This window comes from Bradyrhizobium sp. IC3123 (assembly GCF_020193625.1).
In the GTDB taxonomy this organism is placed as follows: domain Bacteria; phylum Pseudomonadota; class Alphaproteobacteria; order Rhizobiales; family Xanthobacteraceae; genus Bradyrhizobium; species Bradyrhizobium yuanmingense.
Genome location: NZ_JADYVF010000008.1, coordinates 114,703 through 315,689 on the forward strand (window position 1 = coordinate 114,703; position 200,987 = coordinate 315,689).

Consider the following 200,987-nt stretch of genomic DNA (forward strand, 5'->3'; position numbering starts at 1 on the left):
CGAGCCGGTCGCGCCCACACCTACAGGGTTTGCGCCGAGCTGGCTGCGACCTGTGGTGGTCGAACGGCTGCTGGCGGTGGTGGATGCGGCGCTGATCGTGGTCAGCGGCATCGGCTGCGCGGTCGGCTATCACGTCGTCACCGCGGGCGTGCTCGGCAAGGCGGACGTCTATGCGGCCGCGAGCGTGCTGGTGGCCATCAACTTCGTCCTGCTGACCATCGTGCAGCGGGGCTATCGCCTCAAGACCGTCACCAACCTGCCCCGCACGTTCCGGATGACGCTGGCGACCTGGACCGGCCTCTTCGGCGCGCTGCTGGCGATCGCCTTCACGATGAAGGTCAGCGACGAGTTCTCCCGCGGCACCACGATCTCGTTCTACCTGGTCGGCCTTGCCGCCCTGCTGGCCTGGAAGATCGTGGCGGCGCGCTGGACCGCGCATGCCTTGCGCACCGGCGCCTTCGCCAACGGGCGGGCACTGCTGATCGCCGAGTTCGGCCTTGCCACCTCGTCCAACACGGTCGACGACCTCGGCCAGCACGGCTACCGCCTGATGCGCGTGATGGAGATCCCGGCCAAGGAGTTGGCTTCGCCCCTGCTGCTGTCCTCGCTGGCGCCGCGCTTCGAGGAGCTCATCAATTACGCGCGCGAGCAGCGGATCGAGCACGTCTTCCTCCTGATCAACTGGAGCCGGCAGCACGCGATCGACAGCATTCTGGACGCGCTGAAGATCCTCCCCCTCCCGGTGCATCTGGTGCCGGACCCCAATACGGCGCGCTTCCTGCGCTATCCGCTTTCCGGCACCGGCAACACCTTCACCGCCGAGCTGCGCCGAGCCCCGCTCACGTTGCGCGAACGCGCGTTCAAGCGCGCGCTGGACCTCGTCGGCGCGAGCTTTGCGCTTTTCGTGTTTGCGCCGATGATGCTGGTGACCGCGCTCCTGATCAAGCTGACCTCGACGGGACCGGTGTTCTTCCGCCAGACCCGCCACGGCTTTGGCGGACGCGCGTTCAGGATCTTCAAATTCCGCACCATGCGCGTGCTCGAGGACGGCCCGAACATCGTACAGGCGCAGAAGAACGACCCGCGCGTCACACCGATTGGCAAATGGCTGCGCAAGACCTCGATCGACGAGCTGCCGCAGCTCCTCAACGTACTCAAGGGCGACATGTCGCTGGTCGGCCCCCGCCCGCACGCGGCCGCGCACAACACCGAATATGAGCAGATCATCGGCAACTACGCCTTTCGCCACCACGTCAAGCCCGGCATCACCGGCTGGGCCCAGGTTAACGGTTATCGTGGAGAAACCCGCACGCTCGATCTGATGCAGAAGCGCGTGGGGTATGATCTGTGGTACATCAACAATTGGAGCATTTGGCTCGACATGAAAATCCTACTAGGGACAGCTATGATGATTGTTGCTCGCCCAACGGCCTACTGAGCTGGGCAGACCTGCTCTGATCCACCGCAATCGAAGGCCTGCGGTCACGACAGGAAGGCGTCGTCCTTCTCATTATATCGAAATGCCGCCTCCAATCTAAGGAAGACTCTTGAGCACCCCGGGAACACTTGAACAGGCAGCAACGAACTTTGTTTCCATCCAATTGAAGCCCCAGTGCGTCGTAGTCTTTCTGACGTACAATTCGGCATCCATCATCCGAGAGACTGTTGAGCAAGCGAAAAAGATCGGCGCAGACCTCTTCGCTGTGGACTCCTTCTCCACTGATGACACAACTGCAATATTAGACGAATGCGGTTGCACCGTATCGCAACGGGCTTTTTCGAACTATAGCGACCAGAGAAACTGGGCCATCGCACAGGTCTCGGCATACAGTTGGCAGCTACACTTGGATGCAGACGAAGTTCTCGATGACCAAGCGGTACAAGAGATCAGAGCGATCCTTTCTGGCAAGCCAAAGTTTGATGCGTACATGTTGCGTCGACGAGACTACTTTATGGGCAAGATGCTTCGCTTTAGTGGCGTGAATCCGTGGCATCTCAGATTATTTCGGTCGGGCGCAGGCCAATGTGAGGCTAGACTGTATGATCAGCACTTCGTCAGCAATCAGCCGTGCGGCAAATTAGCGGGTCTGATGCATGATAAGAACTCGGCATCTTTAGGCGATTGGATCGTGCGGCACAATCGCTGGAGCGATGCGGAGGTCAGTGAGCTATCGAAGACAACACAACAAGACGGCCCGATACTGCGAGGCAGATTGACCGGAGATGCGCGAGAGCGGACACGATTCGTGAAGGGCGTTTACTATAGTCTTCCGAGCGGCCTCCGGTCCCTTGTATACTTCTTCTATCGTTACTTACTACGATTGGGCTTCTTAGATGGCAAAGTCGGATTTTACTTCGCGTTCTTTCAAGCTCTGTGGTTCCGGATGCTCGTTGACGCGAAGATGTATGAGCGCCATTTAGAGCGCGGTGGAGATCAGAATAATGTCTAGAGGCCAATACGACCAATTCAAGCGTATTCTAGTGACTGGCGGAGCAGGCTTCTTGGGGAGCCACCTATGCGACCGCCTCATTGCCGGTGGGCACGAAGTCGTTTGCGTTGATAATGTCTTCACCGGCACCAAGCGCAACATCGAGCATCTGCTGGGGCATCCGCGTTTCGAATGGTTCCGCCACGATGTGACATTTCCTCTTTTTGTTGAGGTCGACGAAATCTATAATCTCGCTTGCCCCGCATCTCCGGTGCACTATCAGCATGACCCCGTTCAAACTACAAAGACAAGTGTGCACGGGGCAATAAATATGCTCGGCTTAGCAAAGCGACTGCGAGCAAAAATTCTCCAAGCCTCGACGAGCGAGGTTTACGGAGATCCTGAGATTCATCCACAAGTCGAATCCTACTGGGGTCGTGTAAATCCGATCGGAGTACGAAGCTGTTACGACGAAGGCAAACGCTGCGCAGAGACGCTTTTTTTTGATTATTACCGGCAGCACAAGTTGCGCATTAAAGTTGTTCGAATCTTCAATACGTACGGTCCCCGCATGCACCTGCGAGATGGCAGGGTCGTGACCAACTTTATCGTCCAGGCCCTCAAAGGCGAAGACATAACCATTTATGGCGACGGCTTGCAGACACGCAGCTTCTGCTACGTTGACGACCTGATCGAAGCAATGATCCGTATGATGAATACCGGTGATGAGGTTACTGGACCAATTAATATTGGCAATCCCGGTGAGTTCACCATGATTGAGCTGGCGGAGAAGATTATCAACCTAACCAACTCAAAGAGCAAAATTATCAAGCTGCCCTTGCCGCCCGATGACCCCAAGCAGCGTCGGCCGGATATTGATCTCGCGTACAAACTGCTCGATGGTTGGGAGCCAAAAACGAACTTAAATGAAGGGCTAGGCAAGACGATTTCCTATATCGAAAAAGCTCTAGAGTAGGACTACACCATCCTCGATGGTAAGCTTGCCAACTCAATCAATATCCAACTGCCTAGCCTGCCTAGCACCGTCACGGGGATAGCCGTCACTCGCGTTTTTTGCATTCACCGGAAAACTCTTCGGCATGGAGGGGTGTCACCACAGCGCCTTCTAAAAATCTGGCGAACAAACTTCGGAAGGATCGAAAACCGGTGGATGGATGAGCACACCGTTCTTTCTCACGGGGAGATTGCTGAGCCTCCGGGAGCGCTAATCGACGACAATAAGAAAGATTTCAGCTTCTGGGTTGACAAGCACAATCGCTATGCAATTAGGGAAATGGTCGACTTCCTAAACCAGGAGCACAACTTCTTTCAGGAAGACAGCACCTTAACCTCAACGGGAGAGGCGAAGGCGAAGCGCTTGAAAAAAGCAGGTACTCTACAATCGTGCACCTCTGCTCTATCGCGCACTAGCGCTCTTTCTTTACCGCTATTTTTTCGCCTAGGGGCTCCTTGATGGAACAGCGGGTCTTTCATTTGGTCTTTTTCAGACGCTCTGGTACAGATATCTTGTCGATCTGAAAATTATTGAGGCATGCAGGTTGATTGCCCGTCCCGGCATTGAAGAATTCAAACGAGCGCTCAAACGAGAGCACGGCTTCGAACTCTAGGACCCTCGTCGTACCTCTTCTTCTTCCACACCAAGAGCGTCGAGTGCCGCGCCAGCCTTCTCCCTAAAATTCTTGTGTGCGACCAAGCCGTCCCGGGCATTATGCCCGTAACTGTCCAAAGATCACGAATAGCGCAGCGCGTCGTATAAATTCGGGAAAATGCGGCGCACAGAATTTGTACCCACTTTTGCAACCCACAAGACGGCTGCCACGGCCCGGTTCATTTTGCTTTCTTCGATGTAAATGCGCCAATGCTCCGCGTTAATTTGCCGCCGATGAATGTCTCCTTGAGAAACGCCTCCCCTCTCGAACAAGCAAACGTTGGCAGGGTACTGCAACGTCGTCACATTCGGATCGTTTAGCATTCGCGTTGTTAGCGCCCAGTCAGACGAAAACCTGTATGAGAGATCGTATCCGCGACCTAACGCACTCCGCAGGTAGAAAATGGCCTGATGATGAGTGAACATCACGTAGAAATTGGCTTTCGGCGCCCGAGCCGGCTTCTGCCATCGCTGCTGCCCGTCCGTCTCGCAAGCGTCGCCATATACAATCGTCGGGCGACGATCCTTGATGAGATCGCTCACATTTTCGAGGACGCACTCATCAAAGAAGCAGTCCCCTGCGTTCATAAAAATGCAGTAATCTCCAGACGACATTTTGATGCCCTTGTTCATGGCATCAAAGATTCCTCGATCTTGTTCTGAGATGAATTTGAAGCGCTTGTTATCCAGCTGCTCCAGCAAAGCAACCGTTCCGTCGGTGGATTTTCCATCAACGACGATCCATTCAAAATTGTCGTATGTTTGCTGGAGAACCGTCTCCAAGGTCTTCGAAAGACCTGAAGCGTTATTGAACGTGACAGTGATCACACTAAACTTGGGACGGGCGTCCGACAGAATCCGCATGAGATTATGACTCAAGATCGCCACGCCCACCGCGGGCGCGCTTTGGCATCGCCGGATTGCCAACATATACCATTTGAGGTTCAAGGTCCTTGAATGTCACGCCACGAGCTCCCAAAACTGCACCCTCGCCCATCCTGACCCCTGGTCCTACGAACGCCTCGGCTGCCACCCAACAATTTCGCTCGATGACAATTGGTTGGGCCACAAGCTGAAAATTGGGATCATCAATATCATGCCCTCCGGCGCAAAGATGGGCTCGTTGCGAGATGATCGTGCCAGATCGAATAGTAATCGGTGCCATATTATAGCAATTTACGCCCTCTGCCAAAATGCACCTTTCTTCCATCGTCAGATGCGGAGGATACCAAACGCGCGCGCTTCCACGAACGTCCGTACGTGCGCCCATTTTTGCACCAAACAGCCGGAGCAAGGCGCGCCTCCATCCATGCATCGGTGCCGGCGTCCACGATGCCAGCAATAGCCAGGTCACATTCCACATCGCCCGCTGCAGGCGGTTCGATAACGAAAAGCTTGCTCCACCATCCAAGGGCTTTGAAATCTTTGCGTCAATGATCGCCATCTCGCTCGTCGCTCCCTGCGGCAACCCGCTTCTGAATCTACACAAACTGCTCAAAAGCGCCCGGCCAGACAATCCCTCGCCACTCCCCATGGGACGATATAGTTACTTTGATTACCGGAAGCCGACAAAGCCTTCCAGAACGGGCGACCGCATTCAAAAACAATTCCGAGACGAACAAGGCTAATCCCGATTGGCGCCAGCGGAGGACGGTTTCCGCCATTTATCCGTCGCCCCGGCCATGATACAAGGTGAGATGAGAGATTTTTGCTTTCGTTGAGAGGATCGAAGCCGTTCCCCGGCCTTCGCTGACAAATCGAGACAGACGGCATCCGATGCTTGGCCGCCTTAAGGATAACCCGATCAATTGCTTTCTGTCACAAAGCTCTGCTCCTACATAGAAACGTTATACTTTCTGGATTGGCTCGCGATTCATGACGGCAACTTACACTGTTTACCTTTGGGAGCCGGAACTATCGCCCCACAAGTTGCCCTTATTCGAAGAGTTGCTGTGCCACTCAAGGGTTTTGCGCGCAATCTATATCGCCCAAGCGGACCTCCACGCCGGTCGTCAACGTGAGGGTTGGCAAGTCGAAATTGGGAACGAAATCCCCATTTTGGTCGCCCCAAGCGCCGAACAGATTGATCAGATTGTTGCGAACTCCCCCAGTAACTCAATCCACATTTTCTCGGGCATGCGCTGGGTCCCATGCATTGTAAGCGGACTACGAGCCGTCGTTAAGCATCGACGCAGGTTTGGTATTCTACACGAACCTCGTGTGCTCGAGGGATTATCTGGCCTTGCGCGCCTGGGTCACTCCTGGCTGACAGAGGCCTCTCTCCGTCGACACGCGAGCTTCATCCTCGCGATCGGAGCTCACGGCCCAAGGTGGTTTAGGCTGACGGGCTATTCGAGCTCGCGCATTTTCCCATTCGCCTACTTCTTGAGCAAACGAGCCGTTTCCGACGCCAGCTTCAGCGTGGCGACGAGTGCCGAGCCGGTTGTTACATTTCTGGGTCGCTTGGAGGAGCTCAAAGGTATCCATTTGTTCTTGGGCGCCCTCAGCAAGATTACGAGCAAGGCGAGGTTCTATGTTGCGGGATTTGGGACCTGGTCCCCTCGCGTAGAGGATGCTCAGCGCAAACATACAAATCTTCAATTTCTGGGCGCTATCAAGATGGCCGAAGTTCCGTATTTGCTGTCTAATACGGATATCCTGGTGCTCCCCTCCATCACCACGGACGACGGTTGGGGGGCCGTCATCAGTGAGGCACTCATGGCCGGCGCGGCTATCGTTTCCTCCCATAAAGTGGGCGCATCAATGTGCTTGGCGGATCCCGCACGGGGACGCGTCGTCAACAAGCTTTCGGAGGCTGAGGTTGCCAGGGCCGTTGACGACATCATCGACAACGGATTGCTAAACGACTCTTACAGAAAGGCCAGAGCCGAATGGGCCGACAAGCATCTGACCCAGCGCGCCGGCGTCGAGTACCTCCTTAGAATTCTCGACCACCTTTTTCATGGAAAACCTCGTCCGCATTCGTTTGTCTCCGAACATGACTGAATCCGACTTAACGCCGATTGCTTCGCAGCGGAATTTTTTCTCTCGCAAGGTTTGGCCGTCGCCCTACCGAAGCAACTCCAGCTCAGTGCCTTTTGGCCTGCGGCATCTGGTTCTTTGCGCAGCCGCCGTCGTACTCATGTTTTCAAACGACGAGAGTAATGCGGTTGCTTTCCAGGCGCTTGGCGTGGCGCTTTTCATCCTCTCCGGCGCCATGTTCTTTGTCACCACTTTCGATCGCGCGGTGGAGATCACGCCGTTCGATACCGTCATGCTGATTTCTGTGCCTCTGTCCTATACCGCGGCGGCCTTTTCTCAGGACGGCTATTCGCTGATGCACACGACGATTTTCTTAGTGACCTACCTGTCCGCCATGATCATTGCCCAGCGTACAACAGCGGAAGAATTGATCATGTGCGTACGCGTCTCGACGGTAGCCATACTTATCCTTGTGGCGTTCGTTTTCGGACACACTTTGATTTCTGGTTTGATGCCAGGGCAGCTCAAACGCTGGGAACTGCGGGAAGCTCCATTTGGAATGCACCCAAACCTTGCGGGTTTCAACTACGGCGGCTTCATCGTCATGGCCGCAAATTCTGGCATGCTGAAGTGGCGATATAATCATTTGCTTACCGCGGTAATTATAGGCTTCTGCCTCGCCGTGATGCTCGTTGCTTCGGCTCGCGGCGGGCTCTTGGCTGTCGTGCTGACACTGGCGGTATATGTGTGGACGGAGATTCTTAGGGGGCAGCGGTCGACGTTCTATCTAATTATCATTGGCGCTGCGCTGGTCGTGTTGTCCTTCGTCTTCTGGGATACCATCGTAGCCTATGCGGTCGAGATGCTAGACCTCGAGTCAAAGCAGCGCGGCCTTCAATCGGGAGGCACAGGACGGTTTGAAATCTGGGCTCGCGGGATTGACTATATTTCAGGCAGAAGCTGGGAGATATTCATTGGTAGCGGCCTGAGAACTGCCGGCCACATGGGCTTTCCCGTCGAGAGCTCCTACATCAACCTTGCGGTCGAGTCAGGTATCTTCCTGACGGCAGCAATCTTGATCAGCTTCCTGAGCATATTGGTCAGATCTTATCGCAAGCAGGGAAGCGCAAGCCCGTTTCATCGATTTGCGTTCTACACACTTCTCTTCGCGATGTTCCAGTCCATTTTCAACAGGTATCTCATCGCAGTCGGCAACCCATTCTCATTGATGATTCTGGTCATTGCATCGAAAGCTTCAGCCAGAAGTAACCCACGATAAGGCGCAACTCGGGCGAACGACGTTACTAGAGGGCGCGCTGTTTCGGCTCGAGCCGGCATCTGCGTCGAAAAAGAACCCGACACTTGGACATAATTTGCAACCACGGAATCGGGTCTTGCAGCTAAAATCAGCGGTATGCCTTGTTTTTCTAACGTCGATAGCGCAACCTGCGCAGGCGTGCGATGATAGACCGCCTCCAGTCGGAGCGGTTACACTTAAGTACACGAACGTCGCATTTGATTTCTGTCCGCATCTCGCCGACATATCGTTTTCAGGATATGGGACGGCAGTGAAGCTCTACAACGGACATTGGTGGACTAAATCGACACCAAGCCCATCGCTCTACAGTGAGCGCCCGGACGGTACGCTGGCAATCGCTCAGGGAGGCGCCGTGACAAGCGTACCCAAGACGATGGTTCAGGGTTCTCTACCTTTGCTCTCGGGTGACAAAGGGTTCTTCGTAGAATTCGAGACCTCCCTTTCAGACGATCACGAAGATCATTTTCCGGCCGTGTGGCTAATGCCGATTGAGCATAATCAACGACAGGAGGACAGCTATCCTCCCGACGAACGGGGCTTTGAACGCTGGCTTGAAATCGATGTAGATGAGGGTGGCTTCAGCCCGGGTCCAATGGCGACGGCCATATCCTGGTCCGGCATTTGGCCGAACTACCAACGGGTACGAAGCAACCCCAATCTGCGCAACGACAAAATCGATCGCTCTCAACGACACCGTTTCGGAGCTGGATTTGACCCCGAACATCTCAAGATCACGTTCTGGTATGATGACAAAGTTCAATATGTTGCCTCAGGCGCTTCCGTTCCCGAAATCGCTAGGAAGCAGCATTTTTATATCATCATGAACGCCGATGCCCACAAACTGAAACTCCCGTATCAGCTTTACATACACAGGGTTCGCGCTTTCATACCCGAATGAGGAATACGCCCCAAAATCGGTCGCTTCCCCGAGTTTTGTTCATAAAGGGACCGCTCCTCCTTGGAACTGTCTTCGACGAACGGGATCGAGGTAACGTGCTGCGCATGAACAATCTAGGATAGAATACATTAAGCCGAGGGACTTGAGGAAATTGAACAAGCTTCGCTATTACTACCGGGCGGCCCGCCATGTTGTACGAAGCATCTTGTCGGCTATTCAGTTAGTCAAATTCCCGATTTCGATGAAGGCGGCGTCGAATTCTTCGCGACGGCAATGCGCGCCAGCCGCATTTACCTTGAGTATGGCAGCGGAGGCTCGACCATTATGGCCGCGAAGTACGTATCTCGGTTGGTCAGCGTAGAACCGGACGCACTCTTCGCCAAAACTGTACAGACCGCCCTGCCCGAGACGGATGCGGAAATTTCTATCCTGACGCCTTACATCGGAGTTACACGGGATTGGGGTTGTCCAGTTTTCGATCACCCAACTCCAGCGAAAATCGCAAGGTGGAAAATCTTGCCGCAAGCGCCATGGAAGGTACTTTCGGACACACCCGACCTGATTCTGGTTGCTGGTCGGTTTCGAGTCGCCTGCGCCCTGGAAAGCCTGCTACCGAGTCGTCCGTTAAGAAGCCGATTGCAGCGGTGAGCGTTCGCTGGCGGCCGCGACGAGGGTGGTCAGGATGAGGCACCAAAGAGCCTTCAGCCAGACGAGGACACGGCGGAAGTTGTGACCGACGGCGGAGAGGATGACGTTATCCGCATCGCCGCTGCGGCCTTTGAGGTAGCATCGGCCGAGGTGACCCTCGGTCTTCAGGTGTTCGATGATGGGCTCGATGGCGGAGCGGCGGCGCAGCTCGCGTTTGATGACACCGAAGACGCCGCGCTTCTGGCCGGAGATGAAGACCCGGCGGGGATTTTGCGCGTCGTGGCCGCGGTATCCCTTGTCGACATAGGCCCGTTCGATCGCACAGCCGGTGAGTGTCTCGGTGCGGTCGATGACGTCCCGCAAGGTGTGACCATCGTACGGGTTATCGGGTAGCGCCCTGGCGTGCAGCACGAACAGGCCGCCAGGAGCACGGCGGTTGTTGGTGACAATGGAGGCTTTGAGACCGAACTCGTAGGGCGCGGCGGCCTTGCCCTTGCCGATGCACTCGACCTCTGGAGCATGGAAGGAATAAAGCTTCCAGCCGCGCTGGCGCTGCTGCTGCGAGCGGATCTGCGAGCCCCGGCCGAGCGGGAGGGCGAAGGCGTTCTCGAGCACGGCCTCACCTTCGATCTTGCGCTGATATCGCGGATGATCCGGCCCAGCGGCAGCGCAGGATGCGCAACTGCCGCTGATGCCGCTTGAATTGCTTGGCGTAGGCGTAGCGTCCCGCCATCATCGTCGCGGTCTTGGCAATGCGAAGATAGGACTGCCGCAGCTTGACCCCCTTCTTCCTCGCCAGGCGGTTAAGCCCCTTGATTGCCGCGTGCAGCAGCTTGGCATCGGTCGGAAAGGTGATGGCCTTCGGCTGCACGGTGGTATCGACCGCGACCCGCTTGAGGTCCTGGCTGCGCAACGCGCCGGCCTCGTGCGCCACCCGCAGGCTCTCAGCCAGCAACAGCTCCAGCTTGTCGCCAAGCCGCTTGCGCCAGTGGCTCAGGTCCGAGCGCTCGTGCGAGAACGCGTGCTGAAAGAACTCTGCGCCGGTGAAGTACTGGAAATAGGGGTCGTGGACCCAGCGCTCGCACACCCCCTCATCGGACAGGCCGTAAATGTGCTTGAGCAGCAGCAGTCCGATCATGAATCGGGTCGCAATCCCTGGCCGACCGTTCTCGTTGTAGAGCGGCGCAATCTCGCCGTCGATCCAGTCCCAATCGACCTTGCCGGCGAGCTGAACCAGCTCGTGCTTCATGTTGATGATCTGGTCCAGCCTGGCCCGGAACAGATCGCCCGATCCCGTCGCTTTTGGCTTCTTCGGTCGCATCGCCACCTCCGATGCGAGAACGGAATCATGACTGGCGATTCGATGGAATCCTGAAAATGAAATTGCAGGGTTCCGATGCCCGGAGCATCAAAACCTTGCAATCCTAAAACACACCGCAACGACAATTGCGACTCTAGCTCAATTGCTTAGCCGCTCTTCACGGACGACTACCGATCGGCTCGGCCACGAGGCTCCTGATCGATGACTATGCTGGCCGGGACTACTCCAAAGCGTCGGCGCCGCGCGAAGGGACTCAGGCGCCTGAGAAGTGCCGCTAGCCAATCGGTCGACAAATGATCGCCCAAGGGCCGTTGCCCCGGCGCTAGATCAGGATAGAGCGTGTCCTTTACGGTATATCCGGCTTCCAAAATGAGCCCGATGACTTCATCGGCGCTCGATCCGTTGCCGGCAAGAAGATTTGGCGACATTTCCGAAAGGATTGTCGGCCGAAACTCCCGCAGTGTTTCCCTAGCGCCTTTGAATACCGCGTGCTCGAAGCCCTCCACGTCCACCTTCATAAAACGAGGCTTGAGACCAAACTGCTGAACGAGATTGTCTATCGTATCGACCCGCACTTCTTCGGACTGTTTCTTGGCTTTCGCAATCGCCGGATGGTCAAGGTTCCCAAGAGATGAGTACTCCTCCTGTCCATCCACATAGTTTAACGTCATCGAGCCAGGGGCATCGGCTGCGGCCCCCTCGAACACCACGGCGCGATTATCCAACCCGTTCAGCGATATATTCTGCTGAAGGCGCTCCGCCGTATTTGAGCTGGGTTCAACCGCTAAAATGCGACCGTTGCGCAACCTACGCCCGATTGCCACTGTGAAGAATCCGATGTTCGCCCCAACATCGAGCACGTCAGCATCTGGGTCAATCGCGCCGAGCGCCAACTGGATCATTTCCGGCTCATATCGGCCTTGCACAACCAGCCGCGAAAACAATTCGGATCGCGAATTGATTCTGAACTGGCCGTCGAATTCCGGAACTTGAATGGTAACGTCACCCACGAGAAGAGATCTAAGGCGATCAGCACATGCTGTTCTCGCTCGCGGGACCGCCAAATGATACGCCTACGAACGGCAACGGCGGGCGCGGCTAACTCTTGAAGAAGAGGAACGCGGTAGTAGAGCGATCGGACAAAACTCATAATTGGACACCTATTGCAATGAATAGCAACAGTTCATCGGCTCGCCTGAGAGTTGTCAAGACGGAGCTGGCCCCACCTCTTGATTGAAGCCCGAGTGGTTAACTGCTGCGGCTCGCGTTTCTCAATATGGATCCAAAAAAAAACGCAGACTGGCAACATGTCCGCTGATGATAGTTGGGCCCAACGGGCCGCAAGGCGCTGGTCATTGGAACATACCAGACGCCTCGCCGCGCGATGCCATACCCCCCAAGTGCAGGCGCTCGGCTAGGCGTGCTGATTAGCTTCAGTGCCCGGCACCCTCATTCTTACACTCAGGTATGCTGGCAACGATACGCCGGGCCAGCTTAGCGTTACCTTCATCAGTTGGGTGAATTTCATCTCGATAGCTGCTTGAGGACCAATCTTGGCCGTCCGCTATCACGACATAGCTCGTCATGCCGCTCCCGATCCCCTCACCGGCGGCGTTGAGATTCACTGACCGGCTTCTCGCATCCAGGACTTCGGCTCTCGTGGGATAGAGCACGATCGTTATAGGGCCAGGGTACTCACGACGCAGCCAGGCAAATTCGGATCGCCAGTCACTGTCCCCAATAGGCGGGGCTTCGCGCGCAGGGAAAAGCTTCTTGTCGATTACGTACCATAGTGCGAGCACGGGACGCTGAGTGGGATGCGTGCGCTCAGATATCCATCTCGATGCCTCACCGAAGTCGGCCGAGTTGAGCACGAATACGATCCGCGTAAGCGAACTCAGAATATCGGCGTGCTGATGCAGATACCGAAGCTCGTTCAGGAATGCCCAGCTCCCTGCTCCGACCGGCCAAACACGCGGGCAGAGAACATTCATCAACGGGCCCAGTCGCTGAGGTTGATCCGTCAGATTGCCACCCATGACTAAACTATCACCGACCAGCAATATATTTCGCGCGTTTTCGTCAGGTCGGAACGGCTCGGCTACTCCCATGCTGAGTTCATTGAACACCCAGGCATTCCTGCCGAGAAACGCACCCTGCTGGTTTGGCCGCGGAATGTAGCCAAGCGTCTGGCTACTCGTATAGAGTGGAACGTCTGTAACGCCTAGAAGACGAAGCCCGACCTCGGAGGCGACCCCAATGGTAACCAGGCCTGCGAGTAGAAGCGGAAAAAATCCTCTTGACATCGTATATATCAACTTAGGTGATGCGAGAGCCACCAGCCACTGCAAGGGCCGCAAGGCCGCGGCGGCAATGATAAGAGACGGAAAGAGGGGGCATTATTGATGTTGCTCTATTGCGCGTCTTCCAACATCTTCACCATCTGCGGCTGCAAACAACGGAAGGAAATGGTGCAGCGTGGCAAATGTGGAGTTTTCTGCCAGCAGGAAGCGATATGATTTCGCATCAACGGATATTATTTGGAGTGTGACCTACGGAGGTTTCAAGGGCAAGCACCCAAATAGCGTAAAAGCTTGATTTTTCCGGTCTCAGCAGACATAGCCTCTGTATAACCCTTCGGAGCTTCTTCAGATCAACGATCTGTCTGCATCCACCTATGAACCGCTGCCGCCTGGTCCAGCCATCCGATGTATCCGAAACCCGGTCTCCCCTTTTCTGCAAGATCGCCCTTCGTATGCGATAGTATCTTTCGCAGGGTTTTGGTCATATCGGACGGGACAAGCGGAAACCCCTCCTTGAAGATCAGTTGCTGATCGAGCCCTCCCTCGTATTGAGGCAGCCAGGCGACCCAGCAGGGAATACCGAGACAGGTAAATTCGCGGAGACTTCCGGGAACGCCGCCTTCCGCCGATGACATTAGCACGCCAACGTCGGATCTTGCGATACTCTCCAGCAGCCGGCGCTTGTTCGAGACGAACCCGAGCGCATCGACGTAGCTGCGCTTGGGTATCGCTCCCGGATCAGGACCAACGACGCAGAGCCTGATCCGCGCTTGCTCGGCGCCGGACAGAGCATCCATCGCTTCAATGATCTGCAAGACCCCCTTGCGCGCCGCGTCCCGGCCGATGATCGTAAAGACGATAGGTCCATCGGACTGGACCGGGCGTTTATCGCGCATCTCGCAGGCGAGCTCGAAATCAGCCCTGGACATGTTCAGGCCGCGCCCCGTGACGTAGATCTTCTTTTCGTCGACCTCGTACCGCTCGATCAGAGTGCCTCGGATCACCTGATCGTAGACGAACACGCGGCGTGCCCGTGCATACAATCTGGTTTCATTCTCGATGAGCTCTTCTCTGGCCTTGGGCGTCAGCGTCCTTGCATACTTGAATTGCTCCAGGAGTTGGAGGTACGTGGCATCTCGATAGACGTAGAGGCGGCAATCGTCCGCCGCGTCTATCGCGCGCCACAACGAGGGCGCCATCAGGCTGGTGAAGCTGATGATGCTTGTGCCGCTCGAGAGGCTTATGGGTACGCCCCGAACGCTGGCCTCGTGGTAGTCTTTTGAAAAGAAGAACGCCGACTTTTCAAAAGTTCCGGTCTTCACTCCCCAACGCAGGTAAGTAAGCGGGATTTCAGTGATCCTCTTGAGCGGGATCGGCCGGATGAACGCCCCATCGCGATCCCCGACCACCTCGCGCAGATTCTGCATGAAGTAGTACGGCGACCCCGAATAGTGGATCGGGTCGCGCGCCGCGTAGACATAGACGCGACCGTGAGGTTTCATCCTTATGTCCCCGTTTCCAACCATCACTCGTCTCTCATTCTGACTATCAACGGGGAGCAGCACTACGCGACAGCACGATATCACGCACGCCAAGGCAGTTCCGAAGTGTACGCAACACCTCGGCTCCTGCTTCCGTGTCGGCGCTTTGCACAAATTGCAGATAGGATGCGATCCTGCCTCGCGCTCGCGAACTGAAGAGTACGAGGCCGCGGGGATTTGCCGCAACTGCCGCCAACAGCAGAACCTTGGCGATGTCATCGGGGGATTCAATCTCGATGCGGCAGAGCTCTTGCAGCCGCGCCCTGGAACGGGCATCGAGCCGGAGCTTCTCATCGACAGCTTCGATCGCGCCCAGAATGCTACCATGGAAAATCTGGTAGCGATCAGCGAACAAGCTCTCGTCGGCCACACGAACTGACCACGGCCGTTGATACACCTCGAAGTCAAGGCCCGCAGCGTTGATCTGCTTCATGCTTTCGACGCTAGTCCCTATTCCCAGCCGCCGTACCTTTCCCTGGCGGACGAGCTTCTGAAGCTTGTCGAGCAGTTCGTCCGAGACGTCCCGCGGACTCACCTCATGGAGCAGCAGGACGTCGATGTAGTCGGTTTTTAGCTTCGCCAGCGATTTCTCAATCGACCGATCGATGAATGATGCTGAGAAATCCGTCTGGACCGGCGTGGAATAGATCCGCTTGGCCGCAAGCTTCGATAGTCCCGGGGTCCAGCGGCGCAGCGGAGTGGCAACCAGGCGGAGAAGCTGCCTTCTGGAGCTTAGCTCGCCGTGGGGAATACCGACCTTGGTCGCAATGGAAATATTGTGGCGCTCGCCGCGGAAGGCGGCGGCCAGCACGTCCTCGGAGGTGCCGTGTCCATACATTGGGGCCGTATCGAAGTGCCGCACACCGAGATCGTAGGCCAGACGCAGAAGGCGCAGATTGCCCCGCGCCTCGATTCCCCCGGTAATGTGCGAACAACCAAAGCCGATCCGGTCCAGAGCCCGTTCCGTCGTGACGCGCTTCAAGGTCATCGCTGCACCTGCAATTTGATCATCTCGGCCGTGCGCAGCGCTAGCGCCATGGCCGTGAAGGTTGGATTGGCAAAACCTGAGGTCGGAAATACCGCGGCACCCATAACATAGAGGTTTTCGCAGCCGAACACGCGGCACATCGGATCAACCACACCATCCGATTCTGAGATACCCATCCGAACTCCTCCCATATGATGGAAGGTGTCCACGAAGGAAGCCAACAGCTCTGGCCCTCCGGCCAAGATCAGCTCAGGAATCGCTACCTTCGCAATCCCTCGACTCTCGAAATAATGCTTCGAGAGCGCCGCAGCAGCCTGGATGGTTCTGATCTCCTTTTCGCCGGATACTGCCCAGCTCAGTTCAGGAATCCGCATTCCATATTCATCACGAATCTCTGAAAGCGTGATCGTGCTGCTCGGCAACGGCACTTGCTCGAGCATAACGCGAAGCTGAATGTTGCCGTTCATCGGGGACCAGATCCGCTGGTTCACGAGATAGTGCCAGGCCATCGGGAACCCTAGGCGTGCTGCTGCCCAGATTTCCGAGGCAATCCTCTCGGGGTTGGACAAACGCCCTTTCAGCAGGCCGGCCAGGAAGATCTTTGCATTCTGCACATGCTCCTGCGCCTCGAACTTGACGTGGATTGCTGCGCCGAGAAGCTCGTCCTCGATCTGGCGCGCCTCGGACAATCTCAGGCGCGGCTGAAGCTTCATGCCTTGCAAGAAGACGTTGTCGAACAGGCTTCTGAACAGGCTCTTCTCCAGCGGCTTGAGACTCGCGATGGTTCCCTCCAAATGGTCCAGGAAGCCACGACCCAGCCACGGATTGTTACCCCAGGGCGGAGCATAGCCATCCGTCGTCTGGTGCTGTAGCAAGCGGACCATCTCGACCGTTCCATTGGCGAGGACGACGAGGCGCGCGGCAACTTCGACGGCTTGGGCTCCGAACCCGACTGTTACCGCCGCGATTTCGCCGCCCGCGCTGATCCGCAGGCTCGTGACCGGAGCATTCGTAGCGACGGTGACGTTGGCATTGCCCTCGAGAAACCGCGCGAAACGAAAGCGGAGATTTTTTTCAGTCAGCCAGCGGGTGTAGAAATATTCGAGATCGTCGTCTCGGTACTCAGCCGGCGTTTGGAGCTTCTTGATGACGGTGAAATCGTCGCTGAGCCCATCAGGCAGACCGAGCAGACGTTCGCACTCGGCGTAGAATGGCTCAATATCTTCCAAGCTGATGGGCCATACCGCGTCGCTCAGCCAAGGCCGCTGTGCAAACACCGTCCGATCGAAGCGAACCAGCTGCCCGCCCCAGAAGTTGGTCGTGCCTCCGAGCGCCCGGAAACGTCCCTGGTGCAAGCCCGCATGCTTACGGCCCTTGGACACCGCCGCCTGGAAGATCGTCTGGGAGTCTTGATGCAGTTGCTCTGGCCCCGCCTCCAAGATCAGAACCCTGACATCCCGAGATGCCAAATAGACGGCTGCCACAAGGCCGACGGCCCCGCCGCCCACGATAACAACGTCCGGCGAGAGCTCCGCCAAATCGATCTTATCAGACGACACTATCACTATCGAACCAGCGGCCAGAGTTGATAGCGTATGCGACTAGTCCGATCGTTCAGCACCAGGAACGCCATTAGTGTACCGATCTCAAGTACAATCAAACTTGCAGCAATCCCGTCGAGGCCGAACAACTTGGCCGCCGGCCAGGCGATCGGCGTGACCACGCAGCTAATCACCACCAAAGCGAACCCAAATTTGACGTGCTTGTTGATCGAAACCAAGAGATTGGCCGAGAACGCCCAGCAGCCATGGAAGAGTGCACCGACGGCAATCAACCACACGAAGACCGACGGCGGATCGAGATGGCCATGTGTCCAGAGCCGCACCAGTTGAGGTCCGAACAATCCAAACAGTGCACAGCCGGGAAGCAGTAGAAAGAGCAGCAGAAGCCGCATGATCCTGTCAATGACGTCCCGGGAGCGCTGGTTGTTCACGGCGACGCTAGCGGAATAGATCGGCATGGCGGCACGACTAAATATCCCAACAAGTTGAATCACCACCCTACTGGCCGTGCGCACCGTCGCGAGGATCGCGGCGGCAGCGGGGCCAATGGTAGTGCCTGCGATCCAGATCATACCTTGAAAGTTTAAAGCAAGTGCAATTGGCATAGCCATTGCTGCGAGGGCTGGCGCAAACAATATGCGGAACGCACCCCAATCGAACGCTCCGAAGCCCCAACGCAACCAATTCATCCGCCGCGAGATCAGTAGAACCAGGTACGCAATATTCACAACGCGAATGCAAGTATAAAGAAGCGCGCAAACAAAGAAGCTTTTGCCCATGTAAGCGGCCCACAGGATGGCGGCGCCTTCCAAGAATTGAATAGCATCGTAAATGAGGGTGGATTCGGCATAGTGCTGACCTGCCCTCAAGCAAGCAAGGAACAGCCGCGAGAGTATGAGCAGAGCGGAATAACAGACGACCAAATAGAGCGCCGCGAGCGCATCTGCATTGAGTTGAACGCGACCAATCTCTACATGATCGAGATAGAGCAACGGCGTCGCGGCCACGATGAGACTCACGCAGACCAACAGCGTCATCGCGAGTATGGTTTGGAATATCCGTGTGGCCTCGGCTCGCTGGCCCTTGGCGATCTCCATCGTCATCTGCGACGCTGCCGCATCGGCAAATCCGAGATCGGCGACCGCAAGTAGTGTTGGCAGCGACGTTATAAAGAGCCACTCGCCGTAGCGGTCACTGCCCCACCAAGCCAATAGGGCCGGCGGCAGAATCAGCTGGCCGACTATTCGCCAGAAGATGCTACCGGCGCTGGCAATATTGTTGGCCAGCATCTCCTTTCTCATGACCAGTCCTCATGCTGGGGCGCACTCACGTGATTCACTTCTGAAAAATAAAGAACTTGAATCGCGAGACTTTCGTCATCATTCCAAGAAATATTTCCTCGGTTTTGTAAGACCCTAGTTCGAGAACCTTACAATGGTCATCGGTAAAATAACAAACTTTGAGTTTCAAGATTCGAGGGCACTTATTCTCCAGTCTGACCAAGTGGTCGATCAAATCCCGATTTATGGTATGCGATCGGGAAAGACCGACCGCCTCTAGGCAAGGGCGACCGAGCGCATCTCTGACAGGACCCGACCCCAATCCCTCAGAGGGCTCTTGTACCTGTGAGCGGAGTCCCCCGAACTGGGCATGAGCTACTAACCTCCCTTCGAACAAAGGCATAGCAGCGCTAAAAAAGGCTACGGTCAGACAACTCCGAGCCAGTATCCGAGGAATGATACACATCTAATTACGACGCCAAGGTTGATCCGGAACCAATACCCCAGGGACTCGGACAGCGACACCTCCGTCCCGCAACGCTCTCGCGAACATTTCACGAGTTGGCAAGTCAACTCGCTCCAGCGCAGCAAGAAGACGTTCGCGGTGGACCCACCCCGCTCCGACCATGCTTGCTTGAGCTACTTCAAATAGTCTCGCCTTAACAAGCGCCGCGAATTCCGAAATAACCTGTTGCTGGTTGGCGTCATCAAGAAACGGTAAGATCGCCAGTGCTCGACGGTTTCTTGTTATCGCAATCCATCCCTCTCGGGGCCCCGTGCTGTACGACTCATGAAGAAGGGCTGCATCCTCAGTCGCAAACCCGTTATCGGCATTCCGGAGTAGATACAGGTTGAGCCATAGGAATGAATCGTTCGGATTCTGAAAAAGAGAAGCTCTAACGGCTCGCTCTGCGGCGGGCAGCGCCTCCTCGTAGCTACCGCTCTTCAATTCAGCTAAATACAGCAAGATAATTGCTTCCGCTCGCAGAATTTTCGGCGCGTCAACGTTTGCGACCGCCTGCCTCTTGAGGGACACTAAAGTCTTCTTAAGCTCGCCGAGCCGATAAGTGTCGCCGCTAATAAGTCGTGCCGCAACATCAAGCTCTGCTCCGCGACCCCAACGATCGTGCAATACCAACATCGACCAATTCACCCCGAAGACGCCGAGGCCGAGCAGTAGCAACCGTGACACTAAACGGGGAGAGCGCAGTATTCTCACTCTACATAGCCATATCGAGAATAGTACTTTTGATAATAGTATCTGCCTTGGTATGATTCATAGCGCGAGATTAGCTTTGTATCAGCCTTATTGAGAACAACTCCGAGAAGTTTCTCATGGATGGCGGGCGAGGCACGAAGGTTGTGCATGACAACGTCCGCCTTGGTCTTACCCCATTCAATCACAAAGACATACGAGTCTACGAAAGATGGCGTCACACGCACATCGACGACAGGTGCCATGGGAGGAAGATCCAAAACTACATAATCAAACTTCGTCTTCAAGGTTGCAATTAGCTCGCGCATGGCCTTCGATGCGAGTATTTCGTTCGTATGAAGCAGCTTGGACGTCACAACCACGGGCAGAACGCTAAGCGACGTCTCTGGATCTAGCGTACATGCATCTTCTAAAGGCGCCTTCTGCGCGATAACTTCTAGCAACCCTATTTTCGCAGTAGGAAGTAGTGCACGCGATAAGGATGGATTACGAAGATCAGTGTCAATCAGGATCACGCGAGCGCCGCCGTGCGCCATCAGCTGAGCGAGATTGACCGAAATTGTGCTCTTCCCTTCGTTGGGCAGGGCGGAGGTAACCGCAATGACACGGTTCTCTCGCACAATGGAGTTGATGTCTAAACTCACCTTCAAAGAGCGAATGGCCTCAGAAAACCTGGAAAGCGGTTGATCAACAACGTAGCGGAGCAAACTTCTATCGTCGGGAGACTTGTTTGCTCCGAGCAACTTTCGAGACGACCCTTCGCTAGCGATTGCGGGAACGATCGCCACGCAACTAGCTCCAAGCTTTTCTTGAATTCTAGATGTTGTTCGAAAAACGTTGTCCGTGAGCTCACGCGCGAGTGCTACACCAATACCCAACAGAAGACCCGACAGCAATCCTCCGGCGAGCACAACAAAGGTTTTGGGATATGTTTTAGCTAACGATGTGCTTGCAGGGGTAATTACGCGAGCTTCGGTGATAGGAAAGGATTGCTGCTGCACCGACTCCATATATTTCTGCAAGAAATTGTCATACATTGCTTGATAAGATTGTGCATTGCTTTCCAATTCTCGCAACTGCACCTGAGCTTGATTGGTCAACTGGGATTCAGACACAGCATTGTTCAAGCTCGTTTTGATGCTCTCCTCTCGCGTAAGCGCGATATCGTACTCGCTCTTATACGACTCTTGGATACGCTTGAGCTCGTCTGTAATATTCTTCTTAATCTCCGCCATTTGCCTTCGAAGGTTTACAGCGGCAAGATGATCAGGCCCGTATTTTGCTGACCAAATAGACTCCTTAGAGGCCATGTCAACATACTGCGCCCGCAGCTTCACGATCGTGTCGTTTTTAAGCGCATCCGCAATGTTGGCGTCAGGAACATCTTGTCTGAGGATGTCGTTTAGGCGATCTAGCCGTGCTTTCGCCTCAGCGGTAGACGCATGTGCCAGAACCAATTGACTATTCACCTCGGCTAGCTGCTGCTCGTTCATAAGCCTACCGCCGGTATCAACGATCTTATTATCAGTCTTGAAATCGACGACTGCCCTTTGCGCGGCTGAAGCTTGTATGCGCAGCTCTTTGATACGATCTTGCAACCATACACTCGCCCGTCTTGTCGACTGGTACTTAGCTTCCAGCTGATCAACAATATACGAATCCGCGATTGCATTCGCGATCCGCCCCGCCTTCACCGGATCCCGCGAAGTAAATCCGATTTCCATCACATAGGTTTGGCCAAGCCGCTTAATTGTGCGACTGGACTCAAACCGACCCAAAGCTCGGCGCGTCAATTGATATTCGGACAGTGCACTGGGTGAGGAGAACAACCTAGAAACGGACCCGATGGCCGCCCCCACCAGACCGCCGCCGCTACCTGTAAATTCCTCATCATCGATGAGGTGCAGGTCTCGGATAACCGCGAGGCTAACGTTCTCAGATTTAAGAATTTCGACCTGGGTTTCGACCGTGGATGTGTCGAGAGCAACGTCTCCGAGCAACGACTGCTGCTGAAACAACTGCAGCTTTCGTGTGTCGATCACCATTGAGGCTGTAGATGTAAACAGCGGAGCGGCGGTAAAAAGATAGACGATCGCCACAAGGAGAGTTGCCGATGCAATGGCGAGCACCGTCGGAAACTGACGTCGAATGATGTCAGCGTAAAACCTAATATCCTGATGCGAAGCGCCCTGCTCGCCCTCGGAGAAATCCCGACCAATCTCGTTGGTCGGTCTATTGAACTGAAGCATATTTAAGCCCTGAGACGAACCAGTTTGAAGTTTGGCAAGATCTTTGGCTTTGCAGCGGCATGAAGAAGCACGTGTTCACAAAGCTTAGACTTTTCGCATCTGCAATATACATTACCATGACCCGTCTCTAAGAAGAACAGACCATTGCAGTTCAGACGCGGCGGTAGATGAAAAATCACAGGAAGCTTAACAGCTGAAGATGAGCAAGCGGCCGAGTCGAACACCAAGTCGATATCGACAACTCAGCAATAGCGTAGCAGGCTGCTCTGATGCCTCCTGCAGAGTATCGCTATGCCCAGGGAGTTAACCGGCATCACCCGCCGACGTACCGCACGTAAAACGTCAGGAGAGCAGCGTAATGCATTCGCAACACGTGTTTGATGCGAAGTTACGATCGTGACTGGCGACCTCTTCAACAAAAGCAGCGATAGTTGCCGAGGTCGATGTCTATCGGACCAGCCGCGCCCTGCTTATTGCGGGCTTACCTGATTGACAGTGGTGGCGCCAACGGACCCACTGCCGATGCCGGAGCCGTTGTTGGGCGTCGTGTTGTTGCCGAACACGACGACGCCGCCGCCCCCACCGCCGGTGGGGAAGCCGTTGCCGGTCGGGCCGCCCGCGCCGGTGCCACCGCCCGCGCCGCCCCCGGCTGCGGCGATTGCGACGTCGCCGGTCGCGGCCTGGTAGGCGGCAATCACGTCGGGGTTGCCGGTGCCGGCGATCGCGGTCTGGATCTCATTGGCATAGGCTTGGTCCTGCTGCGCGGCCATACGGGCGACCTGTGCAAGGCCGGCGACGATCGCGTTCAACTGGTCCTTGGTGGTCGCTGGATCCTTCAAAAGCGCGATCAGGCCGGGCAGCGTGGTCGGATCGGAGGCACCGAGGTCGCGCACGCGCGAGATCAGCTGCGGGCCGCCGGTCGGATATTGCTGCAGCAGGCTGTTAGGGGCGGCCTTGAACTCGGTAATGACTGTAGCCGGCAGCTGGCGCTGCGGCGGGTAAACGGCGGCGCTGGCGGCCGTCGTGATCGTCACGGCGAGGGCCGCGGCGGCAGCCATGCGAAGCGCGTTCCTGATAACGCTCATAAATCAATCTCCGAAAAAAAACAGCTGCCCGATTTGCATCCTCGCCCGGGCAAGCGCCTGTGCAGTGCAGGAACCTAGCGAAAGAGAAAAGGGCTGTCCATTTATAATAAAATCTTCGTAAACGGCGCAACTGCTTCAAATCTAGACAGTTTTGTGAAGGTTGCCCGGCCCGCGCGGGGCGCCTGTGGGGTTGCGGAGCGGCCCTCGCCTCGCGGTGCGGTGGCGCCCGCTCCCGCACTCGCACGGCCCTCCCGGCTGGAGAAGGACTGCCCCAAGCCCGCACCGAAAAGCGCAAAGAACGGAATGCTGTAGCCGGGCACCTGCAAGGTGAAGTCCAGGCACGAATGCAGCAGCGACAGCGTCGCGGTCGCCGCGGCCGCCAGCGGGATGATGACGTCGCGCCGCCGGCCGAACACGCCGCGCGCCAGCACCAGCAGCATGATCGCGCAGCCGAGCGTCACCACGAGCGCCATGGGAATGCCTACCTCCGAGGCAAGCTCCAGCGGCGTCGAATGCGCCGCATTCCAGACGCCGCGAATCGAGATGTTGGGGCTGCGGTACGGCGGGAAGGCCCATTGGAAGGTGCCCATGCCGGTGCCGAACCAGGGATTGTCGGCGATGATCCGCAGCGTCGATTTCCAGGCCTCGATGCGGCCCTCGTCGACCAGGCCCTGGCTGTCGAAGCGGCTGGAAACGCGGCCGCCGAGCAGTTGCAACAGGCCGAGCGCGACGGCAAGGCCGGAGCCGAGCGAAATCCAGATGCCGGTGCGCGGCGGCAGGTCCTTGCGCAGGAACAGCGTGAAGGCGACGATCATCGCCAGCAGCGACAGGCCGACGCCGGCGCGCGAGGTCGTCATGAACATCGCCATCAGGCAGATCAAGAGGCATGCGAGCTGCGGCAGGATCTCTTTCGGCGGGATCGCGCGCAGATCGAGCGATAGACGCCGCCATTCGATGTGCCGCTCCGGCAGGCGGCGGCGGACGTCCTCCAGGATCAGCAGCATCCAGATCACCGCAGCCGAGCCGAAATAGGCCGCCGCCGTGTTGCGGTTGATGAAGGTGCCGGTGACGCTGCCGAGATACGCCGTCTTGTCCCGCCACAGGATCATGGTGGGCTCGATCAGGAACGAGGCGACGCCATAGAGCGCGTAAGCCGCGCCCGATATCGCAATCACCCAGAGCAGGCGGCGCGCGCGCATCCGGTCGGCGCCGACGGTGATGCCGAGCACGATGGCGAGGATGTTGGCAAGCGGCGCGCCGAGCGCGAAGAACGCCTCGTTCTTGACGATCGAGGCCGACGGGGCGATCGGAACGCCGAGCAGATCGGAGGCCTGCTTCCAGATCGGTTGGAACGGCGCGACCCAGGGATGATCGGAAAGCTGCTCATGCAGCACGAAGGCGTAAGCGGCGACGATCACGCCGATGCCGGCGAGCAGCCACAAATGCGGCGTGCGCAGATCGCGCGTCGGCGCGAAGATGACCGCGATACCGAGACACAGGCACCAGAACGCGATCGACAGATCATTGGTCGAGCCGAATGGAAACGGCGCGCCGGCGGCCACGAAGAACAGGATGAAGACCGCGGGTAGGCTCCATGACCAGCGAATCTTGGGAAGCCGAAGGCGCATCGTTATGTCTTGCGAGCTTTGCTCTTGGGCCTAGAGGAAGCAATCGATCGGATAGATCTTCAGATCCACGTTGAGGCGGCTGTTCCGGCTCTGCGCGCGGAACGCATAGAATAATCCAAAACTATCACTCCCCTGATCGAGTTTTATTCCGGGGGTTAATTCGTCGGGCGGGACCAGGACGCCGATGTGCCGGTTGATGGCGGAAATCTCGATCCGCCCCTCCCCTTGCGCAAAATGCCCGCCGAGTTGGGTCACCGTAACCTTCGGCAGGCCGCGGCGCTGATGGCAGACGTCCTCCTCCCACAGCTTGGTCTGCTGCACCAGCGGCTTGCCCGGGCCATCGGGCACGACGATGTCGGGGAAGGACGGACGCAACATGCCGAAAAACTTGCTCTCCTTGGAGTTCGCCGAGAGGCGAACCGTGAAGGACAGCTCGCCCTTGGCGCCCTTGAGGCGCGACAGGACGGGAGCATCAGGCTCGGCAGAGATCATCACATCGATGCGATGGCGGACGCCCAGCTCCGCGGCAGCGCCGAGAGCTGTCCCGGCCGGCGCCAGTGCGACGGCGAAAGGGACGAGAGCCAAAGGATGCCAGAATGCTCGAAAGCGCATGAAGCCCCTTGCAGCGCTGCGGGTGACCGATGCGCCGTGCGAAGCGGCAACGCGATCCAGATCCCGAGTTCCTCGTCCCAGCAGAACCGCCTCGATTGTGAAACGAAAATGGCACCGGGACAAAGCCCCGGTGCCATCGTCATTGGTCGGTCAAGTCGGCGTCTTACGGCGCCAGCTTGATGTTGTTGCGGAAGATCAGCGCATCGTTGCTGACATTGATGGCATCCGAGCCGGTCGCCATGATCACACGCAGGTAGTTCAGGAACTTGGCAACTTCGACGTTGCGCGAGTTCGAGACGTAGATGATGTCGCCATTCTTCATCATGACCTTGGTGGCGAGGAAGAAGCCGCCGGGATCGCGGAAGTTCACGTTGAAGATGACCGGGATCGTCTCCGAGGTGTACTTGCTCACGTCGATGCCGAGTTGGGCCGCAACCTCGCGCGGCTCGCGGCGATAGAGATAAACGGCCGCCGGATCGGCCTGGCCGTCCAGGAGACCGCCAGCCTTGCCGACCGCTTCGCCGAGATTGATGCGCCAAGCGTCGAAGTTGAACTCGCCGCTCTGGCCGCTGGCGCCGAACGCCAGGAACTTCTGCTGCTCGCGATAGACGTAGATGCTGTCGTCGGGCCGCACATAGACGTTGTTCTCGGGCGCCATCACGAGATTCTCGAACGGCACGGTGGCCCGCCGTCCGCCACGCTCCAGCATGACCCAGGTCTCGAAGCCCTGGCCCTTGATGCCGCCGGCGCGGGTGATCGCATCGAGCACGCGATCCTTCGCGCCCGCCGCGCTCGCGGGATAACGCGCGGGCGAATTGACCTCGCCGAGCACGCTGATCAGCTGGGTGCGCTGCGAGGACATCGCCACGACCGCTTGCGGCTCGATGGCGCGGTTGCCGATCCTCTCGACGATCGCGCGCTGGATTTGGACCGCGGTCAGGCCTGCGGCCTTGATCTGGCCGGCATAGGGCACGGTGATGAAGCCGTCATTATCGACCGACTGATCCGGGATCGTCACATAGTTACCCGGGCGGACACCGGCTTCCGCCGGGATGAACAGACCGCCCGCCGCGGCTTCGAAGATGGTGACGCTGACGACGTCGCCGATGCCGAACACGATGCTGGCAGGCGGGCGGCGGTCGGTGAACACGCCTGCAAGGCCCTTGGGCTCATGGGTGTGCAGGATCTTCACGGTCGCCGGATTGAGCGGCACCAGCTCGTAGGCCGGCGCGTTTTCCGTCTGGATCTTGTTGTTGACGTCGTCGGTGAGCGGTCCCGAGCCGGGATTGGTCGAGCAGGCCCCGAGCGCTAAAGCGGCCAGCAGAAAAGCTGGCTTCAACACATAGGTCTTGGCAATAGATGACATGAATCGCGCCCGTGGGTCCCCAAGTGACGTGAATTGGTACGGCCTAGGGGGTGGTGCGACAAGGGTTCCCGGTGGTTAACGGAGCGATCCGTCGGCCAGTGTTGCGTGCAGGCCACTCTTTGGGGCTTGGTTTAAGTCTTTGTGACCATTTGTTGTATTTCGTGTGCCCGGTCAGAGGGCAATGAGCCCCTGTCGAGGCGTAGTGTGTCGAGTGCAAGGCTTTTGTTAAGGATAGGAACCCCGTGTCTGGCCTCCTTCTGATCCCGCTGTTGGCGGGCTCCGTCTTTGGCGCCGCCGATCGCGCATGGGGCCCCGCCGTCGCCTGCCCTGGCAGCGCCAGGGCGTGGTGTCGCGGCACCGTTGTTGATGTGGCCGCCCCTGCGTCCACGTCCGTCTGGAAATTCACCCGGACCCAAGGGGCCAAGGACGGCGAAAGCTTCGCGGCCATCATGAAGACCGCCGACACCACCCAATCGGACCCGGACTTCGCCGGCCTGATCGTGCGCTGCGCCCCGAAGGGCAAGGTCGATGTGCTGGTGGCCTTGATCCGGCCCTTCCCGCCCCGGAGCCGCCCCAAGGTAACCATTGCAGCGAGCGGCGGCGGCGCCCTGAGCTTCGAGGGCAGCATGGCGGCCGCGGGAGCGGCCGTGCTGCTTCCCGACGAGGTCTCGGCCTTTGCCGCCGGGAAGTGGCAGACGACGGCCTCCCTGTCGGTGGTGGTCAGGGAAGGCGACAGCGAGATCAAAGGTATGGTAGCGCTCAACGGGCTGCGAGAGGCCTATCATGCGCTGCTGGCAAATTGCGGCCAATAGGCTAAATTTAGCCATACAACTTAAGGGTCTTTTTAGGCGGGGAATCTAGGGTCCGGAGCACGGAGAGTGTTTCGGATGACCGCCTTTTTGATTTTCAGCTTTCTCACAGGGGCCGTGCTGGGCCAACGCTTTCGCGTGTTCGTGCTCCTGCCGGTCACATTTGCGCTGGTGCTCACCATGCTGCCAGTCAGCATGATGACCAGCCTGGGCTTCCTTGACGGCATGAAGGCTGCGGCGTTCGCCGCCATCGCCCTCCAGGGCGGTTACCTCTTCGGTTCGGGCGCGCGCTTTGCCCTTGCCGCCGCACGCGCCACCCGCGTCTTCGGCCGACCGGTCAAGGCCACCCGCTGATCGCAACGCAAGCCTCTGTTTGAAAACGCACCGCCCGCTTGTATGGTGACCTGACCGTTTCAGGATTCGCTTCGAGCGCGCCGTTTGTCCCTCGCTTATTTTGCCCTCATCGTCTCCATCGTTTCCGCTTCCGCTCTCGAAATCGCCGGCGCCACATTGGGGGCGCAGCTCGGGACGATGGCCGCAGCGCTTGGCCTGCTGGCCGCCGCCTCGAGCTCGCGAAAGGCCGACTTCGAGCACTATGTCCGTGCGACCTCCTGGGGCCGCTGGATTCTGCTCGCCATTCCGCTGTGCATCGCGGCCCAGCTCGCTCCGCTTCCGCTGCGCATCGCGCATCCGATCTGGGCCAGCGCTCACGAGGTGATCGGTGGCTTGTCGCTCGGGCCGATCACGGCCGATATCGGCTTGACGGTGAAAGCGCTGCTGATGGCGCTTGCCGCGATCTCATTGCTCGGCGTCGCGATCCTGGTGGTCCGCAATCGCGGCCGTGCCGAGCTGGTTCTGTTCGTGCTGAGCGGCGTAACCGCGATCTCCGCCTTGATGTTGGACCTGCATCGGCTCTCGCCGGCGCTTGCCGGATCCGTCCCCCATGACCTCACGACGAGCCTGGCCGGGCTCGGCCTCATGCTCAATCTGGCGGTCATGCAGCTCGCCGCTGAGCGGGCGGAGACGCATCACTCGGTCCTTCGCTCGGTCGCGATCGGACTTTGCGGTCTGGTCGGAGCCTTGGTCAGTGCCGCCGCGATCTTTGGGCTGTCCGGGACCAACAGCGCGATGGCGGCGGCCTTTGGCGTCGTGCTGATCCTGCTGATCCTCGTCATCCGCAGACTGGATCTGTCGCCATTGGCCGCGAGCGCGTTGTCGGTGGCAGCCTTGGCCGGCGCGGCGATCGTGCTGACCTTCCTGTTCGAGAAGAGCTCCGGACCGATCCTGCTGCGGCTCGTTCCGGAAATGGGGACCGAGACCAAGGCCGCGCTCGAGCGGATGCTGGCCGACACCCGCTGGTTCGGGGCCGGCGCGGGGACCTTTTCTGCGGTGGGCAGGATCTATCAGAGCGATGCCGGCGCCGTCCTGACGGCGCCCTCGGCGGCCACATCCGTGTTCGCGGGGATGGGTTGGGTCGGCTTAGTCGCCATGATCGCGGTGAGCCTGCTCGCTTTGGTCCGCCTGTTCGTCGGCGCCCTGCAGCGCGGACGCGACTCGTTCTTTCCCGCTTCGGCCGCGGCCTGCGTCCTGTTTGCGCTGGTTCAGAGCTTTGCCGGTCCCGGATTGCTGCAGCCGGCAGCAATCCTTTGCCTTTCGGTGATCTTGGGACTGGGGCTGTCGCAGAGCGTCAGCCAGTCCGGATCACGATAGCGCGCGGGTGATCAGACCGCGCGGTCGCCGAGCGAGGCCCAGTAGTTCGGATTCTTGGGCGACTGAATGCGGACCCAGCGATAGGGCTTCTTCGACCACGGCATGATGTGGCCGGAGAGATTGTCCAGCACGAGATCGCCCGAGAAGGTGCGAACCACGACCACGAGATGATGCTCGCCCCAGCTGGTCACGACCTCGCTCAGCAGCACCGAGCGCGCCGGAAAGCCCTTGGCGATCAGATCGTGGCGTTTTGTCACGGCATAGTCGTTGCAGTCGCCGCTTGCCGGATGCAGCAGCCACTTCTCGCCGCGCAGCCCTTCCAGATTGGCCTCGGGGCGGATCGCGGCATTGACCCGCTGGTTGACCTCTTGCATTTGCGCCATGCGCTCGGCCGTCAGCTTCAGACGTCCGCCGCGGAAGACGATCCGCTGCGGACGCGGTTTGCACTCGTCCTTGTACTTCAGGCAGAAGAGCGTGAACGCCATCGGCGGCAGCGTCGGCTGGTCGAACTTGATGTAGTGGATGGCACCGCGCAGCCCCAGGGGCGCCCCGACGAAGGCGGCTTCCGCTTTCTGCTGCACCCCCGCAGCAACGACGATGGCGACGGCCGCCAGGAACTTCACAACTTTGCGCATGTCGCGCTCCCCGTTCTTGTTGGGGAGACGCTACGCGAGACCTCTTGAAATACGGCTCAAAGGCCACGCGAGGCTTTAATCAAAATGCGGGCTCATCGGTCGGAAACAATTAAGAATACCGATGTGTGACTTGTTCTGCTAAGAGCGGTCACGACGTTCCGCTCGTGATGCTGGAAGCGATTCGACCGACCTGATGGGCCTTTCCTCCCGCTTTCGAAAGAAGACCAAGCCTCGGCTTCCCGATGGCGTTCGCGTCTACGCGATCGGCGACGTGCATGGCCGCGCCGACTTGCTTCAATCGCTGTTAACCGTGATCGACGCCGACTTGGCCCGCTCGGCGCCGCAACGCGCCATTCAGGTCTTTCTCGGTGACTATGTCGACCGCGGCCCGGACTCACGCGCCGTTCTTGATCTCCTGATCGAACGCTCGAAGTCGCACGAGACGGTCTGTTTGAAGGGCAATCACGAGGTCTTCCTGCTCGAGGTGCTCAAGGACCCGGCCCGCCTGCAGGAGTGGCGCCACTATGGCGGCCTGCTGACGCTGGTCTCCTATGGCGTCACGCCGACGATGAACCCTTCCGCGGAGCAGCAGGTCGAACTGATCGAGGGACTGAGACGTGCGCTCCCGCCGGAGCATCTCGCCTTCCTCCAGCAATTGCCCTCGTCCTTTACCTGCGGCGACTTCTTCTTCGTCCATGCCGGCGTCAAACCGGGCGTCCCGCTCGATCGCCAGAAGGATGAGGACCTGCTCTGGATCCGCGAGGAATTCCTCGCCTCCGAGGAGCGCTTCGGCAAATATGTCGTGCACGGCCATACGCCGGTCAGCGCGCCCGATATCCGGTCGAATCGCATCAACATCGACACCGGCGCTTATGCGACCGGCAACTTGACCCTGTTGACGATCCAAGGCGATAGTCTTCTCGCAATTTGAAAGCTCAGGCCGCAACTTCGGTGATCACGCTTCGCGCCATTGGCATCTTGACCGCGATCGCGCTGGCGCTCCACGCCGGCATGACGTTCTATGGCGATCTCGTACGGCCGAACTTTCGCGCCAGCGACTTGTTCTCCGGCGAGATTCCGCCGGACAAGGCCAAGCTCGCGGCGGCAGGCAGCCTGGCATCCTTTTCGTGGGATGGCGACCTCCTGGCAAATCATGCGGCGGCAATGGCCGCCGACGTTCTGCATCGTCCGTCGGCCGAGGCAGGCGGAAGGGCCAGCGAGAACAAGACGGCCCAAGCCGCTGTCGTGGCAGCCTTGAAAGTTTCGCCGATCAGGCCGGCGCTCTGGCTCACGCTCGGCACGCTACAGGCCCAGGCCGGCGAGGCGGTCACGCCTGCGGTGAAGATGTCGTACCTGACCGGGTCGGTGCCGATCGACGTTGCCTTCTCACGCGTCCGCACCGTGACCTCGAGCGCCGCGGCAACCGACGAGGAGATCAAGCTGCTGGCGCAATCCGACATCCGGTCGGCGCTGGCCAACCGCTCGCGTTACGAGCCGCTGCTGATCGCGGCCTATGTGCAGGCAACGCCGCAAGGCAAGTCGCTGCTGCTGGAGACGACGAAGGTGACCGATCCCAGATTCAACGAGATCTTGCGGCGGTACTAAATCAGCGGACCGATTTCGGGTTGACCGGCACGAAGTCCTGATCGCGGCGCGGCTGATCGGATCGCCCCTGGTAGACGAACATGCCCTTCTTGGTGGCGACGATGTCGCCTCGCTGCAGGCTGTCGTCGCGAAGCAGACGTTCGGTCGCGACGAGGTCCGGATCTTCCGGAGCCGGCTTGTAGAGTTCCGGATGCTCGCGCCGCTCGCGCGCAACCCCCTTGGCACGGCGCCGCGCATCCTCGATGCGCTGCCGCCATTCGTCGCGCGAGACTTCCGGCTCGCTCGGCGGAAGATAGTCGTTGATGGACGGCTCCGGCTCGGTCTGAGCACGGCACGAGAGCGGGCAGGCGTAAAGAGCCAATCCGACAGCGGCCGCCACGGCCGCCTGAACCGGCGCGCGCGCCGGTCTCCGGCGGTCTGACAGGGACTTGCAGCGGACGGGTCGCACTCCGATGACTCCGATGGCGGGTCGAGCAGCAGCCGCAACTTCAGCTGATACGGCTGCCAATTGCAACATTTTCGGAACGCAGCGGCCGTCCCTTCAAAAAGCGAAAAACAACCCCATGCACAGTAGCCGGCACCAACCGAATCAATGACTTACGTATTTTCCGAAGTCCTGACTTGATCCGTCGGGCAAAACAGGTCTAGTATGGCATGATCCGGAGAGAGGCCGACCGATGATCGACCTATCTGCGATCGGCATCGGATGAGCGACGCAAGGACAATAGCGTCGTTCTAAGGCCTCGTTAGGCCATCGCTGCTAGACTTCGGCATCCGTCGATGGAGTTGGCGAGAATGCGTGCAAGCCTGGTATCGTTGTTGCGCGTTGCCGTTGCGGCGTATGCCATGTCCGCCCTCACGGCTCACGCCAGCCCGCTCTGCATCAAGGAGCGCACGCCCTTCGCCTTGTCGCAAGACACGGTGAAATGGACGATGTCGATCGCCCCTGGCGCCGACTGCATTCAGGGACTGCGTTGGTCTTACATGCAGATCTTCAACGTATCCGTCGTGAGCGGGCCATCACGGGGACAATTGGCGGTGGTCGGGTCCGGCTTTCGCTATTCGGCAGAAAGGGAAGCGCGAGGCGCCGACAAGTTCACGCTGCTGATTTCGGGCAAGAACCGTCATGATCCCGGGACGTCGACTCTGGAGGTCGAAGTCAACCCGCAATAGGCAGGCCCACGACGCGCGAAGGGGTATCTACTTCGCCCGAAAACGCTTTAGTAACGGCGGCTCGACCCGCTGCCCCGGGTTGTATTCCCGTGATAGGGCCGGGCCCGTCCGTAAGTCGTCACGGGAGGCTCGATCCGGCTCGGGATATTCGGCGTCGCGTTGGGACGCGCGGGCTGCGACGGGTTGACGATGATCACATTGCGGTTGGGCGTCGACGGATCGCTGACGCCCTGGGCCCAGGCGCCCGCAGGCACCACAAGGGCGAGTGTGATCAAGACTATTCGTTTCATGCGATATCTCCCGAGCAAGAACGTCAGGGAGGGAACACCGTTCCTTCACGACGGCATCACGGTTCGTTGCGCGACCTCACCGCGGCACGGGTGACCTCAGCGAGGCACCGCGATCAGCTTGCCATTCCTCCAGACACCTTGGGCCGCCTGTCCGGTAGAACCGCTACCCACGTTCCGGACAGCCGTAGGCCGCGAGGCAGCCTGGGTGGTCTGCTTCTTTTTGTCGGTCGTCGTCACGATGCTGGAGCTAGTCGTGTTGGCCTGATCCTTGGTCCCTTGTGCAGAAGCAGACTGAACCAGAAAGGTCAGAAACATCATTGCTGTCAAAATGCCGCGCATGGTCACACACCGGAAGAAGGAGCCGGTCGAAATGTCACAGGTTTCCGCCCAAAAGCAAGCGCTACGAAACGACCGCGCAGGACCTTTGCGGCCGGAGCATCAGCGTGTTTCACCGCAACCGACGCGATCCGGGGTGAAAAAACCTAGCGAAACGGCACTATCCGGGCTAGTTGATCGCTCTTGATGACCGAGACCGGCGACACCGCAGCCAACGCCTCGCAGGCGCAAGAGATCAAGGCCGGGCTCGTCCGCCTGTTGTCAGAGCGGATCCGCGAAGTCTCCGGCGACCCCAGGCAGATGCGGGATGTCGTCTACGAGCTGGCTCGCGTCAAGCTTCTGGAACAATTCACCCACGCCGATGCGCGGGAAGCGCGAGAGCTCCAGCAAGTCCTCGAACGCGCCATTCGAGAGGTCGAACGCGCCTTTGAGCGAAGCGAGAAGTCTTCACCGACCAGGGATGCCTCGGTCCCCGTGGCGAATTCTCCACCGGCGAACGTTCCCGTCCCCCCGCCCATTCCGACGCCCGCTGCCTCGGCGTCATCAGCCATTCCGATGGCTGCCGAGACGCCGCGGCGTCCTGCCGCACCGCCAGGATCGCCCGACCAACCCAAACGGAGCGGCGCTTTCAAGTCTCTCGTTCGATTGACCGCGATCCTCCTGCTCATTGCTGGCGCCGGCACCGCGGTCGTGTATTGGCCGCGGCTGAAGGCACAACTGACGGCATCGTCGCAGATGGCGCAGCCCGAACGTTCGGCCAAGGGCCCGGAGCCTCAGCTGACCGCGATTCCGACTCCCTCGGCCAGCGAGACCGCTGAACGAATCCCGGAGAGCGCAAAGGAGCCGGCGCCGGCGGCGCACCCCTCGATGCCTTTGCCAACGACGTTCGGCGTCTACGCCTTGAGCGAGGGCCAGCTCCACGAGCTGAAGCCGGTTCCCGGAAAAATTCCGGACCGGCGGGTCGCGATCTCGGCCGCCATCAACACGCCGAGCGCGACCACGTTGATGGACGGCGACGTCAAATTCATCGTGTTCAGGCCCGACGGGGGTATCGACGCCAGCGGGACCGAAGTTCGGGTGATCGCAAAAGTCTCGCGAGCGATGGGCGTCGATGCCAGCGGGAAAGCCACCATGGTCAGCGCCGGCGATTCCTGGGTCATCCGCAGCATGTCCTACCCCTACAAGGTAGGTCCGATCGACGACCAGTCGAGAATGCTGTTGCTGCAACCGGAGCAAGACGGCTTCACGCTCGCGCCCGGCCGCTACATCGTGGTGGTCAGGGGCATGGGCTATGACTTCACCATCGCTGGGACGATCACCGATCCCAACCAATGCGTCGAGCGCATCAATGCGGCGAACGGCGCGTTCTACTCGCCCTGCCCGCCGCCGCGGCGATAACGCAGCCTTTGTTTCCTATTTGGCCGGCTTGCTGTCCTTTGGCGCATCCGCCGGCATGTCGTCGACCTTGCCGTTGTTGGCGACGCATTTCTGGAAGTACTCGCGCTGGTCTTTGCCCGTTCCCTTGGCACTCCCCGCTGCGGGGTTGCCGATCTGCCTGGGCGGAAAGGCCTTGGCCACCGCGGCGTCACATGCCCGCGCCACTTCGGCAGTGATGGCCGACGCCGTCGCCGGCACGGCCAATGTCAAAGCGAATGCCAGCCCAACCAATGTCCGCAAATTCTTGACCGGCACGTCGTTGCTCCTTCACTCGGTGAATGCTTGCCGGACCATACCAAAAAGGAACGAGGCGCCAAACGGCAAAGCGCGCTGAATTGTGACTGCGCACTTGTTCGGACCATGCTCCAGAGCCGCGTCTCGAAGCACGGCCGCAGAGCGCGCAGAAATATCACCGCTCCTAGCTGTTCAGCTGCGGCGGCTTGAAATCCGGAAAGCGCGTGAGCATTGCCGTCTTGACGAACTTCAAGTGGGCGATGCTGCTCGCCAATTCCTTGAGCCGGCGCTGGCCGTTCGAGATGTCGGCCGCGAAGAGATCCTGATGATGATTGTCGAGCGGCTCCCGCTCGAGATATTCGTCGGTGCCGTTTCCGAAGGTGACGGAGGCACGGGCAAGCGCATCGTCGACACGCCGGTTGAGCCCGGCCTGCTCCCTCTCCGCCTCCTGCAAGGCGGTTTCGATCGCGGCCAAAACGGCACCGATCCGCCCGCGGTCGGTCTCCGCGTCACGCTCGGCCGAGCGGGCCTTGAAGGTTTTGTCCTCGCGGCGGGAGCCGAGAAGATTGTGTGCGCGCGCTCTCAGGAACAGCTGAAACATCCGGGCCATCCCACATACGAGATCCAGGCGGGTACCATCGGTCAGACGTAGTTAACAAATCCTGAATCCGGCGCCCGTGCGGTCTGGCTTTGTGCAATCCATGCCCGCCAAGCTCCCGCGTGCTTGGAATACAGCTCGTGCCAGCGGATCTCGCCGTCGGCAGCGGCTCCTTTTCGCACGCGGACCTCGGATGTAAATTGCCCTGTCTCGTTCGATGCAAGATCCAGAGCTTCGAACTCCGCCGTCTCTTCCGGAGACAGGCCGATCAGAACGCGATGCCCTTGGGCATCGACGAAGTATCTGCGCGGCGCGTTGTGCCTTTGATCAGTCATTCGCAGGGCCCTCGTTCATGATCCAAGGCCCCGGACGATCCTTCAGCCGCCGCTCAAAGCCACGAACAAACGCGATCAAAACGAGGACGCAAGTCGCGCCCAGCAAAGCAATCAAATACGCCATTCACGCCCACCTATGCGAGCCGCGAAAATACAGGCGGCTAAACTCTCACCATGAATTGCTACGTTCTAGGTTGCCGTTCCAAAGCTCTCAAGCGCCGCACCGCGTTAACCTAACTGCGCATGGTTATCCGACGCGGCCGCACGGCAGGATCAGCGTGCACTCTCATCGCGGCCATGGCTGTGCCACTACGATGGATGCTCGCTCTGCTTTGACCCCATCGCCGCCGGCGTGTAGGGCGCATAGAGACGGTATCGTGCCGATCGCCTGCGCGAGCGCCATGCCCGCACGCCGTAGCCGCAGCAAAAGCCAGCTGCAAAAATCGAAATCAGAACCAGAATTGCAAACATTTGGAATGTTCCCAATGATCGGAACGCTCCTCCCGGTACATTTCAACGTGATGTTCTGACGACTTCAAGATCATCGGCGCTGAAAGTTTTGTCAGAGGAAGATGAAGTTTGTGCAACGTGATGCTTGAATTTTGGCCGTCGCGAGAACCACGAGCCCAGAGGATGACGAAATCTCGCATCGTTCGGGGGCGGATATCCAGCCGGCGATGTTAACCCGTGTTCACGGCGGCAGCAGCCTCGAACGAAGCGGCTGGATGCGCTGTCATCGGGCACAGTTGCGATCTGCACGATAGGTCTTGCGAAACGTTCTCGAACGTATGGAGCGGCCTCTCGGACGAGACCGCTGAAGAAGCATCCGCGCTTCTGCAGAGCGCCATGCACCAACTTCATCGCGGTAAGGTTGAGAGGTTAGCTTAACCCGCGTTGTTTGTTGCGAACTTTCGGCGATTGCTTATCCATCTCGCACCGGGCTCCCCCAAGCCCGGCCCCACCCAAGCAAAGCCGTCGAGCGAACATGGGTCCGCTTGGCGGCTTTGTCGTTGTGTCGACGAGAGGATCATTTCGGTTATGGCGCGCAGGCCCTGGTCGTTCAAGGAAGATCGCCGGCTCATCGAGCTGGCCAAGTCTTCAACCTCGCTGGAGCAGGCAGCGAAAGCTCTCGGGCGCTCGCCCGATGCGATCAAGCGCATGGCGTTGCGGCTTGGTCTTTCCTTGAAGTCGAAGCCGGCAAAGAAGAGCTGATCTTGGAAGTGCCGGCGCTCGCCTCGGCTTCATGTACGGCCGCTGCAGTCCAACGGCCCCGCATCGATAGGGCCAGCCGCCCTTATCTCGGGGTCGTTCCGGTCCGCCATCGTCTTGGACGGTGAGGTGGATTGAGCGGGTTGCCGGCGGTGTCCCGCCAGCCGCCACACTTAATTCTGCGTCCTCTTCTGGGACCCCATCCCTGGGCTGGTTCCGTAGCTGGGCGTCCCCGTTCCCTTGAAGGCGCCGCCCATCGTGTCGGATCCGGAATTCGTGCCCGTGCCACTGCGCGTCGCGGAGGTGGATTGCGTGCCCGATGGCGTGTCTTTGGTCCCCTGCGCCGAGGCCAGAGAGCTCCCGATTGTCAACGCCACGACGAGACTTAACGTCCTGATCATACTGCTCAACTTTCCATGCTTGTTTCTGACCCCGAGCCGCCAGACCATTGGCCGGGCACTGCTCAGGTGGGGCCCTTCGGGCCGGTCTTTCCGTTAAACCCTATCTTAGCCCCCGCTGGCTAGGATCAATCTCCACGCCTTGCTTGAATTTCCGCCCCGCCCTGTTTTCGCCTGAGCCGGATGAGAGTGCTGCGACCAGACCTCCCGTTTGTGGCACTCGTGCTTGCGAGCACGATGGCGTTCGGCTTGGCGGGTCATTTCGCCGCTGGCGCCGTCATTCGCCAGCACCAGGCGCATCAGCTCAATGAGCTCACCGAGGTGGTTCTGCGCCGATCGGAGCTTGCAGTCGATTTCGCTGCGGGCAGCCTGGACGAGCTCGCGCGGCGCAATTTCGCCAGCTGCGAGCCGGCGGCGCTGCAAGCCATCCGCCTGCATGTCTACCAGCGCTCGGCGATCAAGGACGTCCGCCTCGTCAAGCCGGACGGCTCGGTGATCTGCTCGGCCTATTCCGAGACGCTCGAATTCGACAAGGGATGGGTGGATCGCCGCGACATGCTGCCTTCGCGCGACAAGACGCTTTCCCTGTTCCGCGTGGAGCAGTTTGGCGGCGACGCCCTGGGCGTGCTCAGGGACGTCAATGGCAACTCCGCCCTGGTCGCCATTGTCGGTGTCAATGCCAGCCTGTTCGACATCATGCCGGCCGAGCTGCGCGCGCACAGCCAGGTGATCCTCGCCTTGAGCAATGGCGAGAAGCTCGGCGAATTCCAGACCGAGGCCGGCAAGTCTCTGCCGGCGCCGATCGGCTTCGAGCGAGCGTCCGCTCGGCTCCCGCTTCATGCCACGATCCGGCTCGAGGACGCGGTGCTGTCGAGCTGGAACACCGAGGCCTATTGGCCAATGCTTGCAGTGGCGCTCGGACTTGGCGCGATCTTCGGCATCCTGCTGGCACGCAACCGCCGCACGGAAGGGCCAGTGGCCGATCTCGACCGGGCGCTGACAGCCGGCGAATTCAAGCCATATTACCAACCGATCTTCGACCTCCGGACAGGTCGGATCAAGGGCTGCGAGATTCTGGCGCGTTGGCTGCGCCGCGATGGCTCGGTGGTCCCGCCGATGAATTTCATTCCGCTCGCCGAATCCAGCGGACGCATCCAGGCGATGACCTGGCAGATCCTGGGATCGGCGCTCACCGAGCTCAGGCCATTGCTCAGGGCCGACAAGAATTTCAAGCTGTCGCTGAACGTCGTGCCCAAGCACCTCCTGAGCGCCGGCTTCGTCGAGACACTGCGGCGCACGGTTCTGACGGCACGCGTCTCCGCGCGCCAGATCGTGGTCGAGATCACCGAGCGCGATGAATTGGATGATCTCGCGCGCGCCGCTTCGGTCGTGGCCGAGCTGCGGGACCGCGGCTTCCGCGTCGCCATCGACGATGTCGGCGTCGGCCATAGCGGACTGTCGCGGCTGAAGGGCCTCGGCGCCGATACGATCAAGATCGACAAGTTCTTCGTGGACACGATCACGGTGGACGCATCGACGACCACGATCGTGGAGATGCTGGTGGCGCTCGCGAAAGACCTCAATATGAGCGTGGTCGCCGAAGGCATCGAGACGGAGGAGCAGCTCCGCGCGTTGCTCGCCTCCGGCGTCGAGGAAGGTCAAGGCTATCTGGTTGCGCCGCCCCTGCCCGCCGCCAAATTCAATGAGCTCATCAAATCGCGTCGGGCTGCGCAGCCGGGCGCGGCGACATCCGGTGCTAAGGCTTTGGTGGCCTGACTGGTCGGCCCCCAGAGGCTTTAACGATACTTTCTAACGATGTTTTCGGCTTTCGAACCGGAGCGGCGACCAACCTTGTATGTTGGCGCCATGCGCAGGAACCACCTCATAGCAGCCGCAAGCATCTGTCTGGCGCTGATCGCCTATGCCACGCTGGCGAAGCTGTCGGGCCGGCCTGCGCTCATGGGTCACCACGAGGCCTATTGGATCGTCGTGATCGAGCGCTTCAGCGCCTATGGCCTGCTCGGCTTCCTGCTGTCGTTCCTGCTGCCGGGACGGTTTAGCCTGGCTTGCTCGCTCGTCATCGCAGTCGCCATGGGGTTGGAGCTGATGCAAGCGTTGATACCCGATCGCGATCCAGGCTTTCTCGACGTGCTGCAGAAGGCGGCGGGCGGCACCGTGGGCGTGATGCTCGCCCAGATGATCCTGGCGTTCCTGCCCAGACCACCTGCCTGAAACGGCGAGCACGGCCTCGGCGGAGTGACCGGGCGACGCGGTCCTTACTTCATCATCTGACCGCGCAACTCACCGCCTGGGTTGGCGGCCGTGTGAATGTTCGCGTACCATTTTCCGCCCAACAGATCCGCCGCCTGCGCCTCGGTGAGGGTGGCACTGCCTTCGATCGGGCTTTGCGCCGTCTTGAACGGCAATGCGATGCCGGCATTCTTCCCGGCCTCGCCGGGGCCGTGAAAATGCGCGCCTATCGCCGGTCCCGTCAGCCCGGTGAAGGTGACGAGGTAGGTCAGGACTTTCGTTTCGGTGTCGTAGGTCGCCTCCGCCTTGCCCGACCCGGTCGAGCTGTTCGGCGGCACTTCATTGCTTCCCTTGAGCTCCGCTCGCAGCTTCACGACCTCCGCACCTGCCGTTCCGCTCGTCGCGCTGACGCCTCCGACCAGCGCCAATGCCCCCAACAGTGCCACGGACCGTCGACACACGGCTTTGCTCATGCACTTCCTCCTGCGGATTTCGTTGGTCCCGCGATGAAAACACCGAGGACTGCCGGACATTCCACCGCAGAGCTTATGCTGATTCGGGACAACGCTCGCGGGAATTAGCCATCGCAAGCGCATCACGCGCCGGCTCAGGCCGCCCCGCGCCTCGTGTGACGCTCGGAGGGAACCAGGAGCTCGGCCATCTTCCGGTGGGTGTCGTGCAGCGCTTCAATGGCGCAGTCGAGATCGAAATCCGCCTCGCGGACGGATGCAAAGAACTTTGCCGTCAGCGCCAGATCGAGCTTGACGCGCGTGGCACCGTCGCGACTCCTGCGACGATCGAGCGACAAATGGATCGCGCGGTCCCTCGCCTCCACAGCATCGCAGCCGCAAAGCGCGCCGAGCTCGTCATATGTCATCCAGATTTGAGGCATGTTCTTCCACCACGCTTGATCTATCGCAGACTAGATAGCTCTCGCTTCTGAAGGCGGAGTTGCTGCAGCGCGAATTCGAGCCAACAACGTCAACGCAATGCTAAGCGCGGCGCAGACGCGAGCCGGGTGGACCGGCGCAGCTTGTTGCCGATCCACTGTCACTTGGGCGCGCCCGTCGTGAACGGATGCCGCGGCCGTGAACGGCTGTCGAGCCTCTTGGGCAGCTTGTCGGCCTTGAGCTTCACGACCGCGCGCCGGGGGTCGGGAGCCGGCGCCTCTTCCTGGCTGTAGATCAGCGTCGCTTCGAATCTCACGTCGGGCGCTTGGCGGGCCGTTCCCGAACAGGTCGCCATCGCCCCGCTATAAACGCCGGAGAGCTCGACCTCGACCTCGTCCAGCCCGAACACGGTCGGCGGCCCGTCGGCATGTCGCCGCGTGGTCAGGACGGCCGTGAAATGCCGGTCGTTGTCAAACTGATAGGAGCCGCCATAATTGAAGAAGCTGTCGCTGCCCGAGATCCGTCCCTGGGCCAGATGCACGATGCCGGTGCCTTGCGCGTGCGCTGTTCTGAACCACGCCGCGTATTTGCCCTCTTTCAGCATGGAAACATCCACCCGTAATTTCCACGTGTATTTGCAACGAAGCTTGAGGCGCGACAATGACCGACACGACGAGCATTCCGCCACGGTTAACGCCCTGCAAAATCAATCCGTTAAATTTCTGCGGCCGCACGCGGCGGCGGCGACGTCAAAACAATTCGATGCCGTCGTCAGCCGTTTCCACGACTTCGACGCGACGCGACGGCCGTACAAGGAGCCAATGCCGCTCGAGGCCGCGCGCGGCTACCTGGTCGAGAACGCCGGGCGACAGTTCGATCCTGGCTGCGTCGAGGCTTTCCTGTTGCGCTGGGACGAGGTGGTCGAGATCGCCGGCGGTCAGCGGACAATTCCTTTGCCGGGCGCCGCGGCCCCTCCCGCTCCCGATATAGAGCGTGCAGCAGCGAGCTCGTCAGACGCGCGCCATCCCGCGTCCCGACCGCCTGACCCGATCGATCCGCCAACATCTTGCCGCGGCACCATTTTTCTCCGGTCGCCGGTTTGAACCTGTTCCTGCTAAAGTGGCACCAAGACCTGAGAGTGATTCTGGTCACACTTGCCCCGGCGCCCTGCTGCTAGGCATCGAACCAGGACGGGCACCAGAGCATCGTCGAATTGGATGAGAATTCCCATGAAAAGCCTGATCGGCGCCTGTGTCGGCGCATTCTGCCTTGCGGCCCCCGCTTGGGCGGAGACTCCCGCTGCGATCGTCGAGGACGTCCAGGGCAAGGTCGACGGAATCGCGTTCATGGATTACGTGGCGCCAGGCAAGATCATCAAGCTCGGACCAAAGGCCAGCATCACGCTCAGCTACCTGAAATCCTGCCAGCGCGAGACCATCAGCGAAGGTGTCGTCCTGGTCGGCGCCGAGCAGAGCACCGTGCAGCTGGGCGAGGTCAAGCGGGAAAAGGTGCCCTGCGATACCAATGCGGCAAAACTGTCCGAGCGCGAGGCGAACCAGAGCGCCGCAACGACCTTCCGCACCGTGCGCTCGGACGCCAAGGGCGGACCGGCCAAGCTGCCGACGCTCTACGGCGTCTCGCCACTGGTGCAGGCCAAAGCCGGCGGCACGCTGGTGATCGAACGCACCGACGGCAAGGAGCCCACGATCAGCGTGCCGCTCAAGCGCGACGCCATGACCGGCGGCGGCAAGTTCTATGATTTTGCCAAGGCCGGAAAGACACTGACTCCGGGCGGCAGCTACCTCGCCATTCTCGGTGCCAAACGCTACACCTTCCAGATCGACGCCAGCGCCACCTCCTCGCCGACCCCGATCATCGGCCGCCTGCTGCGGCTCGAATAGACGGACTCGAATAAGCGGAGTTGGCGACGGGGCGATGCGGCGGATCGGGGGACGGGACATCGTTGCGGCAATCCTGATCGCGCTCCTTGCGGGCGCGATCTTCACGTCCCCGCCGCTGCAGACACTGCAAGGCCTCTCGCTCGACATCCTCACCGCGCTGCGTGGGAAAGTTGTCGGCGAGCGCCGCGATCCCGCGACGTCGCCGGTCGTCGTCGTGGCGATCGACGGCGAAACCTACGAGACCCCGCCCTTCAAGGGATCGCCGACGCAGACCTGGACGCGCGAGATCGGCCGGGTGCTCGGCAGTATCAGCGACGGCGGCGCCAAGGTGATCGGCTTCGACGTCATCTTCAAGAACTCGATCGAGCAATCCGAGATTCCCTTTGGCGACGCGCCGCTCGGCGCCCGCATGCGCGGATTTGACCGGGACTATCTAATCGCGCTGCGGCAGATCTCCGACAACGGCAAGCTCGTGCTCGGCGAGATCCTGAGCAACGACCATCCGGAAGTGCCCTACCGTGCGCAGCGGCTGGCGGTGCGAAACAACGTCCGTGCGCTCAATGTCCACACCGACGCCGACGATGTCATCCGGCGGATGCCGCTCAGCTTCTCGATCGAGGGCAAGCCGGTGCCCACAATGGCGGTCGAGCTCGCCGCCCGCGCGCTCGGCGCGAAGGTCGAGATGGCACCATCCGGCGCGGCCGGGCTGTCCGGCTACGCAATCCCGAGCACTGTACCGAACACGCTGACGCTCAACTTCCGCGACCTCAGCCGCGACGTTCCGACCTTCTCCTTTGCCGATCTGCGCGCCTGCGTCGAAAAAGACGACCGCGATTTCTTCCGGCGCGCCTTCGAGGGCAAGGTCGTGCTGCTCGGGACCGTCCTCAACTTCGAGGACCGCAAGCTCACCTCGATGCGCTTGTCCGGCGGCTATGACGGAACGCCGTCGGCGCGATGTGCCCTGCCCGCGGCTGCCGGCTCCGCGCAAAAGGCCCGCAGCGACGTCGCCGGTGTGTTCGTGCACGCCGCTGCGGTCCGAAACCTGATCGAGCGCGATGCCGTGACCGAGCTCGGCTTTCCCTCGCGCACCCTTCTCACGATCGCGTTCGCGGCCGTCATCGCCTGCGCGGCCGGCGTGTTTGCGCCGAGTGGCGCCCTGATCGCCTGGCTCGGTCTCACGATCGCCTACGCGGTCGCTGCCGTCGGCGCATTCGTCCATGCCTTGGCGCTGCCGCTGACCGAGCCGGCGCTCGCCAGCCTTGCCGCGCTCGCGATCATGATCGGCTATCGCTTCGTGCTGGCCGACCGCGACGAGCGCTTCCTGCGCAAGAGCTTTGCCTTTTACCTCGCGCCCGAGGTGATCGAGACCATGGTGGCCTCCGGCAAGATGCCGGCGCTCGGCGGCGAGATGCGCAACGTCACCATGTTCTTCTCCGACCTAAGCGGATTCTCGTCGATCGCCGAGACGATGACGCCGGTCGAGCTGGTGACGCTGATGAACGAATATCTGTCCGCCATGACCGACATCATCGAAGGCCATGGCGGTTACGTCGACAAATATATCGGCGATTCCATCGTCGCCATGTTCGGCGCCCCGGCCGACGATCCCGCCCACGCGCGCAATGCGGTGCGTGCTGCGCTGAAGTGCCACGAGACGCTGGCCGAGCTCAATCAAGGCCATCCCGCCTTCGCCGGTCACGGCCTGTCGCACCGTATCGGGCTCAACAGCGGCGAAGCCGTGGTCGGCAACATCGGCTCGCGCCGCCGCTTCAACTACACCGTGATGAGCGACACCGTGAACGTCGCCTCGCGGCTCGAAGGCGCCAACAAATATTACGGCACGGCGATCATGGCCTCGGAAACCACGATGGCGCAGACCGGCGATAGCTTCGCCTGGCGCGAGCTCGATGCGATCAGGGTGCAGGGACGCGGCGAGGCGATCAGGGTGTTCGAGCCGCTGGCGGAAACCGGCGCGGAAAGCGCCGAGCAGGCCAAGGTCGCCGCAGCCTATGCGGAAGGGCTGGCGTGCTGGCGGGCACGGGATTTTGCCAAGGCGGCCGACGCGTTCGAGGGCGTCGCGAAGATCGATCCTGCGTCAGCCCGGTTCGCCAAACGTGCGAACGTACTGACGCAGACTCCGCCGCCGCCGGACTGGACACCGGTCAATACGCTGGAAGGAAAGTAGTGGCTTCTTACCCTCCCCTGGAGGGCCCTCCAGGGGAGGGTTAGATCGCCTAAAACGGCAGCCCCGTATAATTCTCCGCAAGCAGACGCTGCGCCGTCTCGGACGAGAGCAGGTAGTCGAGCTCCGTCTGCTGCAGACGATCCTCATATTCGATCCGGTCGGGGAAGCGGTGCAGCATCATCGTCATCCACCAGGAGAAGCGTTGTGCCTTCCAGATTCGCGCGAGCGCCTTGGCGGAATAGCCCTTGAGACCGGCATCGTCGCCGCTCTGATAATGCGCGAGCAGCGCGTGATAGAGATAGTAGATGTCGGACGCCGCGCTGTTCAATCCGCGCGCGCCGGTCGGCGGCACGATGTGCGCGGCATCGCCGGCGAGGAAAAGGCGACCATAGCTCATCGGCTCGGCGACGAAGCTGCGCAAGGGCGCGATGCTCTTCTCGATCGACGGGCCGGTGATCAGGCGGCCGGCGACCTCGTCCGGCAGGCGGCGCTTCAGCTCGGCCCAGAACGCATCGTCGCTCCAGTCCTCCACCTTGTCGGTCAAAGGCACCTGGATGTAGTAGCGGCTCAGCACCTGCGAGCGCAGCGAGCACAGTGCAAAGCCGCGCTCGTGCTTCACGTAGATCAGCTCGGGTGATACCGGTTTCGTACGCGACAGCACGCCGAGCCAGCCGAACGGATAGACCTTCTCATATTCGCGCAGCACGTCCTTCGGGATCGACTTGCGGCTGACGCCATGGAAGCCGTCGGCGCCGACGATGTAGTCGCAATCGACGCGGAGCGTCTGCCCGTTCGAGCGATACGTCACATAGGGCCGATCCGACGTCAGATCGTGCGGCGTGACGTCCTCGGCATTGTGCACGACCTTGCCGCCGATCCGGTCGCGTGCCTCGTAGAGGTCGCGCGTCAACTCGGTCTGGCCGTAGACCAGGACCGAATTGCCGCCGGAATGCTTGTGCAGGTCGATGTGGGAGAGCACGCCGTCATGGGCGATCTCGAACCCGTTGTGGATCTCGCCCTCGCGGTCCATCCGCTCGCCGCATTGCGCCTCGCGCATCAGCTTCGCAAAGCCGTGCTCGAGCACGCCGGCGCGGATCCGTGCCAGCACGTGGTCGCGGCTGTATTTCTCCAGCACGATGGTGTCGATGCCCTTGAGGTGCAGGAGCTGGGACAGCAACAACCCGGACGGCCCGCCGCCGATGATACAGACCTGAACTTTCATTTTTGCGTCCTCCCGTCGGCATTTTTTTGCATACGTTAAGGCGCAAGCCGATGGAGGGTTTCGCCTTTGTCTTGTACTATTCGAACATGAGAAGCGCGGCCCCCGCCCCGGCCATCCGGGTCTACAATCTGTTCGGCGAGTCCGGCGATCTGCCCGATGTCGTGCATTGCGAGACGATCGCCTCGCGTTCGGTGCTGCACGACTGGACGCTGGCCGTGCACCGCCATGCCCGGCTGCACCAGGTGCTGCTGATCGAGCGCGGCGGCGGCGAGGCGACGCTCGACGGGCGCGTGGTGCCGCTGAGGCCAATGCAGATCGTCAACGTGCCGGTCGGCCACGTCCACGGCTTCCGCTTCGTGCCCGATACGCAAGGGTGGGTTTTGACCATCGCCGCGGAGATCCTCGACGAAGCGCTGCTCGCCGCCGAGGGCCTGCGCGGTGCGCTGTCGCGGTCGGCCGTGGTGCGCGGCACGCCGCAGATCCGCGCCACGATGAAGCAGATCTTCGCCGAGCACGCCGCGCGCGACTTCGGCCGCGCGCATGTGCTCCGCGCCTTGTCGTCGGCCATGATCGGGCTCGTGGCCCGCGCGCTCACGGGCGAGAGCGGCGGCAACGGCACCGCGGAAAGCGGGTTGTTCCGCCGCTTCGAGGCGCTGCTGGAGCAGCATCATCTGGAGCGCTGGAGCGTCGCCGACTATGCCGAGGCGCTGTCGGTGACACCGACGCATCTCAACCGGATCACGCGGGCGGCGACCGGCGACACCGCCTCGCATCTGATCCTCAACCGACTGATCCGGGAGGCGCGGCGCAACCTCGTCTACACCAACCTGCCGGTCTCGACCATCGCCTACGCCCTCGGCTTCGAGGACCCCGCCTATTTCAGCCGGGTCTACGCCGCCGCCACGGGGGTCTCACCGCGCGCCTTTCGCGCCCGGCTCCATGGCGGCGAAGGCTGAACCACCGGACAAAGGATCAGGACACGTCTGATCGACGCGCCCCGGATCCGCGATGTCTCTCGTTGCCACTTACCTTCGTATATAGCGCCCCATCCTTTGGATAGAGGCGCTTTACCTCCGTACAATTGAGCGGGGCACGCCCTCGCCCTAGCGTAACGGCATTCGGCGCCCTGGCGCTGGTGGCATGGAACCTCCCTAACCTCGGCGCAAGGCGGCCAACCCTGTCCGGTCGTCTGCGCCGCCTTTTCAGCAAAGCCATCGGCGCCTTCAGTTATTCCCGCCGATACGCCGCGCCATTTCGGCTGGACGGTCGGCTTTCGTGCCGAACCCGGGGAGTTGTGCATAATGTCTTCGCTTGGGAAGAGCGCGCTCTTTATCGACGGCTCCAATTTCCATGCCACCGCCAAGGCGCTCGGCTTCGAGATCGACTACAGACGCCTGCTCAGTGAATTTCAAAGCCGAGCTACGCTGTTACGGGCCTTCTACTACACGACCATCATCGAGGATCAGGAATATTCGTCGATCCGCCCCTTGATCGATTGGCTCGACTACAACGGCTTCACCGTCGTCACCAAACTCGCCAAGGAGTTCGTCGACCCCGCTACCGGCCGCCGCAAGGTGAAGGGCAGCATGGATGTGGACCTCGCCGTAAGCGCGATGGAGCTTGCCCAGCACGTCGATCAGATCGTGTTGTGCTCGGGCGATGGGGATTTCCGTTCGCTGGTCGAAGCCTTGCAACGCCGCGGCGTCCGCGTGACCGTCGTCTCCACACTCTCCACTCAGCCGCCCATGATCGCCGACGACCTGCGCCGGCAGGCGGACATATTCATCGATCTGGTGGAGTTGAAGCCAAAAGTGGGGCGCGATCCACCCGATCGACCGGTATCGCGCGAAATGCGGCAGCCACCGCAATTCCTCGCGCGCGGAACGATCAGGCGCGACGACCGGGTGGAATGATCGAAGGACGCCAGCCCGACACCTCACACGTCGAAGAACACCGTCTCCTCCGGCCCCTGCAGATTGATCGTGAAGGAATACACGACCTTGCCGGCGCGCTCGCTGCGGGTTGCGATCAATGTCTTGCGGCGCACCGGCTGCTCGATCAGGTTGAGCACGGGATCGGCGGCGTTGGCCGCCTCTTCGTCCGAGAAATAGAGCCGCGTGTTGAGGCCGATATTGATGCCGCGCGCGACGATCCAGAGGTTGACGTGCGGCGCGCATTTGCGCCCCGTCCTGTCGGTGATCGCACCCGGCTTGATGGTCTCGAAAGTGACGAGGCCGCTGTCGAAGTCGGAGCCGGCGCGGCCCCAGCCGCGAAACTCGTCATCCGGCGCGCCGGCGGAGCGATCGGCGGGGTGGTTGTAGCGGCCGGCCGCATTCGCCTGCCAGATCTCCAGCAGCACGTCGCGCAGCGGCGTGCCGGTGCCGTCGAGCACCTTGCCCTCCAGCGTGATGCGCTCGCCTTTGGTGTTCGGGCTCACCAGCACGTTGGAGAAGTTCTTCTCGAAGATGTCGAAGCCGGCCATGGCCGGGATCAGGCCTATATGGACGTAGGGCCCGGCGGTCTGCGAGGCGGTTTCCTTGAGATAATTGAGCGGTTGCGGCATGGGCGTTAGTTCCCCGCGGTGCGATTTTCGAAATAGGTGGAGCGCTGGCCGCGCAGCACGATGTCGAAGCGGTAGGCGAGCGAGTCGAACGGCGTCGAGGCGTTGAGGTCGAGCGGCGCCACGAGGCGGTCGAGCGCGTCCTTGTCCGGGATCGTCGTCAGGATCGGACAGACCGGGATCAGCGGATCGCCTTCGAAATACATCTGCGTGATCAGCCGCTGCGCAAAGCCCGAGCCGAACACCGAGAAGTGGATATGGGCGGGGCGCCAGCTGTTGACGTAATTGCGCCAGGGATAGGGGCCCGGCTTCACGGTGCGGAAGTAATAGTAGCCGGTGTCGTCGGTGAGCGCGCGGCCGCAACCGCCGAAATTCGGATCGATCGGCGCCAGATAGGTGTCCTTCTTGTGCCGGTAGCGGCCGCCGGCATTGGCCTGCCAGAACTCGACCAGCGTGTTCGGAACGCCCCGGCCGGTCTCGTCCAGCACGCGGCCGTGGACGATGATGCGCTCGCCGACGGGATCGCCGTCCTTGGCGTAGTTGCGGATCAAATCATTGTCGAGCGGGCCGAGATCGTTGTGGCCGAACACCGGCCCCGTGATCTCCGAGATCGAGTTCTCCAAGGACAGCAGCGACTGGCGCGGCGAGCGCAGCACCGAGGACTTGTAGCCTGGCGCATGCGCCGGCGGATGGATCGCGCGGTCGCGCTGGAAGAAGCCGCCGTCGCCGAGCGGCGGCGTCAAGGGCTCGGGACGATTGAGGCGGGGATCCCGCAAGGCTGGCGCCTGGGCATTCATCGGCGTTGTCTCTCCCTGGGAGCCCGGGGTCGGGCGGCTTATCGGGAGAGCATGAGCCAGCCTATTCTCAAGATAAATAGATGAATTATAATGAATTGCATGAAGGAAATCGATCATTTGGCCCTCGACGGCCATGCCCTCGAGCTGTTCCTGGCGGTGCTGGAGGAAGGCTCGGTGACGGCGGCAGCGACGCGGCTCGGCCTCACCCAGTCTGCCGTCAGCCACGGGTTGAACAAGCTGCGGCGGATCGCCGGCGATCCGCTGTTCGCCAAGTCCGGCCGTGGCATCGTTGCGACGGCCCATGCGCAGGCACTGGCCGGCAAGGCACGCGCGCTGATCGACGAGATGCGCAGCTTCGCCGGGGGCGTCAGCTTTGAGCCGCCCCGCGCACAGCTGTCGTTGACGATCGCGGCCAACGATTTCCAGCGCGACCTGCTGCTGCCGCGGTTCTTCGATCACGTCGCCGCACAAGTGAAGGGCCTGAATTTGCGCGTGATCCCCTCGCAATCGCCCTCGCCCGCGATGCTGCGCGAAAACCGCTGCGACCTCCTGATCACGCCGCTGCCGCCGTCCGGCGTCGACATCGTGCAGAAGCGGCTGCTGAGGGATCACTACGTCTGCTACTACGATCCCAAAGCGCGCGCAGCGCCGGCCAGCCGCAGCGCTTATCTCGCGGCGCGTCACATCACCGTGGTCTATACCGACAATGAGCGGCTCGACTTCGACCGCCGGCTGGCAGCGAACGGGCTCCACCGCGACATCGCGATCTCCGTGCCGAGCTTCTCCGGCGTGCCGTCGTTCCTGCGCGGCTCACAGATGCTGGCGAGCATGCCGAGCCTGCTCGCGTCCGGCGTAATGCGTGGCTTTACGCAAACACCGATCCCGCTGGCGTCGCGCACGAAGACCCTGGCCGAGCTGCCGATGTTCATGGTCTGGCACCAGCGCTACCAGAAGGACCCGGCCCACCGCTGGGTCAGGAGCCAACTCGAGGCCGTCGCGGCGACGGCCGCCACGTTCTGACCTGCCGTTCTCATGCCCTGATAGCAGGCGCCGCGCTCCGCAAGACTGCCCTTCCCAAACCCACTGGTTGCGCAGGGGGAGCCGCGCTAAAATCCCCCCATGACAGTGACTGACATTGCGAACCGGACCTACAATCACAGCTGGCGGCTGGATCCCATCATCCGCAGCCTGCTCGATACCGACTTCTACAAACTATTGATGTTACAGATGATTCGGGAGGATTACCCGAGTCAGAATGTGACCTTCTCGGTCATCAACCGCTCGCGCCATGTGCGCCTTGCCGAGATCATCGACGAGGGCGAGCTGCGCGCCCAGCTCGACCATGCCCGCACCATCCGCTTCACCAAGAAGGAGCTGATCTGGCTGGCCGGCAACACCTTCTACGGCAAGACCCATATGTTCTCGGCGGATTTCATCCGCTGGCTGGCGGAATTCCGCCTTCCCGAATACGAGCTGCGCAAGGTCGAGGGCCAGTACGAGCTGCATTTTCACGGGCCCTGGACCCACACCACGATGTGGGAGATTCCGGCGCTTGCGATCCTCAACGAGCTGCGTTCGCGTGCGGCCATGAAGGGCCGCGGCCGCTTCGAGCTCGACGTGCTCTACGCCCGCGCCAAGGCCAAGTTGTGGACCAAGGTCGAACGGCTGCGCCAGCTCGAGAACCTGCGGCTCTCCGACTTCGGCACGCGTCGCCGCCACGGCTTCCTCTGGCAGCGCTGGTGCGTCGAGGCGGTGAAGGAAGGCCTCGGCCCCTCCTTCATCGGCACCTCCAACGTGCTTCTCGCGATGGACAACGATCTCGAAGCCATCGGCACCAACGCGCACGAGCTGCCGATGGTGGCCGCCGCGCTCGCCAGAGACGACGAGGAATTGCGCTGGGCGCCCTACCGCATTCTCGACCAGTGGCGTCAGACTTACGGCGGCAACCTCCTGATCGCGCTGCCCGACGCCTTCGGTACCAGGACCTTCCTCCGCGATGCACCGGAATGGGTCGCCGATTGGACCGGCTTCCGCCCCGACAGCGCGCCGCCGATCCAGGCTGGGGAGGAGATCATCGCCTGGTGGCAGAAGCAGGGTCGCAACCCCAAGGACAAGCTGCTCGTCTTCTCCGACGCGATGGACGTCGGCTCGATCGAGGACACCTATCGCCACTTCGCAGGGCGCGTGCGGCTCTCCTTTGGCTGGGGCACCAACCTCACCAACGATTTCGTCGGCTGCACGCCGGACGGCTCGATCAGCCTCGATCCGATCTCGCTGGTCTGCAAGGTCTCATCAGTCGACGGCCGTCCGGCCGTCAAGCTCTCCGACAATCCGGAGAAGGCGACCGGCCTGCCCTCGGAAATCGAGCGTTATCTGCGCGTGTTCGGCGACGCCGGTCGCGTGCGCAAGCCGGTGCTGGTGTAGGACACAGGTCCACGGAGAGCGTGTAGCGCCCGTCCGCCGCTACGTCGTCATTGCGAAGAGCTCTTGCGACGAAGCAATCCAGAATGAAGCCGCGGAGGCAAGCTGGATTGCTTCGCTGCGCTCGCAATGACAAGGCATTGGTTCGCGATATCGCATCAGCTCCGATTTCGCGGCATTTGAAACGATCTGCGTGCATCCACGTCACATTACCTTCACCGTCCGTCACAATCCCTCGCACTTTTCAGGTCCAGTTAAGCAACCATCTCGTCTACTTTGCGTTGCAGGCGCAACGCCCCTGCCGGGCGCGTCGATCGACTTGGGGACTGGTGTGTTTCGCAGAACAGCGGCGTCGGCGGAGGGCGGCAACCTCCTTCACGTCATCAAGCTCGTCTCGCCTTTCGTGATGGTCGTCGTGCTGCAGGCGGCGATCGCCGGATTCAGTCTCGAGGTGATGTCGTCGGTCCGCGCCTATGTCGCCGGCGAAGCACTCTGGTCGCGCTCGCAGAAGAACGCGGTCTACTTCCTCAATCTCTATCTGCATTCGGGCGAACCGAGCCAGTTCGCGCAATATCAGGCTTCACTCGCCGTCCCCATCGGCGACGAGTTCGCACGCTGGGCGCTGGAACGCGATCCGGTCGACGTCGAGGCCGCCCGCGTCGGCTTTCTCCAAGGCGGCAACCATCCCGATGACGTCCCGGGACTGATCTGGCTGTTTCGCTATTTCAATCGCGTCAGCTTCCTCCAGGACGCGATCAGGGAATGGGCCGCCACCGATCCCATGCTGCTGGAGCTCAGCGTGTTCGGCGAGGTCATCCGATCCGAGCTGAAGAAAGGTCCCATTCAGGACGACGACCGCCTGCAATTCCTGTCGTCGCGGCTATCGGAGCTCAATGCCCAGTTCACGGTGCACGCCAAGCAATTCTCCACCGTCCTCGGCGAAGGATCCCGGGCGATCAAGCTGACGCTGACGGGCATCAACATCATCACGGCTGCGGCGCTGATCCTGCTCCTGATCTGGCATACGCGGCGCCTGGTGCGGCAACGGCAGACCTTCGAAGACGCCTTGCATGCCGAGAAGGAGCGCCTGGCCTGGCAGGCATCGCATGATTGGTTGACCGGCCTCTCCAACCGCCGCGCCTTCGAGGCGCGCCTGCAAGCCGAGCTGGACAATGCCGCGGCGGGTGCGCTCGCCCTCATCCTGCTCGACCTCGACCAGTTCAAGAGCGTCAACGACAGTTGCGGCCACCTCGCCGGCGACCGCCTGCTCTGCCAGGTCTCGCGCCTGCTGCAGCAGGACCGGCATGCGCATGATCTGGTGGCCCGGCTCGGCGGTGACGAATTCGGCCTGATCCTGCCGCGATGCTCGCCCTTCGATGCCGTCGACATCGCCGAGGGTCTGCGCCGGTCGCTGGAGCTGTTCAATTTCGCCTGGGACGACCGTTGCTTTGCCGTGACCGCCAGCATCGGCGTCGCCTGCATCGCCGACGGCAACATCACGCTCGAGGATGCGATGCGACGCGCGGATGCGGCCTGCTACCGCGCCAAGGAAAAGGGCCGCAACCGCGTTCAGGTCGAGAACGGGCGATCGGACGTTGTCGTCGTTGCGCCACGCCCGCGCGAAGCGGTCGCTGCACGAGGGTAATGGCATCGTCACCGCAGGGGCAGAATTCCAAGTCCTGCGAGATGGGTGTCGACGAATTGTTCGATCTGCTGGCGCAGCATCTGCGACGGCACGGCCACCATGCGCTCCTCGAGGCCGAGCGAGATGATGCCATGCACGGCGGAAAACAGCGTGCGCGACAGCAGCGCAATCTTCACGTCGTCCGCATCCGGCAATAGCCGCACCAGGGGCGGATGCATCAGCGCGAACGCATCCATCACCATCTGGAGGATGTCGTCCGGATAGGGGCGATCGTCCTCCATCCGATGCTCGAACAGGGAACGCAGCAAATTGGCGTGCGCGGCGAAGAAGTCGAGATAAGTCTCGGCGAGCCCATAAAGCTGGCGGACCGGATCCTCGGCGGGAACAGCACGGAGCCGGGCCGTGAGCGCCTGAACCGTTTCCCGGTTCACCGTCAGAATGACCCCGTCGAAGTCGCCAAACTCGTTATAGACGCTGCCGACCGAGCAGCCGGCCGCCTCGGCAACATCCCGAACCTTCAATGATCTCAGCCCCTTAGCTGAGATGATGCCGCGGGCAATTTCGACGATCTGGAGCCGGCGCCGAAATTTTTTCTGGTCGCGCGGCGATTCTTCTTGAACATTGTTCATTCTCAAGCTACTCATGTGAACATTGTTCAATCTAACCCGGAGACCTGGAAAATGCAAACCCTTGCTGTCGATATCGCCACCACCTTCGTCGATGACGCCGCCGCCCTCGTCGCCGGCTTTGGCCGGGCCCTGCTGCGGCTGGCCATGGCCCCGGTCAATCGCATCGCCAACGCCTGCGACGTTGCCGGTGTGCTCGCCGAACGCCGGGCGACTCTTCGGATGTGGCGGGCGAGCCGTGCCCGTGCCCGTCACGAGGGCCGCCGGTTCAGCCTGCTCGGCCGCTTCTCGCCGTTTCGCCACCTCGCCCATCTCACCTGAGGCGCGCACGCGGGTCGGCTCGAATGCAAGCGCCGGCTGCAAGGATGGACTTAACCATGTCCGGACGGGCGTGGCCGATCCGGCGGATTTCGACGATGCGGTTCAGTCTTTCCTTCATCGCCCGGCGCCATATCCGGGCGAGCGAGGCCGCTCCGCCCGGCCTCGACCGGATATTTGCGAACCTAACGATGCCGATTGGAGACCAACAGGATCGGAGGAACCGAGGGGACAGAGCAGGCCAGCAACTTCGTTGCCGCGCAATCGTTCGCCCTATGCTTCCGGTCGTGACGTTTCACAGACAACGTAACAACCTCAGTCTGCCTTGCCAAAACAGGACCAGTCATGATCAGGGAATTGATGTCGTCACGCCGCTTTGCGCCGCTGTTCTGGGCGCAATTCTTCTCGGCGCTCAATGACAACGTGCTCAAGAATGCGCTCGTCATCATCCTGCTCTACAGCGCGGCAACGAGCCACGGCGATGCGCTGGTGACGGTGGCAGGCGCCGTCTTCATCTTCCCCTACTTCATCCTGTCCGGGCTCGGCGGCCAGCTCGCCGACAAATACGTCAAATCCGTCGTCGCAAGGCGGCTCAAATTCGTCGAGATCTTTGCAGCCTGCTTCGCCGCTGCCGGCTTCTTCCTGCATTCGGTGCCGCTCTTGTTCGCAGCGCTCGCGCTGTTCGGCACCATCGCCGCGCTGTTCGGCCCGGTGAAATACGCGATGCTGCCGGACCAGCTCGAGCTCGGCGAACTCGCGACCGGCAACGCGCTGGTCGAAGGCGCGACCTTCATGGCGATCCTGCTCGGCACCGTCGCCGGCGGCCAGTTCGTCGCCGGCTCCGCGCATATGGGCTGGGTCGCATCCGCCGTGGTCGTGCTGGCCGTGTTGTCCTGGGCGTTCGCGTCCCGCATTCCGCAGACGACGCCCTCCGCGCCTGAGCTGCCCGTCGACGCCAATCCCTGGACCTCGACGGTGAGCCTGCTCAGGACGCTTCGTGCCGACCATCGCCTCTGGGACGGCACCGTGATCGTCTCCTGGTTCTGGCTGGTCGGCGCCATCGTGCTGTCGCTGCTGCCGGCGCTGATCAAGGACGTCGTCGGCGGCACCGAGGGCGTCGTGACGCTGTGCCTTGCCATCTTCGCGATCGGCATCGCGATCGGCTCGCTGTTTGCCGCCAGCCTCAGCCACGTTCGCCCGAACCTCGCGCTGGTGCCGATCGGCGCCATCATCATGGGCTTTGCCGGCCTCGATCTCGCCTGGGCCATCGGCGTCACCGCAAAGGGGCACGAGATCACCGCGCTCGGCTTCGCGACTTCGTTCGGTGGCCTGCGCATGCTGGCCGACTTCGTCGCCTTCGCCTTCGGCGGCGGCCTGTTCGTCGTGCCGTCCTTTGCCGCGGTCCAGGCCTGGTCGCAACCTTCCGAACGCGCCCGCATCATCGCCGCCGGCAACGTGCTGCAGGCTGCCTTCATGGTGGTCGGCTCGCTGTTCGTCGCGCTATTGCAGGCGGCAGGTCTGCATATCGGTTGGATCTTCTTCGGCCTCGGCGTCGCCAGCTTCGGCGCGGTGTGGTTCGTGCTGACCAAGTGGGGCAAGGAAGGCGTGCGCGATGCCGGCGGGCTTCTGTTCCGCGCCCTGTTCCGTACCGAGGTGCGCGGCCTCGAAAACCTGCCGCCTCCCGGCACGCGCATGCTGATCGCGCCGAACCATGTCAGCCTGATCGACGGCCCGCTGCTGCACGCCGTGCTGCCGATCGACGCGAGCTTTGCGGTCGACACCGGCATCGCCAAGGCCTGGTGGGCCAAGCCGTTCCTGCGCGCCGTCAAGCACTACACGATGGACCCGAGCAAGCCGCTGGCCGCGCGCGACCTGATCAAGCTCGTCGCCGCTGGCGAGCCAGTCGTGATCTTCCCGGAGGGACGGATCACCGTCTCGGGATCGCTGATGAAGGTGTATGACGGCACCGCGATGATCGCGGACAAGGCCGACGCCGTGGTCGTGCCGGTCCGGATCGAAGGCGCGCAACGCTCCTATCTCAGCTATCTCAACTCCAGCCAGATCAAGCGGTCCTGGTTTCCGCGCGTGACGGTGACGATCCTACCGCCGGTCAAGCTTCCGGTCGACGAAACGCTGAAGGGCAAGGCCCGCCGCAACGCCGCCGGCGCCGCGCTGCAGGACGTCATGATCGACGCCCTCGTCAAGAACGCCATGCTCGATCACACGCTGTTCGAAGCCCTCGGACACGCCTATCGCGACCGCGACACCGGCAAGGTCATCATCGAGGACGCGCTCGGCACCAAGCTGACTTATCGCAAGCTGATCCTCGGCGCGCAGGTCCTGAGCCGCAAGCTCGAGAACGGCACCGCAACCGGCGAGAATGTCGGCGTGCTGCTGCCGAACTCCGCGGGCGTCGCCGTCGTCTTCATGGCGCTGCAGAACAGCGGCCGGGTGCCGGCGATGCTCAATTTCTCGGCCGGTCCGGTCAACGTGCTCGCCGCCATGAAGGCCGCGCAGGTCAAGACCGTGCTGACGTCGAAGGCCTTCATCGAGAAAGGCAAGCTCGACAAGCTGATGACTGCGATCTCCGCGGAGGCACGCGTCGTCTATCTCGAGGACGTCCGCGCCTCGATCAGCCTCGCCGACAAGATCAAGGGCCTGCTCGCGGGCACGACGCCGCGCGTGCCCCGCCAGGCCAACGATCCCGCCGTCGTGCTGTTCACGTCGGGCTCGGAAGGTACGCCCAAGGGCGTGGTGCTGTCCCACCGCAACATCCTCGCCAACGCGGCGCAGGCGCTGGCGCGGGTCGATGCCAATGCCAACGACAAGGTGTTCAACGTGTTGCCGGTGTTCCACTCGTTTGGACTCACGGGCGGAATGATGATGCCGATGCTGGCGGGCATTCCGATCTACATGTATCCCTCGCCGCTGCACTACCGGATCGTGCCCGAGCTGATCTACCAGACCGGCGCTACGATCCTGTTCGGCACGGATACGTTCCTGACCGGCTATGCGCGCTCGGCGCACGCTTACGACTTCCGCACCCTGCGCCTCGTCATCGCCGGCGCCGAGGCGGTCAAGGACCGCACGCGGCAGGTCTTCATGGAGCGCTACGGCATTCGCATCCTCGAAGGCTACGGCGTCACCGAGACGGCGCCGGTGCTGGCGATGAACACGCCGATGGCCAACCGCCCCGGCACCGTCGGCCGTCTCTCGCCGCTGATGGAAAGCCGTCTCGATCCGGTCCCCGGCATCGAGGAAGGCGGACGCCTCTCGGTGCGCGGCCCGAACGTGATGCTCGGCTACCTCAGGGCCGAAAATCCCGGCGTGCTCGAAAAGCTCCCCGACGGCTGGCACGACACCGGCGACATCGTTTCGATCGACCCGGCCGGCTTCATCACCATCAAGGGCCGCGCCAAGCGCTTTGCCAAGATCGCGGGCGAAATGGTCTCGCTGTCGGCGGTCGAAGCCATCGCGACGGCGTTGTGGCCGCAGGCCGCATCGATCGCCGTGTCGATCCCCGACCAGCGCAAGGGCGAGCGCATCGTGCTGCTGACGACCGAGAAGAACGCCGAGCGCAGCGCGATGCAGGCCCAGGCCAAGGCGATCGGCGCCTCCGAGCTGACCGTGCCCGCTGCGATCATGGTGGTCGACAAGGTGCCGCTGCTCGGCACCGGCAAGACCGACTATGTCACGGCCACGACGATGGCCCGCGAGCAGGGATCCCCGCCCGAGCGCGAGGTGGCGTAAGAGGTTGCGAGACGGGCGGCGCGGGTTACGCCGCCGTCCGCCGCTCCTGCGCATAGCGCACCAGCGCGGCGAAGCGATAAAGGCCGTGCACGAACTTGCCGTAGGGCATCGTGATGAACAACGCGAACACCGCGCCGAGATGCAGCGCGAGCAGCGGTCCCATCGCGGCAGTCTCGCGCAGCACCAGCAGCAGCATTCCGGTGAGACCGGTCAGGAACAGCATGGCGATGAAACCGACGTCCATGCCGTAGCTGTATTCGTCGAGCAGCGCGGGATCGCGCCGCATCTTGGCCGCGAACAGGCCGATGGGCCCGACGATCAGGCCGACGCCGCCGAGCGTGCCGAGCACCACGGGCAGGTCCCACCACGGATACGGCGCCTCGCGGCCGAGCAGATAATGATAGAGCGTCGCGACCGAGGTCGCTGCAAAGCATAGGAGGAAGCCGTAGAAGGTCAGGTGGTGATATAGCTTGCGCCGGTCGGTCGGCTTATCATCCTCGTTGTAGCAGCCGACGCCGCCGCCATGGAGATAGCGCAGCTCGCCGGCGTCGCGGATCGCCTGAAAGATCGAGCCGCCGTCGGCGCGGTCGCCGATCGGCGTGCCGATGTCGCGCCAGAAGGCACGCACGCTCATGACGAGTGCGAGGATCGCGTAGAGGAATGCGGCGCCAAACAGCGCGACCATCGCGTTGTGCGGCATCAGCTTGTAGAAGGCGCCGGGGCCGGTGTGCACGCCGAACAGCACGCTGCGGTCGTTCAGGGCGACGAAGCCGAAAATGAATGCCGCCATGCTGAGCGCGGCGGTGATGCTGATGACGAGGCCGTTGCGCGCGAAGGCGCCGGAGAGCGGCCGCGGCCAGGCATAGGCCGCATAGGACTCCGCGCGCGCAACCGCCAACGTCTTCGGGACGTTGACGTTGAATTCGTGCGGCGGCGAGAACTGGCAGTCGACGTAGCAGGCGCCGCAGGAATGGCAGAGATTGGCGAGATAGTTGAGATCGCCGTCGGAGAAGGCGCGCCGCATCTCCATGGCCGGAAACACCGCGCACAGGCCCTCGCAATAGCGGCAGGAATTGCAGACCGTCATCAAACGGTCGGCTTCGTCGAGAATCCTAGTTCCGTGCATGTTTCGCCGCTTCCCGTCCTGCGATCCGCCCGAACACGCTGCCGATCGTCATGCCCATGCCGGCCGCATAGCCCTTGCCGAGCACATTGCCGGCCATGATCTCGCCGGCCGCGAACATGTTGGCGGACGGCTTGCCGTCCTTCATCAGCATTCGCGCCTCCTTGTTCACGCGCGTGCCGAGGTAGGTGAAGGTGATGCCGGGCCGCACCGGATAGGCGAGAAAAGGCGGCGTCTCGATCCGGCGCGCCCAATGCGTCTTGGGCGGCGTGATGCCCTCCGTCACGCAATCATCCAGAATGGTGTGGTCGAAGGTCCCGGGCCGCACCGCGGCGTTGAACTCGGTGATGGTCTGTTCCAGCGCGGCCGGATCGAGCGCGAGCTTGCCGGCGAGCTCCGCGATCGTCTGCCCGGCGATCGGCGGAAACAACGTCGGCATGAAGCTGGTGACCACGGTGGAGTCGAAGATGATGTAGGCGATCTGGTCGGGCTGCGCCGCGACCAGCCGGCCCCAGATCGCGTACCGCTTCGGCCAGAGGTCCTCGCCCTCGTCGTAGAAGCGCTGGGCATGCTTGTTGACGACGATGCCGAACACCACGGAGTCGTGCCGCGTGATGATGCCGCCGTCGAATTTCGGCGCACGGGCATCGATCGCGACCGCATGACACTGCGTGGGATCGCCGACCTCCTGCACGCCCTTGTCGAGCAGCATCTTCAGGATCGAGCCGCGGTTATAGGGCGTGCCGCGGATCAGGAAGTTGTCGGCGGCCTCGCCCCAATATTGCTTGAGCCATTCGATGTTGGCCTCGAACCCGCCGGCGGCGGCGACCAGTGATGTCGCGCGGATCTCGGTCTCGCCCTTGATCGGCCGCTGGAGGCGCGCGGCGAGGAACATGCCGTCCTCGATCACGAGATCGACGACTTCGGCGTCGTATTCGACGTCGACACCGAGCCGCTCCGCGGTGAGATAAAGCGCGTTCAGCATCGCCCGCCCGCCGCCCAGGAAGAAGGAGTTGGTGCGGCCGAGGCTCAGCGTGCCGCCGAGCGAGGGCTGCCAGCGCACGCCCTGCTCCACGATCCAGTTCAGGATGTCCTTGGATTCGCGGATCATATGTCGGGCGAGCACCTCGTCGGTCTGCCCGCCGGTGACGCGCAGCAGATCCTCCCAGAATTCCTCCTCGGTGTAGGGGCCGGTCAGGATTTCGGTCGCCGCGTCATGGGCGCAGCGCATGTTGCGGGTGTGGCGGGTGTTGCCGCCGCGATAGAATTTCGGCGCGCCTTCGAGCACGAGCACCGAGGCGCCGCCGCGCCGCGCGCTGATCGCAGCGCACAGGGCGGCGTTGCCGCCGCCGATCACCAGCACGTCGTATTTGCTGCTCATACCGTCCGCCCGACGGCACGCGAGATTGGAGAAATTCTGTCCGTCAGTGGCATGCTCGACCTTCCAGCGTTGCGCATTTTGTCGACAACTAGCGCCTCGCCCTGCGCGCTGGACGCGCGTCTTCAGCCAAAGCCGATAAGGCATTGTCGAGGATCTCGGTCGGACCGCCCAGCGTGCGCGTCAGGCGGATGGCTGCCTTCAGCAACAGCGACGCCATCGTCTTGATATTGTCTCTCGTGAAGCGCGGCTTCGGCCCCGAGAGCGACAAGGCGCCGACGCACTTGCCGCCGGACCCGAACACGGGGCAGGCCAGCCCGGCACAATCCGGATCGCGCTCCCCGAACGACACTGCGATGCAGCCCTCGCGAATCGCGTCATAGGTCGCGCCTTTCTCACCGTCGAAGGCGAGAATAACCCGGCCCGCCGCCCCGCGCTCCAGCGGCAGCAGCATGCCGGCCTCGACGCGGTCGAGCGTCGAGTGTTGGGAATCGACGCGGAACACGCAGAGCCGGCGCTTGGCATCATGCCGCACGTGGTACGACGGACTTTCGGTGCCGTCGGCCACGAGCTGGCGCAGCAGCGGCATCACCCGATCATGCAGATTGTTGTTGCGCTGGTACACCGCACCCAGCCGGAACGGCGTCGGCCCGAGATGGTAGCGGCCGTCGGCGAGTTGCACGAGGTAGCCGAATTCCTGAAGCGAGGCCATCAGCCGCAACAGCGTGCTTTTGTACATCTTGGTGCGCTTGGCAAGCTCCGCCAGCGTCATCGGCTCCGGGGCATCCTCGAACGCGGCAAGGATCGTCAGAGCGCGGTCGACGGCGGCGACACCGGGCGAAGGCATGGCGTTTCCTATTGGGGGAATCCGGAGGGATCGATGAGCTTAGCGATGACGGGAAAGTAAGCATCCCCCATCCCCTTGTCGATCGTCTCCTGGAAGATGGTGCGCATAAGCGCGGCACCGCGCAGGTTGAGCCCAGCCTGCGCGCCGAGCTCCAGCGCATAGGAGAGGTCCTTGATTGCATATTCAGTGGAGAACGCCCGCAGCGGAAACTCCCCGGCGACGATCGCCTTCATGCCGTGATTGCGCAGGGCAAAACTGTCCGCCGACCCCTTGGACAACGTCTCCAGCAGCAGCTTCGGCTCGACGCCGCTGTGCTTGGCAAGCGCGACGGCCTCCGCCAGCGCATTCACCGTCTCGAACAGCACCATGTTGTTGAGGATCTTCGTCACTTGGCCTGCGCCGGTTCCGCCACAGAGAGTGACGTCGGTCGCAAAATGCCGGATCAGCGGCTCGACCGCGGCGAACTGCTCGGCTGTCGCGCCGACCATAACGCTGAGCGTGCCGTCCTGGGCTGCCTGGCGGGTGCGCGCGATCGGCGCATCGATCCAGAGCGCGCCCTTCTCCGCGAGCTGCTTCGCGAATGAACGGGTCAGGCCGACGTCGGACGTGCCGAGATCGATCACAGTCTGGTCGCGCTTGACCGCCGGCAGGATGCTCTCGAAGACCGACATGACGTGCTTGGCGCTGGGCAGGCACAGGAAGACCGTCTGTGCGCCGGCGACGACATCCCCGATCGACGTCGTCGCCGTCGCTCCGTCAGCTGCGACCCGAGCCAACGGCTCCGCAGCAAGGTCGAAGGCAAGCACCGGCCGGCCGCTCTTGCGCAACAGGTTGCGGCAGATCGGCTCGCCCATGACGCCAAGACCGATGAACCCAATCGAACCAGACATTCCTTAACTCTCCCTCGAAGTCGTGTGGCCGGGCGGACGCCGGTCCCGCCCGGCCGGCGCAGTTACTTTACCAGCGGGCAGCCGCCTTCGCTCAACGGCCGGAATACCTCGTCGCCCGGCTTGGAGCCGACGATCCGGTAATAGTCGAACTTGTACTTGGACTCCTCCGGCTTCTTCACTTGCACGAGATACATCGTGTGCAGCACGCGCCCGTCGGGGCGGACCGCAACGTCCTTGTTGTACATGTCGTTGACCTTCAGCTCGTGCATCTTGGCGGCAACGACCGTTGCATCGGTGGTGCCCGCTGCCTTGACGGCGGCGAGGTAATGTCGGACGCCGCTGTAGACGCCTGCCTGCACCATGCTCGCGACCTTGCCGTCCATCAGCGTCGAGTAACGCTTCGACCAGGCCCGGGTCTGCTCGTTGAGGTCCCAGTAGAACGAGGTCGTCACCTGCAAACCCTGCGTGACCTTCAGGCCAAGCGAGTTCACATCCGTGATGAAGACCAGGAGGCCGGCGAGCTTCTGGCCGCCCTCGACGATGCCGAACTCACCAGCCTGCTTGATCGCGGTCTGCACGTCCGCGCCCGACGTCGCGAGGCCAACGACGTCGGCCTTGGATCCCTGCGCCTGCAGCAGAAAGGACGCAAAATCCGCAGTGCCGAGCGGATGCGCGGCCGAGCCGATCACTTTGCCGCCGGCGACGTCGATGAACTTCGTGGCATCGCGCTGAAGCGCGTGACCGAAGGCGTAGTCGGCTGTCACGAAGTACCAGGTCTTGCCGCCAGCCCGCGTGATCGCGTCGCTGGTCAGCTTCGACAGCGCGTAGGTGTCGTAGTTGAAGTGGAAGCTGATCGGCGAGCAGGACTTTCCCGTGAAATCGGACGAGCCCGGACCCGAGATGACGAAGATCTTGTTCTTCTGCTTGGCGACTTCCAGGATGGCAAAGCCGGCCGAGGAGGCTGCGCCGTCCGCGATCATGTCGACGCCCTCATTGTCGAACCATTTGCGCGCAGTTGCCGATGCGATGTCCGGCTTGTTCTGATGGTCGGCCGAAATGATCTCGATCTTCTTGCCGAGGAGTTCGTTGCCGAAATCCTCCGCGGCGAGCCTTGCGGCGGCGACCGAGCCCCGCCCTCCATTGTCGGCGAACACACCGGACTGGTCGTTGAGAACGCCGATCCTGATGACATCGTCGGCCGCGACCGCGGCACTCGTCTGCGCGGCCAGAGCGACCGCAATCATCCAACGCAACTTCATAACATATGCCTCCCGTTTACGACTTTTGCTTATCGAGGATGTTTTGCAGCACCGGCGCGATGTAGCGGCGGAACTGGCCTGGGTTTTCACTCATCGGAAAATGGCCAAGCCGCTCCATGACGGTGGCCTTCGCACCGGGAATCCCGGCGGCGGTCCGCAGCGTGTCCTCCGGCGTGCAGGAGAAATCGTACTCGCCGGTCAGCAGATAGAGCGGGCACTGGTTGACGTCGATGTTGCCGGTGCGACCACGCAGATCGCCATCGACGCGATAGAAATAAAGATCGCCCTTGAAGATGCCGGGTCCGCCCTGCTTGTAGCCCCACAGTGTCTCGTTGCGCGCACCCTCAGGACCGCCAGGCGCGATCAATCCCGATACCAGCGCGGCGCAGACCTCGCCGCCATGAACATCGGGCCGGTTCAGCCAGGTCGTTTCGTACCAGGGCTGCTGGAAGTCGGCGGCCTCAAGGCCGATCAGAGCGCGAAACTCGTGAGCATGCGCAATGGCGAGATTGAGCACGATGCGGCCACCGATCGAGCAACCCATCACCACCGGCCGCTCCAGCCCAAGCGCGCTGCAGAAGGCGCGGATCGTCGCCGTGTAGCTCGCGGTGGTCAGCCGGTATTCGCTGCCATATCGGCTGTCCGGGGGATTGGACTTACCATGCCAGGGCATGTCGAACGTGATGACTCGGAAATGCCTCGTGAACTCGTCGTCCACGAGCAGATGACGCCACTGCCGCGCGTCGGAGCCGGCGGTGTGGAGGCAAACCAGGGGAATGCCGCTGCCGTTCTCCTCGAAATAGATCCTGTTGACCTCGCCATCGATCTCGACGTGCACGTAGCGCCCGACAATCGGCTCGATGAAGCCGTTCATGACGCGCCTCCGAACCCGCTGCGCCGCGGTAGCGCCAGAAGATCCTTGAAATACTGAAGGTACGCCATGAACGGATGCAGATCGCCTTCGAGCGTCGCCTGCCCGCGCTTGGTCAACGCCAGCAGATCGTGCCATCCCGCCGGCGGCATTCGTTGCCAATATGCGGCGAACGCGGCGGGCGTCGCGCGATAGGAGAAGCGCCAGGAACGCATCAGCACTGGCGCCGGCGCCATGTCGACGATCCGACCGGCCCGAATGGCGAGGTGGAATGGCTGCGTGCTCGGCCCGAGCAGGCAATCCACATCGAGCCAGCGACCACGGGCAGTGAGGGCCTCGTCGCGGATCAGCAAATCGGGAATCGCCTTGAAGGCTTCGATGACGGCATCGGGCGTGAATGGCACCGGTGAGCCGTCGTCCTGCCGGACGCGTTCGAATTCCATTGTCTCGTCCCTCAATTGCGTTCGTTCTATTGTACAGAACGATATTCTATTTCTATTCCAGTTTCTATACAGGGCTTGTGAGCGAACTCAAGTGCGCAGGAGCCGTGGGGCCGCGCGCCGTGGCGGAAGCAGGCCGACCGCGCGAGAGAGACCGCTTGATTTCAAGCTTCGAAGACGCGCGCGACCAGCCAATAGCCGCCGAGCAGGCCGATCATGGCAGAGAACGTGTAAACCAGCCCCGCCGCCCTCACCGGTTCGGACCGGTCCCCTCCGCTCCATCGATCGGCGAGACGGAGGGTCGGCAACGCGACCGCAACGATCGCGACCTGCCCGATCTCGACGCCGATGTTGAAAGCGGCAAGCGCCGGCACGGCTGTGTTTGGCGGTAACCCGATGTCACGCAGCACCCCCGCGAAGCCGAAGCCGTGGATCAAGCCGAACAGAAAAGCCACGCGCCAGCGCCTGTCGACGTCGCGCGAGAAGAAGTTCTCCACAGCCACGAAGACGATCGAGGCCGCAATTGCAGGCTCCACGATGCTGCTCGGAATCACGAGAACATCGAGCGCGGCCAGCGACAAGGTGATTGAATGGGCAATGGTGAAGGCCGTCACGATTTTGACGACGGGCATGAGCCGTCGCGCCCACAGCACCACCGCGATCAGGAATGCGATGTGATCGTAACCGAGGAAGATGTGCTCGATGCCGGTGATGACATAGCGCTGCATCGTCGACCACAGCGACGGCGGCGCGGTTGAAAGCGTGACCGTCGTGTTGCCGGCGTCGAGCAAGGCCTGCGTTTCCGACCGCCCCTGCGCAATCAGCACGACTTGTCGAGCAGCCTTGTCCTTCTCGGTCAGCACGGTGGAACGATAGATGAGATCGCCGGCGGCGTCGGCGCAGGCAAAGCTGTTGCGATAGACGACGCCGTCTCCGTCGGCCAAGATCGCGGCATCTCCGGCAACACAGGCCTTGGCACCACCTGTGACAGCCAGGTGCGTGCCCATATAGGCAAGGATCGCGGGCTTGGCCGCTTCGACCGCGACAGGATCGACCGCGTCCCGTCTCGGATCATAGATCTTCGTACCGATCAGGCGATCGACATCGCTGCCCTTCAACCCGAGCTCGACGCTCACCGAGCGATCAGGGCTCAGCCCCACGCGCGCGGTGACGAGATTGACCTCATGTGCCTCTGCCGGAAAAGCGATGCCGAGCAGCACCCAGAACCCCGCCAGAAGCAGCCGCCTCATGATCCCGCTCCATCGCGCTCACGCCAGCACATCCGCCACCACGGCCTTCAGGACGTCCCGCGCATCGGCCGGCTTCAGCCGGACCTGCAAGCCGCGCTGGCCTCCATTGAGATAGACGAGATCATGCGCAAGCGCGCTCTGCTCGATCACGGTGCGCACAGGCTTGCGCTGCCCGAACGGGCTGATGCCGCCGACCTTGTAGCCGGTGACGCGCTCGGCCTCGGGCCGCTTCATCATCTGCGCCGACTTGCCGCTCGCCGCCGCCGCCAGCTTCTTCATCGAGACCTCCTGGTCGGACGGCACGACCACGCACACCGGCTTGCCGTCGACCAGCGCCATCAGCGTCTTCAGGACGCGCGCCGGCTCCTCGCCGAGCGCGGCCGCCGCCTGCAGCCCGATGCTCTCGGCGTCGGGATCATAGTCGTAGGTGTGCACGGTGAAGGCAACACCGGCGGCCGTGAGTGCGCGTGTCGCGGGGGTGACTTTGGACATGCGTCACATGTAGCACCGTCATTGCGAGGAGCGAAGCGGAGTGGGAAAGCTGGCACCACGCATTCACTGTCATCGCCCGGCTTGACCGGGCGATCCAGTACTCCGAGACTTTGCGATTGAATCGATGGGCCGCGGCGTACTGGATGCCCCGGTCAGGCCGGGGCATGACACCGGTTTTGTGGCAAGCCTCGTGCGCGATGACGGGGCATTCCCCTACTCCGCCGCGTCCTGCATCACGGCGCGTTCGGCCCGGGCTGCGCAGAACTTGAACTCCGGGATCTTGCCGAACGGGTCCAGCGCCGGGTTGGTGAGCAGGTTCGCCGCCGCCTCGGCGTAGCAGAACGGCATGAACACCATGTTCTCCGGCACGTCGCGGTCGGAGCGGACCTTGACCTCGACGGCGCCACGGCGGGTCTCCAGGCGAATGAAATCGCCGGGCACCAGCTTCTTCTTGCGCATGTCCTTTGGCGACATGAACGCGACCGCCTCGGGCTCGATCTGGTCGAGCACCTGGGCGCGGCGCGTCATCGAGCCGGTGTGCCAGTGCTCCAGCACGCGGCCGGTCGAGAGCACCATCGGATATTCGTCGTCGGGAATCTCGTCCGGCGGGATGACCTTGGCCGGCACGATCTTGCCGCGGCCGCTCGCAGTCGGGAAACCTGTGGTGAAGATGATCTCGTTGCCGGGCTTGTTCGGATCGTCGACCGGATAGGTCACCGCGCCTTCGCGCACCAGCCGCTCCCAGGTGATGTTCTTCAGCGACGGCATCAGCTCTGCCATCTCGGTGAAGACGTCGCCGGGTCCGGCATAGTTCCACGGCAGGCCCATGCGCTTGCCGATCTCCTGGATGATCCAGAGATCCTGGCGCGCATCGCCGGGCGGCTTGATCACCTGACGCGCCAGCTGCACGCGGCGGTCGGTGTTGGTGAAGGAGCCGTCCTTCTCGGCGAAGGCCGAGGCCGGCAGGATCACGTCGGCGTGGAACGCAGTCTCGGTGACGAAGAGGTCCTGCACCACGAGATGATCGAGCATCGCCAGCGCGTGGCGCGCGTGCTGCAGATCGGGATCGGACATCGCTGGATTCTCGCCCTCGATATACATGCCCGTGATCTCGCCGGCATGGATCGCGTTCATGATCTCGACCACGGTCAGGCCGCGGACGGGATCGAGATCCTGCTGCCAGAGCTTTTCGAAACTGCCGCGCAGATCGTCGCGGCCGACCGGCTGGTAGTCCGGCAGGAACATCGGGATCAGGCCGGCATCGGAGGCGCCTTGCACGTTGTTCTGGCCGCGCAGCGGATGCAGGCCGGTGCCGGGACGGCCGACCTGGCCGGTGATCAGCGCGAGCGCGATCAGGCAGCGCGCATTGTCGGTGCCGTGGACGTGCTGGCTGATGCCCATACCCCAGAAGATGATCGACGATTTCGCGCGCGCATAGGTGCGCGCCACCTCGCGCAAGGTCTGCGCCGGGACGCCGCAGATCGGCTCCATCTTCTCCGGCGTGAACTCCTTGATCTTCTCCTTGAGGTCCTCGAAACCCTCGGTGTAGCCGGCGATGTACTGGTCGTCGGTCAGGCCCTCAGTGATGATCGTGTTGATCATCGCGTTCAGCATGGCGACGTCGGAGCCGGGCTTGAACTGCAGATGCTTGGTCGCATGCCGCGACAGCGACTGCCGGCGCGGATCCATAACGAACAGTTTTGCGCCGTTCTGCTTGACCGCGTTCTTGATGAAGGTCGCCGCAACCGGATGGTTCACAGTCGGATTGGCGCCGATCACGATGATGACCTCGGCGTCCATGGCGGCAGAGAACGGTGCCGACACCGCGCCCGAGCTGAGGCCTTCGAACAGCGCCGCGACCGACGAAGCGTGGCAGAGGCGCGTGCAGTGATCGACGTTGTTGGAGCCGAAGCCGGTGCGCACCAGCTTCTGGAACAGATAGGCCTCTTCGTTCGAGCCCTTGGCCGAGCCGAAGCCGGCCAGCGCCTTCACGCCCTTCTCGTCGCGGATCTTGACGAGGCCCTTGGCGGCGATGTCGAGCGCTTCCTCCCAGCTCGCCTCGCGGAAATGCGTGAACGGATTGGCCGGATCGACCTGATCGTTCGCATCCTTCTTCGCGTTCGGCAACCGCACCAGCGGCTTCGTCAGGCGATGCGGATGGTGGATGTAGTCGAAGCCGAAGCGGCCCTTCACGCAGAGACGATTGTGATTGGCGGGGCCGTCGCGGCCTTCCGCATAGATCACCTTCTCGTCCTTGACCTCATAGGTGACCTGGCAGCCGACGCCGCAGAACGGGCAGAGCGAATCGACCTTCTTGTCGGCATAGGTGACGCGCGTCTGCTTGTCGTCGAGCATCACGGCCGGCATCAAGGCGCCGGTCGGGCAGGCCTGCACGCATTCGCCGCAGGCAACGCAGGTGGACTCGCCCATGGGGTCGTCGAAGTCGAACACGATCTTGGCGCCGGCATTGCGGTAGGCCATGCCGATGACGTCGTTGACCTGGACCTCGCGGCAGGCGCGCACGCACAGTCCGCACTGGATGCAGGCATCGAGATTGACGCGCATCGCCGGATGGCTGGCATCAGTGGCCCAGCGCTCGGCGGCGGGAAAGCGGCTCTCGGTGACGCCTGTCGTCTCGGCCCAGTGCCAGAACTTCGACTCCGGGTCGTGGCTGGTTTCGCGCGCCGGCTGGTCTGCGACCAGCAGCTCCATCACCATCTTCTGCGCAGCAGTCGCGCGGGCGCTCTCGGTCTTCACCTTCATGCCGACCGACGGCGTGCGCTTGCAGGACGCAGCCAGCACGCGCTCGCCCTCGATCTCGACCATGCAGGCGCGGCAATTGCCGTCGGGGCGATAGTCCGGCGCCGGCGAATAGCAGAGGTGCGGAATGTCGCGGCCCTGGCGCTTTGCGACCTGCCAGATGGTCTCGCCGGGCTTGGCCTCGACCTGCTTGCCGTCGAGTTCGAACGTGATCTTGGTCATTCGGCGGCTTCCTTGAACTCGTCAGGGAAATATTTGATCACGGAAGACAGCGGATTCGATGCCGCCTGTCCGAGCCCGCAGATCGAGGCATCGCGCATCGCCTGGCTCAATTCTTCCAGCAAGGCACGGTTCCAGACCGGCCTTTGCATCAGCAGCGCCGCCTTCTGGGTACCGACGCGGCACGGCGTGCACTGGCCGCAGCTCTCGTCCTCGAAGAACTTCATCAGGTTCAGTGCGGCCGACCGCACGCTGTCCTTGTGCGACAGGATCACGATCGCAGCCGAGCCGATGAAGCAGCCGTATTTCTCCAGCGTGCCGAAATCGAGCGGGATGTCGTCCATCGCTGCAGGCAAAATGCCGCCGGACGCACCGCCCGGCAGATAGGCGTAGAACTGGTGGCCGTCGGCCATGCCGCCGCAATATTCCTCGATCAGCTCGCGCACGGTGATGCCCGCGGGCGCGAGCTTCATGCCGGGATTCTTGACGCGGCCCGAGACCGAGAAGCTGCGCAGGCCGTGACGCTCGTGGCGGCCATGGCCCTTCCACCAATCGGCGCCCTTCTCGACGATGTCGCGCACCCACCACAGCGTCTCGATATTGTTGATCAACGTCGGCATGCCGAACAGGCCGACCTGGAACGGGTAAGGCGGCTTGTGCCGGGGCAGGCCGCGCTTGCCTTCGATGCTCTCCAGCAGCGAGGATTCCTCGCCGCAGATGTAGGCGCCGGCGCCGCGCCGCAGGTGCAGCGTCGGGCCGCCCGGCGGAAGCTTGGCGATCTCGCGCTGGAGGATCTCGCGAGAGGCCGGATATTCGTCGCGCAGATAGATGTAGACATCGCTCGCCTGCACCACGTGGGCGCCGATCAACATACCCTCGATGAAGCGATGCGGATCGGTTTCGAGGTAATAGCGGTCCTTGAACGTGCCGGGCTCGCCCTCGTCGCCGTTGATCGCCATCAGCCGCGGTCCGGGCTCGCCGAGCACGGCGCGCCATTTGCGCCCGGTGGGGAAGCCGGCGCCGCCAAGGCCGCGCAGCGAAGCGTCGTCGAGCGCTTTCAGGAGATCGTCCTTCGACAATTCGCCGGAGCGCAGACGATTGAGCAGCTTGTAGCCGCCACCCGCGACGTAGGCATCGTACTCGGTATATTTGGGCAGATGCGTATGAGTATCGCCGGCCTTTGCCGCCGCCATCACATCGGCGACGGTCGCGTGGTCGACGAAATTGTGCCCGACCTCGGCGGCCGGCGCCGTGTCGCAGCGGCCGACGCACGGCGCGCGCACGACGCGGATGCCGGGACCTGACGCGCTCTGCAGATCTTCGAGCAGGTTCTCGCCGCCAAGCATCGCGCAGGTGAGCGAATCGCAGACGCGGATCGTCAGCGGGGGAATGTCGGGCTCGCCTTCCTTCACCACGTCGAAATGCGCGTAGAAGGTCGCCGTCTCGAACACCTCGGCGAAGGCGAGCTTCATCTCGTCGGCGAGCGCAGCCAGATGCGCCGCCGAGATCTGGTGATACTTGTCCTGGATCAGGTGCAGATATTCGATCAACAGATCGCGCCGCCGCGGCCTGTCGCCGAGCAACAGCTCGATCTCGTGCGCGGCCGTGGGATCGACCTGCCGCCCCTTGGGGGTCGCCTTGGCGCGTCGGCGTCCCTCACCGGGATGCTCGAAGGAGCGGACCTTGTGCACGTCCTCGTGGCTCATCGCTTCGTCTCGATCTCGTCCTTATCAGAACTCCACTTCTATCCTCTGGCATGCCAGATGCCAAGAAAATTATCACGCTCGCGGAAGTGGTTACGCTGCACGGCTCAACAGAGCCCAGCACCGGCCCTGCGTTCTTGAGCAAGGCCGAGCCAAGCCCGAATTGGCCGGGAGATCAATAAAGGCGTCTCATGCTGCGATAGCGAAGTCCTATCGACGTCGCTTGAGGCGCGGCGGGAGCGGCAAGGGCCGCCGCCGTGAACATTTCCCTTTCTACGGGGCGTCGCTCTTTTCGACCAGGAACACGATGCGCGCCTCGTTGCGCTCGGTGATCTCGACCTTGTCGCCGGTCTCGCGGATCAGATTGGGAATATCGATCACCGAGAGCGGATCTGTGCAGTGAACTTCGAGCTGGTCCCCTGCCTTGAGCGGCTTGAGCGCCTTCCGCGTCTTGAGGGCCGGCAACGGGCATTTCAACCCGGTGAGATCGAGTGTCGTCCTGGTCATGGCCGCACCATGGCGAGGCGGAGCGGCTGCGTCAACGTTAGGAGGCATCAGATCAGGCTGGCGTAGGGCAGGAAGCCCACGTCCTGCCCCGGCTCGACATTCGTAATGTCCTCGCCGAGTTCGACGAGGCCATCGGTCTCGACCAGCGAGGATAGGAGCCCTGCCCCTTCGCGCGGGAACTTGATCGCCTCGAGCCCGCCGTCCTGCGCGCGCCGCAGCGAGGCGCGCACATATTCACGCCGGCCGGCCTTCTTCTTGTAGGTGAACGCCGCGCGCAGCGGGATCGCCAAGAGCGGCTCCGGCAAGGCGCCCGCCAGCGCCAACACCGTCGGGCGCACCACGTGGACGAATGTCACGAAGCTCGCGACGGGATTTCCGGGCAGTCCGATCAACGGCGTGCCGTCGATGATGCCCATCGCCACGGGACGGCCGGGCTTGATCGCCATCCGCCACAGCACCAGCGAGCCGATGCTCTCCACCGCCGCCTTGACGTGATCCTCCTCGCCGGTCGAGACGCCTCCGGTGGTGAGGATCAGGTCATGGTCGCCTGCGACCTGCTTCAGGCCGCGCGCCAGCGACGCTCGCTCATCGCGCAGAATGCCGAGATCGCTGACCTCGCAGCCGAGCCGCCGCAGCATCGCCATCAGCATGAAGCGATTGGAATCGAACAATTGCGAGGCGGCGCGCGGCTCGCCGGGCGAGGCGAGCTCGTCGCCGGTCGAGAACACGGCGACACGGATGCGCCTGACGACGTCGAGCCTCGTCAGGCCGAACGCGGCGGCAAGGGCGACGTGCTGCGGCCGCAGGCGCTGGCCGGCGCGCAGCGCGACCTGACCTTGGGGAATGTCCTCGCCTGCAGGCCGCACATTTGCGCCGGGCTTCAGCCCCGGCGGCAGCACGATCCTGCCTGAAGCATCGATGCGGACGTCCTCCTGCATGAAGACCGTCTCCGCATCCGGCGGCATCGGGGCGCCGGTGAAGATGCGCGCGGTGTGGCCGGGCTTGATCGGCGCTTCCGCAGGGCCGCCGGCCTGGATGCGGCCGTCGAGCGGGAAGGCCTGCTCTGCGCTTGCCGGAAGGTCGGCATTGCGCACCGCGTAACCGTCGACGGCGGAGTTGGTGAACGGCGGCAGCGGCAAAGGCGCGGCCAGATCGCGCGCGAGCACGCGCCCGTCGGCATCGACCAGCGCCACCGTCTCGAGATCGACGATGGCGTTGACGCGCGTCGTGATGAGGCCGACGGCTTCGTCGACCGACATCATCGGGCCGCCGAAGGCAAAGCAATCGTCCGACAGTTGCGCCATGGTGCCTCGTCAGCGTGTCGCTGCGCTTCTTGCTACCGCTTCCTCGACCGGCATCGCCGCCCGTATCATCAATGCCGCCGCGCCTTCGATATCGTCGAGATGGACAGTCGGCAGCCTCGTGTCAATCGCGACGTCGGTCGCAATCCCGGCAATTCCGGGATCGTCCGGAAACAGCAGCGGCTTGCCGTTGGCGGCACGATGCACCTCGATCTTGCGGTGCGGCTCGCGCTTGAATCCCTCGACCACGACGAGATCGACCGCGGAGAGCTTGTCGAGCAGCTCCGGCAGCCGCGGCTCCGCCGCCCCGCGCAGCTCATGCATCAGCGCCCAGCGTTTCGACGAGGCCACCAGAACCTCCGCCGCGCCGGCCTCGCGATGGCGCCAGGAATCCTTGCCGGGCACGTCGACGTCGAACTGGTGATGCGCATGCTTGATCACGGAGACGCGCAGGCCCTGCGCGTTGAAATGCGGGATCAGCCGCGTCAACAGCGTGGTCTTGCCCGCACCGCTCCAGCCTGCAAGGCCGATGACTTTCATTCCAGCTCTCTTTTCCAGCAACCAGCGCTCGCCGATGGAACCACCATCCCCCCTCATTGCGAGCGCAGCGAAGCAATCCAGACTGCCGCTGCGGAAAGATCCTGGATTGCTTCGCTGCGCTCGCAATGACGACAAGGTGGCATTTCGCTCTCTCCCCGCCATGCTTATATCGGCTTGATCCGAATGTCATGCTAACCTCGACGCCATGATGAAGATCGACAAAGCCCCGGTGCCCCTGATCGTCCCCAATCCGGATGACCCGCGCCTGACCCAGAGCGTGACCGGTACGGACCAGACCGGCGCCAGGGTCGAAATCAAGGTGCCGATGGAGCGGCCGCTGACGCTCTATCTGAACGCGCAGGAGATCGTCACCATGATGACGATCGGCGACTACCCGGAATATCTGGCGCTCGGCTATCTGCTGAACCAGAACATGCTGAAATATAACGACGTGGTCACCGAGGTCGAATACGACGACGACCTCCAGGTGGTTGTCGTGCGCACCTCACACCACACCAATTTCGAAGCCAAGCTGAAGAAGCGCACGCAGACCTCCGGCTGCGCGCAGGGCACCGCCTTCGGTGACCTCTTGGAGGCGGTCGAGAGCGTCGCGCTGCCCAAGGCGGAGCTGCGCACCTCCTGGCTCTACCAGATGACGCAGACCATCAACACCATGCCCTCGCTTTATCTGGAGGCCGGCGCGATCCACGGCTGTGTGCTGTGCAAGGAAGGCACCCCGCTCTGCTACACCGAGGATGTCGGCCGCCACAACGCCGTCGACAAGATCGCGGGCTGGATGTACCGCCACGGCGTCGACGCGTCCGACAAGATCCTCTACACCACGGGGCGCCTCACCTCGGAGATGGTGATCAAGACGGTGCGCATGGGCATTCCGATCCTGGTGTCGCGCTCCGGCTTCACCGCCTGGGGTGTCGATCTGGCAAGGCAGGTCGGCCTGACGCTGGTCGGGCGCACCCGCGGCAAACGCTTCATCGCGCTCGCAGGCGAAGAGCGTATCGTCTACGACCAGAACCTCGCTTATGTCGAAGAGGAATCGGTCAAGCACAAGCGCAAGGGTGAGGGCGGTGACGACTGACCTGTCCGCGGCGCATGTTCCGCCGACTCTCGGCGTGCTGCTCGCCGGCGGGCTCGCGCGGCGCATGGGCGGCGGCGACAAGCCGATGCGGACCATCGGCGGCCGCACCATTCTGGAGCGCGTGATCGCGCGCCTTGCGCCCCAGTGCAGCGGACTGATCCTCAACGCCAACGGCGATCCCGCCCGCTTTGCCGCGTACGGCTTGCAGGTCGTCGCCGACGACGTGCCCGGCTTCCCGGGTCCCCTCGCCGGCATCCTCGCGGCGCTCGACTGGACCGCGGCGAACCGGCCGGAGATCGAATGGGTGCTCAGCGCCGCCGGCGATTGCCCGTTCCTGCCGCGCGATCTCGTCGCGCGCCTGCACGAGGCGCGCGCGAGCGAGAACGCGCAGCTAGCGGTCGCCGCATCAGGCGAGCAGTCGCATCCGGTGATCGGCCTGTGGCGCGTCGCCTTGCGCGAGGAGCTGCGCCACGCGCTCGTGGACGAAGACCTCCGCAAGATCGACCGCTGGACCGCGCGCTATCCGCTCGCAACGGTGACCTGGCCGAACGAGCCGCTCGATCCGTTCTTCAATGCCAACACGGTCGCGGACATTGCCGAGGCCGAGCGGCTGGCGGCGCTGGATGACGCATCCTAGCGACTCTATGATTTCGGAAACTCGTTGAGGAGCTGCGCCCAGATGATCGCGAAGGCGATCAGGCCGCAAATGCCGACGGCAGTGGTGAAGCGCGGCAAACGGCCGATCGCAACGAGCACCCAGGCCGGCAGGAAGAACGCCCCGAAGACCATGCCCAGCGGAAACACCGCGAGCCATTGAAAGCCGCTGCCGTCTCCGGGCGGGACATTCGCGATGTAATGGAAGGTGTAGAGCCAGAACAGCGTTCCGGCCGCCGCGACGAGAGCAGCGATCTTGCGGAAATTGAGGGGCGTCGATGCAGTCATGACCTGGCTCATGTTCCTTGGTCGCTGCGGCGCCCCGCCAAGTTCATGACGTCTTGAACCGGACCTGGAGCGGGAGCGACCACAGGTCTGGACATTCCCCGGACGAAGCCATGGCCGCCCCTCTCTTGAATACGATCTTCGAATTCGTCGATTTCGTCTTCGATCTCTCCGAGACGATCGATCGCACGAGGCAGCTGAGCAAGCCTGATATCGTGCAGGTTCCGCCCGACCCGAAGCCGCTGTCGCCTGCCGCGCGTCGTGCGCTGGCCGAGGCGGAGGAACGGGAGCGCAGGCGCGAGCAATCCGATCAAGCCGCCAGCGCCAGCGACCAAGCGCCCCAGCCGTAGACCTGGCTGATATCTACGCGGGCCGGAAACCCGCGCCCTCGAGTGCGGCGCGCACTGCGTTCGAGCCGAGTGCGTCGAGAAAAGCCTGCACTGCCGGCCGTTGCTTTCGCGCACTCACCAGCGCGAGGTCATAATGCTCTTCGGCGAGCGGAATGAAATCGAGGCCGGCCGCATGGGCGACCGGCGCAATGGTCATGCCCCAATCGGCCCGGTGCTGCGCGACGGCCGCCGCCACCGCGTTGTGCGAACGCGGCTGGTTCCAGTAGCCTTCCGGACGCGCGCCGCCGAGCAGCCGGTCGATCAGGATGCGCGTGCCGGCGCCCTGGTTGCGGTTGACCATGATGCAGGCGGGATCAGCGAGCGCCGCCGCAACGGCGTCCTTTGCACCAAGACCTTGGAAACGTTTGTCGTCCTTTCGGAAGACGATGCCCTGCATCCGCCGCCAGCCTGGCACGAGCTCGAGACCTTCGACGAGATAGGGCGTGTTGTAGGTCTCGCTTCTGTCGTCGAACAGGTGGATCGGCGCGAGATCGCATTCGCCACGTTTGGCTGCTGCAAGCCCGCCGAGGCTGCCGACCGCGATCGAGCGCACGGTGAGACCGGCATGCGCCAGCTGTGCCGTGACGAGATCAAGGCCGGTGCAATGGCTGCCGACGATCACGAGATCCGGCACGCGCACATGCGGCGTGAACAGCGTCACCTCGGTTTCGGTGCCAGCCGGCATCTGGTCGGCAAGTGCATCGATGCGCAGAAAGCCGTCTGCCTGAGCAAAGGACGTGATCGCACCAGACCCCTTGCCGGAGGGATAGGCGATGAGGCCCTCCCTGCCCTCAACCAGCGAGACCATGACGAATTCGGTGCGGCCGAGCTCGGAAGCGATGCGTACCGGCACGGTTGCGTTCACCTTGGCATCGGAGCGCGGCGGCAATCCGGCCATCCTGCGCAGCACCGGCACGATCATGTCGTGGAAGGTGAACATCGCCGAAGTCGGAAAACCCGGCAGGATCACGACAGGCTTGCCGTCGCACACCGCAAGACACAACGGCTTGCCGGGCTTGAGCGCGACGCCATGCGCGATGATGCCGGGTGCGCCGAGCCGGCTGATGATGCGATGAGAGAGATCGCCCGCGCCTTTCGACGTGCCGCCCGAGAGCACCAGCATGTCGGCTTCCGCAAGCGCGTTGCGCATGGCGGCTTCGAGCCTGGCTTCGTCGTCCGGAACAGCGCCGAGGAAGACGGCCTCGCCACCGTTTTCGTCGACCGCGGCGGCGACGATGGCGCCATTGGTATCGTAGATCTCGGCGGGCCCGAGCACCTCGCCGGGCTGAACCAGCTCATCGCCGGTGGAGATCACGGCAACCCGCGGCCTGCGCGCGACACCCACCTCGGCGATGCCGCAAGCTGCCAGCATGCCGATCTCGCGCGAGCCGATGATGGTGCTGGCGCGCAGCAGCGCCTCGCCCCGCGCAATGTCGGACCCGGCATACGAGACGAATTGCCCCGGCGACACGGCGCGACGGACATCGATCGCATCCTGGCCGGCCGGCTGGGTGTGCTCGACCATGACCACGGCATCGGCGCCGCGCGGCAACGGACCGCCGGTGGCGATCGCCGTTGCGGTTCCGGCCGCCACCTGCAGCGTCGGCGCGGTCCCGCAATGAACGGTCTCGCCATTCAGCGCGAGGCGCACGGGCGCGCCCTCGCCGGCCGCCGCAAGGTCGGCGGAGCGCACGGCAAAGCCGTCGACATTGGAGCGGTCGAACGGCGGCACGTCGATCGTTGCCGTGATATCTTCGGCGAGGGCGGCGCCCAGCGCGGCTGCGAGCTTGCGCGTTTCAGTTCGAAGCGCGCGCGGGAACAAGGCCGCCTCGAAGCGCGCCAAGGCCTCTTCGCGCGACAGGATCTTGAGGAACTGCTCCTGCTCGAGCGCGCTGCGGTCCGGTGATTTCGGGATCATCGTCATGCCAGAACCCTTATCACGCCCGCATCAGATACGCATCGATCGGCGTACCTGCCGCAAATCCCTCGTCGCTGGCGGAAATGAGCAGCCATGCGTCCGCACGGGCGATGGCCTGAAGCGGCCATTCGCCCACGGCAAGCGGCATCCAGGCACGATGTTCCTCAGCCAGCAAAGCGATCTCCGTGATGCCGACGCTGGAGGCGATCTTTCGCGCAAGCGGCAGCGACACTTTTCGACGCGGCCGACGCGCCGACAAACGGTCCGCGAGCGGCAGCGCGAGTGCAAGCCAAGCTGCAAGCGCGGAATCGGGCGAGCCGGGCAAGGCGACGACGGGAACCCGTCCCAGCCGTCCGACCGCAGCGGTGCGTCCCGGCTGCAGCGCAAGGCCGTGCGCCATCACCTCGCCGCGCCGGGCCAGGGCGGCGATGGCGGCGTCCTGGCGGCCGACGCCGCTGCCGCCGATGGTCAGCAGGACATCGCAGGAGGACGCATCGAGCGCATCGGCAATCGACGCTGCATCGCGCGCACGCGCTGGACGGGTTTCCACATCCAGTCCCGCTGTGTGCGCGATCCCGGCAATCGTCTGCGCCGCGACCGTCCCACCCGGCACATTGACGATGCGCAGCCGCGGCCGCCTCACGGCGAGTTTGTCCCCGCCCGCCACGCGTGCCAGCAATAGGTCCGCCGCGGCGATGGGATGGCCGGCGTCCCCCACGGCCCTGCGCGCGGCGATGTCGCTGCCTGCGCGCCTGACACCCTGCCCCGGCGCGCCCTCTGCGAGCACCTGGGCAAGCGGCCCCGACGTCTCCACGGCGTCGGCATCGAGCACGCAGTCGCATCCCGCCGGCAGCGCCTCGCCCGCCTCGACCCATGCAGGAGCCATTGCCAGCGGCACAGGCGAGTAAGCGGACGCCCCGACGAGATCGTTGGCAGATAGCGCCCAACCATCTACGGCCGCAACATCCCGGGAAGGATAGGCGGCAAGCAGCGGCGCACCCGCCGCGATGCAGCCGATTGCGTCCGCCAGCGGCACGTCCATCGGCGCGACGGGATCAACGCCCCGCAGCAGCGCGGCGAGCGCGGTGTCGAGCGGCGTGAGCGAAGGCGGCAGGCGCTGGGTCATGCGCCATGAGGACCATGCATCGTCCGGTTTGGCAACCGCCGGCGGTCCCGGCCTCAACCCTCAGCCGCCCGACCTGTCCGAATTGGGGAAGAACAATTGCTGCCCGTCCACCTTGTAGCCGGCAATCGCCGTCTGCCCCTCCGGCGATGTCAGCCAATCGACGAAGGTCTGCGCGAGGTCCTTCTTCACGTTCGGGAACTTCGCAGGGTTCACCAGCATCACACCATATTGGTTGAGCAGCCGCCGGTCGCCTTCGACGACGATGTCGAGATCGCCGCGATCGCTGAACGCGATCCAGCTGCCGCGATCCGCAAGCACATAGGCATTGGCCGCGCGCGCGGCCCCGAGCGATGCGGCCATGCCGGGCCCGGCCTCGCGATACCAGGCGCCCTTGGCGCTCGCGATGTCGATGCCGGCAACGATCCAAAGCGCGAGCTCCGCGGCATGAGTGCCCGACCGATCGCCACGCGTCACGAACGGCGCGCCTTTGGCTTCGATCGCCTTCAGCGCCGTCGCGATGTCCTTGCCCTTTACGCCCGCGGGATCGCTCTTCGGCCCGATCAGCACATAGTCGCTGTACATCACGTCGTAGCGCTTCACGCCAAAGCCGTCGGCGACGAACTTCTCCTCCTGAGGCCGCGCGTGCATCAGCACGACGTCGACCTCACCCCGCCGCGCCCCATCGAGCACTTCGTCGGCGCGCCGCGCGATCACGGTGACGTCGATGCCGGTCTTGTCGCGGAAGATCGACAGCAGATAGTCGAGCAGTCCGGATTCCTGCGTCGCCGTCGTCGAAGCGAGGACGATGCTGCGGTCCTCCGCGGCCGACGCCGCAACGCCTGCGGCAAGGCCGCAGAGAAGCGCAAGTGCAACGGACAGGCGGCCCATGATCGGGTTCCCTCAGGTTATGACGCCGTCATGATGATGATCGATTGCGCCGCACTCGTGACGCGTTTTTGCGCTGCTGGCCGGGAAATTTCGGCAACTTCATCGAGGCGCACCGCGCGCGATCTCTTTAGGATCGTTCACCAAAGCAGAGATCGCGCGTGCGGATGTGTTGCAAAGCAGCGAGATGATCGGGCATGGTTCCCTGCGACAAATATCTGAAATGCAGAATTCCACCTGCGTCGGACGTCAAAAAGAAGCAAGAATTTGCATAGGAATGCAGGATGGAATTCCTGACCACCAGCGAAGCCGCCGATTACCTTCGGCTCGGCGAACGCAAGCTTTACGAGCTCGTCACCACCGGTGCGATCCCCTGCAGCAAGGTGACGGGGAAATGGCTGTTCCCACGGCACGAGCTCGACCTCTGGGTCCTGTCGGGCCTCGCGCGCCCGGCCGGCATGTTGATCGCCGAGCCGCCGCCGGTCGTGGGCGGCAGCCACGACGAACTGCTCGATTGGAGCCTGCGCGAGTCCGGCTCCGGGCTCGGATCGATGAGCGAGGGCAGCGCGCGCGGGCTCGAGCGCTTGCAGCGCAATGAGGTGATGGCTGCGGCGGTGCACTTCCACGCGCTCGACGCCGGCGACAATTTCTCTAGCGATGCCAGCATCGAAGCGCTGCGGACCACGCCGGACCTGCATGATGCGGTGCTGATCGCGTTCGTGCGCCGCGAAGAGGGTCTCCTGCTGCCGCACGGCAATCCCAAGCACCTGCACAGCCTGACCGACGTGCTCGCAGCCGGGGCCCGGATGGCGATGCGGCAACAGGGCACGGGCGCGCAGATGCTGCTCGACGTGCTGCTCAAGCGCGCCGGCGCCTCGATGCGGGACTTGCGCCGGATCGAGACGCCGGCGCTGACCGGCCCGGATCTGGCCGAGCTGGTTCGCGCCGGCCAGGCCGATTGCGGCATCGCGACGCGCGCCGCGGCGCGCTCGGCCGGTCTCGATTTCGTGCCGCTGGTCTGGGAGAATTTCGACCTCGCGATGCGGCAGCGCAGCTATTTCCGCCCCGCGATGCAGGCCTTGCTTCGCTTCCTGAACGAGCGGCGGCTGCGCCAGCGCGCGGAGGAGCTGACCGGCTACGATCCCTCCCCCGCAGGACAGATCCGCTTCGCAGCCTGACATTGACGCCAGCCCCCCAATAGTTGCAAAAGAAACCAATTCGACCGGGCCATACCCGGACAAGCAACACCGGCCAATGAGCCGGATCAGGGAGGACGAGCGTGAACCCAATCAGATTTGGAGTGCCGGTCGCGGCCGCCTTGCTGGCGACCCTGCTGTCCGGCGCGGCGTCGGCGCAGGTTTCCGACGACGTCGTCAAGATCGGCGTGCTCACCGACATGAACGGCCCGGCCTCGGCGCCGACCGGCCAGGGCTCGGTGACCGCGGCGCAAATGGCGATCGACGATTTCGGCGGCAAGGTGCTCGGCAAGCCGATCAGCGTCGTGATCGGCGACCACCAACTCAAGGCCGACATCGGCGCTTCGCTGGCGCGGCGCTGGTTCGACGTCGAGCAGGTCGATCTGATCGTGGACGTGCCCGTCTCGGCGGTCGGGCTCGCGGTGCAGACCATCGCCAACGAGAAGAAGCGGCTGTTCATCACCCACTCCACCGGCACCGCGGACTTCCACGGCAAGTTCTGCTCGGCTTATGCCATCCAATGGGTGTTCGACACCCGCGCGCTCGCGGTCGGCACTGCGGATGCGGTGGTCAAGCGCGGCGGCGACAGCTGGTTCTTCATCACCGACGATTACGCCTTCGGCCATTCGCTGGAGCGCGACGCTTCCGCCGTCGTCACCGCCAATGGCGGCAAGGTGCTGGGCTCGGTGCGGCCGCCGCTGGCAACACCTGATCTCTCCTCCTTCGTGCTGCAGGCGCAGGCCTCCAAGGCCAAGATCATCGGCATTGCCGCCGGTCCCCCCAACAACATGAACGAGATCAAGACCGGCGCCGAGTTCGGCGTGTTCAAGGGCGGCCAGCAGATGGCGGCGCTGCTCGCGCTGATCACCGACATCCACGGCATCGGCCTGCAGGCGGCGCAAGGCCTGCTGCTGACCACCTCGTTCTACTGGGACATGGACGACAAGACGCGCGAATGGTCGAAGCGCTATTTCGCCAAGATGAACCGGATGCCGTCGATGTGGCAGGCCGGCGTCTATTCCAGCGTGATGCACTATCTCAACGCCATCCAGGAGACCGGCAGCGACGATCCGCTGAAAGTGGCGGCCAAGATGCGCGAGAAGCCGATCGAGGATTTCTTCGCCCGCAACGGCAAGCTTCGCGAAGACAATCTGATGGTGCACGATCTCTGGCTGGTGCAGGTGAAGACGCCGGAGGAGAGCAAATATCCGTGGGACTATTACAAGATCCTCACGACTATTTCCGGCGACAAGGCGTTCGGCCCGCCGGACCCGGCCTGCCCGCTGGTGAAGAAGTGAGATTGGCGAATATGAGGCCGCGATGACGGTGTACCCTCTCCCCTTGTGGGAGAGGGTGGATTCGCGAAGCGAAGCCGGGTGAGGGGTTCTCACCGCGAGCCCAAGTCTCATTTGAATGCGCGGAGACAACCCCTCATCCGGCGCTTCGCGCCACCTTCTCCCACAAGGGGAGAAGGGAAGTAAGAGAGCTACTTCACCACCCCGATCTCGCGAAAATACTTCATCACGCCCGGATGAATCAGCTCCGGCCTCGGCGCGGCCGCGACCGTGTTCGCGGCGGTGGTCTCGCAGGCCTGGGCGAGCTTCTTGCAGAACGTCGCCTCATTGCCGTGCAGCGTCTTGGCGAGGCGGTAGGCGATGTCGTCGGGCAGATCCTCGCGCGTGAGGATGAAGCTCCAGGAACCGAGCGAGGCGATCGGCTCGGTCTGCTTCGGGTAGGAGCCGGCCGGCACGGACAGCGGCTTCAGGAACGCATGCTTGGCGCGGATGCGGGCGATCTCGTCCGCACTCGGCGCGATGAAGCGCGCGCCCGACGCGCTCGAAGCGACGGCGGCAAAGCCGGGCCAGCCGATGCCGGCGCCCCAGAGCGCGGCGACGCGGCCGTCCTCGACCATCGCGGGGCCGTCGCCGGCGCGGTCGAGATAAACAGCCTTGAACTCCTCGTCCTGCTTGAGGCCGAGACCATCGAGCACATAGCGCGCCTGGATCGGCAGGCCGGAGCCCCTGGCACCGAACGCGACGGGCTGGCCGACGAGATCGCGGATGGTCGTGTACGGGCTGTCGGCGCGCACCACGAACATGCCGGGGTTGGAATAGATCGCGGTGAGGATCTTCAGCGCTACCTTCGCACGGCCGATGCCGGCGAAAGCCTCGTAGGCCGGCTCGCCCGCAACCAGTGCGAGATCGAGCTCGCCCTTCTCCAAGAGCGGGATATTCTCGTTGCTGCCCTTGGTGTTGCGCGGGGCGATGGTGAGATGCGGATCGGCCGCGTTCATCACCTCCGCGAAGGCGTTGCCATAGAGCGGGAAGCCCCCGCCGGGCGTCGCTGTTCCCAAGCTGATCGTCGCGGTCGGAATGGCCGTGCCTCCGGTCTGGGCGGCGGCGGGGCTGGCGAGCAGCGCCGCACCGAGAAGGATCATCGCGAATCTCATGGTCGCCCCTGACGGGCCTGCGTCAACACCGACTTGCGGCGATGTAGGCAGCCGCCGGTTTTTATGAAAGCATGCCGCGCAACGACAATAGAACAATGGGAGGTGTCATGTTGCGAATTTTGCGTCACGGTGTTTTCGGGCTCGCAGTCCTGTTGGGTCTTTTCAGCGCCACCCCTCCCGCCGCCGCAGCCTATCCCGATCGTCCCGTACACTGGCTGATCGGCTTTTCCCCCGGCGGCCCGGTCGACATCGTGGCGCGGATCATGGCGCAGTGGCTGTCGGAGCGGCTCGGCCAGCAATTCATCGTCGAGAACCGCACCGGCTCCGGCGGCAACATCGCAGCTGCCGCTGCGATCAACGCCCCGCCGGACGGCTACACGCTGCTGTTCGTCGCGCCCAACAACGCGATCTCGACCTCGCTCTACAAGAAGCTGTCGTTCGACTTTTTGCGCGACACCGTGCCGGTGGCCAGCATCATGCAGCTCACCAACATGCTGGTCGTCTCCAACGCGTTCCCGCCGAAGTCGGTCAAGGAGTTCATCGACTACTGCAAGGCCAATCCCGGCAAGATCTCCTATGCCTCCTCCGGCAACGGCACCTCGGTGCACATGTCGGCCGAGCTGTTCAAGGTGATGACGAAGTGCGACATGTTGCACGTGCCCTATCGCGGCTCGGCCGTCGCCTTCCCCGACATCATCTCCAACAAGGTGCAGCTGATCTTCGACAATCTGCCCTCGGCGATGGAGCAGGTGAAGGGCGGCAACGTCCGCGCGCTCGGCGTGACCTCGCCGCAGCGCTGGCCGAGCGTGCCCGACGTGCCCGCGATCGCCGAGACCGTGCCGGGCTTCGAATCGGTTGGCTTCTACGGCATCTCCGCGCCGAAGGGCACTCCGCCTGAGGTGATCGAGATCCTCAACAAAGCCGTCGGCGAAGCGCTGAAGGACCCGAAGCTGGTGGCAAAGCTCGCCGAGACTGGCGGCATCCCCAAGCCGATGACGCCGGCCGAGTTCGGCAAGCTGGTCGCGGACGAGACCGCGAAGTGGCGCAAGGTGGTCGAGTTCGCCGGGGTCTCGGTGGACTAGGCAGCGGCCGTGCCGCCGAGCGCAGCCGCACATGTTCGAGGGGGCCAACAGGCCCCCTCAAACAAATTGCGAAAACAACCCCATGCACAGTAGACGAGGCCAGTGATTTCAATGGGTTACCGCCCCACGTCGAAAAAAACCTGCGAAAACGCGGTTTGCTTCGTCGGGCAAAACAGGGTTATACAGGCATCATCGCCAATTTCGGTTATTCGAAATTTATCAATGATGCCGTGCCGGCGTTCCCCATCCACCAGCGCCAGCATTGCACCCCCGCCTCAGGCCCTGTAAACGGACCGCGCACCGTTGCCGGCCGCGCTACCTGCGGCCGCCTCGCGGCGGGGCCTGTAGCTCAATGGTTAGAGCCGGCCGCTCATAACGGTCTGGTTGCAGGTTCGAGTCCTGCCGGGCCCACCAATAAAATCAGCAACTTATCAGGCCCCGTTTCGTCTGATCGGAATCACCGCACCAGAAACCGCACCAGATACGACCGCTTTTCGTTCGCCCGCGGGCTCGCGCTTGGCGATTTTCTCGACGGCGTCGGACAAATAGTCGGGATGGTGATGGCCATACGTGTTGAGCAGAACCTCAAGCGACATTCCGAGATAGCCTGCCGCCTGCCAAGGATCTGCCCCTCTCTGCATCAGCCAAGTAGCCGCGGTGTGTCGCAGAGTGTGAGGCGAGATGCCCGGACCAAGCCCTGCAAGCCTCACAGCACTCTTGAACGCCGTTTTGACCGAGGTAATCGGCCTTCCGTTGTACTCGACGAAATGCTTCGCCTCTGGATTAATCCGATGCCAGCGCCGCAGATGAGCTAGCAAGCGAAAGGGGATGGGCACCGTCGGTTGCCGCTTGTTGGTTTTGGCGCTGCCCTGTTTCAGACGGTAGTAGCGACCGCGCTCCAGGTCTACATAGGAGCGACCGATCGCCGGAATTGGAGACGAGGCTGCGATAGCTCCCGCACGGGTTCCGCTGTAGATGCCCAGCAAAATGAACCGCGCAAGATGGCGAAGGGGACGCTTGCTTGTGGGGACCTTCACGTCCTCCATCGGTCGGCGAGAGCCTTTTTGCATTTCGCGATAGCGCCAGCAGGTCCAAACCAATTTGGCCGCATCGCTGCGCGTCAGCCACTTGTCTCGGGGTTGCCCCTTCTCAGGCAGCGACACCTTCACGATTTCCCGATGATATCCTTCACCTGCATGGTGACCAATGGCAGCGCGGAGGTCTTCAAGGTCTCTGCGCGCGCCTCCCCTTTTGCCGCGCTTCTTGGCGTACGAGCGACATGCCTCCCCATTTACCTCGCCCAGCATTTTTGCTCCCCACCACTCGTTCAACCGTTCGATCCGCTTCTTGAACTTGCGGATATCGGGAATCGTATCTTCGCTCTCGCTATCGACCTTGAAACGACCGCGAAGCTTGTCCAGCTGCGCGTCCAAATAAATCGAGAGGACATCCGCAATAGCGATATCGTCTATGTGGCGAATTCGTCGCTTCGGGGTGTGTTTAGAGCTTATGTAGTCTCTTAGCTTTTCCTCCGCGGCCGCAATCTCATCTGCAGCGCAGCCTGTGCTGACATCCCGGCCGTTGTCTCTGATGATCCAGGTTGGCTGGTGAGTGATCTTTCCGCTCTTGTTTCGGCGGGCAGCCTTGAGCTGAAGTCGGGCGCCCTTGCTTCTTCGCGGCATAGCTCTCTCATCCGTTCTATATGAGCCAGCGTTGTAAATCTTTGCCGGCAATCTTCTGAATAATCAATTGACTCCGATCGCGCTCGCGACGCAAACCCGCGACCGTCATTCCCCTAAAGGAAATGCGATCTTCACGGCATCAGCAAGGCGAACAGAAGTACCAGGTGTAATTTCAGGTTGCGCTCGATCCTTTCGGACCTGTAACCGTGTGCGGTGTGGCGAGCCTTGCAAACGACTGCCTCGAAATGAAGCCATCACTTCGCTCATCGAACGATCGGGCATGCTAATCGTGCAATCGCGCAAGTACCTGGACGGGATCAGCGAGAGTCGCGTTGGATGGTAAGCGCTCCAAGCATCGATTACCTGCTCCGGTGGGAATGGGTCTTTCCCATTCGGCCACTCATGGTAGGAGGCTGCAGGCTGCTCGAAAGGCCAGGTTCCTGCACTCGAATTCAGCGCGTTAAAACATGGGAGGCTCTGCCGAAAAGAAGAGTCGTTTGCCTGACGACATCATCGGCATTTGGTTGAGCAGACGGCCCGCCTCTATCGCGATGACGCGACGGAATGTCTGGTTTCGGGCTTCTCACCGCTAAGAAACCAATGCCATGGTTTGTCGTCCAGGCGCGCCCTCAATCTCAGTCTCAATGTAGTGAGGCGTGAGTCGAAATGGTTGCCTTACTTGGTCGCGCCCTCGATGATCCACGCTTGGACCCGAGCTGGCGCGACCGAATAATACCAACACTCGCACCTGCAACGCGCGGTGTGAGGCGTCTATCTCGTAAGCGCCATCCAGAATAGACGAGGCTGATCAGAGGAGCCGCCGGTGATCTGCTAGCAGAGCTGGAAGAAAGCAGGCATTGGCACCAGCTTTTTCAAACCCTATCCGAGCAGTGATCGAGACATGCACTTCCCATCTATTGCGGATTACAGAGAAGGATTGATACAGCCATAGTATAAGACCGCCAATGCGCTAACTATACGGCGCACCGAAGACATACTTTTCCCGGATCGCGCCCTCCGCCGCTGGGCGTTGTAGATGCTCCTTGAACGAGCTCCTTAGCACGCGAGCTGCGAAGAGAGGTGGTCGCCCAACTGCGTCGATACCGGCGGCGATGCGGGACTATTTTCTTCAATTGATGTAATTATTGCTGCAAGCGTCGCATAGATGTTTGATTTGCTCCGGTGTAACTTTCGGGAGCGAGAATGATGGCCAACGCGCTCGAGATCTATAAGGCTCATCCGGTACGATCGCAGCTCGGCATGAGAGCGGCACAATATGTCCGCATGTCGACACAACGGCAGCAATACTCGATTCAGAATCAGGCTGCTGTGATTGCAGCATACGCGCACGCCCATAGCCTGACCATTGTACGAACCTATCGCGATGAGGGAGAGAGCGGCCTGCTCATCAAGAACAGGGCCGGTCTTATACAGCTCATCAAGGATGTCCAAACAGGAGCAGCCGATTTCGGTCATATTCTGGTCTATGACGTAAGCCGGTGGGGCCGCTTTCAGGACGTCGATGAGAGCGCGTATTACGAATTCGTGTGCAAACAGGCAGGCATCAACATCGTGTATTGTGCTGAGCAGTTTGATAATGACGGCAGCGTGCTCTCCAGCATCATCAAAAACATCAAGCGCGTAATGGCGGCCGAGTACAGTCGTGAGCTTTCGGCGAAGGTTCACGCTGCGCAGTGCCGGTTCGCCCGACTTGGCTTCAAGCTTGGAGGTCGCCCTGGTTATGCTCTCTTGCGAGAACTTGTCGATCAGAGTCAGCGGTCGCGAGGCGTGCTGAAGAACGGTGACCAAAAATACCTCATGACTGATCACGTCCGAGTGCGCCCCGGCATTCCCGAGGAAGTAGCCGTGGTCAAGTGGATCTTCGAGCGCTTTCTGCAGATAAAGTCGGAAGCGATTATCGCCCGGGAGCTAAACCGGAGGGCCATACTCACGAGCACGGGAGTTCGGTGGACGCGCGCAGCGGTTAACATGGTGCTTAGAAACGAGAACTACATTGGAAACCTGACCTTCAACCGCCGATCACGCAAGCTGCGGCGGACCTGCACCTGCAATCCTCCCGAGCTTTGGATCACCAGCGAGAGATGTATCGAGCCGATCATCGAACGCGAAGTCTTCCTGAAAGTAAACAAGATCATTGAGGAACGGCGTGTCGATATCACTGAAGAGGAGATGCTTGCCCGTCTACGCAAAACGCTGCTCAAGGAAGGGCGCCTGAGCTCTGCTATCATAGCCAGCACGGTCGGCCTTCCCTGCGCTTCCACCTATCAAACTCACTTCGGCAGCATGATGAACGTGTATCGCTTAATCGGCTACACTCCCAAGCGAAACTATGCATTTCTCGAGTCGCGCCCGCGCTGGGCAGAGCAAGAGGCCAAGCTCGGCTCTCACATCGCCATGGCCATCAGGAAAGCTGGTGGTCGCATCATCTCTAGCAACCGGACCGATTACTTGCGCGTGCGTGGATCGGTCAACATCTCAATTCGATCAGCCCTCTGCTGCGGAAGGCAAAATCGAGCGCCGTATTGGTCGATCAAGCGCAGGGCACGCCTGCCTCAGGGCTGGATCGCCGCCATCAGGCTGTCTGAGCATAACGAGTCAGTGCTCGATTACGTGCTGCTGTCGGCCGACGGGAAAGCGAAACGAACCATAAACTTTTCTGAGAGGGCTCGCGTTCGCCGTGGAATCGCTCGCTTCGATACCCCTGACGCTTTGGCTCGAGCGATCGCCAAGCTAGTAACACTTAAAGACCGTTGTGCGCCAGCACCACAGGACAAGCGATCGAGACCAAAGCAGCTCAACACCAAGAACGCCCGCACGCGGCGCTGATCAGACGCAGGCACAAAACTCCGCAAAGCAGTGCTTCTTAATATTTAGAAGCTTGTCCAGATTTCGAGCGCCTTCGCTCTTGCCGCGTGCCGCATCATGTTCCACTCCAAGTCCGTGATCATGCCCTGACCGATTTCCACGCCAGGCTGGCTGAACATACGACAGCCGATCCGACGCTCTTTGTTCAGCCGCATTTTCGGGTTTGCTCGCAATCCGGCGCCATTCACAGCAGTGGAGCACAGGGTGACCGAGCCGCGTGGCATCTCTAAAAAAACAAGCTGCGGCTTACGCTGGCTGCGAGTCGCTTTCGGCGTTCACCGAATGGGTTCGACGCGGAATCATGCCTAGACCGATTCCCGGAACCACGCAAATGGGATAGAAAAGCTATTGACGCGGCCCTTGACCGGCTATCTGGTTTACAGCCTAAGATTGAAGCTCAACTAACACCATACGACGCATGGAAGGCTTCCCAGAATGCGAGTGCGGCTGAAAGGGATCAACTGGTCCATAAAAAGCTCGCTGACGGTACATCGAAGACCTACTGGTACGCTTGGAAAGGAGGCCCGCGCATTGACGCGGAACCCGGCACACCGGAGTTTATGCGGCTCTACAACGAAGCAGTGTCGTCGTACACAACGAAGACTGCCGAGACGTTCAGCTCGCTCATCGACTACTTCAAGGACTGTAGCGAGTACAAAGATCTCGGCGACAAGAGTAAGCGCGCTTACGACGGATATCTCAAGCTCATCGAGGCCAAGTTTGGATCGATGCCAATCGGCGCTCTCGAAGAGGGGTGACTTCAAAGAGTTTCGTGATTCATTCTCCGATACGCCGCGCAAGGCGGACTACGTTTGGACAACGATCGCGCGTGTTCTGTCGGTTGCGAAGGATCGCGGCAAGATCGCAGTGAACGTTTGCGCGCGGCTTTACGACTCTGATCGATCGGAGATCGTGTGGAGCGCCGAGGACATCCGGGCCTTCTGCAGCGTTGCGTCCGTTGAGCTGCAGGCGGCTCTACTGCTTGCACTGTGGACGGGCCAGCGCCAAGGGGACCTGCTGCGCCTAACTTGGAAGGACTACGATGGCACGTACATCCGGATGCGTCAGTCTAAGGGACGCGGCAGCAAGGGCAGGCGCCGTGTAACCATACCGGTGGGGCCGACGCTAAAGGCGGCGCTTGATGCTGCGCTCAAGGAAAAGCGCTCTGCAGTGACCATTTTGGTCAATTCGTTCGGACGGCCGTGGACGGAGGACGGCTTCAGGACGAGCTGGGACAAGACCTTTAAGAAAACGTCCTTGAAGGACCTGCACTTTCATGATTTGCGCGGCACTGCTGTTACGCGCCTCGCGCTATCCAACTGCTCGGTGCCGGAGATCGCCTCGATCACCGGCCACTCGATGAAGACCGTGCAGGAGATTCTGGACGCGCACTACCTGGGTGGCCGGCTCGAACTCGCGGAGTCAGCGATCAAAAAGCTGAGCGAAGTGTACGGGTAGGAACCACGGATTGGGATCTCGGTCGCCAAGGCTTCTGCGTGAGAGAGTGCTCCACGCCGCCGCGGAAACGAGCTAGCCGCTGCGGTAACGCGCAGCCATCCCGCCATCGGCGTACGGACAATGAACAGATTTCTCAAACCGGACGTCAAACCGAATGGTCCGTTCTGACGTGCACTGCTGTAAGTGCTTGATTTGCTTGGTGGGCGCACCAGGGCTCGAACCTGGGACCCGCTGATTAAGAGTCTCGAATTGTCCGTTTTGCACTCGGGAACCGCCAATTGCCGCATGTAATGAGAGGCGCGCTTCTCGAAGAGCAGATTTCGCATACACCTTGGACGGGTGGCCGATCCGAAGGGCCTCGCGCACTCACAAGTACCGCGTTCAAGATATGCCGAAGCGTAAGATCGATAGACTCGCTCGCGCCAAAGCCCGGCCCGATCCTGCACAGTGGGGGGAGGACGAAGTGATGACGCTGATCGAGGCCGTTACCGTATTTTTTCCGCACGGTCCATTGACCTTATCATCGTTGCGCAGGGCCGCAGCGACTGGGACTCTTGAAATTGCCAAAGTGGCAGGCAAAGATTTGACCACACCTCGCGCCATCCGCAAACTGGTCAAGCCGTCATGCCGGGCCGCAAAGCCAAGCCACCACGACTCTGGTTCCGAGACGACGATGAGACCTGGATCATCCTCGACCGCGGCCGGCAGATCCGCACAGGCTTCGGCCGCGACGACATTGATGGCGCTGCGAAGGCACTCGAAACCTACATCGGCGGGCGACATACAAGTACAATCGGCGCCACTGACCCGGGCGCCCTCGCCATAGCTGATGTTCTCACTGCTTACGAGATTGCAAAGCGCCCCAAGGATAAGAGCGACCAACGCGCGTGGGCACAACACGATCTGCTGCTCATTCGCTTGCTCGACCTCAACACCTTCTTTGGCGACAAGACGGTCAGCGAGCTCAAAGCCCAACTCTGTCGTGATTTCGTAGACTGGTCTACTGGCACGCCGAACGAGAACAACAGAAAGGCAGGCATCAAGCCCCGCAACAGCTCGGTCTCAGATCAGACCGCGCGACGCCGACTTGAGGATTTGCGGGCTGCGGTCAACGTCTATCACGCAGAACACACACTTAGCGTGGTCCCAAAGATCACCCTGCCTCCAAAGGCGGAGGGGCGTCACCGGTGGCTAACACGCAATGAAGCCGCTCGCTTACTCGCAGCAGCGATTGGTTACGTGTGGGACAATGAGCGAGAGACCTGGAAGCGTGGTGAAGATGGCAAGCTTTTGAGACGTGAGCGGTGGATCATCCGCCGTCGCTATCCGGCGGCGCGTTTCATGTTGGTCGGCATTTACAGCGCGCGCCGCGAAGAGACGATCCGCCGCACACAGTGGCTATCGACAACGACTCATCCTTGGATGAATCTGGACGCGATGGTGTACCAAGGCAAGGGAGCCTTGGAGCGGTCGACCAAGAAGCGACGCCCGCCCGCGAAGATCGCCAGCCGGCTGCGCCCTCACCTAGTCCGCTGGCGTAAGATCGACGAGAAGCGTTCCTCCGAACTCAGAGCAGCGGGCGTCATGAGGAACGGCGAGCAGATACGATTCATCGTCAACCGCATCCACGATGGCCAGCCGCTTGCCGGCAAGATCAGGTCGGCTTGGGAAGCAATTCTGGAGGATGCGGGACTGGGCGATGATGTGGTTCGCCACTCCTTGCGCCACACCGCCGCGACTTGGCTCATGCAAGCTGGCGTCGATATGTGGGAAGCCGCTGGCTGGCTTGGGATGACCGTGGAGCAGCTGGAAGCCAACTATGGCCATCACCATCCAGATTTCCAGGAAGAGGCGGCCGAAGCGTTTGGGGGACGACGCTAATTCCCCTTGCGGTTAGCAACGTCTGTCAGAAAATAGAGCGACCAAAATACAGTCACCGACAAGAACGATAAAAGCATAGACAGGATCAAGCTACCGATTGCCCAGACCGCTGTTCGAGCCAACGGAGCACTTGCTGTCCAGCTGATAACCGCGTCCCTCATCAAGCCAGCGCCCACGACAGCGAATAGCGTCACAAGGCCCAAGAAGCTCAGATAACCTAGCAGAAAGCAAAGGAATTGGCGCATAGTCAGGGCGTCATTGTCCAGCCAAAGCTCAGCTCCCATTGGCCTTCGATCAATGTTGTTACCTGGCGCGCCCATCGATACTGCCGCCAGCGCCCCCACCATAAACGGTACAGCCATGATCAATAGGTCTCTGGCAAACCGCAATAACCCAGCATCGCCGAACAGTGGGGCGCGTGGTTGGACGCCTACGTAAACGATCCATGCCACCAGTGCGACGGATAATGGAACGATCACGTCATACCGGCGCTTCTCTGGATGACGGATAGAAAGGTAGCGGATAGGAGCAAGCAGGCGCAGTCGCGAATGCGTCCCGCCCTGTTCCACGTCCAGATACTCTATCCGTGACCTTTCCATAGCGAGTCTTTGTCCAGCAAGGCTTCCATCTGCTTCACGACATCGCGGTTGACTGTCGTGTACCACTCTCTGGCTGCCTGGAGAGATATTACATCTTTTGTGCAGATCATCAGATCCGAAGCGCCGGCAAGTGCATCCGGCAACGACCCGGTGATCATCGCACCGTTTACGTGCCGGAATGACACCTTAATCTTGTACCCGCGCTGTGTGTAGTAGGTTCGCAGGGCGTTCATCCATTCGAAACGTGCTTTAGGGTCGTTTGGTCCCTGCTTGGCGGACACCTTCAATTGAACTTGGGCGTCAAATTCCTCATTGATCACATGGGTTTTACCGGCAATCGATTGTTTTTCTTTGCTCTTGGTAAAGATTAGATAGGAAATTTCAGCACCTGGACCAGTGGCAAACCCGACGTTCCGTCCAACATCGGCGTGGAGTTCCAGGCGGGGATTGAATCGGTAGGGCTTGAGCACATTTCCTCGTTTCGGATCTGGCACCGGTACGTCAAATGAGAGTTCGTCCTGCGTTGCCCATCGGCGAAGCTGCCGACACAGGAAATCCTCAATCATTTTCGGTTTATTGAGTGTGCAACTTCGATCACACATCGGTAGTCGCCGCTATCAACGGCCACGACCGGGGTGCGAACGACCACATGGGCTGACACGCACCCGCGTTCATTTTCGTGGCCGGAGATATCCCGTCCGTTCAAGTTTGCCGTGTCGACGACGGAGAATGTTGTCTTTTGCTGATCAACGTATTCCAGCAGAAGCTGATAGTATCGAAAACCGTCGCGTGTATGAGACTTGAGATCTCGGAGCCAGATGAAGTTCAATCCGGCGCACCGGATTTTCCGCTCATCGTCCGTCTCTTCGGACTCTCTCTCGGTCTCTGACTTTCCGAAAAACTCAATAGCCCACGCTGCTTTTCGTCGCTCCTCGAGAGCGTCGAACATGCTCTTGCCGGAGACGATCGGAACTTTGGCGTGGCTCGGAGCCTTTGAAATCGACCGAGCAACCAATCGATTTAAAAGAACAATCCTCTGAAATGGACTCGACACTCAGCCCTCCCTGCGGAAGCTGATATGTCACAACCCACGCTTGAGGAAGAGGTCGTGAGCGCGTTATCCCCGGAGGCAAGAGGCTTTTCATTGCGCATTTCATTGCGGAACGACGCCCCGGAAACTATAAGTAGTTGAAATCTTGGTCGGAGTGGCAGGATTCGAACCTGCGACCCCTGCGTCCCGAACGCAGTGCTCTACCGGGCTGAGCCACACTCCGACAAGAAGGCGGCTTATAGCGTCGGGCTTGACGCACTGCAAGCGGCCGAGATGAGGAATTTTATCCCTGTGAAGACGGGTGTCGAAACGCTGATATTGCCGGCCGGCGAAGCCGGCGCGGAAGCCGCCGCCCGGCGACTTGCGGCCGGCGGGCTGGTCGCGTTTCCGACCGAGACGGTCTACGGGCTCGGGGCGGATGCTGCCAATGCGGTCGCGATCGCCCATCTCTACGCCGCCAAGGGCCGGCCGGCGTTCAATCCGCTGATCGCGCATGTCGCGGACCTCAAGGCCGCGCGGCGGATCGGGCGGTTCGATGCGCGGGCGCTGGCGCTTGCGGAGGCGTTCTGGCCGGGGCCGCTGACGCTCGTGGTGCCGAAGGCCGAGGACTGCACGGTGGCGGATCTCGCCACCGCTGGCCTCGACACGGTGGCGATCCGCATCCCCGCCCATCCCGTCGCGCAGGCGATCCTGCGCGCCTTCGGCGGCGCCGTGGTGGCGCCCTCGGCCAACATCTCCGGCCACGTCTCGCCGACGCTGGCCGCGCATGTCGAGAGCGACCTTGCCGGGCGGATCGACCTGATCATCGACGGCGGGCCTGTTACGGTCGGCGTTGAATCCACGATTGTCGGCTGCTTCGACGCGCCGATGCTGCTTCGTCCCGGTGGGCTCTCGCGCGAGCGGATCGAGGCTGTGCTGGGCGCGCCGCTGGCGCGGCCGCCGGTGGAGGCTGGCAGCGACGACAGCCAGCCACTGGCCCCGGGCATGCTGGCCTCGCATTATGCGCCGCGCGCCCTTGTGCGGCTCAACGCACGTGAGGTCGCGCCGGGCGAAGCGCTGCTGGCGTTCGGCCCGGAGCGCCTGCCCGGTCTTGACGCCGCCTCGGCCGTCATGAATTTGTCGCCCACCGCCGATCTCGATGAAGCCGCGGCCAATCTGTTCGGCTATCTTCGCAGCCTCGATGCGAAAGCGCCGCGGGCGATTGCAGTGATGCCGATTCCCGAAGATGGTCTGGGCGAGGCGATCAACGACCGGCTGCGCCGCGCCGCGGTGGCGCGTTGAAGCAAGAGACGAGGACATGAACATCAACAAGCCTGCCACCCCGCCGCTTGCGCCCGAATTGATCGAGCAATTCCGCAAGATCGTCGGCGACCGCCACGCCATCACCGACCCGACCGATATCGAGCCTTACGTCGCCGAGGAGCGCAATCTGTTCCACGGCCGCTCGCCGCTGGTGCTGCGCCCGGGCTCGACGGCGGAGGTTTCCGCGATCTGCAAGCTCGCCTCCGCGCACAACATCGCGCTGGTGCCGCAGGGCGGCAACACCGGGCTCGTCGGCGGCCAGACGCCGCACAATGGCGAGGTGGTGGTGTCGCTGCGCCGGCTCGACAAGATCCGCGAGGTCGACACCGCGTCCAACACCATGACGGTGGAAGCCGGCGTGGTGCTGCAGATCGCGCAAGCCAAGGCCTCCGAGGTCGACCGGCTGTTTCCGCTGTCGCTCGGCGCGGAAGGCAGCTGCACCATCGGCGGCAACCTCTCGACCAATGCCGGCGGCACCGCGGCGCTCGCCTATGGCGTCGCGCGCGAGATGGCGCTGGGCCTCGAAGTGGTGCTCGCCGATGGGCGCGTGCTCAATTCGCTGTCGAAGCTGAAGAAGGACAACACCGGCTACAATCTGCACAACCTCTTCATCGGCGCCGAAGGCACGCTCGGCATCATCACCGCGGCGACGCTGAAACTGTTTCCGAAGCCGCGGGCGATCGAGACCGCCTTCGTCGGGCTGAAATCGCCGGCGGCGGCGCTGAAGCTGCTCACCATCGCGCAAGGCGAAGCCGCCAATGCGCTGACGAGCTTCGAGCTGCTGTCGGAGCTGGCGGTGGATTTCTCCGTCCGCCACGGCATCGACGTGCGCGATCCGCTCGCAGAGAAGCATTCCTGGTACGTGCTGATGGAATTGTCATCGCCGAGCGAGGATGCCCGCACGCCGCTGGAGACGATCCTCGGCCGTGCCATGGAGGAAGAGATCGTCGACGACGCCGTGGTCGCGGCGAGCCTCGCCCAGCGCGGCGCGTTCTGGAAGCTGCGCGACGAGATGTCGGCGGCGCAGAAGCCGGAAGGCGGCTCGATCAAGCACGACATCTCCGTCCCGGTTGCGGCCGTGCCCGAATTCATCGCGGAAGCCGATGCGGCCGTGGTGAAGCTGATCCCCGGCGCCCGGCCGGTGCCGTTCGGCCATCTCGGCGACGGCAATCTGCATTACAACGTCAGCCAGCCGATCGGCGCCGACACCGCCGATTTCCTCGCGCGCTGGCATGATGTGAACGCGGTGGTGTTCGAGATCGTGCTGCGCATGGGCGGCTCGATCTCGGCCGAGCACGGCATCGGCGTGCTCAAGCGCGACGAGCTCCCCGAGGTGAAGGACAAAACCGCGATCGAGCTGATGCGCTCCATCAAGACGATGCTCGATCCGCTCGGCATCATGAATCCGGGGAAGGTGCTGTGAGCGCTTCCCTTGCGATCGATGCGATCACCGATGCCGACGTCAAGGGCGTGGTCGCGCTGTGGCAGCGCTGCGGCCTGACGCGCCCCTGGAACGACCCGCATGCCGACATCGCACTAGCGCGGCGGCGCGACAATTCCACCGTGCTGGTCGGCCGCGACAATGGCGCGATCGTCGCCACCGTGATGGTCGGCCATGACGGCCATCGCGGCTGGGTCTATTACGTCGCCGTCGATCCCAGCTGTCAGAAGCGCGGCTATGGCCGCATCATCATGGCGGCGGCCGAGGACTGGCTGCGAAGCGCCGGGATTTCGAAGCTGCAGCTCCAGGTCCGTCGCGAGAACGCGCAGGCCAACGCGTTCTATGGCTCGCTCGGCTTCGAGCTATCGACATCCCTGATGTTCCAGAAGTGGCTCGACGGCCGTGCGACCACGCCAAGCAATTGAGATCGAGGCATGACCCTTTCCGACCGCGTCCGCATCAAGGACGTCCGCGTGCTCTCGGACGGTTGGACCACGCTGAAGACCACGACCTTCGAATACCGGCGCGCAAGTGGCGAGTGGCAGACCCAGCATCGCGAGACCTATGAGCGCGACAATGCCGCCGCCGTGCTGCCATATAATCTCGCGCGACGGACCGTGATCCTGGTGCGCCAGTTCCGCCTTCCGGCCTTCATCCGCGGTTACGACGACCTCTTGATCGAGGCCGCCGCCGGCGTGCTCGACAACGCCGAGCCCGAGGAGCGCATCCGCGCCGAGGCGGAGGAAGAGACCGGCTATCGCCTGCACCATGTCCACAAGGTGTTCGAGGCCTTCATGAGCCCCGGCGCCATCACCGAGAAGCTGCATTTCTTCGTCGCCGAATACGAGCCCGAGATGCGGGTGAGCGACGGCGGCGGCCTGGAGCACGAGGGCGAGGACATCGAGGTGCTGGAGCTCTCCATTGACGAAGCCCTCGCGATGATCGCCGACGGCCGCATCATCGACGCCAAGGCGATCATGCTGCTGCAGTATGTGGCGCTGCATGTGTTCAGGTGACCTTGCGGCTGTCCTTCCTTCTCCCCTTGTGGGAGAAGGTGGCGCGAAGCGCCGGATGAGGGGTTCTCTCCACTTGTGAGATCGTTCGTGAGGATGGATACCCCTCACCCGTCTCGCCGCTATGCGGCGATCCACCCTCTCCCACAAGGGGAGAGGGGAGGAGCGCAGCTCGCTCTATCAAGCCTGCAATTCTGTCCTGCGTCCCCCCGCTCCCCGTTGAGCAAGCCCAAAACTATCTCTAGTCTGGCCCCAACCAAGAACCAGGAGACGCGCCATGTCCGCTCCGCGCGACGATGAATTCGGCTTTGCGCCCGACTACGATTCCCCCGTCCCCTACATGCAGCGCACTCGGGATTATTACGCGGCGATCGGCTACACCACCCCGTACCGCTGGGCGCATTACAACGAGGCACCGTTCCAGCCGCTGAAGATGCCGTTGTCGCAATCGCGCGTCACCATCATCACCACCGCGGCGCCCTACGATCCGGCCAAGGGCGACCAGGGGCCGGGCGCGGCGTATAATGGCAGCGCGAAGTTTTATCAGGTCTATGACGGCGACACGTCGAAACAGCACGATCTGCGCATCTCGCACATCGGCTACGACCGCAAGCACACCTCGGCCACCGACAGCGGCACCTGGTTTCCGCTGCCGCAGCTGTTGAAGGCGAGCGCCGCCGGCCGCATCGGCGAAGTGAGCCAGCGCTTCTTCGGCGCGCCGACCAACCGCAGCCATCGCGTGACGCTCGACACCGACGCGCCGGAGATCCTGGCGCGCTGCCTCGCGGACAAGGTCGACGTCGCGGTGCTGGTGCCAAACTGCCCGGTCTGCCACCAGACCACGGCGCTGGTGGCGCGGCACCTGGAGCGCAACGGCATTGCCACCGTGGTCATGGGCTGCGCCAAGGACATCGTCGAGCACGCGGCCGTGCCGCGCTTCCTGTTCTCCGACTTCCCGCTCGGCAATTCCGCCGGCAAGCCGCACGACATCGCGTCGCAGGCCCAGACGCTCGAGCTGGCACTCCGACTGCTGGAGACCGCGAGCGGTCCCCAGACCACGATGCAATCGCCGCTGCGCTGGAACGAGGACGCCTCCTGGAAGCTCGACTACAACAACGTTGCGCAGCTCTCGCCTGAAGAGCTGGCGCGGCGCCGCGCCGAATTCGACAAGCAGAAGGAGATCGCGCGCGGCAACCGCGCCGCCTGACGTCCTCCAACAACAATAAGCCGAGGGAGAGCGAGGTGACGCGACCGTTCGAGGGCGTGAAGATCCTGGATTTTACGCAAGTGCTGGCCGGCCCCTATGCGAGCTACCAGCTCGCGCTGCTCGGCGCCGACGTCATCAAGATCGAGCGGCGCGAGGGCGAGGACATGCGCCGCACGCCGCTCAGCCGCGAATGGGCCGAGCGCGGGTTGGCGCCGGCGTTTCAGGCCGTCAACGGCAACAAGCGCAGCCTGACGCTCGATCTGCAGAAGCCGGAGGCGATCGCGATCGTGAAGAAGCTCGCAGGCCGCGTCGATGTGGTCATGGAGAATTTCCGCCCCGGCGTGATGGACAAGCTCGGCATCGGCTACGAGGCGCTGGCGGCGATCAACCCGAAGCTGATCTATTGCGCGGTCTCCGGCTTCGGCCAGACCGGCCCCGATCGTTTGCGGCCCGGCTATGACGGCAAGATGCAGGCGCTGTCGGGCATCATGGCGATCACCGGCCACCCCGAGACGGGGCCGACGCGCGCGGGATTCGCCGTGTGCGATGTGCTCTCGGGCGCCACCGCTGCCTTCGGCGTCTCGAGCGCGCTGTATCAACGCGACCGCACCGGCAAGGGGCAGTTGATCGACGTCTCCATGCTGGAGGCGACGCTGGCGTTTCTCTCGGGCCAGATCGCCGACTGGTCGGTCGCCGGACATCGACAGCAGCTATCGGGCAATCAGGCGGTGAGCCGCCGGACCACGGCGAATTTGTTCAAGTGCGGCGACGGCCATATCCTGCTCGCCGTCAACAACGAGAAGCAGTACCGCGCGCTGATGGCTGCGCTCGGCCGCGAGGATACGCTGTCAGATCCGCGCTTTGCCGACTGGTTCTCGCGCAACGAGAACGAGGGCGCGCTGCGCGCCATCATCGAGCAAGCGCTGGCGAAACGGCCGGCACGCGAATGGGAGACGATCTTGGAGGACGCCGGCGCGCCCTGCGCCAGCATCTGGAAGGTCGAGGAGGTCATCGACCATCCGCAAATCAAGGCGCGCGGCGCGATCCAAGAGCTGGACACGCAATACGGCCGCCTGCGCTTTGCCGGCAGCGGCTTCAAGCTGGCCCATGGCGGCGGCAGGCTGGATCGCATGGCGCCGGAGCTGGGCGCGGATACGGACGCGGTGCTGGGCGAGCTGGGATTCGATGCGGCGGAGATCGCGGGCTTGAGGGCGCGGGAGATTGTGTAGCGCGACACACGTTCCGCCGCGGCCTAGAACAACGACCCCTGCCCGTCATCCGCCGGACTAGCGGCAACCTTCCGCACCGCCTTCTTCGGCTTCGCCGCCTCGGCTTCCGCCTCGATCTCCTCCGCACTGATCGGCAGCACGAGCTGCTCGTCATCATTGGCGACGCGGTTGACGCGGGTGGAGACCGGGTGCCAGGCGAATTCGCCGGCGCGCGGGGGCCTCATCAAGGGCAGGATCGCGTCGATCTCGTCGCCCTTGCTGTCGAGCCAGCGCTCGAAGTCGTGCGGGCTGATGGTGACGGGCACGCGGTCATGCAGCGCGGCGAGATCCTCGCCCGCCGCGGCGGTGACGATCGCGACCGTGTCGAGTTCCTCGCCGTTCGGACCGACCCAGGTCTCGAACACAGCGGCAAAGCCGAGCGGCTCACCGTCGGCACGGTGGATGAAAAAGGGCTGCTTGCGGCCGGTTTGCGTCTTCCACTCGTAATAACCATCGGCCGGAATCAGGCCGCGCCGGCGGCGAATCGCGTTCTTGAACGCAGGCTTCTCCAGCACCGTCTCGGAACGGGCGTTGATCAGGAGCGTGAACCCGCGGGGGTCCTTGACCCAGCCGGGCAGAAGACCCCAGCGCATCAGGCGGAAATGGCGCGCGCCGTTCTCGAGCAGCACCACCGGAATCGGTTGCGTCGGGGCGACATTGTACCGGGGCGGGAAATTCGGCTGCTCGACATAGCCGAACAGTTGCCGCAAAGCCGCGGGGGCCGAAGTTATGACGAAGCGTCCACACATCCTTGGAGGCCTATATAGGGTCCGTTCAGGTCCTTTTAACCCCGAACGTTAACACTGCGGCAGATGAGCTCAACGGCCTCCCAACCCGCGCGGACGCATGTACAGACGGGCCCTGAGGCGACCGCCTGGGCCGAACGGCTGCGCGTGGCCAACATCAATCCGCGGACCGGGCTTGCCACCGACTATCTCAACCATTTCAATGAAGCCGTGATGCTGCTCGAAATGGTGCCGGATATGCCGGAATGCGCCGAAGACTTCCTGACCTGGACGCCGCTGTCCTATGCCGAGCATTTCACGGCGTCGAATTTCAAGGCGCGGGATTTGGCGATCGAAGCCTATGAGAAAGCCGATCCCAACGTGCGTGCCCAGTTCGACCACTTGACGGATACCATGACCTCGATCCTGACCGCGGTCGGCTCGGCCATGCGCGAGGTCGAGAAGGACACGACGCGGGTCCGCCTCGCCGAGCAGGCCACGCTTTGGGTCAAGCCCCTGATCGCAGCCTGCGGCGGCATCATCAATGGCGGGGCGGAAGCCGACGTCGACACCATCATGGCGACTCATCCGGATAGGTGACGCGATTGGCCGCAATCGTCCATCCTGCCCATCCCCAGCTTGCGGTCAGCGCGGCGATCTTCCGCGACGGCAAGGTGCTACTGGTCCGCCGCGCCCGCTCGCCGGCCAAGGGCTTCTATTCGCTGCCGGGTGGCCGGGTCGAGTTCGGCGAATCGCTGCATCAGGCCCTGAGCCGCGAGGTCGACGAGGAAACCGGCCTTTGCATCGAGATCATTGGCCTCGCCGGCTGGCGCGAGGTGCTGCCGGCCGCGGCCGGCGCCGGCCATTACCTGATCATGTCCTTTGCCGCGCGCTGGACGGCCCGGGAGCCGGCGCTGAACGACGAGCTCGACGATCACCGCTGGATCGCCCCTGGCGCCCTGGCAAGCCTCGGCGACCTCAAGCTGACCGGGGGGCTGGAGGAGGTCATCCTGTCCGCTCACCGGCTGCTTGGAGCCTGACCGCCCGCCTTGCGCCAGCCGTCCCGAGGGGGCATACAGCCGCCGATGTCGTCGCGATTTCTGGCCATTTTTGTCCTGATTCTCGCCTGCGCCTCCGTGCCTGCGAGGGCCCAGGACGTGGCGGCGCCGTTTGACGGCGAACTGCAGCGGCTGGCCGAGATCCTCGGCGGCCTGCACTATCTGCGCGGCATCTGCGGGGCCAACGAGGGTAACAAATGGCGCAACGAGATGCAGGCGCTGATCGATGCCGAGACCCCCTCCGGCGAGCGCCGCACCCGCATGATCGCCGGCTTCAACCGCGGCTATAACGGTTTTCAGCAGACCTATCGCAGCTGCACGCCGGCCGCGATGGTGGCGATCCGCCGCTACATCGAGGAAGGCTCGAAGATCTCGCGCGATCTCACGGCGCGCTACGCGAACTAGCTACCCCGTCATTCCGGGGCTCGCGCGCGAGAGCCCGGAAATCCATTCATCCACCGTCTCTGATGCCCGATGGATTCCAGGCTCGCGCGAGGCGCGCCCCGGAATGACGGCGCGGCCGACGCATGTGCGCGGATGGAACCCTGTCATCGACTTTGTTCACAGCCGTTAACCGTTCTTAAAGATGTGGCCTAGCGGTCGTTAACGCCCGTGCTACACCTCTCGCACAGCGCATCGCCGTGGATCGCGCCCCAGCCTGACCGAGTTGCATGAGCCAGCCGATTTCCTACGCCCCCGCCCGCGCGCCGCTGCCCGATCACGAGCAGAAACAGGCCGCACTGAGCTATCTCAACGAGGCCTGGGCCGAGGCGCGTCATGACGGCGTCGACGGCGACTGCCTGGCGCAGGCGAGCCTGTTCGCGGCCCTCGCCGAGCTCGTCGGCACCTATGGCGAGGACGCAGTGGCAAAGTTCGTCGAGGGCTTTCCCGGCCGCATTCGCAACGGCGAATTCTCGGTCGGCATCTGCAGGCAGTAAGCCGTCCTGAAGCAGTAAGCCGTCCTGAAAATGACCCCGCCACGCGGGCGGGGCCAGTTGACGGATGAATGACTCTGCGAAAGGCGTCGCGAAGTCTGCCGCTCTTATCGCACGGAAGCCGTTGCCGGCGGACAAGCATTAGTCTCGCGATGACCGGGAGATGTTCCCGACAGACCCGGGAACGCGCGCCTCAGTCCGTCTCGATCGGCAGCGCCGGATCCCTCGCCCATTCGCCCATCGAAGCGTCGTAGAGCGTCAGCTTGTCGTAGCCGAGCTGCGTCAGCAGCAGGAGGTCGATCGTCGCCGAGATGCCGCCGCCGCAATAAAGAATCACATTCTTGTCGCGTGTGACGCCCTGGGAGGCGAACTTCGCTTGCGCATCCGCAAGATCCGCCAGCGTCTTGTCGGCATTCACGAGTGTGGCTGCGGGAACGTTGACGCTGCCGGGAACGCGGCCCGGCCGGCCATAGCGGCTCGGCTCGAGGCCGCGGTGAAACTGCGGCCCGAGCGCGTTGACGATGATGGTTGCGGGATCGCCGATCTTCGCCAGCACGGCTTCCTTGTCGACGAAGCAGCCTGGGCGCGGCGCCGCCTTGAAGGCCGTCACCGGATAGCCTTTCGGTGCGCCCGTCTCGGTCGGCCGTCCCTCCTGCTGCCATTTGTCGAAGCCGCCGTCGAGCACGTGGGCATCGACGCCGAGCGCGCGCAACATCCACCAGAACCGCGTCGCCCACATTATCGTCCCTATGCTGTAGAGCACGATGGTCTTGCCCGCATCGAGGCCGTGGCGGCCGAAGGCGGCCTCCAGCTGGGCGAGATCGGGCATCATGAAGAAGTGTTGCGACGAGGCGTCGGAGAACTCGCCTTGCAGGTTCAGGAAATCGGCGCCGGGGATGTGGCCGGCCGCGAACGTCTTGTCGCCGGGCACCGCGCGATACGGCACGTCGCTGCCTTCCGGCGCGGGCTCAAGATAGGTCGTGCAGTCGTAGAGGCGAAGGTTGGGATCGCCGAGCATGGCGGCGAGCTGCTCGGTGGTGATGAGGGCGGCGGGTTGGGACATCAGGCTGCACTCCCGTTCGAGAGGAAAGTGTAGACCGCTCCTCTCGTCATTGCGAGCGCAGCGAAGCAATCCAGAGTCTTTCCGCGGCAACAGACTGGATTGCTTCGCTGCGCTCGCAATGACGGTGGAAGCCCCGTGCGTCCCCCACATCACTCTACTGCTTCAGCGTCTCCAGGAACCGCACCGGCTCGCCCTGCGCGGCCGTCACCAGCTCGCCCTGCCACATCACGCGACGGCCGCGGATAAAGGTGCCGACCGGCCAGCCGGTGACGCGAACGCCATCATAGGGCGTCCAGCCGGCCTTGGACGCCACCCATTTGTTGGTGATGGTCTCGCTGCGCTTCAAATCCACGATGGTGAAGTCGGCATCGTAGCCGGCGGCGATCCGGCCCTTGCAGGCCATGTTGTAGAGGCGCGCGGGACCGGCACTAGTGAGGTCGACGAAACGTGCCAGCGAGAGCCGGCCCGCATTGACGTGATCGAGCATCACAGGCACCAGCGTCTGCACGCCGGTCATGCCGGAAGGCGAAGCGGGATAGGTCTTCTGCTTCTCCTCCAGCGTATGCGGGGCGTGGTCGGAGCCGAGCACGTCGATGATGCCCTGTTCGATGCCGCGCCAAATGCCGGCACGATGATCGGCGCCGCGCACCGGCGGGTTCATCTGCGCCAGCGTGCCGAGCCGCTCGTAGCATTCCGGCGCGACCAGGGTGAGATGGTGCGGCGTCGCCTCGCAGGAGGCGACATCCTTGTGGTCGCGCAGGAACTCGATCTCCTCCTTGGTCGAGATGTGCAGCACGTGAATACGCTTGCCGGTCTCGTGCGCGAGCTTGACGAGGCGCTGCGTCGCCATCAGCGCCGCGGTCTCGTCGCGCCAGACCGGATGCGAGCGCGCATCGCCCTCGATGCGCAGCGATTTGCGCTCGTTGAGGCGGTATTCGTCCTCGGCGTGGAAGGCGGCGCGGCGGCGGATCACCTGGAAAATGCGGCGCAGGCTCTCGTCGTCCTCCACCAAGAGCGCGCCGGTGGACGAGCCGATAAACACCTTGACGCCGGCGCAGCCGGGTGCGCGCTCCAGCACAGGCAGGTCCTGGACGTTCTCGCGGGTACCGCCGATGAAGAAGGCGAAATCGCAATGCATGCGGTGATGGGCGCGCTTCACCTTGTCGGTGAATTCGGCCTCCGTCACGGTCAGCGGCGAGGTGTTGGGCATCTCGAACACGGCGGTGACGCCGCCCATCACGGCGCTGCGCGAGCCGGTCTCGAGGTCTTCCTTGTGCGTCAGCCCGGGCTCGCGGAAATGCACCTGCGTGTCCATCACGCCGGGCAGGATGTGCAGGCCCTTGCAGTCGATCACCTCGGCGGCTGAGTCTTGCGATAGCGGACCGAGCTCGGCGATGCGACCGCCCGTGATGCCGATATCGCGGACGCCCTCGCCGTCCTGGTTGACCACGGTGCCGCCCTTGAGGATCACATCGAAATGCTGGGTCATTGGGCCTCTCTCATCCTCAGGGCGCAGGGCTCGAGGTCTTGTCGTTTATGCGTTGCGGGCTTACGTTCCGGAGCAACATGTCGCAAGAGATTTTCGCATGAAATCGGCGTTTCTTCCCGACCGGGGCGTGATCAAAGTCGCGGGTGAGGATGCGCGCAACTTCCTCAATGGCCTCGTCACCACCGACGTGGACAGGCTGAAACCTGGTCTGGGGCGATTCGGCGCATTGCTGACGCCGCAGGGCAAGATCATCGTGGATTTCCTGATCACGGAAGCGTCCGCGGGCCACGGCGGCGGGTTCCTGATCGACTGCCCCAAGGCGCTGGCGGACACCCTCGCCACCAAGCTGAAATTCTACAAGCTGCGCGCCAAGGTCACCGTGGACAAGCTCGACCTCGGCGTGCTCGCGGCCTGGGACGGCGAGCCGACGGCGCAGCCCGACCTTGCCTTTGCCGATCCGCGGGCTGAGGGGCTCGGCTACCGCATCCTGGTCCAGGAAGATCTCAAGCAGAAACTGTCCGATCTCATTGGCGCCGAGCTGGTCGATGCAGCCGAGTACGAGGCGCATCGCATTGCGCTCGGCGTGCCGCGCGGCGGGCTCGATTTCATGTACAGCGATGCGTTCCCGCATGAGACCAACATGGACCGCCTCGCCGGCGTCGATTTCGACAAGGGCTGCTATGTCGGCCAGGAGGTCGTCTCGCGCATGCAGCATCGCGGCACCGCGCGCACGCGCAGCGTGAAGGTGCTGCTCGAGGACGCCTCGCCCGAGCCTGGCACAACCATTCTCGCCGGCGACAAGCCGGTCGGCACCATCGGCTCGACGGCCGGCGGCAAGGGCATCGCGCTGGTGCGCATCGATCGTGTCGCCGATGCACTCGATGCAGGCCAGTCGCTCACCGCTGGGGGGCTGGCTTTGACACTCGCTGAACCAGACGTCGTTCGCATTCCAGCCAAGCAGCCGATCGCATGAGCCGCGCTGCCCGCTTGCATCCCGATGGTCTGACCCGCTGCCCCTGGCCGGGCGAAGATCCGCTTTATGTCGCCTATCACGACACCGAATGGGGCGTGCCGGAATACGACGACCGCGCGCTGTACGAGAAGCTGATGCTGGACGGCTTCCAGGCCGGCCTGTCCTGGATCACGATCCTGCGCAAGCGCGACAATTTCCGCAAAGCCTTCGACGATTTCCAGCCGGAGAAGATCGCGCGTTACACGCCCAAGAAGGTTCACGCGCTGATGAACGATGCCGGCATCGTGCGCAACAAGGCCAAGATCGAAGGCGCGATCCTAAGCGCAAAGTCCTATCTCGACATCATGGAGAAGGGCCCGGGCTTCTCGAAGCTGCTGTGGGACTTCATGGACGGACGGCCGAAGGTCAACCAGTTCAAGACCACGGCAAGCGTGCCGGCCTCGACGCCGCTGTCGGTACAGATCTCCAAGGAGCTGTCCTCGCGCGGCTTCAAATTCGTCGGCCCGACCATCGTCTACGCCTTCATGCAGGCGACCGGCATGGTCAACGACCACCTGGTCGACTGCCACTGTCATGCAGCTTGCAGTAAGACCCAGCGCAAGCTGCGCCTCAAGGCCAAATGACGGCGAAGAAGGCAGCGCGCAACGAAGAGGTCCGCGCATGGCAGCGCATGCTGTCGGGCCGGCGGCTCGACCTGCTCGATCCTTCCCCGCTCGACATCGAAATCGGCGACATCGCGCACGGGCTGGCGCGGGTGGCGCGCTGGAACGGGCAGACCCTCGGCGCGCACATCTTTTCGGTCGCACAGCATACGCTGCTGGTAGAGACGGTGCTGCGGCATGAGATACCCCGCGTCGACCAGCGCGTCCGGCTCGCGGCCCTGCTGCATGATGCGCCGGAATATGTGATCGGCGACATGATCTCGCCGTTCAAGGCCGTGCTCGACGGTCACTACAAGGCCGTCGAGAAGCGGTTGCTCGGCGCCATCCATATCCGCTTCGGTTTGCCGCCGGTATTGCCAGATGACATCACGCAGGCCATCAAGGCCGCCGATCGCGGTGCGGCCTATCTCGAGGCAACCGAGCTCGCCGGCTTCAGCGCGAGCGAAGCGCGGCGCCTGTTCGGCAAGGATCCGGGTCTCTCCGAAAGCGTCCGACGCGACTATCTGACGCCCTGGACCGCGGCGCGGGCCGAGAAGCAGTTTCTGGAGCGGTTTGGCGCCGTGTTTGCGTAGCATTATTCCTTCGTAGGGTGGGCAAAGCGAAGCGTGCCCACCGAACCAAGCGACATGCGCGCAATTGCGAAATGGTGGGCACGGCGCGATGCGCCTTTGCCCACCCTACGAGCGCTCGCTATAATCGGGCGCAAAAAGGTTCGCCATGATCCACGTCTGTTCCCTCGCCGCGCTTCCCGAAACCGTCCGCCTCACCAAGGCCAGCCACGTGCTGACCGTGATGGCCAATGTCGAGCAGGTGGCGCGTCCGGTGTCGGTGCTCCCGGCCAACCATCTCAAAGTGTCGATGGACGACATCACCGAGGAAATGGACGGCTTCGTCGCGCCGTCGGAGACGCATATCGAGCAGGTGCTCAACTTCGTGCGCGGCTGGGACCGCAGCGCCCCGCTGGTGGTGCATTGCTACGCCGGGATCAGCCGCTCCACCGCCAGCGCGTTCGCGGCCGTTTGCGCGCTTAATCCAAATCGCGACGAGATCGAGATCGCCAGGAAGATTCGCGCGGCCTCGCCGATCGCCTCGCCCAATCGGCGCATCGTCGGCCTCGCCGATCGTGCACTCGGACGCAACGGCCGCATGCTGCGCGCGCTCGACGAAATGGGCCCCGGCGCGATGATGGTGGAAGGCCGCCCCTTCGCGATCGAGCTCGAATGACAGCTGGTTGTCACGATGGAGGTGCGCCCCCTCTCCCGCCTGCGGGAGAGGGTTGGGGAGAGGGTATCTCGGCGACGAAGACTCCCCCAGAGGATAGAGCCCTCTCCCGCCTCGCATCTGTCGATGCGACGCGACCTCTCCCGCAAGCGGGAGAGGTGCACCGAGTCCGCGGATGGGCCGTCTTAACCAAGCGGCATTCTGTTCAATTCAACGACACGGCAGCCGCATGAGCGAGACGCTGCTGACGCCAATCGAAATCGGCCTCACCGCGGCCATCGTCGCGATCGAGAACCACGAGCCGCTGATCCTGACCGCACCCGGTGCTGACCGGCTTGCCGGGCTGCCGTTCGGTCCGTTCGACGCGGTGAGCCATCGCACGTTCGAGATCGGCCTGCGCGCCTGGGTCGAGCAACAGGCGGGGCTGCGGCTCGGCTATGTCGAGCAGCTCTACACGTTCGGCGACCGTGGCCGTCATGCCGAGGCCGGCGACACCGGAGCCCACATCGTGTCGATCGGCTATCTCGCGCTGACGCGCCCGGCGGGCGGCGAGCTCGCGACAAACGCGGCGAGCTTCGCGCCCTGGTATCGCTTCTTCCCCTGGGAAGACTGGCGCGACCAGCCGCCGGCGATCATCGCCCGCGACATCATCCCTGCGCTGACCGAATGGGCCGAGGAGGAGACGGCGGAGACGATTCGCGCACTGCCGCGGAAGGATCGCGTGCGGTTCTATTTCGGTCTCGACGGCGCACCCTGGGACGAGGAGCGCGTGCTCGACCGCTACGAGTTGCTCTACGAGGCCGGGCTGATCGAGGAAGCCCGCCGCGATGGCCGTCCTGCGGCATTGGCGCGCAAGACGCTTCCCCCGCTCGGGACCTCGATGCGGTTCGACCACCGCCGGATTCTCGCCACGGCAATCGCGCGGCTGCGCGCAAAGCTGAAGTATCGTCCTGTGGTCTTTGAACTTTTGCCGACCGAATTCACACTCACTGAACTGCAGCACACGGTGGAGGCGATCTCCGGCCGGCACCTGCACAAGCAGAATTTCCGCCGCCTGGTCGAGATGGAAGCCCTGGTCGAACCGACCGGGGTGATGTCGACACAGACGGGCGGACGGCCGGCAGCGCTCTACCGCTTCCGCCGCGAGGTGCTCCAGGAGCGGCCCGCGCCGGGCTTGCGCGTTCGCTCCCGGCGCTAGAGCATGATCCGGAAAAGTGCGTTGCGGTTTTCCGGTAAGATCATGCTCAAGAAATTAAGATCCTGATATCAGTGGTATCGGCCCCTGCCCGCCGATTGCCTGGAGGCTTCATGTTCGACGGCCCGTTTGACGTCTTTGCGCTGATCATTGCGATCATCGCCTTCCTGATCGCGATCAAGGCGTCCAGCCAGGCGACCGAGTTGCGCCGCCGGATCAGTTCGCTCGAAGAGATGCTTTACGCGCAGCGGCCGGTGCAGCCGCCCCCGCTGATGCCGGCGCAGGCCGAAGCCCCCGCCACGACTGCAGCCGCCGAGCCGCCGCCGCTGGCGCCGGCAACCGAAACGACGCCGCCTCCGCTCGTCACGGAAGAGATTTCGCCGCCCCCGATTGAGCCGAGCACGGGCGCCACCGCGCCCCCTCCGGTGCCGGAGGCCGCACCCGGCTTCGAGGAGCGGCTCGGCACCCGCTGGGTGGTGTGGATCGGCGGGCTTGCGCTCGCGCTCGGCGGCTTCTTCATGGTGCGCTATTCGATCGAGGCCGGTCTGCTCGGCCCCGGCGTGCGCGTGTTCCTCGGCGGCCTGTTCGCCGCTGCGCTGCTTGGCGCCGGCGAATGGACGCGGCGCAAGGAGAGCATCTCGAGCATCGCGGCGCTGCCTATCGCCAACATTCCCGCGATCCTCACCGCGGCCGGCACGGCGGTGGCGTTCGCGACCATCTACGCGGCGTACGCACTCTACGACTTCCTCGTGCCTGCGACGGCCTTCGTGCTGCTCGGCATCGTTGCGATGGGCACGCTGGCCGCAGCGCTCCTGCACGGCCCTGCGCTCGCCGGGCTCGGCGTCGTCGGCGCCTTCGTGACGCCGATCCTCGTCTCCTCCGGCAAGCCGGATTATTGGGCGCTCTACATCTATCTTGCGGTCGTGACGGCCGCGAGTTTCGGGCTCGCCCGCATCAGGCTATGGCGCTGGCTTGCGGTCACGACCATTGCCTTCGCGGTGCTCTGGATCTTCCCGGGTCTCGATACCGAACAGGTGCAGGTCGCGCCGCACGCCTTCCATGCCATCGCCGGCTTCGTGCTCGCCGCACTGCTCGTCGTCTGCGGCTTCATGTTCGGGCCCAGCATGGAAGACGGCGAGATCGAGCCGGTCTCATCGGGCGCGCTTGGCGCCTATTTGTTCGGCGCGATGCTGGTCGTGCTGTCGAGCGCGCATGCGGATCTCGCGCTGATCGCCTTCACGCTCCTCGTCGGCGGCACGCTGTTCGTCGCCTGGCGCGCACCGGCGGCGACCGGCGCGCTGGGCGCGGCCGCGGCGGCCGTGTTCATCGTGTTCGCCGAATGGGCGGTGCGCGCCAACCCCGATATGCTGGTGCTGCCGGGCGGCCCGATGCCCGGCGTCGGCCCGGTCGCGATTGATAGCGCGGTGACGCTGCATCTGGTGACGGCCGCGATCTTCGCCGCCGGTTTCGGCGTCACGGGCTTTTTCGCGCAAGGCCGCTCGAACTCGGTGATCATTCCCGTGGTGTGGTCGGCGGCGGGCGTCGCGACGCCGATCGGCATCCTGGTTGCGCTCTATGCGCGCATTGCCCATCTCGACCGCTCGATCCCGTTTGCGATCCTCGCCGTGCTGCTCGCTGCGGCCTTTGGCGCTGCGACCGAAGCGCTGATGCGCCGCGAAGAACGGCCCGGCGTTGCAACCTCGGTCGCGCTGTTCGCGACCGGTACGCTCGGCGCGCTGGCGCTGGCGCTGACCTTCGCCCTGGAGAAGGGCTGGCTCACCATCGCGCTCGCGCTGATGTCACTCGGCACCGCCTGGATCTCGTTGCAGCGGCCGATTCCGGTGCTGCGCCGGCTGGCTGCGGTCTTCGCTGCGATCGTCACCGCGCGCATCGTCTATGATCCGAGCATCGTCGGCGATGCCGTCGGGACCACGCCGATCTTCAACTGGCTGTTGTGGGGCTATGGCCTGCCGGCCGCCTCGTTCTGGGGCGCGAGCATCTTCCTGCGCCGCCGCGCCGACGATCCGCCGCTGCGCGTGGTCGAGACGGCGGCGATCCTGTTCACCGCGCTGCTCGCCTTCATGGAGATCCGGCACTTTGCGACCGGCGGCCGCATGACCTCGCCGCCCTCGCTGCTCGAGTTCGCGCTGCAAGTCTGTGTCACGCTTGCCATGGCAATCGGCCTGGAGCGCCTGCGGCTGCGCAGCCGCAGCATCGTGCACAATGTCGGCGCGGTCGTGCTGACGGCGATCGCCGGCTTTATCAGCGTGTTCGGCCTCCTGATCCTGGAGAACCCGATGCTGCTCTCCAGCGTCAATGTCGGCAGCCTCGTGTTCAATCTGCTGCTGCTCGGCTATGCGTTGCCGGCCGTGCTGATGCTGCTGCTCTCCTACGCGGTGGCAGGACACCGCAGTGTCGCATATGCAAACACGATTGCGGGTGGTGCCCTGGTGTTCGCGCTCACCTATGTGACGCTGGAGATCCGCCGCTTCTATCACGGCCCGGTCCTGCTCTACGGCGGCACCACGAGCGCCGAGCAATATACCTATTCGATCGGCTGGCTCGCTTTTGGCGTGGTGCTGCTCGGCGTCGGCATCCTGGTCAATTCGGAGCGTGCGCGGCTGGCGTCCGCCGCCGTCATCGCGCTGACGATCTTCAAGGCCTTCGCCGTCGACGTGTGGACGCTGACCGGCGTCTATCGGGCGCTCTCGTTCATGTGCCTCGGCGTCGTGCTGGTCGCGATCGGCTGGCTCTACCAGCGTATCCTGTTCCGGCGGCAGATCGCACCGCCGCCGGCTGCGCCGCAGACGGGCAGCTAGACTGGATCGTCGGGCGGGCACTCCACCTCTCCCCAGCGGGGAGAGGTCAACAACGATCGAGCGGGTGCCTCTACGCCGCGCGGACCGATTCCAGGAACTGCGCGACCTCGACCTTCAGGCGGGTGCTGTCGGTCGCCAGCGACTTCGCCGCCGACAGCACTTCACTCGAGGCCGAGCCGGTCTCGATCGCACCGCGCTGCACGTTGGTGATGTTGGACGACACTTCCTGCGTGCCGAGCGAGGCCTGCTGAACGTTGCGCGAAATCTCCTGCGTGGCCGCGCCCTGCTCCTCGACGGCGGCGGCGATCGCGGCCGACACCTCGGACAGCCGCTCGATGGTGCCGCCGATCTCCTGGATGGCGTTGACGGATTCTTGCGTCGCCGCCTGGATGCCCGAGACCTGCGCCCCGATTTCGCCGGTCGCTTTCGCGGTCTGCTCGGCCAGGGCCTTGACCTCGGAGGCGACGACGGCAAAGCCGCGGCCGGCTTCGCCAGCGCGCGCCGCCTCGATGGTCGCGTTCAGCGCCAGCAGGTTGGTCTGGCCCGCGATGGTGTTGATGAGCTCGACGACGTCGCCGATGCGGGCCGCCGCCTGCGACAGCGCGTTGACGCGCTCGTTGGTCCGCGCCGCCTGCTGGACCGCTTCCGCCGCCATCCGCGCCGAATCCTGCACGCGGCGGCTGATCTCGGTGATGGAGGACGACAGCTCCTCGGAGGCCGAGGCCACCGCCTGGACGTTGGTGGAAGCTTCTTCCGACGCCGCCGCAACGACGGTTGCGAGTTCCTGGCCGCGCTGCGCGGTGCCGCTCAGCGTCGCCGCGGAGGCCTCGAGCTCGGTCGAGGCCGACGACACGGTCTCGACGACCTCCCCGATCATGACCTCGAAATTGCGGGTGATGGCATCGACACGTCGGCCGCGCTCGATCTTGGCCTCGGCGTCGCGCGCCGCCGCAGCGTCGGCCGCCTTCTTTGCGATCAGCGCCTCCTTGAAGATCTGGAGCGCATCCGCCATCGAGCCGATCTCGGTCTTCTCGCCGCGATGCGGCACCTCCACCGCAAGGTCGCCTTCGCCGAGTGACTGCATCGGGCGGATGATCGAAGCGATGCCGCGCGAGACGTCGCGCACGAGATAGTAGGCGGCCGCGATCGCGATCACGACGGAGGCCACGATGATCCCGACCAGCACACGGAAGATCGTAGCGTAGCTGTCGGCGGCCTGCTTCGTCTCCAGCTCGGCGCCCTGATTGTTCATTTCGATGCCCTTCTGGAGCAGCGGATCGGCGGCCTGAGCCATCTTCGCGACCTTGGTCTGCAACATCTCGTTGGCATCGGTCGGGAAGCGGCCGACGCTCTTACGCGACAGCGCCATTACATCCTGCACGCCGTTCAGGTACTCGGCCCAGGCCTTGGTCCATTGCTCGTAGAGCGAGCGCTCCTCTGCGCGCGTGATCAGCGGCTCGTAGATCTTGCGGGTCTTCTCGATCCGTTCGCGCAAGCCTGCCAGGCGCTTCTCGGCAGCCTCCTTGCCTTCGGCAGTATCCTGCATCAGGTGCAGACGCAGCGCGACGCGGAGCTCGTTGATGTCAGCACGCATCGAGCCGAGCGCACGCACGCTCGGCAACCAGCCCTGCGCGATCTCGACCGTATGGGCGTTGATGTTCTGCATCGTGCCGATCGCCATCACGCCGACGCCGGCGAGCGAGAGCACGAGGACCGACAGCACGGACAGCAGCTTGAAGACGATCGACAATTTCGACATCACGACAATCCCGATGATTACCCGGCAACGCGCACATCATCTGCGCCGCAGACGTCACGACGGACGACCCGGGCGAAGGTCAGTTCAACAATGCTGGCTGGTTCTTTTCCCGAAGGATTGCGCGCATAATCGCAAACAGGCGTTAACAGGAGGCTACGTAAAAATACGGCTCGTGCGCAGCGATCGTGGTTCGCTGCAACTCTCTGTTGCAGCCGCACCGGCATCTCCCGTTACGATGCGGACGCAAAGGCACGTGTCAGGCCGCGCGGACGGTATCGAGGAACTTTCCGACTTCGAGCTTCAGCCGGTTGCTCTCGCCGGACAGCGATTGCGCGGCGCCCAACACCTGCGAGGATGCCGAACCGGTCTCACTCGCGCCGCGCTGCACGTCGGTGATGTTGGACGACACCTGATGGGTGCCCGTCGCCGCCTGCTGCACGTTGCGGGAGATCTCCTGCGTTGCGGCCCCCTGCTCTTCCACCGCGGCTGCGATGGTCGAGGAGATCTCCGACAGCTTCTCGATGGTGTGGCTGATGTCCTTGATCGCGCCGACCGAATGCTCGGTGGCGGTCTGGATGCTGGCGATCTGCTGGCCGATCTCGCCGGTCGCCTTCGCCGTCTGCTCGGCAAGCGCCTTGACCTCCGAAGCGACGACGGCAAAGCCGCGGCCTGCCTCGCCGGCGCGCGCGGCCTCGATGGTTGCATTGAGCGCCAGGAGATTGGTCTGGCCGGCGATGGTGTTGATCAGCTCGACCACGTCGCCGATCCGCGCCGCAGCAGCGGAGAGCTCCCCGACGCGATCGGTCGTGGTGCGAGCCTGGTTCACCGCATCGCCGGCGACGCGGGCGGATTCCTGCACCTGCCGGCTGATCTCGGTGATCGACGACGACAGCTCTTCGGTCGCCGACGCGACCGACTGCACGTTGGTGGACGCTTCCTCGGAAGCGGCAGCAACCATGGTCGTGAGCTCCTGGCCGCGCGCCGCGGTCGCGGTCAGCGTCGAGGCGGAAGCTTCCAGCTCGGTCGCGGCCGAGGACACGGTATCGACGATCTCACCGATCGCGGCTTCAAAGCTGTCAGCCAGCTTGTGCATCTCGGCCTTGCGCTGCGCGGACGCAATCTGGTCCTGCCTGATCTTGGCTTCGGCGTCCTCGCGCGCCTTCTGCTCCGACACGACCTTGAACTTTTCAACGGCCGCCGCGACGCCGCCGACCTCGTCCTTGCGGCCGAGACCGGGCAGAACCACGGAGAAATCGCCGCCGGCGAGCTTGTCCATGGCGACCGTGAGCGCACGGATCGGCCGCGCGATGGTCAGGAACGACATCAGCCAGGAGCCGACGAGGACGAGCATGGCGAGTGCGCCGACCAGGATCGCAAGCTGCTCGCTCGATCTCATTTGTGCCGCGGCCGCGGCATTCTTCTCCTCGGATTTGTGCCTTGCGTAGTCGGCGATCTGGCTGATCAGCACGTCGAGCTCGCCGGCAATCGGCAGGGTCACCTCGCGTGCGATGCGAACGACGTCTTCATTGAGCTTCGCAGCGCGGGCCGCTCCGTCTGCACCGCTGGCGGCCAGGGCTTCGCCGCGCACGCCGGCGATCTGCTGCGCGGCCTTTTCGTAATTCGCAGCCAGCGATCTCAGTTTCTCCATCCGAGCGCGGTTCTCCGCCTCGTGAGAAAGCTTCAGCATTTCATCGACCAGCGCATTCGTCGATTTTTGCCGGTCGCCCAGGTTCTGGACGGCCTTCTGAATGTCAGCCGGGCTATTGGCAAGACGAAGGTCTCGTACCGCGAGCTGCATGCCGCGAACCGCAGCCTCGGCCTTGACTGCGTCGCGCGCGATCTGCTGCTGCGCAAGCGCGCTCTGGCTGCTCTCGCGAATTCCCGCATTGCCGAGCATCTGGCTTGCAATCATGGCCCCAACCAGGAGCACACCGAGCGCCGACGCAATCGCCAGCTTGGTCCCGATCCTCAGATTCTGAACTAGGCTCAACATGGGCATGCTTCCCCCGAAGGAACGCGCAGCCGAGTCATTGTCGGCTTCCCCTGACTGCGCCATTGCCCAAAAAATGAGCTTCTCACATTCCGATTTGGTTAACGAAATCCCTCGCAGAAATACTGACTTTGCACGCTAAATGATTGAGCGCGAAAGGAAACGATCCCGTCATAGTTGTAAATTGCAGCTTCAAGTCGGAGCTAGGACGCTTTACATCCGATGGCCTCGCCGACGAGGCTGATTCGAAAGACCGGCTGCTTGTCCTCATCGAGCAGCTCCATGCACCACTCGGCGTTCGGCTTCAGGCCGCGCGCGATGCCGCTGAGCAGATTGGCGCACACCTCGGTCATCTCGGTCCAGGCGGCTGCGCGATCCTCGAACTCGTACGGCAGGTCGGCGGCGCCGGAATAACGGCCGGTGCTGATGCGGAAGAAATAGAGCGACATGGTTGAACCCTTGCGTGGGACCGCCCCCCGGCGCGCGCAAACTGCGGCCCGAACAGCTACCAAGGCATGAAAGCCGCCGTCCGTATGACTACGGCGCAGGCGGCTTGATGTTCGATGATGCCTTCGACGATCAATGGCGCGGGTTGTCTCGCGCAGGCGAGCTCACTGCGTGGAGCGGCGCAGCTCCAGCGGTCCCTCGTTCTTCGCCGGCTCGGACTTCACCGGCTCGAGCCGGCTGCCCTCGACACGCGGCGTCTCGACGCGCGCGGCTACCTCGGTGGTCGAGGCGGCAACCGTGCCGGTGTGCTCCGGCTTGTGCAGCGAGCGCGGCCGCGCCGCAGCGCGCGCCATCAGCATTTGGTTGCCGCCCTGGTGACGGAAGTCGCAATAGGCGAAGCCCATGCCCGACACCGAGCCGCGGAAGCTGCGATCGTCGGTCTTTTCGAGGTTGAAACAGGGCTCGAACGGAATGCCCTTGATCGAGGCGCAAACATTCTGGCCGCGGATCTGGAGCGTATTGCCGGGAAGTCGGAGGTGCTTGACCGGGCCCGAGCCCGAGAATTGCACCGCACCGGCGGCGCCGAGATCGTCGAGGATGCGGCCTGCACCGCGGGTGCCGTCGAAACAGGTGAAGGCGAACACCTTGCCGGCCACGAAGCGGCGCGCCTCGTCGGCGTTCATGCTTCCAGCGATGGCCGGCGCAAACGTCGCTGCCGCCGTGACAGCCCCCAACACAATACGCGCAAGCATGCTCAACTCCGAACCAACCCCCGCAGCGGGCGATGCCTTTATCTCTTTACCCGCTGCTTACCATACGAACCATGGCGAGATTGAAGCAGCTTGGTTGGTAAAGTCTGAACGCCGTCAGACAATTTTTACCACGACGCGGCCGCGAACCTGGCCGGCGAGGATTTTCGCGCCCCAGCCCTGAACCTCGTCGAGCAAAATTTCCTCAGTAATTTCAGAGAGTTTTGTTCGGTCCAGGTCGGAGGCCAAGCGCTGCCAGGCGGCCTTCCGGGGCTCGATCGGGCACATCACGGAATCGATGCCGAGAAGGCACACTCCGCGCAAAATAAACGGCGCCACCGAGGACGGCAGGTCCATGCCGGCGGCCAGGCCGCAGGCCGCGATCGCGCCGCCATATTTCGTCATCGAAAGCAGGTTGGCGAGGGTGGTCGAGCCGACGCTGTCGACGCCGCCGGCCCAGCGCTCCTTGGCGAGGGGTTTTGCCGGGGCCGACAATTCATTGCGATCGATGATCTCGGCAGCCCCCAGCTGCTTCAGGTAGTCGGCCTCGGAGGCCCGGCCGGTCGAAGCGATGACGTGGTAGCCGAGCTTCGAGAGCACGGCGATCGCGACCGAGCCGACGCCGCCGGCAGCGCCCGTCACCACGACCGGGCCGCTCTTCGGCGAGATGCCGTGCTTCTCCAGCGCCAGCACCGAGAGCATCGCGGTGAAGCCGGCGGTGCCGATCGCCATGGCATCGCGCGCCGATAGCCCTTGCGGAAGAGCGACCAGCCAGTCGCCCTTCACCCGCGCCTTCTCGGCATAGGCGCCGAGATGGGTCTCGCCCATGCCCCAGCCGGTGCAAACGACCTTGTCGCCCGCCTTCCACTGTGGATGCGAGGAGGCTTCGACCGTGCCGGCGAAATCGATGCCGGCGATCATCGGGAAGCGGCGCACCACCGGCGCCTTGCCGGTGAGCGCAAGGCCGTCCTTGTAGTTCAGCGTCGACCATTCGACGCGGACGGTGACGTCGCCCTCCATCAGCTCGGTTTCGTCGAACAGCGCGAGCTGCGCGGTGGTGCCCTTGTCCGCCTTGTCGATCCTGACAGCCTTGAATGTGGCCACGACTGAACTCCCTGACTTTGTTTGTCGGGGATGTTTAGCCGATCAGGCCGGCTGCGCAACCACCCGCTGGACCGGTTTCTCGACGATTGGAAGATTGATCAGCGCCGAGAGCACGCCGAACAGGATCGAGAGCCACCAGATCGGCGTGTAGGACCCGAACTTCTCGAACACGATGCCGCCGAGCCAGACGCCCAGGAAGCCACCTACCTGATGGCTGACGAAGGCAAAGCCGTAGAGCGTCGCGAGCCAGCGCGTTCCGAACATCAGCGCCACCAGCGCCGAGGTCGGCGGCACCGTCGACAGCCAGGTCAGGCCGGAGATTGCACCGAACGCGATCGCCGAGAACGGCGTGATCGGGAACGAGATGAAAGCGAGGATCGCCAGCGCGCGCGTGAAGTAGATGGCCGAGAGGATGTAGCGCTTGGGAAGGTAGTTCTGGAGATACCCCACGCTGAGCGATCCGATGATGTTGAACAGGCCGATCGCCGCGATCACCCAGCCGCCGGTTTGTGCGGTGATACCACGATCGACCAGGAACGCCGGCAGATGCACGGTGATGAAGGCGAGCTGAAAGCCGCAGGTGAAGAAGCCCAGCACCAGGAGCACGTAGGAGCGATGACCGAAAGCTTCGGCAAGCGCCTTGGTGATGGTCTGGTCATCCGCGGGCGTTGCGCTGTTCACGCTTGTCACCGGCGGCGTCGAGAGCGCCAGCGACAGCGGGATGATCAGCAGCATCAGGAAGCCGAATACGGAGAGCGCCTGCTGCCAGCCGAAATTGTCGATCAAGGCAACGCCGATCGGTGCGAACAGGAACTGCCCGAATGAGCCCGCGGCCGTGCCGGCGCCGAGCGCGATGCCGCGCTTCTCCGCGGGCAAGAGCTTGGTGAAGGCCGACAGAACCAGATTGAACGAACAGCCGGCGAGGCCAAAGCCGATCATCACCCCGGCGCCGATGTTGAGCGACAGCGGCGTCGAGGAATAGCGCATCAACAGCAGCCCGCCGGCATAGAGCAGCGCGCCGACGCACATCACCCGGAACAGGCCGAAGCGATCCGCGACCGCACCGGCGAACGGCTGGCCCAGTCCCCACAACAGATTCTGCACGGCGATGGCGAGGCCGAACACGTCACGGCCCCAGCTGAATTCGTGACTCATCGGCTGCACGAAGAAGCCGAGTGCCGAGCGCGGACCGAAACCGAGCATGCCGATGGCACAACCACAGAGGATGATGACGGCCGGGGTACGCCAGTTGGAGGAACGCGAGGCCGGAGCGAGCTCGCCGATCTGTGTCGACATGGTTGTCCTCGTCTTGTCCTTGGCGGAGCCGCAAATCAGCAGCCGCGGGACAGCCCGTTTAATGCATATGCATGAAAATCCCAAGGCAAAAACGATTGCATTCCACGAAGAGCTGACGCGGGAGCATTGCATTTCAATCTGGCCTCGCCTGGCAGGCGCGCAGTGACGGGAATGTGTGCGGGCAGGCCCTAGCGGCGAGCAGCGACGCGTGCTATGTTCGATCTACTCAGGTTGAGCATATACCGACCGCAGCGACGTTCGCCCGGCCTCCTCGGCCGGATTTCTCGGGCCCCATATATTCTCAAACTGAGCATAATGCCCACTCATAATCGCCACACTTGGGAGGCTTCAATGCCGATCACTGCAATTTACGGTCCCGACGACTTTGCCAACCGGCCGCAAGGCCAACCCACCGCCTCCCCGCGCGCCGCGCCGGTGCGTCCGGGACCGACATGGCTGATGCCCTCCCTGGAATGGACGCCGGCGGTCGAACGCGCCACTGCGCCGCTCTTTGACCGCGTCAAGCACGTGATCCCGTCGATCGAATGGCCGCTGATGGCGCCGACGATTCACGCGATCAACGAGCTCAAGCGCGCGCGGGGCGCGGTCATCCTCGCCCACAACTACCAGACCCCGGAGATCTTCCACTGCGTCGCCGATATCGGCGGCGACTCGCTCCAGCTCGCGGTCGAAGCCACCAAGGTGAAGGCCGACATCATCGTCCAATGCGGCGTGCACTTCATGGCGGAGACCTCGAAGCTGCTCAATCCGGACAAGACCGTCTTGATCCCGGATTCGCGCGCGGGCTGCTCGCTCGCCGCCAGCATCACCGGTGCGGACGTGCGGCTGCTGCGGGAGAAATTCCCCGGCGTGCCTGTTGTTGCCTATGTCAACACCTCGGCGGAGGTGAAGGCCGAGGTCGACATCTGCTGCACGTCCTCGAACGCGGTGCAGGTGGTCGAGAGCCTGAACGCCCCGACCGTGATCTTCCTGCCCGACCGATACCTCGCCACTTATGTGGCGTCGAAGACCGACGTGAAGATCATCGCCTGGAAAGGCGCCTGTGAGGTGCATGAGCGCTTCACGGGCGAGGAGCTGCGGAGCTTTCGCGAGGCCGATCCGTCCGTGCAGATCATCGCGCATCCGGAATGCCCGCCGGACGTGCTGGCGGAAGCCGACTTCACCGGTTCGACCGCGCACATGATCAACTGGGTGCGGGCAAAGCGGCCGCGGCGGCTCGTCATGATCACGGAATGCTCGATGGCCGATAATGTCCGGGCCGAGCTGCCCGACGTGGAGATGCTTCGCCCCTGCAATCTCTGCCCGCACATGAAGCGCATCACGCTCGCCAACATCCTGGAAAGCCTGCTGACGCTTCGCGAGGAGGTGACGATCGACCCCGCGCTCGCGGAACGCGCGCGGCACTCGGTCGAGCGCATGATCAATCTGAGAAATTGAGGGCGAGTAACATGCAACACGACATCCACGACCTCGCCAGCACCGACAACGTCGTCATCGTCGGCGGCGGCCTTGCCGGACTGTTCTGCGCGCTGAAGCTCGCGCCGCGGCCGGTGGCCTTGATCTCGGCGGCACCGCTCGGGCGCGGCGCGTCCTCGGCGTGGGCGCAAGGCGGCATCGCCGCAGCAATGGCTGAAGGCGATACGCCGGAAGCACACGCTGCCGACACCGTCGCGGTCGGCGGCGGCCTCGTCGACGAAGCCGTTGCGCTCGGCATTGCGCGGGAGGCTGCGCCGCGCATCCACGATCTTCTCGCCTATGGCGTGCCGTTCGACCGCGATCTCGACGGCAGGCTTGCGGTCAGACGCGAAGCTGCGCATTCCGCGAGTCGCATCGTGCATGTGCGCGGCGATGGCGCCGGCGCCGCGATCATCGCGGCCTTGAACGAGGCCGCGCGCCGCACGCCCTCGATCCGCCTGATGGAAGGCTTCGTCGCCGAAGCACTGTTGACCGAGGACGGCGCGGTCACCGGGCTTCAATTGCGCGAGGCCGGCAATCCCGCGGCACGCCCGCTCGTGCTCACCTCGCGCGCGGTCGTGCTTGCGACCGGTGGGCTCGGCCATCTCTACGCCGTCACCACCAACCCGTCGGAAGCGAGCGGCTCGGGCCTTGCGATCGCCGCCCGCGCCGGCGCCGTGATTGCCGATCCTGAATTCGTGCAGTTCCACCCGACCGCCATCATGGTCGGCCGCGACCCGGCACCGCTCGCCACCGAAGCCCTGCGCGGCGAAGGTGCAACGCTGATCAATGGCAACGGCGAGCGCTTCATGAGCGCCCGCCACCCGCTCGCGGAGCTCGCGCCGCGCGATATCGTGGCCCGCGGCGTGTTCGCCGAGATCGCGGCCGGGCGCGGCGCCTTCCTCGATGCGCGACAGGCGCTGGGCGCGCGTTTCGCGACGAGTTTTCCGACCGTGCATGCGAGCTGCATCGCTGCCGGCATCGATCCCGCGGCGCAGCCGATTCCGATCGCGACGGCCGCGCATTACCACATGGGCGGCATCGCGGTGGACGCGCGCGGTCGCAGCTCGATCGACGGTCTCTGGGCCGCCGGAGAAGTCTCCTCCACGGGCGCGCATGGCGCCAACCGGCTTGCCTCGAATTCCCTGCTCGAAGCCGTCGTCTATGCCGCCCGCATTGCCGACGACATCGCCGGCCGCACTGTGCCCCCGCCGGCACGCCTTCCCGAGTCTTTGGTGACACCACGCGCCGGCACGCCGGATGCTGCGGAGGTGAAGCGGCTGCGCGCAATGATGAGCGCGCATGTCGGCGTGATCCGCGACGGTGATGGGCTTGCGCAAGCCGTGCGCCATTTCGTCAGGCTCGAGCGCGAGGCCGGACGCAGCGTCCTCGGCAACATGGCGATTTCGGCCCTGCTCGTCGCCGCTGCGGCCTGGACGCGGCGCGAAAGCCGCGGTGCGCATTGCCGTTCCGATCATCCGGCCGAGAACCCAGCGCTGGCGCAGAGAACGATGACCACACTCGCCGCGGCGCGCGAGGTCGCGGAGAGCCTCGACGAGCGCCCGCGGCCACGCCTTGCGCAATCCATGATCGCCTGAAGGAGGCCCCATGATCACCCCGACCTCACTGCTCTATCCCGATGCCTTCCTCTCGCCGCTCGCGATCGAGGCGGCCGTTGAGCGCGCGCTCGACGAGGATCTCGGCCGCGCCGGCGACATCACCTCGCTGGCGACGATCCCGGAGGCGACGCGCGCGCAAGCCATCCTGGTCGCGCGCCAGTCCGGCGTGATCGCCGGATTGCCGCTGGCGCTCGCGACCTTGCAGAAGCTTTCGCCCGAGATCGAGGTGCGCGCACATGTCCGCGATGCCACGGGGGTTGCGCGCGGCCAGCACGTGCTGACGATCTCGGGCCCGGCGCGTGCCATTCTCACGGCGGAGCGCACCGCGTTGAACTTCGTCGGCCGGCTGTCGGGCATCGCCACGCTCGCCGCGGACTATGTCGCCCGCACCGAAGGCACCAGGATGCGCATCTGCTGCACGCGCAAGACCACGCCGGGATTGCGGGCGCTGGAGAAATACGCGGTGCGCTGCGGCGGCGGCTTCAACCACCGCTTCGGGCTCGACGATGCGATCCTGATCAAGGACAACCACATTGCGGTGGCCGGCGGCATCCGCCCGGTGCTGGAGCGCGCCCGCGCCCATGCCGGCCATCTCGTCAAGATCGAGATCGAGGTCGACACGCTGGCGCAGCTGCGCGAGGTGCTCGAGAGCGGGATGGCCGATGCGGTGCTGCTCGATAATATGGACCTTGCGACGCTGCGCGAGGCGGTGAGGCTCAACGCGGGCCGCGTCGCGCTGGAGGCGTCCGGCGGCGTCACGCTGGACACGATCGCCGGCATCGCGGCCACCGGCGTCGACTATGCGTCGGCCGGCGCCCTGACGCATTCTGCGCCGAATTTCGATTGTGCGCTGGACATCGAGGCGTGATGGCACCTCTCGCGTCATGGCCGGGCTTGTCCCGGCCATCAACGTCATGCGTTACGAAGAACGTGGATGCCCGGGACAAGCCCGGGCATGACGATCACTTGTAGGCGCTACCGCCGCTCGCCCAACTCCGCGGAGCTCTTGGCTTCCTGCGCGAGCGCGGCGGAGAGCGCGGCGGTTTGCGCCGGCGTGCCCCAGCTCGGCAACTCGCTGCCGTCGCCCCAATTGCGCGGCCGATAGAAGGTGTGCACGCCGGTCTTGTACAGCTTCTTCATCTCGGCGACCCAGGACGGGCGGACCCAATAGGCATGGTAATGCGTGGACTTGCCGACCTCGGGCAGCCAGATCTGTCCGTCGAGCATCGCCTTGGAGATCTTCTTGGCGCGCTCCCACATTTCGGGTTCGCGGATCACGTCGGCATTGTTGTCGCAGGCGAAGGTGAACTGACAGGCCAGGTGACGGTGCTTGTTCTGATAGACCGCGCCGCATACGGTGTCAGGATATTTGCCGGAGAAGACGCGGTTCATCACCACTTGCGCCACCGCAATCTGGCCGCGCACGGCTTCGCCGCGGGCCTCGAAATAGACGGCTTCGGCAAGACACTTCTCGGACTTGGCGCGCGACTTGTCGTCGAGCGCGAGTCGCTCCGCCGGCGACTTGCCGCGCTGGTTGTCGGCGTTGACCTCGCCCTTCGGCGCGACGCTCTCGCCGCTCTCGATGTCCTTGGCGATCTCCGCCGTCGGCGGGGTCAGCGAGGCCGTCACCTTCATGTCGGGGTCGGGCATCACGATCAGCGGCTCGGCGCCGGGCTGCCAGCTCTCGATGGTCTCGAGATTGCCGCCCAACGAGGAGCTGCCGAAGAACAGGCTCGATGTCTTGACGCTGAAAGGATCGCGCGCGGGAACAGCCGGCGCCGTGGCGCGCTTCAGCGCTTCTAGCGGCTGCACCGCGAACGCGCGCGCAGCCTCGCTCGCCTGCGGCGGATTGGAATATTGCGGCAGCGGCGGCGCGCGCATCGCCTCCTGCAGCTCGGGATCGAGCGGGGCCGCGGATTCCGGCGACATCGCCGGCGGCAATGCGGCGGTCTTGGCGCCGAACACCGAGCTGTTCGAGGTCGCGGGATCTTCCTTGGCCGGTGCTGCAGCCGGCGCGGCCGTCTCAGGCGACTGAGTCGGCGGGACGATTGCGAGGCGATCGCCCTTCAGGGCGCGATCGACCTTGGGAAAGTCGGATGCGTGGTAGCGCGGCGGTGCCTGAAGCGCCGGATTGCGGCGGATCGCGCCGGTGACGTCGCCGCCGTCGAGGCTCGTGAGCCGAACCATCGCGCTCTGCGGAACCGAGGTGCCGATGGGGCGGGAAAAACTGTAGGTGGCAAGCTGGATCGAGGACGCAGCGGAGAACACCTGCTTCTGCCACCGCTCGGCGACGCCGGGTTGGCGCGCCAGCAACGAGGCAATGTCCTGATAGCCGGTCTCTCTCGGCATCAATGCGAAGATGCAGAGACCGATGCCGAAGGACGCGAACCGCGCGCCCTTCGGATGGTTACGCAACACAGACATCGATACGCTCACGCTACGCTTACGCTGGTTCGATCGAACTCAGTACATCCGTGCAATTCGATCTTTATTGTGAGTATCTAATTTAGGTTGCCGGGGCGTTAATCGGCGTTGCGCAGGCGGCACACTCAAGCGAATGCAGGTGTTTTCACGGGGCGACGTCGCGCATTGGTAAATGCGGCCTCACGTGAAGCGGTAAACATCGGGTCAACGCGAATGGTGAAGGAACTCTTGCGCCCCCGCGTACCATCACGGGAAGCTGTTGGGGGAGCGCCTGTGCGATGACGACGGTTGCGAGGGGCCAACGCGCCCCTCACTCGGCGATTAGCTTCAACCACTCGTCTTCGGTCAGCACCTTGACGCCGTGCTTGTTGGCGTCCGCGAGCTTCGAGCCGGCGCCGGGGCCCGCGACGACGAGATCGGTCTTTTTCGAAACCGAGCCCGACACCTTGGCCCCGAGCCGCTCGGCCGTCGCCTTGGCTTCATCCCGTGTCATCTTCTCCAGCGAGCCCGTGAACACCACGGTCTTGCCGGCGACGGCCGAATTGCTCTTCGGCTTCTCGGCGTCGACGATCTCGACCTCCTTCATCAGGCGTTCCACAATCCCCCGATTGTGACTCTCGCCAAAATAATCGGCGATGCTCTTGATCACGGTGTCGCCGATCTGGTCGAGCGCGTCCATGTCCGCGATCGCCTCCTCGTCGCCCTTGGCAACCTTGAGGCAGGCATCATGGAAGGCGTCCCACGAGCCGTAGCCGCGCGCCAGCGCCAGCGCCGTGGTCTCGCCGACATGGCGCATGCCGAGCGCGAAGATGAAGCGCTCCAGCGCGATTCTGCGCCGGCTCTCGATGGCGCCGAACAGGTTGCGCACGGAGGTCGCGCCGTAGCCTTCGATCTCCTCGAGCTTGAGTTTTGCGTTGCGCTTCTCCAGCGTGAAGATGTCGGCGGGCTCCTTCACCCAGCCCTCGTCGAAGAAATACTGGAGCTGCTTCTCGCCAAGACCGTCGATGTCGAAGGCCCGCCGCGACACGAACAGCTTCAGATGCTCGATCTTCTGATAGGGACATGCGAACTCGCCAGTGCAGCGGGCGCGCGAGCCCTCCTCGCCCGTCGCCGTCTCCTCGCGCACGACGTCGGTGTGCAGCGGACACGGGCACTTCTTCGGGAAGTGGAATTCCCTGGCGGTCTTCGGCCGCTTGTCGAGGACGACGTCGACCACCTGCGGGATGACGTCGCCGGCGCGCTGAATCACCACGGTGTCACCGATCCTGATCTCGCGCCCCTCGCGCAGCACCTCGCCCTTGTTGCCGATGCCCTTGATGTAGTCCTCGTTGTGCAGCGTGACGTTCTGCACGATGACGCCGCCAACGCCGACCGGCTCGAGCTTGCCGACCGGCGTGAACGAGCCGGTGCGGCCGACCTGGATCTCGATGTCCCGCAGCACCGTCATGGCGCGCTCGGCCGGGAATTTGTGCGCGATACCCCAGCGCGGCGTGCGCGAGACGAAGCCGAGCCGCTCCTGCCAGTCGATGCGGTCGATCTTGTAGACGACGCCGTCGATGTCGTAGTCGAGCCACGCGCGCTGCTCCTCGATCGCATGATGAAAGGCGAGCAGTTCTTCGACCGAGTGACAGAGCTTGGTGAGCGGATTGGTCTTGAAACCGCAGCGCTCGAACCAGCCGATCATGCCGCTCTGCGTGTCTTCCGGCATCGCGCTCATCTGCCCCCAGGCATAGGCGAAGAACCCGAGCGGACGGGAGGCGGTGATGGTCGGGTCCTTCTGGCGGAGCGAGCCGGCGGCCGAATTGCGCGGATTGGCGAAGATGGTGTCGCCTGCCGCCTTCTGCCGTTCGTTGAGCGCCAGGAACGCCTTCTTGGTCATGTAGACTTCGCCGCGCACCTCGCAGATGTCGGGGATGTTGCGGCCCTTCAGCTTCTGCGGCACGTCTTCGAGCGTACGGATGTTGGCGGTGACGTCCTCGCCAACCGCACCGTCGCCGCGCGTCGCGGCGGTGACGAGCTCGCCGCCCTCGTAGCGCAGCGACATCGAGAGGCCGTCGATCTTCGGCTCGGCGGAGAAGCCGATCTTGTCGTCGTCGAGCTTCAGGAAGCGCACGATGCGGCCGACGAAGTCGCGCACGTCCTCCTCCGCAAAGGCGTTGTCGAGCGACAGCATGGGCACGGCATGCGGGACTTTCTTGAAGCGCCCTGACGGCGCGGCGCCGACCTTCTGCGAGGGCGAGTCCGCGGTGACGAACTCGGGAAAACGCGCCTCGATCGCGTTGAGGCGCTGGCGCAGCGCGTCGTATTCGGCGTCGGTGACGGTGGGCGCGTCCTCCTGATAGTAGCGATCGTTGTGCCCCTCGATCTCGAGGGCGAGCCGCTTATGCTCGACCTTGGCCTGCGCCTTGGTGAGCTCGGCGACGTCGCGTAGCGGTGTTGCTTTGGATTTTGCTGCTCTGGCCATGGCGCTTGGATACGACGGAGCGGGCGGGAGGGTAAAGGCTTGTGGAAATCTCGTGCCCCGGGCGCAGCGCAGCGCTCCTTCAGCGGTGCGCTGCAGAGCCGGGGCCCATGTCGCGGCAGGCATTCTGGGTCCCGGCTCGCGCTACGCGCGTCCGGGACACAAGCCTAAGCCGTCGCCGCCTTGAGCAGCCGTTCCGCTGCAGCCCTCGCCTCGGCCGTGATCTCGGCGCCGGCGAGCATGCGGGCGATCTCCTCGCGGCGGTGGTCGGCGGCGAGCGCATTGACGCGGGTGGCGACGCGCTTGCCCTTGTCGAGGGCGTCCTTGGAGATGAGCAGGTGCTGGTCGGCGCGGGCGGCGACCTGCGGGGCGTGGGTCACAGCCATGACCTGGACCTTGCCGGCCAGCCGCGCCAGGCGCCCGCCGATGGCGTCCGCAACCGCACCGCCGACGCCGGTGTCGATCTCGTCGAAGACGAGCGTCGGCGCCGAGCCGCGGTCGGACAGGACGACCTTGAGCGCGAGCAGGAAGCGCGACAGCTCGCCGCCGGAGGCGACCTTCATCAAGGGCCCCGGTCTGGTGCCCGGATTGGTCTGCACCCAGAACTCGACGCGATCGAAACCTTGCGGCCCGGGCGCAGCCTCGTCGGTCTCAACTTGGGTCATGAACCTCGCGCGTTCGAGCTTGAGCGGGGCAAGCTCGGCATTGACCGCCTTGTTGAGCTTCTCGGCCGACTTCTGCCGCGCCAGCGACAGCTTCTTGGCGGCCGCCGCATAGCGGCTGTCCGCCTCGATCGCGGCCTGCTCCAACTTCTTCAAGCGCGAGGCGCCGGCATCGATCAGGACGACGTCGGCGGCGTATTTGGCGGCCAGCGCGGCGAGGCCGTCAACCGGGGTCGAATATTTGCGAGACGCCGCACGCAAAGCAAAAAGCCGTTCCTCGATGCGCTCGAGCTCGGCCGGATCGAAATCAGTTGCGGCCAGCGCCGCCTGGAGATGCTGATCGGCCTCCTCCAGCGCGTTGATCGCCGCGTCGATTGCCTTTACCGCGGGCTCGACCAGCGCCGGCGAGTTGACGCCGCGGCGCTCCAGCCGGCGCACCGCCGCCGAGAGCGCGGCAACCGGCGAATGATTGCCGCCGACCGCCTCCTGCGCCTCGCGCAGGTCGGAGGCGATCTTCTCGCCCTGCATCATGGTGGTGCGGCGGGAGGCCAATGCGGTTTCCTCGCCGTCCTTGGGCGCGAGCTGCTTCAGCTCGTCGGAGGCGTGGCGCAGATAATCGGCCTCGCGCGCCGCGCGCTCCATGGCGGCGCGATGCTCCTCCAGCGCGGTGTTGGCGGTGCGGCGCGCATCCCAGAGCGCTTCGACGGCCGCGACGTCCTTCTCGAGGCCGGCAAAAGCGTCGAGCAGGCGGCGGTGGGTGGCGGCATCGACCAGCGCGCGCTCGTCGTGCTGGCCGTGGATCTCGACCAGGGCGGTGCCGACCGCCTTCAGCGTCTGCACGCTGATCGATTGGTCGTTGATGAAGGCGCGGGTGCGGCCGTCGGCGAGCTGCACGCGCCGGAGAATCATCTCGCCGGTGTCGTCGAGGCCATTCTCGGCCAGTATCTTCGTCGCAGGGTGATTCTTCGGGACATCGAACACGGCCGTGACCTGCCCCTGCTCCGCGCCGTGACGCACGAGGCCGGCGTCGCCGCGGCCGCCGAGCGCCAGCGCAAAGGCATCGAGCAGGATGGATTTGCCCGCACCGGTCTCGCCGGTCAAAACCGCGAGGCCGGAGGCGAATTCGATATCGAGCCGTTCGATCAGGACGATGTCACGGATCGACAGACGCGCCAGCATGGAACCAAATTTCCTAGCCGAGACCCATCTTCTTGAAGGTCCGGCTGATCCAGGACCCCTGATTCTCGCTCGGCTCGAGACCGCCGGATTTTACAAGATTATAGGCGTCCTTGTACCAGCGGCTGTCAGGAAAATTGTGCCCAAGCACCGCCGCCGCGGTCTGCGCTTCGCCAACGATGCCGATCGCCATATAGGCCTCGGTGAGCCGGAACAGCGCCTCCTCGACATGGCGAGTGGTCTGGTACTGCGTCACGACGGTCTTGTAACGATTGATGGCGGCCGTGTAGTCGCGCTTCTGGGCGTAGTAGCGGCCGACATTCATTTCCTTGCCGGCGAGCTGGTCGCGCGCGCCCTCGATCTTGGCCTTGGCCGAGGTCGCATATTCCGAGTTCGGATATTTGCGCACCACCTCTTCCAGTGCGGCGATCGCCTTTTCGGTGCGGGTCTGGTCGCGGCTGATGTCCGGGATCTGGTCGTAATGGGAGGCGGCGATCAGGTATTGCGCATAGGCCGCATCCGGGCTGCCGGGATGCAGCGTGACGTAGCGGGTGGCGGCACCGATGCAACCGTCATAATCGCCGCCCTGATAGGACGCATAGGCCGACATCAGCAGCGACTTGCGGGCCCAGTCGGAATAAGGATGCTGGCGGTCGACCTCTTCGAACTTCTTGTTCGCCGCCTTCATGTCCTTCTTCTCGTTCATGAGGTACAGGCCCTCATTGTAGATCTTGTCGGCGGGCTCCTCGACGAAGGTGTCATCCTTGGCGGTGAACTTGTCCCAGAGCGCGCCCGTGCCGCATCCGGCGAGCGGCAGCGCAAGAACGATGAAGGTGACGGCCTGAATCAGCCCCCGGGCTCGCGACGAGACCGAAAAAAATCCGCGCGTCATACGCTGTGCCGACATGAGTTTAAGCCCTGACGCCCTATGATGCGGTGTCCGCCAGCCCACGAACCCCTCATGGGCGCGAAATGTGACCGTGGTGCCTGCCACGCGACCACGCCGATGTATCCGAAAACGATCGTTAACGAACCGGATAGGGAGGCATTTCGCCCGGATTAAGGCGAACCTGCCGCAATGCTAGCCGATCATGGTTACCAGGAGTTTCCCGGGGCCGCCAACCACGTTCCGAAGGCGACAGGCCGCGTCAGGACACATCCGGTCCGAAGGCCGCAGCGACCCGGCCGCCGACGATGCCACGACCGACCTCGCCCACGGCACGCGTGGTGCGGCGGGCAGCCTCGCCCTCGACCACCCGCCAGGCGGTCCGGTCGGCGAGCAGCGCCGTCAAGACGGCGTGGTTGAGCTTATGACCGCCACGCACCGAGCGGTAGGCGCCAAGCAGCGGCAGGCCGGCCAGCGAGAGGTCGCCGATCACGTCCAGCACCTTGTGACGGGCGCATTCATCGGCGTAGCGCAGGCCCTCGGTGTTGAGCAGCCGCTCGTCGTCGAACACGACGGTGTTGTCGAAGGAGGCGCCGAGGGCATAGCCGGCGCTCCAGAGCCGCGCGACGTCGCACATCAGGCCGAAGGTCCGGGCCCGGCCGACTTCACGGCGGAAACCTTCCGGATTGAGGTCGAAGGCGTAAGCCTGCTGGCCGATGACGGGATTGGTGAAATCGATCTCGACCTCGACGCGGAACCCGTTGGTGTGGGGCCTGACCTCGCCGAAGGAGTCGCCGATCTTGACCGAGATCGGCTTCAGAACCTGGATGAAACGGCGCTGCGCCGGCTGGGTGACGATGCCGGCCTGGTCGATTGCCGCGATGAAGGCGGCGGCGCTGCCGTCCATGATCGGGACTTCGGGACCGTCGATCTCGATGGTGGCGTTGTCGACACCCATTCCCCGCAGTGCAGCAAGCACATGCTCGGCAGTGGACACCAGCGGACCGTTGCGGTCGCCGAGGACCGTGGCAAAGTCAGTCGCAATCACTTGCTCGGCGGTGGCCTGAACTTCGCGGTCACTTCCCTCAAGTCCGGTCCGGACAAAAATAAAACCCGCGTCGACAGGCGCAGGCCCAAGCGTGAGAGTGACGGGAAGACCGGAATGAACGCCCACGCCTGCCACAGAGGCTTGCGCACGAAGCGTTGTTTGCCGGCTAAATTTCATCAGGAACCCGCCCCACTAAGACCCACTGCGACTTATACGAGACCTGCTTGGCCGGCCAGAGCCGACGCTACCGAATCTCCGTATCCCCAAGTCACGGCAAACCATAGTTGCAGCCTCAAACAGCGCCAACTCACGCTTTTTTACCGATTGTTACCCCAAACCTGCCGTATTCGCGCCAAGGCTTAACCAAATTGCGCCGGGTTTCGGGACCGCTATCGGCAGTTCTACTGAACCACCGAAGCCGTAATTAATCATTTAAAATCAGTTGTTTGGCTGCTCAATCCGGACATGCCCGGGACAAAAGGAAAGGTCCCGGCCAGCTCCTCGCCGGGACCTTTTTTCGTCTGCCTTATTGTAACAATCCTCAGGTCGCCTGCCGCCGCAGGAAGGCCGGGATATCAAGATGGTCGTCACCCTGTGGCGCCGGCGCAACAGGCGCGGGGCGGCCATGGACGTCCAGACCCTGCGGCGCGGGACGGCGGGCATACTCCGATACCGGCTCGTTGGACGCGATCTGCTGCGCCACGGTCTTCTGCGGCCGGCGTTCGGGCAGCGGCGGCATGGCGGGACCGGCGGTGCGGGCCGCGACCGGTGGCTCGCTTTCCTCGTCGCGACGGCCGAGGCCGACATTGGCGAGGCGCTGCAGCAGCGACAGGCGGGTCTTCTGCGGGGTCTCCTCCTCAGCCTCGCCGCGGGCCTGCCGAATCTCGGCTTGCGCCGGCATCGGCAGCTCCTCGATTCGCGGCATGCGCGGCGCGCGGGCCGGACGCTCGGCCTGCGGCGGGATGAAGGTATCAGGCGTCATCGGCTCCTGCACCGCGACCGGGGCCATGTCGGCCTCCGGGAACAGGGTCGGCTTCTGCGCGATCGGGCGCACGGTGACGTCGCCATAGGTCTGTGGCGCGGGCGGCTGCGGCACCTCGGAAACGGCAGCGGCGATCGCGGCGAGCGCAGCACGCTCGACGTTCGGACGGGGCGCGGCGGCAGCCGGAGCCGGCGCGGCGGCCGGGGTCTGGGCTTCCAGCTTCTGAGCGCGCTCGGCCAGACGCTGATTGTCGGCACGCAGCCGGGCGGTCAGGTCGGCGAGACGGCTCTCGGCGGCGGCGGCCGGGGCGGCAGCCTGCTGCATCTGCGGTGCCGGATTGGCGACGGGCGCAGAGGTGGCCTGGCTGTTGCGGGCGATCGCGGCCTGCTCGATGCCGGTGGCGACCACCGAGACGCGGATCAGACCGTCGAGCGCTTCGTCGAAGGTGGCGCCGACGATGATGTTGGCGTCCTGGTCGACTTCCTCGCGGATGCGGGTCGCGGCTTCGTCGACCTCGAACAAAGTGAGGTCCTTGCCGCCGGTGATGGAGATGAGGAGGCCCTTGGCGCCCTTCATCGACGAGTCGTCGATCAGCGGGTTGGCGATCGCGGCTTCCGCGGCGGTCAGCGCGCGCTTGTCGCCGGAGGCTTCGCCGGTGCCCATCATCGCCTTGCCCATCTCGCGCATGACGGCGCGGACGTCGGCGAAGTCGAGGTTGATCAGGCCTTCCTTGACCATCAGGTCGGTGATGCAGGCGACGCCCGAATAGAGCACCTGGTCGGCCATCGCGAAGGCGTCGGCGAAGGTGGTCTTCTCGTTGGCGACCCGGAACAGGTTCTGGTTCGGGATGATCAGGAGAGTATCCACGACCTTGTGCAGCTCGGAGATGCCGGCTTCGGCCGTGCGCATGCGGCGCTGGCCCTCGAAGTGGAACGGCTTGGTCACCACGCCGACGGTGAGGATGCCCATGTCGCGCGCGGTCTTGGCGATGACGGGAGCTGCACCCGTGCCGGTGCCGCCGCCCATGCCGGCGGTGACGAACACCATGTTGGCGCCCGAGAGATGGTCGCGCAACTCGTCGATCACCTCTTCCGCGGCCGCGGCGCCGACGTTCGGCTGTGAGCCGGCGCCGAGGCCTTGCGTGACGGCCGTGCCCATCTGCACGATGCGCTGCGCCTTCGACATGGTCAGCGCCTGCGCGTCGGTGTTGGCGACCACGAAGTCGACGCCCTGCAGGCCCGCCGTGATCATGTTGTTGACGGCGTTGCCGCCGGCGCCACCGACGCCGAACACGGTGATCCGGGGCTTCAGTTCGTGAATATCAGGAACATTGATGCTGATGGTCATGGTTGCCTCTCGATCACGCGCGCGTGGGTTCGCCCCGGCCGGTGGCCGCGGGAGTTGGTGAAAATCGAAGATTGCGGAAAGCGGTCATCAGAAGCCCTCGCGTAGCCATCGTCCGACCTTTCCGAAATATCCGCCGGTCCCTGTCTTGATCTGCTGCCGCGTATGCCGCGGTTCGACATGTTCGAGGTGAACATATTGCGGGTAGACCAGAAGTCCGGCCGGCACCGCGAACGCGGCGTTCTTCGCCTCGTTGGGAAGCCGGCCGAAACCGAGCGGACGACCGACCCGCACGGGCCGGCCGAGAATCCGGGTGCCGAGATCGACGAGGCCGGTCAGCTGCGAGGCCCCGCCCGAGAGCACGACGCGGCCGTTCGGCTCTGCGGCGAAGGGCGAATCCTTCAGCTTGTCCCGAACCATTTCGAAGACTTCCTCGGCACGGTGCTTGACGATGTTCGCGATGGTGGCGCGGGAGACGATCTGCGGCAGATCCTGCTCGTCACCGGCTGTCGGCACAGACATCAGCTCACGCGAGTCCGATCCGCCGGTGATGACGGTGCCGTATAAGGTCTTGATTCGCTCGGCATCGGCAATGGTCGCCGAGAGTCCGCGCGCAAGATCCATCGTGATGTGTTGCCCGCCGACCGCAAAACCTGCCGCGTGCACGAAGCGGCCGCCCGAATAAACGGCAATCGTGGTGGTGCCGGCGCCCATCTCGACGACAGCGGCGCCGAGATCGGCCTCGTCGTCGGTCAGCACCGAGAGTCCGGCCACATAGGGGCTCGCTGCCATGGCTTCGACATTGATGTGGCAGCGCTCCACCGCCAGCATCAGGTTCCGCGCCACGGTGGCGTCGCAGGTGACGACGTTCATGTCGACGCCGAATTGGTGCGCGACCATGCCGCGTGGATCGCGGATGCCTTTGACACCGTCGAGCGTGTAGCCGACCGGCAGGGCGTGCAGCACGGTGCGGCCTTCGCCGGTGGCGTGGCGCATGCCGGTGGAGGTGACGCGGCTGACATCGGCCGGCGTCACGGCGCCGCCACGAATGTCGGCGGCAGCCTCGACCAGCTGGCCGGCGAGCCGGCCGCCGGAGACCGACAACAGCACGGACTCGACCCGCACCTTGGCCATCTTCTCCGCAAGCCCGACGGCCTGGCGCACCGCCTGCTCGCATTCGCCGAGATCGATCACCGCGCCGGCCTTCATGCCGCGCGCCTGGATCTGGCTGTAGCCGATCAATTCCACCGCATGGGTGCGGCCGCGCAGCGCATCGCTCGGCGGCGACGGCTTCAGCCGCGCGATCATGCAGGCGATCTTGCTGGTGCCGATGTCGAGGCAGGCGACGATGCCGCCGCGCTTGTGCGGCATCGGGCGCGTCTTCGGCGTCTGGGTGCGATCGAGACCGGTCATGCGGAATCCCCGGCCTTCTTTTTCTTCTTGTCCTTGAACAGCTCCTCGCGCGCCTTGGCGGCGTCCTCGGAGAGCTGCACCACCAGCCGGTCCGGCAGGCGCATGTCGACGGCGACGATATCGCGCGAGAACAGCCTGTCCTCCTTGTCGAGCTTCGACAGCATCGCAAGCGCGTTGCCGACGTCCTGCTCGGGCAGGCGAATGTCGAGACCGTCCTTGAGCCGCAGGTTCCAGCGCCGCTCGCCGACATAGATCGCAGCCTTGGTCACCGAATGGACCTGCGGGTAGCGCGCCAGCAGCGCCAGGAAATCGCGGGCCTGGGTCTCGGCGCCCTTGCCGACCACGAGCGGCAGCGACAGGAAGCGGCGCGAGACATAGGGCTCGAGCACGGCGCCGTCGTCGGCGATGACGGAGAGCCGGCCGGCCTCCTGCCACAGCGCGAACGCCTTGCGCTCGGTGAGCTCGATCATGAGCTGGCCCGGATAGAGCTTCAGCACGGTCGCATCCGCGATCCAAAGATTGGCCTTGAGCTTGTCGCGCACTGCCTCGGCATCGAGGAACAGCAGCGAGGAGCGGCCGCTGACGCCGCCGATCGCGAGGATCTCGTCCTGGGTCAGCTGCTTGCGGCCGTTGATGACGACGGAGGTGATGCGGAAGCCGGCGGAATTGGCCAGCGCATTGCGGGCATCGCTGACCGCGGTGACGAAATCCTGGAGGTGGCCGCCCTTGACGATGCCGAAGCCGCAGCTGCCGATCAACAGCAGCACGGTCATGCTGAGGCCGACCCGGCGCGGCAGATAGCACTCGACCAGCGCGACCAGGCGCGGCGGCGGCTCGCGCTCGACGGCGGCCTTGGCCTGGGCTTTGGCTTTGGCCTTGTCCCTGGCGGCAGCGCGCGCCTCTTCGCGCTTGACCTGCACCCACTCGCGCAGAAGCACGACCGCTCCGATAGCGGCCGCCTTCAGGTCAGCTTGGGGCCTCAGCGATCCGAAAAGCGATCGGGTGAGGCGTCCTGCACCATCCATTGCACGAGCTCGTCAACAGTTTGCCCGCGACATCGCGCGGATCCTGGCGAACATGACGTCTCGGACTTGCCGGGCCGGGTGCTGGTCTTCAGCAGAAGAAAACCTCTCCCCTTCAAAGCGTTCGCTGGAGGTGACATCACCCGCGACAGCTCACGCGCCGGCAGCCAAAGCGCCATATGCGCCGCCAGCGTTAACCTTCGGACGTCCTGGTAAACAAAAGGTAAAATTCGTTAACGACCTGCGCATTTTGCCTCGCGATATCTGGCATTTGCGCCGCCATGTCCGGCATTTTACCGGTTTTGGCCACCAAACCGGCCCGTTTCGCCGGTCCGGCCGTTAACCAGTCCTGACTATTTCCGCACGCGCTGGCAGGCGAGCTCGACCAGGCCGCGCAGGAAGTCGACGAACTCGATGCCTTCGGCTTTCAGCGCCTTGGGGTAGAGCGAGGACTTGGTCAGCCCGGGCAGCGTGTTGGTCTCGAGATAGACGAGGCCCTTGTCCGAGACGATGAAGTCAGAGCGGGAATAGCCGGTGCAGGACATTGCGCGATGGGCCAGCATCGCCTGCGCCTGGAGCGCGGCGGTGATCTCGGGTGCGAAGCGGCCGGGGCAGATCTCCTGGGTCGACTTCAGAAGATATTTCGCCGCGTAGTCGAAATTGCCCTCGCCCGGAATGATCTCGATCGGCGGCAGCGAGATGATCGAGCCGTCGGTGCGCTCCAGCACGCCACAGGTCGCCTCCACGCCGGCGATGTAGGGCTCGATGACGTACTCTTCATGCTTCGCTGCGTTGCGGACAGCGACGAGGTCCTGCTTGGCATTGACGAAGATCAGGCCGTAGCTCGACCCGTCGCGCGCGGGCTTTGCGATCAGCCTTCCATACTCGGCGAAAGCCTCGTCGATATCATCGAGCGCAAGATTTTCCGGCGGCGTCACGCCGCCGAGCGCGGCGAAGCGCTTGGCTGCGATCTTGTCGAAGGCCAGATGCGACGACGCCGAGCCCGAGCCGGTGAAGGGCACGCCGCGCGCCTCGCACATCACCTGCAATTCGCCGTTCTCGGCACGCCCGCCGTGCAGGCCGAGCACCAGCACGCGATCCTCAGCCTTGGCCCGGTCGAGCGCCTGCGCGAGCGGGACGCCGCGCGTGCCCGGCTTGAATTCGTCCTCGAACGGGCGGGCATGCTCGAGCAGCTGCTTCGACTGCACGACGTGCACCTTGTCCTCGACGTCCCACCACCAGAGGTCAGCCTCGGGCAGCGCCTGATGCAGCGCCTGGGCTGTGGCAACCGAGACGAGACGCTCGCGGTTGGAGCCGCCGAAGAGGATGGTGATGCGCATGTTTCTGTCACCCATGTGTATCGTCATTCCGGGATGCGCCGAAAGGCGCAGGCCCGGAATCCATAACCACGATCGTGAGTATGGATACTCGGGTGCGCAATTGCGCACCATAGCTCGCGACTTCGTCGCGCTCCGGAACGACGGTGATCATGAAACCCCGATCCGCTTGATTTCCCAGTGTAGCTCGATTCCGGAATTCGCCTTCACGCGTGCACGTACCGTCTCGCCCAGCGTCTCGATGTCGTGCGCGGTGGCCTCGCCCGTGTTGATCAGGAAGTTGCAGTGCATCTCCGAGACCTGCGCGCCGCCGGCGCGCAGGCCGCGGCAGCCGGCGGCGTCGATCAGCTTCCAGGCGGAATGGCCGGGCGGATTCTTGAAGGTCGAGCCGCCGGTTTTCTCGCGGATCGGCTGCGCGGTCTCGCGATGGCTCTGCACCTCCGCCATCCGCGCGCGGATCGCTTCCGCGTCCCTGATCTCGCCGCGAAAGCGCGCGGAGGTGAAGATGATGGAGGGATCGACGCCGCTGGAGCGGTAGACGAACTTCATCTCGGCGTTGGAGAAGACGTGCTTGGTGCCGTCGCGCCCGACGCCCCTCGCCTCGATCAGCACGTCCTTGGTCTCGCCGCCATTGGCGCCGGCATTCATGCGCAGCGCACCGCCGATCGTGCCGGGAATGCCGAAATAGAATTCGAGCCCACTGATATTGGCGGAGGCCGCAACTTCGGCCACGCGCTTGTCGAGCGCAGCCGTGCCCGCGGTGACGATGTCGCCGCTCGCAGTCGCCTCGCCGAAGGCGCGCGGCGCGAGACGAATGACGACGCCGGCAACGCCGCCGTCGCGCACGATGAGGTTGGAGCCGACGCCGATAACGTAGACCGGGATGTCGGGCGCAAGATGGGCAAGGAAGTAAGCGAGATCGTCCTCGTCCGCCGGCGTGAACAGCACCTGCGCCGGACCGCCGACGCGAAACCAGGTGAACTCGGCCAGCGACTGGTTCGCCAGCAGCCGCCCGCGCAGATCCGGCATCGCGGCTTTGAGAGCGGGCGTGATGTCGGGGAAACCCACCGCCCTTACCCCAGCGCCTTCAGCTGGTCCGGCAGCGCATACGCCCATTGCGTGATGTTGCCGGCGCCGAGACATACAACGAGATCGCCGCTCTTGGCGATGCCATGGACGATTTTGGCTAGTTCGCCGGCATTGGGCAGCGGGATCACCTCGCGATGGCCGTGGGCGCGCAGGCCGGCGACGAAATGATCGCGGTCGATGCCTTCGATCGGCGCTTCGCCGGCGGCATAGACGTCGGCGACGACGACCGCATCGGCATCGTTGAAGCAGGTGCAGAACTCCTCGAACAGCGATTGCAGGCGGGTGTAGCGATGCGGCTGCACCACCGCGATCACCTTGCCGGTATAGGAATCGCGCGCGGCCTTCAGCACGGCTGCGATCTCCACGGGGTGATGGCCGTAATCATCGATCACGGGGACGCCGTTCCACTCGCCGGTCTTGGTGAAGCGCCGCTTGACGCCGCCGAAGCCCGCCAGCGCCTTGCGGATCGCCTCGTCAGACACGCCGAGCTCGTGCGCGACCGCGATCGCCGCCGTCGCGTTGGAAGCATTGTGCCGGCCCGGCATCGGCAGCGCGAGATCGGCGATCTCGTGCGTGGTGCCGTTCTTGCGGTCGCGGATCACGACCTTGAACTTCGAGCCGCCGCCGCCGGCGGTGAGATCGACCAGCCGCGCATCGGCCTGCGGATTCTCGCCATAAGTGATGATGCGGCGGTCCTCGATCTTGCCGACGAGGCTCTGCACGACGGGATGATCGATGCACATCACGGCAAAGCCGTAGAACGGCAGGTTCTCGACGAAGTGACGAAACGCGTCCTGCACCGCCTCGAAGGTCTTGAAGTGATCGAGATGCTCGGGGTCGACATTGGTGACGATCGCGACATCTGTCGGCAGCTTCAGGAACGTGCCGTCGCTCTCGTCGGCCTCGACCACCATCCAGTCGCCGGCGCCAAGCCGCGCGTTGGAGCCGTAGGCGTTGATGATGCCGCCGTTGATCACGGTCGGATCGAGCCCGCCGGCGTCGAGCAGCGTGGCGACCATCGTCGTCGTGGTGGTCTTGCCGTGGGTGCCGGCGATGGCGACGCAGCTCTTCAACCGCATCAGCTCGGCCAGCATCTCGGCGCGGCGCACCACGGGAATGCGCCTCTCGCGCGCCGCCATCAGTTCCGGATTGTCGCGCTTGATCGCGGAAGACACGACCACGACCTCGGCGCCGTCGATATTCTCGGCCTTGTGGCCGACCGAGACTTTCGCGCCCTTCTTGCGCAGACGGTCGAGATTGTAATTGTCGGCGGCATCGGAGCCCTGCACGGCGTAGCCGAGATTGACCAGCACCTCGGCGATGCCGCTCATACCGATTCCGCCGATCCCGACGAAGTGGATGGGTCCGATCTCGCGCGGCAGTCTCATGTGGTTTCCTTGGGGTCATCGTCCGCGAAGGCAGACGATCCAGTACACCGCGACGCCAGAGATTCAAATCAACTGCGTCGGATACTGGATGCCCCGCTTTCGCGGGGCATGACAAGTGGCTTTTTGGCCATCCGGGCCGGAACAGGCGTCAGATTCCCGCGACCTTGACCACGAGATCCGCTAGCCGCTCGGCCGCATCGAGCCGCCCCGCCCCCTTCGCAGCCGCCGCCATGGCGGCGAGGCGCGCGGGCTCGGCGGCGAAGCCAGAAATTTCGGACGCCAGCCGGTCGGAGGTGAATTCGGTCTGCGGGATCCGGATCGCGCCGTCGACCTTGGCCAGCACGCCGGCATTGGCGAACTGGTCCTGGTCGATCGAGCCGGGCAACGGCACCAGGATGGAGGGCCGGCCGATCGCGGCGAGTTCGGCCACGGTACCCGCGCCGGAGCGCGATACCACGAGATGATTGGAGGCAAGCCGCGCCGGCAGATCCGTGAAGAACGGCGCGAGCTCGGCCTTGATCTTGAGCTTGTCGTAGACGGCGCGGACGCGGCTCATGTCCTCTTCGCGCACCTGCTGGGTGAGAACGAGACGACTCCACAGCGCAGGCTCGAGCCGCTCGATCGCATCAGGCACGATGTCGGCCATGATGCGCGCGCCCTGGCTGCCGCCGACGACGAGCAGACGCAGCGGACCGTTCGGCTCGGGCGCGGCATACTTCACCGCGGCGGCCGCGAGGATCGCCGGACGCATCGGCGTGCCGACGGTCGTCGTCTTGCCTGCCAGCGCCGGATCGCGATCGAGCACACCGGGCAAGGACGTCGCGATGGCGCGCACGCGGCTCGACAGGAACCGGTTGGCGCGGCCGAGCACGGCGTTGGCGTCGTGGATGATGCCGGGCACGCCGGCGAATTTCGCCGCGACCAGCGGCGGCAGCGTCGGATAGCCCCCGAAGCCGACGACGGCGACGGGCTTCAGCCGCTTGATCAGCGCGTAGGCGGACAGCGTGCCGGCGGCAAGCGTGAGGCCGGCATAGGCCAGCTGAAGCGGATTGCGGCCGCGCGCGGTCTCGCTTCTGACCACGTCGATCATGTCCTTGCTGAACAGCCCGCTATAGCGCAGCGCGCGCTCGTCGGTGACGAGGCGGACGCGATAGCCGCGCCGGATCAATTCGACGCCGAGGGCCTCGGCCGGGAACAGATGGCCGCCGGTGCCGCCCGCGGCGAGAAGAATCAGGGGGGACGTGTCCATAATGAGGGAGTTTTACAGGGTCTTTCTCGTCATTGCGAGCGAAGCGAAGTAATCCAGACCACCTCCGCGGAGACAGCCTGGATTGCTTCGTCGCTTCGCTCCTCGCAATGACGGCTCACGCGTAACTGCGCATCGCCTCGGCGTGGCCGCTCGCCTCGACCTCGGTGCGCGGGCGCAGCCGCGTCAGCGCCAGCATCATGCCGACGCCATAGGCGAGCGAGACCATCGAGGAGCCGCCATAGGAGATGAAGGGCAGCGTCATGCCCTTGGCGGGGATGAGCTGCAAGTTCACCGACATATTGATCGCCGCCTGCACGCCGAACAGGATCGCGAGCCCGGAGGCCGCAAAGCGCGAGAACATGTCCTCGTTGGCATAGGCGCGCGACAGCGTGCGCATGACGACGAAGGCGAACAGCGCCAGCATCGCAAGGCACAGGATGATGCCGAACTCTTCGCCCGCGACCGCGAAGACGAAGTCGGTGTGGCTGTCCGGCAGGCTGCGCTTGGCGATGCCCTCGCCCGGTCCGAGCCCGAACCAGCCGCCGTTGTAGAAAGCCTCCATGGCGGTATCGACCTGGAAGGTGTCGCCGGAGGCCGGGTTCATGAAGCGCTTGATGCGCCCCGCGACGTGCGGAACGAACAGATAGGCGCTGAACAGGCCGGCCGCGCCGAGACCTGCGAGGCCGAACACCCAGATCATCCGCATGCCCGCGATGAAGAACAGCGAGCCCCACACCATCAGGACCAGCATGGTCTGGCCGAAATCCGGCTCCATCACCAATAGCGCGACCAGCATCAGCAGCAGCACCACCGCCATCGAGGTCGCCGGCATCTCCGGGCGCCTCGTCGATTCCGCGAACAGCCAGGCCGCGATCACGACGAAGGACGGCTTTGCGATCTCGGAGGCCTGGATGTTGACGCCGAGCAGCGTGATCCAGCGGCGCGAGCCCTTCACCTCCGGGCCGAAGGCGAGCGTGAGCACGATCAGGACGATGCTCGCCGCGAAGATGATCAGCGCCGAGCGGCGGATCGCGCGCGGCGACAGGAAGGACACCCCGAGCAGCACGATGCAGGACGGCACCAGGAACAGCACGTGGCGGCTGAAGAAATGGAAGGCATCGAGCCCGATGCGGGTCGCAACCGGCGGGCTCGCCGCCAGCGACAGGATCACCCCGGTCAGCATCAGCCCCAGGATGGCGCCCATCAGCGGCTTGTCGACGGTCCACCACCACTCGGAAAAGGGGGTGCGTTCTTCACGGGAGAGCATGGGCGGCCGCTTTCGGACAGAGGTCCGTTCATTGGTCGCCGAGGTTGGTTACCGGGAGGTTAAAGGGACGGGTAACTTTTGAGCGAAGCGTTGGTGCCGGGCTACGAACCGGGAGCCCTGACGAATCGATAGGGTATGCCGCCAAACGCCAGAGTGAGAACGCCATCCTCGGCGAATGAGAACTGGGTTCGTTCAACTTGTGGAGCTGAGGGCTGGTCGGTGACAATCGTCGAGCCCTCCACCCGATATCGAAGATTGATGATTTGTCGCTTGTCGTGCTCACGAATTGTGTAGCGCAGCCCACCGCTCTCATCGAACTCGAGCAGGACATTTCCCAGGCGGGCTAGCGCCAGTTCATCGGTCTCGTCTACAAGCCAGGCGCCTACCAGAGTCATTATGTCATTCAATCGTTGGTGTCGGTGTCCTCACACCACCGGCTGCACACCCGGCAGCGCTTGCACCAGCTCGCGGAACTTGGTGCCGCGGATCTCGAAGTTGCGGTACTGGTCGAAGGAGGCGCAGGCGGGCGACAGCAGCACGACGGCATCGGTGAGGCCAGAGGCTTCCGCATCGCGGGCCGCGTGTTCGACCGCAACGTCCAGGGTCTGGCTGATCTCGTGCCCGACCTGTGTGCCCAGCGTGCCCGAAAACTCCTGCGCGGCTTCGCCGATCAGATAGGCTTTGCGGATGCGCGGGAAGAACCCGGTCAGGCTCGTAATGCCGCCGGCCTTCGGCTTGCCGCCGGCAATCCAGAAGATGTCGGCGAAGGACGACAGTGCATGGGCGGTGGCGTCCGCGTTGGTGCCCTTGGAATCGTTGACGAACAACACGTTGCCGCGGCGCCCGACCTGCTCCATGCGATGCGCCAGGCCCGGAAAGCTGCGCAGGCCGTTCTGCAGCACGTCCTGGCTGATGCCCATGGCGAGCGCGACGGCGGCCGCGCAGGCCGCGTTCTGCGCGTTGTGCTGGCCGCGCAGCGAGCCGATGCCGCCGAGCGCGGCGATCTCGCTGCGGGCGCCGCCCGCGGCGCGCACGATGGTGCCGTGCTCGACGTAAATGCCCGACGCGAGCGGGTTCTTGACCGAGATGCGCACCACGTTCTTGCCAGCGCGGTCGAGCCGGTCGGCGATGTCGCGGCAAAAGCCGTCATCGACACCGACAATCGAGGTGCCGCCGCCTTGCACGCCGGCCACAAGGCGCTCCTTCACCGCGGCGTAATGCTCGATCGTGCCGTGGCGATCGATATGGTCCTCACTGACGTTGAGCAGGATGCCGACGGAGGGATCGAGCGAGGGCGCAAGGTCGATCTGGTATGACGACATCTCGATGACGTGGACGCGGCCCGTGCGCGGGGGCTCCAGCGACAGGATTGCGGTGCCGATATTGCCGCCCATCTGAGTGTCGTAGCCGGCGACCTTGGTCAGATGCGCAATCAGCGCCGTCGTGGTCGACTTGCCGTTGGTGCCGGTGATGGCGACGAACGGCGCGTCCGGCGCATGGCGGCGCCGCTCGCGGCAGAACAGCTCGATGTCGCCGATCACCTCCACCCCTGCCTCGCGCGCCTTCAAGACGCTCCAGTGCGGCACCGGATGGGTGAGCGGCACGCCGGGCGCGAGCACGAGGGCTGCGAAATTCGCCCAGGAAACGTTGCGCAAGTCCGCGGTGATGAAGCCGGCCTGCGTGGCCTTGGCGACGTTCTCGGCATTGTCGTCGGCCGCGATCACTTCGGCCCCGCCGGCCTTCAACGCATGGCAGGAGGCGAGCCCCGAGCCGCCGAGGCCGAACACCGCGACCGTCTTGCCGGCGAACGAGGTGACGGGGATCATCGATCGGTCACCGCAGCTTCAGCGTCGAGAGGCCGGCAAGCGCCAGCATCACCGAGATGATCCAGAATCGGATCACGATCTGCGGCTCGGTCCAGCCCTTCTGCTCGAAGTGATGGTGGATCGGCGCCATCGCGAACACGCGCTTGCCCGTGAGCTTGAAGGACACGACCTGCACGATGACCGAAACCGCCTCGAGCACGAACAATCCGCCGATCACCGCGAGCACGATCTCGTGCTTCACCGCGACCGCGATCGCGCCGAGCATGCCGCCGAGCGCGAGCGAGCCGGTGTCGCCCATGAAGATCGAGGCCGGCGGCGCGTTGAACCAGAGGAAGCCGAGCCCGGCGCCGAGCAGCGCGCCGCAGAGCACCGCGAGCTCGCCGGTGCCGGCGACATATTTGATCTGGAGGTAGTCGGCGAACACCAAGTTGCCGGTGAGATAGGCGATCATCGCAAAGCTTGCGGTCGCGATCATCACGGGCACGATGGCGAGGCCGTCGAGGCCGTCGGTGAGGTTCACCGCATTGCCGGCACCGACGATGACGAAGGCGCCGAAGACAACGAAGAACCAGCCGAAATGCAGCACGGTATCCTTTAGGAAGGGAATCGTCAGCGCGGTGGAGGCGGGATCGCGGTTGAGCCGCACCAGCGCATAGCAGGCGACCAGCGCGATCACGGCTTCGATCAGCAGGCGCAGCTTGCCGCCGAACCCGGTCGTGGTCTGCTTGGTCACCTTGAGGTAATCGTCATAGAAGCCGACGAAGCCGAAGCCGAGCGTCACCGCCAGCACGATCCAGACATAGGGGTTGAGCGGATTGGCCCACAGCACGGTGCCGACCGTGAGCCCGGACAGGATCATCAGCCCGCCCATGGTGGGCGTGCCCTTCTTCGAGAGATGCGATTGCGGACCGTCGGTGCGGATCGGCTGGCCCTTGCCCTGACGGATGCGCAAGTGATCGATGATCCAGGGGCCGAACAGGAACACGAACAGCGCGCCGGTCACGATGGCGCCACCGGTGCGGAAGGTGATGTAGCGGAAGACGTTCAGGAAGGTGCGAAAGGCACCGAAGCCCGGAAATGTGTTGGAAAGCTCGATCAGCCAGTAAAACATTCAGACGGTCCTATGGCGCCTTTGCACGTCCAGGTGCTTCACGCGCATTCGCTGGTCTTCGTCATGGGCCGCGCGTTTCGGGAAACGGACGGCTTCCGCCGCAAAGTGTGGGATTCGGGAACGGCGTCTTCCAAGCAGTTTACGCCTTTGCCTGCAAGGCGGCCACCAGCCCCGGCACAAACTTGTTGACCCAGAACATCTTCTTGCTGCCCTTGACAACCACGACGTCGCCTGCCTTCAGCAGATTTGCGACCTCGTCCGGCTTCAGCGTGGCGGGATCGTCGTGCCAGCCAAGACCCTTGCCAGAGGGCAATGCGTCGAACAGGTGGCGCATCAGCGGCCCGACGCAATAGACGCCGTCGATGCCGTCGAGGTGGCTGGCAAGGCCGGTGTGATAGCTCGTTGCGTCCTCGCCGAGCTCGAGCATGTCGCCGAGAATCGCGATGCGGCGGCCGCCGCTCATGTTGCGCGCCTGCAGACTTTGCAGCGCCGCGGCCACGCTGGCCGGATTGCCGTTGAAGCTGTCGTCGATCACGGTGATGTCGCCGACCGCCTGCTCGACGCCGCGGCCGGTCATGATGCCGACGCGGTCGAGCTTGACCGCGAGCGTCGCGACGTCGAGATGCGCGGCATGAACCGAGGCGAGCGCTGCCAGCGCATTGTGCACCCGGTGCGGCGCGCCAGGGGTGAGGCTGAAGGCGATCTCCTTCCTGCCGATCGCGGCCACGACCTGCCAGCTCTCGCCGTGCGGCGCGTGCGCGACCTCGTGCACCTCGGCATGCTCGCCGCCGAAGCGCACGACCTTGCCCTTCCACTCGGAAGCCTTGATTCCGGCGGGCAGCACCAGCACGCCGTTCTCGGGCAGTCCGAGCGCGATCGATACCTTCTCGCGCCGGATGGCCTCGAGCGAGCCGAGCTTTTCCAGATGCACCGGCTGAACGTTGACGACGAGCGCGACGGTCGGCTGCGTGAGCTCGCTCAATCGCGCGATCTCGCCCTTCTGGTTCATACCCATCTCGACGACCCAGAGGCTGGCGTCCCGCCTGGCATTGCACAGCGTCAGCGGCACGCCCCAGAAATTGTTGAAGCTTGAGGGGCTCGCATAGGCGTTCGGATAGGCGGCGATGAATTCCTTGGTGCTGGTCTTGCCGGCGCTGCCGGTGAGCCCGATCACCGGGCCGTTGAAGCGCGCGCGTGCGGCGCGCGCGAGGCCCCAGAGGCCGTCGATCAGCGTGTCCTTGACCACGATCTGGGGGATGCGGATGCCCGCGATCTCGTGCGGCACGATCATCGCCACTGCGCCTGCGGCTTCCGCCTTGTCGGCGAACTCCCAGCCGTGGCGCGCGCTGGCGAAAGCCGAGATGAAGCCGCCGCTCGGCGTGCCGCTCAGCGCAACGAACAGGCTGCCCGGCTTCACCAGCCGGCTGTCCTGGGTGACGAAATCGATTGCCGTCTCCGGGAACGATCCGGCCACGCCCAGCGCGCGCGCGACCTCGGCAACCGTCCATATTGGCCCGCTCATGCAACCCTCGACGCTAATGCGGCGGCGACCGCCTCGTGATCACTGAAAGGCAGCACCTCGCCGCCGACGATCTGCCCGGTCTCGTGGCCCTTGCCGGCGATGAGCAGCGCATCGCCCTCCTGCAAGCCCTCGATCGCTGCACGGATCGCCTCGGCGCGGTCGCCGATCTCGCGGGCGCCTTTGGCGCTGGCGAGGATCGCGGCGCGGATCGCTTCCGGCTTCTCGCTGCGCGGATTGTCGTCGGTGACGATGACGGCGTCGGCGTTCGCCGCCGCGATCTCGCCCATGATCGGGCGCTTGCCGGCATCGCGGTCGCCGCCGGCGCCGAATACGACGACCAGCTTGCGCTTCGCATAAGGCCGCAGCGCATGCAGCGCCTTCGCGAGCGCATCGGGCTTGTGCGCATAATCGACGAAGATCGGCGCGCCGTTGCGCTCGCCGACGCGCTCGAGCCGGCCCTTGGCGCCTTCGAGATGTTCGAGGTTCGCAAACACGTTTTCAGCATCGCTGCCCGTGCCGATGGCGAGGCCGGCCGACACCAGCGCATTCTCGATCTGGAATTCGCCGACCAGCGGCAGCCGGATCGCGTAAGCCCTGCCGCGATGTTCGACCGTAAGCTTTTGCGAGAAGCCTTCGACTACGGCCTCCGTGAGGCGAATGCCCTCGCCGGCGCCATCGCCGTTGCGGCCGACCGCCATGACGCGCAGGCCGCGCGATGTTGCCGCATCGATCGCCTCCGCCGAGCAATCATGATCGGCCGAGATCACCGCAGCGCCATCAGGCGGGACCAACTCGCGGAACAGGCGGAGCTTGGCCGCGAGATAATGCGCAACGGTCGGATGGTAATCCATGTGGTCGCGCGAGAGATTGGTGAAGCCGCCGGCCGAGACGCGCACGCCGTCGAGGCGATATTGGTCGAGCCCGTGCGAAGACGCCTCGAAGGCGAGATGCGTGACGCCCTCGCGCGCGATCTCGTCGAGCTGCCGGTGCAGCGCGACCGGATCCGGCGTGGTCAGCGAGCCATAGACCGTGCGCTTCTGCGATACCAGACCGATGGTGCCGATGCTGGCGGAGGCGTGCCCAAGCCGCTCCCAGATCTGGCGCGTGAACGCGGCGACCGAGGTCTTGCCGCTGGTTCCGGTCACCGCAGCAATCGTCGGGGGCTGTGCCGGGAAAAACCTCGCTGCGGCCAACGCCAACGCGCGGCGCGGATTGGCGCTCGTGATGAACGGCACCTTGCAGGCGGCCGGTGCGTGGTCGCCGACGACGGCCACCGCGCCCGCCGCAATCGCGGCATCGACGAAGCGGGCGCCGTCGGTCTTGCTGCCTGCGAGCGCGAAGAAGAGATTGCCCGGCTGGACCACGCGGCTGTCGAGCGCAACGCCGCTCACCTCGAGCGCCGCAGCGGCGGGCTCGATCGCGGCATCATTGCCCTTGACATCCTGACCCAAGAGGTCGCGCAGCTTCATGGTGTTCCAGTCGACATGCCGTGCCGGAAAGCCGAATCCTCCGGGGAAAATCCCGACTCAGCAGCGGCGATGGCCCACCCGGTTGATTACTGGGTTGTCCTGGATGCTGCAAGAATAAGGCGCTCCGCAGGCGGCAGCTCGAACCGCGGCTCGACCCCCAGAAGCGGCGCGATCCGCTCGATCACCTTGCCGCCGGTCGGCACCGCGTTCCAGCCCGAGGTGATGAAACCATGCGTTTCCGGCAGTGCCTGCGGCTCGTCCAGCATGATCAGGACGTGATATTTGGGATCATCGCAGGGCAGGATGGCGGTGAAGGAATTGAGCACGCGCTTCTTGGCGTAGCGGCCGTTGACGACCTTCTCGGACGTGCCGGTCTTGCCGCCGACGTAATAGCCCTTGACGTCCGCCTTTCTCGCCGAACCGACTTCGGCATTGAGCCGCATCAGGAACCGCATCTTGTCGCTGGTCTCCGGCTTGATGACGCGCTTGGCCATCGCCTGGGCTTCGGATTCGCTGCGCTTCAGGAACGTCGGCGGAATCAGATAGCCGCCGTTCACCAGCGCGTTGATGCCCATCACCGCCTGCAGCGGTGCCACCGACAGGCCCTGGCCGAACGCGGCGGTGACCGTGTTCAGTTCGCTCCAGCGCCGCGGCAGCAGCGGCGCCGCGCTCTCCGGCAATTCGGTGCGCAGCCGCGTCGTCTGGCCCAGCTTGGCGAGGAATGCCTTGTGCGCCTCGACCCCCTGGTTGAGCGCAATCCGCGCCGCGCCGATGTTGGAGGAATAGGTGAACACTTCCTTGGTGTTGATGAAGCGCCCGACCGGATGGCTGTCGTGGATCGTGAACTTGCCGTAATGCAGGTTTCCGCGCGCGTCCCACATCGAGTTCAGATTGATCTTGCCGGAATCGAGCCCCATCGCCAGCGTAAACGCCTTGAAGGTCGAGCCCATCTCGTAGACGCCGGTGGTGAGGCGGTTGATGCGATCGGGGTCGTGCGCTTCCTTCGGATTGTTGGGATCGAAGTCCGGCAGCGAGACCATCGCCACGATCTCGCCGGTCTTGACGTTGGAGACGATGCCTGAGGCGGCCTTGGCGCGGAACTTGTCCTTGGCCTTCAACAGCTCGTCGCGCAGCGCATGCTCGACCCGCAGATCGACCGCGAGCTCGATCGGCTTCTGCAACCGGTCGGTGGCAAAGCCGGCGCGGTGGAGGTCGGCGAGCCCTTGATTGTCGAGCCACTTCTCGAGGCCGGCGATGCCCTGGTTGTCGATATTGACGAGACCGATGAGGTGAGCGACCTCGTTGCCGGTCGGATAGACGCGCTTGTTCTCGCGCAGGAATCCGATACCAGGAATGCCGAGCTTGTGGACGGCCTGCTGCTGCGCCGGCGTGACCTCGCGCTTGAGCCAGACGAAGCCCTTGCGTGTCCTCAGGCGCTCGCGCACCTCGGCCTCGTCGAGGTCGGGAATGGTCGCGGTGAGGAGCTCGATCGCCTCGTCCTTGTCGATGATGCGGCGCGGCTCGCCGAACAGGCTCGCCGCCTTGACGTCGGTCGCAAGGATGGCGCCGTTGCGATCGACGATGTCGGGCCGCGCGGTCGCAACCACCTCTTGCGCTGCGGCGCGGCGCGCGCTGTGGGCGTCGGCGCCGATCGCGAACATCACGAGCCGCCCGCCGATCAGGGCATAGACCGAAGCGAAGGCGAGCATGGCGAGGCCGACACGCGCGCGCGCCTTCGCGGCGCGATCGACGTTGCGCCCGTAGAGCAGGCTTCGGATCAGCCGCCGCCGCCACGGCTCAGTCGGCTTTTCGGCCAGCTTTTGGGCGGGTTTTGCAGGCGTTGCCGGGCTCATTGCTTGTCCTCGCGCTGAGGCACGGAGCCCGTCACCGCATCAGGGTCGCTCGCGGCTTCGATGGTCTTGAGCATGGCCCCGATCGGATCGGGCTCGCCCGGCCTGAACATCCGGGGCGGACGCTCCGGCAGGCTCTTCAGCGAATCATATTGCGTGCCGTTGACCGGCTTGAGGTGCAGATGCCGGTCGGACAGGCCCTGCAGCCGATGCGGCGCATCGAGCTTGGCCCATTCGGCCCGCAGCCCTGCGATCGCATCGCGCTGCTCGCGGATTTCCGCACGCAGCCGCAGCACCTTCTCGGTACGCGCCGTGGAGTCCATCTTGATCCGGTAGACATGAGCGGCTGCGAAGATCAGCGCCCCGATGACGAGGAGGTGAATGATGCGCATGCGCTAGCCGCCCCTCATCACGTCGGCGAGCTTCGGCCAGGACGATGCCTCATTGGTCTCATGCGCCGGCGCCGAGCTGCGCTCGGCCGCGCGCAGCTTTGCCGAGCGCGCGCGCGGATTGTGCGCAACTTCGTCCTCGCCGGCGACGACCGGTCGCCGCGTCAGCAGCTGGAAGCTCGGCGCAATTTGCGCGACTTCCGGCAGATGCCGCGAGCCACCGCCGGTCTTCGAACGCTCGGAGAGGAAATTTTTGACGATGCGGTCTTCCAGCGAATGGAACGAGACGACGACGAGGCGGCCGCCGGGCTTGAGCACGCGCTCGGCCGCAGCGAGCGCGGTCTGGAGCTCCTCGAGCTCTTCGTTGACGAAGATGCGCAGCGCCTGGAACGTCCGTGTCGCCGGGTGAATGTCGCCGGGCTTCGATCGCACCACCCTGCCGACGAGATCGGCGAGCGCGCGCGTGGTCGTGAACGGAGTTTCCTGCCGGTCCGCCACGATGGCGCGGGCGATGCGACGCGAATGCCGCTCCTCGCCGAAGAGATAGATGATGTCGGCGAGATCGCCTTCCGAGGCGCGCGCGACGATTTCGGCCGCGGTCGGACCTGTCTGTCCCATCCGCATGTCGAGCGGACCGTCGAGGCGGAAGGAGAAGCCGCGGCCGGCCTGGTCGAGCTGCATCGAGGACACGCCGACATCCATTACGACGCCGTCGACGCCATCGACGCCTTGCGCCGCGCAGACTTCGGCGAGGTTGGAGAAGCGGTCCTCGACCAGCGTCAGCCGGCCCGCGGCGCGTTCGACCAGCTCGGCACCGCCGGCAATCGCGGTGCGGTCGCGATCGATGGCAATCAATCGGGTTCCCGGCACGTCCAGGATCGCGCGGCTATAGCCGCCGGCGCCAAAAGTGGCATCGACGTAGACGCCGCCCTCGCGCGGGGCGAGATGCGCGATGGCCTCACGGCCAAGAACGGGGATGTGCGGAACCGAACTCATGCGCGACGCCTGCCGGCCGCCGGCCGAGATACCCAAGCGGAATCGAGGCCGAACAAGCCCATAACGCCTCGAATCATTGCGCGTCGCGGCGGTTCCACGACAAAGCCCTCGTCCAGCATGGTTACCGAGCCCGATCGTCCCGGGCCACAAACCCAGTGTTCCCAGCGGAATTTGTCGGGCAGCCATGGGATTTCGAGCCAAAATACGCTTTGGCCGCCTCCGGACGCGGGTCGGCTCTTCATCCCTCAGTAACGGCCCTTAGCGTTAAGAAAGCGTTGCTCGGTTCGTGACAAGTGGAAAAGGTGACGATGGAGTGATGCGTCATCCACACACATTGCCAAAATGAATCCGTTAACCGCGCCGCGCAATTGCGCGCGATGGAGGGTAAAGGAATAGTAAAGAGAAGGGCTTGCCCCACTCTCCGTCCATTGAGCTGCTCATGCCCTCGGGTTCGTCCACGCCTGGATCTGATTCGAAGCGTCACCGCGTTCTCCCGGTTCCCAAGACCGTGGCGGGCCTGCGCACCTTCGAGCCCGATTCCTCGATCGTCTCCGACATCATCCCCTCCCCGAACCATGGCGAGCGCAGCAAGGGACGGCAGCCGGACATGATCGTGCTGCACTACACCGGTATGCCCGATGTCGAAGGCGCGCTGGCGCGCCTCTGCACCGCCGGCACCGAAGTGTCGGCGCATTATGTCGTGCTGGAGGACGGCCGCATCGTGCAATGCGTGCCTGAGGCCAAGCGTGCCTGGCACGCGGGCGTCTCCTCCTGGGCCGGCGAGGACGACATCAACTCCTGTTCGATCGGCATCGAGATCATCAATCGCGGCCATGACTGGGGCTATCCTGAGTTTCCGCTGCGCCAGATTGCCGCCGTGATCGCGCTGTGCCGCGGCATCATGCTCCGCCGCAAGGTGCCGGCGCACCGGGTGCTCGGCCATTCCGACGTCGCGCCCGCCCGCAAGAAGGATCCCGGCGAGAAATTTCCGTGGCATTCGCTGGCCAATTCCGGCGTCGGCCACTGGGTGACGCCCGCGCCGATTGTCCGCGGCGAGACTCTCATGCTCGGCACCATCAGCGACGCGGTGCTGAGCATGCAGCAGGCGCTGGCAAGATACGGCTATGGCGTGCCCCTGAACGGCAAGTACGACGCTGCGACGATGGAAGTCGTCACCGCCTTCCAGCGCCATTTCCGCCCGGCGCGGCTGGACGGCGTCGCCGATCACTCGACGCTGTCGACCTTACAGGCGCTGCTGTCGAGCCTGCCGGCGGAAGGAACGCCGGTGGCGTCGACATAGCAGACGTCTTCCGAGAATGTGACCTCTTGCTCCGTCATGCCCGGGCTTGTCCCGGGCATCCACGTCCTGCCTCCACGCATGACGAACGTGGATGGCCGGGACAAGCCCGGCCATGACGGAAACTCAATCCATCTCCCTCATCCTTCGCGCATAGAGCCTTCGCAACGGCTCGAGCTGCGTCGCCACCGTCGCCGCACGATAGGCCTCGCGCGCCTCCTCCGTCCTGCCGAGCCGCCGCAACAGATCCGCGCGCACGGCGGGCAACAGCTCATAGCCGCGAAGCCCGCCGCGCGCGGCGATCGCATCGACGAGATCGAGCGCTCGTGCCGGCCCATCGACCATCGACAGCGCCGCGGCGTGATTGAGCTCGATCACGGGCGACGGATTGATGCGCAGCAGCACCTCGTACAGCCCCGCAATCTGCGGCCAGTCGGTTTCCTCGAAGCTCGGCGCACGCGCATGCAGCGCCGCGATCGCGGCCTGCACCGCATAGGGTTGTGGCCGGCCCGGCACGCGCAGCGCGTGCTCCACCAGCCGCAGCCCCTCGTCGATCTGCGCGCGGTGCCACAGCGAGCGGTCCTGCTCTTCGAGCAGGACGATGTCGCCGGCCGGCGTCTGTCGCCCGGCGCGGCGCGCGTCGTGCAGCAGCATCAGGGCCAGCAGGCCCTTGATGCCGGCGCGGTCGGGCATCAGCCGGTTCAGCAGGCGGCCAAGCCGGATGGCTTCGCTCGCCAGATCAGGCCGCATCAAGTCCGCGCCCTCGGTTGCGACATAGCCTTCGGTGAAGACGAGATAGACCACGGCGAGCACGCCATCGAGCCGCGGCGCCAGCATCTCGCGTTCCGGCACCTCATAGGGGATGCCGGCAAGCCTGATCTTCTGCTTGGCACGGACGAGCCGCTGCGCCATCGCCTCCTCGCCGACGAGGAAGGCGCGTGCCACCTGCGCCGTCGACAGTCCGCACACGGTGCGCAGCGTCAGTGCGACCTGGACCTCGGGCGCGAACGCGGGATGGCAGCAGGTGAAGATCAGCCGCAGCATGTCGTCGTCGAGCGTTGCGGTCGGCTCGTCCGGGCCCAGCGCGTTGAGCTCGAGCTCGTGCACCATCGCCTGCTGCTTGCCGCGGAAGACAGCCTGACGGCGGATGCGATCGATCGCCTTATGCTTGGCGACGTTGACGAGCCAGGCGCGCGGATTGTCGGGGACCTCACACGCCCAGCGTTCCAGCGCGACCGCGAACGCATCCTGCAGCGCGTCCTCGGCGAGATCGAAATCGCCGACGAGACGGATCAGCGTGGCTAGCGCCCGCCCCGCCTCGTCGCGGAAGATTTTGTCGATCTCGCCAGGGGTCATGTCACGCGATCACCCCCCCTCTCGTCATTCCGGGGCGCGGCAAAGCCGCGAGCCCGGAATCCATAACCACGATTCGGGGATATGGATTCCGGGCCTGCGCCTTGCGGCGCATCCCGGAATGACGAAGGTGAGAGAGCCGTCACTTCTCATAGACCCAGATCGGCCGCACCTCGATCGAGCCGATGCGTGCGCTCGGAATCCGCGCCGCGATCTCGATGGCGGCGTTGAGATCCTTGGCTTCGATCAGGTAATAGCCGCCGAGTTGCTCGCGCGTTTCCGCGAACGGACCATCGGTCGTCAGCGTCTTTCCGTCGCGCACGCGCACCGTTGTCGCGGTCGTGGTCGGCTGCAAGCGGTCGCCGGCCTTGAAATTGCCGTTCTGGATGATCTCTTGCGTGAAGGATTGATAGTCGGCCAGGATCTTCTGGCTGGTCGCCGCGTCGATCTTCGCGTACTCGACCTCGTTCTGATAGATCATCAGCAGATATTGCATTGCTTCACTCCTGTGTTCGGCTGTGTTGCCGACAACCAGTCGAACGGGCGGCGCGCCAAACGACATCTTCAGGATAAAATATTTCGGGCGAGCCGTGCGCGGCGATATCGGCTTGACGAAACCGTCATAAATGCCCCATGCGTTATCAGTCAGTCGGCCGGACGGCCGCTCCGGCAGGTGCCGAAAGGCCGCCGGGGAGGAAAGTCCGGGCTCCCTTGACATGCGGTGCCGGATAACGTCCGGCGGGGGTGACCCCAGGGAAAGTGCCACAGAGAATGAACCGCCCGCCTTCGCCCTTCGGGGCTTCGGCGCGGTAAGGGTGAAAAGGTGCGGTAAGAGCGCACCGCGGGTCCGGCAACGGAGCCGGCATGGCAAACCCCACCGGGAGCAAAACCGAATAGGGACGGCTTAAGCGGGCTGTTCGCGAAAGCGATAACGCCGCGGGGCGATGTCAGGCCCGCCGTCCGGGTAGGTTGCTCGAGGCCGTGTGCAAACATGGTCCCAGAGGAATGGCCGTCACGTATCGTTCGCGCAAGCGGACGGTGCCCTACAGAACCCGGCTTACAGGCCGGCTGATGTGCGACGAGGGGTTCGGTGCCAACGCATCGGACCCCTCACCATTTTGGCCGATCACCTCGCCAGCCAACCGCCGTCATTCCGGGGCTCGCGAAGCGAGAGCCCGGAATCCATCAGGCGGCCGGCGCGGAGGAGAAATGGATTCTCAGATGCGCAATTGCGCATCGTAGCTCGTGCTGCGCACGCCCCGGAATGACGGCTGCGACCTATGCGACGATCTCGTCCAACACCGCCATCAACGCCTCGGGCGCCGTCACATTCGGCGCGTGGCTGGCGTCGAGCTCGACATAGCGCCAGCCCTTCTCGCTCTTCGTGCGCCTGGCAAACTGCCCGAACACATCGCCGGGCGGAAGGCGCGTGCAATAGATATAGCTGCGCGGCATCGCCGGCTCGCCATGTTCGAGCCTCAGGCGCGTCTCGAAGCACTTGATCGGCATCGGGACGCGGCGCGCATTGAGCCAGTCGAGATCGGCCGGCGAGGTGTCCGGCGGCGGCGGGTTCGGCGGGATGCGATAGCCGTCGCCCGAGCTGACTGCCTTGCGCATCGGCTCGCGCCCGCCCTCGTTGAGGTCGAACAGCGACTGGCCGTCACGCGGCACGAAGGCGTCGAGATAGATCAGTTCCGTTACGCGCTCGCGCGCACGGTCGGCGACGCCGGTCGCAACCATGCCGCCATAGCTGTGCCCGAGCAGCACGATGTCGCTGAGATCCTCGAACGCGATGACGTTGAGGATGTCCTGGATATGGGTGTCGAGATCGACCGAAGGATTGGCCAGATGCGCGCGCTCTCCGAGGCCCGTATAGGTCGGCGCCACCAGGCGGTGGCCGGCCTGCGCCATCAGCGGGTGCATCTTCTTCCAGGCCCATCCGCCGGACCATGCGCCATGACAGAGCAGGAAGGTCTTCGCGCGCGGGGCCATGGCGTTTCCATCGTTCTTGCTTGGTACGATGGAGTGTAGCGGCCGGCCGCGCAATGTAAACGCCGCCTCAGGTGGCGCGCGTGTCTACCTTGGCCAACACCGGCGCAAGCTCGCCCGCCTCGCGCCGCAGCTTGCCCGCCTCGAAACCATGCATGCCGAGTTGCCATTGCAGGCCGACGATGGCGCCCTTGGTCGGTTGCAGCAGCGCGAGTGAGGCGAACAGCGTCACCGGCAGCCACACCGCGAGCTGCAGCCATTCCGGCGGCGCGTAGGCGGTCTCGACCGCGAGGATTGCCGGCACCACGAGATGGCCCACCACGACCATCACGAGATAGGCAGGAAAGTCGTCTGCGCGCTGGTGGAAGAGCTCCTCGCCGCAATGGTCGCAAGCCTGCGTCACTTTCAGGAAGCGGCCGAACATGTGCCCTTCTCCGCAATTCGGGCATTTGCCGCTGAAACCGCGCCACATCGCCTTGGCCAGAGAGACCGCCGCCGGAGAGACAGACATGACCACACCTCTTCCTTTTCGATGATCCATACAATAGTATCTTGCATCCATACATTCAAAGGTTATGGGGCCAAATTGCATGGAATGGATCCCTGCAATCTCGGAGCTTTCGGGCCCGCGCTACCAGCGCATCGTCGACGCCATGGAGGCCGACATTGCCGCCGGCAGGCTGGTGCGTGGTCAGCAGCTGCCGACGCAGCGCGCCCTGGCAAAGGCCCTCGGCATCGACCTCACCACGGTGACGCGCGCCTACACCGAGGCGCGGCGCCGCGGCATCATGGAAGCCAGGGTCGGACAGGGCTCGTTCGTCTCGGAGACCAGCGCGCGGCGCGCGGTTGACCTGCCGCACCCGGTCGCGATCGACCTGTCGATGAACGTGCCGCCGCACCCGCTGGAGGCGCAGCTCGACGAGCGCATCATCGCCGGGCTCGAAGCCCTCCGCGCGCAATCGGGCCTGACGGCGTATCTCAACTACCAGCCGCCCGGCGGCAGCGCGCATGAGCGCGAGGTCGCGGCGCGCTGGATGCGCACCCGCGTTCCGCATGCACAGGCCGACCGGCTGGTGATCTTTCCCGGCGCTCAGACGATCCTCTTCAACCTGCTCGCCCATCTTGCGCGGCCCGGCGACACCGTGCTGACCGAAGCGCTCACCTTCCCCGGCATCAAGGCCGCCGCGGCACTGCTCGGTGTCAAGCTCGTCGGTGTCCCCATGGATGAGGACGGCATCCTGCCGGATGCGCTGGCAAAGGCGTGCCGCGTGCATACGCCGAAAGCCGTCTATCTCATTCCGACGCTGCACAATCCGACCACGGCGACGCTTTCCGCCGAGCGGCGCGGCACTATTGCGAAGATCATCCGCGATGCCGGCACCATCCTGATCGAGGACGATGCCTACGGGCTGCTCGACCGCTCGGCCTCGCCGATCGCGAACCTCATTCCGGAGCGGACTTATCTTGCAACGACGCTGTCAAAATGCATCGCGCCGGCGCTGCGTGTTGCCTATCTGGTGACGCCCGACAGCGGCGCCCAGCGGGACATGCGCACCTCCTTGCAGGCGACCGTGCAAATGCCGGCGCCCTTGATGGTCGCGCTGGTGACGCATTGGATCGAAAACGGCATCGCCGATCGCATCATCAGCGCCATCCGCAACGAAGCGGTCGGGCGCCAGCAGCTCGCGCAACGCGCGCTGAAAGGCTTTCAGTTCCTCGCCAGGCCCGCGGCGCATCATCTCTGGCTGCGGCTGCCGGAAGGACGCCCCGACGTCGCGGCACATCTGCTGCGGAACGGGCTTGCGGTCGTCGCCGGCGATGCCTTCACCGTCGACGGGGCACCGCCGCATGCGGCACGCGTCTCGCTCGGCGCGGCCCGAAACAGATCGGAATTGACGGAAGCGCTGCGTATCCTGGTCGGCGCGCTGCACAAGCCTGCCGATACGAGGCAGATCGTCTAAAGCGGAAATGGTTTCCTTCACCTCTCCCGCTTGCGAGAGAGCATAGGCCGCCTTCGGCGGCCGTCCTCCAAGAACGCCGAGGCGAAGCCTCGGCTTTGCCGAAGGCGCGGGTGAGGGCTTTCTCCTCTTGGGGATTGTCCCGTTGTGGAGACACCCTCTCCCAACCCTCTCCCGCAAGCGGGAGAGGGAGCGCACCTCCCTCGTAGCAATCGAGCTATATTCATCGCACTTTAGATCACCGACGGTGAAGCGCCCGCAGAGCACGCTTGCATGCGGCATGGATTGACCTCGATGGCGGCAGGCATGTTTATGCGAGCCGTGCGATCAACCGTTCGGGGTCGCCGCGTGCGACAAGGACAATCCGTTGGAAACGCTCACCTACGTCCTGCTGCTGCTCGGCGCGCTCGCCGGCGGCTTCGTCTCGGGACTGGCCGGCTTCGGCACGGCGCTGATGGCACTCGGCATCTGGCTCTACGTGCTGCCGCCCTCGCTCGCGGTGCCCCTGGTGCTGATCTGCTCGGTCATCGCGCAGACCTCGACGCTGCCCTCGATGTGGAAGAATTTCGATCTCTCGCTGGTCTGGCCGTTCCTGATCGGTGGACTGATTGGCGTGCCGCTCGGGACCATGATGGTCGCCTCCGCGGACCCGGAGGTGTTCAGGCTGAGCGTCGGCGTGCTGATCCTGATCTTTTCGAGCGCACTGTATCTGAACAAGAGGCCGCTCGCGATCAAGATCGGCGGCCGGATCGCAGACGGTGCGATCGGCTTTGCCGGCGGCATTCTGGGCGGACTTGCCGGATTGTCCGGCCCGCTGCCGATCCTGTGGGCCAACATCCGCGGCTGGAACAAGCACGAGCGGCGCGGCATCTTCCAACTCTTTAACTTCACGGTGCTCGCCACCGCGCTGGTGTTGCAGACGGCATCAGGTCTCGTCGCCCTCAAGGTGGTCTGGCTCGCGGCCGTCGCGTTTCCGGGCACGCTGATCGGCGCATGGGCGGGCGCGCGCGTCTACCATGCGCTGAACGACAAGCATTTCGGCGATGTCGTGCTCGGCCTCTTGTTTCTGTCGGGCCTGACGCTCGTCTGGAACAGCCTTGGCGCGCATTAAAGCGCCGCGAACTCGCGGGAGGTCACTTTCGCTACGCGGGAGCGGAAGGCGCGACCGGCTTGGCTTCCACCGTCTCCGCGGCCTGGTCCCGCGGCGCGAAGCGCTTGCCGAACTCGCGGCGCAGCAGCCAAAGGCTCAAGCCGGCCTGCAGCGTCGTCGCCGCGATCGAAAGATGCCAGACGTGCTCGATGCGGAATCCGGGTCGCGTCGACAGCCAGAGCACCGGCAGCGAATAGGTGAGCACGCGCGTCATCGAGCTCAGCAGCACAGGCCTGGTGTTGCCGAGGCCCTGGAACATGCTGGAGCAGGTGAAGATGAGGCCCTGCGCCACCATGTTGAGCGAGATGATCCGCAGGAACAGAAAGGCGACCTCCATCGTCTCCCGGTCGTTGGAGAATCCGGCCAGCAGCAGCTCCGGCTTCAGCTGCGCGAGGATCATGAAGCCGACCGCCACGATGGAGGTGATCAGCACCGATTTGACGAAAGTCTCTCGCACCCGCGCGGCGTCGCCAGCGCCGAAATTCTGCCCGGCGATCGGCCCGGCCGCCAGTGCAACCGCGAGCGCCGGCATCTGGATGAGGGCGAGGACGCGCTGACCGATACCGAAGCCTGCCTGTGCCGCCGCGCCGAAGTCGCGCAGCACGTAGTAGACTACCGCCATGAAGATGAACATCATTGCGAACTCGCCGCCGGCCGGCAGACCGACATTGAGGATGCGCTTGAGGTGGCGTGGTTGCGGACGCCACTGCACCGGATTGAATGCAACGTAGCGCTCGACCTTGCGAAAATACGCCAGCAGCATCAGGACGCCGGCGCCCACCGCGATCGTGCTCGCCAGTCCGGCGCCGGCGACACCGAGCGGATAACCGGTGCCCCAGCCGGAGATCAGGACCGGCGCCAGTGCAATGTTGATGATGACGGCAAGGACCCGCACCAACATGGCGGGGCGCACGATGCCGGTCGCGCTGAGCGCGGAGGCAATGACTTGCATGACGAATTCCAGCGCGAGCGCCGGCATGAACCACAACAGATAAGTGGTCCCCGCCTCGATCGTGGCCTGGTCAGCGGCGATCGAACGCATGTAAAGACGCGACAGCACCGCTCCCGTGACCAGGGTCAGCAGGCCGAACAGCACCGACAGCGCGACCGCCTGATTGAAGATCAGATTGGCGTCCCGCCGGTCCTTGCGTCCCACCGCATGCGCAATCAGCGCCACTGTCCCGACGCCGAGCACCTGTATCAGGCCGTTGACGAGAAAGCCGGCATTTCCCGCGGCGGCCACGCCTGCCACTGCGGCATCACCCAGCCCCGACACGAAGTAGAGATCGACCAGCTGGCAGATCATGATCGAGATCATGCCGGCCATGATCGGAGGCGCCATGCTCAGGATGTGGCTAGCGATGGAGCCGCGCGTCAGGTCTTTCATCTCATTCCATCCCTCGACGCCGTGACGGCGGGACTTCGCCCCGCCGCCGCGCGCCTCACTCCGCTGCTGCGATCTGTCCGAGCTCCACCACCTGACGCTCGAACAGGCCGCGATAGATGCCCCCTTGCTTGGCTGCGAGCACCGTATGCGTGCCCTGCTCGACGATCTCGCCGCGGTCGAACACCAGGATGCGATCGAGGCTCCTCACCGTCGACAGCCGGTGCGCGATCACGATCGAGGTGCGCCCCTTCATCAGCCGCTCCATCGCCTCCTGGATCAGCGCCTCCGATTCCGAATCGAGGCTCGAGGTCGCCTCGTCCAGGATCAGCACCGGCGCATCCGCCAGGAAGGCGCGCGCCAGCGCGACGCGCTGCCGCTCGCCGCCCGACAGCTTGACGCCGCGCTCGCCGACCAGCGTGCCGTAGCCCTTCGGCAGGCGCAGGATGAAGTCATGCGCGTTGGCGAGGCGGGCCGCCTGCTCGATCGCTTCAAGGCTGGCACCGGGCCGGCCATAGGCGATGTTCTCGGCGAGCGTGCGGTGAAACAGGATCGGCTCCTGCTGCACGATCGCGATCTGGCTGCGCAGCGATTGCTGCGTGGCGAGCGCGATATCCTGCCCGTCGATCAGCACGCGGCCGCCGGTGACGTCGTAGAGCCGCTGCACCAGCTTGACGAAGGTGGTCTTGCCGGAGCCGGAGCGGCCGACCAGGCCGACCCGCTCGCCGGCGCGGATCCTGACCGACAAGCCGTCGTACAGCGGCACGCGATGGCCGCCATAGCGGAACGTGACGTCGTCGAACACGATCTCGCCGCCCTCGATCGCGATCGGCCGCGCGTCGGCCGCATCGGCAATGCCGATCGGCTCGTCATGGATCGCCACCAGCTCGTCCATGTCGTTGACCGAGCGCTGGAGGTTGTTGATGTGCATGCCGACGTCGCGCAAATAGGCGTGGATGATGTAGTAGCTGGTCAGCACATAAGTGACGTCGCCGGGCGAGGCGTGACCTGACATCCACAGCAGCACCGATCCGCCGATCACGGACGCGCGCAGGCACAGCAGCAGCGAGAGCTGCGACATCGCCGTGTAATTATAGCGGTACCAGGTCCGCCGCACGCGCACGCGCCAGCGGTTGATGACACCGGCGAGCCGCGTGTCCTCGCGCGACTCCGCGCCGAAGGATTTCACCACGGCATTGCAGGTCAGCGCATCCGCCAACGTGCCGCCGACCTTGGTGTCCCAGGCATTGGAGACGCGGGCCGCCGGCGCGATGTAGCGGGTCGAGAGCACCACCGTGATCGTGACGTAGAAGATCGCCCCGATCGCGATCACCACGCCGAGCGAGGCCCAGTGCATCCCGATCAGGATCATCGAGCCCACCAGCACCAGCAGCGAGGGCGCCAGCGCCATCAGGATGGTGTCGTTGAGCAGGTCGAGCGCCCACATGCCGCGAGTGATCTTCCGCACCGTGGAGCCGGCAAAGGAGTTCGCATGCCAGTCGGTCGAGAAGCGCTGCACGCGGGTGAATGCCTCTTGTGCGACGTCCGACATGGTTTTGAGCGTGAACGGCACGATCGCCTGCAACCCTGCGAGCCGCAGCACCACCGAGGCCGCGCCCAGCGCCACGATGGCGCCGAACGCGACCAGCGCGGCATGGCGCGCATCGGGATCGGACGGTCCGCGGGTCAACGCATCGACCAGATGTCCGGAGAAGACCGGCATGAACAGGTCGGCGACGGTTGCGCCCAACAGGCCGCCGGCCACGACGAGGCCGCGCACCGGCTGCTTCAGCCAGTGCCGGAAGACGAAGGGCAGCACCACGCGAATGGCGGCGGGCTTCTTTGACAGAGCGGTCATGGCATCATCCGGCCGCTTCGCGCGGGCCGGCTCCATCGATGGACGCAGGCCGGCCGCGAAGGCCGCGACGGCGTCACGTAAGACTGACTTTGACTTGGGAAACGAAGCGATCGGGACGCTTGGCCAAAACCTTGGCCCAATCGAAGCTGGCGGAAGAGGCCTCTAACAGGCCGCGTACATACCGAGCCAGAACGTGATCGAGGTCATCATCGAGCGCGGGCGTACGATCTGCGATTGCGACGACATCATGCAAATCTCTCCCCGGTTCGAATGAATGAGGTGCGCTTTATAGATGTGTCGCCAGCCGATTGCAACGGGGCTCGCGCGAGATCACGCACGAGTGTTGCAAATTAGTGCGCGTCGCCGGCCGCGCCGAACGGGGAAGCCGGCTTGTTCAGCAGCGCGACCAGCAGGCTGAGACCGAGATAGAACAGCGCCAGCATGAGGAAGACATCGCCGAAGCTCATCACCACGGCCTGACGATGCACGATCTGGCTGAGCTGCTTCATCGCCATCAGCGCGGAATCGCCGAGCCCCTGGAACTTCTGCATCAACATGGTCAGGGTTTCAGTCGCGGTCGCGTTGCCCCAGGTCACCCGCTCCTGCAGGCGGACGATGTGCAGGTCGGTGCGTTCGTTGAGCACGGTGTTGATGACGGCGAGGCCGACCGCGCCGCCGAGATTGCGCATCAGGTTGAACAGTCCGCTCGCGTTCTTCACCTTCTCGGGCGCGAGCGTGCCGAGCGCGATGTTGTTGGTCGGCACCATCGCGAACATCATGCCGATGCCGCGCAGGATCTGCGGCACCAGCAGCTCGTAGAAATCGTATTCGCGCGTGATAAAGGTCATCTGGTAGGAGCCGATCGCGAACACGATGAGGCCGAATGCGATCATGTAGCGCATGTCGACCTTCGCCATGAGCCGGCCGACCAGCGGCGCGACCAGGAACATGGTGATGCCGGAGACGAACATGGTCTCGCCGATCATCAGCGCGCTGTAGCCGCGCACTTCGGCGAGATAGCGCGGGTAGATGTAGGTCAGGCCGTAGAGGCCGATGCCGATGCAGAATTGCAGCGTGCATCCGACGGCGAAATTGCGGTCGGAGAAGGTGCGCAGATTGACGATCGGCTCGGCCGCCGTGAACACGCGCCAGAAGAAGGCGATGGCCGAGAGACCGCTGATCCAGGCGCAGATCGCGACCGACGTGTCCTGCATCCATTGATGTTGCGATCCTTCCTCCAGCACGTATTCCAGCGTGCCGAGGAAGCTCGCCATGAACAGCAGGCCCCACCAGTCGAAGCGGTCGAGCAATTCGAAATGCGGCTCGTCGAAATCGACCAGCGCCAGCACACCTAATGTAATGCCGATGCCGGGCACGACGTTGATGAAGAACAGCCAGTTCCACGACATCAGGTCGGTGATGTAGCCGCCGACCGTCGGCCCGATGGTCGGGGCCAGCGTCGCGACGAGGCCGATGATGGGTCCGACGATGTGGAATTTGGTGCGCGGGAAGACGGTGTAGGCCGAAGCGAACACGGTCGGGATCATGCCGGCGCCGAGAAAGCCCTGCAGCGCACGCCAGAGGATCATCTCCTCGATCGTCGTGGCGAAGCCGCAAAGCAGGCTTGCGGCGGTGAAGCCCGCCGCCGAGATCGCGAACAGCAGCCGCGTGCCGAAGGCGCGCGACAGGAAACCCGACAGCGGGATCGCGATCACCTCGGCGATCAGATAGGCGGTCTGAACCCAGGACACCTCGCTGGAGCTCGCCGACAGCCCGGCCTGGATTTCGCTCAACGAGGCCGAGACGATCTGGATGTCCAGGATCGACATGAACATCCCGAACACCATGATGATGAACGCGAACAGCCGCTTCGGCGCAATGCGCTCCGAAGCGGGATCCGCCATCATGGCAGGTGAAGCGGTGGTGGCGGTGGCCATGTGTCAGCTCGGACTCATCTCACCTCTCCCGCAAGCGGGAGAGGGAGCGCACCTGCATTCGGGGCAGCGGCGCGGCTCATGTCATCGTCCCTACTGCGGATGAACCGCGGTGGGATGGTCGAGGTCGACCTCGCTGTCGGCGTCGGCAGCGCCCTTGTTGGTGTCGACGGTGGCGTAGACCGACATGCCGGCGCGGAGCAGGTTCTGCTTCGCCACCGATTTGGGCACGCGAATGCGGACCGGCACGCGCTGCACGATCTTGGTGAAATTGCCGGTGGCGTTGTCGGGCGGCAGCAGCGTGAACACCGAGCCGGCGCCCGCCGCGATGCTGTCGACCACGCCGGAGAACTTGCGCATGCCATAGGCATCGACCTTGATCGTCACCGGCTGTCCCGGGCGGATGCGCTTGAGCTGCGTCTCCTTGAAATTCGCATCGATATAGACCTCGTCCAGCGGCACGATGTTGCCGAGGCGCTGGCCGACCGCGACGAAGTCGCCGGTGTTGACCAGGCGGTTCGAGAACGTGCCGTTGACCGGTGCGCGCACCGCGGTGAAGCCGAGGTCGCGCTCGGCCTTGGCCAGCGTGGTCTTGAGCTCGGCGAGCTGCGCTTGCGCTTCGGCCTGCTGCGCCTTGGCGACGTCGACATTGCTGACGGCAACCTCAAAGGCGGCCTTTGCAGCCTTGACCGCGGCGGCGCCCTGGTCGCGTCCGGCTTCCGAGCTTTCGAAGGTGGCGCGCGAGGCAAAGCCCTTGCTGCTCAGCGCCTGCTGGCGCTCGTAATCGAGGTCGGCGCGCTTGAGGCCCGCTTCCGCGGAGACGAGCTGCGCCTTGGCCTGGGCGACCTGGCTGTCGAGTGCGGCGACCTGGCGGCCGATGCGATCGATGGTGGTCTGCTGGGTCGCGATCTTGGTCGCGGCGGCTTGGACCGCGATCCTGTAATCGCCGTCGTCGATGCGGAAGATGATGTCGCCGGCCTGGACGGGCGTGTTGTCGCCGGCGAGGATCGCGGAGATGTGGCCGGCAACGCGCGCGCCGAGCATGGTGTTGTTGGCGCGGACATAGGCATCGTCGGTCGAGATGTAGAAGCGGCCGACCAGCGTGTAATAGCCGGCATAGCCCGCAACGGCGAACGCGAGCGCGAGGCCGAGGCCGGTCAGGACGAATTTGCGCTTGCCGGATTTGGGCGCAGCGGCGGCGGGCGCTTCCGCCGCGGGTGCCGGCGGCTTGTCGGTCACCGGGTTCTCCGGCGCCTCGCGGGTCGGACGCTTCGTTTCCTCGGCGACATGAGGGCGCAACTGCTCGGCAGGGAGTGCGGATGCCTCGGAGCCAGCATCACCACCCGCCTGGTCCTCCACCGCTTCCTGGCGAAGGACGCGAGCCGTCTGGTCTCTCGATGCGGCCATCCAGGCCTCCCCAAAAACGCAACCGAGGGCGCCCGCTGCTGCGGGCGGTCTCCTCGCTGGATCTCAAATACCATTGACCGAACGGTTCGGTCAATATAGAGATCGTGTCCTGCAGACCTTACTGCCGCGAAGCCTTCGTTGGCGTTTCATGGCCCTGATCCGAACCAAAAAGCTTCCGAGACCCTAAACCAATGGTTGTAGCTGCCGGCGAACAATTGCACGTCGTCCCGGACGAGGACAATTCCAAGCGCCGCCAGATTCTGGACGGTGCCCGCAAGGTGTTCATGGATCTTGGCTTCGACGGCGCCAGCATGGGCGAGATCGCCCGCGCCGCGCAGGTCTCCAAGGGCACGCTCTACGTCTATTTCGCCGACAAATTCGCGCTGTTCGAAGCCATCGTCGAACAGGAGGCGCTCCAGCATGGCCAGGTCGTGTTCAGTTTCGATCCCGAGCGCGAGGCCGAGACCACGCTGAAGGAGTTCGGCCTCGCCTATCTTCACCTGGTCTGCCGCCCCGGTGGCGGATCGGCGATCCGCACCGTGATGGCGATCGCCGAGCGCATGCCGGATGTCGGCCGCCGTTACTATGCGCGCGTGCTGGACAAGAGCATCAACCGCCTCTCCGACTATCTCAAGGCCCGTGTCGCCTCGGGCGATCTCGCGATCGACGATTGCGATCTCGCCGCCTCGCAGTTCATGGAGCTCAGCAAGGCCTCGCTGTTCCTGCCCTTCGTGTTCCAGGCGGCGCCCGCGCCGTCGGAACAGCGCATGAGTGCGGTGGTCGAGAGCGCAACGCGGATGTTCCTGGCGGCGTATAAGGCGAAGTAGCCGCGCGTTGCGCCTGTGGGCCGGGCGGCTATATTGCGGCCATGTCTCGTGATCTTCGCCCGCCGCTCGACATCCTCCACTACGAGATCGTCCAGGAACAGGCTTCGGCGCTTGGACGGATGGGCCGCGCCCTCGAACAGAGCCTGTCGCGCTTGCGCGAGTTCGACGCCGCCCACGCAGCGACCGATGTGCCGGAAGCGATGCAACCGGCCAGGCGCAAGCTGGTGCTGGAAGCTGGCCAGGCGCTTTGGATGTTCGTGGTGCAACGCGAGGCGTCCGGCTTGCGCGACAGCCGCCACATCATGCGCACCTACAACGTCCCGGGTGAGGTGCAGCGCTGCATGGGATTGGCACCGGCGCCGCGGAAGCCGGCTGCGGGGTGAACTCCGGCTCGGCTGGGATCAAATTTCGATGTCTTCCATTGCGCGCCACCCGTGAAGGACGCGCCGCCCCTCCCGCGCGAACGCAAAGCAGTTGCCACCGCCGGCGGGCTGATCGTGGATGCGGGCGATGGGGTGGCCCGCAATGTGGCAAAACAGCAGCGTGCCGACTGCGCCGTGGCCGACGAACAGGACGTCGCCGGGACGATGTCGCGCCAGCACCGCCTCAGCCTCGCGCACGATCCGCGCCTGTGCATCCGCGGCACGCTCCCAGCCGCGCACGCTGAGATGAGGCGCGGCGAAGAACTGGTCGGCGACGGCTTCGAACTCGGCCGGCTTCAGGAAGCCGGTCGCCGAACGGTCGTTCTCGTGCATGGCCTCGCGGATCTCGATCATCAGTCCGAGACGAGCGGCAATGATCTCGGCGGTCTCGATCGCCTTCCGCTCGCCGCTGGCGACGATCTGCGTCGTGCTTGCAAGCCAGCCTGCATTCGCCAAGGCTTCGGTGCGCGCGCGACCGACCGGGCTCAGGCCCCATTGCGGCACCGGCACATCGGGATCGATTTGCACCTGCGGGTGGGTGAGATAGCGGACGATAGACATTGCCTTTGACGCGATCGTAGCCCGCATGGAGCGAAGCGGAATGCGGGGACAGTTTTTCCCGGATTGCGCTTCGCTCCATCCGGGCTACTGGCAAATCGGGCTATTCGTCGATGTACTCGTCGTCTTCCCGCTTGTGCATCGTGCTCTTGCGAGCACCGAGCGAACCGGTCACCGACGGCTCGCGCCCGCTCGCATAGGGTCTGCGCGATTGCGCGCGCGAGGCGACCTCTTCGCCCGACACCGCGGCCGGCTGGCAGATCAGGCGGCGGCTGGCGCGGCGCATCAGATCGACATGGATGTGATCGTAGTGAAAGACGTTGGAGCCCGGCGCCAGCACGGTCGTGAAGTGCGCGCAGGCCCCAGCCTGCACGTCGCGCAGGAAGCCCTGCTCTTCCGGCATGCCGCGCCAGCCGTCCTTGATGGTGATGCGGCGGCCGTCGGCGAGCACGAAGGCGGAAATGTCGAGGGCGTTGCCGAAGGCGTGCTCCGAAATATGGGCCCGCGAATTGCCGTTCATCCCGCGGCAGGAATAGGCGGAGATCTGCTTGATCTCGGCGACGCGCACGCCGAACCAGCGCATCGCCGACGGCTGCACGGTGTCGGCGAGCCAGCGGTCGAGCTCGGACACGATCGGACAGGCGAGCGTCGCGGTCGGCTTGATCGCGACGGGACCGACGCTCGTGACGGGATTACCCTGCGCTGGACCAAGACGCGGCAGCGGCTGCTGCGCCGGCGCCTGCGAGTAAGGCGCCGGACGAGCCGGATAGCTCGGTGTGTTCATGTAGCGCGCCGCCCCCGCGGCATCGGTGCCCTCCGGCGGCAGATCGATCTCGTCCTCCTGCGCGGCCACGCCGGGTGCGTTGAGCGACATCGGCCCGGACGACGTGCCGTAGCCGGCGGGCTGGCGCACCGCGCTCTCGGGATAGTTCGAGCGCTGCGGATAGGACGATGCCGGATAGGACGATGTTGGATAGCCTTGGCTCTGCGGATAATTCGACTGCGGCTGCACCGGCCAACGCGGCTGGTTGCCGATGCTGCCGGGCGGACGCAGCGCCTCGTCGGCAAAGCCATAGGTGCCGGAGGCTTCGCCGATGGCGGCGACCTTGAGCGGAAACTCGGCGCCGCAGCTGCCAGGCCCGGAGATCGGGTCGATGCGGACGATGTCCGCACTTTCCTTGACTGCGCCCGATTTCAGGCATGCGGCTTCTGCCTCGGCCCGCCAGGGTTCGCGTTCGGCCTGGAAGAAGCCGCGACCGCAACCCGCTAGCGAAACAAGGACGATGGAGCCGACGAGATACAAACGAACTCCGCGCGTCATGCACGCACGTTCGATGAATTTACTTAAAGACTCTTCAACGTGTTGATTTCAGTGTTCTTTAACCATACCGGGCGCGGCGGCACCGGTTGCTGCCGATGACGAGCGACAGCGAGCCTGACTTTTTCGAAAAGAGACTTTCTGTTAACCATAAGGGCTGCGCGCCAAGCAGCGCGCACCGAGGGAGCGACCTCATGACGTTCGCCGGCAGATTGAGCGTGATCACCGCCTACCTCGCCATGGCCTTCGTCGGCGCCATCGTGCTCGGGATGATTTAGACTCAAAGCACACAGTGACTCTCTTCCCTTCTCCCCTTGTGGGAGAAGGTGGCGCGCGAAAGCGCGACGGATGAGGGGTTCTATCCTCGCGGCACAGTGCTTGTGGAGACAACCCCTCACCCAAGTGAATTCGTGTCGACCAGCGGAGCTGCCCTCTCCCACAAGGGGCGAGGGCACAACAATGCGCATCGCCACGAGCTACGACCGCGCGCTCCATTGAGGTGACGTCGTGATCAGCTCCTCCCGTGGCGCATCGACCCGCGTCCAGTCGTTGCCGGAGCACCAGAAGCGGCCGAGCGCGCAGGCTTCGACGTGCAGCTTGCCGGAGCTCTTCAGCGTCATCGTGGCGTAGTAGGTGTTGCCGCTGGAGCGGCTGTAGATGCTGCCGGTCCAGACATTGTGCTTCTTCGGCTTCATGTTGACGAGCACGCTCTCGCCGCGGCTCGACGCTTCACTGAGCGCGTAACCGCACAACGCAGCTCCACAGCGCTCGATGCGGACCGTGCCCTTGGCGCCGGCGCTCTCCCATTCGCCGAGCAGCGCGTGGCCCGGGTCAGTGCTGATCTGCGCCACCGCTGCGGTCTGATTGATCTCGGTGCTCGGAACGATGACCGGCGGCTCGATGCGCGGCGGTTCGAGCGCGGCGGTCTTCGGCTGATCGGTGCGCTCCAGATCAACCCGCGGCGGACCGGGCCTCAACGTCTCCAGTCTCGAAATCTCCAAGCTTGGCGCCGGCGGCGGTGCAACGGGCTGCGACGTCGCCGCGGCAAGCACGGGAGGCGCCGGTGCCGGCACCACCACAGCCGCTTGGGGCGGCTTGACCGCTGCCGTCGGACAAGCCGGCTGCGGCGCCTGGACCATCAGCGTGGGCGCCGGCTGCGCGGCTCGTGCCATGCCGACATCGTCCGTCGACCTGAGGCTGCGCCTGGAAGCCACCGTGATACAGGACGCAGATCGGCAATTGCGCGGCGCCTCGACATGGAACCGGTTGCCGCCGATCGAGAACGTGTAGGCGCCGGCCTGCGCCGTCGGCGCGATCGCCAGCAACGCGATCGATGTGGCAAGACAGGTGGCAAGCCAGGTTGCAAGCCGCTGCATCTGCGTTTCCCTCGGTGTCGCGACGACGTTACGCAGCGCAGGCGAGGCTGAATGTGCGCTGCATCACCCAGGCGTTGTTCGCTCGTTGTGACGCCCATCACAGAACGCCCGACCGCCGCGGCTTAGGGTCGAACCACGCTTCATTCACCAGCGACACCAGTCCATATCGGGACCGCGCTATTTTCGGAGGTTGTCATGAACAAGCTCTCCATCGCCGCCACCGCCCTCTTCCTGGCTTCGACCGCCGCCGCGCATGCCGGCAATTCGATCTCGTTCCAGATCGAGGGCCAGCACATCCGCATCGAGACGCCGCGCAACTGCGCTTCGCTCAATTGCGTGACCATCGTCGCGCCGGGCCTGTCGGACAAGCCGATCAAGCTGAACAACATCAACCTCAAGGGTCTTGGCGGCTCCAAGGACGATGACGACGACACCACGCCGGCTCCGGCGCCCACGACGGCGCAACCCACGCCGGCTCCCGTGCAGCAGCAGCCCGTGCCGCAAGCGACTGCGCCGGCAGCGCCAGCCGCGCCCGCTGCCCCAGCCGCGACCGCTGCCGCCGCTCCTTCTGTCGGCTTCGACAGCTCGCAGCCTGCTCCTGTTGCTGCGCCTGCCCCTGTTGCCGCTCCCGTCGCCGCGGCTCCCGCGCCGGCTCCGGTGGCTGCCGCGCCCGTGGCCGCAGCGAACTCGCCGATCGGCATCTGGGCGACCGAAGAGAACAAGGGCAATGTCCGCGTCGAGCAGTGTGGCGCCAATCTCTGCGGCTATGCCGAGAAGACCAATGAGCGCATCCTGATCAACATGAAGCCCGAAGGATCGAAGTGGAGCGGCCGCATTCGCGATCCCAACTCCGGCCGCAACTACGACTCCACGATCTCGATGAAAGGTCCGAATACGATGCGCGTGCAAGGCTGCGCCTTCGGCGGCATGTTCTGCGGCGGCCAGACCTGGAAGCGCGTGAGCTGACCCGCGGAGCGCATCGCGAAAAGTAGACAACTCTTCGTCATGCCCGGGCTTGTCCCGGGCATCCACGTTCTTCGTACCGCAATCAAGACGTGGATGGCCGTGCCTTCGCCGCGCCGTAGCGGCTTCGTCCGTGCAGGCGGGACAAGCCCGGCCATGACGGAAGGATAGCTAGCCCCTGCCCCGACGACAGACGTTCATCCACCATTCAGCCACACCCCGTTGAAATCGCCCGATCTCGCCTCACGCTCTCACCGGGAGTCCTTCGTGACATCAATGCTGGCTTGGCGCCGCCTCGTATTCGCGCTCGCCCTGCTGGCCTTGCCGCTGGCAGGCGCTGGTGTAGCGTGCGCATCCGAGACGATCGAGTTCGCACAGGCGCAACCGCAAGCCCAGCCAACGCCCGCGCCTTCGCCGACGCCGACGGCGACGCCGGCACCGTCTGCAGACGCACAGCCCCCCGCCGTCGAGCCGATCGGCAACGTCGCGACCGTGACGGGGATCGCGACCGTGATCCGCGACAAGAATTCCTATCCGCTGCGCGTGCGCGACGATATCTATCTCAACGACATCGTGCAGACCTCGTCGAACTCCGCGCTCGGGCATCACCTTCAACGACGCCACCACGTTCAACCTCTCGGCCAGCGCGAAGATCACCATCGACAATTACGTCTATGACGACGGCGGCAAGCAGAATTCGGCGATCTTCGACGTCGGCAAGGGCACGGTTGCCTTCGTGGCGGCCGCGGTGGCGAAGACGGGCGACATGAAGATCACGACGCCGACGGCAACGCTCGGCATCCGCGGCACCACCGGGGTCGTCGACGTGCCCGAAGGGGCGGCGGCGAACCGGGCGCGAACGTCAACATCAAGCTCTATCCCGACGCCGACGGCCGGGTCGGCCACATCGATGTCGAGGAACGCGCGAGCGGCGCGCGGCTCGGCGCGCTGACGCAAGCCGCGAGCGGCTTTGCGATCCGAGCGGGCGCAGCCACGGCCGGCGGCATGCGCTTTGCTGCCGTGCCGATCATAATTCCCGCGCCGCAGATCGCGCGCGACCGCGGCTTCGTCGGCCAGGTGCATCTGGCGCAGACCGCGGGCCGGCAGATCGTCATCGAGCAGCGCGACTTCCGTCGCGCCAATCCGGCTGCGCTCAGCCGCATTCCGCGGCCGGCACAACCGCCGCAGCAGCAACAATTGCGGCCGACGACAACCCCAGGCCGGCAGCCGCAACGACCGAACGTCCAGCCGCGACAGGACAATCGTCCGGGTCAGCAGCAGCCGGGCACGCCGAGCCGGCAGGGACTACAGCAAGGCATGCAGCCGCAGCCCGGCCAGCCGCAAGGTGCCGGCCGTCCACGCGTACCGCAGACCCTGCCGCAGCGTGATGGACAGATTCAGCCCGGAGGAATCGTGCCGCCGCAACCGGGCGGGACACAGCAAGCAGATCCGCAGCAGCCATTGCCGCGCACAGGATTGCAACCGGGCCAGCCTCCGGCTCAACAACCAGGTATGCAGCGCCCCGGCGGCTTCCAGCCACGCCTCCCCGCCGCGCAACGTCCCGCAGCGCCGCACAGACCCGCGCCCGCTCCGAAGGAGAAGGAGCGGCGGTAGTCTTCCTTCTCCCCTTGTGGGAGAAGGTGGCGCGAAGCGCCGGATGAGGGGTTCTATCCACTCGCCGGACCCGCTCGTGAGGATAGAGACCCCTCACCCGTCTCGCCGCTATTGCGGCGAGCCACCCTCTCCCACAAGGGGAGAGGGTGCACCTTCAATGCCGCACTGAAATTGCGCGTAAATAACTCACGCCTCGCCGCGCAGCCAGGCCTTCACCTTCCGCAACAGGCCGTGCCGCAATTCATCGACGGAAGCTGCTTCCGCAGGTGTCAGCGTCTGCAAAGATGCATGGATGTCGTCTTTCGCCAACGGCGACACCGGCTCGGAAACCTGCTCCGGGGCGAACAGAGGCGCCAGCCCTGCCGCCGCGAGCGCGATCGGTCCGATCTGAGTCAGGAAGACGCGTTCGTATTCGCGCGACAGACGGGCGATCGCGTCGTCCAGCGTCAGCCAGTCGACCGCCTTGATGTCGTTCATCAGCTTGCGGACCGGCCCGCCGTCGGCCTCCATCCGCCAGTAATGCACGACCTTGGAGCGCCCGCCGGACTGATAGACCAGCGTGCCCAGAAATTCGTGCACGGCCACGTCGTGGCCGGTCTCCTCCAACACCTCGCGGTGCGCGGCTTCCCTCGGCGTCTCGCCGTCGTCGAGCTTGCCCTTGGGCAGGACCCATTCGTTGCGCTTGCGCTGGCGCACGACTGCAACCAGCGGCACCGGCGCGCGCCGCAACACAATACCACCCGCCGCCATGACCGGCGCCCGCGCCATCGTCACATCCGTATCGATCGAATCGTCCCCGCCCGACGATATAGGCGGCGGGGGCGGCGGATTGAAGGCTACTTTCTCCTGAGCAGCGCTTGACCGGCGCGAATGCGCGTGCCCTCGGCAATGCCGTCGCAGAACGAGAAATCGCCGGGCGCGAGGATGATGATGGTCGAGCCGTGCTCGAACCAGCCGAGCTCCTCGCCTTTGCTCACGTTGACGTCGCAGGGAAAATTGACCGGGCCGCGCGTCTGCGCGTTCAGCACCATGTCGAGGAAGTGCAGGCGGATGCTCGCGACCAGAATCGCCGCCACCGGCACCAGCGTCACGGCTTCGCCGGTCGACAAATGCGTGCGGATCACCGCGCGCTCGTTCTTGCAGAACAGACGCTCGACGCGCTTGAGCGCGATCGGGTTGACGTTCCAGACGTCACCGTGGATCAGCGTGACCCGCTCGATGTGCGCGTCATAAGGCGCATGGAAGCGGTGATACATGCTCGACGTCAGCCGCAGCGTAACGAAAGAGCCGTTGCGGTGCTGCTCGACCAGCGCGGAATCGCCGACGAGATCGAGCAGCGAATAGGGCGCGCCCTTGACCTGGAACAGCTCGGTGTCCGCGATTTTCCCGTGAGCGCCGACGATGCCGTCCGAGGGGCTCGCCACCACTGCAGGATCAGGATCGAACGGCCGCAGGCCCGGCTTCAGCTCCCGGGTGAAGCAGTCGTGCAGACTGCTGAACTGCGTCTTGCGCGCCTCCGACAGATCGAGGTCGGAGAACAGCTTCCACAGCGCGATCGAGAAGTCCCGCACCAGGGGATTCTCGATCTTGGAGAACCAGCCCATGAAGCGGGTCAGGGCCGCGCGCGGGATGCGGTTGGTCAACAGGAAGTTGAGGTCTTCCTGCTGGGTGAAAGAGGCGATGAGGGCTTTGACTGTCATGAATCTGTCAGCTCGCAGGTTTAGCGCTTGTTGTCATGGAAACGACACTCCCGATTCTCTCGATGTCCGTGGCCGCCGCAGCGTCCGCTGCCGCCGTCCTCCCGAAGATCAAGGCGCGGGTCGAACTCTCCCGCGCCAAGCACCGCTCGCTGGCCGGGCACTCGAAGATGTCGCGCCGGGTGGCGCGGCTGCTGCCGTTCTACGAGTTCGAGGGTGATCAATACTTCGCCTGCGACGGCGCGCCGGCGAACATCGCAGCGCAACGCAAGGACGCCTTTTTCCGTCTCGCCAGGCTTTACGCCGAGCGCTACCCCCGGGGTCGCGCGATGACGAAGGAAGCGGCGGAGACGATCTCCGACCTGAACTTCACCGAAAGCTACCGCGTGCCGTTCCAGTTCTCGCGTCTCGTCCGCGAGCATCTGGGCACGTCGACCTTCATGGAATCCTCGCGCGGCGTCACCGTCACCGACGTCGACGGCAACACCGCTTACGACCTCACGGGCTCCTACGGCGTCAACATCTTCGGCAACGACTTCTACAAGGAGTGCATCGAGGGCGCCGAGAAGCGCGCGCATGCGCTGGGCCCCGTGCTCGGCCCCTACCATCCCGTCATCCTCGAGAATGTGCAGCGGCTCTGCCAAATCTCCGGCCTCGACGAGGTCTCGTTCCACATGTCCGGCACCGAGGCCGTGATGCAGGCGGTGCGGCTGGCGCGCTACCACACCAAGCGCACGCATCTGGTTCGTTTCGCCGGCGCCTATCACGGCTGGTGGGGCGACGTGCAGCCGGGCGTCGGCAATCCCATTCCTGCGCACGAGACCTATACCCTCGCCGAGATGTCGGAGAAGACGCTGCATGTCCTGCGCACGCGCAAGGACATCGCCTGCGTGCTGGTCAACCCGCTGCAGGGGCTGCATCCTAACGCCAACGCGCCCGGGGATTCCTCGCTCGTCGATTCCTCGCGCGAAGGCCATTTCGATCGCGCGGCCTACACCGAATGGCTGAAGAAGCTGCGCGAAGTTTGCAGCGAACGCGGCATCGTCCTGATCTTCGACGAGGTGTTCGTCGGCTTCCGCCTCGCCGCCGGCGGCGCCCAGGAGTATTTCGGCGTGCGCGCCGACATGGTGACCTACGGCAAGAGCCTCGCCGGCGGCCTGCCGGTCGGCGTGGTCTGCGGCAAGCGCGAATTGATGCGGCGCTTCCGCGACGACCGCCCCGCCGACATCTGCTTCGCCCGCGGCACCTTCAACTCGCACCCCTACGTCATGACGGCGATGGACGAGTTCTTGAGCCGCCTCGCCAGCCCGAACTTCCGCGCCGTTTATGATGGGCTGGAGGAGACCTGGAACGGGCGCGTGAAGAAGCTCAACCAGATGATGCAGGATGCCGACCTGCCGGTGCGCTTCGCCAACTTCTCCTCGATCTGGACGGTGAAATACACCACGCCGTCCCGCTACAATTGGATGCTGCAATATTACCTGCGCGCCGAAGGCCTGGCGTTGAGCTGGGTCGGCACCGGACGGCTGATCTTCAGCCTCAACTACACCGACGCCGACTTCACCGAAGTCGCCGACCGCTTCGTCCGCGCCGCGCAGAAGATGAAGGCCGACGGCTTCTGGTGGCACGATGGCGTGCTCACCAACAAGCAGATCAAGCGCCAGATCCTGAAAGAGATGCTGGCCAAGCGCTTCGGGCGCTGAGGCTTTCTGACACTTGGCCCCGATCACCGCTCGCCCTTCTCCCTCGCCCCGCTTGCGGGGAGAGGGTCGGGGTGAGGGGGACTCTCCGCGCGTGCGGTGAGCATTGACGCACGACCATCTGGCAGCATCCCCGCGGAGAGTCCCCCTCACCCGAATTTGCGCTCCGCGCAAATTCGACCTCTCCCCGCACGCGGGGAGAGGTGAAGGAAGCACCGCGTTCGCAGTCCCGAACACGTGGATGCCCGGCACAAGGCCGGGCATGACGTAGCCATCAGACATCGGAGCGTGTCGCGTGCGCCGCGCGCTTCAAGCGTGCTGCTCTTCGAGCACGGGCTCGTCGATGAAGCCCAGCGTGTGCTCGGGATTGAGGTGCAGGCCGGGATCCATCAGCTCGCCGCGCATCAGGGCGAGCGGAGCACCGCGATAGAGCATCAAATCGTGGAACGGATCGGTCAGGATCTTGGTCATCCAGACGAGGCCGGTCTCGACGTCGCGGATGAAGAACAGGTGCACGGTGCGGAACAACAGGCCGCCGCCGCCGACCACGAGCCAGATCTTCGCCACCTGCCGCATGAAGTCGGTCGCGCTCTGCCAGGGCGTGAAGATGCCGAACAGGGTGGGATCGACGACCAGTACCAGCGGCGACAGCGCCCAGATCGCCATCAGCACCACCTTGCGCTGCAGATTGTAGCCGACCTTGATCTCTTCCTTGTACTCGTGCGTCGCCTGATTGATGTGGTCGTAGGTGTGCGGCTCGAAGAAGAAATGGCCGGCCTGGCGCGAGGTCATCGACACCAGCCAGCCGACCAGCGCGGAGACGACGGGATCGATGAACAGCCAGACATAGGCGAAGAGGAAGCTCAGCGCGCTGACGAAGTGCAGGCTCTGATTGATGCGGCTGTGGTGATAGTAGCGATGGTCGTCCCAGCGCTGGATCCGCAGCTGCTCGAGATAGTTCTTGATCATGCTCATCCCCAAAATGCTTTCGGGTTCAGGATTTACAGAGATTCGATGTAGGCCGTGTGACATCATCATTTTGTCATGTGACGATGTGCAGCGGCGCGATGACGCACGCGACGCGTGAGCTTCAGATCAAGCCGCCTTGGCGACGTCGACCTTGCGGAAGCGCACCAGCGAGAAGTGTCCCAGCGGCGGAATCAAGCGGCGCTCGGCAAGCTCGATGCCGTGCGCGCCGGCGAGCCATTTGGCGTAGCGCGACCAGGCGAACTCGGCGGTGCGGAAGCCGAGCGGACGCACCACCGGCTGCAGCTTCTGCTCGATGAAGCGGCGCATGCCGGTGTCGGCGCTGACGCGGGTGAGGATGATCAATTCGCCGCCCGGACGCAGCACGCGGGCGAATTCGTCGAGCGCCTTCTCCGGGTTCGGCACGGCGGTGACGACGTATTGCGCCATCACGACGTCGAAGGAATTATCGGGGAATTCGAGCTTCTCGGCGTCCATCACCGCGAGGCCCTCGACGTTCTTCAGCTTCTGCTCCGTCACGCGGCGGCGCGCCTTGTCCAGCATCGCTTCCGAAATGTCGGTGCCGAAGATGCGCAGGTTCGGCGCGTAGAGCGGCAGCGAGATGCCGGTGCCGACGCCGACCTCGAGCACGCGGCCGCCGATCTTGTTGGTGGCCGCGATCGCCGCCTGCCGGCCCTTGGCGAACACGCCGCCGAACACGAGATCGTAGACCGGCGCCCAGCGGTCATAGGCCTGCTCGACCGTGCCGCGCGTGAGGTCGAGCTGCTGGGTGCCGTCAAGGTTCATGATCTTAGCCATCGATGAGGTTCTCGCTGTGGTTCGAATAAACGGTCAGCCGCGCACCGGCCGCCGCGCCATGCGAGGCGAGGCGCGCAAGGAGCGGCTGGGCTGCAGTGAGGTGAGGTTGCCGACGAACTGGCGCGCGCTGTTCTCCCAGGAGCGCTCCAGCGCGAAGTTGCGGCAGGTCTCGCGTGACATCGTGAGCGCGCGCAGGCAGGCGGTGCGCAGATCGTGGTCGATCGCGCCGATCGGGTGATCGGCAATGACGTCCTTCGGGCCCGTGACCGGAAACGCCGCAACCGGCGTGCCGCAGGCGAGCGCCTCGAGCTGCACCACGCCGAAGGTGTCGGTCAGGCTCGGAAACACGAATACGTCGGCCGCGGCGAGATGCGCGGTGAGATCCGCCCCCTTCTTCTCGCCGAGGAAGACTGCGTCCGGATATTTCTTCTCCAGCGCCGCCTTCTGCGGGCCGTCGCCGACCACGACCTTGGTGCCGGGCAGGTCAAGCGAGAGGAACGCTTCGAGATTCTTCTCCACCGCCACGCGCCCCATCGTCATGAAGATCGGCCGCGGCAGGTCGAGCTGTGCCGGAGCGTCGGGATGAAACAGCCCGGTGTCGACGCCGCGCGTCCAGAAGCCGAGCCGCTTGAAGCCGCGCTCCGACAGCTCCTGCCGCAGCGAGGGCGTCGCCACCATGGTCATGGCGGCGGCATCGTGGAAGTGGCGCAGCACCGCATAGCCGACGCCCGCCGGGATGCCGGTCCGCACCGAGACGTATTCCGGAAAGCGCGTCGTGTAGGAGGTGGTGAAGGCGAGCCGGTTGCGGCGGCAATAGGCGCGCGCCGCCCAGCCGATCGGGCCCTCGGTCGCGATATGCAGCGCCTCCGGCGCGGCCTTCTCGATCCGCCGCGCGATCTCCTTCGCCGAAGGCAGCGCAAAGCGCAGGCCCGGATAGGTCGGCAGCGGCCAGGACGGAAAGCCGTCGGGGGTGAGGAAGTCGATCTCGACGTCGAGGGTCTTGGCCGCATTCGCCAGGGAGGTCAGGGTGCGGACCACACCGTTGACCTGGGGATGCCAGGCGTCCGTCGCGATTAATACCCGCATGGGAAAATCCCGAGAGTTTGATGATTCTCAGGCATCGACCATCAACGAAGGATATTTCAGGCGTGTGACGTCACAGAAGTGTCGGCGCGCTGTTTTGTTCGTTAACGAGCCGGCGGGGCCACGAAACTGTCATGAAACAATTCTTGCCGCCGTGAAACCGTTTTCGGTTTTCCGCGCAAATGTCCCGAAACGTTTTGCCGTTAGGAATTCAGGCAACGGAGCACCGCAACGGTGCCGCGGTGAGCAAAACACCGAGCAAACAGGGGCGATCACATGTTCAATCTGGACACGTTCAAGACGTTTTCGCGCGCCGTTGCACTCAGTGCCGTCGCGGTCTCCGCAATCGCGTTCGCTGGCGCAGCCAAGGCCGCGCCGGTGCAGATCTTCCCGTTCTTCCAGCCGCTGCCGCCGATGACCGCGCCGCAGCCGCTGCAGCCGTATCAGCCGTCGTATCAGCCCTATCAGGCGCCGACCTACCAGACCGAGCCCGAGGATCAGGAGGCGGTCGAGCTGCCGGCCCGCTTCCGCCGCCAGACCGTCTCTTACGCGACGCGCGAAGCGCCGGGCACGATCATCATCGATACGCCCAACACCTATCTCTATTACGTGCTCGGCAATGGCCAGGCATTGCGCTACGGCATCGGCGTCGGGCGCGACGGCTTCACCTGGTCCGGAATCCAGTCGGTGAGCCGCAAGGCCGAGTGGCCGGCCTGGACTCCGCCGCCGGAGATGATCGCCCGCCAGCCCTATCTGCCGCGCCACATGGCCGGCGGCCCCGGCAATCCGCTTGGCGCGCGCGCCATGTATCTCGGCGGCACCATCTACCGTATCCACGGCACCAACGCCCCCGAAACGATCGGCAAGCGCGTGTCCTCCGGCTGCATCCGCATGACCAACGAGGACGTCACCGACCTCTATTCCCGCGTCAACGTCGGCACCAAGGTGATCGTGCTGCCGATGACCGAGCGCCGCGCAGACCTCGGCGCCGCGAGCCGCTGAAGCGACAGGACAACGTAACGCGAACGGCCCCGGAACCCACCGGGGCCGTTTTCGTTTGCCCTGACATCCCGTTGCGCCTGTTGCGGCGCAATCCCCGATGGAGGCGCAAATGCGACCACGAAGGCAACCCTCGCCAAGCCCATGGCTGCACGCCCTCGCCGGCGCCGGAGCACTGACGCTGCTCGTGTCCGCGCCCGCCTCGCTCGCGCAGCAACCCGCGCCTGACGACGCCGGCAAGCAGGCTTTCAACAATTCCTGCCGCACCTGCCATTCCATGAAGGAAGGCGACAATCGCCTCGGTCCCAATCTCAACAAGATCGTCGGACGCAAGGCCGGCTCGCTGCCGGACTACAATTACTCCTCGTCCATGAAAGAAGCCGGCTTCGCCTGGGACCAGGACAAGCTCACCCGCTTCATGGTCAAGCCGGACGAGGTCGTGTCCGGCCACAAGATGCAGCCCTATGGCGGCATCTCGAAGGACGAAGCGGGTAAGGTGGTTGCGTATCTGCAAGCGGCGGGTGGGCAATAGATCGCAACGCGCTCTTTCCGCTGTGCGATTGCGGTGCGCTTACCGGCTGACTGCGCCCCGCCACTCCGCTATCAGCCTCAGCCACGCCGCGGCGTGGAACGCGCTCATCAAGAGATACATCGGCACCATCCCGCCGAGCAGAGAGCCCTGCCCGGCGCCGCACAGCATCTCCGCGGGCCCACCCCCGGGCAAAGCCGTCAGTACGGCCATGATGGCGAAGGTCGGCGTGGCCGCCAGCCCCAGCCATCTGGCGAGGTGGCGCGCGGCCGCGACGCCGTCGGGACTGGCGCTGGGGACCGCGCTGACCGGACCGGTCATTTCCGCTCTCCCGCGGCCTCCTCGCGGAAGGCTTTCTCGCCGGCGTCCGAGATCTCCACCCATCGCTTGTCGGGCGCGGCGCCTTCGGTGTAGCTGTCGTGCCAATTCCACCATTTGTAGGTCGGGGTCTGCGGATAGCCCTTCGGCGAGTCCTCCCACACCTCCTGGCGGCCGAGCGGGGTGATGTCGAGATAGTTCCAGGTCCCACCCATCTGCTCGTCGCCGCGGCTCTTGACGAAATAGGTGCGGAAGATGCGTGTCCCGTCTCGGTAGAACACATTCGTCCCGTGCCATTCGTCGACGCCGAAATCGGCATCGAAGCTGTCGGTGATGGTGACCCAGGGCATGATCCAGCCCATCCGCTGCTTCAGCCTGACGATGTCGGCTTGCGGCGCGCGCGAGGCGAACACCAGCGTGGTGTCGCGGGCATTCAAGTGCGAGACATGGGCGACCTGGTCGGCCACCATGGAGCAGCCGCGGCAGGCGTGATCGGGCCAGCCGAACACACCGGGCTCGAAGAAGGCGCGATAGACGATCAGTTGCCGCCGGCCCTGGAACAGGTCGTGCAGACTGAGCTTGCCGCCGGGCCCCTCGAACGCATAGGTTTTGTCGACCGCCATCCACGGCATGCGGCGCCGCTCGGCCGCCAGGGCGTCGCGGGCACGGGTATGCGCCTTCTCCTTCACGAGCAGCTGCAGACGGGCCGCCTCCCAGTCCTGCGGCGACACCACCGGTGGGGTCTGCATGGCGGTGTGTCCGTTGGTTCCTGCCTTTTCTGCTGATGTCATCATGACTCTCCAAAGCTTTTGCTCGACGTCCTGCCAACGACTTCTGGCACCAAGCGGTTGCGCGGTGGGAGTAACAAGTGTGGCGGGATTGACATGGAATCGCTGATCACTGCCGCTGCGCGCGCCTTAGAGGCCGGTGATCCGCTCGGCGCCCTGAACCGCGTCGCGCTGCGCAACGATGCGCCGTCGCTGGCGCTGCGCGGCATCGCGATGGCGCAGCTCGGAGATCTCGCCAAGGCCAAGTCGCTGCTGCGCACCGCCGCGCGTGCCTTCGGTCCGCGCGAGGCGGTGGCACGCGCAAGATGCCTGGTGGCCGAAGCCGAGATCGCGCTGGTCTCACGCGATCTGAACTGGCCGGTGAAGACGCTCGCCGCGGCACGCGCGACGCTCGAACAGCACGGCGATCTCGTCAATGCCGCCCATGCGGGCCATGTCGAGGCGCGCCGCCTGCTTCTGGTCGGTCGCCTCGACGAGGCCGAGCGCACGCTCGCCGAAGTCCGTCCCGCGATGCTCCCGCCCGCATCGCAGGTCGTCCGCGAGCTCGTGCTCGCCGGCATCGCCATCAGGCGGCTCAGAACGAACGACGCGCGCACGGCGCTCGGCCGCGCGGCTCACGCGGCGCGCCTTGCAGACATTCCGGCGCTCGTGGCCGAGGTCGACAGCGCGAGCCTGATCCTCGACACGCCGGCAGCGCGCCTGATCGCCCGCGGCAGCGAACATCCGCTCTTGCTGGGAGAGGTCGAACGTCTGGCGACCTCGACGGCGCTGGTCGTGGATACCTTTCATCACGTCGTGCGCAGGCAAGGCGCCGCGGTCTCGCTCGGAACGCGTCCCGTGCTGTTCGCGCTCGCGCGTCTCCTGGCCCAGGCATGGCCTGCGGATGTCTCGCGCGAGACGCTGATATCCGGCGCCTTTCAAGCCAGGCACGCCGACGAATCGCACCGCGCGCGCCTGCGCGTCGAGATCGGACGGCTCCGCAGCAAGCTCGCGCCGCTGGCCGATATCAGCGCGACGAAGCAGGGCTTCGTGCTGGCGCCGCGGAAGACGCGCGACGTCCTCGTGCTGGCGCGGCCCGTTGAGGAGAAGCACGCCGCCGTCCTCGCCTTTCTTACCGACGGCGAGCCATGGTCGAGCTCGGCGCTCGCGCTTGCGCTTCGCATCAGTCCGCGCACCGTGCAGCGCGCGCTCGAGGACCTGGCGCGGTCGGGCAAGGTGCAGTCGTTCGGACACGGACGGGCGCGCCGCTGGATGACGCCGCCCGTTCCGGGTTTCCCGACAGGCTTGTTACTCCCCACGCCGCTCCTGAAGACGTAGGATGGGCGCAAGCATGAGGGATCGAGCACATGAAACGTTCAGCCGCCGAGATCGTCACGGAGTATGGACCCTTTCCAGGCGTCGAGGCCGTGCATGGCGTCACCTATGACGGCACGCGCGTCTGGTTCGCTTCCGGCGACAAGTTGAACGCGCTCGATCCGGCCGACGGCAGGATCGCGCGCTCCATCGACGTCGCCGCGCATGCGGGAACGGCGTTCGACGGACGGCACCTGTTCCAGATCGCCGAGGACCGCATCCAGAAGATCGATGCGGCCTCGGGCAAGGTGCTCGGCACCATTCCGGCGCCCGGCGGCGGCGGCGATTCCGGCCTTGCCTGGGCCGAGGGTTCGCTCTGGGTCGGACAATATCGCGAGCGCAAGATCCATCAGATCGATCCCGAAACGGGCAAGATCCTCCGCACCATCGAGAGCAAGCGCTTCGTGACCGGGGTGACCTGGGTGGACGGCGAGCTCTGGCACGGCACCTGGGAGAACGAACAGAGCGATTTGCGTCGGATCGATCCGGAAACGGGACAAGTGATCGAGCAGATCGACATGCCCGCCGGCACGATCGTGTCGGGCCTGGAATCGGACGGCGGTGACCGTTTCTTCTGCGGCGGTGGCAATCGCGGCAAGGTGAGAGCGGTCCGGCGCCCGCGGCAAAGCTAGAGCACGATCCGGAAAAGTGCGAAGCGGTTTTCCGAAAAGATCATGCGCAAACAACAACCTAAAGCGCGATGACGATTCATCCTAATCGCATCGCGCGTTAGTCCTTGCGCTTGGCGTGACGGCACGCCGACGGCGCGTTCACAATCCGTAACCTGTTCGCCCCAATTCCACCCAACGGGTGCGCTCTAGCGCCCTCCTCGCCCGCCCTGTAGAATCCCCGTCGGGGCGACTTGGGGGATTGATGCGTCTGACGTGGAATCTGAAGACTATCCTGATCGGTGTCGCGGTGCTCGCGGCGTCGTTCTTCATCAGCCTGAAGGCGATGGACTGGCTGGCGCCGCGCGCGACGAATTCGGCGCCGCCGGTCGCACAGCTGCCGCCGCTGCCGCCGGCCTCGAAGAGCTCCATCGTGATCGCGCCGGTCGCCATCGCGCTGTCGGCGATCCGCGAGCAGGCCGAGAGGGCCGCGCCGCGCAATTTCGCCGGCAAGGCCGACAACCCGATCTCGCAGATCCTGGAGAATGCCGATATCGGCTGGTCCGCCGCCCGGGGCCCGATGGCGGCAGCCGGCGACAAGGACGTGCTGACGATCTCGACCCCGCTCACCGGCAAGCTCAACGTGACCGGCTCTCTGTCGTCGAAGGCCACAGGCGCGCTTGGCGATGCGCTTGGCAGCGTGCTCGGCGGCGACGCCGCGAAGCGGATCGGCGCGGTCAACATCAAGAACCTGAACGCGAGCGCGGAGATCAAGGGCAACGTCGTCGTCACCTCGCGCCCGAAGCTCGCCGCCGCCTGGTATCTGGAGCCCAATCTCGGCGCCCAGGTCAATCTCGGTGACACCAACCTCAACGTCGCCGGCGCCAAGGTCAACGTGCCCGCGCAGGTCAAGCCGCTGATCGACAAGACCGTCGGCGAGCAGGTCAACGCCGTCTCCGAGCGCATCCGCAACGATCCCAGCCTGCGCGAGAATGCCAAGGCGCAATGGATCAAGGCCTGCCGCTCGATCCCGCTGCAAGGATCCAGCGCCTCGGCGGCGCTGCCGCCGCTCTGGCTCGAGATGAAGCCGGTGCGCGCGATCGCGGCGCAGCCGCGCGTCGATGCGCAGGCCGTGACCTTATTGCTCGGCCTCGAAGCCGAGACACGCGTGACCTCGACGCCGACCAAGCCGGACTGTCCGTTCCCCGACAAGATCTCGATCGTGCCGCCGACCGGCACCGGCGTGAACATCGGGGTGCCGATCGACGTGCCCTTCACCGAGATCAACAAGCTGATCGCAGCGCAGATGGTCGGCCGCACCTATCCGGAGGACGGCTCCGGCCCGGTCGACGTCACCGTCAAGAGCGCCAACGTCATCCCGTCGGGTGACCAGCTGCTGATCTCGCTTCTGGTGCGCGCCAAGGAGAAGAAGAGCTGGTTCGGCCTCGGCGCCGAGGCGAATGTGCACATCTGGGGCCGGCCGGTGCTCGACCAGGCGCAACAGACGCTGCGGCTCACCGACATCCAGCTCGCGGTGGAATCCGAGGCCGCGTTCGGCCTGTTGGGCGCCGCTGCACGCGCAGTCGTCCCGCAGATGCAGCAGGCGCTGCTGCAGAGGGCAACGCTCGATCTGAAGCCGATCGCCGCCAACGCGCGCGAGAAGATCGCGGCCGCAATCGCCGACTACCAGAAGAGCGAGGACGGCCTCAAGGTCGAGGCCAGGATCGAGAGCCTCACTCTCGCCGACATCGCCTTCGATTCCAAGACCCTGCGCGTGGTCGCCGAAGCCGGCGGCTCGCTGAACGTATTCGTGACGAAGCTGTCGGGGATGTAGCGCGTCCCTGCGCATCGCAGGGCCGTCGCATGTGAGAGCTCTTCCCTGCGGCCATCCTTCGAGACGCCCGCTTGGGCGGGCTCCTCAGGATGAGGGCGGAGTGCGCGGCAGCTGTTGCAACGAGCACGGACGCCGATGAGCCTCATCCTGAGGAGGCGCGCAAGCGCCGTCTCGAAGGACGAGGCGTGCGTGCAGGCGCCGCCACCCGTCAGAGGCGGTTGTCCCGCCACTCGCCGGACCCGCACAATTCCTCGTCGCTTGCGCCGCTGGCATTCTCGCTGCAGGATGCTAATCTCGCACGCGCATTGTAGGGGACAACGCGAGGACAACATGGAAGCCGGCATGGTCACGCCTGCGCCGGCGCTGGTGCGTTTTTCCGGCATTCAAAAGACCTATGATGGCGAGCATCTCGTGGTGAAGAACCTCGACCTCGACATCAGGAAGGGCGAATTCATCACCCTGCTCGGCCCGTCGGGATCGGGCAAGACGACCACGCTGATGATGCTGGCCGGCTTCGAGGTACCGACCCATGGCGAGATCTACCTCAGCGAGCGGCCGATCAAGAACGTGCCGCCGCACAGGCGCGACATCGGCATGGTGTTCCAGAACTACGCGTTGTTTCCGCACCTGACGATCGCGGAAAACATCGCCTTCCCGCTATCGGTTCGCAAGTCGAGCAAGGCGGAAACGCAAGAGCGCGTCAGCGCAGCGCTGCGCATGATCAAGATGGAAACTTTGGCGCACCGGCGGCCCGGGCAATTGTCCGGCGGTCAGCAGCAGCGGGTGGCGCTGGCCCGCGCGCTGGTGTTCAATCCGCAGCTCGTGCTGATGGACGAGCCCCTGGGCGCGCTGGACAAGCGGCTGCGGGAGCAGATGCAGCTGGAGATCAAGCAGCTGCACGAGACGATGGGCATCACGGTCGTCTATGTCACCCACGACCAGAGCGAAGCGCTCACGATGTCGGACCGCATCGCCGTATTCAACGACGGCATCGTGCAGCAGATCGACCGCCCCGACGCGCTGTATGAGCATCCCGTGAACAGCTTCGTCGCCCATTTCATCGGCGAGAACAATGTGCTCGCCGGCACCGTGGAAACCGTCGAAAGGGATTATTGCCGCGTGGCGCTGGCCGGTGGCGGCACAGTCGCCGCACGGGCGGTCAACGTGTCAGGCGCGGGCGCATCGACCTCTCTGTCGGTGCGGCCGGAGCGTGTCGCAATAATTCCCAATGGCAATTCCAGTGAGGGACCGAACCGGCTGCCGGCAAAAGTGCAGAACACCATCTATCTCGGCGACCACGCGCTGGCCGTGCTGGATGTGGCCGGCAACGCCGAGTTCATGGTCAAGCTTCAGCCGGGAGCGCATCACGGCCTAAGACCTGGCGAAAGCGTGTTCATCACCTTCCGCCCGGAAGACTGCCTCGCCCTCGATCCCGTCTGATCTGCCGGCGACGAAACTGAAACAATCAATGTCAACGCAACTCACATGAAGAAGGAACGAAGACCATGCTGAAGCGCAAGATTGCTCTGGGTTTCGCCGCGGCATTGGGCGCCGGTGTCGCGCTGACCAATGTCGCAGAAGCGCGTGACCTCACTGTCGTCTCGTGGGGCGGCGCGTATCAGGAGGCCCAGAAGAAGGTCTATTTCGAGCCGTTCAAGAAAGCATCCGGCATCGCGATGAACGACGAATCCTGGGACGGCGGCGTCGGCGTGCTGCGCGCCAAGGTGCAGGGAGGCGCCGCCACCTGGGACGTCGTCCAGGTCGAGAGCGATGAGCTCGCGGTCGGCTGCGAGGAAGGCCTGTTCGAGAAACTGGACTATTCCAAGATCGGCGGCGAGGCCGCCTACATCCCGCCGTCGGTCAATCCTTGCGGGGTCGGCGCCATCCTCTACGATTTCGTCCTCGGCTACGACAAGGACAAGCTGAAGGAGGCCCCGAAAGGCTGGGCCGACTTCTTCGACACCAAGAAGATTCCGGGCAAGCGCGCGCTGCGCCAGGGCCCGAAGACCACGCTGGAGATCGCCCTCATGGCCGACGGCGTCGCACCGAAGGACGTCTACAAGGTGCTGGCGACCGACGAAGGCATCGAGCGCGCCTTCAAGAAGCTCGACACCATCAAGGGCGACCTCGTCTGGTGGAAGGCCGGCGCGCAGCCGCCGCAATTGCTCGCCTCCGGCGAGGTGGCGATGACCTCGGTCTACAATGGCCGCATCGACACCGCGAACAAGAACGAGAAGAAGAACTTCGGCATGGTGTGGGGCGGCGCGCTCTTCACCCTCGACAGCTGGGTCATCCTGAAGGGGAGCCCGAACAAGGATGCGGCCTACAAGTTCCTGGACTTCGTCGGAAAGGCGGAGAACCAGTCCAAGCTGTCGGAGAACATTGCCTATGGCACTTCGAACAAGGATGCCGCCGGCCGGCTCGCGCCCGCCGTCCTGAAGGACCTGCCGACGGCGCCTGACAACATCAAGAACGCGGTCGAGATCAACGTGGCTTTCTGGCTCGAGAACATCGACCGCCTGACCGAGCGCTTCAACAAATGGGCCGCGAAATAGCGGGAGCAGCTAGACGTGCGCGCGGACAACTCGCCCGTGGCGCATCCTTCGAGACGCCCGCCTACGGCGGGCCCTCAGGATGAGGTCTGAGTCTGTGGCAGCGACGTTACTGGCACCAATGTCAATGAGCCTCATCCTGAGGAGACCGCGAAGCGGTCGCCTCGAAGGACGAGGCGCTTGCTCAGGCTGCTCCAAGAGGCTTTCTCCATGACAGCAGCGCCCGCGCTCGGCGCCGATAACAAGACTGAGGTGCCGCTCAAACGCCGATTGAGGCGTGCGGAGCGGACACGCCAGGTCAAGGCATTGGCGCTGGTCCTGCCGCTTCTGCTGTTTCTGCTCTTCACCTTCGCAGGTCCCATCGCCGGCATGCTGTGGCGCTCGGTCGAGGACTGGGAGGTGCGTCAGGTCCTGCCGCAAACGGTCGCTGCTCTTGCCAGTTGGGACGGCAAGGACTTGCCGGATGAAAACGCCTATGCGGCGCTTGCAAGCGACATCCTGGCGGCGCGCGCCGCCGGCACCCTTGCGATTGCGGCCAAACGGCTCAACTACGCGCTGAACGGCTTCCGCACGATCCTGACCAGCACAGGACGCAATCTGAAGGCGGTGCCTGAGCCCGGTACGGCCAGGGAGACGCTGGGCAGGATCAGCCCCGCCTGGCGCGAACGCGCCACCTGGACCACGATCAAGGACGCCGGCGGCCCGATCACCGGCTTCTACCTGCTCGCCGCGCTCGACCTGACGCGAAACGCCGACGGCGCGATCGTCGCCGCACCACCGGATCAGGCCATCTACCGCGACATTTTCCTCCGCACCTTCCTCATCAGCCTCGCTGTCACGGCCCTCTGCCTGATTCTCGGCTTTCCGGTCGCCTACCTCCTGGCGACGCTGCCGCCCGGCCGGTCGAACCTCTTGATGATCTTCGTGCTGCTGCCGTTCTGGACGTCGCTCCTGGTTCGCACCTGCGCCTGGATCGTCCTGTTGCAGAGCAAGGGCGTCGTGAACGATAGTCTGCTCTGGCTCGGCATCATCGACGCACCCTTGCGCCTGATCTACAACCGCTTCGGCGTCTGCGTTGCCATGACCCACGTTCTGCTGCCGTTCATGATCCTGCCGCTGTACAGCAGCATGAAGGCGATCTCGCCCGCCTACATGCGTGCCGCCGCTTCGCTCGGTGCACCGCCCCTCACCGCCTTCCTGCGGATCTACCTGCCGCAGACCCTGCCTGGCATCGGCGCGGGAAGCCTGCTCGTCTTCATCCTGGCGCTCGGCTACTACATCACGCCGGCCCTCGTCGGCGGCGCCGCCGACCAGATGATCAGCTACTTCATCGCCCTCTACACGACCGAGACGGCCAATTGGGGCCTTGCTTCGGCGCTGGGCGCGGTGCTGCTGCTCGCCACCGTTCTGCTCGCTCTCGTCTACGGCAAGCTGGTGCAGGCCAGCAGGTCACGGGAGGCATGAAGAATTGACCGACAACTCCTTGCGCACGCCCAGCCAGCGCATCGCGTGGACCGCGACCATCGTTGTCTCCACCCTCGTGTTCATCTTCCTGATCGCGCCGATCCTGGCGATCATGCCGCTGTCGTTCAGTTCTGGCTCGTACCTCACCTATCCGCTGCCGAGCCTTTCCTTGCGCTGGTACGACGACTTCATCAATTCGCCGCGATGGATGAACTCGCTCAAGAACAGCATGATCATCGGCATCGCCTCGACGCTGTTGTCCATGGTGCTCGGCACGCTGGCGGCGCTCGGGCTGGCGCAGTGGAAGAGCCGGTTCAAGCCGCTCGTGCTGGCCTTCGTGCTGTCGCCGGTGGTCGTGCCCGGGGTCATCACCGCGGTCGGCCTGTACTTCTTCTTCGCGCCGATCGGGCTGACCGGCAGCTATCTCGGTCTGATCCTGGCCCACACCGCGCTGGCGACGCCCTTCGTGGTGATCACGGTCGGGGCGACGCTGCAGAGCTTTGACACCAACCTGGCACGCGCCGCCGCCTCGCTCGGCGCCTCGCCAATCTACGCGTTCCGTCGCGTGATCCTGCCGCTGATCCTGCCGGGTCTGGCATCAGGCGCGCTGTTCGCGTTCGCAACCAGCTTCGACGAGGTGGTGATCGTGCTGTTCATGGCGGGCCCCGAGCAGCGCACCCTGCCGCGCGAGATGTTCAGCGGCATCCGCGAGAACATCAGCCCGACCATCACGGCAGCGGCCGTGATCTTGACGACCGTCTCGGTCATCTTGCTCGCCACCCTGGAAGCCCTGCGCCGACGCAATGAACGGCTCAAGGGCAGCGGGGGTTGAGGACGCAGGAAGTTAAAGACACGACAGCGCGCCCGGTGAAAACCAGGCGCGCTTCGTTCAGGCAGTTACGCGAGCCGCATTACTCCGCGTACTTGAACTGCGGCATGTTCTTCAGCTCGTCCTTGCTGGCATTGAACACGGCGTGGTCCGGGTACCATTTCGACGCGGACGACGTCGATGCGGTCGCTGCGGGCCTGTCGGTACCGGTCGCAGCGCCGGTCGTCGTGCCTGCGGGCCGGGCGCCGGTGTTCGCGCCGGTGCCGGTATAGGCGACGGGCTCGTTGACGAACTTCAGCTTCTCGTAGGGCACGGCGACCAGATGCTCGCCCATGCCGAGGAAGCCGCCGACTCCGATCACGGCGATCTTGATGTCACCGTTCTTGTCCATCAGCAGGTCGTTGATCGTGCCGATGTTCTCGTTGGCCTCGTTGTAGACTTTCAGGCCATCCATCTTCGAGGTACGCCACTGGCCGGAAGCCGTCGTGGTCGTTGCGGTGGCCGCAGGGGCCGCCTTGTCGGTGGTGGCGGCGGGCGGCGTTTGCGCGAATGCGACGGTCGCAAGTAGCGCGGTACCGGCGAGGCCGGTTACGATCGATTTCATCAACATTGTTGTCCTCTCCTTCACAGAAAACTCGTGCGGAGAAAACCGCTCTGATCGGGCGCAGTTCCGTGCGCGCCGCAATTTCGTCGCGCCATGCGCGAACTGTTCCTGCGTCACTCAGGAACATTTTGCGGTGCACGGTTCCCCGCCGAGGATCATGCGCATTAGGGCCAGGCAGGACCGCGGCGAAGACCGCGCCGACCCGGCGTCGCCGAGGTCAGCTCTTGTAGTCGATCAGGAGCGCGGCGAAGCTCGAATTGCCGGTTGAGCTGCCATTGGCACCGTAGGAGGATGCTGACGATTGCGATTGCTGCAGCGCCTGGAGGAATTGCTGGAGGATCTCGGCGGTGGTCTGGTCCGTCGAGCTGCTGCTCGTCGAATCCGTCGTCGTCGAATCCGAAGAGCCGTCGTCCGGCGGCGGACCGCCTAGTCCACGCGCGAAGGCGGACTGAAACACGCTTTTCAGCTCCTCGGCCTGTTCGGAGGTCAGCGTCCCGTTCGACACTTCGCTCGAGATGAGGTCCTCGATCTTCGACTGCATCTCGTCCTTGGAGGGAGGCGCGCCGCTCGACTGGCCTCTCGATCGGCTCTGCTGGAGCGCCGTGTCGATATCCGTCAGCGCCGTCGAGAGCGCGGACTGGTCCGACGACGAGATCGTGCCGGCGGAGACTTGCGACTGCAATTCCTGCTGAAGCCGTTGCAGTGGCGATTGATAGCTGCCGGCGGAGGCCGCCGAGATCGAGGTCATGATGGCTCCCTTGGTTTTGCGGGTTTCGCCGCAACCGCATGCACGAGCGGATCGTGCGGCTGATGTCGGACCGCACGCGGATGCTGGCCGCGATCAGCCACGATTTGCGCACGCCGATCACGCGGCTGCGCCTGCGCGCCGAGTTCATCGAGGACGAAGCCAACCGCAAGCGCATGCTGATGGATCTCGACCAGATGCGCGCGATGCTGGAATCGGTGCTGTCGCTCTTGCGCGACGACCGCAAGGTCGAGGCGGTGACGCTGGTCGACATCGCCAGCACGCTGCAGCTCGTCGCCGATCAATTCGGCGACATGGGCCAAGTCGTGCACTATGTCGGGCCGGCGTCCGCGACCGCCGCCGCGCGGCCCGACGATCTGCATCGCGGCGTCACCAACCTGGTCGAGAACGCGGTGCGCTTCGGCGCCGAGGTGACGATCCGCCTCGACGCCTCGGACACCATGCTCGTCATCGACGTCGAGGACGACGGCCCCGGCATTTCGGATGCACGCAAGCAGGAGATGCTGGAGCCGTTCGCGCGCGGCGACGACGCGCGCACCATGGACTACTCCACCGGCTTCGGGCTCGGCCTGTCGATCGCGCGCGCAATCGCGCTCGGCCACGGCGGCGAGCTGTCGCTGCATGACCGCGCCCCGCGCGGCCTGATCGTGCGGATGCGATTGCCGGTCTCGCAGGCACCGCGCCTTGCCGCCTGATCAAGCCGCGAGCGGCGGGTGCTCGATCGCCTCGTGCGGGAAGATCGCCACCGCCTCGAAGCGGTAATTGCAGGCGTGGCAGGTCCAGAGATAGGAGACGCGCCCCTCGCCCGGCTCGATCCAGTCAGGGAACGGGATCGGTGTGCCACATTGTGCACAAGGGTTCTGCTTGGGAATGTCGTCGATGTCTGCAGGGGTCATGGACGTCTCCCGAGTGCTGGCTTTGACTAGCGATTGTTGGGCGAATGCGCGAAATGGACAGACCCGCTGTCGCGTAAGGCACTCCACCAGCTCCGAGCTTAACCCAGGTTTAAGTCGCAAAAGCGACGAGCCGGCGAAAATCGCCGTTGGTGACATTTCGCCACATCATCGCCGTGTTCCCACGGCCTAACGCGCTCGGGCGCGGGTCCGTTATGCCGAGGAATATTTCGATGAAAATCTTACGAATTGTCGCGCTGCTCGCGGCCGGATTGACGTTGCCGCAGGCAGCTTTCGCCGGGCAAGCCGAATATGCCGAGATGGTGGCCGCCCATGCCCGCGCCAACGGCGTGCCGGAAGCGCTGGTGCATCGCGTCATCATGCGCGAAAGCCGCTATCAGCCGCATGTGGTCGGTCGCGGCGGCACCATCGGGCTGATGCAGATCAAGCTCGCGACCGCCCGCGGGGTCGGCTACACCGGCGATGCAGCCGGCCTACGCGATCCCAACACCAACCTCACCTACGCCGTGAAGTACCTCGCCGGCGCCTACCGCGCCGCCAATGGCGATCACGCGCGAGCCGTGCGTTATTTCGCGGGCGGCTATTACTATGCTGCAAAGCGCCAGCGGCAGGAGGCCGTCCAGGTCGCCAATGCCGGCGAGACCATGGGTCAGGGCACTATGGGCCAACCTTGGCTCGAGCCGAACGGCAACCCGCAGCCGATGTTCGGCGCGCCGACGCACAGGAAGCTCGCCCAGCGGGTCCGCAACGCGCGGGCACAGGTTCCCGCTCATTGATCTCCGTCATGGCCGGGCTTGACCCGGCCATCCACGTCTTTGCATCCGCGCCAAGAATGGATGCCCGGGCCTTCGCCTCGCCGAAGCGGCTTCGGCCGCGCAGGCGGGACAAGCCCGGGCATGACGACTGTTACCGCGTTGACCACCCCATCCTGCTGGCATACATTACCACCGTTCCGAGGGGTGCTCCGAGGAGGAGCTGAGATACCGCTAAATGGGCAATACCGCCCAGGACCGCGGTGACCCTTTGAACCTGATCCGGGTCATGCCGGCGAAGGGACAGGGATGTTGCAGACCATCAAGCGACCGGATTCACCGGTATCCATCATCGGCGCAGGCATCGCGGGCGCCTGGCAGGCGTTGCTGTTCGCGCAGGCCGGTCATGCCGTCACCTTGCACGAGCGCGGTGACGAGGCGATGACGGATGCCACCAGCCATTGGGCCGGCGGCATGCTCGCGCCCTATTGCGAGGCCGAGATCGCCGAGCCCATCATCAGCCGCCTGGGCTTGCGCTCGCTCGATCTCTGGCGGCGCGAGCTGCCCGACACGCCGTTCAACGGCTCGCTGGTCGTCGCCCACCCGCGCGAGCGCAACGATTTCGAGCGGTTTGCGCGCATGACCGCGGATCACCGCCGGCTCGATGCCGCCGGCCTTGCCGCGCTCGAGCCGTCGCTGGAGGGCCGCTTCCGCGACGCGCTGTTCTTCCCCGCCGAGGGCCATGTCGAGCCGCGCCGCGTGCTGCCGCAGCTGCACGAGCGCATCAAGGCTGCCGGCGGCACCATCAAGTTCTGCAGCGACGTCACCGCGAACGAGCTTGACGGCATCGTCATCGACTGCCGCGGCCTTGGTGCCCGCGACGAGCAGAGCGAGCTTCGCGGCGTCAAGGGCGAGATGATCCTGATCGAGACGGACGAGGTGCAGCTGGCGCGCCCGGTGCGGCTGATCCATCCGCGTTGGCCGCTCTACGTGATCCCGCGCGAGAACGGCCTGTTCATGCTGGGCGCGACCTCGATCGAGGCCGAGGACACCGGCGTCAGCGTGCGCTCCGCGCTGGAGCTCTTGGGCGCGGCCTATACGGTGCACCCGGCGTTCGGCGAGGCCCGCATCGTCGAGTTCGGCTCGGGGCTGCGCCCCGCTTATCCCGACAATCTGCCGCGCATCGGCATTCGCGATCGCAAGATCAGCGTCAACGGCCTCTACCGCCACGGCTTCCTGATTGCGCCCGCGCTCGCCGAGCTGACGCTCGCCTATGTCGAGCGCGGCCAGATCGACAACGAGGTAATGCAATGCGCCTGATCGTCAATGGTGAGCAGCGCGAGGTGATTTCGTCCAGCGTGGACGCGCTGCTCGCCGAGCTCGACTACGAAGGCAGCCATTTCGCCATCGCGCTGAATTACGACGTCGTGCCGAAAAGCCGCTGGGCCGAGACGCGACTGAACGCCGGCGACGAGATCGAGATCATCACGCCGCGGCAGGGAGGGTGAGGATGGTGATGGCTGTCTATTTGTCGCGCCGGCGCGCGCCGCACATTCCCCTGTCATCGCCCGGCTTGACCGGGCGATCCAGTACGCCGCGGCTTCACGGTTCCAGCCGCACTGCCGCGGCGTACTGGATCCCCGCCTTCGCGAGGATGACAGCTACATCTGGGCTGACACCGTCTTCTAAGGAGACACCTCCCACATGGTGACCTTCTACGGCAAAACCTTCGCCTCCCGCCTGCTGATCGGCAGCGCGCTCTATCCCTCGCCTGCGATCATGCAAGAGGCGATCCGCGCCTCCGGTGCCAACATCGTCACGGTGTCACTGCGGCGCGAATCCGCCGGCGGCAAGACTGGCGATGCGTTCTGGAAGCTGATCCGCGAGCTCGACGTGTCAGTGCTGCCGAACACCGCGGGATGCCGCACCGTGCGCGAGGCGGTGACGACGGCCAAGCTCGCCCGCGAATTGTTCGGCACGAGCTGGATCAAGCTCGAGGTCATCGCCGACAACGACACGCTGCAGCCCGACGTCGTCGGCCTGGTCGAAGCCGCCGGCATCCTGATCAAGGACGGCTTCGAGGTGTTCCCCTATTGCACGGAAGACCTCTCGGTCGCGAGCCGCCTGGTCGACGCCGGGTGCAAGGTGGTGATGCCGTGGGCCGCTCCGATCGGCAGCGCCAAGGGCATCACCAACCGCGATGCGCTAAAACTGTTGCGCGAGCGGCTGCCCGACATCACGCTGGTGGTCGACGCTGGCCTCGGCGCGCCTTCTCACGCCGCGCAGGCGTTCGAGCTCGGCTATGATGCCGTGCTGCTCAACACCGCCATCGCCAAAGCCGCCGATCCCGTCGCAATGGCGAACGCCTTCCGCCTCGGCTGTGAGGCCGGCCGCACCGCTTACGAGGCCGGGCTGATGAACGCCCGCGACTTCGCCTCGCCCTCCACCCCTGTCGTTGGGACCCCGTTCTGGCATGCCGTATCCTGATCGCTTCTATCCCGTGGTTGATAGCCTGGCCTGGGTCGAACGCCTGACCAAGCTCGGCGTCGGCACCATCCAGCTGCGCGCCAAAGAGCTGAACGACGCCGACGCGCTGCAGATCGTCACCGACGCGCTGGCCATCACCAAGGACACGCAGGCCAAGCTGGTGGTGAACGATTATTGGCGCGCAGCGATCGTTGCGGGTGCACAATACCTGCATCTCGGCCAGGAGGATCTTGCAGACGCAGATCTCGGCGCTATCCGCGAGGCCGGCCTCAAGCTCGGCATCTCCACCCATGACGACGCCGAGCTTGAGACCGCGCTGGCGGCGAAGCCCGACTACGTCGCGCTCGGCCCGATCTTCTTCACGACCCTGAAATCGATGCGCTTCGAGCCGCAGGGCATTCCCAAGATCACCGAATGGAAGCAGCGCATCGGCACCATCCCGCTGGTTGCCATCGGCGGCATCAAGTTCGAGCACGCCGCCGAGATCTTTGCCGCAGGCGCGGATTCGATTGCTGTTGTCTCCGACGTCACCCAAAACCCCGACCCCGATGCCCGCGTGCGGCAATGGCTCGACGGTTCGAAGGAGGCGGCGTGATGATCGCCCCGCTCTCACCCCACACGCCACTGTCATCGCCCGGCTTGACCGGGCGATCCAGTACGCCGCGGCCTCTCGGTTCTAGCCGCACCGCCTCTGGAATACTGGATCCCCGCCTTCGCGGGGATGACAGCCGAATTTGTCGCTCGCGCAGCGACGCCATCGAACTGAATTAGGAGGATCCCATGAACATCCGCTCCAACCCCGATCAGACCGTTCCCGCCGTCACCACCGGCCCCCTGCCCTCCTCGCGAAAAATCTTCGCGACACCCGACGCCGCGCCGGATATCCGCGTGCCCTTGCGCGAGATCATCCTGTCTGAAGGCGCGGGCGAGCCGAACCTGCCGGTCTACGACACGTCGGGGCCCTACACCGACCCCTCCGTCACCATCGACGTCAATGCCGGCTTGGCGCGCAACCGCAAGCAATGGGTGCTGGAGCGCGGCGGCGTCGAGGAATATGAGGGCCGGCAGATCAAGCCGGAGGACAATGGCAGCGTCTCCACCGACAAGGCCGCGCGCGCCTTCTCGGCCTATCACAAGCCGCTGCGCGGCCTCGACGGCCACAAGGTGACGCAGCTCGAATTCGCCCGCGCCGGCATCATCACCAAGGAGATGATCTACGTCGCGGAGCGCGAAAACCTCGGGCGCAAGCAGCAACTCGAGCGCGCCGAAGCCGCGCTCGCCGACGGCGAAAGTTTTGGCGCCTCGGTGCCCGCCTTCATCACCCCGGAGTTCGTGCGCTCGGAGATCGCGCGCGGCCGCGCCATCATCCCCTCCAACATCAATCACTCAGAGCTCGAGCCGATGATCATCGGCCGCAACTTCCTGACCAAGATCAACGCCAATATCGGCAACTCGGCGGTGACCTCGTCGGTCGAGGAAGAGGTCGAGAAGATGGTATGGGCGATCCGCTGGGGCGCCGACACCGTGATGGACCTCTCGACTGGCCGCAACATCCACACCACGCGTGAATGGATCCTGCGCAACTCGCCGGTGCCGATCGGCACCGTGCCGATCTACCAGGCGCTGGAGAAGTGCAACGGCGATCCGGTCAAGCTGACCTGGGAGCTCTACAAGGACACCTTGATCGAGCAGTGCGAGCAGGGCGTCGACTATTTCACCATCCACGCCGGCGTGCGCCTGCAATACATCCACCTCACCGCCAGCCGCGTCACCGGCATCGTCTCGCGCGGCGGCTCGATCATGGCGAAGTGGTGCCTGGCGCATCACAAGGAGAGCTTCCTCTACACGCATTTCGACGAGATCTGCGATCTCATGCGCAAATATGACGTCTCGTTCTCGCTCGGCGACGGCCTGCGTCCGGGCTCGATCGCCGACGCCAACGACCGGGCCCAGTTCGCGGAGCTGGAGACGCTCGGCGAGCTGACGAAGATCGCGTGGGACAAGGGCTGCCAGGTCATGATCGAGGGCCCCGGCCACGTGCCGATGCACAAGATCAAGATCAACATGGACAAGCAGCTCAAGGAGTGCGGCGAAGCGCCGTTCTACACGCTTGGACCGCTGACCACCGACATCGCGCCGGGCTATGATCACATCACCTCGGGCATCGGCGCCGCCATGATCGGCTGGTTCGGCTGCGCCATGCTCTGCTACGTCACGCCGAAGGAGCATCTCGGCCTGCCCGACCGCAACGACGTCAAGACCGGCGTCATCACCTACAAGATCGCCGCCCACGCCGCCGACCTCGCCAAGGGCCACCCCGCCGCGCAACTGCGCGACGACGCCCTCTCCCGCGCGCGGTTCGAATTCCGCTGGACCGACCAGTTCAACCTCGGCCTCGATCCGGATACCGCGAAGAACTTCCACGACGAGACCCTGCCGAAGGAAGCCCACAAGGTCGCCCATTTCTGCTCGATGTGCGGACCAAAATTCTGCTCGATGAAAATCACGCAGGACGTGCGGGATTATGCGGCAACGCTGAACGATCCGAACAGCGTGGGGATGTCGATGAGCGGGACGGCCGAGGACGGGATGGCCAAGATGAGCGCGAAGTTCAAGGAGATGGGCGAGAGCTTGTATCTGGATGCGGAGAAGGTGAAGGAGAGCAATCGGGTGTTGTGAGAGAGTTCTCCTCGTCATGCCCGGGTTTGACCCGGGCATCCATCCGAAAAAAGAGGAGCCGGGCCGACAGCCCGGCTTTTTCTTCGAAACTCGCTTTAAGAAATCCTCTTCTTCAATAACGGCTGGTCCTCTTTGACCGCGGGCAAACATTCCACTTCCCAAGGGAAGCGCCGATTGACGTCCTGCCAGATGACCTGCAGACAGGGGAATGCACGCCGCGATTTCCAGTAGAACCAGATCGCCGTGCCGAGATATTCGGGATAGGCCACGAACGGCACTTCCCAGAACCCGAGCTTGTAGCCGTTCTCCAGCAAATCATCGGAGACATCGCCGTCGACGAATTTATGGCCGGATTGCACTCGGTCACGGACAAGGTTGATGATGGCCTGCGCCGTTTCGGCTCTCTGGCCGAAAATGATGAGTTCGGGATGACCATAGTTCAGATGCAGACCAATTGAAAATGCAAACGGTGGATTTGCATCTGGTATGCCCGTGATATGGCAGCCGTGATTGCGGACGTTGCGCAAAATGACTTTATCGGCTTCGTGCTCGGGCTCGGGCCATTCGAACTGATCTTGCATTTTCAACCCAGATGAAACAAGCGCAGCCAGGACGAGCGTAGCGACATCCGGGGTCTTTGTCGCTAGCATATCGCCTGACGCTCCTGCCGGCTACAACTCCACGGATAAGTGATTTTGTCCGATAGCAAGCTCCACCGCCTCCCCGATCAGCTCCGTCCCCACCTCCGCCTCGTTTTCGTCGGCACCGCCGCCTCGACGCGCTCGGCGGAGGTCGGACACTATTACGCCCATCCCGGCAACCGCTTCTGGCGTGCGATCCATGAGGCCGGCATCACGCCACGGCGCTATCAGCCGAGCGAGTTCGCGTCGCTGATCGAGCTCGGGATCGGCTTCACCGATCTCTGCAAGACGGGTGCCGGGATGGATCACCAGATCGCGGCGGAAGCGATCGACGTGCCGGGCTTCAGGGCGAAGATGGAGACGTATCAGCCGCGGATGATTGCGTTCACGAGCAAGAAGGCGGCGAGCTTGTTTTACGGCCGGCCGTCGGCTGCGATTGCGCCGGGGCGGCAGGCGCGGGATGGAAGCTGGCCGGAGACATTCGTGCTGCCCTCGCCGTCGGGTGCTGCGTCCGGGCATTGGACGCTGGAGCCGTGGCGGGAGTTAGCCAAGTGGATCGCTGCGTAGGGTGGGTTAGACGTGCGGATGCGCGAAGCGCAGTCCGCCCGTCGTAACCCACCACTTCTGTCGCCGCGGACGCAGACGTGGTGGGTTACGCCTTGCCCCGTCCCGTGGGGATGGACCGCGTATGGAAACGGCTAACCCACCCTTGTAATAGCGCAATCGGATATTGATTGGGGTGTTCCGAGAGGAATGGCCTGCCGGGGCTGCAACCCCGGCAGGCCGCTGGCGATCGGATCGAGCCCACCCAGAGCAGTTTGTGGCTGCC

The 200,987-nt window shown here is 64.0% G+C and carries 182 protein-coding genes, 2 tRNA genes, 1 other RNA gene, 4 pseudogenes and 1 riboswitch (1 of these 190 running past the window's edge); of the genes and pseudogenes, 83 read left to right on the top strand and 106 right to left on the bottom strand.

Annotation, left to right across the window (positions count from 1 at the left end; genetic code table 11):
- The 4 genes from I6F20_RS24720 to I6F20_RS24735 all read left to right on the top strand — a co-directional run.
- On the top strand, positions 1-1,438 hold the 3' portion of the coding sequence (locus tag I6F20_RS24720) for an undecaprenyl-phosphate glucose phosphotransferase (protein WP_225128204.1). The gene continues 62 nt to the left of window position 1, outside the view; the window shows 1,438 of its 1,500 coding nt (coding positions 63-1,500); the start codon falls outside the window, past its left edge; the stop codon is at positions 1,436-1,438.
- Between the two features lie 109 nt (positions 1,439-1,547).
- Positions 1,548-2,450 carry a glycosyltransferase family 2 protein gene (locus I6F20_RS24725; protein ID WP_225128205.1) on the top strand — a complete coding sequence of 301 codons (903 nt, stop codon included), beginning with the start codon at positions 1,548-1,550 and terminating at the stop codon, positions 2,448-2,450.
- On the top strand, positions 2,443-3,405 hold the full coding sequence (locus tag I6F20_RS24730; protein ID WP_225128206.1) for a UDP-glucuronic acid decarboxylase family protein: 963 nt from the start codon (positions 2,443-2,445) through the stop codon (positions 3,403-3,405). The genes I6F20_RS24725 and I6F20_RS24730 overlap by 8 nt, the downstream gene beginning before the upstream one ends.
- A gap of 195 nt (positions 3,406-3,600) precedes the next feature.
- Positions 3,601-3,903 (top strand): hypothetical protein, encoded by a 303-nt coding sequence (locus I6F20_RS24735; RefSeq protein ID WP_225128207.1) that lies wholly within the window; start codon positions 3,601-3,603, stop codon positions 3,901-3,903.
- A 276-nt stretch (positions 3,904-4,179) separates the two neighbouring features.
- Here the strand turns inward: I6F20_RS24735 and I6F20_RS24740 are convergent, their stop codons facing one another.
- A complete protein-coding gene (locus tag I6F20_RS24740; RefSeq protein ID WP_225128208.1) occupies positions 4,180-4,962 on the bottom strand; it encodes a glycosyltransferase family 2 protein in 783 nt (260 codons plus the stop codon).
- A gap of 4 nt (positions 4,963-4,966) precedes the next feature.
- Positions 4,967-5,542: an LbetaH domain-containing protein gene (locus I6F20_RS24745; RefSeq protein WP_225128209.1), complete on the bottom strand. Its 576-nt coding sequence runs from the start codon at positions 5,540-5,542 to the stop codon at positions 4,967-4,969.
- Positions 5,543-6,483: 941 nt separating this feature from the next.
- Here I6F20_RS24745 and I6F20_RS24750 point away from each other — a divergent pair.
- The 3 genes from I6F20_RS24750 to I6F20_RS24760 all read left to right on the top strand — a co-directional run bounded on the left by I6F20_RS24750 (position 6,484) and on the right by I6F20_RS24760 (position 9,296).
- Positions 6,484-7,104, top strand: a complete 621-nt coding sequence (locus tag I6F20_RS24750) for a glycosyltransferase family 4 protein (RefSeq protein WP_225128210.1) — start codon at positions 6,484-6,486, stop codon at positions 7,102-7,104.
- The gene (locus I6F20_RS24755) at positions 7,061-8,359 is read left to right on the top strand and encodes an O-antigen ligase family protein (protein ID WP_225128211.1); all 1,299 of its coding nucleotides are present in this window, start codon (positions 7,061-7,063) and stop codon (positions 8,357-8,359) included. The genes I6F20_RS24750 and I6F20_RS24755 overlap by 44 nt, the downstream gene beginning before the upstream one ends.
- Positions 8,360-8,648: 289 nt before the next feature.
- Positions 8,649-9,296 carry a hypothetical protein gene (locus I6F20_RS24760; RefSeq protein ID WP_225128212.1) on the top strand — a complete coding sequence of 216 codons (648 nt, stop codon included), beginning with the start codon at positions 8,649-8,651 and terminating at the stop codon, positions 9,294-9,296.
- Between the two features lie 624 nt (positions 9,297-9,920).
- Here I6F20_RS24760 and I6F20_RS24765 read toward each other — a convergent pair.
- The 13 genes and pseudogenes from I6F20_RS24765 to I6F20_RS24825 form a co-directional block, all read right to left on the bottom strand.
- Positions 9,921-11,265, bottom strand: a pseudogene (locus I6F20_RS24765) (IS5 family transposase).
- 167 nt (positions 11,266-11,432) lie between these two features.
- Positions 11,433-12,275: an FkbM family methyltransferase gene (locus I6F20_RS24770; RefSeq protein WP_225128213.1), complete on the bottom strand. Its 843-nt coding sequence runs from the start codon at positions 12,273-12,275 to the stop codon at positions 11,433-11,435.
- 423 nt (positions 12,276-12,698) lie between these two features.
- Positions 12,699-13,394 (bottom strand): hypothetical protein, encoded by a 696-nt coding sequence (locus tag I6F20_RS24775; protein ID WP_225128214.1) that lies wholly within the window; start codon positions 13,392-13,394, stop codon positions 12,699-12,701.
- A 524-nt stretch (positions 13,395-13,918) separates the two neighbouring features.
- Complete coding sequence (locus I6F20_RS24780) at positions 13,919-15,070, bottom strand: glycosyltransferase family protein (RefSeq protein WP_225128216.1); 1,152 nt, start codon at positions 15,068-15,070, stop codon at positions 13,919-13,921.
- A 46-nt stretch (positions 15,071-15,116) separates the two neighbouring features.
- Complete coding sequence (locus I6F20_RS24785) at positions 15,117-16,097, bottom strand: aldo/keto reductase (protein WP_225128218.1); 981 nt, start codon at positions 16,095-16,097, stop codon at positions 15,117-15,119.
- Positions 16,094-17,656, bottom strand: coding sequence for an FAD-dependent oxidoreductase (locus tag I6F20_RS24790; RefSeq protein WP_225128220.1), 1,563 nt, complete (start codon positions 17,654-17,656; stop codon positions 16,094-16,096). Before I6F20_RS24790 ends, I6F20_RS24785 begins: the two co-directional genes overlap by 4 nt.
- A 5-nt stretch (positions 17,657-17,661) precedes the next feature.
- A complete protein-coding gene (locus tag I6F20_RS24795; RefSeq protein ID WP_225128222.1) occupies positions 17,662-18,960 on the bottom strand; it encodes a lipopolysaccharide biosynthesis protein in 1,299 nt (432 codons plus the stop codon).
- Positions 18,961-19,405: 445 nt separating this feature from the next.
- Positions 19,406-20,080, bottom strand: a complete 675-nt coding sequence (locus tag I6F20_RS24800; RefSeq protein ID WP_225128224.1) for a hypothetical protein — start codon at positions 20,078-20,080, stop codon at positions 19,406-19,408.
- A gap of 74 nt (positions 20,081-20,154) precedes the next feature.
- On the bottom strand, positions 20,155-22,404 hold the full coding sequence (locus I6F20_RS24805; RefSeq protein WP_225128226.1) for a polysaccharide biosynthesis tyrosine autokinase: 2,250 nt from the start codon (positions 22,402-22,404) through the stop codon (positions 20,155-20,157).
- 470 nt (positions 22,405-22,874) lie between these two features.
- Positions 22,875-23,489, bottom strand: a complete 615-nt coding sequence (locus I6F20_RS24810) for a hypothetical protein (RefSeq protein ID WP_225128228.1) — start codon at positions 23,487-23,489, stop codon at positions 22,875-22,877.
- Positions 23,490-23,590: 101 nt separating this feature from the next.
- Positions 23,591-25,117, bottom strand: a complete 1,527-nt coding sequence (locus I6F20_RS24815; RefSeq protein WP_225128230.1) for an O-antigen ligase family protein — start codon at positions 25,115-25,117, stop codon at positions 23,591-23,593.
- Between the two features lie 30 nt (positions 25,118-25,147).
- Positions 25,148-25,729, bottom strand: coding sequence for a hypothetical protein (locus tag I6F20_RS24820; protein WP_225128233.1), 582 nt, complete (start codon positions 25,727-25,729; stop codon positions 25,148-25,150).
- A gap of 163 nt (positions 25,730-25,892) precedes the next feature.
- Complete coding sequence (locus I6F20_RS24825) at positions 25,893-27,095, bottom strand: polysaccharide biosynthesis/export family protein (protein ID WP_225128234.1); 1,203 nt, start codon at positions 27,093-27,095, stop codon at positions 25,893-25,895.
- Positions 27,096-27,337: 242 nt separating this feature from the next.
- Here I6F20_RS24825 and I6F20_RS24830 point away from each other — a divergent pair, with 242 nt between their 5' ends.
- The 3 genes from I6F20_RS24830 (at position 27,338) to I6F20_RS24840 (ending at position 29,614) form a co-directional block, all read left to right on the top strand.
- Positions 27,338-27,907, top strand: coding sequence for a hypothetical protein (locus I6F20_RS24830; protein ID WP_225128236.1), 570 nt, complete (start codon positions 27,338-27,340; stop codon positions 27,905-27,907).
- A 75-nt stretch (positions 27,908-27,982) separates the two neighbouring features.
- Positions 27,983-28,258, top strand: a complete 276-nt coding sequence (locus tag I6F20_RS24835; RefSeq protein WP_036011249.1) for a hypothetical protein — start codon at positions 27,983-27,985, stop codon at positions 28,256-28,258.
- 84 nt (positions 28,259-28,342) lie between these two features.
- Complete coding sequence (locus I6F20_RS24840) at positions 28,343-29,614, top strand: hypothetical protein (RefSeq protein ID WP_225128238.1); 1,272 nt, start codon at positions 28,343-28,345, stop codon at positions 29,612-29,614.
- A gap of 11 nt (positions 29,615-29,625) precedes the next feature.
- Here the strand turns inward: I6F20_RS24840 and I6F20_RS24845 are convergent, their stop codons facing one another.
- Positions 29,626-30,249: a transglutaminase-like cysteine peptidase gene (locus I6F20_RS24845; protein WP_225128239.1), complete on the bottom strand. Its 624-nt coding sequence runs from the start codon at positions 30,247-30,249 to the stop codon at positions 29,626-29,628.
- Positions 30,250-30,442: 193 nt separating this feature from the next.
- Between I6F20_RS24845 and I6F20_RS24850 the strand changes: the two genes are divergently transcribed.
- Both I6F20_RS24850 and I6F20_RS24855 read left to right on the top strand, forming a co-directional pair.
- Positions 30,443-31,180: a metallophosphoesterase family protein gene (locus I6F20_RS24850; RefSeq protein ID WP_109145092.1), complete on the top strand. Its 738-nt coding sequence runs from the start codon at positions 30,443-30,445 to the stop codon at positions 31,178-31,180.
- A 20-nt stretch (positions 31,181-31,200) separates the two neighbouring features.
- Positions 31,201-31,854, top strand: a complete 654-nt coding sequence (locus I6F20_RS24855) for a hypothetical protein (protein ID WP_036035501.1) — start codon at positions 31,201-31,203, stop codon at positions 31,852-31,854.
- A 1-nt stretch (position 31,855) separates the two neighbouring features.
- Here I6F20_RS24855 and I6F20_RS24860 read toward each other — a convergent pair whose 3' ends face one another.
- Positions 31,856-32,233: a hypothetical protein gene (locus I6F20_RS24860; RefSeq protein ID WP_036011263.1), complete on the bottom strand. Its 378-nt coding sequence runs from the start codon at positions 32,231-32,233 to the stop codon at positions 31,856-31,858.
- A gap of 416 nt (positions 32,234-32,649) precedes the next feature.
- Between I6F20_RS24860 and I6F20_RS24865 the strand changes: the two genes are divergently transcribed.
- Complete coding sequence (locus tag I6F20_RS24865; RefSeq protein WP_225112342.1) at positions 32,650-33,027, top strand: hypothetical protein; 378 nt, start codon at positions 32,650-32,652, stop codon at positions 33,025-33,027.
- A gap of 47 nt (positions 33,028-33,074) precedes the next feature.
- Here the strand turns inward: I6F20_RS24865 and I6F20_RS24870 are convergent, their stop codons facing one another.
- On the bottom strand, positions 33,075-33,317 hold the full coding sequence (locus tag I6F20_RS24870; protein ID WP_128262894.1) for a hypothetical protein: 243 nt from the start codon (positions 33,315-33,317) through the stop codon (positions 33,075-33,077).
- A 96-nt stretch (positions 33,318-33,413) separates the two neighbouring features.
- On the bottom strand, positions 33,414-33,656 hold the full coding sequence (locus tag I6F20_RS24875) for a hypothetical protein (protein ID WP_057026181.1): 243 nt from the start codon (positions 33,654-33,656) through the stop codon (positions 33,414-33,416).
- A gap of 183 nt (positions 33,657-33,839) precedes the next feature.
- Here I6F20_RS24875 and I6F20_RS24880 point away from each other — a divergent pair, with 183 nt between their 5' ends.
- The gene (locus I6F20_RS24880; RefSeq protein ID WP_225112341.1) at positions 33,840-35,051 is read left to right on the top strand and encodes a hypothetical protein; all 1,212 of its coding nucleotides are present in this window, start codon (positions 33,840-33,842) and stop codon (positions 35,049-35,051) included.
- Between the two features lie 15 nt (positions 35,052-35,066).
- On the opposite strand, the gene I6F20_RS24885 is transcribed toward I6F20_RS24880, so the two are convergent.
- The 3 genes from I6F20_RS24885 to I6F20_RS24895 all read right to left on the bottom strand — a co-directional run bounded on the left by I6F20_RS24885 (position 35,067) and on the right by I6F20_RS24895 (position 36,257).
- The gene (locus I6F20_RS24885) at positions 35,067-35,345 is read right to left on the bottom strand and encodes a hypothetical protein (RefSeq protein WP_225112340.1); all 279 of its coding nucleotides are present in this window, start codon (positions 35,343-35,345) and stop codon (positions 35,067-35,069) included.
- Positions 35,346-35,508: 163 nt separating this feature from the next.
- Positions 35,509-35,925 (bottom strand): hypothetical protein, encoded by a 417-nt coding sequence (locus I6F20_RS24890; protein WP_036011274.1) that lies wholly within the window; start codon positions 35,923-35,925, stop codon positions 35,509-35,511.
- Positions 35,926-35,966: 41 nt separating this feature from the next.
- Positions 35,967-36,257 (bottom strand): hypothetical protein, encoded by a 291-nt coding sequence (locus tag I6F20_RS24895; RefSeq protein ID WP_036011277.1) that lies wholly within the window; start codon positions 36,255-36,257, stop codon positions 35,967-35,969.
- A gap of 1,038 nt (positions 36,258-37,295) precedes the next feature.
- Between I6F20_RS24895 and I6F20_RS24900 the strand changes: the two genes are divergently transcribed.
- The 3 genes from I6F20_RS24900 to I6F20_RS24910 all read left to right on the top strand — a co-directional run bounded on the left by I6F20_RS24900 (position 37,296) and on the right by I6F20_RS24910 (position 40,096).
- On the top strand, positions 37,296-37,469 hold the full coding sequence (locus I6F20_RS24900; protein WP_167361675.1) for a hypothetical protein: 174 nt from the start codon (positions 37,296-37,298) through the stop codon (positions 37,467-37,469).
- 578 nt (positions 37,470-38,047) lie between these two features.
- Positions 38,048-39,640, top strand: coding sequence for an EAL domain-containing protein (locus I6F20_RS24905; protein WP_518513067.1), 1,593 nt, complete (start codon positions 38,048-38,050; stop codon positions 39,638-39,640).
- Positions 39,641-39,730: 90 nt separating this feature from the next.
- Entirely contained in the window at positions 39,731-40,096 is a 366-nt protein-coding gene (locus I6F20_RS24910; RefSeq protein WP_036011287.1) for a VanZ family protein, read from the top strand.
- Between the two features lie 44 nt (positions 40,097-40,140).
- Here the strand turns inward: I6F20_RS24910 and I6F20_RS24915 are convergent, their stop codons facing one another.
- The 3 genes from I6F20_RS24915 to I6F20_RS24925 form a co-directional block, all read right to left on the bottom strand.
- Complete coding sequence (locus tag I6F20_RS24915; protein WP_225112338.1) at positions 40,141-40,587, bottom strand: CHRD domain-containing protein; 447 nt, start codon at positions 40,585-40,587, stop codon at positions 40,141-40,143.
- A gap of 134 nt (positions 40,588-40,721) precedes the next feature.
- Positions 40,722-41,006, bottom strand: a complete 285-nt coding sequence (locus tag I6F20_RS24920) for a hypothetical protein (protein WP_036011293.1) — start codon at positions 41,004-41,006, stop codon at positions 40,722-40,724.
- 158 nt (positions 41,007-41,164) lie between these two features.
- A complete protein-coding gene (locus I6F20_RS24925) occupies positions 41,165-41,608 on the bottom strand; it encodes a hypothetical protein (RefSeq protein ID WP_225128243.1) in 444 nt (147 codons plus the stop codon).
- Here I6F20_RS24925 and I6F20_RS38405 point away from each other — a divergent pair.
- The 3 genes from I6F20_RS38405 (at position 41,607) to I6F20_RS24940 (ending at position 45,090) form a co-directional block, all read left to right on the top strand.
- Positions 41,607-42,107 carry a hypothetical protein gene (locus I6F20_RS38405; RefSeq protein WP_518513068.1) on the top strand — a complete coding sequence of 167 codons (501 nt, stop codon included), beginning with the start codon at positions 41,607-41,609 and terminating at the stop codon, positions 42,105-42,107. The two genes, I6F20_RS24925 and I6F20_RS38405, sit on opposite strands and share 2 nt — an antisense overlap.
- Positions 42,108-42,233: 126 nt before the next feature.
- Positions 42,234-42,905: a hypothetical protein gene (locus I6F20_RS24935; RefSeq protein ID WP_036035538.1), complete on the top strand. Its 672-nt coding sequence runs from the start codon at positions 42,234-42,236 to the stop codon at positions 42,903-42,905.
- 34 nt (positions 42,906-42,939) lie between these two features.
- Complete coding sequence (locus I6F20_RS24940) at positions 42,940-45,090, top strand: adenylate/guanylate cyclase domain-containing protein (RefSeq protein WP_225128244.1); 2,151 nt, start codon at positions 42,940-42,942, stop codon at positions 45,088-45,090.
- 49 nt (positions 45,091-45,139) lie between these two features.
- On the opposite strand, the gene pobA is transcribed toward I6F20_RS24940, so the two are convergent.
- Positions 45,140-46,312, bottom strand: a complete 1,173-nt coding sequence (gene pobA / locus I6F20_RS24945) for a 4-hydroxybenzoate 3-monooxygenase (protein ID WP_036011339.1) — start codon at positions 46,310-46,312, stop codon at positions 45,140-45,142.
- Positions 46,313-46,362: 50 nt separating this feature from the next.
- On the opposite strand from pobA, the gene I6F20_RS24950 reads away from it, so the two are divergent.
- Positions 46,363-47,268 (top strand): helix-turn-helix domain-containing protein, encoded by a 906-nt coding sequence (locus I6F20_RS24950; protein ID WP_036026589.1) that lies wholly within the window; start codon positions 46,363-46,365, stop codon positions 47,266-47,268.
- A gap of 345 nt (positions 47,269-47,613) precedes the next feature.
- Entirely contained in the window at positions 47,614-48,225 is a 612-nt protein-coding gene (locus I6F20_RS24955; protein WP_109145102.1) for a LabA-like NYN domain-containing protein, read from the top strand.
- 23 nt (positions 48,226-48,248) lie between these two features.
- Here the strand turns inward: I6F20_RS24955 and pcaG are convergent, their stop codons facing one another.
- Both pcaG and pcaH read right to left on the bottom strand, forming a co-directional pair.
- The gene (gene pcaG, locus I6F20_RS24960) at positions 48,249-48,875 is read right to left on the bottom strand and encodes a protocatechuate 3,4-dioxygenase subunit alpha (protein ID WP_225128245.1); all 627 of its coding nucleotides are present in this window, start codon (positions 48,873-48,875) and stop codon (positions 48,249-48,251) included.
- A 5-nt stretch (positions 48,876-48,880) separates the two neighbouring features.
- A complete protein-coding gene (pcaH, locus tag I6F20_RS24965) occupies positions 48,881-49,669 on the bottom strand; it encodes a protocatechuate 3,4-dioxygenase subunit beta (RefSeq protein WP_036026596.1) in 789 nt (262 codons plus the stop codon).
- A gap of 90 nt (positions 49,670-49,759) precedes the next feature.
- Between pcaH and I6F20_RS24970 the strand changes: the two genes are divergently transcribed.
- The 3 genes from I6F20_RS24970 to I6F20_RS24980 all read left to right on the top strand — a co-directional run bounded on the left by I6F20_RS24970 (position 49,760) and on the right by I6F20_RS24980 (position 53,735).
- Positions 49,760-50,689, top strand: coding sequence for a LysR family transcriptional regulator (locus tag I6F20_RS24970; protein WP_036026598.1), 930 nt, complete (start codon positions 49,760-49,762; stop codon positions 50,687-50,689).
- A 99-nt stretch (positions 50,690-50,788) separates the two neighbouring features.
- Positions 50,789-52,093, top strand: coding sequence for a nicotinate phosphoribosyltransferase (pncB, locus tag I6F20_RS24975; protein WP_036011351.1), 1,305 nt, complete (start codon positions 50,789-50,791; stop codon positions 52,091-52,093).
- A 328-nt stretch (positions 52,094-52,421) separates the two neighbouring features.
- On the top strand, positions 52,422-53,735 hold the full coding sequence (locus tag I6F20_RS24980) for a GGDEF domain-containing protein (RefSeq protein WP_036011353.1): 1,314 nt from the start codon (positions 52,422-52,424) through the stop codon (positions 53,733-53,735).
- An 8-nt stretch (positions 53,736-53,743) separates the two neighbouring features.
- Here the strand turns inward: I6F20_RS24980 and I6F20_RS24985 are convergent, their stop codons facing one another.
- On the bottom strand, positions 53,744-54,364 hold the full coding sequence (locus I6F20_RS24985; RefSeq protein ID WP_193375193.1) for a TetR/AcrR family transcriptional regulator: 621 nt from the start codon (positions 54,362-54,364) through the stop codon (positions 53,744-53,746).
- Between the two features lie 660 nt (positions 54,365-55,024).
- Here I6F20_RS24985 and I6F20_RS24990 point away from each other — a divergent pair.
- Positions 55,025-58,429 carry an acyl-[ACP]--phospholipid O-acyltransferase gene (locus I6F20_RS24990; RefSeq protein WP_225128246.1) on the top strand — a complete coding sequence of 1,135 codons (3,405 nt, stop codon included), beginning with the start codon at positions 55,025-55,027 and terminating at the stop codon, positions 58,427-58,429.
- A 25-nt stretch (positions 58,430-58,454) separates the two neighbouring features.
- Here I6F20_RS24990 and tcuB read toward each other — a convergent pair whose 3' ends face one another.
- The 14 genes from tcuB to mobB form a co-directional block, all read right to left on the bottom strand.
- Complete coding sequence (gene tcuB / locus I6F20_RS24995; protein WP_225128247.1) at positions 58,455-59,555, bottom strand: tricarballylate utilization 4Fe-4S protein TcuB; 1,101 nt, start codon at positions 59,553-59,555, stop codon at positions 58,455-58,457.
- Positions 59,542-60,933, bottom strand: coding sequence for an FAD-dependent tricarballylate dehydrogenase TcuA (gene tcuA, locus I6F20_RS25000; RefSeq protein ID WP_225128248.1), 1,392 nt, complete (start codon positions 60,931-60,933; stop codon positions 59,542-59,544). Before tcuA ends, tcuB begins: the two co-directional genes overlap by 14 nt.
- A gap of 88 nt (positions 60,934-61,021) precedes the next feature.
- On the bottom strand, positions 61,022-61,777 hold the full coding sequence (locus tag I6F20_RS25005; RefSeq protein WP_036011383.1) for an IclR family transcriptional regulator: 756 nt from the start codon (positions 61,775-61,777) through the stop codon (positions 61,022-61,024).
- A gap of 8 nt (positions 61,778-61,785) precedes the next feature.
- Positions 61,786-62,667: an NAD(P)-dependent oxidoreductase gene (locus I6F20_RS25010; RefSeq protein ID WP_225128249.1), complete on the bottom strand. Its 882-nt coding sequence runs from the start codon at positions 62,665-62,667 to the stop codon at positions 61,786-61,788.
- 62 nt (positions 62,668-62,729) lie between these two features.
- Entirely contained in the window at positions 62,730-63,926 is a 1,197-nt protein-coding gene (locus I6F20_RS25015) for an ABC transporter substrate-binding protein (RefSeq protein ID WP_051057080.1), read from the bottom strand.
- Positions 63,927-63,942: 16 nt separating this feature from the next.
- Complete coding sequence (locus I6F20_RS25020; RefSeq protein ID WP_109145110.1) at positions 63,943-64,800, bottom strand: alpha/beta fold hydrolase; 858 nt, start codon at positions 64,798-64,800, stop codon at positions 63,943-63,945.
- Complete coding sequence (locus I6F20_RS25025) at positions 64,797-65,240, bottom strand: hypothetical protein (RefSeq protein ID WP_036011397.1); 444 nt, start codon at positions 65,238-65,240, stop codon at positions 64,797-64,799. Before I6F20_RS25025 ends, I6F20_RS25020 begins: the two co-directional genes overlap by 4 nt.
- Before the next feature lie 161 nt (positions 65,241-65,401).
- Positions 65,402-66,487: a HupE/UreJ family protein gene (locus I6F20_RS25030; protein WP_036011399.1), complete on the bottom strand. Its 1,086-nt coding sequence runs from the start codon at positions 66,485-66,487 to the stop codon at positions 65,402-65,404.
- A gap of 18 nt (positions 66,488-66,505) precedes the next feature.
- Positions 66,506-66,979, bottom strand: a complete 474-nt coding sequence (gene ybaK / locus I6F20_RS25035; protein WP_225128250.1) for a Cys-tRNA(Pro) deacylase — start codon at positions 66,977-66,979, stop codon at positions 66,506-66,508.
- Positions 66,980-67,192: 213 nt separating this feature from the next.
- Positions 67,193-69,961, bottom strand: a complete 2,769-nt coding sequence (fdhF, locus tag I6F20_RS25040) for a formate dehydrogenase subunit alpha (protein ID WP_225128252.1) — start codon at positions 69,959-69,961, stop codon at positions 67,193-67,195.
- A complete protein-coding gene (locus I6F20_RS25045; RefSeq protein ID WP_225128254.1) occupies positions 69,958-71,664 on the bottom strand; it encodes an NADH-ubiquinone oxidoreductase-F iron-sulfur binding region domain-containing protein in 1,707 nt (568 codons plus the stop codon). The genes fdhF and I6F20_RS25045 overlap by 4 nt, the downstream gene beginning before the upstream one ends.
- A gap of 270 nt (positions 71,665-71,934) precedes the next feature.
- Positions 71,935-72,168, bottom strand: coding sequence for a sulfurtransferase TusA family protein (locus I6F20_RS25050; protein ID WP_036011410.1), 234 nt, complete (start codon positions 72,166-72,168; stop codon positions 71,935-71,937).
- Positions 72,169-72,215: 47 nt separating this feature from the next.
- Positions 72,216-73,472 carry a molybdopterin molybdotransferase MoeA gene (locus I6F20_RS25055; RefSeq protein WP_225128256.1) on the bottom strand — a complete coding sequence of 419 codons (1,257 nt, stop codon included), beginning with the start codon at positions 73,470-73,472 and terminating at the stop codon, positions 72,216-72,218.
- Between the two features lie 9 nt (positions 73,473-73,481).
- Positions 73,482-74,009 carry a molybdopterin-guanine dinucleotide biosynthesis protein B gene (gene mobB, locus I6F20_RS25060; protein ID WP_036026615.1) on the bottom strand — a complete coding sequence of 176 codons (528 nt, stop codon included), beginning with the start codon at positions 74,007-74,009 and terminating at the stop codon, positions 73,482-73,484.
- Between the two features lie 205 nt (positions 74,010-74,214).
- Between mobB and fdhD the strand changes: the two genes are divergently transcribed.
- A complete protein-coding gene (gene fdhD, locus I6F20_RS25065) occupies positions 74,215-75,105 on the top strand; it encodes a formate dehydrogenase accessory sulfurtransferase FdhD (RefSeq protein WP_225128258.1) in 891 nt (296 codons plus the stop codon).
- The gene (mobA, locus tag I6F20_RS25070; RefSeq protein ID WP_225128260.1) at positions 75,086-75,742 is read left to right on the top strand and encodes a molybdenum cofactor guanylyltransferase MobA; all 657 of its coding nucleotides are present in this window, start codon (positions 75,086-75,088) and stop codon (positions 75,740-75,742) included. Before fdhD ends, mobA begins: the two co-directional genes overlap by 20 nt.
- Positions 75,743-75,747: 5 nt before the next feature.
- On the opposite strand, the gene I6F20_RS25075 is transcribed toward mobA, so the two are convergent.
- The gene (locus tag I6F20_RS25075; protein WP_109145958.1) at positions 75,748-76,047 is read right to left on the bottom strand and encodes a hypothetical protein; all 300 of its coding nucleotides are present in this window, start codon (positions 76,045-76,047) and stop codon (positions 75,748-75,750) included.
- A gap of 110 nt (positions 76,048-76,157) precedes the next feature.
- Here I6F20_RS25075 and I6F20_RS25080 point away from each other — a divergent pair, with 110 nt between their 5' ends.
- Positions 76,158-76,394: a hypothetical protein gene (locus I6F20_RS25080; RefSeq protein WP_057026158.1), complete on the top strand. Its 237-nt coding sequence runs from the start codon at positions 76,158-76,160 to the stop codon at positions 76,392-76,394.
- A gap of 13 nt (positions 76,395-76,407) precedes the next feature.
- On the opposite strand, the gene I6F20_RS25085 is transcribed toward I6F20_RS25080, so the two are convergent.
- Genes I6F20_RS25085 through I6F20_RS25095 form a run of 3 tightly spaced genes read right to left on the bottom strand, consistent with a single transcriptional unit; the run spans position 76,408 to position 80,365 of the window.
- Positions 76,408-78,357 (bottom strand): molybdopterin biosynthesis protein, encoded by a 1,950-nt coding sequence (locus I6F20_RS25085; RefSeq protein WP_225128261.1) that lies wholly within the window; start codon positions 78,355-78,357, stop codon positions 76,408-76,410.
- 13 nt (positions 78,358-78,370) lie between these two features.
- Complete coding sequence (locus tag I6F20_RS25090; RefSeq protein WP_225128262.1) at positions 78,371-79,477, bottom strand: molybdopterin-binding protein; 1,107 nt, start codon at positions 79,475-79,477, stop codon at positions 78,371-78,373.
- 60 nt (positions 79,478-79,537) lie between these two features.
- The gene (locus I6F20_RS25095; RefSeq protein ID WP_225128263.1) at positions 79,538-80,365 is read right to left on the bottom strand and encodes an ABC transporter substrate-binding protein; all 828 of its coding nucleotides are present in this window, start codon (positions 80,363-80,365) and stop codon (positions 79,538-79,540) included.
- A 281-nt stretch (positions 80,366-80,646) separates the two neighbouring features.
- Here I6F20_RS25095 and I6F20_RS25100 point away from each other — a divergent pair, with 281 nt between their 5' ends.
- Positions 80,647-81,540, top strand: coding sequence for a substrate-binding domain-containing protein (locus tag I6F20_RS25100; protein WP_036011436.1), 894 nt, complete (start codon positions 80,647-80,649; stop codon positions 81,538-81,540).
- A gap of 101 nt (positions 81,541-81,641) precedes the next feature.
- Positions 81,642-82,856 (top strand): ABC transporter substrate-binding protein, encoded by a 1,215-nt coding sequence (locus tag I6F20_RS25105; RefSeq protein WP_225128265.1) that lies wholly within the window; start codon positions 81,642-81,644, stop codon positions 82,854-82,856.
- A gap of 188 nt (positions 82,857-83,044) precedes the next feature.
- On the opposite strand, the gene I6F20_RS25110 is transcribed toward I6F20_RS25105, so the two are convergent.
- Complete coding sequence (locus tag I6F20_RS25110; RefSeq protein WP_225128267.1) at positions 83,045-84,007, bottom strand: TAXI family TRAP transporter solute-binding subunit; 963 nt, start codon at positions 84,005-84,007, stop codon at positions 83,045-83,047.
- 107 nt (positions 84,008-84,114) lie between these two features.
- Here I6F20_RS25110 and I6F20_RS25115 point away from each other — a divergent pair, with 107 nt between their 5' ends.
- Positions 84,115-85,089 carry a Bug family tripartite tricarboxylate transporter substrate binding protein gene (locus I6F20_RS25115; protein WP_225128269.1) on the top strand — a complete coding sequence of 325 codons (975 nt, stop codon included), beginning with the start codon at positions 84,115-84,117 and terminating at the stop codon, positions 85,087-85,089.
- A 116-nt stretch (positions 85,090-85,205) separates the two neighbouring features.
- Here the strand turns inward: I6F20_RS25115 and I6F20_RS25120 are convergent, their stop codons facing one another.
- Positions 85,206-85,352 (bottom strand): hypothetical protein, encoded by a 147-nt coding sequence (locus I6F20_RS25120; protein WP_225128270.1) that lies wholly within the window; start codon positions 85,350-85,352, stop codon positions 85,206-85,208.
- A 75-nt stretch (positions 85,353-85,427) separates the two neighbouring features.
- On the opposite strand from I6F20_RS25120, the gene I6F20_RS25125 reads away from it, so the two are divergent.
- Positions 85,428-85,503 (top strand) — tRNA-Ile (locus I6F20_RS25125).
- Between the two features lie 17 nt (positions 85,504-85,520).
- On the opposite strand, the gene I6F20_RS25130 is transcribed toward I6F20_RS25125, so the two are convergent.
- The gene (locus I6F20_RS25130; RefSeq protein WP_225128271.1) at positions 85,521-86,771 is read right to left on the bottom strand and encodes a tyrosine-type recombinase/integrase; all 1,251 of its coding nucleotides are present in this window, start codon (positions 86,769-86,771) and stop codon (positions 85,521-85,523) included.
- A 1,203-nt stretch (positions 86,772-87,974) separates the two neighbouring features.
- Here I6F20_RS25130 and I6F20_RS25135 point away from each other — a divergent pair.
- The 4 genes from I6F20_RS25135 (at position 87,975) to I6F20_RS25150 (ending at position 92,996) form a co-directional block, all read left to right on the top strand.
- Positions 87,975-89,618 (top strand): recombinase family protein, encoded by a 1,644-nt coding sequence (locus tag I6F20_RS25135; RefSeq protein WP_225128272.1) that lies wholly within the window; start codon positions 87,975-87,977, stop codon positions 89,616-89,618.
- 599 nt (positions 89,619-90,217) lie between these two features.
- Positions 90,218-90,415 carry a hypothetical protein gene (locus I6F20_RS25140; RefSeq protein WP_225128273.1) on the top strand — a complete coding sequence of 66 codons (198 nt, stop codon included), beginning with the start codon at positions 90,218-90,220 and terminating at the stop codon, positions 90,413-90,415.
- Positions 90,378-91,115, top strand: coding sequence for a tyrosine-type recombinase/integrase (locus I6F20_RS25145; RefSeq protein ID WP_225128274.1), 738 nt, complete (start codon positions 90,378-90,380; stop codon positions 91,113-91,115). The genes I6F20_RS25140 and I6F20_RS25145 overlap by 38 nt, the downstream gene beginning before the upstream one ends.
- 624 nt (positions 91,116-91,739) lie before the next feature.
- Positions 91,740-92,996, top strand: a complete 1,257-nt coding sequence (locus I6F20_RS25150) for a tyrosine-type recombinase/integrase (protein WP_225128275.1) — start codon at positions 91,740-91,742, stop codon at positions 92,994-92,996.
- Here the strand turns inward: I6F20_RS25150 and I6F20_RS25155 are convergent.
- The 4 genes from I6F20_RS25155 to I6F20_RS25170 all read right to left on the bottom strand — a co-directional run bounded on the left by I6F20_RS25155 (position 92,993) and on the right by I6F20_RS25170 (position 94,869).
- The gene (locus I6F20_RS25155) at positions 92,993-93,565 is read right to left on the bottom strand and encodes a hypothetical protein (protein WP_225128276.1); all 573 of its coding nucleotides are present in this window, start codon (positions 93,563-93,565) and stop codon (positions 92,993-92,995) included. The genes I6F20_RS25150 and I6F20_RS25155 overlap by 4 nt on opposite strands.
- 11 nt (positions 93,566-93,576) lie before the next feature.
- Positions 93,577-94,161: a hypothetical protein gene (locus I6F20_RS25160; RefSeq protein WP_225128277.1), complete on the bottom strand. Its 585-nt coding sequence runs from the start codon at positions 94,159-94,161 to the stop codon at positions 93,577-93,579.
- Positions 94,158-94,649, bottom strand: coding sequence for a hypothetical protein (locus tag I6F20_RS25165; RefSeq protein WP_225128279.1), 492 nt, complete (start codon positions 94,647-94,649; stop codon positions 94,158-94,160). The genes I6F20_RS25160 and I6F20_RS25165 overlap by 4 nt, the downstream gene beginning before the upstream one ends.
- A gap of 143 nt (positions 94,650-94,792) precedes the next feature.
- Positions 94,793-94,869: transfer RNA gene (locus I6F20_RS25170), tRNA-Pro, on the bottom strand.
- Positions 94,870-94,919: 50 nt separating this feature from the next.
- On the opposite strand from I6F20_RS25170, the gene I6F20_RS25175 reads away from it, so the two are divergent.
- From I6F20_RS25175 to I6F20_RS25200, 6 genes are all read left to right on the top strand, one after another.
- Positions 94,920-95,927, top strand: coding sequence for an L-threonylcarbamoyladenylate synthase (locus I6F20_RS25175; protein WP_225128282.1), 1,008 nt, complete (start codon positions 94,920-94,922; stop codon positions 95,925-95,927).
- A gap of 16 nt (positions 95,928-95,943) precedes the next feature.
- Positions 95,944-97,371, top strand: coding sequence for an FAD-binding oxidoreductase (locus I6F20_RS25180; RefSeq protein WP_225128284.1), 1,428 nt, complete (start codon positions 95,944-95,946; stop codon positions 97,369-97,371).
- Positions 97,368-97,814, top strand: a complete 447-nt coding sequence (locus tag I6F20_RS25185) for a GNAT family acetyltransferase (protein ID WP_225128287.1) — start codon at positions 97,368-97,370, stop codon at positions 97,812-97,814. The genes I6F20_RS25180 and I6F20_RS25185 overlap by 4 nt, the downstream gene beginning before the upstream one ends.
- A 9-nt stretch (positions 97,815-97,823) precedes the next feature.
- Positions 97,824-98,405, top strand: coding sequence for an NUDIX hydrolase (locus tag I6F20_RS25190; protein WP_036028286.1), 582 nt, complete (start codon positions 97,824-97,826; stop codon positions 98,403-98,405).
- A 274-nt stretch (positions 98,406-98,679) separates the two neighbouring features.
- A complete protein-coding gene (locus I6F20_RS25195) occupies positions 98,680-99,609 on the top strand; it encodes a glycine/sarcosine/betaine reductase selenoprotein B family protein (RefSeq protein WP_225128289.1) in 930 nt (309 codons plus the stop codon).
- Positions 99,610-99,644: 35 nt separating this feature from the next.
- Positions 99,645-100,838, top strand: a complete 1,194-nt coding sequence (locus I6F20_RS25200) for a CaiB/BaiF CoA transferase family protein (RefSeq protein WP_225128291.1) — start codon at positions 99,645-99,647, stop codon at positions 100,836-100,838.
- 23 nt (positions 100,839-100,861) lie between these two features.
- Here I6F20_RS25200 and I6F20_RS25205 read toward each other — a convergent pair whose 3' ends face one another.
- A complete protein-coding gene (locus I6F20_RS25205; RefSeq protein WP_225128292.1) occupies positions 100,862-101,626 on the bottom strand; it encodes an SOS response-associated peptidase in 765 nt (254 codons plus the stop codon).
- Between the two features lie 63 nt (positions 101,627-101,689).
- Between I6F20_RS25205 and I6F20_RS25210 the strand changes: the two genes are divergently transcribed.
- The 4 genes from I6F20_RS25210 (at position 101,690) to I6F20_RS25225 (ending at position 103,598) form a co-directional block, all read left to right on the top strand.
- Positions 101,690-102,202 carry a hypothetical protein gene (locus I6F20_RS25210; protein ID WP_074447530.1) on the top strand — a complete coding sequence of 171 codons (513 nt, stop codon included), beginning with the start codon at positions 101,690-101,692 and terminating at the stop codon, positions 102,200-102,202.
- 5 nt (positions 102,203-102,207) lie between these two features.
- Positions 102,208-102,642: an NUDIX hydrolase gene (locus I6F20_RS25215; RefSeq protein WP_036003648.1), complete on the top strand. Its 435-nt coding sequence runs from the start codon at positions 102,208-102,210 to the stop codon at positions 102,640-102,642.
- A 45-nt stretch (positions 102,643-102,687) separates the two neighbouring features.
- Entirely contained in the window at positions 102,688-103,065 is a 378-nt protein-coding gene (locus I6F20_RS25220) for a TIGR02301 family protein (RefSeq protein ID WP_036003646.1), read from the top strand.
- 266 nt (positions 103,066-103,331) lie between these two features.
- Positions 103,332-103,598: a hypothetical protein gene (locus tag I6F20_RS25225; RefSeq protein ID WP_036003643.1), complete on the top strand. Its 267-nt coding sequence runs from the start codon at positions 103,332-103,334 to the stop codon at positions 103,596-103,598.
- A gap of 190 nt (positions 103,599-103,788) precedes the next feature.
- Here I6F20_RS25225 and I6F20_RS25230 read toward each other — a convergent pair whose 3' ends face one another.
- Positions 103,789-104,658 (bottom strand): sulfurtransferase, encoded by an 870-nt coding sequence (locus I6F20_RS25230; protein ID WP_225128294.1) that lies wholly within the window; start codon positions 104,656-104,658, stop codon positions 103,789-103,791.
- Between the two features lie 154 nt (positions 104,659-104,812).
- Positions 104,813-106,147 carry a dihydroorotase gene (locus I6F20_RS25235; RefSeq protein ID WP_225128296.1) on the bottom strand — a complete coding sequence of 445 codons (1,335 nt, stop codon included), beginning with the start codon at positions 106,145-106,147 and terminating at the stop codon, positions 104,813-104,815.
- A gap of 97 nt (positions 106,148-106,244) precedes the next feature.
- On the opposite strand from I6F20_RS25235, the gene ygfZ reads away from it, so the two are divergent.
- From ygfZ to I6F20_RS25265, 6 genes are all read left to right on the top strand, one after another.
- On the top strand, positions 106,245-107,120 hold the full coding sequence (gene ygfZ / locus I6F20_RS25240) for a CAF17-like 4Fe-4S cluster assembly/insertion protein YgfZ (protein ID WP_225128298.1): 876 nt from the start codon (positions 106,245-106,247) through the stop codon (positions 107,118-107,120).
- Entirely contained in the window at positions 107,117-107,743 is a 627-nt protein-coding gene (locus I6F20_RS25245; RefSeq protein ID WP_225128300.1) for a DNA-3-methyladenine glycosylase I, read from the top strand. The genes ygfZ and I6F20_RS25245 overlap by 4 nt, the downstream gene beginning before the upstream one ends.
- Complete coding sequence (locus I6F20_RS25250; protein ID WP_225128302.1) at positions 107,740-108,354, top strand: YfbR-like 5'-deoxynucleotidase; 615 nt, start codon at positions 107,740-107,742, stop codon at positions 108,352-108,354. Before I6F20_RS25245 ends, I6F20_RS25250 begins: the two co-directional genes overlap by 4 nt.
- A gap of 145 nt (positions 108,355-108,499) precedes the next feature.
- Positions 108,500-109,006: a tyrosine phosphatase family protein gene (locus I6F20_RS25255; protein WP_036028306.1), complete on the top strand. Its 507-nt coding sequence runs from the start codon at positions 108,500-108,502 to the stop codon at positions 109,004-109,006.
- Positions 109,007-109,232: 226 nt separating this feature from the next.
- Positions 109,233-110,201 (top strand): NUDIX hydrolase, encoded by a 969-nt coding sequence (locus tag I6F20_RS25260; protein WP_225128304.1) that lies wholly within the window; start codon positions 109,233-109,235, stop codon positions 110,199-110,201.
- Positions 110,202-110,311: 110 nt separating this feature from the next.
- A complete protein-coding gene (locus tag I6F20_RS25265) occupies positions 110,312-113,017 on the top strand; it encodes a DUF2339 domain-containing protein (protein ID WP_225128306.1) in 2,706 nt (901 codons plus the stop codon).
- 70 nt (positions 113,018-113,087) lie between these two features.
- Here the strand turns inward: I6F20_RS25265 and I6F20_RS25270 are convergent, their stop codons facing one another.
- The 6 genes from I6F20_RS25270 to I6F20_RS25295 all read right to left on the bottom strand — a co-directional run bounded on the left by I6F20_RS25270 (position 113,088) and on the right by I6F20_RS25295 (position 120,362).
- Positions 113,088-114,776: a methyl-accepting chemotaxis protein gene (locus I6F20_RS25270; RefSeq protein WP_225128308.1), complete on the bottom strand. Its 1,689-nt coding sequence runs from the start codon at positions 114,774-114,776 to the stop codon at positions 113,088-113,090.
- Positions 114,777-115,032: 256 nt separating this feature from the next.
- On the bottom strand, positions 115,033-116,769 hold the full coding sequence (locus tag I6F20_RS25275; RefSeq protein ID WP_225128310.1) for a methyl-accepting chemotaxis protein: 1,737 nt from the start codon (positions 116,767-116,769) through the stop codon (positions 115,033-115,035).
- Positions 116,770-116,969: 200 nt separating this feature from the next.
- Positions 116,970-117,215 carry a DUF6894 family protein gene (locus tag I6F20_RS25280; RefSeq protein WP_036003604.1) on the bottom strand — a complete coding sequence of 82 codons (246 nt, stop codon included), beginning with the start codon at positions 117,213-117,215 and terminating at the stop codon, positions 116,970-116,972.
- Between the two features lie 162 nt (positions 117,216-117,377).
- On the bottom strand, positions 117,378-117,965 hold the full coding sequence (locus I6F20_RS25285; protein WP_036028315.1) for a hypothetical protein: 588 nt from the start codon (positions 117,963-117,965) through the stop codon (positions 117,378-117,380).
- A gap of 114 nt (positions 117,966-118,079) precedes the next feature.
- Positions 118,080-119,066 carry an acrylyl-CoA reductase (NADPH) gene (acuI, locus tag I6F20_RS25290; RefSeq protein WP_225128311.1) on the bottom strand — a complete coding sequence of 329 codons (987 nt, stop codon included), beginning with the start codon at positions 119,064-119,066 and terminating at the stop codon, positions 118,080-118,082.
- Positions 119,067-119,108: 42 nt separating this feature from the next.
- Positions 119,109-120,362 (bottom strand): MFS transporter, encoded by a 1,254-nt coding sequence (locus I6F20_RS25295; RefSeq protein ID WP_057026913.1) that lies wholly within the window; start codon positions 120,360-120,362, stop codon positions 119,109-119,111.
- A 351-nt stretch (positions 120,363-120,713) separates the two neighbouring features.
- Between I6F20_RS25295 and nadA the strand changes: the two genes are divergently transcribed.
- The 3 genes from nadA to nadC are packed head-to-tail and all read left to right on the top strand — an operon-like array spanning position 120,714 to position 124,325.
- Positions 120,714-121,820: a quinolinate synthase NadA gene (gene nadA, locus I6F20_RS25300; protein ID WP_225128312.1), complete on the top strand. Its 1,107-nt coding sequence runs from the start codon at positions 120,714-120,716 to the stop codon at positions 121,818-121,820.
- A gap of 11 nt (positions 121,821-121,831) precedes the next feature.
- Entirely contained in the window at positions 121,832-123,436 is a 1,605-nt protein-coding gene (locus I6F20_RS25305; protein WP_225128313.1) for an L-aspartate oxidase, read from the top strand.
- 10 nt (positions 123,437-123,446) lie between these two features.
- Complete coding sequence (gene nadC / locus I6F20_RS25310; RefSeq protein WP_225128314.1) at positions 123,447-124,325, top strand: carboxylating nicotinate-nucleotide diphosphorylase; 879 nt, start codon at positions 123,447-123,449, stop codon at positions 124,323-124,325.
- A 107-nt stretch (positions 124,326-124,432) separates the two neighbouring features.
- Here the strand turns inward: nadC and I6F20_RS25315 are convergent, their stop codons facing one another.
- The 21 genes from I6F20_RS25315 to rsmH form a co-directional block, all read right to left on the bottom strand.
- A complete protein-coding gene (locus I6F20_RS25315; protein WP_225128315.1) occupies positions 124,433-125,881 on the bottom strand; it encodes a cell wall hydrolase in 1,449 nt (482 codons plus the stop codon).
- A 310-nt stretch (positions 125,882-126,191) separates the two neighbouring features.
- On the bottom strand, positions 126,192-128,345 hold the full coding sequence (gene ligA, locus I6F20_RS25320) for an NAD-dependent DNA ligase LigA (RefSeq protein ID WP_225128316.1): 2,154 nt from the start codon (positions 128,343-128,345) through the stop codon (positions 126,192-126,194).
- Between the two features lie 164 nt (positions 128,346-128,509).
- Complete coding sequence (recN, locus tag I6F20_RS25325) at positions 128,510-130,183, bottom strand: DNA repair protein RecN (RefSeq protein ID WP_036003579.1); 1,674 nt, start codon at positions 130,181-130,183, stop codon at positions 128,510-128,512.
- A 13-nt stretch (positions 130,184-130,196) separates the two neighbouring features.
- On the bottom strand, positions 130,197-131,087 hold the full coding sequence (locus I6F20_RS25330) for an outer membrane protein assembly factor BamD (protein ID WP_036003576.1): 891 nt from the start codon (positions 131,085-131,087) through the stop codon (positions 130,197-130,199).
- Positions 131,088-131,328: 241 nt separating this feature from the next.
- Positions 131,329-132,291: a UDP-3-O-acyl-N-acetylglucosamine deacetylase gene (lpxC, locus tag I6F20_RS25335; RefSeq protein ID WP_109144668.1), complete on the bottom strand. Its 963-nt coding sequence runs from the start codon at positions 132,289-132,291 to the stop codon at positions 131,329-131,331.
- Positions 132,292-132,655: 364 nt separating this feature from the next.
- Positions 132,656-134,443 carry a cell division protein FtsZ gene (gene ftsZ, locus I6F20_RS25340; RefSeq protein ID WP_074447532.1) on the bottom strand — a complete coding sequence of 596 codons (1,788 nt, stop codon included), beginning with the start codon at positions 134,441-134,443 and terminating at the stop codon, positions 132,656-132,658.
- Positions 134,444-134,530: 87 nt separating this feature from the next.
- Entirely contained in the window at positions 134,531-135,853 is a 1,323-nt protein-coding gene (gene ftsA, locus I6F20_RS25345; RefSeq protein WP_036003557.1) for a cell division protein FtsA, read from the bottom strand.
- A complete protein-coding gene (locus I6F20_RS25350) occupies positions 135,850-136,878 on the bottom strand; it encodes a cell division protein FtsQ/DivIB (RefSeq protein WP_225128317.1) in 1,029 nt (342 codons plus the stop codon). Before I6F20_RS25350 ends, ftsA begins: the two co-directional genes overlap by 4 nt.
- A gap of 350 nt (positions 136,879-137,228) precedes the next feature.
- The gene (locus I6F20_RS25355) at positions 137,229-138,215 is read right to left on the bottom strand and encodes a D-alanine--D-alanine ligase family protein (protein ID WP_036028358.1); all 987 of its coding nucleotides are present in this window, start codon (positions 138,213-138,215) and stop codon (positions 137,229-137,231) included.
- Between the two features lie 147 nt (positions 138,216-138,362).
- Complete coding sequence (murB, locus tag I6F20_RS25360; RefSeq protein WP_225128318.1) at positions 138,363-139,280, bottom strand: UDP-N-acetylmuramate dehydrogenase; 918 nt, start codon at positions 139,278-139,280, stop codon at positions 138,363-138,365.
- Positions 139,281-139,285: 5 nt separating this feature from the next.
- Positions 139,286-140,689 (bottom strand): UDP-N-acetylmuramate--L-alanine ligase, encoded by a 1,404-nt coding sequence (murC, locus tag I6F20_RS25365; protein ID WP_225128319.1) that lies wholly within the window; start codon positions 140,687-140,689, stop codon positions 139,286-139,288.
- A 148-nt stretch (positions 140,690-140,837) separates the two neighbouring features.
- Entirely contained in the window at positions 140,838-141,938 is a 1,101-nt protein-coding gene (gene murG, locus I6F20_RS25370; RefSeq protein ID WP_249787899.1) for an undecaprenyldiphospho-muramoylpentapeptide beta-N-acetylglucosaminyltransferase, read from the bottom strand.
- A 115-nt stretch (positions 141,939-142,053) separates the two neighbouring features.
- Positions 142,054-143,205, bottom strand: a complete 1,152-nt coding sequence (gene ftsW, locus I6F20_RS25375) for a putative lipid II flippase FtsW (protein ID WP_057026925.1) — start codon at positions 143,203-143,205, stop codon at positions 142,054-142,056.
- Between the two features lie 101 nt (positions 143,206-143,306).
- Positions 143,307-143,600, bottom strand: a complete 294-nt coding sequence (locus tag I6F20_RS25380; RefSeq protein ID WP_036003531.1) for a hypothetical protein — start codon at positions 143,598-143,600, stop codon at positions 143,307-143,309.
- A 30-nt stretch (positions 143,601-143,630) separates the two neighbouring features.
- On the bottom strand, positions 143,631-145,031 hold the full coding sequence (gene murD, locus I6F20_RS25385; protein WP_225128321.1) for a UDP-N-acetylmuramoyl-L-alanine--D-glutamate ligase: 1,401 nt from the start codon (positions 145,029-145,031) through the stop codon (positions 143,631-143,633).
- A gap of 7 nt (positions 145,032-145,038) precedes the next feature.
- A complete protein-coding gene (mraY, locus tag I6F20_RS25390) occupies positions 145,039-146,142 on the bottom strand; it encodes a phospho-N-acetylmuramoyl-pentapeptide-transferase (protein WP_036003524.1) in 1,104 nt (367 codons plus the stop codon).
- A gap of 139 nt (positions 146,143-146,281) precedes the next feature.
- On the bottom strand, positions 146,282-147,664 hold the full coding sequence (locus I6F20_RS25395; RefSeq protein ID WP_225128323.1) for a UDP-N-acetylmuramoyl-tripeptide--D-alanyl-D-alanine ligase: 1,383 nt from the start codon (positions 147,662-147,664) through the stop codon (positions 146,282-146,284).
- Complete coding sequence (locus I6F20_RS25400; protein ID WP_225128325.1) at positions 147,661-149,133, bottom strand: UDP-N-acetylmuramoyl-L-alanyl-D-glutamate--2,6-diaminopimelate ligase; 1,473 nt, start codon at positions 149,131-149,133, stop codon at positions 147,661-147,663. The genes I6F20_RS25395 and I6F20_RS25400 overlap by 4 nt, the downstream gene beginning before the upstream one ends.
- An 86-nt stretch (positions 149,134-149,219) precedes the next feature.
- Positions 149,220-150,986: a peptidoglycan D,D-transpeptidase FtsI family protein gene (locus tag I6F20_RS25405; RefSeq protein WP_225128327.1), complete on the bottom strand. Its 1,767-nt coding sequence runs from the start codon at positions 150,984-150,986 to the stop codon at positions 149,220-149,222.
- Positions 150,983-151,375, bottom strand: coding sequence for a cell division protein FtsL (ftsL, locus tag I6F20_RS25410; protein WP_036028375.1), 393 nt, complete (start codon positions 151,373-151,375; stop codon positions 150,983-150,985). Before ftsL ends, I6F20_RS25405 begins: the two co-directional genes overlap by 4 nt.
- A gap of 3 nt (positions 151,376-151,378) precedes the next feature.
- Entirely contained in the window at positions 151,379-152,368 is a 990-nt protein-coding gene (gene rsmH / locus I6F20_RS25415) for a 16S rRNA (cytosine(1402)-N(4))-methyltransferase RsmH (protein WP_225128329.1), read from the bottom strand.
- A gap of 517 nt (positions 152,369-152,885) precedes the next feature.
- Between rsmH and I6F20_RS25420 the strand changes: the two genes are divergently transcribed.
- Positions 152,886-153,668, top strand: a complete 783-nt coding sequence (locus tag I6F20_RS25420; RefSeq protein WP_425248852.1) for an N-acetylmuramoyl-L-alanine amidase — start codon at positions 152,886-152,888, stop codon at positions 153,666-153,668.
- 123 nt (positions 153,669-153,791) lie between these two features.
- Here I6F20_RS25420 and I6F20_RS25425 read toward each other — a convergent pair whose 3' ends face one another.
- Together I6F20_RS25425 and I6F20_RS25430 are read right to left on the bottom strand one after the other, a co-directional pair.
- A complete protein-coding gene (locus I6F20_RS25425) occupies positions 153,792-155,021 on the bottom strand; it encodes an RNA polymerase sigma factor (RefSeq protein WP_225128333.1) in 1,230 nt (409 codons plus the stop codon).
- A gap of 139 nt (positions 155,022-155,160) precedes the next feature.
- Positions 155,161-155,514, bottom strand: coding sequence for a YciI family protein (locus I6F20_RS25430; RefSeq protein ID WP_225128336.1), 354 nt, complete (start codon positions 155,512-155,514; stop codon positions 155,161-155,163).
- A gap of 149 nt (positions 155,515-155,663) precedes the next feature.
- Here I6F20_RS25430 and rnpB point away from each other — a divergent pair.
- Positions 155,664-156,094: RNase P RNA component class A (gene rnpB, locus I6F20_RS25435), an RNA gene on the top strand.
- Positions 156,095-156,296: 202 nt separating this feature from the next.
- Here the strand turns inward: rnpB and I6F20_RS25440 are convergent.
- Positions 156,297-157,010: an alpha/beta fold hydrolase gene (locus I6F20_RS25440; RefSeq protein ID WP_036028380.1), complete on the bottom strand. Its 714-nt coding sequence runs from the start codon at positions 157,008-157,010 to the stop codon at positions 156,297-156,299.
- A 67-nt stretch (positions 157,011-157,077) separates the two neighbouring features.
- Entirely contained in the window at positions 157,078-157,518 is a 441-nt protein-coding gene (locus tag I6F20_RS25445) for a DUF983 domain-containing protein (protein WP_518513069.1), read from the bottom strand.
- 79 nt (positions 157,519-157,597) lie between these two features.
- Between I6F20_RS25445 and I6F20_RS25450 the strand changes: the two genes are divergently transcribed.
- Positions 157,598-158,968: an aminotransferase-like domain-containing protein gene (locus I6F20_RS25450; RefSeq protein ID WP_225128338.1), complete on the top strand. Its 1,371-nt coding sequence runs from the start codon at positions 157,598-157,600 to the stop codon at positions 158,966-158,968.
- Positions 158,969-159,332: 364 nt separating this feature from the next.
- Entirely contained in the window at positions 159,333-160,076 is a 744-nt protein-coding gene (locus tag I6F20_RS25455) for a sulfite exporter TauE/SafE family protein (RefSeq protein ID WP_036038352.1), read from the top strand.
- A 31-nt stretch (positions 160,077-160,107) separates the two neighbouring features.
- On the opposite strand, the gene I6F20_RS25460 is transcribed toward I6F20_RS25455, so the two are convergent.
- The 4 genes from I6F20_RS25460 to I6F20_RS25475 all read right to left on the bottom strand — a co-directional run bounded on the left by I6F20_RS25460 (position 160,108) and on the right by I6F20_RS25475 (position 166,698).
- On the bottom strand, positions 160,108-161,502 hold the full coding sequence (locus I6F20_RS25460) for an MATE family efflux transporter (protein ID WP_225128339.1): 1,395 nt from the start codon (positions 161,500-161,502) through the stop codon (positions 160,108-160,110).
- 55 nt (positions 161,503-161,557) lie between these two features.
- A complete protein-coding gene (locus I6F20_RS25465; RefSeq protein WP_225128341.1) occupies positions 161,558-163,357 on the bottom strand; it encodes an ABC transporter ATP-binding protein in 1,800 nt (599 codons plus the stop codon).
- A 350-nt stretch (positions 163,358-163,707) separates the two neighbouring features.
- Entirely contained in the window at positions 163,708-165,294 is a 1,587-nt protein-coding gene (locus I6F20_RS25470) for a DHA2 family efflux MFS transporter permease subunit (RefSeq protein WP_057026936.1), read from the bottom strand.
- Positions 165,295-165,384: 90 nt separating this feature from the next.
- Complete coding sequence (locus tag I6F20_RS25475; protein ID WP_225128343.1) at positions 165,385-166,698, bottom strand: HlyD family secretion protein; 1,314 nt, start codon at positions 166,696-166,698, stop codon at positions 165,385-165,387.
- Between the two features lie 191 nt (positions 166,699-166,889).
- Between I6F20_RS25475 and I6F20_RS25480 the strand changes: the two genes are divergently transcribed.
- Complete coding sequence (locus I6F20_RS25480; protein WP_225128345.1) at positions 166,890-167,525, top strand: TetR/AcrR family transcriptional regulator; 636 nt, start codon at positions 166,890-166,892, stop codon at positions 167,523-167,525.
- A 41-nt stretch (positions 167,526-167,566) separates the two neighbouring features.
- Positions 167,567-167,908, top strand: a complete 342-nt coding sequence (locus I6F20_RS25485; RefSeq protein ID WP_225128347.1) for a DUF6665 family protein — start codon at positions 167,567-167,569, stop codon at positions 167,906-167,908.
- Between the two features lie 18 nt (positions 167,909-167,926).
- On the opposite strand, the gene I6F20_RS25490 is transcribed toward I6F20_RS25485, so the two are convergent.
- Positions 167,927-168,508: a histidine phosphatase family protein gene (locus tag I6F20_RS25490; RefSeq protein ID WP_225128350.1), complete on the bottom strand. Its 582-nt coding sequence runs from the start codon at positions 168,506-168,508 to the stop codon at positions 167,927-167,929.
- A gap of 100 nt (positions 168,509-168,608) precedes the next feature.
- A complete protein-coding gene (locus tag I6F20_RS25495) occupies positions 168,609-169,826 on the bottom strand; it encodes an extensin family protein (RefSeq protein WP_225128352.1) in 1,218 nt (405 codons plus the stop codon).
- Between the two features lie 95 nt (positions 169,827-169,921).
- On the opposite strand from I6F20_RS25495, the gene I6F20_RS25500 reads away from it, so the two are divergent.
- Positions 169,922-170,101, top strand: a complete 180-nt coding sequence (locus tag I6F20_RS25500; RefSeq protein WP_158284424.1) for a hypothetical protein — start codon at positions 169,922-169,924, stop codon at positions 170,099-170,101.
- 198 nt (positions 170,102-170,299) lie between these two features.
- Here I6F20_RS25500 and I6F20_RS25505 read toward each other — a convergent pair whose 3' ends face one another.
- Positions 170,300-171,199, bottom strand: coding sequence for a DUF2147 domain-containing protein (locus tag I6F20_RS25505; RefSeq protein WP_225128354.1), 900 nt, complete (start codon positions 171,197-171,199; stop codon positions 170,300-170,302).
- A gap of 195 nt (positions 171,200-171,394) precedes the next feature.
- Here I6F20_RS25505 and I6F20_RS25510 point away from each other — a divergent pair, with 195 nt between their 5' ends.
- Together I6F20_RS25510 and I6F20_RS25515 are read left to right on the top strand one after the other, a co-directional pair.
- On the top strand, positions 171,395-172,165 hold the full coding sequence (locus I6F20_RS25510) for a DUF2147 domain-containing protein (RefSeq protein WP_225128356.1): 771 nt from the start codon (positions 171,395-171,397) through the stop codon (positions 172,163-172,165).
- A 273-nt stretch (positions 172,166-172,438) separates the two neighbouring features.
- A pseudogene (locus I6F20_RS25515) lies at positions 172,439-173,776 on the top strand (FecR family protein).
- A gap of 186 nt (positions 173,777-173,962) precedes the next feature.
- Here the strand turns inward: I6F20_RS25515 and I6F20_RS25520 are convergent.
- Both I6F20_RS25520 and asd read right to left on the bottom strand, forming a co-directional pair.
- Positions 173,963-174,544: an NUDIX hydrolase gene (locus I6F20_RS25520; protein WP_225128358.1), complete on the bottom strand. Its 582-nt coding sequence runs from the start codon at positions 174,542-174,544 to the stop codon at positions 173,963-173,965.
- 68 nt (positions 174,545-174,612) lie between these two features.
- On the bottom strand, positions 174,613-175,476 hold the full coding sequence (gene asd, locus I6F20_RS25525) for an archaetidylserine decarboxylase (protein ID WP_036003438.1): 864 nt from the start codon (positions 175,474-175,476) through the stop codon (positions 174,613-174,615).
- Positions 175,477-175,511: 35 nt separating this feature from the next.
- On the opposite strand from asd, the gene I6F20_RS25530 reads away from it, so the two are divergent.
- The gene (locus I6F20_RS25530) at positions 175,512-177,176 is read left to right on the top strand and encodes an aminotransferase class III-fold pyridoxal phosphate-dependent enzyme (protein ID WP_225128360.1); all 1,665 of its coding nucleotides are present in this window, start codon (positions 175,512-175,514) and stop codon (positions 177,174-177,176) included.
- A 306-nt stretch (positions 177,177-177,482) separates the two neighbouring features.
- Here I6F20_RS25530 and I6F20_RS25535 read toward each other — a convergent pair whose 3' ends face one another.
- From I6F20_RS25535 to I6F20_RS25545, 3 genes are all read right to left on the bottom strand, one after another.
- Entirely contained in the window at positions 177,483-178,142 is a 660-nt protein-coding gene (locus tag I6F20_RS25535; protein WP_025034507.1) for a membrane protein, read from the bottom strand.
- A gap of 126 nt (positions 178,143-178,268) precedes the next feature.
- Positions 178,269-178,958, bottom strand: coding sequence for a class I SAM-dependent methyltransferase (locus tag I6F20_RS25540; RefSeq protein WP_036003432.1), 690 nt, complete (start codon positions 178,956-178,958; stop codon positions 178,269-178,271).
- 33 nt (positions 178,959-178,991) lie between these two features.
- Entirely contained in the window at positions 178,992-180,044 is a 1,053-nt protein-coding gene (locus I6F20_RS25545) for a glycosyltransferase family 4 protein (RefSeq protein WP_057026948.1), read from the bottom strand.
- Positions 180,045-180,317: 273 nt separating this feature from the next.
- On the opposite strand from I6F20_RS25545, the gene I6F20_RS25550 reads away from it, so the two are divergent.
- Together I6F20_RS25550 and I6F20_RS25555 are read left to right on the top strand one after the other, a co-directional pair.
- Entirely contained in the window at positions 180,318-181,043 is a 726-nt protein-coding gene (locus tag I6F20_RS25550; protein WP_225128362.1) for a L,D-transpeptidase, read from the top strand.
- 97 nt (positions 181,044-181,140) lie between these two features.
- The gene (locus I6F20_RS25555; RefSeq protein WP_036003413.1) at positions 181,141-181,572 is read left to right on the top strand and encodes a c-type cytochrome; all 432 of its coding nucleotides are present in this window, start codon (positions 181,141-181,143) and stop codon (positions 181,570-181,572) included.
- A 39-nt stretch (positions 181,573-181,611) separates the two neighbouring features.
- On the opposite strand, the gene I6F20_RS25560 is transcribed toward I6F20_RS25555, so the two are convergent.
- The gene (locus tag I6F20_RS25560; protein WP_109144694.1) at positions 181,612-181,890 is read right to left on the bottom strand and encodes a hypothetical protein; all 279 of its coding nucleotides are present in this window, start codon (positions 181,888-181,890) and stop codon (positions 181,612-181,614) included.
- A complete protein-coding gene (locus I6F20_RS25565) occupies positions 181,887-182,681 on the bottom strand; it encodes a DUF899 domain-containing protein (protein WP_225128364.1) in 795 nt (264 codons plus the stop codon). The genes I6F20_RS25560 and I6F20_RS25565 overlap by 4 nt, the downstream gene beginning before the upstream one ends.
- 90 nt (positions 182,682-182,771) lie before the next feature.
- Between I6F20_RS25565 and I6F20_RS25570 the strand changes: the two genes are divergently transcribed.
- The 7 genes and pseudogenes from I6F20_RS25570 to I6F20_RS25600 all read left to right on the top strand — a co-directional run bounded on the left by I6F20_RS25570 (position 182,772) and on the right by I6F20_RS25600 (position 191,318).
- Positions 182,772-183,992: a helix-turn-helix domain-containing protein gene (locus tag I6F20_RS25570; RefSeq protein WP_225128366.1), complete on the top strand. Its 1,221-nt coding sequence runs from the start codon at positions 182,772-182,774 to the stop codon at positions 183,990-183,992.
- A 29-nt stretch (positions 183,993-184,021) separates the two neighbouring features.
- Positions 184,022-184,660 carry a Vgb family protein gene (locus tag I6F20_RS25575; protein WP_057026952.1) on the top strand — a complete coding sequence of 213 codons (639 nt, stop codon included), beginning with the start codon at positions 184,022-184,024 and terminating at the stop codon, positions 184,658-184,660.
- Between the two features lie 241 nt (positions 184,661-184,901).
- Positions 184,902-186,470, top strand: coding sequence for a DUF4403 family protein (locus tag I6F20_RS25580; RefSeq protein WP_225128367.1), 1,569 nt, complete (start codon positions 184,902-184,904; stop codon positions 186,468-186,470).
- Positions 186,471-186,800: 330 nt separating this feature from the next.
- Positions 186,801-187,910, top strand: coding sequence for an ABC transporter ATP-binding protein (locus tag I6F20_RS25585; RefSeq protein ID WP_225128368.1), 1,110 nt, complete (start codon positions 186,801-186,803; stop codon positions 187,908-187,910).
- A 65-nt stretch (positions 187,911-187,975) separates the two neighbouring features.
- Complete coding sequence (locus I6F20_RS25590) at positions 187,976-189,025, top strand: ABC transporter substrate-binding protein (protein WP_225128369.1); 1,050 nt, start codon at positions 187,976-187,978, stop codon at positions 189,023-189,025.
- A gap of 207 nt (positions 189,026-189,232) precedes the next feature.
- Positions 189,233-190,494 (top strand): annotated as a pseudogene (locus tag I6F20_RS25595) (ABC transporter permease).
- Positions 190,491-191,318 (top strand): ABC transporter permease, encoded by an 828-nt coding sequence (locus I6F20_RS25600; protein WP_225128370.1) that lies wholly within the window; start codon positions 190,491-190,493, stop codon positions 191,316-191,318. Before I6F20_RS25595 ends, I6F20_RS25600 begins: the two are co-directional and overlap by 4 nt.
- A gap of 79 nt (positions 191,319-191,397) precedes the next feature.
- Here the strand turns inward: I6F20_RS25600 and I6F20_RS25605 are convergent, their stop codons facing one another.
- Both I6F20_RS25605 and I6F20_RS25610 read right to left on the bottom strand, forming a co-directional pair.
- Entirely contained in the window at positions 191,398-191,925 is a 528-nt protein-coding gene (locus tag I6F20_RS25605) for a PRC-barrel domain-containing protein (protein ID WP_225128371.1), read from the bottom strand.
- Positions 191,926-192,136: 211 nt separating this feature from the next.
- Complete coding sequence (locus I6F20_RS25610) at positions 192,137-192,667, bottom strand: hypothetical protein (protein WP_225128372.1); 531 nt, start codon at positions 192,665-192,667, stop codon at positions 192,137-192,139.
- Between the two features lie 32 nt (positions 192,668-192,699).
- On the opposite strand from I6F20_RS25610, the pseudogene I6F20_RS25615 reads away from it, so the two are divergent.
- Positions 192,700-193,380: pseudogene (locus I6F20_RS25615) on the top strand (ATP-binding protein); the annotation flags it as partial.
- On the opposite strand, the gene I6F20_RS25620 reads toward I6F20_RS25615, so the two are convergent.
- Positions 193,381-193,581 carry a hypothetical protein gene (locus tag I6F20_RS25620; protein ID WP_036013259.1) on the bottom strand — a complete coding sequence of 67 codons (201 nt, stop codon included), beginning with the start codon at positions 193,579-193,581 and terminating at the stop codon, positions 193,381-193,383.
- 230 nt (positions 193,582-193,811) lie between these two features.
- Between I6F20_RS25620 and I6F20_RS25625 the strand changes: the two genes are divergently transcribed.
- The 6 genes from I6F20_RS25625 (at position 193,812) to thiC (ending at position 199,517) form a co-directional block, all read left to right on the top strand.
- The gene (locus I6F20_RS25625) at positions 193,812-194,375 is read left to right on the top strand and encodes a lytic transglycosylase domain-containing protein (RefSeq protein ID WP_036013256.1); all 564 of its coding nucleotides are present in this window, start codon (positions 193,812-193,814) and stop codon (positions 194,373-194,375) included.
- A 169-nt stretch (positions 194,376-194,544) separates the two neighbouring features.
- Positions 194,545-194,673, top strand: a riboswitch (TPP riboswitch).
- Positions 194,661-195,671 (top strand): FAD-dependent oxidoreductase, encoded by a 1,011-nt coding sequence (locus I6F20_RS25630; protein ID WP_225128373.1) that lies wholly within the window; start codon positions 194,661-194,663, stop codon positions 195,669-195,671. (Overlaps the previous riboswitch by 13 nt.)
- Complete coding sequence (gene thiS / locus I6F20_RS25635) at positions 195,662-195,859, top strand: sulfur carrier protein ThiS (protein WP_225128374.1); 198 nt, start codon at positions 195,662-195,664, stop codon at positions 195,857-195,859. Before I6F20_RS25630 ends, thiS begins: the two co-directional genes overlap by 10 nt.
- A gap of 196 nt (positions 195,860-196,055) precedes the next feature.
- Positions 196,056-196,838: a thiazole synthase gene (locus I6F20_RS25640; protein WP_225128375.1), complete on the top strand. Its 783-nt coding sequence runs from the start codon at positions 196,056-196,058 to the stop codon at positions 196,836-196,838.
- Positions 196,825-197,433, top strand: coding sequence for a thiamine phosphate synthase (locus I6F20_RS25645; RefSeq protein WP_036013245.1), 609 nt, complete (start codon positions 196,825-196,827; stop codon positions 197,431-197,433). Before I6F20_RS25640 ends, I6F20_RS25645 begins: the two co-directional genes overlap by 14 nt.
- A 185-nt stretch (positions 197,434-197,618) precedes the next feature.
- The gene (gene thiC, locus I6F20_RS25650; RefSeq protein ID WP_225128377.1) at positions 197,619-199,517 is read left to right on the top strand and encodes a phosphomethylpyrimidine synthase ThiC; all 1,899 of its coding nucleotides are present in this window, start codon (positions 197,619-197,621) and stop codon (positions 199,515-199,517) included.
- A 95-nt stretch (positions 199,518-199,612) separates the two neighbouring features.
- Here the strand turns inward: thiC and I6F20_RS25655 are convergent, their stop codons facing one another.
- The gene (locus I6F20_RS25655; RefSeq protein WP_109144706.1) at positions 199,613-200,167 is read right to left on the bottom strand and encodes a DUF4262 domain-containing protein; all 555 of its coding nucleotides are present in this window, start codon (positions 200,165-200,167) and stop codon (positions 199,613-199,615) included.
- A gap of 45 nt (positions 200,168-200,212) precedes the next feature.
- Between I6F20_RS25655 and I6F20_RS25660 the strand changes: the two genes are divergently transcribed.
- Positions 200,213-200,725, top strand: a complete 513-nt coding sequence (locus tag I6F20_RS25660; protein ID WP_225128379.1) for a mismatch-specific DNA-glycosylase — start codon at positions 200,213-200,215, stop codon at positions 200,723-200,725.
- The last annotated feature ends 262 nt before the right edge of the window (positions 200,726-200,987 follow it).

Coding starts and splice junctions, on each gene's coding strand:
- I6F20_RS25305 (WP_225128313.1), top strand. CDS start 121,832: ATGCAACACGACATCCACGACCTCGCCAGCACCGACAACGTCGTCATC.
- I6F20_RS24745 (WP_225128209.1), bottom strand. CDS start 5,542: ATGGCGATCATTGACGCAAAGATTTCAAAGCCCTTGGATGGTGGAGCA.
- I6F20_RS25545 (WP_057026948.1), bottom strand. CDS start 180,044: ATGCGGGTATTAATCGCGACGGACGCCTGGCATCCCCAGGTCAACGGT.
- ygfZ (WP_225128298.1), top strand. CDS start 106,245: ATGAAATCGGCGTTTCTTCCCGACCGGGGCGTGATCAAAGTCGCGGGT.
- I6F20_RS25495 (WP_225128352.1), bottom strand. CDS start 169,826: ATGACGCGCGGAGTTCGTTTGTATCTCGTCGGCTCCATCGTCCTTGTT.
- I6F20_RS25195 (WP_225128289.1), top strand. CDS start 98,680: ATGTCCGCTCCGCGCGACGATGAATTCGGCTTTGCGCCCGACTACGAT.
- ligA (WP_225128316.1), bottom strand. CDS start 128,345: ATGGCCAGAGCAGCAAAATCCAAAGCAACACCGCTACGCGACGTCGCC.
- I6F20_RS24850 (WP_109145092.1), top strand. CDS start 30,443: ATGGGCCTTTCCTCCCGCTTTCGAAAGAAGACCAAGCCTCGGCTTCCC.
- I6F20_RS25620 (WP_036013259.1), bottom strand. CDS start 193,581: ATGACCCCTGCAGACATCGACGACATTCCCAAGCAGAACCCTTGTGCA.
- I6F20_RS25450 (WP_225128338.1), top strand. CDS start 157,598: ATGGAATGGATCCCTGCAATCTCGGAGCTTTCGGGCCCGCGCTACCAG.
- I6F20_RS24875 (WP_057026181.1), bottom strand. CDS start 33,656: ATGCGCGGCATTTTGACAGCAATGATGTTTCTGACCTTTCTGGTTCAG.
- I6F20_RS25535 (WP_025034507.1), bottom strand. CDS start 178,142: ATGATCAAGAACTATCTCGAGCAGCTGCGGATCCAGCGCTGGGACGAC.
- I6F20_RS25095 (WP_225128263.1), bottom strand. CDS start 80,365: ATGGGCCGCCTGTCCGTTGCACTTGCGCTTCTCTGCGGCCTTGCCGCA.
- I6F20_RS25430 (WP_225128336.1), bottom strand. CDS start 155,514: ATGCAATATCTGCTGATGATCTATCAGAACGAGGTCGAGTACGCGAAG.
- I6F20_RS25055 (WP_225128256.1), bottom strand. CDS start 73,472: ATGGCGCAACTGTCGGACGATTGCTTTGCCTTCGGCGGCCCGATGATG.
- asd (WP_036003438.1), bottom strand. CDS start 175,476: ATGACAGTCAAAGCCCTCATCGCCTCTTTCACCCAGCAGGAAGACCTC.
- I6F20_RS24785 (WP_225128218.1), bottom strand. CDS start 16,097: ATGACCTTGAAGCGCGTCACGACGGAACGGGCTCTGGACCGGATCGGC.
- I6F20_RS24865 (WP_225112342.1), top strand. CDS start 32,650: ATGCGTGCAAGCCTGGTATCGTTGTTGCGCGTTGCCGTTGCGGCGTAT.
- I6F20_RS25570 (WP_225128366.1), top strand. CDS start 182,772: ATGGAATCGCTGATCACTGCCGCTGCGCGCGCCTTAGAGGCCGGTGAT.
- I6F20_RS24895 (WP_036011277.1), bottom strand. CDS start 36,257: ATGACTGATCAAAGGCACAACGCGCCGCGCAGATACTTCGTCGATGCC.
- I6F20_RS24730 (WP_225128206.1), top strand. CDS start 2,443: ATGTCTAGAGGCCAATACGACCAATTCAAGCGTATTCTAGTGACTGGC.
- I6F20_RS25175 (WP_225128282.1), top strand. CDS start 94,920: ATGAGGAATTTTATCCCTGTGAAGACGGGTGTCGAAACGCTGATATTG.
- ftsZ (WP_074447532.1), bottom strand. CDS start 134,443: ATGACCATCAGCATCAATGTTCCTGATATTCACGAACTGAAGCCCCGG.
- I6F20_RS24950 (WP_036026589.1), top strand. CDS start 46,363: ATGGAGGGTTTCGCCTTTGTCTTGTACTATTCGAACATGAGAAGCGCG.
- I6F20_RS24780 (WP_225128216.1), bottom strand. CDS start 15,070: ATGAAACCTCACGGTCGCGTCTATGTCTACGCGGCGCGCGACCCGATC.
- I6F20_RS25180 (WP_225128284.1), top strand. CDS start 95,944: ATGAACATCAACAAGCCTGCCACCCCGCCGCTTGCGCCCGAATTGATC.
- I6F20_RS25085 (WP_225128261.1), bottom strand. CDS start 78,357: ATGACGATGATCCCGAAATCACCGGACCGCAGCGCGCTCGAGCAGGAG.
- I6F20_RS24925 (WP_225128243.1), bottom strand. CDS start 41,608: ATGCTGAAAGAGGGCAAATACGCGGCGTGGTTCAGAACAGCGCACGCG.
- pobA (WP_036011339.1), bottom strand. CDS start 46,312: ATGAAAGTTCAGGTCTGTATCATCGGCGGCGGGCCGTCCGGGTTGTTG.
- I6F20_RS25625 (WP_036013256.1), top strand. CDS start 193,812: ATGAAAATCTTACGAATTGTCGCGCTGCTCGCGGCCGGATTGACGTTG.
- I6F20_RS24800 (WP_225128224.1), bottom strand. CDS start 20,080: ATGTTGGTATTGCACGATCGTTGGGGTCGCGGAGCAGAGCTTGATGTT.
- I6F20_RS25075 (WP_109145958.1), bottom strand. CDS start 76,047: ATGACTGCATCGACGCCCCTCAATTTCCGCAAGATCGCTGCTCTCGTC.
- I6F20_RS25265 (WP_225128306.1), top strand. CDS start 110,312: ATGTTCGACGGCCCGTTTGACGTCTTTGCGCTGATCATTGCGATCATC.
- I6F20_RS25050 (WP_036011410.1), bottom strand. CDS start 72,168: ATGACCAGGACGACACTCGATCTCACCGGGTTGAAATGCCCGTTGCCG.
- I6F20_RS24820 (WP_225128233.1), bottom strand. CDS start 25,729: ATGCGCTTTCGAGCATTCTGGCATCCTTTGGCTCTCGTCCCTTTCGCC.
- I6F20_RS25285 (WP_036028315.1), bottom strand. CDS start 117,965: ATGCTTGCGCGTATTGTGTTGGGGGCTGTCACGGCGGCAGCGACGTTT.
- I6F20_RS25025 (WP_036011397.1), bottom strand. CDS start 65,240: ATGGAATTCGAACGCGTCCGGCAGGACGACGGCTCACCGGTGCCATTC.
- I6F20_RS25160 (WP_225128277.1), bottom strand. CDS start 94,161: ATGATTGAGGATTTCCTGTGTCGGCAGCTTCGCCGATGGGCAACGCAG.
- I6F20_RS24815 (WP_225128230.1), bottom strand. CDS start 25,117: ATGCGCCTTCGGCTTCCCAAGATTCGCTGGTCATGGAGCCTACCCGCG.
- I6F20_RS25630 (WP_225128373.1), top strand. CDS start 194,661: ATGTTGCAGACCATCAAGCGACCGGATTCACCGGTATCCATCATCGGC.
- murC (WP_225128319.1), bottom strand. CDS start 140,689: ATGAGACTGCCGCGCGAGATCGGACCCATCCACTTCGTCGGGATCGGC.
- I6F20_RS25120 (WP_225128270.1), bottom strand. CDS start 85,352: ATGCTGGCGCTGGTGGATGGGGAACGCCGGCACGGCATCATTGATAAA.
- lpxC (WP_109144668.1), bottom strand. CDS start 132,291: ATGAAATTTAGCCGGCAAACAACGCTTCGTGCGCAAGCCTCTGTGGCA.
- I6F20_RS24970 (WP_036026598.1), top strand. CDS start 49,760: ATGAATTGCATGAAGGAAATCGATCATTTGGCCCTCGACGGCCATGCC.
- mraY (WP_036003524.1), bottom strand. CDS start 146,142: ATGTTTTACTGGCTGATCGAGCTTTCCAACACATTTCCGGGCTTCGGT.
- I6F20_RS24740 (WP_225128208.1), bottom strand. CDS start 4,962: ATGCGGATTCTGTCGGACGCCCGTCCCAAGTTTAGTGTGATCACTGTC.
- I6F20_RS25505 (WP_225128354.1), bottom strand. CDS start 171,199: ATGCAGCGGCTTGCAACCTGGCTTGCCACCTGTCTTGCCACATCGATC.
- I6F20_RS25395 (WP_225128323.1), bottom strand. CDS start 147,664: ATGAGCGGGCCAATATGGACGGTTGCCGAGGTCGCGCGCGCGCTGGGC.
- I6F20_RS25400 (WP_225128325.1), bottom strand. CDS start 149,133: ATGAAGCTGCGCGACCTCTTGGGTCAGGATGTCAAGGGCAATGATGCC.
- I6F20_RS25350 (WP_225128317.1), bottom strand. CDS start 136,878: ATGGATGGTGCAGGACGCCTCACCCGATCGCTTTTCGGATCGCTGAGG.
- I6F20_RS25190 (WP_036028286.1), top strand. CDS start 97,824: ATGACCCTTTCCGACCGCGTCCGCATCAAGGACGTCCGCGTGCTCTCG.
- murG (WP_249787899.1), bottom strand. CDS start 141,938: ATGGACACGTCCCCCCTGATTCTTCTCGCCGCGGGCGGCACCGGCGGC.
- fdhD (WP_225128258.1), top strand. CDS start 74,215: ATGATGAAGATCGACAAAGCCCCGGTGCCCCTGATCGTCCCCAATCCG.
- I6F20_RS25230 (WP_225128294.1), bottom strand. CDS start 104,658: ATGTCCCAACCCGCCGCCCTCATCACCACCGAGCAGCTCGCCGCCATG.
- I6F20_RS25640 (WP_225128375.1), top strand. CDS start 196,056: ATGGTGACCTTCTACGGCAAAACCTTCGCCTCCCGCCTGCTGATCGGC.
- I6F20_RS25530 (WP_225128360.1), top strand. CDS start 175,512: ATGGAAACGACACTCCCGATTCTCTCGATGTCCGTGGCCGCCGCAGCG.
- I6F20_RS24845 (WP_225128239.1), bottom strand. CDS start 30,249: ATGCGCAAAGTTGTGAAGTTCCTGGCGGCCGTCGCCATCGTCGTTGCT.
- pcaH (WP_036026596.1), bottom strand. CDS start 49,669: ATGAATGCCCAGGCGCCAGCCTTGCGGGATCCCCGCCTCAATCGTCCC.
- I6F20_RS25330 (WP_036003576.1), bottom strand. CDS start 131,087: ATGTCGGCACAGCGTATGACGCGCGGATTTTTTTCGGTCTCGTCGCGA.
- I6F20_RS25520 (WP_225128358.1), bottom strand. CDS start 174,544: ATGGCGCGGGCGCCGGTCATGGCGGCGGGTGGTATTGTGTTGCGGCGC.
- thiS (WP_225128374.1), top strand. CDS start 195,662: ATGCGCCTGATCGTCAATGGTGAGCAGCGCGAGGTGATTTCGTCCAGC.
- I6F20_RS25130 (WP_225128271.1), bottom strand. CDS start 86,771: ATGCCGCGAAGAAGCAAGGGCGCCCGACTTCAGCTCAAGGCTGCCCGC.
- I6F20_RS25250 (WP_225128302.1), top strand. CDS start 107,740: ATGACGGCGAAGAAGGCAGCGCGCAACGAAGAGGTCCGCGCATGGCAG.
- I6F20_RS25490 (WP_225128350.1), bottom strand. CDS start 168,508: ATGTCTATCGTCCGCTATCTCACCCACCCGCAGGTGCAAATCGATCCC.
- I6F20_RS25500 (WP_158284424.1), top strand. CDS start 169,922: ATGACGAGCGACAGCGAGCCTGACTTTTTCGAAAAGAGACTTTCTGTT.
- I6F20_RS25655 (WP_109144706.1), bottom strand. CDS start 200,167: ATGCTAGCGACAAAGACCCCGGATGTCGCTACGCTCGTCCTGGCTGCG.
- I6F20_RS25425 (WP_225128333.1), bottom strand. CDS start 155,021: ATGACCCCTGGCGAGATCGACAAAATCTTCCGCGACGAGGCGGGGCGG.
- I6F20_RS25590 (WP_225128369.1), top strand. CDS start 187,976: ATGCTGAAGCGCAAGATTGCTCTGGGTTTCGCCGCGGCATTGGGCGCC.
- I6F20_RS25115 (WP_225128269.1), top strand. CDS start 84,115: ATGTTGCGAATTTTGCGTCACGGTGTTTTCGGGCTCGCAGTCCTGTTG.
- I6F20_RS25210 (WP_074447530.1), top strand. CDS start 101,690: ATGAGCTCAACGGCCTCCCAACCCGCGCGGACGCATGTACAGACGGGC.
- I6F20_RS25485 (WP_225128347.1), top strand. CDS start 167,567: ATGTCTCGTGATCTTCGCCCGCCGCTCGACATCCTCCACTACGAGATC.
- I6F20_RS25295 (WP_057026913.1), bottom strand. CDS start 120,362: ATGTCGACACAGATCGGCGAGCTCGCTCCGGCCTCGCGTTCCTCCAAC.
- I6F20_RS24900 (WP_167361675.1), top strand. CDS start 37,296: ATGGCGCGCAGGCCCTGGTCGTTCAAGGAAGATCGCCGGCTCATCGAG.
- I6F20_RS25460 (WP_225128339.1), bottom strand. CDS start 161,502: ATGAAAGACCTGACGCGCGGCTCCATCGCTAGCCACATCCTGAGCATG.
- I6F20_RS25005 (WP_036011383.1), bottom strand. CDS start 61,777: ATGCCTTCGCCCGGTGTCGCCGCCGTCGACCGCGCTCTGACGATCCTT.
- I6F20_RS25480 (WP_225128345.1), top strand. CDS start 166,890: ATGGTTGTAGCTGCCGGCGAACAATTGCACGTCGTCCCGGACGAGGAC.
- I6F20_RS24880 (WP_225112341.1), top strand. CDS start 33,840: ATGACCGAGACCGGCGACACCGCAGCCAACGCCTCGCAGGCGCAAGAG.
- I6F20_RS24810 (WP_225128228.1), bottom strand. CDS start 23,489: ATGAGCGTTATCAGGAACGCGCTTCGCATGGCTGCCGCCGCGGCCCTC.
- I6F20_RS25470 (WP_057026936.1), bottom strand. CDS start 165,294: ATGGCCACCGCCACCACCGCTTCACCTGCCATGATGGCGGATCCCGCT.
- I6F20_RS25380 (WP_036003531.1), bottom strand. CDS start 143,600: ATGACTCTGGTAGGCGCCTGGCTTGTAGACGAGACCGATGAACTGGCG.
- I6F20_RS25580 (WP_225128367.1), top strand. CDS start 184,902: ATGCGTCTGACGTGGAATCTGAAGACTATCCTGATCGGTGTCGCGGTG.
- I6F20_RS25135 (WP_225128272.1), top strand. CDS start 87,975: ATGATGGCCAACGCGCTCGAGATCTATAAGGCTCATCCGGTACGATCG.
- tcuB (WP_225128247.1), bottom strand. CDS start 59,555: ATGCACGGAACTAGGATTCTCGACGAAGCCGACCGTTTGATGACGGTC.
- I6F20_RS24890 (WP_036011274.1), bottom strand. CDS start 35,925: ATGTTTCAGCTGTTCCTGAGAGCGCGCGCACACAATCTTCTCGGCTCC.
- I6F20_RS25220 (WP_036003646.1), top strand. CDS start 102,688: ATGTCGTCGCGATTTCTGGCCATTTTTGTCCTGATTCTCGCCTGCGCC.
- recN (WP_036003579.1), bottom strand. CDS start 130,183: ATGCTGGCGCGTCTGTCGATCCGTGACATCGTCCTGATCGAACGGCTC.
- tcuA (WP_225128248.1), bottom strand. CDS start 60,933: ATGAGCAGCAAATACGACGTGCTGGTGATCGGCGGCGGCAACGCCGCC.
- nadA (WP_225128312.1), top strand. CDS start 120,714: ATGCCGATCACTGCAATTTACGGTCCCGACGACTTTGCCAACCGGCCG.
- I6F20_RS25225 (WP_036003643.1), top strand. CDS start 103,332: ATGAGCCAGCCGATTTCCTACGCCCCCGCCCGCGCGCCGCTGCCCGAT.
- I6F20_RS24955 (WP_109145102.1), top strand. CDS start 47,614: ATGTCTTCGCTTGGGAAGAGCGCGCTCTTTATCGACGGCTCCAATTTC.
- I6F20_RS25315 (WP_225128315.1), bottom strand. CDS start 125,881: ATGTCTGTGTTGCGTAACCATCCGAAGGGCGCGCGGTTCGCGTCCTTC.
- I6F20_RS25140 (WP_225128273.1), top strand. CDS start 90,218: ATGCGGCTCTACAACGAAGCAGTGTCGTCGTACACAACGAAGACTGCC.
- I6F20_RS25030 (WP_036011399.1), bottom strand. CDS start 66,487: ATGAGGCGGCTGCTTCTGGCGGGGTTCTGGGTGCTGCTCGGCATCGCT.
- I6F20_RS25100 (WP_036011436.1), top strand. CDS start 80,647: ATGGAATTCCTGACCACCAGCGAAGCCGCCGATTACCTTCGGCTCGGC.
- I6F20_RS38405 (WP_518513068.1), top strand. CDS start 41,607: ATGGAAACATCCACCCGTAATTTCCACGTGTATTTGCAACGAAGCTTG.
- I6F20_RS25260 (WP_225128304.1), top strand. CDS start 109,233: ATGAGCGAGACGCTGCTGACGCCAATCGAAATCGGCCTCACCGCGGCC.
- ybaK (WP_225128250.1), bottom strand. CDS start 66,979: ATGTCCAAAGTCACCCCCGCGACACGCGCACTCACGGCCGCCGGTGTT.
- I6F20_RS25575 (WP_057026952.1), top strand. CDS start 184,022: ATGAAACGTTCAGCCGCCGAGATCGTCACGGAGTATGGACCCTTTCCA.
- I6F20_RS25440 (WP_036028380.1), bottom strand. CDS start 157,010: ATGGCCCCGCGCGCGAAGACCTTCCTGCTCTGTCATGGCGCATGGTCC.
- I6F20_RS25585 (WP_225128368.1), top strand. CDS start 186,801: ATGGAAGCCGGCATGGTCACGCCTGCGCCGGCGCTGGTGCGTTTTTCC.
- ftsA (WP_036003557.1), bottom strand. CDS start 135,853: ATGACCGGTCTCGATCGCACCCAGACGCCGAAGACGCGCCCGATGCCG.
- I6F20_RS24905 (WP_518513067.1), top strand. CDS start 38,048: ATGAGAGTGCTGCGACCAGACCTCCCGTTTGTGGCACTCGTGCTTGCG.
- I6F20_RS25110 (WP_225128267.1), bottom strand. CDS start 84,007: ATGAGATTCGCGATGATCCTTCTCGGTGCGGCGCTGCTCGCCAGCCCC.
- ftsL (WP_036028375.1), bottom strand. CDS start 151,375: ATGCGCATCATTCACCTCCTCGTCATCGGGGCGCTGATCTTCGCAGCC.
- I6F20_RS24825 (WP_225128234.1), bottom strand. CDS start 27,095: ATGTCATCTATTGCCAAGACCTATGTGTTGAAGCCAGCTTTTCTGCTG.
- I6F20_RS24870 (WP_128262894.1), bottom strand. CDS start 33,317: ATGAAACGAATAGTCTTGATCACACTCGCCCTTGTGGTGCCTGCGGGC.
- I6F20_RS24910 (WP_036011287.1), top strand. CDS start 39,731: ATGCGCAGGAACCACCTCATAGCAGCCGCAAGCATCTGTCTGGCGCTG.
- I6F20_RS25405 (WP_225128327.1), bottom strand. CDS start 150,986: ATGAGCCCGGCAACGCCTGCAAAACCCGCCCAAAAGCTGGCCGAAAAG.
- I6F20_RS25045 (WP_225128254.1), bottom strand. CDS start 71,664: ATGAGCCACGAGGACGTGCACAAGGTCCGCTCCTTCGAGCATCCCGGT.
- I6F20_RS25645 (WP_036013245.1), top strand. CDS start 196,825: ATGCCGTATCCTGATCGCTTCTATCCCGTGGTTGATAGCCTGGCCTGG.
- I6F20_RS24915 (WP_225112338.1), bottom strand. CDS start 40,587: ATGAGCAAAGCCGTGTGTCGACGGTCCGTGGCACTGTTGGGGGCATTG.
- fdhF (WP_225128252.1), bottom strand. CDS start 69,961: ATGACCAAGATCACGTTCGAACTCGACGGCAAGCAGGTCGAGGCCAAG.
- I6F20_RS25445 (WP_518513069.1), bottom strand. CDS start 157,518: ATGTCTGTCTCTCCGGCGGCGGTCTCTCTGGCCAAGGCGATGTGGCGC.
- mobB (WP_036026615.1), bottom strand. CDS start 74,009: ATGAAAGTCATCGGCCTTGCAGGCTGGAGCGGTGCGGGCAAGACCACG.
- I6F20_RS25010 (WP_225128249.1), bottom strand. CDS start 62,667: ATGTCTGGTTCGATTGGGTTCATCGGTCTTGGCGTCATGGGCGAGCCG.
- I6F20_RS24990 (WP_225128246.1), top strand. CDS start 55,025: ATGATCAGGGAATTGATGTCGTCACGCCGCTTTGCGCCGCTGTTCTGG.
- I6F20_RS25270 (WP_225128308.1), bottom strand. CDS start 114,776: ATGTCGAAATTGTCGATCGTCTTCAAGCTGCTGTCCGTGCTGTCGGTC.
- I6F20_RS24985 (WP_193375193.1), bottom strand. CDS start 54,364: ATGAACAATGTTCAAGAAGAATCGCCGCGCGACCAGAAAAAATTTCGG.
- I6F20_RS25465 (WP_225128341.1), bottom strand. CDS start 163,357: ATGACCGCTCTGTCAAAGAAGCCCGCCGCCATTCGCGTGGTGCTGCCC.
- I6F20_RS25560 (WP_109144694.1), bottom strand. CDS start 181,890: ATGACCGGTCCGGTCAGCGCGGTCCCCAGCGCCAGTCCCGACGGCGTC.
- I6F20_RS25510 (WP_225128356.1), top strand. CDS start 171,395: ATGAACAAGCTCTCCATCGCCGCCACCGCCCTCTTCCTGGCTTCGACC.
- I6F20_RS25610 (WP_225128372.1), bottom strand. CDS start 192,667: ATGACCTCGATCTCGGCGGCCTCCGCCGGCAGCTATCAATCGCCACTG.
- I6F20_RS24805 (WP_225128226.1), bottom strand. CDS start 22,404: ATGCTTCAGTTCAATAGACCGACCAACGAGATTGGTCGGGATTTCTCC.
- I6F20_RS25205 (WP_225128292.1), bottom strand. CDS start 101,626: ATGTGTGGACGCTTCGTCATAACTTCGGCCCCCGCGGCTTTGCGGCAA.
- I6F20_RS25150 (WP_225128275.1), top strand. CDS start 91,740: ATGCCGGGCCGCAAAGCCAAGCCACCACGACTCTGGTTCCGAGACGAC.
- I6F20_RS25275 (WP_225128310.1), bottom strand. CDS start 116,769: ATGTTGAGCCTAGTTCAGAATCTGAGGATCGGGACCAAGCTGGCGATT.
- I6F20_RS24920 (WP_036011293.1), bottom strand. CDS start 41,006: ATGCCTCAAATCTGGATGACATATGACGAGCTCGGCGCGCTTTGCGGC.
- I6F20_RS24835 (WP_036011249.1), top strand. CDS start 27,983: ATGACCGCCTTTTTGATTTTCAGCTTTCTCACAGGGGCCGTGCTGGGC.
- I6F20_RS25020 (WP_109145110.1), bottom strand. CDS start 64,800: ATGAACGGCTTCATCGAGCCGATTGTCGGGCGCTACGTGCACGTCGAG.
- I6F20_RS25245 (WP_225128300.1), top strand. CDS start 107,117: ATGAGCCGCGCTGCCCGCTTGCATCCCGATGGTCTGACCCGCTGCCCC.
- I6F20_RS25280 (WP_036003604.1), bottom strand. CDS start 117,215: ATGTCGCTCTATTTCTTCCGCATCAGCACCGGCCGTTATTCCGGCGCC.
- I6F20_RS25565 (WP_225128364.1), bottom strand. CDS start 182,681: ATGATGACATCAGCAGAAAAGGCAGGAACCAACGGACACACCGCCATG.
- I6F20_RS24735 (WP_225128207.1), top strand. CDS start 3,601: ATGGATGAGCACACCGTTCTTTCTCACGGGGAGATTGCTGAGCCTCCG.
- I6F20_RS25555 (WP_036003413.1), top strand. CDS start 181,141: ATGGAGGCGCAAATGCGACCACGAAGGCAACCCTCGCCAAGCCCATGG.
- I6F20_RS24795 (WP_225128222.1), bottom strand. CDS start 18,960: ATGAGAAAGGAGATGCTGGCCAACAATATTGCCAGCGCCGGTAGCATC.
- I6F20_RS25550 (WP_225128362.1), top strand. CDS start 180,318: ATGTTCAATCTGGACACGTTCAAGACGTTTTCGCGCGCCGTTGCACTC.
- I6F20_RS25540 (WP_036003432.1), bottom strand. CDS start 178,958: ATGGCTAAGATCATGAACCTTGACGGCACCCAGCAGCTCGACCTCACG.
- ftsW (WP_057026925.1), bottom strand. CDS start 143,205: ATGCTCTCCCGTGAAGAACGCACCCCCTTTTCCGAGTGGTGGTGGACC.
- I6F20_RS25255 (WP_036028306.1), top strand. CDS start 108,500: ATGATCCACGTCTGTTCCCTCGCCGCGCTTCCCGAAACCGTCCGCCTC.
- I6F20_RS25235 (WP_225128296.1), bottom strand. CDS start 106,147: ATGACCCAGCATTTCGATGTGATCCTCAAGGGCGGCACCGTGGTCAAC.
- thiC (WP_225128377.1), top strand. CDS start 197,619: ATGAACATCCGCTCCAACCCCGATCAGACCGTTCCCGCCGTCACCACC.
- rsmH (WP_225128329.1), bottom strand. CDS start 152,368: ATGAGTTCGGTTCCGCACATCCCCGTTCTTGGCCGTGAGGCCATCGCG.
- I6F20_RS24935 (WP_036035538.1), top strand. CDS start 42,234: ATGAAAAGCCTGATCGGCGCCTGTGTCGGCGCATTCTGCCTTGCGGCC.
- I6F20_RS25090 (WP_225128262.1), bottom strand. CDS start 79,477: ATGACCCAGCGCCTGCCGCCTTCGCTCACGCCGCTCGACACCGCGCTC.
- pncB (WP_036011351.1), top strand. CDS start 50,789: ATGACAGTGACTGACATTGCGAACCGGACCTACAATCACAGCTGGCGG.
- pcaG (WP_225128245.1), bottom strand. CDS start 48,875: ATGCCGCAACCGCTCAATTATCTCAAGGAAACCGCCTCGCAGACCGCC.
- murD (WP_225128321.1), bottom strand. CDS start 145,031: ATGATCCCCGTCACCTCGTTCGCCGGCAAGACGGTCGCGGTGTTCGGC.
- nadC (WP_225128314.1), top strand. CDS start 123,447: ATGATCACCCCGACCTCACTGCTCTATCCCGATGCCTTCCTCTCGCCG.
- I6F20_RS25475 (WP_225128343.1), bottom strand. CDS start 166,698: ATGGCCGCATCGAGAGACCAGACGGCTCGCGTCCTTCGCCAGGAAGCG.
- I6F20_RS25080 (WP_057026158.1), top strand. CDS start 76,158: ATGGCCGCCCCTCTCTTGAATACGATCTTCGAATTCGTCGATTTCGTC.
- I6F20_RS25605 (WP_225128371.1), bottom strand. CDS start 191,925: ATGTTGATGAAATCGATCGTAACCGGCCTCGCCGGTACCGCGCTACTT.
- I6F20_RS25015 (WP_051057080.1), bottom strand. CDS start 63,926: ATGAAGTTGCGTTGGATGATTGCGGTCGCTCTGGCCGCGCAGACGAGT.
- I6F20_RS24940 (WP_225128244.1), top strand. CDS start 42,940: ATGCGGCGGATCGGGGGACGGGACATCGTTGCGGCAATCCTGATCGCG.
- I6F20_RS25355 (WP_036028358.1), bottom strand. CDS start 138,215: ATGCGCATCACCATCCTCTTCGGCGGCTCCAACCGCGAGCGTCTCGTC.
- I6F20_RS24755 (WP_225128211.1), top strand. CDS start 7,061: ATGGAAAACCTCGTCCGCATTCGTTTGTCTCCGAACATGACTGAATCC.